Source organism: Bradyrhizobium sp. USDA 4341, assembly GCF_054063755.1.
In genome coordinates this window covers 2,806,487-3,031,963 of record NZ_JBSSGO010000002.1, presented here as the reverse complement: position 1 = coordinate 3,031,963, position 225,477 = coordinate 2,806,487, and the positions used below count along the sequence as shown (strand labels likewise).

The following is a 225,477-nucleotide window of genomic DNA, read 5'->3' as shown; positions in this document are numbered from 1 at the left end:
ACCATCCGCGTCCGCGCCGTGTTCAAGAACGAAGACGGCCGGCTGATCCCGGGGCAGTTCGCCCGCGTGCGCATGGGCCAGCCCCAGCAGCAGACGCTGGTGATGATCGACGAACGCGCCGTCGGCACCGACCAGGACAAGAAGTTCGTCATGTTGGTCGGCGACGACAGCCGCGCGGTCTATCGCTCCGTCACGCTCGGCGGCGCGGTCGATGGCCTGCGGATCGTCACCGCCGGCCTGAAATCCGGCGACCGCATCGTCGTCAACGGCCTGCAGCGCGTGCGTCCCGGCGCACTTCTGAAGATGGAAGTCGCCGAGATGGGCGCGCGCGGCATGCAACAGGCATCCTCTGAAACCAACCAGCACGTCGTGCAGCGCTAGGCGCTGCGCGCGGGGGCGGAGCCATGAATCTCTCAAAATTCTTCATCGACCGGCCGATCTTCGCCGGCGTGCTATCGATCCTGATCTTCCTGGCCGGCCTGATCTCGCTGCTGGCAATGCCGATCTCGGAATATCCCGACGTGGTGCCGCCGTCGGTCGTGGTGCGTGCGACCTATCCCGGCGCCAATCCGAAGGTGATCGCCGAGACGGTCGCGACCCCGATCGAGGAGCAGATCAACGGCGTCGAAGGCATGCTCTATATGTCGAGCCAGGCGACCACCGACGGCGCGATGACGCTGACGGTGACGTTCCGGCTCGGCACCGACCCCGACAAGGCGACCCAATTGGTGCAGAACCGCGTGCAACAGGCCGAGCCCCGCCTGCCGGCCGTGGTGCGCCAGCTCGGCATCATCACCAAGAAGAGCTCGCCCGACCTCACCATGGTCGTGCATCTGCTGTCGCCGAACAACCGCTACGACATGACGTATCTGCGCAACTATGCAGTGCTCAACGTCAAGGACCGGCTGGCGCGGATCGACGGCGTCGGCGACGTCCAGCTCTACGGCGCCGGCGATTATTCGATGCGAGTCTGGGTTGATCCGCAGAAGGCCGCCGAGCATGGCCTGACCGCAAGCGACGTCGTGCGCGCAATCCAGGCCCAGAACGTCGAGGCCGCCGCCGGCGTGGTCGGCTCCTCGCCCAGCGTCAAGGGCCTCGACCTCCAGCTCTCCGTCAATGCCGAGGGGCGGCTGTCGACCGAGGAACAGTTCGGCGACATCGTGGTGAAGACCGGTTCGGCCGGCGAGGTGGTGCGGCTGCGCGACGTCGCGCGGATCGAGCTCGGCGCCTCCGAATACGGCCTGCGCTCGCTGCTCGACAACAAGCAGGCGGTCGCGATCCCGATCTTCCAGGCGCCGGGTTCGAACGCGCTGGAGATCTCCGACCATGTCCGCGCGACGATGGCCGAGATCAAGAAGAACATGCCGGAAGGCGTGTCGTACCAGATCGTCTACGATCCGACGCAGTTCGTGCGGTCCTCGATCGAAGCCGTTATCCACACGCTGCTCGAGGCGATCGCGCTCGTCGTGCTGGTCGTGATCCTGTTCCTGCAGACCTGGCGCGCCTCGATCATTCCCTTGATCGCGGTCCCGGTGTCGATCGTCGGCACCTTCGCGGTGATGCATGTGTTCGGCTTCTCGATCAACGCGCTCAGCCTGTTCGGCCTGGTGCTGGCGATCGGCATCGTGGTCGACGACGCCATCGTCGTGGTCGAGAATGTCGAGCGCAACATCGAATCCGGCCTGTCGCCGCGCGACGCCACCAACCAGGCGATGCGCGAAGTGTCCGGCCCGATCATCGCGATCGCGCTGGTGCTGATCGCGGTGTTCGTGCCGCTCGCCTTCATCTCCGGCCTCACCGGACAGTTCTACAAGCAGTTCGCGCTGACGATTGCGATCTCGACCGTGATCTCGGCGATCAACTCGCTGACGCTGTCGCCGGCGCTGTCGGCGCTGCTCTTGAAGGGGCATGACGAGCCGAAGGATTGGCTGACCCGGGGCATGGAGAAGTCGCTGGGCTGGTTCTTCCGCGGCTTCAACAAGGTCTTCACGAAGTCCTCGGAGAATTACGGCCGTACGGTTACCAAGGTGATCTATGGCAAGGCGGTGGTGATCGGCCTCTATGTGCTGCTGATCGGCTTGACCGGCGTGCTGTTCAAGCAGGTGCCGAGCGGCTTCGTGCCGGGCCAGGACAAGCAGTATCTGGTCGGTTTTGCCCGGCTGCCTGACGGCGCCACGCTCGACCGCACCGAGGAAGTGATCCGCAAGATGAGCGACATCGCGCTGACCCAGCCGGGTGTCGAGAGCTCGGTGGCGTTTCCCGGCCTGTCGATCTCCGGCTTCACCAACTCCTCCAACGCCGGCATCGTGTTCTCGACCTTGAAGCCGTTCGACGAGCGCAAGGATCCGTCGTTGAGCGGCCCGGCGATTGCGGCGGCGCTCAACAAGAAATATGCCGGCATCCAGGATGCCTTCATCGCCATGTTCCCGCCGCCGCCGGTCAACGGCCTCGGCACCATCGGCGGCTTCAAGCTGCAGATCGAGGACCGCGCCGGCCTCGGCTATGAGGCGCTGAACGACGCCACCAAGGCGTTCATGACGGCGATGCAGAAGGCGCCGGAGATCGCCGGCGTGTTCTCGAGCTTCCAGGTCAACGTGCCGCAGCTGTTCGCCGACATCGACCGCACCAAGGCGCTGCAGCTCGGCGTGCCGGTCACGGAGGTCTTCAACACGCTACAGATCTATCTCGGCTCCTACTATGTCAACGACTTCAACAAATTCGGCCGCACCTATTCGGTCTATGTTCAGGCGGACGCGCCGTTCCGCGCGCGTGCCGACGACATCAGGCAGTTGAAGGTGCGCTCGTCGTCCGGTGACATGGTGCCGCTGTCGGCGCTGTTGAAGGTCCGCCAGAGCGCGGGTCCGGAGCGCGCGATCCGCTACAACGGCTTCCTGTCGTCGGACATCAACGCCGCTGCGGCGCCGGGCTTTTCGTCCGGCCAGGCGCAGGAGGCGGCGACACGGATCGCGGCCGAAACGCTGCCGCCGGGCTTTGCCTTCGAATGGACCGACCTGACCTATCAGGAGTTCATCGCCGGCAACTCCGGAATCTGGGTGTTTCCGCTCGCGATCCTCCTGGTGTTCCTGGTGCTCGCTGCGCTCTATGAGAGCCTGGCGCTGCCGCTCTCGATCATCATGATCGTGCCGATGGGCCTGTTGGCCGCGATGTTCGGCGTCTGGCTGTCGAAGGGCGACAACAACGTCTTCACCCAGATCGGCCTGATCGTGCTGGTCGGATTGTCGGCCAAGAACGCCATCCTGATCGTCGAATTCGCGCGCGAGCTCGAATTCGCCGGGCGCTCCCCGATCCGCGCCGCGATCGAGGCCAGCCGGTTGCGGCTGCGGCCGATCCTGATGACGTCGATGGCGTTCATCATGGGCGTGCTGCCGCTGGTGCTGTCGACCGGCGCGGGCTCGGAGATGCGGCGCGCGATGGGCGTCGCGGTGTTCTCCGGCATGATCGGCGTCACCGTGTTCGGCCTGTTCCTGACGCCGGTGTTCTATGTGCTGCTGCGCACCGTCACCGGCATGAAGCCGCTGACGCAGCACGGCGAGGCGACCATCCCCGGAAAAGCACACGCGGCATGATGCCGCGTGTGTGTAAGCCTCGTGTCAGTTTGAAGAGGATCAAGCTGCGATATCGAGCAGCAATTGTGACGAACCGCGGACCAGCACCTTGCGGCCCGCGGGCGTCAGTTCAAACGAATCTCCTCGCACCGCAACATAACCGAGCGTGATCAGGCTCTCGACGGCGAACCGGTTCAGCCGTGAAGGGTTTGCTGCGGGAGCCCGCAACGCTTTCAACGCATCCCACTGATCGGGTCTGAGTTCGAATTCTTCGCTCATTGGTCCAGGCACTCCAGAAGTTCTTGGCGTGCGAGATACAGAGCGCAGATGAATTTCGTGCGACCACAACGAGTCAGGATTTCGATTTATGTGGACACGCCGTCACATCGCCGTGTCATTGGAATACTTCAAGTTTTTCGAATCATTGTGGCGCATTGCCACGTGATGCCGTCACAGTGATTAACCGCACATCGTCACACAGGCTAATCGTCTCGATTAACCAGGTTAATCACCTCGATTAACCGGGCCAATCAGGTGGATTCGCCGAGTTAACCGCGCCGCACGCTGGCGCCGCCATCGACCGGCAACGTCACACCGGTGACGAAATTGGCCTCATCCGAGGCGAGGAACAGCGCGGCGTTGGCGACGTCCCAGCCGGTGCCCATCTTGTGACGCAGCGGCACCTTGCTGTCACGCTCAGCCTCAACCTCGGCGCGGCTCTTCTTGAATTCGCGTGCGCGCGTGTCCACCGCCATCGGCGTGTTCATCAACCCCGGCAGGATCACGTTGGCGCGAATGCCATATTGCGCATTCTGGTAGGCGAGCTGTTCGGTGAAGGCGATCATCGCCGACTTGGTCGCCTTGTAGGCGACGTAAGGATAGGTCGTGATTGCGGCCATCGACGAGATGTTGATGATCGAGCCGCGCTGCTGCTTGCGCATGATCGGGATCACATGCTTGGCGGCGAGGATACAGCTCTTCAGATTGATCGCCACGCAGCGGTCGAACGCTTCCTCGGTGATGTCGAGCAGCTCGGCATCGCCGCCGGAGAGGCTGACGCCGACATTGTTGTGCAGGATATCGACGCTGCCCCAGCGGCCATGCGCATCCGCCACCATCGCCTTGATGTCGGCATTCCTGGTGACGTCGGCCTTGAAGGCGACAGCGGTGCCGCCCTTGGCCGTGATCATATCGACGGTTTCCTGCGCCGATGCCAGATTGTGATCGACGCACAGCACCTTGGCGCCTTCGCGCGCGAAGGTCAGCGCGGTGGCGCGGCCGTTGCCGATGCCCTCGCCGGGGCTCTGGCCGGCGCCGACGACGATGGCGACGCGATCTTGCAGGCGCATGTCACTTCACTCCCGGGATCGGGTACTGCTGCAGTACCTCTTTGTAGGCTGGCTCGTTGTCGATCTGCATGGTGGCGAGCACGCGCACCACGGCGCAGTAGAACGCGATCGTCAGCACCAGATCGGTCATGTGTCCGTCGGACAGCTCTCGCTTGATCTCGGCGAAGGTCGCCTCCGACATCGCGAGCTCGCGCACCATCTCGCGGGCGCCCTTGAGGATCGCCTTTGCCAGCGGCTCGAGTTTGGACGGCTTGCCCTCGGTCTCGGCGATCAGGCCCTGGATGTCCTCGTCGGTGACGCCGAACTCCTTGCCGATCTTCACATGGTGGGTGAACTCGTATTCCGACTTCTCGAGCCAGCCGACCTGCAGGATCGCGAGCTCGCGCAGCCGCGGATCGAGCTTGCTCTTGAAGCGGATATAGCCGCCGATGCCGTTGAAGGCGCGCGCCATGTCCGGCGAGTTGACGAGGAGCTTGTGCAGATTGGTGTTGCGCTTGAGCATGTCGCGATATTCGGGGGCGACCTGATCGGCTTCGAGATAGGGCAGGCGGGCCATTGTTGTTGTCCTTGGTTCGGCGGCTTGCGAGGAGGTGGCTAAAGCGCGATGCGATTGGGTTGAATCGTCATCGCGCTTTAGTTCGTTGTTTGAGCATGGTCTTTTCGGAAAACCGCTTCGCACTTTTCCGGATCATGCTTTAGCGCTTCAGCCGTAGAGGGCTTTGTGCTCGCGCTCGTAGTTGGCGTAGGAGTCCTTCATGCTGGCGCCGTTGAGCAGCATGGTCGCGACCACGGCGCCATCGGCATCGAACACGGTCGAGCGCACCCACATGCTCTCGGTGCGCTTGCTGCCCGAGAGCGCCACGACCTCGCGCTCGACCCAATAGGTCTCGCCCGGGAACAGCGGCCCGCGCACAAGCCGGATCTCCTGATCCGCGAACAGCCCGACAGCGGGACCGCGGACCGGCAAGCGGTCCTCGCGGGCGCGGTACTGGAACAGCACGCTCAGCATCTCCATCGGGATGATGGCGCGGCCCCAGGGATTGTACTCCAGCGAATAATAATCCGACGGCTCGGTGATCACCTTGAGCTTGTCGGCCAGCGAGAACGGATAGAGATCGCCCATGTTCTGGTCGAAATCCATCTTGATCGCCTGCCGGGCCGTCTTCATGCCGACCTTGATGTCGGCGAGGATCACAGGATCGGTCAGCGGCTTCAATTCGCCAAGCCTGTGGCTAAGCGCCGTCTCGGTGCCGTCACCGTCGATCGAGGCGGTGCCGCGCAGGATCTCGGTGCCGTCGCGCTTGATCATCCTGATGGTGCAAACGGTCTGGCCCGGCTTCGGCTTCTCGATCTGGGCTTGCACCTCTTCGCCTTCGAACACCGGATTGCGGTAATGCGCGGACAGGCACCCGGTCATGAACCAGGCCCGCCCCCAGATCCGCTCGCACAGCGGCGCGAACTGGCTGAAATGGGTCGGTCCCTCGATCGTGCCGCCGCGGAAGCCGAGCTTCTGCGCGGTTGCATCGTCGTGAATCGAGGCGTGGGCGTCGTAGGTCTGGGCCTGAAGCATCTGCTTCGGGCTGCGCCAGGGACCCACCAGCAGATTGCCGTTCTCCACGATTTCCGTCGTGAATGCGGATTCGACTTTAATCATCCTTGGTCTCCCTTTGCGCGCCACCGTTTCAAAGATGCCGGGGTTCGGCAAGCCTCGCAGAGCAACAAGGCCTCGCATGCGCAACATGAGATATGTGCTGCGGCCATGGAACGGGGCTGTTCATGCATAACAAAATCAGTGCATGCTGATGCATGATCATGGGCAAGAGAATGAGACCGGCTCGGACCGGCGTGACCTGATCGGCGGGGAGCCTGAAACTGATGGCGTTGATGGAAGTTGGACTGGACGACAAGTACCGGTTGGATACGAAACGAATCTTCCTCTCCGGTACCCAGGCTCTGGTCCGATTGCCGATGTTGCAGCGCGAACGCGACCGCGCGCACGGGCTGAACACCGCGGGTTTCATCTCCGGTTACCGCGGCTCGCCGCTCGGCATGTACGACCACGCGCTGTGGCGGGCGAAATCGTTCCTCAGAGAGCATGACATCGCCTTCGTTCCCGGCCTCAACGAGGACCTGGCGGCAACCGCGGTGTGGGGCAGCCAGCAGGTCGGCATGTTCCCCGGGGCCAAGGTCGATGGCGTGTTCGGCATCTGGTACGGCAAGGGCCCCGGCGTCGACCGCTCGCTCGACGCGCTCAAGCACGCCAATTCCGCCGGCACCTCGCCGAATGGCGGCGTGATCGCGCTGGCCGGCGATGACCATGGCTGCCAGTCCTCGACGCTCGCACACCAGAGCGAACAGGTGTTCGCCTCGGCGCTCATGCCGGTGGTCAATCCGGCGACGCTGCAGGATTATCTCGACCTCGGCATCCTCGGCTTTGCGCTGTCGCGCTATTCCGGCTGCTGGGTCGGCTTCAAGGCGATCTCCGAGACGGTCGAAAGCTCGGCCTCGATCGTCAGCGATCCCGATCGCATCAAGATCATCATGCCCGACGATTTCGAGATGCCGACGGGCGGGCTTTCGATCCGCTGGCCGGATCCGCCGCTGGATGCCGAGCGCAGGCTGCACGGGCCCAAGATGGAGGCGGTCGCGGCCTTCGCCCGCGCCAACCGGTTCGACCGCATCGTGCTGGATTCCAAGCCGGCGCGGCTCGGCATCATGGCGACCGGCAAGGCCTATCTCGATCTGCGCCAGGCCCTCGCCGATCTCGGCATCACCGACGCTGAGGCGCAGGCACTGGGCCTGCGCATCTACAAGGTGGCGCTGACCTGGCCGCTCGAAGCGCGCGGCGCGCGCGACTTTGCCGAAGGCCTGCAGGATGTGCTGGTCGTCGAAGAAAAGCGCGGCTTCATCGAGGACCAGCTGGTCCGCATCCTCTACAACATGGACGCCTCCAGGCGCCCCTCGGTGGTCGGCAAGCGCGACGAGAGCGGCGCGCCGCTGCTGCCGAGCGAAGGCGAGCTGACGCCGACCATGGTTGCCGCCGCCGTGGTGGCGCGGCTGCGCAAGCTCGGCCACCGTAGCCCGCTGCTGGAGCAGCGTCTGGCAAAACTCGAGGCGTTCGATCGCCCGGCCGAGGGCACGGGCACCGCGAAGCTGCAACGCACGCCGTATTTCTGCTCGGGCTGCCCGCACAACTCGTCGACCAAGATTCCGGAAGGCAGCCGCGCCATGGCCGGCATCGGCTGTCACGGCATGGCGCTGTCGGTGCCGAACCGCAACACCCAGACCATCTCGCATATGGGCGCGGAGGGCGTGAGCTGGATCGGGCAGGCACCGTTCACCAGCGAACAGCACGTGTTCCAGAATCTCGGCGACGGCACCTATACGCATTCGGGCTTGCTGGCGCTGCGCGCGGCGGCCGCGGCCGGCGTCAACATCACCTACAAGATCCTCTACAACGACGCGGTCGCAATGACCGGCGGCCAGCCGGCCGAAGGCGGCTTCACGGTGGCGCAGATCGCGCACCAGGTCGCGGCCGAAGGCACCAAGCGGCTCGCGATCGTCTCAGATGATCCCGCCAAATATCCCGCCAATTACTTCCCGTCCGGCGCCACCATCCATCATCGCCGCGAGCTCGACGCCGTGCAGCGCACCTTGCGCGAGATCGAGGGCCTCACCGTCCTGATCTACGACCAGACCTGCGCCGCCGAGAAGCGCCGCCGCCGCAAGCGCGGGCTGTTTCCCGATCCGGCCAAGCGCGTCTTCATCAACGAGCGCGTCTGCGAAGGCTGCGGCGACTGCTCGGTCGCGTCGAACTGTGTCTCGGTGCAGCCGCTGGAGACCGAGCTCGGCCGCAAGCGCCGCATCGACCAGTCGAACTGCAACAAGGATTTTTCCTGCATCGAGGGCTTCTGCCCGAGCTTCGTGATGGTGCAGGATCCCAAGCTGCGCAAGGCCGATCGCACCGCCGCCGATCCCAAGGCGCTGTTCGCCGATCTGCCGGCGCCGCCCGCGGCCGCACTCAGCAACCCCTACAACATCCTGATCACCGGCATCGGTGGCACCGGTGTCATCACCATCGGGGCGCTGCTCGGCATGGCCGCGCATGTCGAGGGGCTCGCCTGCTCGACGCTCGACTTCACCGGCCTGTCGCAGAAGAACGGCGCGGTCATGAGCCACGTCCGGCTCGCGCCCGCGTCCGACATGCTGACCACCGTGCGCATCGCGCCGGGCAATGCCAATTTGATCCTCGGCTGCGACCTCGTCGTCGCGACCAGCGTTCCGGCGCTGAGCCGCGCCGAGCGCGGCGTCACCCGCGCGGTGGTCAACGCCGACCTGTTGCCGACCGCAAGCTTCGTGATCGATCCCGATATCGACTTTGAAGCCAGCTCGATGCGCGACGCGCTGAACGGCGCGGTGAGACCTGATGATCTCGACATCCTCGATGCCACCGGGCTTGCGACCGCGCTGATGGGCGACAGCATCGCGACCAACGCCTTCATGCTCGGCTTCGCGTTCCAGCGTGGCGCGATCCCGCTGTCGCTCGAGGCGATCCTGAAGGCGATCGAGCTCAACGGCGCCGCCATCGAGATGAACAAGACCGCGTTCTCGTGGGGGCGGCTCGCCGCGCATGATCTGCAGCGCGTGGTCAGCGCCGCGCGCTTCAAGAACGCAGGCGCCGCACCGGCCAAGAAGACGCTCGATGAGGCGATTGCGTTCCGCGCCAAGTTCCTCACCGACTATCAGGACGCGGCCTACGGCAAGCGCTATCTCGACGACGTCGCGCGCGTCCGCTCCGCCGAAGCCGCGGCAGCGCCGGGCTCGCAGGACCTGACCGAAGCCTTCGCAAAGGGCCTGTTCAAGCTGATGGCCTACAAGGACGAATACGAAGTGGCGCGGCTCTATTCGGACGGCGAGTTCAGCAAGGCGCTGAGGGAGCAGTTCGAGGGCAATTCCGGTCTGAAGGTCCTGCTGGCGCCGCCGCTACTGGCGCAGCGCGATCCCGTCACCGGGCGCTTGCAGAAGCGCGAGTTCGGGCCGTGGATCTTCAAGGCGTTCGGCCTGCTGGCGGGGCTGAAGGGCCTGCGCGGCACCGCGCTCGACATCTTCGGCTACACCGCCGAGCGCAAGATGGAGCGCGCGCTGCCGGTGGAGTATGCGGCGATGATCCTGCGTCACCTCGACGGCAAGAGGCCGCTCGATTTGCCGCGCCTAGTGGCGCTGGCGAAGGCTGCGGACCTCGTGCGCGGCTACGGCCACATCAAGGAAGGCAACGTCGCCCGCTACCGCACCGAATGCGCGCGGCTGGAGCGTGCGATCGGCCAGCCGCTGGCACAGGCGGCGGAGTAGGCTGGAGCGTATTCGAGCGAAGTGCCTACCGGTTCGCGTGAAGAAAACGCGTCAAAACAAGAACCTAGAAACCCGTTCCGATACCATCGGAACGGCGCTCCAGGTGGCGGGCAGCGGAACTTTCCACGACCGCCTTGGTTGACCGGTAACCCTGCCCGTAAGCCGTGGCTGGATTCGCGCGGCCGGGCTCCTACATGATGGCTGTTCTGTTCGAGTGATTTCAGGAGGCCCTTTGATGGTCCTGAAAAGCGCTTTTGTTGCAACTGTTTGCACCGCGTGCCTGGCGTTGGGTGGCGTGGCGTTGGCTGACGACTATCGCCCAAGCGAGTTCTTCAGCCTCGATCTCTCGCGGGCCGTGCTGTCGCCGAAGCCGCTTGGCCCGCCGGCGCAGTTCGAGCCGGTTCCGGTCGAGGCGAAGACCGACCACGGACCTGATCAGCGCGCCAGTGTCGAACCGAAGGTCGAGCAGCCGAAAGTCGAGTCGCAGAAGGCCGTGCGGACAAGCAGGGTAACGGCACCGCATGAACGCAAGCGCGCAGTGGCGCAGGTTCCCGCCCGCGCCAAGCTCGCGCGGCGCCATTCGAATCCGCTCGACGCGGAAGCCCGCGACACCAGGATCCAGACCTGGCCATGCCGCACCGGCGGCATCTGCAACTGGCAGCGGTGAGAGTGCCCGCCGCGCCTGTGCTCTCTCGAAGTGCGCCAATCCCAAACCCGTCATCCTGAGGAGCGCGCTCTTGCGCGCGTCTCGAAGGATCGACGGCCCGTCTTTGGCCGATTCATCCTTCGAGGCTCGCTCCGCTCGCGCCTCAGGATGACGGGATTAGCATCGAGTGCTCGGCGTTCTGCGCTGTTCCGATCTCCATATCTCCCGAGTCATCCCGCCGTCGCAAAACCGTCGGCGTAGAGTCAAGAAACCGTAAGGGCGGAGTCAAACAGCGCAGGCAAAACCTTCGTTGCGATTCGACGAAGGTTACTCGATGCCGACAGCGATCTCCGCGAGGGGGCGAGGCCTGACAAGGCGCCAGCTTCTGGTGCGCTCGGCATCGACGGCCGCGCTGGCAGGATTGGGCGCGCTGACAAAGCCCTATCTGAGCCGCGCCGCAGATCGGCCCGCGATCGCGGGCATCCAGTCCGGCGACGTCGCCAGCGATTCCGCTGTGATCTGGGCCCGCGCTGATCGCGCCGCGCGGATGCGCATCGAATGCGCCGCGGTCGAAAGCTTCGCCACCATCCTGCGCACAGCGTCGGCCGACGCGCTGCCCGAGCGCGACTTCACCGCAAAACTGCTGCTCGACGGCCTGCCGCCGGGTCAGGACCTGTTCTATCGTATCCATTTCGAGGATCGCGACGGGATACCCGGCGAAAGCCGCATCGGGCATTTCCGCACCGCGCCGGTCGACCGCCGCTCGGTCTGTTTCGTCTGGTCCGGCGACGTCGTGGGGCAGGGCTGGGGCATCGATCCCGCGCGCGGCGGCCTGCGCAGCTACCGCACCATGCTGAACGAGCGCCCGGATTTCTTCATCCACTCCGGCGATCACATCTATGCGGATTGCACGGTGCCGTCGGAGCAGACCTTGCCGAACGGCGAGGTCTGGCGCAACATCGTCACCGAGGAGAAATCGGTGGTCGCGCACAGCCTCGACGAGTTTCGCGGCAACTACAAATACAACTGGCTCGACGAGAATTTCCGCGCCTTCCATGCCGAGGTGCCGATGTTCGCGCAGTGGGACGACCATGAGGTGGCCGACGACTGGTCGCCAGTCGGCACCGCCGATGCGACCGGCTACGATACCGACGGCACCTCGCGCCTGGTGGCGCGGGCGCGGCGCGCCTTCCATGAATTCATGCCGATGCGGCTGATGCCGGATCGCGACGGCCGGGTCTATCGCAAGATCGCCTACGGGCCGCTGCTCGACGTCTTCATCATCGACATGCGCTCCTATCGCGATTCCAGCTGGAACAAGCAGGGCGATCCGGACCAGGCGTTCATCCTCGGCGAGAGCCAGCTCGCCTGGTTGAAGCGGGAACTGGTGGCGTCGGATGCGACCTGGAAGGTGATCGCTGCGGATCTGCCGATCGGCCTCGTCAGCCTGGACGCCGTCGCGCTTGGCGACGGCCCGCCGGAGCGGCGCGAGCACGAGATCGCCGATCTCTTGTCCTTCATGAAGCGCGCCGGCATCCGCAACACGGTGTGGCTCACCGCCGACATGCACTACACCGCCGCGCATCATTATGATCCGAACCGCGCCGTGTTTCAGGAGTTCGAGCCGTTCTGGGAATTCGTCTCCGGCCCGCTGCATGCCGGCACCTGGTCGCCGGGCGAGCTCGACAACACCTTTGGGCCGAAGGCGATGTACCAGAAGGGCTGCTCGGCCGAGCAGGGCGACAATCTCGCGCCGTGTTTCGGCCTGCAATTCTTCGGCCGCGTCGGCATCGACGGCAAGACCGGCGTGATGAGAGTGACGCTTAAGGACGTCGACAACCACGATCTCTGGTCGGTCGACATCGAGCCGCGGCCGGATGCGCGGCCCGGCCAGATCATGGCGCAACATATCTAGGCTCGCGAAAGCCGTCGCGACATCTTGATTGCCAGCGGCTTGCCCGAAGGCCCGGTTTGCGGGCAGACTGGTATCGGCAGTCCTGCCAATTTCATTCCCACCAGACGATTTGCTGGCGTGACGTCGTCGATGACATCGGCGGCCCACGCGTCAGGAGCTATCCATGGACAATCTGCAGACACAGGGCATCAGCCTGCCGCAGCTCGGGCTCGGCACCTTCCGCATGCAGGGCGATGCCTGCCGCGCGGCGGTCGAGAGCGCGCTCGGGCTTGGGTACCGGCATATCGACACCGCCGAGATGTACGGCAATGAGGAGGCGATCGGGGCCGCGATCGCGGATTCGAAGGTCGCGCGCAAGGACCTGCATGTGACCACCAAGGTCTGGCACGAGAATTTGGCGCCGGATGGGATCCGGAAAGCGTTCGACACCAGCCTGAAGAAGCTGCGGCTCGATCACGTCGACCTCTATCTGGTGCACTGGCCGTCGCGGAGCATGAAGCTTCCCGCGGTCTTCGAGACGCTGATGAAGCTGAAGCAGGAAGGCCGCACCCGCGCGATCGGCGTCGCCAATTTCACCACCGCACTGCTCAAGACCGTTGTCGAGGACATCAAGGCGCCGATCGCCTGCAACCAGATCGAATATCACGCGATGCTGGACCAGACGCCGGTGCGGAAATATCTCGCCGCGAAGTCGATCCCGCTGGTGGCCTATTGTCCGCTCGCCCAGGGTCGTTTCGCAACCGACGAGACGCTGGCGAAAATCGGCAGCAAGCATGATGCGACCGCAGCGCAGGTGGCGCTGAAATGGTTGCTCGACCAGGATGGCGTTGCGGCGATTCCGAAAGCCTCGCGTGCCGAAAGCCAAAAGGCCAATCTCGACGCGCTGAAGGTCAAGCTCGACGACGATGACCGCAAGGCGATCGCTGCGCTGCGCAAGGACATGCGCTGCGTCAATCCGGGTTTTGCTCCGGCGTGGGACTGAGTCCCGCGAGCACCTGATAACGATGTAGAACAAGAAAATGGCTCCGCGAGGAGCCATTTTCCGTTGTGTCGGTCTTTCGTCTGTGCCCGCGCTTAATAGCGATCCCGCCTGATCACCACCGCGCGGTCATGGTCGTGATGCCAGCCGCGATGCCAACCACGGTCATGGCGCATCTCGGCACGTGCGCCCCAGCCACGATCCATGTGATGATGGCCGCCGCGCTTGATCACGACAGTTTCGGCGCTCGCGATCGACGGAACGGCCACTGCAAGCGCACCGATCGCCGCAAGAACAAAACCAAATTTTTTCATCTCATCCTCCTCAAATGATGCGAGGAGGAAACCGTGCAGGCGTCGAAACGTTCCTCAGGAACCGCGGGAGTTTTCTGAACGCCTGTTCAGCAACTGTCCCGGGCAACGCTCGCCGTGCGTTCGCTGCATAGCCGATGCGTGAGCGTTGCCGCCTCTTTCGGCGGTCTTGCCTATCCTCGGCGTCCGACGCATCATCGCGCCACAAAATCAATGTTCGGGGGGACGTTGCCGTGAGCGAATTTTCACGCCGGGATTTTCTAAAGGGTACAGGATCGGCCGCTGCTGCTGTCATCGCAGGACCGGCCGCTGCGGCGATGGGGCCGGACGACAAGTTCGATCTCGTGATCAAGGGCGGCGACGTGATCGATCCCAGCCAGTCGCTGCGCGGCAAGCGCGACATCGGCATCCGCTGGGGTCTGATCGAGGCGATCGAAGACGAGATCCCGGCCGCGCGCGCCAGCAAGACCATCGACGCGTCGGGCAAGCTCGTGATGCCCGGCCTCGTCGATCTGCACTGCCACGTCTACCCTTACGGCTCGGCGATAGGCATTCCCGCCGACGAGCTGGTGCAATTCCAGGGCACCACGACGGTCGTCTCGGCCGGCGATGCCGGCGTCAACAATCTCGCGGCGCTGCGGCGCTTCATCGTGGCGCAGTCGCGGACGCGGATCTATGCCTTCGTCCATATCGCCAACAACGGCCTGTCGGCCTTCCCGGTGGCCGAGCTCTACAACATCGACAATGCGCAGGTCGAAGCCTGCGCGATGGCGCTCGCCGAGAACCCTGACTTCCTGATCGGGGTCAAGGTGCGGATGTCGGAGAACGTCATCTTCAAGCACGGCGTCGAGCCGCTGAAGCGCGGCATCCAGGCCTGCGAGATGTGCGGCTGGCCGGCGCGGATGATGGTGCATATCGGCGGCGTCGAGACCAGGGAGTTGATGTCCGACATCCTCGACCTGCTGCGGCCGGGCGATATCCTCACCCACGCCTATTCCGGCGCGCCGAACATGTCCGGCGCCTTCACCAACATCGTGCAGGACGGCAAGCTGCTGCCGGCGGCGCTCGCGGCCAAGCAGCGCGGCGTGCTGTTCGATGTCGGCCATGGCGGCGGCAGCTTCGATTTCACGGTGGCCGAGGTCGCGATCCCCGCGGGCTGCACGCCCGATACGATCTCCTCCGACATCCACGTGTTCTCGGGCAATTCGCCCGGCATTCCGTTCCTGCCGAACGTGATGAGCAAGTTCCTGGCGATGGGCTCCTCGCTGGAGCAGGTGGTGGCGATGGCGACCTCGGTGCCGGCGCGGATCATCAATCGCACCCCGAAGATCGGCACGTTGCAGCGCGGTGCGCCCGGCGATGTCGCGATCATGGACCTCGTCGAGGGCCCGGTCTCCTTCGTCGACACCCGCAACAACAGACGCGACGGCAATCTGCAGCTGAAGCCGGTGCAGACCGTGGTCAACGGCGTGCCGTTCGGCCGGCCCTATCAGGCACCATTTTCGGTGAGGTGAGGATGGTTGGTGCAGAGACGTGGATTGCTTCGTCGCTGCCGCTCCTCGCAATGACGTGGAGAAAGATCACCGCGTCATTGCGAGCGAAGCGAAGCAATCCACCTCGCCGCGAGCGGATCGCTAGCCGCGCTTCTCGACATTGCTGCTGCGCGCCGGCACGCCGAACTCCTTGCGGCACACTTCGGCCAGCACCGCGACGCCCTCGCGGATCTGCTCGTGCGAGGGGCTGGCGAAGCAGAGGCGAAGCCGGCTGCCGGAATGCGCCTTGCTGGTCGACCATTCCGGTCCCGGATTGATCGAGACCCCGGCGGCGAGCGCCGCCTGATAGAGCTTCATGGTGTCGACATGGTCGGGCAGCTTGACCCAGAGGAAGATGCCGCCCTTGGGCGCCTCGAACTCGGCCGCGGTGCCGAACTGCTCGTTCAGCGCCTCCATCAGCGTGTCGAGCTTGGCGCGCAGGCCCTTGGTCAGCCGCGGCACGTGGGTCGCAAAATGCGGCGCGCAATATTCCGAGAGCACCATCTGCTCCAGCGCGCCGGAGCCGGCGTCGGTCTTCAGCGGCAGCATCCGCGACATGATTGCCCAGGGCGCGACGATGAAGCCGACCCGCAGCGCCGGCGCGATCGATTTCGAGAACGAGCCGATATGGATCACACCGCCATGCTTGCTCATGGCATAGATCGCCGGCGGCCGTTCGCCGTTCCAGATCAGATCGGCATAGCAATCGTCCTCGAAGATCGGCACGCCGTATTCCTTGGACAGCTTCAGCATCTCGGCGCGGCGGCTTTCGGGGAGGATCGAGCCGGTCGGGTTCTGCACGGTCGGGATGGTGTAGATGTATTTCGGGGTGATGCCGCGCCGCTTGTGATCGGCGAGCGCTGCGGCCAGCGCATCGATCCGGATGCCGTCGCCATCGAGGGGAATGCCGACCGCGTTGACGCCGAGCCGGGTCAGCCGGTTCAGCGAGCCCTGATAGGTCTCCTGCTCGATCAGCACGGTGTCGTCCTTGGCGAGCAGCGTGTGATTGACCAGGTCGAGCGCCTGCAGCGAGCCGGAGACGATCATGATCTCGTCCGGCGTGCAGGCAATGCCGGCATCCCGCTTCAGCTTCTCGGTGAGGAACTGGCGCAGCGGCAGATAGCCCTGCGGCCCGTGCGCGAGGTTGTAGGTCGCGAGATTCCTGCCCTCGCGCTTCAGCACGGCGTTGACCGCCTCCAGCAGCCCGTCGACCGGGACCTGGTCGGGATCGTTGTTGCCGCCGACGAAGCTGTATTTGGCGAGCCCGGTCCAGCGCGCGGCCGGCGCAGGCAGGCCGGCCGGGAGCAGCGGTGCAAAGTCGAACTGGGCTGAGATGGACATGGACGTTTCGCTCCGTGTTGTTGTCGTTGAGAAGGCCTGTGGGAGGCGGCCTTCCATGAAGTCAATTCTTGCCGGTCAGCCGGATCGGGCGGCCCTGGCTGATGAAGGCATAGTGCCCGGCGCCGACGCTGCCGACCATCAGGGCCTCGACCGCCGGTTCCGCGATCTCGCCGGCGGCCGCCCAATCGACCACGAAATTCGCGCCGGTGCCGCCGCGGACATCGGTCGTGGCGATCGAGACCTCGACGGTCGCAAACGGTTTTAGCGCGACCGGCGATTTGAGGTAGCTCTCCACCATCCTGCCTGATGTGTCGAAATAGGCGATCCGCTTCAGCACCAGGGGCCTCGTCTCGGAGGCGTTGTGCACGCTCAGCGTCACCGAAAAATCGGCCCTCAGCTTGCCCTGGCTCATCGACACGCTTGAATAGACCGGCACGTAGAATGCACCGGAGGCCGTGAGGCTTTCCGATGGCACCGCCGTCAGCGAGTTCGCAAAATTTTGTTCAATACTTGCCGAGGATTGTGCTAGCGCCTCCGTCATGCGCACGGTGAGCAGGCAGAGCAAAACTGCCAGAAAAATGCCGCCTGCGCGGATGTGACACATTGCTCGGTTGATCCTCACGCCCGGCCCTCTAGGTTGCGGCAACAGGAAGTCTTTGACGCATGCATGAACTCATTCGCGATATCACGCTCTGTATCCTGTTTGCCTGGGGAATTGGGCTGCTCGCCCATTTCTCCCGGCAACCGCTGATACTGGCCTACCTTATCGCCGGCTTTTTCATTGGTCCATTCGGCATGGGCCGGGTCAAGTCCCAGGAATCGATCAGCGTCATCTCCGAGCTCGGCCTGATATTCATGCTGTTCATGATCGGGCTGGAAATCGACCTCAAGAAGATCATCCGTGCCGGCAAGGTCATCCTGTTCGCCGGCGCCGGCGAGCTGATCGGCGGCTGCCTGATCGGCGTGGCGTTCTTTGCCGGGATCGGGCTTGCGATCGGCGGCGGCAAGTTCGATGCGGTCTATCTCTGCGTCGCCTGCGCGCTGTCCTCGACCGTGATCATCGTCAAGGTGCTCTACGAGAAGCGCGAGCTGGACACGCTGCCGGGCCGCATCACGCTCGGCGTGCTGGTGCTGCAGGACATCTTCGCGATCCTGTTCCTGGCGGTGCAGCCGAGCCTGGACAATCTGCAAATCAGCGTCGTGCTGCTGTCGATCGCCCGCGTCGCGGTGCTGGTCGCGACCGCGCTGGTGCTGAGCCGCTACGTGCTGCCGCGGCTGTTCCACCAGATCGCACGCCGGCCCGAGCTGGTGCTGCTCGGAGCGCTCGCCTGGTGCTTCCTGATCGGCGAGATCGCCGAGCGGCTGCATCTGTCGCGCGAGATGGGCTCGCTGGTCGCTGGCGTCTCGATCTCGACCTTTCCCTACGCGCTCGACGTTACTGCCAAAGTGACGACACTGCGGGATTTCTTCATCACGCTGTTCTTCGTCGCGCTCGGCATGACGATCCCGATCCCGGGCTTACAGGTGATCTGGCTCGCGCTTGTGATCGCGGCCTTCACGGTGGCGAGCCGCCTGGTCACGACGTTCACGCCGCTCTATCTGATGAAGCAGGGCCTGCGCGCCAGCCTGCTGCCGGCGATCAATCTGGCGCAGATTTCCGAGTTCTCGCTGGTGGTGATCCAGACCGGCGTTGCCGCCAACCATATCGGGACCGAAACCGCGAATGCGGTCTCGTTCGCCTTCGTGGTGCTGGCGGTGCTCTCGACCTTCGCGATGGCCCGCAGCGACCAGATCGTGCGCGGCCTGATCGGCCCGTTGAAGCGGATCGGGTTGCGTGATCTCGACCATCGACGCGAGGGCGGCGGCGCGTCCGGGCAGGAGGGCGGCCAGGAGGAGGGACATGGCGAAATCCGGCGCATCGTCATCCTCGGCTTTTTCCGTGCCGCGAGCGCGCTGATCAGCCAGATCGAGCGGCAGAACCAGTCGCTGCTCGAGCAGATCAGCGTCATCGACTTTAACCCGCTGGTGTTCCGCACGCTGACCGACCGCGGCATGCATGTGATCTATGGCGACATCAGCAATGTCGATACGCTGGTTCATGCCGGGATCGGCAAGGCCGAGATCATCATCCTGAGCGTGCCGGATTTCCTCTTGGTCGGCGCCGACAATGAGAAGCTGGTGCGCCACGTCCGCGCCCTGAATCCGACCGCGAAGGTTGTCGCCACCGCCGATCTCCTGACCGGCGTCGACGATCTCTACACGGCCGGCGCCGACTACGTCACGGTGACCCGGCTCAGCGACGCCGGCGAGCTTTATTCGGTGATCGAGGCCGCCGACGCCGGCCTGCTCGACGACAAGCGCGCCGAGCTGGACGCCCAGCTCAGCGACCGGCGCGAGGTGCTGCCGTAAAGGAGCTCTCTCTTACCTCTCCCCATCGGGGAGAGGTCGCGCTGAAAGCGCGGGTGAGGGGCTAAGGTCCCACGAGAGAGCGCAGCCCCTCACCCGGATTGCATCCGGCGATGCAATCCAACCTCTCCCATGGGAGAGGTGAAGCCTCCTGGTATGCCTGCCGGACGCATGGCGGGTTGCATAATGATACTGGCGCTGACATCGGAACCCGGCTAATCCACTGCCTGCATAAAGCGAGATGTCAGGACAATGGCCGATACGATCCAGGAAGTGCTGCAAGCCTTTGCGAAGGGTGAACTCGTCGTCGTCACCGACGATGACGATCGGGAAGGCGAGGGCGATTTGATCGTCGCGGCGTCGTTCTGCACGGCGGAAAAGATGGCCTTCATCATCCGCCACACCTCCGGCATCGTGTGCGCGCCGATCACCACCGAGGACGCCCGCCGGCTGCGGCTCGACCCGATGGTGGCGCATAACGAGTCCAACCACACCACGGCCTTCACCGTCTCGATCGACTACAAGCCCGATGGCGGCACCGGCATCTCGGCCGACGAACGCGCCTCCTGCTGCCGCGCGCTCGCCAATCCCAATGCCGGCGCCAACGATTTTGCGCGCCCCGGCCACATCTTCCCGCTGATCGCGCGCGATGGCGGCGTGCTGCTCCGCTCCGGTCACACCGAAGCCGCGGTCGATCTGTGCCGGCTCTCCGGCCTGCCGCCGGTCGGCGTCATCAGCGAGCTGATGAACGACGATGGAACCGTGATGAAGGGCGAGCAGGTCGCAAAATTTGCCGCCGCGCACAAGCTCAAGCATGTCACGATCGCGGACATGATCGCCTATCGCCAGGCACGCGAGAAGCTGATCGAGCGGGTCGCGACCTTCACCACCGAAAGCCCGATCGGCCCCCTGCAAGGCTATGCCTATCGCTCGCCCTTCGACGAGATCATGCACGCCGCCTTCGTCTATAACGGCATCGGCGACGGCCGGGACGTGCTGACCCGGCTGCACAAGCCCAATATCGTGACGGACCTCTTCACCGGTCCGGCGCGGATGGAAGCCGTGTTGCGGCATTTCAAGGAAGCCGGCCGCGGCGTGCTGGTCTATCTGCGCGACGGTGCCGCCGGTGTTCCAGTCCAGCCGGTGAGCGAGCAGAAATCGGCGGAGGCCGATCGCAACAAGCAATGGCGCGAGGTCGGCGTCGGCGCACAGATCCTGCGCGATCTCGGCATCACCTCGATCCGCCACCTGACCTCTTCGGTGCACGACTACAAGGGTTTGTCCGGTTTCGGCATCGAGATCGTGTCGAACGAGAGGCTGGAGTGCTGACGCGGGTCATTCCGGGCGCGATGCGTGAGCATCGCCCCGGGCGTGACATACGCCCAATTCAATTGCGCTTCGCAGCATAGCGCTTTAATTTGTCCGCCAATTTCCGAGTGACGATGCGAAAGGATGTTTCATGAGCGTGCGCCCCCAGGCCAAGGACAAGCCGGCTGCCGCCAGCTTCCAGTGGGATGATCCGTTCCTGCTCGACGACCAGCTCACCGAAGACGAGCGCCTGATCCGCGACACGGCGCGGGCCTATGCGCAGGACAAACTGTTGCCGCGGGTCACCAAGGCCTATCTGGAAGAGAAGACCGATCGCGAGATCTTCAACGAGATGGGTGAGCTCGGCCTGATCGGCGTGACGCTGCCCGAGGAATATGGCTGCGCCAATGCGAGCTACGTGGCCTATGGCCTGGTGGCGCGCGAGATCGAGCGCGTCGACTCCGGCTATCGCTCGATGAACTCGGTGCAGTCGTCGCTGGTGATGTATCCGATCTACGCCTATGGCGACGAGAACCAGCGCAAGAAATATCTCCCCAAGCTCGCGACCGGCGAATGGGTCGGCTGCTTCGGCTTGACCGAGCCGGATGCCGGTTCCGATCCCGGCGGCATGAAGACCCGCGCCGAGAAGGTGGCCGACGGCTACAAGCTCAACGGCGCCAAGATGTGGATCTCGAATGCGCCGATCGCCGACGTGTTCGTGGTGTGGGCCAAGTCGGCCGCGCATGACAACCAGATCCGCGGCTTCATCCTCGAGAAGGGCATGAAGGGCCTGTCGGCGCCGAAGATCGGCGGCAAGCTCTCGCTGCGCGCCTCGATCACCGGCGAGATCGTGCTCGACAACGTCCTGGTGCCGGAAAGCGCACTGCTGCCCAACGTCTCCGGCCTCAAGGGCCCGTTCGGCTGCCTCAACCGCGCCCGCTACGGCATCTCCTGGGGCGCGCTGGGCGCCGCCGAGGACTGCATGCACCGCGCGCGCCAGTACACGCTCGACCGCAAGCAGTTTGGCCGCCCGCTCGCCGCCACCCAGCTGGTGCAGAAGAAGCTCGCCGACATGGAGACCGAGATCGCGCTCGGCTTGCAGGCCTCGTTGCGCGTCGGCCGCCTGATGGACGAGGGCAAGATGGCGCCCGAGATGATCTCGATCGTCAAGCGCAACAATTGCGGCAAGTCGCTCGACATCGCCCGCATGGCGCGCGACATGCACGGCGGCAACGGCATCCAGATCGAGTATCACGTGATGCGTCACGCCGCGAACCTCGAGACGGTCAACACCTATGAGGGCACGCACGACGTCCACGCGCTGATCCTCGGCCGCGCGATCACCGGCATCCAGGCGTTCTCGTAAGGGACGTCATCCCGACAGCGTAGGATGGGTAGAGCGAAGCGAAACCCATCTTACTGCCCACCATGCGGCTCGCATGATGGGTTTCGCTGCGCTCTACCCATCCTACAAGATCGCATTCCGGGCACCTCCCATGGCCGACAACGACGACATCCCGTTCAACCGCGATTTTCCGCTGAAGGCCGGCGTGGTCGAGCAGGTCCGGCCCGGCGTGCGCCGCGTCCTCTGCAACAATCCGAGCCCGTTCACCTTCACCGGCACGGTCAGCTACATCGTAGGTCAGGGCAAGGTCGCGATCATCGATCCCGGTCCCGACGATGAGGCGCATGCGAAGGCGCTGCTCGATGCGGTCAAGGGCGAGACCGTGACGCATATCCTGGTCACCCATACCCATCGTGATCATTCGCCGAACACGCCGCGGATCAAGGCCGCGACCGGCGCACCGGTCTATGCCGAGGGGCCGCACCGCGCCTCACGCCCGCGCTTCGAAAGCGAGAAGCACAATCCGGAATCCGGCGCCGACCGCGATTTCCGGCCCGACATCGAGGTCAAGCACGGCGACGTCATCGAGGGCGCGGGCTTCGCACTGGAGGCCGTCGCCACCCCCGGCCACACCGCCAACCATCTGGCGTTCGCGTGGGCCGAACGCAGCATCAATTTCGTCGGCGACCATGTGATGGGCTGGTCGACCTCGATCGTGGCGCCGCCGGACGGTTCGATGATCGACTACATGGCCTCGCTGGAGCGGCTGGAGCAGCGGCCCGAGCAGCTCTATTTCTCCGGCCACGGCCCGGAGATTCCGGAAGGCCCGCGCTATGTCCGTTTCCTGGCGCGGCATCGCCGGGCGCGCGAAGCGTCGATCCTGCATCGCCTCGGCAAGGGCGAGGCCGATATCCCGACCATGGTGCGGGCGATCTATATCGGGCTCGACCCGCGCCTCGCCAATGCCGCCGGCTATTCGGTGCTGGCGCATCTGGAGGATCTGGTCGCGCGCGGCATCGTGGCGACGGAAGGCGATCCGGTGATCGGCGGTACGTACCGGATGGCTTAGTTCGTCATTCGGGGCTCGCCAACGGGTCCGCGCGAAGCGCGGCCCGATGGCGCGCCCCGGAATGACGCTAGCGCGTCATTTCTTCACCGACTTCGCCGGCGGCGCCTTCGGCGCGACCGGGGCCGCCTTCTTCGCCGGCTTGGCGTTTTCGTTGTCGGCGGCGGAGTTGAGGTCCTCGATCAGCTTCTTGACGCGCGCGGCGTTGCTGCCGAGATCGGTGTCGAAATAGCGCGAGGCGGAGCGGATATCGACGCGCGAGTCCTCGTCGTCGGGCGTGACCCGGATCGAGACGTCTTCGCGGAAACCCATGATCGGCGTGCGGGCCACCGCCTCGATGCGGCCGATCCGGCGCGGCGGCTGCGGCGCGCGTGCGTCGATGACGAGCCATTTGCGGCGGTTCACCAGCCGCAAGGTCATCTCATAGGCACGGTCGACCGGGGTTTCCAGCTCGACGGTTTCGATATCGGGATAGGCGGCGCGCTGCTTCTCGGCCGAATAGAGGCCGGCATAGGCGGCCGGGTTGGTGCCTTCGCCGGTGCGCAGCCGCGCCAGCGCCTCGAATTTCGGCGGGTCGATCGCGTCGGTGGTGACGTCGTAGATCCGCGGCAGCTTGCGGTACTGATAGGTGAGATAGGCCGGGTAGCCTAGGATCGCGGCGTCGATCAGGAACGCGAGCAGGATCCGGCCCATGCCGCGGGTGCCGTTCTGCCAGATCGCGGCGAAGGCGGCCAGCCCGAGCAGGATCGACAGGCCGGCCAGGCCCAACGCGCCGAAGAAGGTGGCCAGCGCCGGTTTGACCTCCAGGAACCCGAACCGGACGATGATGATCGAGACCACCACCGCGACGACGGAGAAGATGGCGAGGTTGCGCGACCAGGTGGCGAGACCGGACACGGGCTCCTGCTGGTAGGGAGCGGAAAACCTGCGCGCCATCGTCGAAAAATCTGCCGGTTGAGATGTCCTTGGGCGACCTCAGCCGCCGCCAATGATCGTGTGAGACCACGGACCTGCGGCGAATTCAAGGGATTTGGGGGACGAAGCGTCCTGGACAGGCGGCCATACCCCGGCCACGGCGTCAACCAGGGTCATTCAAGCCGCAGCAGCTTCGTAGCCCGGATGGAGCGAAGCGAAATCCGGGGCAGGTCTTTCCGTCGAACGCCGAACCCGGATTGCGCTTCGCTCCATCCGGGCTACGGTTTCTCGCCCTACGCCGCAGCAGTGGGGAACGTGTAATCCTTGAACTGGTCGCGCAGCGCCGTCTTCAGGATCTTGCCGGTCGCGGTGTGGGGAATGCCGTCGACGAAGGCGACGTCGTCGGGCATCCACCATTTGGCGATCTTGCCGTCCATGAATTTCAGAATGTCCTCGCGCGTGGCGCTCTCGCCCTGCTTGAGCTGCACGATCAGCAGCGGCCGCTCGTCCCATTTGGGGTGATGGACGCCGATCACGGCCGCTTCCGCGACTGCCGGATGGCCGACGGCGAGGTTCTCGAGATCGATCGAGGAGATCCATTCGCCGCCGGACTTGATCACGTCCTTGGAGCGGTCGGTGATCCGCATGTAGCCGTGCTCGTCCATCGTGGAGACGTCGCCGGTGTCGAAGAAGCCGGCATCGTCGAGGATGCTGCCATCGACCCGGAAATAGGCCTTCGCGATCGCGGGGCCGGAGACCTTGAGACGGCCGAAGGTCTTGCCGTCCCACGGCAGCTCCTTGCCGGCATCGTCGGTGATCTTCATCTCGACGCCGAATGGCGGGTAACCCTGGGTCTGCAGGATGTCGAGCCGCTCCTCGCCGGTGCGCGCGTTGAACGGCGGCTTCAGCGTGGCCAGCGTGCCGAGCGGGCTCATCTCGGTCATGCCCCAGGCGTGGCGCACCTGGCTGCCCATGTCGAGGAACGCCTTGATCATCGAGCGCGGCATCGCCGAGCCGCCGCAGATCACCATCTGCAGATCCGGCAGCTTGAAATTGTTGGCGGCCATGTATTGCAGCAGCATCAGCCACACCGTCGGCACGCCCGCGGTATGGGTGACCTTCTCGGTCGACAGCAGCTCGTACACCGAGGCGCCATCGAGCTTCGGGCCCGGCATCACCAGCTTGGTGCCCATCGATGGCGCGGAGAACGCGATGCCCCAGCTGTTGGCATGGAACAAGGGCACCACCGGAAGCATTGTGTCCGACGCGGAGGTGCCGAGCGCGTCCTTCGAGTTGGCCATCAGCGCGTGCAACACGTTGGACCGGTGCGAATAGAGGACACCCTTGGGATCGCCTGTCGTGCCGGAAGTGTAGCACATCGCTGCGGCGGTGTTCTCGTCGAAGGTCTTCCACGCGAACTTGCCGTCGGATGCCGCGATCCAGTCCTCATAGGCGACCGCGTTCTTCAGCGTGGTCTGCGGCATGTGCGCCTTATCGGTCAGCACCACGTAGCGCTCGACGCTCGGCAGCTGGCTGGCGATCTTCTCCAGCACCGGGACGAAGGTGAGGTCGGTGATGACGATGCGGTCCTGGGCGTGGTTGACGATCCAGGCGATCTGTTCCGGAAACAGGCGTGGATTGACCGTATGGCAGATCGCGCCGATCCCCATGATGCCGTACCAGACCTCGAGGTGGCGCCAGGTGTTCCAGGCGATGGTGGCGACGCGGTCGCCGAGCTTGATGCCGTCGCGTTCCAGGCTCTGCGAGACCTTCAGCGCGCGGGCGTGGATTTGGGCGTAGGTGGTGCGATGAATGGGGCCTTCGACCGACCGGGTCACGACTTCCTGCGTGCCGTGATATTTGGCGGCGTGCTCAATAATCTTGTGGCACAGCAGGGGCCAGTCTTGCATCAAGCCAAGCATACGCAAATCCCTCCTCGATCCTCACGCATGATCTGCCGGCATCTTGGACGGCCGGCAGTAAAATCATGGAACTGACATGAACTGTAGCGCGGAGAAAGCAAGCCGAAAATGGCCTGATGGCGCGTTTCGTCGCGGGGGTGCGGCAATGGTTACCGCTGTCGCCGCGCTGCTTTGCCTTGGCATGCAAGCGGGGCCCGCGCAGGCCGCCCGCGGCGCGCCTGGCTTTCCCTGGGACGATCTGTTCGGCACCCGGCCGCACAAGGCGCACAAGGCGGTCCGCCGCTCAGCGGTGCCGCTGCCGAAGCCACGCCCCGCGGAGGCGCCGGCAGCAGCTGACGCGCCTGCGGCCGCTGAGCCCGAGCCGCCGGCGGCCGGGGCACCGCCACCGGCCGCGCAGGCTGCGAGGCCCGGCGAGACGGCCAGGCCAGCCGAAGCAGCCAAGCCCGCCGAGCCGCCGAGGCCGCAGCTTTCGGCCTGCCGGCAGGCGCTGACCGAGGAGATCGCGATCGCGCCGAGCATTCCGGATATCCACGGCGCCGGCGGCTGCGGCGGCGAGGATCTGGTGCGGCTCGAGGCCATCGTGCTGCCGGACAAGCGCAAGGTCGCGGTCAAGCCCGCGGCGATCCTCCGCTGCAAGATGGCAAGTGCAGTCGCCGACTGGGTCCGCACCGATATCGCCCCGCTGGCGCAGAGCCTCGGGGGCGGGATCAGCAATCTCGACAATTTCGACTCGTTCGAATGCCGCGGCCGCAACCGCATCGCCGGCGCGCAGCTCTCCGAACATGGCCGCGCCAATGCGCTCGACGTGCGCGCCTTCGGTCTCGCCAACGGCAAGTCGATCTCGCTGACCGACCGCAGCGTGCCGCGCGATCTGCGCGAGACCGTGCTGCATTCGGTCTGCGCCCGCTTCTCCACCGTGCTCGGCCCGGGCTCGGACTGGTACCACGAGGACCACGTTCATCTCGACCTGATCGAGCGTCGCAACAATTACAAGATCTGCCAGTGGAACGTTGACGATCCGCTGCCGCGTGTCGCGCCGCTGTTGCCGGCCGAGCGCCCCGAAGAGGCGCCGCCGCGCGAGGTCGCCGCAAAATCGGACGCGTCCAAGCCGGACTCATCCAAGCCGAACTCATCCAAGCCGGACCGATCCGAAGCCGACCGCGGCAAGGCCGATGAGCCGGATGCGGCGAAATCGGATGATGCGGCCGCGCCCGACGGCGCTGCTGAGACCAGGCCACAGCCAACAAAAAAGCGCCGGCAAAGCCGGCGCCTTTGATCGCGATCGCGACGTGTCTGAGATCAGTAGGTCGTGCGATCAGTAGGTCGTGCGATCAGTAGGTCGTGCCGCCGGCGCCCTGCAGCGCCATCTGCGGCTTGTAGGGCGAGTCGCCGTGCTTCGGCTCCAGCACCACGACGATGGTGCCGAGCTTGACGCGGTTGTAGAGGTCGATGACGTCCTCGTTGGTCATGCGGATGCAGCCCGAGGAGATCGACGAGCCGATGTATTCCGGCTGGTTGGTGCCGTGGATGCGGAACAGCGTGTCCTTGCCGCCCGAGTAGAGATACATCGCGCGCGAGCCCATCGGATTGTCTGGGCCGGGTGCCACGAAGGTCGGAACGCCGAGGCGCGAGATTTCGCCGGGGGTGGGATGCCAGGCCGGCCATTCGGTCATGCTGCCGACCTTGGCAATGCCGGACCAGGCCATGGCTTCTTCGCCGACGGTGATGCCGTAGCGGATCGCCTTGCCGTCGTTCAGCACGTAGTAGAGGTAATGGTTGTCGGAATCGACCACGATCGAGCCGGCGGCTTCCTTGCGGTGATATTCGACGATGGCGCGGCGGAACGGCTCGGCCACCGGGGTCTTGACGTAGGTGGTCTTGGCCAGCAGTTCCTTGTCATGCGGCTTGAAGGCGGCGGTGTTGGTGGCCTCATAGGTTGTGGCCTGCATGCAACCCGACAACATCAGGCCTGCGGCCAGGATCCCAAAGGTAACTTTGAACGACGACATGATTACTTCCAATCGAAAATCCACGTCTCAAAGCGCCACGATTGCGCCCTAAACGCCACGATTCCATGAAGGGCATTATTGCCGAAACGTGCCATTATTCCCAGAGTTTAGATGCCTTTCCCGCATTGCGGGACGTCGCCTGTGGCTTTTTTGCCGCAAGTCTTCTGGTGTGGGGCCAGTTTTTGTGCAAACAGGCAACGGTTGTTCAATCGAAGCTGCTTCAACGTCACATTCACCGCCGCTTGGCCGCCACAAAGGTGGATGTCCGGTTAATCGCCCGGTCATGAAGCGCCAGCCAGAATCGCGCTAAGTCGACGGGTCTTGCCAGCCCTGTTTCGTGGAGTTCGTGATGCTGTCGGTGTTCGTTCCCTCCGATTTCTCCCTCAAGAAGGCTGCCGCCACCGACCTCGGCGCGCTGCCGGAGGGCGCGGTCTGGGTCGACCTGGTGAACCCGACCGTCGAGGAGGACCGGGCCGTCGAGAAGCTCGCGGGGATCGCGGTTCCGACCCGGGAAGACATGCAGGAGATCGAGATCTCCAGCCGGCTCTATATCGAGAACAGCGCGCGCTACATGACCGCGACGCTGATGTGCCAGTCTGACACCGATATGCCGCGCACCACGGCGGTCACCTTTATCCTGACCGGCCATCGGCTGGTCACGGTGCGCTACGACCTGCCGAAGCCGTTCGCGCTGGTCGAGAACAAGCTGGCTCGGGCCTGTTCCCCCGGCATCACCGGCGAGCAGGTGCTGATGGAACTGCTGGATGCGGTGATCGACCGCTGCGCCGACATTCTGGAGCGCTGCGGGGCCGACATCGACCAGGTCTCCCACGACATCTTCGAGCCTGAGAGCCAGCGCCACGGCCACGCCAAGCAATATTCGCAGATCCTGATCGCGATCGGCCGCAAGGGCGACCTGACCTCAAAGGTCCGCGAAAGCCTGGTCTCGATCGGCCGCCTCGTCACGTTCCTTTCGGCGATCGTGGAGGGCGTGAAATGGTCCAAGGACATGCGCGAGCAGCTCAAGACCATGCAGCGTGACGTGGCCTCACTGACCGACCACGCTTCCTATCTCTCCAACAAGATCACCTTCGTGCTCGACGCCATGCTCGGCGTGGTCAATCTGGAACAGAACAACATCATCAAGCTGTTCTCGGTGATGGCGGTGGTGCTGATGCCGCCGACGCTGATCGCCTCGATCTACGGCATGAATTTCAAGGCAATGCCGGAACTCGAATGGGCGCACGGCTATCCGTATGCGCTGGTGCTGATGCTGATGGCGGCGATCGTGCCGTACTGGATTTTCAAGTGGAAAAAGTGGCTGTAGCGCTGGTTCCACACGTCGCGTTTTGGGACGCGCTTTCTGCCTTATTTCCTCTGCTAAAATTTGAGCGTTGCGCTGAACGTTTGGGCGAAACTTGTCTGCGATAACGCCCGCCTCGAAGCCGGAGGACAGCAATGGTTGAGAAGATCATAACGCCACGGCGTAACGTCATCGACTTTGCGCGCTATCAACACGACCGCGCAGCAGGCAAGGTGCAGGCGATCTCGCCGAGACTTTGCCGTTACTGTGGCGCTGCGTTGCTGGATGGCGAGGACGAAGACGATTGCTCCAGCGCGTTGAGTGACGTCGCGCTGCAGCCGCTTGAGAAGAAATCTCGTCGGTTCTATGCAGACTAGAGGCTGAGGCCTTTTGGAGGCAGAAGCCTCGTCTGCGTCGTTGCGCCTGCAATCGAAGCAATCCCAACGTGACGGCCGCGGCGGCGGCCGGGATCGCCTCGAACCTCTCGCTTCCTTCCCCGAAATAACATCCAAGCCAAAGCTCAGACGTGCTGGCCACCGTTGATGTGGATCTCGGCGCCGTTGACGTAGGAGCTGGTTTCCGTGCACAGCACGTAGATGATCTTGGCGACCTCGTCCGGCGTGCCGAGGCGATGCATCGGGATTTGCTGGTCGACGATCTTCTCGGTGCCCGGCGACAGGATCGAAGTATCGATCTCGCCCGGTGCGATCGAATTGACGCGCACGCCGACGCGGCCGAAGTCGGATGCCATTTCCCGCGTCAGTGATGCGAGCGCGGCTTTCGAGGTCGCATAGGCAACGCCTGCGAACGGATGGACGCGCGAGCCGGCGATCGAGGTGACGTTCACCACCGCGCCCTTGGCGTGCCTGAGCTCGTCGATCAGTCCGCGGGCCAGCATGATGGGCGCGAAGAAGTTGACGCGGAACACGTGCAGCCACGTCTCGATATCGGTGTCCATGGTCCCGAGCCGCGCGCCGCCCGCACCCTTCGGCGAGATCGCGGCATTGTTGACGAGCGCGTGCAACTCGTCGTTCACCAACCGCTTGCGGATCTCGCTGATCGCGCGAACCGTGTCGTCATGATCGCCGAAATCGACCTCGATGTGATCTTCCGGTCCAGCGCCCCAGGGGCAGACTTCCGGAAATGCATGCCGCGAGCAGGTGATGACGCGCCAGCCGGCGGAAGCAAACCGGATCGCGGTGGCGTGACCGATGCCGCGGCTGGCACCGGTCAGGAGCAGGGTACGGCGCGGCGCGTTGGAAGGAGGGGACATGGTGTCTTTCAGGTTGGCGTCTTTTAAGCTGTCGTCATCACGGATAGAGCCGCACCTTCGACCATGCGCTGCCGGCGCCGTCGCGGCGGAATTCGATGCGGTCGTGCAGGCGGAACGGGCGGTCGTGCCAGAACTCGAAGCGCTGCGGCGTGATCCGCCAGCCGCTCCAGCCCGGCGGACGCGGCACCTCGCCGATGACGTATTTCGCGCCGGCCTTGGCGATCGCCTGCTCGAAGGCGAAGCGGCTCTCCAGCGGCTGCGATTGCTTGCTGGCCCAGGCGCCGATCTGCGCCTGCTTCGGCCGCGTGGCGAAATAGGCGTCGGCCTCGGCGTCCGTCACCGGGGTCACCGCCCCGCGGATGCGCACCTGACGGCGCAGCGATTTCCAGTGAAACAGTAAAGCGGCCTTAGGGTTTGCGGCCAATTCGCGGCCCTTGGCGCTGGCAATGTGGCTGTAGAACACGAAGCCGTCGGCATCGAAGCCCTTCATCAGCACCATCCGCACGTCGGGCAGCCCATCGGCATCGACGGTTGCGAGCGCCATCGCGTTCGGATCGTTCGGCTCGGACTTGACCGCTTCCGCAAACCATTCGCCGAACAGGGCGAACGGCTCCTCCGCCGCGGTGAAATCACCCGATGTTAACGGTGTCGGGTGTTTGATGGAGGTCGTGTCGGTCATGTCAGGAGTCCCGATTTGCATTCGCCCGCGTCCGAGAGCGCGTTTCTAGCCCTATATAGGGCATGGGCGCGCGTTGGCCTATCGGCGATCCACCCTGCGGGCGCGGTGGTGACCTTGATCCTGATCGGCGTCGGCGCAAGCGGCTGCAGCCTGTCGCGCACCGATGCTTTCGCCAAGATGGACGACAAGGATGTGACGGGCTCGATCAACCCGACCCAGGTCAACGCGGTGATGCCGACCGACAGCGATCTCGCCTTTGCCCGCAACGCCGCCTCCGACGTGCTGACCAAGGGCGACAAGGATTCCAGCCAGCCCTGGGAAAATCCCCAGACCGGTGCACGCGGCTCGGTGACGCCGCTGGCCCAGGCGTATTCGGGCGAGGACGGCAAGACGTGCCGGGATTTCCTCGCCAGCTATGTCAATGGAGCCACCGAGACCTGGCTGCAGGGCGCCGCTTGCAAGGCTGGACAAGGCCGGTGGCAAATCCATAGCCTGAAGCCCTGGAGTAAATCCTGAAAGTCCCGGCCGATGCCGGCGCCAAGCTAGTTGCAAAAATGCCACTGAGCCCCCACATGAAGGCAAAGTGGGCCCGGATGGGTTCCCGGCCACAACTGATTTTCCCGTGAAGGAGACGTGACGGATGCGCGACCCCTATGAGGTCTTGGGGGTGCAGCGGAGCGCCAGCGCTGCGACGATCAAGAGCGCCTATCGCAAGCTCGCCAAGAAGCATCACCCTGACAACAACAAGAACGATCCGAAGGCGGCTGCCCGCTTTGCGGAGATCAACACGGCCAACGAGATCGTCGGCGACGAGGACAAGCGCAAGCAGTTCGACCGCGGCGAGATCGATGCCGACGGCAAGCCGCGCTTCCAGGGCTTCCCCGGCGGCGGCGCCGGCGGCCGTGCCGGTCCCGGCGGCTTCGAGTACAGCTTCCGCGGCGGCCCCGGCCCCGGCGGCGGCATGGGTGGCGGCAGCTTCGAGGACATCCTCAACAGCATGTTCGGCAACGCCGCGCGTGGCGGCGGTGGCGCGCGCGGGCGGGCGAGCCCGTTTGAATTCGAAGGCGGCGGGGTCGGCGTCGACCTTGATCTTTCGGTCGCCATGACGGTGTCGCTGGAGGAATCGGTCAGGGGCGGCGACAAGCGCGTCCGCCTGCCGACCGGCCGTGAGCTCAACGTCAAGATTCCGCCCGGCGTCACCGCCGGCCAGCAGATCCGCCTGAAGGGGCAGGGCGACACCGCGCAAGGCCACCCGCCCGGTGACCTCCTGATCACGATCTCGATCGCGCCGCATCCGTTCTTCAAGGTCGACGGCAACGATCTCCGGATCGATCTGCCCATTACCCTCTACGAGGCGGTGCTGGGCGGCAAGGTCCGGGTGCCGACGCTCGGCAGCGCGGTCGAACTGTCGATCCCGAAGAACACCTCGAGTGGCCGTACCTTTCGCCTCAAGGGCAAGGGGTTGCCGAAGGCGGGGGCCGTCGGCGACCTCTACGTCACGACCCGCATCATCCTGCCCGACGGGAACGATGCCGAGCTTGAGGCATTGATGCAGACGTGGCGGGAGCGAAATTCCTACAATCCGCGCAGCGATCTCGGCTGACCGCCGAGAGCGCGCCCCAAAAGACGCAAGAGACGCGAAACTGCAACTACCCCGGACTCTATCGGGGTAGACGCGGGCGTTGCGAGGGCGTCAAAGGATGACCGGCCGTCCGAAGTCCAAAATCTGCGGCGTGCAGATCGGATGCGGAAAAAAGAGTGCGGCCTCGAGAGGGGGACCAGCGCGGTACACAAAACCCCAATCGAGGCCGCGTGCGCCGATCGGCGGATCGGGCGCAGATCATCTTCGCGTGAGCATCCGGTACGACAATGAGACGCGTCCATGACGCGAATCGAAATTTTCAATGTCGGAATTGGGACGCCGAGTGAGGCTGGATTCACTTGCTCGAAACGGCACAATGTCGGCGGCTGATCTCCCCGTAAATCTACGGGAGATCAGCCGCCGTTCTTCTCCATCTGATCGTAGACGGCCTGCGCGACCTGGGTCAGGCGCGTGCGGTCGGTGCCGCCGCTGACGACATAGGCGACGCCGCGATCGGCCCAGAACAGCGCGCCGTCGCCCCCTTGGACAGCATAGCGCATCTGGGTCGCCTCGGTTTTCGCCTTGGCGGTGTAGACCGTGAAGCGCTCGCCGGACGTGCTCTCGTACATCAGGAACGACGCCGGCCCGCTCGGCCCCGGCAGCAGGCGGCCGCCGACCAGCTTCAGCCCGGTGAGGTCGGGCGCGCGGACGTCCCAGCCGCAGCGCTTGGTCAGCCATTGCTGCAGATGGTCGCGCTCGCTGCCGGGCACCTCGACGGGATGACGGACCTCGACCACGTAGAGCCGATGCGCATCCAGCGCATCGAGCGTGAAGCTCTGGAAGGCCGACGGCGTCGCCGCGGCGCCGCGCGCGATCCAGCCGACGCCGCCGCCGGCGATGAAGGCCATCAGCGTCGCCGCCACCGCGCCATAGACCCAGCGGCGCGGCTGGCGCACCAGCTGCTCGAGCTCGAGCCGCTTCGGCACCGCCTCGTCCAGCACCGTGTCGTAGCGCGCATGCAATGTCTCGGCCATCGCGCGCCATGACTGCACCCGCGCCGCGTCGTCAGGATGCGCGGCGAGCCACGCCTCGACATCGCCGCGGCGTTCGGCCGGCAGCTCGTTGTCGACGTAAGCGTGCAGCTCGTCTTCGGTGACGGGAATGTTCGGGTCGGTCATATCAATCGTCTCTGCCAAATCTTGTTTCGAAAACGCTCATGCATAACGCCCGTCATCGCGCACATTATCATTTCACCCGTCTCAGCGCCGGGCGCTGGCCCTCGATCGAGGCCCGCACATGGGCGCGCGCGCGGGCGAGGCGGGACATCACCGTGCCGATCGGCACGCCCTGGATGTCGGCGACCTCCCGGTAGCTCATGCCCTCGAGCATCACGAGCAGCAGCACCGAACGCTGCTCCTCGACCAGCGTCGACAGCGCGCGCTCGATGTCGCGTCCCTCGGCCTCGGTGCCGCTGGCGTCAGCATTGTTGTCGAGCAGCGGCATGAAGGCCGGCCGCCGCGCCAGCGAGCGCCTGCGGTTCTTGTTCAGATTGGTCAGGATCGTGTACAGCCAGCTCCTGACGTCGCCGCCGAGAAACAGCCGCTCCGAGCGCAGCGCGCGCACCAGCGTGTCCTGCACCAAATCATCGGCGATATCCGAGTCACGCACCAGCGCGCGCGCATAGCGGCGGAGCGCTGGAATCATGGCTTCGACACTTTGACGAAACGCGGTCATGCATCCCAGTCTTCGATGGTTGCGGCGATAGCCGCCTTGCTCAACATAACACCCTAACGGCGTGGCTATTCCGGTCTGCGCCGAGCTGCGCGCATAGCGCCTCGGCTGCGGCCGATTTGGGCTTGTCGCCAGCCAAAGTGCTGGTGTACCTCCGGGCCAGAAAAATTCGAAGCGAATGCCGGTGCCAACGATCTACTACATCCGCCACGGCGAGACCTCATGGAACGCCGAAGGCCGGCTTCAGGGCGTGCAGGATATTGCTCTCAACGAGCGCGGCCGCGCCCAGGCGGCACGTGCCGGCCGCGTCCTCGCCGATCTCCTGGCGCGCGACGGCCGTGACAAGACGACGCTGCCGTTCGTCGCAAGCCCGCTGCTCCGGGCGCGCGCGACCATGGAGCTGGTGCGCACCGAGCTTGGCCTGCCGCCGGGCGACTACGCCCTCGACGCGCGGCTGCGCGAGATCGCCTACGGGACGTGGGAAGGCTCGACGTTGGCGCAGGCGCAGGCCGCCGACCCTGTCGTCTATGCCCGCCGCCTGGCCGAGAAGTGGACGGTGTCGCCGGAGGGCGGCGAGAGCTATGTCGACGTGCAGGCGCGGATGACCGAGTGGTACGGCTCGGTGACGTCGGACACCGTCGCCGTCGCCCATGGCGGCACGGCGCGGGCGCTGATGGTGGCGCTCGGCTTCGAGACCCCGGCCTCGGCCGCCGACCTCACCATCGAGCAGGGGGCGGTCTACGTGTTCAGCGAGAGCGGGTTGCGGAAGTATAGTTAAGGGCGCCCGGCCAGCCACGTCCCTGGGGTCATGAAACCCGTTTGACGCTGCCGACCCTGCGCGTTACGACACGCCATGTCCTTCAATACTTTCGGCCATATGTTCCGCGTCACGACCTTCGGCGAGAGCCATGGGGTCGCGATCGGCTGCGTGGTGGACGGCTGCCCGCCGATGATCCCTCTGACGGTGGAGGAGATCCAGCACGACCTCGACCGCCGCCGGCCGGGCCAGTCGCGCTTCACCACCCAGCGCCAGGAGCCGGATGCGGTGAAAATCCTGTCCGGCGTGATGGCGTATCCGGAAAGCGGCGTGCAGGTCACGACCGGCACACCGATCGCGCTCCTGATCGAGAACACCGACCAGCGCTCGAAGGATTATTCCGAGATCAAGGACAAGTTCCGCCCCGGCCATGCCGACTTCACCTATGAGGCGAAATACGGCCTGCGCGACTATCGCGGCGGCGGGCGTTCCTCTGCGCGCGAAACCGCGACCCGCGTCGCGGCCGGCGCAATCGCGCGAAAAGTCCTGCCCGAGGTGAAGGTGCGCGGCGCGCTGGTGCAGATGGGCCCGCACAAGATCGACCGCGAGAAATGGGACTGGGACGAGATCGCCAACAACCCGTTCTTCTGTCCCGACAAAGACAAGGCGGCTTTCTTCGAAAGCTATCTCGACGGCATCAGGAAGAGCGGCTCCTCGATCGGCGCCGTCATCGAGGTCGTCGCCGAGGGCGTGCCGGCCGGGCTCGGCGCGCCGATCTACGCGAAACTCGACAGCGATCTGGCTTCCGCGATGATGAGCATCAACGCGGTCAAGGGCGTCGAGATCGGTGCCGGCTTCGGTGCCGCCGAACTCACCGGCGAGGAGAACGCGGACGAGATGCGGACCGGCAACAACGGAACGCGTTTCCTGTCCAACCATGCCGGCGGCGTGCTCGGCGGCATCTCGACCGGCCAGCCGGTGGTGGTGCGATTTGCGGTCAAGCCGACGTCCTCGATCCTGACCACGCGCCGGACCGTCGACCGCAAGGGCGCCGATACCGACATCCTGACCAAGGGCCGCCACGACCCCTGCGTCGGCATCCGCGCGGTGCCGGTGGGGGAGGCCATGATGGCCTGCGTGCTGGCCGATCATTTTCTGCGCGACCGCGGGCAGACCGGGCGCTGATCCCCTATATAGTGGTCGTCACCGGATCGGGTGCTCGCCCTGGGGAATGCCATGAACGCGTCGGAGCTTCGGGACATCATCGCATGGATGATCGGTGGCGCGCGGTCGGCGCCGACCCCGGCGCAGATGATGGCGGAATGCTGCGAACGCCTGGTACGGGCCGGGCTGCCGCTGTGGCGCGTCGGCGTCTTCGTGCGCACGCTGCATCCCGAGATCTACGGCCGCCATTTCTTCTGGAAGCCGGGCGCCGAGGTCGAAACCGGGACGGTCGATCACAACATCCTGGACACCCCGGAATTTGCCGTCAGCCCGCTGTCGATCGTCTTCAAGCAGGGCGTTGAAGTGCGCGCGCGGCTCGACGACCCCGCCAGCAAGCGCTTTCCGATTGTCGTAGATTTGCAGGCCGAGGGCGTCACCGACTACATCGCGGTGCCGCTGGTCTATACCGACGGCTTCGCGAATGCTTCGAGCTGGACCACCAGGCAGCCGGGCGGCTTCACCGAGGAGCAGCTCGACGCGATCCGCTCGATCACTGTCCCGCTGGCGCGCTACATCGAGATCATCACGCTGCGCCGCACCGCCACGCTGCTGCTCGACACTTACGTCGGCAACCGTGCCGGCGAGCGCATCCTGGGCGGCCAGATCAGGCGCGGTAGCGCCGACACCATGGATGCGGCGATCTGGCTGTCCGACCTGCGCGGCTTCACCGCGCTGTCCGACCGCTTGCCGTCCGAGACGGTCGTGGAGATCCTCAACCTCTACTTCGATTGCCAGGTCACCGCGATCCGCGACCATGGCGGCGAGGTGCTCAAATTCATGGGCGATGGCCTGCTCGCGGTATTCCCTGTCGACGAATATCTCGGCGACGAGGCGCAGGTCTGCTCGCGCGTGCTGGAGGCTGCGCGCGCATCGCGCGCCGGGGTCGAGGCGCTGCAATTCCCCAATGGCGACGCGGTCGAGCGCTTCCGCTTCGGCGTCGCGCTGCATCTCGGGCGCGTGCTCTACGGCAATATCGGCGGCGGCAACCGGCTCGATTTCACCTGCATCGGTCCGGCGGTCAATCTCGCCGCGCGGCTCGAGAAGATCGCCGGCCGTCTCGGCCGCACCGTCGTGGCCTCGGAGCGCTTCGCCGGCATTCACGACGGCGGCTGGAGCGATCTCGGCGAGTTTCCGATCGCGGGATTTGCCAAGGCCGAACGGGTCTACGGCCTGTTCGACGAGGCGCCGGTCGCCGCTGCGAGCTAGTGTCGGTGCGACGTGACTGACACGAATGCGCAACATCGCACCGGGATCGCGCTGGTCGTCGCGGCTGCGGCGGCGTGGAGCACTGCGCCGTTCTTCACCCGGCTGCTGCACTTCGATTCCTGGACCATCCTGTTCTGGCGCGGGCTGTTCGGTGGCGGCGCGATCGCGCTGTTCCTGGTCGCCACGCAGGGCTGGCGCGGCGCCCGCGATCTCGTCGTGATGCCCGCGAGCGGATGGCTGGTGGCCGGCCTCTCGACCTTCGGCATGGTGACGTTCATTCCGGCGCTGCAACTGACCAGCGTCGCCAATGTCGCCATTCTCATCGCGATGCAGCCGTTTGCGGCGGCCGCGATCGCCCGGCTTTGGCTCGGTGAGCGGGCGCGGCCCGGCACATTGCTGGCGAGCCTTGTCGCGCTCGCGGGTGTGGCGATCACCGTCAGCGGCGCCGGCGGCATCACGGATTACAGGGGCATCGGCCTTGCCTGCGTGATGGTGCTGGCGATTTCGCTGATGACGGTGGTGATCCGGCGGCACAAGGGTACGCCGATGATCGCCGCCGCGGCGCTCTCGAACTTTCTCGGCAGCGCCGTCAGCCTGCCGTTGGGGCTCGGCATCGGCGCGGTCACCGGTGCCGATCTCGGCGTGCTCGCGATGTTCGGCGCGTGCCAGGTCGGTCTCGGTCTCACCCTGTTTACGGTCGGCTCCAGATTGCTGCCGTCCGCGCAGGCGTCGCTGATCGCCACGCTTGAAACGCCGCTGATGCCGTTCTGGGTGTGGCTGGCGTTTGCCGAGGTGCCGTCGCCGCGCGCCCTGATCGGCGGTGTGCTGGTGATGGGGGCGGTCGTCGCCGACATTGCGCTGAGCCAGCAGGCGCAGCTCGCGCGGCCTGCGGAACGGTGATGGCCGCTATTCCTCGGGCTCGGTGGTGAACAGCAGCGGATAACCCTTGGCGCGGCCGGCATCGGTGGCGCGCGTCGCCTTGGTCTCGGCGATATCCCTGGTAAACACAGCAACCACGCAGACGCCGCGCTGATGCGCGGTCAGCATCACCTTGTAGGCCTGGTCGTCGGTCATGCGGAATTCACCCTTCAGCACGGTGACGACGAATTCGCGCGGCGTGTAGTCGTCGTTGACCAGGATCACCTTGTGCAGGCGCGGCCGCTCGACCTTGGTCTTGGTCCTGGTTTTCGGTTTGACGACGGTCTCGGGCATTGCCCGGCACTCCCAAGCGATTGCCCCGTAAGAATACCGTCTTCCTCCGCGTGTTGGAACCGTTCGATTTGCACGGCGTCATTGCGGCAACGGCACGGCGCGTTGCCTCATGCGTGGCAGTGATGTCCAGCCTGCAAGCGTCGAACTTGCAGGTCTCTAACTTGCAGGTCTCTAACTTGAATGTGAAGGACAGATGATATCTGCGCTTTTCGCCGCCTGATTTGCGTGTCACCATGACAGGACACGACGGGAGGGCCGCAATGCGCTGGTATGTCTCGATCGGAGCGGTGCTTGTCGCGGGCATGTTGGCCAGCGGCGATGTGGCCGGTGTTGCCGCGCCCGGCCCGGGAACACAGACAGGCCGGTTGGCCGAAAAGGAATCCACGCCGAGCGTCGACATCGAGTTGATCATCGCGGTCGACGTCTCCTATTCGATGGACATGGACGAGCTCGCGATCCAGCGCGAGGGCTATGCGCAAGCGATCGTTTCCAAGGAGTTCCTGCAGGCGCTGAAGGCCGGCCCGAACGGCAAGATCTCGATCACCTATTTCGAATGGGCCGCCTCCAACGACCAGAAGGTCATCATTCCCTGGCGGGTGATCGACGGCCCCGAATCCGCCGATGCAGTCTCCGCCGAGATCATGAAGACGCCGGTGCGCCGCGCCTCGCGCACCTCGATCTCAGGCGCGATCTATTTCGCGATCCCGATGTTCGACGAGAATCCGCATCGCGGCCTGCGCCGCGTGATCGATATTTCCGGCGACGGCCCCAACAACAACGGCACGCCGATCACGCCTGCGCGCGATGCGGCGCTCGACAAGGGCATCGTCATCAACGGCCTGCCGATCATGGTGAAAGAGCCGTCCTACTCGACGATGGATATCGAGAATCTCGACTACTACTACGAGGACTGTGTGATCGGCGGGCCCGGCTCCTTCGTGGTGTCGATCAAGGATCGCGAGAAGTTCAAGGAAGCGATCCGCACCAAGCTGCTGCTCGAGGTCGCCGGCCGCACCCCCGAGCGCCCGATCGTGCGGACCGCCGAGAAGGAGCCGCGGGTCAGTTGCACGATCGGCGAGAAGATCTGGCAGGATCGCTGGGGGCGGTAGCGCTCGCGTAGCCTTGTAGCTTCGTAGGGTGGATTAGCCGAAGGCGTAATCCACCGTTTCTTGCGCAAGACATGGCGGGTTACGCTGCGCTAACCCGCCCTACAAATCTTCCGACGTCGTTCTTCAGTTTGTAGGATGGGTAGAGCGAAGCGAAACCCATCGTCGTGCCACGAGATGTGATGGGTTTCGCTCTGCTCTACCCATCCTACGGTTGTTCGCTGACCCCCGAGCAAATATCTCGAACGTCGCTATCGAGTTCGCGGAGCGTCTGCATCGCGGCGGCGTGCTCGGTGGCGCCGATCTGCCGCCACACCTCTGCAACGCGCCCGGCTAGGCCACGAACCGTCACCGGAAAATTTTTCGCCTGCGCCAGCGCGCCCTTTTCGTTGATCAGATACTGCCCGTTCAGTGCAAACAGCACCTGCGCGATACACGCCAGCGCGCGATAGGCGCAGCCGGCGATATGCGTGCTGTCGCCGCGCGGCAGCGCAAGCTCGGCATTCTCGATCGCGAACAGGACTTCCCATTGAAAGCGCCGCACCAGCGCATCGCGCAGGGCGGGCGGGTAGGGTGCGGTCTTTGCCTTCAATGCGGCGACGAGGCCGTCGGGATCATGCAGGGCACGGCACAGCGCCACCTCGCCCATCCAGATCGCCGAGCAGAAGCCGTGCGGATGGCCCGGCTGGTAGTGCATGCTGATCTCGCCGTTCCGGCAGGCATCGATCACCATCGTGACTTGGTCGATGCTGCGGTAGAGCAGGTCGACCTTGTGGCCGCCGATCGCAAGCCAGGCGCCGCCGACGATCCACCGGCCCCATTCGCCGACCGGCGTCACATGGGCAGCGGTGGGATCATCAACCAGGCCGGTCACCGCCGCGCGCAGCCGATCGATATCCGGAGCGGCATTATCCCGATAGTAGAGGCCGAGATCGGTGTCGGAGGCGTCATGCGCCGTGCCGCGCGCCCGCGAGCCGCCGAGCACGATGGCGGCGACGCCCGGCACCTCGGCAAGGACGGGAATGATGCGCGCGAGCAGCGGATCGTGGGGCATGCGACGCGGATTATAGCGAGAGCGCCGCAGGCTGCGATAGTCGCAGCAATGTTTCAGCGTGCGAAGCGCGCCACCAGCTCGACATGCGGGGTGTGGCGGAACTGATCGACCGGGGTGACGCTAGCGATCTTGTAGCCGCCATCGATCAGGATTTTTGCGTCGCGCGCAAACGTCGCGGCATTGCAGGACACCGCGACGACCACCGGCACCTTGCTCGCCGCAAGCTGGGTGACCAGCGCCTGCGCGCCTTGCCGGGGCGGATCGAACACGACGGCGTCGTAGTCGCGCAACTCCTGCGGCATCAGGGGACGGCGGAACAGATCGCGCGCCTCGGCCTTGAGCGGCTTCAGCCCCGGCGTCGATTGCGCAGCCTTCTGCAGCGCCGCGATCGCGCCGGCGTCGCTGTCGAAGGCGGTGACCCGCGCCTTCTCGGCGAGGCGGAGCGCAAACGGGCCGACGCCGCAAAACAGATCGGCGATGTGCTTGGCGCGTCCGCAATGCTCGCGAACCAGCGCCGCAAGCGTCTCCTCGCCCTTGGTGGTCGCCTGCAGGAACGAGCCCGGCGGCAGCACGACCTTCACCTTTCCGATCGCAATCTCGGGCGAGCCGCGCTGCAGCACCAGCTCGCCATGCCGTGTCAGGCGTGTCAGCCGGTGTTTCTCGGCGACCCGCGACAAAGTGGTGATCAGGCTGGTCGGCAGCGCGCCGGAGCCGCGCACATCGATGTCGAGACCATTGAGGGTCGCGGTCACCTGGATGTCGAGCGGCTTGCCGATCGAGATCAGCGGCTCGGCTGTGGCCCAGGCTGCCTCGAGCGCGCCGTCGAGCGCCGGATCGAGGATCGGACAGCGGTCGACCGGGATGATGTCGTGCGAACCGGCCGCAGCGAAGCCGACCTTGAGCACCTCATGGGTCCCCATGCGTCCGTGCAGCGTGATGCGGCGGCGGCCCGCGCCATGGGCGTCGAGCAGCGGCGCGACTTCGGCCGCGACCTTTGCCTGCGCCAGCGTCTCGACCACGATGTTGCGCTTCCAGGTGCGGTAGCCCGTATCATCCCAGTGCTGGATCGCACAGCCGCCGCAGACGCCGAAATGCGGGCAGAACGGCGCGATCCGCTCGGGGCTTTCCTGCGTCACGCGCGCCAGCCGCCGCCGGTCGGGATGATTGCCCGGAACGTCGTCGACCTCGACCGTTTCGCCGGCCAGCGTGTAGGGCACGAAGATCGACTGCGCGCCGTCGATCGCGACGCCGTCGCCGCGATGGCCGACATGGTCGATGGTGATAAGCTCAGCCACGGCGCGCGCCGAGGAAGAATTCGATGTTGCCGTCGCCGCCGGTGATCGATGACGGGAACACCTGAATGTCGGTGCAGCCGAGCGAGGCGGCAAAGGCGGCGATATCGTCGCAGATCTCCTGGTGCACCATCGCGTTGCGGATGACGCCGCGCTTGGCGTGCTTGCGGGCCGCCTCGAACTGCGGCTTGATCAGCGCCAGGAGATGCATCGGCGCCGCCGCCAGCGACAGCGCCACCGGCAGCACCAGCTTCAGCGAGATGAAGCTGACGTCGATCACGACGACGTCGGGCCGCGCCGGCAGCCGCTTGCCCTCGAAATTCCTGATGTCGGTCTCCTCCATCGAGACGATCTTCGGATGCCCCTGCAGCGAGGGATGCAGCTGGCCGTGGCCGACATCGATGGCGAAGACGAGGCTCGCACCATTGGCAAGCAGCACTTCGGTGAAGCCACCGGTCGAGGCGCCGACATCGAGGCAGACATGGCCCTCGACGTCGATCGGACAATGCTCGAGCGCGCCGGCGAGCTTGACGCCGCCGCGCGAGACATAGGGGTGCGCCGGCTCGGCCGTGAGTGCGGCTCCGGACGCCACGAGTTCGGATGCCTTCGCGATTGGCTTGCCGTCGGCGGTGACGAGGCCGGCGTCGATCGCGGCGCGGGCCCGGGCCCGGCTTTCGAACAGGCCGCGCTCGACCAGCAGCACGTCGATGCGCTTGCCGGCGGATGCGTTGTTGTCGTTGTCGCCTGCCTTGGTCACGTGCTTGGTCACTTGGCGGCCTGCCGGAGCTGCGCGGCGGCGAGCCGCACGCAGGTCTCAAAGGAGGTGAGGTCGTGCCAGAGGTCGGCCGCAGGCTCCCTCGGCGTCACCAGCGGACTGCCGTGCAGCTCGAGCGCGTGCATCATCATCAGATTGTCCGGCAAGCCAAACTCTTCCACCGTCAGTCCCTCCGCGTCGATCAGGCGTCCGTCGGATGCCGGCACGACCTGCTGCAGCCGCGCCACGCGATTGGCGTAGGACGTGGGATCGTTCGAATAAGCGAGGCACAGCTTGCCGCGACCCGCCATGTAGCCGAGTTCGTAGACGGTGCCTGCGTCGGCACTGGGGCCGCGGAACGGCGTCAAATTGGCGATGACGGCGTCGGCCGACTCCATCATCGCCTCGTTGCTTTTGAAGATGGTGAGTGAAGCGCCGGCAGCCGTGGGATTGATGCTGTTGTCGAGCGGATAGAGCCCGGTCAGCCCGTGATAGGCACACACCTCTGCCTTGCGGCGGCCGATCTCCACGGCATCCGGCAGGAACACGTCAGGACCTGCCAGATAGATTTTCATGGACTTGCCGGGGCTAGAGCGTTTTCGAGCGAAGTGGACACCGGCTCGCGTGAAGAAAACGCGTCCAAAGAAGAACCTGGAGCTTCGGTTCTGATTCAATCAGAACCGAAGCTGCTCCAGTGGACGCCGCCCGAAGCGACTACGCGAGCTTGACGGTCTCGGTCTTGTAGTCCTTGCCGAGGGTTTCGAAGACCTTGGCAACGATGCTCTTGGCGTCGAGACCCGCGCGGGCGTACATCGCCGCCGGCGAGTCGTGGTCGAGGAACACGTCGGGCAGGATCATCGAGCGGAACTTGAGCATGCCGCTGTCCAGCATGGCGTTGTCGGACAGGAACTGCATGACATGCGAGCCGAAGCCGCCGATCGAGCCTTCCTCAATGGTGATCAGGATCTCGTGGTCGCGGGCGAGCTTCATGATCATCTCCTCGTCGAGCGGCTTCATGAAGCGCGCGTCGGCGATCGTGGCGGAGAGGCCGTGAGCAGCGAGCTCGTCGGCGGCCTTCTCGCACTCGGCGAGGCGGGTACCGAACGACAGCAGCGCGACCTGCTTGCCCTCACGGACGATGCGGCCCTTGCCGATCTCCAGGGGAATGCCGACTTCCGGCATCTCGACGCCGCGGCCCTCGCCGCGCGGATAGCGCAGTGCGCTCGGACGATCGTTGATCGCAACCTGGGTCGCCACCATGTGAACCATTTCCGCCTCGTCGGAGGCCGCCATGATCACGAAGTTCGGCAGGCAGCCGAGATAGGCGTTGTCGAACGAACCGGCATGCGTCGCACCGTCGGCGCCGACCAGGCCGGCGCGATCGATCGCGAAGCGGACCGGAAGGCTCTGGATCGCGACGTCATGGACCACCTGGTCATAGCCGCGCTGCAGGAATGTCGAATAGATCGCGCAGAACGGCTTGTAGCCTTCGGTGGCGAGGCCGGCGGCGAACGTCACCGCGTGCTGCTCAGCGATGCCGACGTCGAAGGTGCGGTCCGGGAAGGCCTTGTTGAAGATGTCGACGCCGGTGCCCGACGGCATCGCCGCGGTGATGGCGACGATCTTGTCGTCCTTCTGCGCTTCCTTGACGAGGCTCTGGCCGAATACGTTCTGGTAGGCCGGCGCGTTCGGCTTGGCCTTGGCCTGGGTGCCGGTCGCGACGTCGAACTTGACCACGGCGTGGTACTTGTCGGCGGAAGCCTCGGCCGGGCCGTAGCCCTTGCCCTTCTGGGTCACGACGTGAACCAGGATCGGCCCGGTCTCCATGTCGCGGACGTTCTTCAGCACCGGCAGCAGATGGTCGAGATTGTGGCCGTCGATCGGGCCGACATAATAGAAGCCGAGCTCCTCGAACAGCGTGCCGCCGTCCATCATGAAGCCGCGGGAATATTCCTCGACGCGGTTGGCGCGGTTGGCGAGGATCTTCGGCAGGCGCTTGTTGATCTGCTTGGCCGCCTCGCGCAGCGAACGGTAGGTCTTGCCGGAGTAGAGGCGCGACAGGTAGGCGCTCATCGCGCCGACCGGCGGGGCGATCGACATGTCGTTGTCGTTGAGGATCACGATCAGGCGTGAGTTCATCGCGCCTGCGTTGTTCATGGCCTCATAGGCCATGCCCGCCGACATCGCGCCGTCACCGATCACGGCGATAACGTTGTTCTTGCCGCCGGAGAGGTCGCGCGCCACGGCCATGCCGAGGCCGGCCGAGATCGAGGTCGAGGAGTGCGCGGCGCCGAACGGATCGTAGTCGCTCTCGGTGCGCTTGGTGAAGCCGGAGAGGCCGCCGCCGGTGCGCAGGGTGCGGATGCGGTCGCGGCGACCGGTCAGGATCTTGTGCGGATAGGCCTGGTGGCCGACGTCCCAGATCAGGCGGTCGCGCGGGGTGTCGAAGATGTAGTGGATGGCGGTGGTCAGTTCGACCACGCCGAGGCCGGCGCCGAAATGGCCGCCGGTCACCGACACGGCGTCGATGGTTTCCTGGCGGAGCTCGTCGGCAACCTGCCGCACCTGCTCGACCTTCAGCTTGCGCAGGTCATCCGGCGTGTGAATAGTGTCAAGAAGCGGCGTTTTACTAAATGTGGTCACAGCGAATTTCCAATTTTTGCCTGTCGGAACGAACGGCCCGACGCGAGATGGGTTGGCGCGCTCACCGCGCAGCGAATTCCAGACACTGGGTGCCGTCCCGGCAGGCCCTGCCTGGTTGTAAGCCTAGATTCACTCCGGATTGGACCACGTGATATGCATCACCTTGGTCGCTCTTCACCCGTCCCGGTTCAGTTTTGTCGAACCATTTGAGATGCATGCCGCCCGAATAGTTCGGGCCGCCCGCCACCCTCAAATGCCCATAGAACTGGAAGCATTACACCAAAGCCGTAGTCAAAGCCAACCCGATAGGGGGTGCAGGGTTCCTATGCGCTGTCCTGAAAAGCCTAGACTTTTCAATGCTTGGCCCGGGGACGGGTTCCATTTTTGCTAATTTAACGGGGGCCGGGAGGGTCCGGATCGGCCTGATTCGCAGCCGCACCCGATCGCGGCGGTTGCCCCGCGGGGTGGTCGACCAACCGGAAATGCACAGCAATAATCGCCCGCCGGTGGCGGACATCATGTCGCGTGATTGCGGCGTATCGGCGCTACTGCACGTCGAGCGGCTCGGTGCCGGTCGGCTGGCCCGAGGCGTCGGTGGTGATCTTGTCGACGCGGGCTTCGGCCTGGCGCAGCAATTCCTCGCACCGCCGCTTCAGCGCCTCGCCGCGCTCATAGATCGCGACCGATTCCTCAAGCGGGACCTTGCCGTCCTCGAGGCGCTTGACGATCGATTCGAGTTCCTCGATCGCGCGTTCAAAGGAGAGCTTCTTGACGTCGGCTTGAGCGTTTTCGGCCATTATGTGTTCCCGGTGCGCCGATCAGACCGTGATCGGATCTTGTCGTCCAACCATGACCTGTCGCAGGCCATGCTTGCCCCGGCGCAGAATCAATCGAATTTTTGCGGGGGTATTGTGGCGGGGATTTACCCGCCCATCAATGCGGTGACGTGAGATGCCACCGACTCTTTCAGGCCCTCGAGGTCGTAGCCGCCCTCCAGCACGGAGACGACGCGGCCGCCGGCGCTCTTGTCGGCGAGGTCCATCAGCTTGCGCGTGACCCAGCCGAAATCCTCGCCGGTCAGGTTGATCGAGGCCAGTGGATCGCGGTGATGCGCGTCGAAGCCTGCCGAGATGACGACGAGCTCGGGGGAAAACTTCTCGAGCTGCGGCAGGATCAGGTTCTCGAAGGCGGAGCGGAATTTGGCGCCGCCGTCGCCGGGCGCCAGCGGCGCGTTGACGACGGTGTCGTGCTCGCCGCGCTCGCCTGACGCGCCGGTGCCGGGGAACAGCGGCATCTGATGCGTCGAGCAGTACATCACGGTCGGATCGGCCCAGAAGATATCCTGCGTGCCGTTGCCGTGATGGACGTCGAAATCGATGATCGCGGCGCGCTTGATGCCGTATTTGCGCTGCGCGTGGCGCGCGGCGATCGCGACATTGTCGAAGAAGCAGAAACCCATCGGCGTCGACTTCTCGGCGTGATGCCCGGGCGGGCGCACCGCGACGAAGGCGTTCTGGTGCGCGCCGGTCATCACCGCATCGGTCGCCGCCACCGCGCCGCCGACGCCGCGCATCACGGCTTCCCAGGTGCCCGGCGACATTGAGGTGTCGCCGTCGATATAGATCATGCCGGAGGTCGGCGCGATGTGGCGCAGCTCGCCGACATAGTGCTCGCCGTGACAGAGCAGCACGCTGTCGAGGTCGCCTTCCGGCGCCAGGTCGCGCACCAGCGCCTTGAAGCGGTCTTCGCCGAGCACCTCGGCAACCGCGCGCAGCCGGTCGGGGCGTTCGGGATGTCCGGGTGGGGTCAGGTGATCGAGGCAGGCGGTGTGCGTCAGAAGCAGTGTCATGCAAATTCCCGGCGCATTGGGGGCGCGTGCGAGGAGCGTCTAATTTAGGCCGTTACCGGCCCGCCGGAAAGGCCTGTCTCCGCCCCACCGATGTTCCATGCCCGCACTTCAATTGATCCGCTCGATCCGCTTGCCGGCCGCCGGGCCGACCGGGCTGTTGGCCTTGAAATAGGCATAGAGCGCATCGACGTCGTAGATGCCGAACTGCTGCGCCGTTCCTTCCTTGAACACCGTGAAGCCGTCGCCGCCCTCGGCGAGATAATGGTTCACGGTGACGCGATAGTTCGCGGCCGGGTCGATCGGCTTGCCGTCGAGCGACATCCGCGCGGCAATGATGCGCGCGCCGTCGGGCTTGCTCGCATCCCACGCATAGGCAAAGCCCTTCGAGACCTGCAGGGCGCGCGGCCGTTTCGGGTCGGCCCATTGCTGCTCCAGCACGTCCTTGAGTTGCTTGCCGGTCAGCGTCATCGTCACCAGCTGGTTACGGAACGGCTGGCTGGCGAAGATGTCGGCATAGGTGACGGCGCCGTCCTCGCGCTTGACGATGTCGGTGCGCACGCCGCCGGGATTGGTGAAGGCGATCACCGCGCCGCCATTCGGCTCCGAGCTGGTGGCAAGCAGCTGCGCGTCGGCGACGATATCGCCGAGCGGGCTTTCGCCGGTCTCGGCCGGCGTGCGCGACAGCGTTTCCGTCACCGAGCCTGCCGCGCGGTTGGCGATCGGCGCGGCCAGCCGGTCGTAGGATTCCAGGAGCGCGCTCTGCTCCGGGTCCTTGGCTGTGCCGCCGATCTTCACGATGGTGTTGTCGGCCTTGGCGCTGATCACGTCATGGCTGTTCGGATCGAGCTGAAGGTCGATCGCGGTGACCAGCGTGCCGTATTTGTCGCCTGATGTGACGAGCCGCCCGTCGATCTCGCAGACATAGGCCTGGTGGGTGTGGCCGGAGATCACGACGTCGACCGCGTGATCGAACTTCTTGACGATGTCGACGATCGGCCCGGAGATGCCGGGGCATTCATTATAGTCGCCGGTCGGAAAGCCGCCTTCGTGGATCAAGACCACGATCGCCTCGGCGCCCTTCGCCTTCAGCTCGGGGACCAGCGCATTGACGGTCTCGGCCTCGTCGCGGAAGTCGAGGCTGGCGACGCCGGCCGGCGACACCAGGTTCGGCGTGTTCTTCAGCGTCAGCCCGATGAAGGCCACCGGTATGCCGTCGAATTCCTTGATCTCGTAGGGCGGAAACACCGGCTTGCCGGAGGCCTTGTCGATCGTGGAGGCGGCGAGATAGCGGAATTTGGCCCCCAGGAAGGGATGCGGCCCCTGGCACTTGTCGACCGGGTGGCAGCCGCCATTCTGCATCCGCAGGAGCTCGTCCTTGCCCTCGTCGAATTCGTGGTTGCCGACCGACGAGATCGCAAGCCCCATCATCGACAGCGACTCGATGGTCGGCTCGTCGTGAAACATCGCCGACAAGAACGGGCTCGCGCCGATCAGGTCGCCGGCCGCGACGAAGATGTTGTTGTTGTGGCCCTCACGCAGCTGTTTGACGACGGTGGATAATCGTTCGGCGCCGCCGGCGGGCACCGTGATCTTCTTGGTCGCATCAGCGGGATCGGCGATGCGGATGCCGACCGGTGGCGGACGCAGATAGCCGTGGAAATCGTTGATCGCGAGAATGCGCAGGTTCACCGGCGCTGCGGTCTGCGCCAGACAGGGACCTGCCGCGGCCAGTCCGAGTGCGCAGAGCGCGGCGAGGGGCGTAAGGCGGGGCTGTCTCATGACCTGTCCATGGCGTGCGCGATCATGGAACACACGATCATGGCGCGACGCCACTACAATTTTGCGACGCTTCGTTTCAATCCTTCGTGCGCGCCATGAAGGCCTTGAAGGCGCTGACCGCCTCGTTGGAGCGCATCCGCTCGCTGAACAGATGGTTCTCCTGCTCGATGCGGCGGGTGACATCCTCCGGCGGCAGCCGGATCAAGCGGCGCGAGATCGCCACCGCCTCGGCCGGCAGCGCGCAGATCTCGCGTGCCACCTTGTGCGCCTCGACCTCGGCATGTCCCGGCGCCACCACGGTGTTGACGAAACCGGCGACGCGGGCGTCGTCGGCCGACATGGTGCGGCCCATCACCAGCATCGCAAAGGCGCGCTGATGGCCCATCGTCCGCGGCATCAGCAGGCTGGAGGCGCCTTCCGGCACCAGGCCGAAATTGGAGAACGGCGTCGAGAACAGCGCGGCCTTGCTCGCCAGCACATAGTCGCAGTGAAACAGCATCGTGGTGCCGATGCCCATCGCGACGCCGTCGACGGCGGCGATGATCGGCTTCACATTGTGGGCCAGCGAATACAGGAACTTGACCAGGTCGGAGGCGGGCGGCGTCTCGCCGGTCGAGGTGCCCTGCGCGAGCAGGTCCTCGATGTCGTTGCCCGCGGTGAACACGCCGGAGCCGCCGGTGATGATCAGGCAGCGGATCTTCGGATTGTTCTGCGCCTTGTCGATCGCATCGCTGATCGCGCGAAACATCTCCTGGGTGATCGCGTTCTTCTTCTCGGGCCTGCGCAGCCGGATCACGCGTGTGGCGGCTTCGTCGGTGACTATGACATGCGCGGTCATCAAGCAGTCCCAGAGTAAGCGGTCCGAGTATCGGCCGGCAGCGTCGCCGGCGGAGGTCGCGACCGCTATCCTACATGATCCCGTGCAAGCCCCAAGGGCTCCAGCGTGTTCTGCTCTGCTTTTCCCCGTGGGCGAGCATGAGAACGGCGCAATGCAGTTAGCCGGATTTCGCGATTTCCGGGGCGCCGGCCGTGCAAGCCGAACGGCGCCGTCGCACGTAACCCTGCATGTGCTCCGCTCAGCCGCGCCCGACGAACGAGCCGATGCCGCGGCCGACCTCCACGCCGTGATGAAGCAGGGCGCCGAGATGATCGCCGGGGACCGACATCGCATCAAGGCCGTTCTCCGCGGCAAAGCGCTGCATCGGCACATGCGGTGCGTCGTCCTGTCCGTTCCAGAGCAGTACCGGCACGCGTGAGGACAGCACGGCGTCCCTGGCGCCATCGATCTGGCCGAGCGCATCGAAGCAGGCGCGCACGCCGCCCTCGAGGTCGGACGTTACCCATCCCGTGAGCTGCGGCGCGGTACGGCGCGCAAACGTCATGAAGGCGCCATACGTCAGCGGGCCGGCGTTGCCGCGCGGCAGTCCGGTGAGGAAGTCCCAGCCGCCGATTGCCAGCGACGCCAGCCGGGTCGGGAAGAACCGGGCGACGCCGACCGCGACCCAGCCGCCCATCGAATGTCCGACCACATGGGCGCGCTCGTGGCCGAGATCGTCGATCACGGCGACGATATCGCCGGCACGTTGTTCCTGATCGTAGAATTCGGGATCGGCGGGCTTGTCGCTCAGGCCATGTCCGAGCGAATCGACGCAGACGACGCGGAAGCGATCGGCGAGCGCGTCGACCACGCCGCACTGCTTCCAGCTGGCGGCGTTGAGCAGCAGACCGTGCTGCAGCACGATCAGCGGCCCGCACCCTTCAACGGTGTAATGGATGCGCTGGCCCCGATGATTGGCGAATGGCATGTCTGGAGTTCCCCACGTTTCACCTGAGGTGAGCGCGGAGGTGCCGGGATTCAAGACCTTGTTCCGGATCGGGAACCGATCCGCACCCCCGCCCGATCGCGTGCGGAACCCGGCATTCAGCCGCCCCAGACGGTAGCTTCGCTCCAGCCAAGGTCCTTGAACTCGGCCGCCCGGAGCGGCGCCTCGCCGGCGGCGAAGAATTCGTCGAGCTGCGGCGGCTTGACGGTGGTTTCGGAGAGCATGGCGTGGGCCTGGCCGCGATGATGGATCTGGTGCTGAAACAGATGCATCAGAAGGCGGTCGCGCCGCTCGGTCTGCACCGAGCTGTCGCGATTGATCTTGACCACATCATCGAGCCGTTCAGGCGTCAGCGCATCGCAGTGAGCGATCAGGCGCTGGTCGATCGCGCCTTGCGCAGCTTGCAGCGCCGCGACCGCCGGGTAGGGCACCTCGTTCGCCCACGCCTTCGGCCCGAGCCAGCCACCTTCGAGCGCGTCGACGTAGAACAGATCGATGACATGGATGTGGTTCAGCGTCGCCTGCAGGCTCGGGAAGAAGCCGGTCCGCGCGGCGGCGAACTCCGTCTGGCCGAGGCCGCCGCATGCCGTGAGCAGGCGATGATTGGCCCAGGCGTTGTTGTAGGCAAAGGCGCGAAAGGTCTGAACGAGGCTTGCCGGCATATCGGTCCTCACTGGACTGAAGGGATCAGGCCGGCGCAGCGGCCAGCCGGCCGACCCGCGACAGCAGCAGTTTCAGGATCGGCGATTTGTTGGCCTTGTGATAGGCGATCACAAGATCCAGCGTCGGCGTCTCGCCCTGCACCGGCCGGGTGGTGATGCTGTCGGGCAGATAGCGGGCCGTGTAGGCCGGCAGCAGCATCACGCCATGCGTCGAGGTGATCATCGATATCGCATGCACGACATTGTGCACCTCGTGCTCCGGCCTCGGATCGATGCCGGCGCGGTTGAAATAGTCCAGCACGACGCGGCGCACCGCCGGCGCGGATTTGGACGGCAGATAGAAGGTCTCGCCCGCGATGTCTTCCGGCGCGACGGCTGACTGCGCCGCCAGCCGATGGTTGCTCGGAAACACGAACACCAGCGGATCGGTGCGCACGCGCTTGTACGCCAGATCCTCCATGCTCTCGTCGGCGCGCATGAAAGCCGCATCGAGCTTGCGCCGCATCAGGGCCTTGGCGAGCAAGGGCGAGTAGTCGCTCGACAGGCGGATGTCGATGCCGGGAAATTCCTCGCGCAACACGCGGGTCACCTCGGGCAACAGATCGATTTCGGCGCCCGACAGGAAGCCGAGCGAGAAGACAGGCTTCGGCGGCTGGGCTGCGCGCAGCGCCGCTTCCTTGGCGGCCTCGGCCTGCAACAGCGCCAGTCGGGCATGGTCGAGGAATGCCTTGCCGGCCGCGGTCAGCTCGATGCCCTGCGCGCCGCGATTCAACAGTTGCACGCCGACCTCCTCCTCCAGATCGCGGATCTGCCGGCTGAGCGAGGGCTGCGAGGTGTGGAGCTTCTGCTCGGCGGCAACCGTCAGGCTGCCGGCATCGGCCACGGCAACGAAGTAGCGGAGATGCCGGAGCTCCATCGCAATCTCCCAATCACGGCCTGCCAAGTCTCGTTGCCATCTCTCACAGGCATCTCTCGCAGGCATGGGGCCAGCTTACAAAGTCTTTTTCAAGCCGGCCAGCGCCCTCTATAGCGAAGCGTATTCCGATTGCGGGCTCTGCCTCGCAGGCAGAGGGCCCGCGCGAAAACCAGGCCGGAGCTTGCGCATGCGGATGAGCCTCGGAGCATTGCTGTTGCCGCTGCTGCTGCTGACCGGGTTCGGCAGCGCTGCCGCGCAATCTTCCGGCAATCAAACGAGGGCAAGCGCCATGGATACGGACGTCGCAACGATCAAGCAGGCACTTGCCGGAAACTGGGAGAGCATCGCGCCCGAGATCCGGCCGAGCAAGAATCCGGACGGCTCGATCAAGCCGTTCTATCTCAAGCGTGCCTTCACCTATCAGTCCTCCGACCGGTTCGAGCTCGTGGTGGTCAACTCGGCCGATCCGTATGGCAAGGTGCCGCTGGCGCGGATCAGGATCGTCGGGCACATGCAGTGGCAGGGCACGCATCCGATCGCACCGGGCGCGCAGAAGGTCGATTTCGTCGCCGACGAGGCCTACGAGATCACGCCGTTGGCGCAGGGCTTTGCCGATGTGCTCAACAAAATCGCCTCTGCCGGCTACGCGCCGTGGGCGGTCGACGCCCCGCAGAGCATCTTCGGCAAATCCTTCGCGCCGTTTGCGCTAAAGGAAGGCACCAACTTCATGGAATACGACCTGGTCTATCTCAGGGGCGACCTGCTGTTCTGGGGCGCCCGCAATGTCGACGGCCGCGGCTTCGACACCGAGCAGAATCGTCCGACCAATCTGCAGATCCCACTGGTCCGCAAGCAACCCTGATACCAGGAACGAAGCCATGAACGCGTCGAACCAAGATCGCCGCGTCCAGTTCGTGCTGGACGCGTTCGATACCCTGTTCAACAGGCGCGACTATGCCGCCGCCGAGCGGCTCTGGTCGCCGCGCTACATCCAGCACAGTGCGCACATTGCGCCGGGCCGGGACGGGCTGTTCGACCTCGTCAAGGGCTTGCCCGCGGCGCTGCGCTATGAGAACCATGTCGGCGCGGCGAGCGGCGATTTCGTCATTCTGCACGGCCGGTTCAGCGGTCATGGTCTGCCGGCGGCATGGGTCGTCGCCGACATCGTGCGCATGGAGGGTGACGTGCTCGCCGAGCACTGGGACGTCATCCAGGATGAGGCGACGCGCGAACAGTCGCGCAGCGGACTGCCGATGTTCGGCGATCGCTTTCCCGGCTGAGCCGGCCCAGCGAGCGCGCACGGCGGCTGGGGAGAGCGGACATGCAACTCGCAAAGACCGTGATCGACATCGGCCTTTCCACCAACAATCTGGAGCCGATGCTGCGGTTCTGGCAGCAGGATGCCGGGCTTCGCTTCGATCATGTGCAACCGATCCGGCGTGGGCAGAAGCAATACCGGCACGACGCGCATGGTTCGGTCATCAAGCTCAACCATCATGCCGAGCCGCTGCCGGATGCGGCACCGAGCGGCTATCGCGAACTGATCGTTGCGCGAGACGGCGTTGGAGCGTCGCAGCGCATGGCCGATCCCGACGGCAACAGCGTTTGCCTGGTGGCGCCCGGACATGACGGCATCACCCAGATTGCCGTTTCCATGGCCGTGCGCGACCTCGCCGCGCATCGCAAATTCTACGGCGATATTCTCGGCTTCGCCGAGCAATCCTGGTCGGGTGGTCCGGCGTTTCGCCTTGGCGAGAGCCTGATCCTGCTTAGGGAAGATCGGGCCGCGACCGTCGATCCGGTTCGGGGTGCGCGCGGCTGGCGCTACATCACGCTGCAAGTCGCCGATATCGACGCCGTGCACGACGGACTGCGCGCCAAGGGCGTGCGCGAGGGCCTCGCGCCGGTGACGCTTGGCGAGGTCGCGCGGATTTCCATGATCCTCGATCCGGACGGCAACTGGATCGAACTGTCCCGCCGCGCATCGATCGTCGGCAGCCTGTCCGATCACTAGCGCGTTTTCGAGCGGAGTGGCCGCCGGTTCGCGTGAAGAAAACGCGTCAAAACAATCTAGAGCTTCGGTTCTGATCCGATCAGAACCGAAAATGCTCTCGACGTGATCGAACCGGCGCGCCTTCGCCGGCCAAGTTATTGACGTTCGGTTGCGCGCGGACGCACCTAACGCCGCGTTATGCCCCGGTTGAGGCTGACCTGAAACAGCGGCCCTTGGTCCGTGCGGACCTCGAACGCCAACGAATTGTGTTTGTCCAACGGCGGGTTGTCTTTCGCCATGCTGAGCAATGACTGCATCGCTTCGTGGGCAGCAGTCTCCTCGTCGCGCAGCTCGATACCCTGCCTGTCGGCATAGAGTTCCTCGCCGTTGCGGATGTCGAAATAATAGCGGGTTGCCAATTGCGGCTCCCTCTTTGCGATGGGAGCTGCCCAGGCTCTCGAGTGCCGGCGCGCTGAATTCACCCGGCAGCGCCGCACTCTGCGTCAGCAGGTCCGAATTTGCTACTCAACAATGATATCGATTCAAGGAACCGCTCACGCGCTCGCTCGGGCCCGCAATCGTCTTCCGGCTACGATCTCGAACGCTTGAAGCGCGAGAGATAAATCCCGGAACTGGCAATTGCACCTTGCATAGCTGAGATAAGTGTATACTTGTATTGTATCGACTGGCCTTGAGCCTTGTAGATCGGTCCCAGGGGACCCTTTTTCAAAGACATCGTCGGATGAAAGGGAAGGCGCAGTGTTATCAGCACTGCGGCTGAAGCTTTCGTCACCTTGTTGATCGGCTGCCGTTTCACGGATGTACTGGAATGGCAGTGCGGCCCGCTCTGTCACCGATAGAGCGGGCATTCGTATTTGTGCGCTTGACGTGTCTTCTACCGCGAGAGGTGATCCGTTGCAGGTTCTTGTCAGGGACAACAATATCGACCAGGCACTGCGCGTTCTAAAGAAGAAGATGCAGCGCGAAGGCGTCTTCAGAGAGATGAAGCGCCGCCGCTCGTTCGAAAAGCCTTCGGAAAGAAAGATTCGGGAGAAAGCCGAGGCCGCGCGGCGAGCCCGCAAGCTTGCCCGCAAGCAGGCGATACGGGACGGATTGATTGCGGCTCCGCCGAAGAAGCCCAGATTGCTGGCGCCGAAATTCCCGGCACTAAGTCAATTGGCACCGCGAACCAGCGGCCCCCGAGAGAGTTAGTCCTCCATACCGCAATCCTGTTGGAGGGAGCGTGCAAGATGAAGCAGCGACCTTATCGAGGCGATGGATGTCTCCAGGAACGCATCTCTGACGAACTCTGTCGTCGGCGAGCTGAAGACCGGGATATTCGATCGAAGGACGAGATGCGACGGCAGCGTGCGCAGAACCTCGCCGGCACGGCCATCAACGCCATGACAGATCATTCAGCCAGCCGGATCGATCAGTCTGCCCGCAAGCATGATCTGCTGGACGGTCCCAGGGAGTTTCGCTCGTCTCGCCGGGATCGTTGATCGGAACCCGGCTTCCCTGTGCCCTCTGTTCAAGAGAGGGCGGAACGAGAATGCAAAAAGCTCGGACTAATCAGGTCGCGGAAACGCGAAGGTAGGGTCCACCGGCAGCGCCACGTACTCGCCGTCGTCCTGGCGAAAGCCAGGACCCATTGCCCCAAATGCGCATCGTTGCGCGACGCTGGGGCCACGATCTCGTTCACAATCAAATGCGCTGGTGATGGGTCCTGGCTTTCGCCAGGACGACAACGATGAGGCCCGCTTGCAACCTCCGCCGCGGAGTTGATGGTGTGGACGGCCCCCTACGGCATCAGTGTGCCAGAATGAGGTTGTCTAGATCTCATACATGGGAGCCGTCCGTGAACCAGATTATCCGCATTGGGATGGATACGTCGAAGCATATTTTTGTACTGCATGGGGTTGATGCGTCCGAGCAGCCGGTCTTACGCAAGAAGCTTTCGCGCAAACTCGTGCTGGAGTTCTTCGCCAAATTGCCGCCGACGGTGATCGGGATGGAGGCATGCGGAGCTTCGCAATATTGGGCGCGAGAGCTTTCCAGGCTGGGCCATGAGGTGAAGCTGATGGCACCGCAATTGGTGAAGCCCTACGTGATGCGGAACAAGAATGACGGGCGAGACGCAGAAGGCCTGTGTGAGGCGATGAGCCGGCCGAGCATGCGCTTTGTGCCGGTGAAGAGCGCCGAGCAACAGGCTGCGCTGATGCTGACGGGTATCCGCGACGGACTGATCGCCCGGCGCACCCAATTGACCAACACGATCCGCGGCCATGCGGCGGAGTATGGCCTGATCGCGCCCAAGGGGCTGGAGGCGATCGAACCGCTGCTGGCGCGGATCGCGCAGGACGAGACGCTTCCCGCTCTGGCGCGCGAGCTGTTTGTCGTGCTGGGCCGGGAGTGCGCCAGGCTCGAGGGCGAGTTGGAGGTGGTTGAGGCCAAGCTGATGGCCTGGCACCGCGGCGATGCCACGGGCCGGCGCCTGGCGCAGATTCCGTCGATCGGTCCGATCATTGCAACGATGCTGGTGATGAAGACACCTGAACCGGGCGCGTTCCGCTCCGGTCGTCACTTTGCGGCTTGGCTCGGCCTCACGCCCAAGGACCATTCCACCGCCGGCAAGACCAGGCTCGGCAAGATTACCCGGGCGGGGCGACCAGGACCTGCGCCGTCTGCTGGTCGTCGGGGCCACGGCGGTGATCCAGCAGGCCAAGCGGGGGCGCGGTCATCACTCGCGCTGGCTGCTGGCGCTGATCAAGCGTAAGCCGCCGAAGCTTGCGGCCGTGGCGCTCGCCAACAAGGTGGCGCGCATCGTCTGGAAGCTGATGGTGACGGGGGAGAGTTATGACGCCGCACGGCTGAATGCCGCGACGACGGGTACCGCTTAACAGATTGGCCGGCTGGCGGGCTCGCTCGTCAGCCGACCCGGAGCTGCAAGAGCGGATGGAGCGATCGATCGAGCAACGATGCGAGACAATCCGTGGGACCCATCGGCCGTCAACAGGTCGCGGAGTTGTTTGGAACTCGCATCGCGCAAACCATCTTGGCCAGCGATCTACTCGATCGCACCCAACAGGCCGGACATATGGATGCAAGCGATCCGATCTTGCCAAAAGGCTCTTGTGCCACGGGGGCCGTCCACATATGGGTCCCTGCTTTCGCAGGGACGACAGTTGCGATGAGGCATGACGTGCACGTCAAAGGAGCGGGATGGGCCTATGGCGAGTACAGCGCTTTGGGCCTTCTCCCGCAATCGCAGCGGAAAGCGTCCTACCCCGCCAGCACCGCATCCGCGCCGGTCACCGCCTCGGCGCTCTCCGTCACCATCTTCTCCAGCGATGGCGCCTGCACCGAGATGTTCTCGGCGAAGAAGCGCGCCAGTGCGACGTAGCGCTGCGGCTCGGCTTCCCCGTTCGCCTTGGCGGCCAGTGCCTCGCCGGCAAGCATGCAGCCGCCGAGCGTGGCGCCGAACAGCCGCAAATAGGGCGTCGCGCCGGCCAGCGCCTCGTTCGGCGCCGAGGCCAGCCGCTCGAGCAGCCATTTGCTGGTGCGTTCGAGCGCGGCATGGGCGTCGCGGAGCTTGGTGCCGGTGGTGCCGAACGCCGGATCGTTGGAGGTCTCGACCTGCTTGATGGTGGCGGCGAGCTCGTCGAGCAGCGCCCACACCGAAGCGCCGCCATTGGCGCCGAGCTTGCGGGTGACGAGGTCGATCGACTGGATGCCGTTGGTGCCTTCATAGATCGAGGTGATGCGGGCATCACGGTAATGCTGCGCGGCGCCGGTCTCCTCGATGAAGCCCATGCCGCCGTGGACCTGCACGCCGAGATAGGCGACCTCGTTGCCGATGTCGGTGGAGAACGCCTTGGCGATCGGGGTCAGCAATGCGCCGCGTGCTGCGGCGTCGGCACGGACCTTGGCGTCCTTGGCGCGCACCGAGACGTCGAGCGCGACCGCGGTGGCGTAGCAGATCGTGCGCGCCGCCGCCGTCATGCTGCGCATCTGCATCAGCATGCGCTTGACGTCGGGATGCACGATGATCGGATCCATCCCGTCGCCCTTGTGGCCGATCGCTTTGCCTTGGCGGCGCTCCTGCGCATAGGCCAGCGCCTGCTGATAGGCGCGGTCGGCAATGCCGACGCCCTCGAGGCCGACGCCGAGCCGCGCCTGGTTCATCATCGTGAACATGCAGCGCATGCCCGCGTTTTCCTCGCCGATCAGAAAGCCGATCGCGCCACCCTTGTCGCCCATGGTCATGGTGCAGGTCGGCGAGGCGTGCATGCCGAGCTTGTGCTCGACGCCGGAGGCATGGATGTCGTTGCGCTCGCCGAGCGAGCCGTCGGCATTGACCATGAATTTCGGAACCAGGAACAGCGAGATCCCCTTGGTGCCGGCGGGCGCATCGGGCAATCGTGCGAGCACGAAATGCACGATGTTGTCGGTCATGTCGTGCTCGCCATAGGTGATGAAGATCTTGGTGCCCTTGATGCGGTAGGTGCCGTCACCCGCGCGCTCGGCGCGGGTGCGCAGCGCGCCGACGTCGGAGCCGGCGTTGGGCTCGGTGAGCTGCATGGTGCCGGTCCATTCGCCGGTAACGAGCTTCTCGAGATAGACCTTCTTCAGCTCAGTGCTGCCATGGGCGTCGAGCGCCTCGATCGCCGACAGCGTCAGCAGCGGGCAGAGGCCGAAGGCGACGTTCGATGCGCTCCAGATCTCGGTGCAGGCGGCGTTGATCGCGAGCGGCAGGCCCTGGCCACCGAATGCTTCCGGCCCGGACACCGCGTTCCATCCCGCGGCGGTCCAGCGCTGATAGGCGTCGGGCCAGCCGGGCGCGGTCGTCACCTTGCCGTTGTCGAGCTTGATGCCGTGCTCGTCGCCGACCTTGTTCAGCGGCGCCAGCACATCGGAGGCGAACTTGCCGGCTTCTTCCAGCACCGCAGCGGTGATGTCGCCGTCGAAATCGCCATAGTGGCCGGCCGCCACGGCGGCAGCGAGCCCCGCGCCGTGATTGAGGGACAGCAGGATATCGTTGATCGGCGCACGGTAGGTCATGGCGTTACTCCCGACGAGGCGTTTGGAAATTGTCTTCCCATGAAACCAGCGGCCTCTCAACTGTCCGAGCGGACATCGCCCGGTCTGTTTCGGCCACCGCGGCGTCGCCCGATAATAAGGGTACCGGCATCAACCTGCGGCTTTCGTGCCTTTTCGCGCGCCGCCCTGTTGAAATGGCGGGACTCACCCTATAGACCGGCGTGGCCTTCGATCGGCGCGTTGGGGCGTAGCCAAGCGGTAAGGCAGCGGATTTTGATTCCGCCATTCGGAGGTTCGATCCCTCCCGCCCCAGCCATGTATAACGATTTGAATGTGCAGGATAATTAGCTATTCTCGATCGGAGATTTTCAACGCGTTTGGAAAATCAATCCACCCCGCATTTGGAAATTCTGTGCTGGTTTCGTTTTCCGGGGGATTCCGAGGAAAGCCGTCTTGATTCTTGAGCGGCGCTCAATTTGGTGCCGCAGGTGGGAGCGATGAGAACGCCGTTGGAGCGTTGAACGAAACGCGAAGCCTACTTTTGTGATCCGACTGCAGCCTTAGTCAGTGAAGGGGGCTGACGCAGCGCGTCGCCATCGTCCGTCACATCGCCAGCACCTGCCGTGCTGGCATTTCGGTGTTCGAGCGGCCCCTGCGCCAAAAGATGGGCGTGCCGCTTGCGGGTCGCCGCCAACGCCCGTTGCATCGTCTCTTTCGCGTAGCCGCGATAAGCCTGCGCGGTCTTGTGACCGGAGAGTGCACGGCCCTGGCCGTCAGTCAGTTCGGCTTCTTCTAACTCGGTCATGCCGCCGTGCCGGCAGGCATCAAGCGTGAACAGCTCCGACACGCCGTCAATGTTCTTGCGCATCTGCTGCACGACCTTTTCCATGCCAGGATAAGACCAGACCTTAACTTCGCCCTTGCGCTCTCCTCTCTTGATCTGGCGCATAATCATAGGAACACCGAGCTTGGGGAGATGGCTCAGGATCTCCTCGGCTTCGGCGTAGAACTTGACGATCTCGCCATCGACGACTTCCTCGAGTGGATGCCAAACCAATGTCTTGTTCTTGTGGTGCTCGATCCGCACTGCATGGGGCCAATTTTTGCTTCGATAATCGGGCCAAGCCAAAAAGCCCGCCACCACATTCTCTGGCCTCTGCAGCCATTCGAAGCAAATCACCGCAACAGCCGCCGGTTCCGGGCGACCTTCCTTAATACAGCCCCATGCAAACTTGTAGACCTCCTCGCGGGTGATAGCGTGCTTCTTGGTCTTGGTGCGGCTCTTGAGGGTGAAGTCATCCCATGGGTTCGGATGCTTCTTATCGAACAGCTCCGGGTGCAGCCGACGCATGATCCTCCACACCTTTCGGCAGAGGCTGACGACTTTTTCCCCCTGCCGCAGCCTGAGCCCTTTGGGGCCGTTGATGATCTTATCGTAGATTTTGTCAGCGGCTCGCGGCGTGACTTCAATGATCTGCCGATCGCCGATCCGCCGCCCGCTCTTGCCAACGGTATCGGAAATCATCTGCATGATCCGCTCGTAATCAGGGCGTGACCGTGCAGAAACCTTTTCAGTGTAGGCGTTCTCCGTCTTGTATTGCCGGAATAGCCAATCGACCGTGCCGTAGCGCGCAATCCTACCTTGTGCGGCAGGCCAGCCTCTGCGCTGGTCGTTCCATTCATCGAACAGGCCATTGAGTGTGGCGGCTCGGCCGCCTTTGCCGTCAGTACCGCAAGCCGCTTCATAGTTTGTGCCCAGCGGCTCATTGGCCATCTCGCAGCCGAGCTCGCGGTAATGGGTGGGGATCCGGAAGTAGAATGCTGCCAAACCGCGGGCGAGCCGACGCACCTCCACAAAGCGTGGAAGCGGGCGCTCCAACGTCACAAATCCTCGGCGAGGTCGCCCCGCGCCACGTCCGGGGCGATAGCTCGGTCCAGATCGTCTCTCAACCACAGCTGCCGCCTCCCTTCCTTTACACGCGGTCGAGGATACTCCGTCCCGACTCGTTTGAGAAAGGCTTCGACAGTCAGCTCTCCGCAATAACCGGCCGCAACAGCGGCTGGCATACGACGCGGCCAAGAACCAACAGGAATTACGGCAAGACGCGGCATGTTCACCCGTCGAAACATGAGCTCGGCTTCCAGTCGTGCGATGCCGACGCATTTTGCCGACTGCCGCCGACGTCTGAAATCGTGAAAGCAGAGAGATCGCGTAGGAAGGTAGTAGATCGTGCAAAAGGGATGGGTTGACGCGCTTGGCATTGGCGGACCGTGGCCGGCGGATCGCCGCTCGCGCTTTAGGAGCGCAACGATCCACCGGTATCCATAGTTCGGGCGGCTATTCACAAGGCGCGGATATCGGAAGTGAGCTCCGCCTCCCCGGCACGGGTCTGGCGACCGCGCTTTGGACGCATGCCGCCCGCGCTCAACCAAGTTGGAACGGGCAACCCCGAGGGTCTCTGCGATCCGTTTCACGGGTTAACCTTCGGCGCCGATTCGCGAAGAATCTATGCCGACCGGTATGAGAAACCTATCCAGTCCCGCCACGGAACATCCTGAAATGGCAAAAGCCGCAACCGTCGATCTGGACGGAAGGCAAAGTAATTTTTGCAAGCGGCCGCAATATTTAATGTATGCCCCGGCTGTGCCCCAGTTATCCTGGGCACATTCCGAAGGAATCGGGTCTGTAAGTCATTGATATTGAAGGTTTAATGGTGGACGCACAAGGGATCGAACCTTGGACCTCTCCCGTGTGAAGGGAACGCTCTCCCGCTGAGCTATGCGTCCGGGATGTGACGTGCCAATGGCCGCTGGTCGGCGGCCGGTCGATGGTGGCGCTTCGTCAGAGCGTGCGATTTACGAAGTGCCGGGTAGGGGTGTCAAGCCAAACCCTGCGGGAATCAGGCGCCTTGCTGGCGGGCGCGGGAGGCGTGTGACTGCAGTGCCCGGATGCGCTCGGCGAGCGTGCCGCCGCCTTCGGGCATCCCGCTGCCCGGCGAGACGCCATTTGCGGCACCGTTGGCGGGTTTGGCCGCCGCCTTGGCCGGCACGGTCGGCTCCGCCGCCAGCATGGCCTCGATCGCCGAATTGGGGCCCTCGAGCTGGATCGCGAGCTTGGCCACCTCGGCGGCGATGTCGTTGATGCGCTCGCGCAGCAGCGCGTTCTCCATCCGCTCGGTCGCCCAAGAGCTCTCGGCCTGCTGCTGGATCGCGTTGATGTCGCGCTGCAGCTTGCCGCGCTCGTCGCGGGCGATGCGCAGCTGCTCCTCGACCGCGGCCTTCTCCTGGCGCAGCTTCTCGAGCACGGACGATTTGCCGCCGCTTGTCGCAGCGATCTCCTCGCGCAGCTCCTGCACGGTCCGCTCGGCGGCGGCATTGGCCTGCTTGAGCTGGCCGTTCTCGAATTCGCGCTCGGCAAGCAGCTTGCCCTGAGTCGCAAGCCGGGTCTCGAGGTCGGTGACGCGGTTGCCGAGCATCTCGGCTTCCTTGACCTGGACGATCAGCTGGCGGTCGAGATCGGTGACCCGCTGGCTCAGATTCTCGACCCGGCCGCGCGCGTCGGTGAGCTCGCGCGTGACGGTTTCCGACTGGTTGCGCTCCTGGGCGAGGCGGGCTTCGGTTGCCGCGAACTCCCTGGCGGCATCGCCGACACGGTTCTTCAACTCCTCGACCTGGGTCCGCACCGCGACCAGTTCGATCTGGCGGCTGTCCGCCGTCATCGAGCGGTCGCTGAGCTCGGCGTTGATCTTGCCGAGCAAGCCCTGCTTGTCGGTCAGCGCCTGCTCGGCGTTGCGCAACAGCTCGGTCTTGGCGGAAAACTCTTCCTCGGTGGCGCGAAGCTGCTCCTTCATCGCCTTCTCGCGCGCCTCCAGCGCGAAGATCGCGGCGTTCTTCTCGCCCAGCTCGATCTTCATGCGGTTGATCGCATCGGTCTTCTTGCCGAGCTCGGCGAGCTGGCTCGTGGTCTTGCTCTTGAGCTGGTCGACGCTCATCTCGAGCCGGCGGGCCGACATGGCGAATTCGGCGCGGAGCTGGTCCTTGTCGGCCTGGATCTCGGCCATCGACAGCGGGGTGGCCGCCTCCATGCGGCGCGTGGTCAGCCGCACCGCCCGGTTATGCACCAGCGGCACGATCATCAGGCCACACAGCATCGAGATCAGGAAACCGATCGCCGCGTACATGATCGGCTCGATCATGAAGGGTCACTCCAAGGAAAGAAGGAATTTGTTAATCACAATGCCACGGCGGGCCAGCCGAAGGCCAGCCCGTTTGCCGCATTAACCTGAATCGCTAGCCGTCCCGGAGCGCCCGGCACAATCACCCGATCGGCGCAGCGACTAGAACGGGTTCCAGGTCGCGCGCGGGGTGAATTTGAGATAGCCGACGCTGGCACCGAGCCGCAAGCCGATGCCCGAGCGGATCGGGACCAGCACGATGTTGTTGGCGGTCAGGGCCGTCATGCCGAAGCCGCCGACGATATAGGCCGAGCCGTCGATGCCGACGAAGCGCTGATAGATCGCCTGCGTCGAGGGCAGGTTGTAGACCAGCGTCATGGTGCGAGCGCCGTCGCCGCCCCAGTCGAAGCCGACCGAAGGACCCTGCCAATAGACCCGGAGGTCGCCGGCGTTCTTGGTGTAGAGCGTGCCCTCGCCATAGCGCAGCCCGGCTACGAACGCGCCGGAGCCTTCCTCGCCGAGCACATAACCGTTGGGCAGGCCCCATTGGCTGACCGCGCGCTCGATCACCGAGGCGAGGCCGCGCGAGACGTTGCCGAAGAACTTGTGTCCGGCGCCGACCAGTTCGTCGGGCCCGTAAGTATACGGTGTCTGTTCACGTTGCGGCGGTGGATATTGCGGTGGTGGGGGCTGCTGCGCGGACGCCCCTGCGCTCCAGCACATCAGCGCGGCAAACGCGACCGCGGCAAGGCGTGATGCGAAAGTCATTAAGAACCCCTGCTATCGAAATCCGGGCGTTGCCCTTTAACCTGATGCCAACAGGCACGGCTCTAGGTTGCGCCCAGTGTCCCCTCGACTCGGATGTTATCGGTATCAACTATGACGGCACAACGGCAGGAAAGATATGGATCGTGCCGGGGCATGGCGTTTTTCGGCCTGTTGGCGGGCATTTTGACGGCCATCGGGCCCTCTTTGCCTGTTCAGGCCACGACGACCGAGCGCGTGGTGACGAACCGCTACTCTGGCCTCGCGATCGAGGGATTCGATCCCGTCGCCTATTTCACCGATGCCGCCGCCACCCAGGGACGGCCGGAATATGAGGCTGCTGAAAGCGGCGTGGTCTGGCGTTTCCGCAACGAAGGCAACCGCGCCTCGTTCGTGGCGCATCCTGAAATCTATGGCCCGCAGTTCGGCGGCTATGATCCGACCGATCTGGTGCGGGGAGTCACCTGCGCGGGCAATCCGCGGTTCTGGGCCGTCGTCGGGAACAGGCTTTATCTGTTCAACCGGGAACACAGCCGCGACGCCTTCGCCGCCGATCCCGCGCGCTTCCTGAAGGAAGCCGCGGCGCGCTGGCCGGAGCTGGAAGAAAGTCTCGCGCAATAATCACAATGCTGCAGCCGGGTCGCCCCACGCGATGAATTCCGGCACCAGAAAGTCTTCGCGGCCGAGCCCGAAATGCAATTGGCGCCCCTTCGAATCGGTGACCTTGCCGCCGGCCGCAACCACGACCGCGTGACCGGCCGCCACATCCCATTCGGATGTGGGCGACAGACGCGGATAGATATCGACCTCGCCCTCGGCGACACGGCCGAACTTGACCGCCGAGCCCAGCACGGCGCGGACCGCGCCGCCGCGTTCGTCGATGAAGGCCTCGGTGCGTGCATCGCCGTGTGAGCGGCTGACCGCAACGGTCCAGGGCGCGCCGCGTGGCGGGCAGGGACGGGTCTTGATCGGCACCGCCTGCGAAACCGCGCCGTTCTGCAGCGTCAACCGCTCAGCACCCTTGCCGACGATGCCGCGCCAGATCAGCCCCAGCGCGGGCGCACCGACGATGCCGAGCAGCGGCACGCCCTGCGTGACCAGCGCCACATTGACGGTGAACTCGTTACGGCCGGCGACGAACTCCTTGGTGCCATCGAGCGGATCGATCAGGAAGAAACTGTCCTTGTAGGGCGGCGTCGCCAGATGGACGCGCTCCTCCGACAGCAGCGACACATGCGGCGTCAGCCGCGTCAGCCCTTCGACGATGATGTGGTCGGCGGCGAGATCGGCCTCGGTGACCGGCGATCCGTCACTCTTGCCTGTGACGTTCATGGCGGATCGGTTGACCGCAAGAATCGCCCCGCCGGCCTGGATCACCAGTTCGGTCAACGATTCGAGCAGCGTGGCGGCGGCTTCGCAGCCGATCAGGGACGGCTGTGCCTTATTCATGGGCGGGTCTCATATCCTGTTTGTATTCCCTGAGATCATGATGCGATGACAAAGCATCGCATCATGAGCTCATCTCCTTGTTTGAGCGTGATCTTTTCGGAAAACCGGTTTCCGCGCTTCCGGATCATGCTTTATCAGTCCCGCCGCAAGCTGGCAGCATCCGTCTGCGCGGTGTATCAAGCCGACAGGCATGCGTGATTCGCACTCCTCCCGCGGCGTGCGGCTTTCCAGGAAACAATTGATGTCTGGCACTTCGTCTCCCGGTCCCGCTCCCGATGCACTCGAACTCGCAGCGCTGTTGTGCTCGCGGGTCTGTCACGATCTCATCAGTCCGGTCGGCGCGATCGTCAATGGGCTTGAGGTCCTTGACGACAATCCCAAGCCCGAAGACCGCGACTTCGCGCTCGATCTGATCCGCAAGAGCGCCAAGACCGCTTCGGCGCGGCTGCAGTTCTGCCGGCTGGCGTTCGGTGCCGCGGGTTCCTCCGGCGCGCAGATCGACCTCGGCGATGCCCAGAACATGGCGAAGGGGCATATCGAGGACGGCAAGGTGACGCTGACCTGGAATTTGCCGCGGCTGCTGCTGCCCAAGAACCGGGTCAAGCTGCTGTTGAACATGCTGGTCATCGCGCAGCAGACCATCCCGCGCGGCGGAACGCTCACCATCGATCCGGTCGGCGAGGGCGAGACAATGAGCTTCCGCATCCTGGCCGCGGGCCTCCATGCGCGGGTGCCGCAGAACATCGTCGACCTGCTCAATGCAAGCTCGTCGAACACGGTCGATGCGCATGCCGTGCAGCCGCATTACACGCGCCTACTGGCCGAAGCCTGCGGGTTGAAAGTGACGCTCGTGCTCGACGGCGACAAGGTCATTATCGCAGCGTCCTGAACGCGGCTGCGGGAACATCATTAAGCAAAGGTTACGACCGGCCGCGCGATTCGATCGTGCGGTCTTATCTCTTTGTTGATCCCGTTCTTTTCCAATTACTCAACCAAACTTAAACGCTTTGCGGAGAAGCTGACCTAAGTTCCGGCCGGCGCGTCGATGTCGCGCGCCGCAGCGTTTTCGGCGTTTTTCGAAGGTTGGTTTCATGGACGATCTGTTGCGCGAGTTCCTGACGGAGAGCAGCGAGAGCCTGGACACGGTCGACAACCAGCTGGTGCAGTTCGAGCAGGATCCGAACAACGCGAAGATCCTGGATAACATTTTCCGGCTTGTGCACACGATCAAGGGGACCTGCGGCTTCCTCGGGCTGCCGCGGCTGGAAGCGCTGGCGCATGCCGGCGAGACCCTGATGGGCAAATTCCGCGACGGCATGCCGGTGAAGGCGGAAGCCGTGACGCTGATCCTGTCCTCGATCGACCGCATCAAGGAGATCCTCGGCGGGCTCGAGGCGACCGAGGCCGAGCCGGAGGGCAACGACCGCGACCTGATTGATCAGCTGGAGGCGATGGTCGAGCACGGCATGGCCGCGATGGCTGCTGCTGAAGAAGATGTGCCTGTCGTTGAATCTCCATCCGTGCAAGCGGCGATGACTGAAGGCACGCTGGTGGTGCAGACGCTGGAGCGCCCGCTGCGCCCGGGCGAGGTCTCGCTCGACGAGCTCGAGCGCGCCTTCCGCGAGACCGAGATCGAAGTCGCAGCACCGGCGCCCGCGCCGGTCGCAAAGCCCGCCGCCGCTGCGCCCGCCGCCGAGCCGGCTGAAGCCGCGAAGAAGCCGGCCCGCAAGGCCGCCGCCGAGGATGTCCAGGAAGGCGACAAGATCGCCAACCAGTCGATCCGGGTCAACGTCGATACCCTCGAACACCTCATGACCATGGTCTCCGAGCTGGTCCTGACCCGCAACCAGCTTTTGGAGATCTCGCGGCGCAACGAGGACACCGAGTTCAAGGTGCCGCTGCAGCGGCTCTCCAACGTCACCGCCGAGCTGCAGGAAGGCGTCATGAAGACGCGCATGCAGCCGATCGGCAATGCCTGGCAGAAGCTGCCGCGCATCGTCCGCGATCTCTCCGGCGAACTCGGCAAGCAAATTGAATTGGAAATGCACGGCGCCGACACCGAGCTCGACCGCCAGGTGCTCGACCTGATCAAGGATCCGTTGACGCACATGGTGCGCAACTCCGCCGATCATGGCCTCGAGACCACCGCCGAGCGGGTCGCGGCCGGCAAGCCCGAACAGGGCACCATTCGCCTAAGCGCCTATCACGAGGGCGGCCACATCATCATCTGCATCGCCGACAATGGCCGCGGGCTCAACACCGAGCGGATCAAGGCCAAGGCGCTCCAGAACGGTCTCGTCACCGAGGCTGAACTGGAGAAGATGACTGAGGCCCAGATCCACAAGTTCATCTTCGCGCCAGGCTTCTCGACCGCGGCGCAAGTGACCTCGGTGTCCGGCCGCGGCGTCGGCATGGACGTGGTGCGCACCAATATCGACCAGATCGGCGGCACCATCGACATCAAGAGCGTGGCCGGCGAGGGCGCCTCGGTCACCATCAAGATTCCGCTGACCCTGGCCATCGTCTCCGCCCTGATCGTGGAAGCCGGCGGCGACCGTTTTGCGATCCCCCAATTGTCTGTGGTCGAGCTGGTGCGGGCCCGCGCCAACTCCGAGCACCGCATCGAGCGGATCAAGGACACCGCAGTCTTGCGGCTGCGCAACAAGCTGCTGCCGCTGATCCACCTCAAGAAGCTGCTCAAGATCGACGACGGTGCCACCTCGGATGCCGAGAACGGCTTCATCGTGGTCACGCAAGTCGGTAGCCAGACCTTCGGCATCGTGGTCGACGGTGTGTTCCACACCGAGGAGATCGTGGTCAAGCCGATGTCGACCAAACTGCGGCACATCGACATGTTCTCCGGCAACACCATTTTGGGCGATGGCGCTGTGATCATGATCATCGACCCCAACGGGATCGCCAAGGCGCTCGGCGCGTCCGGCTCCTCGGCCCATGACATGGCCGACGACAATGCCGCGGCGCATGCCTCGAGCGGCGAGCAGCTGACCTCGCTTTTGGTGTTCCGCGCCGGCTCGAGCCAGCCCAAGGCGGTGCCGCTCGGCCTCGTCACCCGGCTGGAGGAGATCGCAACCGACAAGATCGAGCTCTCCAACGGCCGCTACATGGTGCAGTACCGCGAACAGCTGATGCCGCTGGTGCAGATGATAGGCGTCGAGGTGCAGACCCAGGGCGCGCAGCCGATCCTGGTGTTCGCCGACGACGGCCGCTCGATGGGGCTCGTGGTCGACGAGATCATCGACATCGTCGAGGAGCGGCTCAACATCGAGGTCGCGGGCTCGCAGGACGGCATTCTGGGTTCGGCCGTGATCAAGGGCCAGGCCACCGAGGTGATCGACGTCGGCCACTTCCTGCCGATGGCGTTTGCCGACTGGTTCTCGCGCAAGGAGATGCGCCCGTCGGCCTCGGCGCAGTCGGTGCTGCTGGTCGACGACTCAGCGTTCTTCCGCAACATGCTGGCACCGGTGCTGAAGGCCGCCGGCTACAAGGTGCGGACCGCGCCGAACGCGCAGGAAGGGCTCGCCGCGCTGCGCTCGGGGCAGGCCTTCGACGTCGTGCTGACCGACATCGAGATGCCCGAGATGAACGGCTTTGAGTTCGCCGAGAACATCCGATCTGACCACAACCTCACCGGGCTGCCGATCATCGCGCTGTCGGCGATGGTGTCGCCGGCGGCGATCGAGCGCGGCCGGCAGGCCGGCTTCCACGACTATGTCGCCAAGTTCGATCGTCCCGGGCTGATCGCGGCGCTGAAAGAGCAGACCGCCGAACTGCGCCGGGCGGCTTAGAGCATGATCCGGAAAAGTGGGAACCGGTTTTCCGATCGGATCATGCTCAAAACAAAGGACTTGAAGGAACAGGATCGATGAGCAGCAAGACCGAGACCAGTGAAGGCGCGATGGCCGAATACGTCACCGCCGTGATCGGCGGGCAGCTGTTCGGGCTGCCGATCTCGCGGGTGCAGGACGTGTTCATGCCGGAGCGGCTGACGCGGGTGCCGCTGGCCTCCAGCGAGATCGCCGGCGTGCTCAATCTGCGCGGCCGCATCGTCACCGTGGTCGACATGCGGGCCCGGCTCGGCCTGCCGAAGGCCGACGACGGCAAGCCGCCGATGGCGGTCGGGGTCGACCAGCGCGGCGAATCCTATGGCCTGCTGATCGACCAGATCGGTGAAGTCTTGCGGCTGCCCGACGACAGCCGTCAGGACAATCCGGTCAACCTCGATCCCCGCATGGCCAGGCTCGCCGGCGGCGTCCACCGCCTCGACGGCCAGCTCATGGTCGTCCTCGATGTCGATCGCGTGCTCGAACTGGTGCCTGATGCCAAAGCGGCCTGAGACGGGCCGACTGAATCGAAGAACTGAAACATCCCGCCGGGGATGAGGAAGTAGAGGTCGCAGATGAGAACGTGTCTTGTTGTCGATGACTCAAGCGTCATTCGCAAGGTTGCCCGCCGTATCCTGGAAGGGCTCGATTTCCAGATCGTCGAGGCCGAGGACGGCGCCAAGGCGCTCGAGGCCTGCAAGCGCGCGATGCCCGAGGCTGTGCTGCTCGACTGGAACATGCCGGTGATGGACGGCTACGAGTTCCTTGGCAATCTCCGCCGCATGCCCGGCGGCGATCAGCCGAAGGTCGTATTCTGCACCACCGAGAATGACGTCGCGCATATCGCACGCGCGCTGCATGCCGGTGCCAACGAATACATCATGAAGCCGTTCGACCGGGACATCGTCACCGCGAAGTTCCAGGAAGTCGGCTTGATTTAAGTCTACGTTCGATCCGGCGGCAGAGGCCTTCGGCTCAACGGTTGTTGTGCGTCGTGTTGCGTCGCTGGTGAAGTCATGAGTGTTGCGTTGACAAGTACTGCGGTCCCGACCTCGACCCGTTCCGACAAGGTGCGGGTGATGGTCGTCGACGATTCCGTGGTCATCCGAGGGATGATCTCGCGCTGGATCGGCGCCGAACCCGACATGGAGGTCGTGGCCTCGCTGCGCACCGGCCTCGATGCGGTGAACCAGCTCGAGCGCTTCAACCCAGACGTTGCGGTGCTCGATATCGAGATGCCGGACCTCGACGGCATCTCGGCGCTGCCGCAGCTGCTGGCGAAGAAGCGCGACCTCGTCATCATCATGGCTTCCACGCTGACCCGCCGCAATGCGGAGATCAGCCTGAAGGCGCTGTCGCTCGGCGCGTCCGACTACATTCCGAAGCCGGAGAGCACGCGCGAGGCGACCGCCGCGGAAACCTTCCGCCACGACCTGATCCAGAAGATCCGTCATCTCGGCGCCAAGGCGCGGCGCAGCACGGTGCATACGGCGGTGAGCCCGCCGCTTGCGCCCGGGCACGACAAGCAGCGCCCGGGGCTGCCTCCCGCCGCGGCGCCCGTCCAGGTCGCGCGCCGTTCGTTCGGCCTGCTGCAGCCGAAGGTGCTGCTGATCGGCTCCTCCACCGGTGGCCCGCAGGCGCTGATGACGCTGGTCGCAGAGATCGGCCCCGTGATCGATCGCGTCCCGGTGCTGATCACCCAGCACATGCCGCCGACCTTCACCACCATTCTCGCCGAGCATCTGGCGCGCACCAGCAAGCGGCCGGCGCATGAGGGGATCGACGGCGAGAGCATCAAGCCGGGTCGGATCTATCTGGCGCCGGGCGGACGCCACATGCGCATCGCCCGTCACGGCATCGATGCCACGATCGCGCTCGACGACGGGCCGCCGGTCAATTTCTGCAAGCCCGCGGTGGATCCGATGTTCACCTCCGCGATCGATGTCTGGCAGGGCAGCATCATGTCGGTGATCCTGACCGGCATGGGCTCCGACGGCATGCGCGGCGGCAAGGACATCGTCGCTGCCGGCGGCAGCGTGATCGCCCAGGACGAAGCGAGCAGCGTGGTGTGGGGCATGCCTGGTGCCGCGGTCAATGCCGGCATCTGCGCCGCCGTGCTGCCGCTCAATCAGATCGCATCGAAGCTTGTTCGCGTGTTTGCCGGAGACCGTTCGTGACGCCGTTGGACTACGAGTATCTGCGCAAGCTGCTGAAGGAACGTTCCGGCCTCGATCTGTCGGCCGACAAGCAATATCTCGTCGAGAGCCGCCTGCTGCCCCTGGCGCGCCGGTCGAACCTCGCCGGCATTCCCGAGCTCGTCCAGAAGATGAAGGGCGGCGCCGAGATGCTGACGTCGGAGGTGGTCGAGGCGATGACCACCAACGAGACCTTCTTCTTTCGCGACAAGATACCGTTCGACCATCTGAAGGAGGCGGTGCTGCCGGCGCTGGCGCAGGCCCGTGCCGCGCGCCGCAGCCTGCGCGTCTGGTGCGCGGCGTCGTCGACCGGGCAGGAGCCCTATTCGATCGCGATGCTGCTGAAGGAAATGACCGCGCTGTTCGCCGGCTGGCGCATCGAGATCGTCGCCACCGACCTGTCGCAGGCGGTGCTGGAAAAGTCGAAGGCCGGCCTGTTCAGCCAGTTCGAGGTGCAGCGCGGCCTGCCGATCCAGCTGCTGGTCAAGCACTTCGTGCAGAAGGGCGAGCTCTGGCAGCTCAACGCCGATATCCGCGGCATGGTGCAGCACCGCCAGCTCAATCTGCTGCAGGACATTTCGCATCTCGGCACCTTCGACGTGATCTTCTGCCGCAACGTGCTGATCTATTTCGATCAGCAGACCAAGGCCTCGATCTTCAGCAAGATCTCCCGGATGCTCGAGCCCGATGGCGTGCTGGCGCTTGGCGCGGCGGAATCCGTGGTCGGCATCACCAATCTGTTCAGGCCTTATCCGGACCGCCGCGGGCTCTATCAGCCCAGCACCGCGCCAGTCGCGCGCGCCGGCGCCGCGCATGTACTGAAGGCGGTTGCGTCCGCGGCGCGCTGAGGCCGGCTCTTTCCAGCGCGTAGCTGCGTGATCCGTCATCCTGAGGAGCGCGTAGCGCGTCTCGAAGGATGCACGGCCACCAGATGGGCCGTCGATCCTTCGAGACGCCGCTTCGCGGCTCCTCAGGACGACGGTGCAAGGGCTATGATCGTCTCATCGACTCTGAGCTACAAAATCGCGTGCGGCAGGAAGCGCGATGTGTTGCCGGTGATCGGGTTCTCGTCCTCGCGGATCGATAGCCCGCAGGGCGTGTGGTCGACCAGCCAGCTGCCGAGAACGGGGTACTGCCCGGAGAAATTCGGCAGCGGCGCGAGGGCCTGCCGGATGAAGCCCTCGGCGCCGTAGGGGCCTTCCTCCGCGACCAGCGTGATGCCGGCGCTGACCAGTTCGACATTGGCGCCCTCGCGCGAGTAGATCGGCTTGCGCACGAACGAGGTGCCGAGCTGCGCGGCCTGCGGGTCGTCCTCGAAATAGGCCGGCAGCAGATTGGGGTGGTTCGGGAACATCTCCCACAATAGCGGCAGGATGCCCTTGTTGGACAGGATCGCCTTCCAGGGCGGCTCGATCCATTGCGTCGGCGCCGAGCTGAGGTTCTTGCCGAACGCGTCGTGGAACATCCACTCCCATGGATAGAGCTTGAAGGCGAGCGCGATCGGGCTTTCGTCGAGGTCGACGAACTGGCCGTCATTGCGCAGCCCGATCTGTTCGATGTCGAGCAGCGTGGTCTTCAGCCCGGCCTGCGCCGCGGTGTCCTCGAGATAGGCGAGCGTGCCGGCATCCTCGGCATTGCCGGTCAGTCCGGTGAGATGGAGCGGGTGGGTCGCGCCGATCGTCTTCCAGGCCTCGATCAGCGCCTCGTGGATCGAGTTGAACTGGTCGGCGCGCTTCGGGATGATGTTGCGTTCGATCGCCTGTTCGAGCCAGGTCCATTGAAACACCGCCGCCTCGAAGATCGAGGTCGGCGTGTCGGCATTGTATTCGAGCAGCTTGGCCGGGCCGCTGCCGCTGAATTTGAGGTCGAGCCGGCCGTAAAGGCTCGGCTCCTTGCGGCGCCAGCTCGCCGCGATCAGGTCCCAGAACGCTTCCGGTATCTTCAGCCGGCGCAGATATTGTTCATCCTTGACCGCGCGTCCGGCGAGCTCGAGGCACATCGCGTCGATCGCGCCGGTCGGCGCCTCGATATCGCGCTCGATCTCGTCGAGCGTGAAGGCGTAGTAGGCGCGCTCGTCCCAATAGCGTTCACCGTCGATGGTGTGGAAAGTGAATCCGGCGCTTTCGGCGGTTGCCTGCCAATCGTCGCGCTCGGAACATACGATGCGTTGCATGAAGGGGTCCGTGATCTTCAGACGATGCGTGTCAGCTCGATGTCAGCCGCCGCCATGCGAGGGACCGTTGTCGTAGTGGGCGATGGTGCGTGGCGCGCCGCCGAAGCCGCCGGAGGGTGATATCTGCTCGGGCTTCCGCTTGGCTTTGTGCCCCGCATGGTGCTGACTGCGGGCATGGCCTGGCGTCAGGCCCATCGAAGCTGCGCCGATCGCGACGCTTCCCATCAATTTCAGCCAGACCCGTCGCGAGCGTTTCATGGACGCGATCCTTGCCGTCTACGGAGGCGCGCCGAGTGTCCATCAGCTCCGATCGCCGAGCAAGCGAAAGCGCATGACGACACGGCAAAGTGCGTGTCAGCCACCGCCGAAGCCGAACGCATGCGCGAACGAACCGAAGCCGCCGCGGCTGACCGACGAGCTTGACGACGAGCCCGACGAGGATGAAGAGCCGCCGGACGAGGAGCTGCCGCTGTAGAAGCTGCTGCGCGACGAGCCGCCGCCACCACCGCTGCCGCCCGACCCGGACGACGAACTGCGCGGCGCGCAATCGGCGCCGGGTTGCAGGGGGGCCGGCGCGGTGACGCCCGGTGGCGCCTGGATGGGTTGGCAATTCTGCCGCGGCATCAGCGCGTAGGCGCCGCCGCCGACTGCGAGCGTGCCCATCATCAGCAGCGCGACATGATTGGAGCGCTTGGAAGGCGGCTCCGGCCGCGTCGCCACCGCCGGCACGCTTGGCCGCCGTTTGCCGAATTCCTGGTTTGGTTTGCGCGCCATGGTTCGGCTCAATGGCTCAGTAGATCATGCAGGCCGCGTTCAGCGCGCCTGCGGCCAGCGAGGACAACCCGAGCCAGATCGCCGCCGCCATCTCGCCGGAGGCGATCCGCGCCGACAGGTTCGGCACCGGGATCTTCACGATGTAATAGACGATGATCTGCACGATCAGCGCGATGATGCTCCAGATCAGGCAATCCACCACATTGGCGGAATGGGCGATGGCGCTGACCACCGGCAGCACGAAGCCGAGCAGGCTGAGGCCCAGCGCAATCGCCGCCGCCGGATCGTTGTCGCGGATCAGCTGGAATTCGTCATGCGGGGTGACGCGGGTGTAGACGAAGAGATAGGCGACCACGGCGATCAGCGCCGTGCAGAAATAGACCAGGAACGCCGGCAGGCCGGCGAGGGATTGCAGGATCATGTGATGCGCCCGAACAGCCCTAGATGGTCATCCTATAGCTGATTGGTCGCGGTTCGCGAAGCTTCGGTTCGATCCAGCCTGTGGGCTCCGGGTGGCCGCGGACGGCCGCCGGAAAATTGCGGCGCGGGGATGTGAGCCGCTTCACAGCGGCTCCCGCGATAGTCGCCTATACGATATGCAACCAGAAGTGCATGTCGCGAATGGGTTAGGTGCCCCGATGACGACCAGCTTTGGCAACGACATCCTGCCGATGTTTCGACCGGGCGACATCGCCTGCATGACCCCAAAGGGCGTTCGGCTCGGCGACGCCGACTGGATCTGCGACCCGGCCGCTAATGATGACTTTGCCGATCACGCCAATGCACGCCGCGTCTTCGCCGCGCTGTCGTCCGGCTTCATGCCGCCCGGTCACCGATGGTCGCAGGACGCGCTCGATGTCTATGCGAGCTGGATGGGGGACGGATTCCAACCTTGAACCCGACGTGGAGAGCAAGATGAGAAGGTCGATCGATACGCTGCTCGTCTGTGGTCTGCTTGTGCTTCCCGCGCTGCCGGCCGCGGCGCAATCGCAGCCGAATCCGGCGATGACCGCGCCGGATCAGGTCGCCTGGCAGCTCTTCATCCAGGCCAACACCCGCGCCGGCGGCAGCAATTCGACGTTCGAGACCTGGGCGAGCGATACCGATCTGTTCCAGCCCAATCCGCAGTTTCCGGCGGCCGCGACGCCGCCGGCGCTGCGCCCGCCGATCCTGCCACAGGTGGCGCTAGAGGGCGTGCAGGAGAGCGGCGGTTTGCTGCCGGCGCTGCCGCCCGGAGCCGCGCGGGGCGAGATGGAGGAAGCGCGTCACAACAAGGCGACGTTCGACTTCATCGTGCAGAACAATCTCTACAAGCGCTCGGGCCTGAAGGCCGCGTTCGGCAAGGCGCTGACGTTTCCAGTCGATTCGATCGAGGTGAAGGGCAATTGGATGCCAGTCAGCGAGATTCCGAACTTCACCAACAACAAGGTGACGGTGGCGCAGGTGCCGCAGCTCTATCACGTCAACAGCGCGGCCGGCGTGCAGTACGCCCTGGTCTCGATGCATGTGATCAGCAAGCAGGTGCCGAACTGGACCTGGGCGACGTTCGAGCACCGGTTCAACCCGAGTCGCTGCGACATCATCGGCTGTCGTGACAATTTCGGCGCGCAGACCGCATTCGTGCCGTCGAACCGGACTGCCGGCCAGGGTTATCCGGATTGCGTGAAGACGGCTGCATTGACGGCGATGTTGTCGAGCGCGGATATCGATCCGGTCTACAGCAACTATTGCCTGAAGGGATCACAGGCCGATTTCGTCGACAGTGTCGGGCTCGACATCAGGGTCGGCAATTCCGTCACCGAGAACGGCTTCGTCGCAACATCGTCCTGCATCACCTGTCACGGCCGCGCGGTCTTCAAGGCCGACGGGACGCCCACGTCGCAGGCGGGATTCCTCTCGTTCGGCCCGAATGGCCCGGTCGCTCCGCTTGGGCCGCTATTGCCCGAATGGTACTGGAAGGTCTCGGGCCAGCCGCCGATCTTCGAAGGCAAGCCCGGTCTCACCCGCATCGCGACCTCGGCCGATTTCGTGTGGTCGATCCCGTTCTGCGCCTACGACGATACGCAAACTCCGGTGCAGCCGACGCCATGTGGCGGCAAGTGAGATCGCAGCGATGGCGGGCACCTCCGAGCGCAGGGTTCCGCTTGCGGGCAGCAACCGCGCCGCGCCTGATGGTGCGACGCTGGTCGGCGATGTCGATCCCGACGAGCGGATCCCCATCGTGGTCTATGTCAAGAGGCGCACCCCCGACAAGTTTCAGCCGGGCAGCGCCGGTGATCTCGCCCGGCTCGCCAGGCCGATCACGCGGCAACAGCTCGCGACCCAGCGCCATCGCAGCCATGCCCGTGCCGTCGCCCGTGTGGTGCGGCTGGCAGCCGAGCGGGGCTTGACCGTCGGCCGCAGCGATCCGGTCGCGCGCACGGTCGAGCTGGAAGGCACGGCGCGGCAGATGGCCGAGATCTTCGGCGCGACGCTTCGCACTTACCGCGATGGCGAGCGCGCGTTTCGCGCCCGCGTCGGCGGCCTGACGGTGCCGGGCGAGATCGCGCCGTGGACCCGCGCCATTCTCGGCTTCGATCAGCGGCCGCTGCGGACCAGGACGCCGCTTGTGCAGGCCCAGGCCGACATGGGCAGCGGCAGCGGGCTGTGGCCGACCGACATCGCGGCCCTCTACGGCATTCCGCTGGATCGCGACGTGTCGTCGATCTGCGTCGGCATCATCGCACTCGGCGGCGGCTATCTCGCGAGCGATCTCGCCATGGCGGTGGCCGGCATGAACCGGCCGCCGCCGGTGGTCGTCAATGTGCCGCCGACCGGCAATGGCGGCTTCGGCACTAACGATGTCGCCGATCAGGAGATCGCGCTCGATCTCCAGGTGCTCGCCGGCTTGCTGCCGAAGAGCAAGATCGTGGTCTACTTCGCCGAGAACTCCGCCGCTGGTCTGACGGACGCGATCCATCAGGCGGTGTTCGATGAAGAGCATGCGCCGCAGGTGGTCTCCGTCAGCTGGGGCAGTGCCGAGAAATACTGGACCGGACCGGGGCGCGACGCGATGCAGGCCGTGCTGGCCGATGCCGCGCGGCTGCGCGTCAGCGTGCTGTTCGCCTCCGGTGATCAGCTCGCGACGAGCGGCCTGACCGACGGCAAGCTTCATGTCTGGTTTCCCGCCTCGAGCCCCTATGCGACGAGCTGCGGCGGCACCCAGCCCATGCTTGCCGCGGGCAATGGGTCGACTGCAGCGGAGGCGGTCTGGAACGCCGGCACGGTCGGCACCGGCGGCGGCATCAGCGACGCGTTTCCCGTCCCCGACTATCAGTCGCATTTGACGCTGCCGAAATCGCAGAACGACGGCGCTATCAGGCGCGGTGTCCCTGATGTCGCCTGCGCGGCCGCGGCAAGCCCGGGCTACCGCATCATCGTCAACGGACAGGCGATGGCGATGAGCGGCACCAGCGCTGCGACACCGCTATGGGCCGCCCTGGTCGGGATTGCGATCGCCGCCCGCGGCGAGCAGATCGGCTTTCTCAACGCTGCGCTCTATTCCAACCCCGGCGCATTCCGTGTGGTCGAGCAGGGCAACAACCGCGTCGGCGGCAAGGGCTACGATGCCGGCCCCGGCTGGAGCGCCTGCACAGGGCTCGGCGTTCCGAAGGGCGCGGATCTGCTCGCCGCTTTGACCGCGATCCCGGTGGCGTAAGCCCTAAAAACAAAAACCCCGCCATTTGCGGCGGGGCTCAAGTCGAAAGCGAAGTCGGAACGCTGCGGGCCAGAAGGTCAGGCGGGAATGCGCTCGTCGGCCTCGTGCGGCTCGCGCAGCACATAGCCGCGGCCCCACACGGTCTCGATGAAATTGCGGCCCTCGGAGGCATTGGCGAGCTTCTTGCGGAGCTTGCAGATGAAGACGTCGATGATCTTCAGCTCCGGCTCATCCATGCCGCCGTAGAGATGGTTGAGGAACATTTCCTTGGTGAGCGTGGTGCCCTTGCGGAGCGAGAGCAGCTCCAGCATCTGGTATTCCTTGCCGGTGAGGTGCACGCGCTGACCGCCGACCTCGACCGTCTTGGTGTCCAGATTGACCACGAGATCGCCGGTCTGGATGACCGACTGGGCGTGACCCTTGGAGCGGCGCACGATCGCGTGGATGCGGGCGACCAGCTCGTCCTTGTGGAAGGGTTTGGTCATGTAGTCGTCGGCGCCGACGCCGAGACCCTTGACCTTGTCCTCGATGCCGGCGAGGCCGGAGAGGATCAGAATGGGAGTCTTGATCTTCGAAACCCGGAGCTGCTTGAGCACGTCGTAGCCGGACATGTCGGGCAGGTTGAGGTCGAGCAGGATGATGTCGTAGTCGTAAAGCTTGCCGAGATCGACGCCTTCTTCACCGAGATCCGTCGTGTAGACGTTGAAACTCTCGGATTTGAGCATCAATTCGATCGACTGCGCGACGGCGCTATCATCTTCAATCAGCAAAACGCGCATGCCAGTCCCCTATAGTCGCCGCTCCGGGCGTCAGGTCGGCCGCACTTGCGGCACTCACAAAACGCCTTTGAACAACTGATTCGGATCCTGACGAGATATGGTTAACAAAAACTGATTCCTCGACGCAAGCTCTAACCGTGCAATTTTTGTCGAATCGCCCTAAGATATTGCGTAGAAGAAGCTTTTCCTAACCGCGCTCGTTCAGTTTCCACATTAAGAGCCGGGCCTAACCGACTCTCGCGACTCGCCCTTCTTCTGATGGGCGAGCGACCTCAGTCACCAAAGACAGTGACGCAATGATTAATGATGCGGGTAAACACGAAGTTAAGCGGCCGGCGCAAAATTGCGGAAACTTAAGGTTTTCGCAATGAAGGCGCTCGCGGAGCAGATCGGGGACATCGACGGCGTCAATATTTATGGCCGTGTGGTCGGCGTCCGCGGGCTCATGGTCGAGATCGCCGGCCCCATTCACGCGATGTCGGTCGGCGCCCGGATCGTGATCGACGTCGGCGCCGGCCGCTTCATCCCGGCCGAGGTGATCGGCTTCTCCGGCGAGAACGCGGTGGTGATGCCGTTCGGCGGGCTCGAGGGCGTCAGGCGTGGTTGCCGCGCCGTGATCGCCAATGCGGCGAGCCAGGTGCGGCCGTCGCCGGCCTGGCTCGGCCGCGTCGTCAACGCGATGGGCGAACCGATCGACGGCAAGGGGCCGCTGCAACAGGGCGCCTCGCCGATGTCCTACCGCAACTCGCCGCCGCCGGCACATTCGCGCAGGCGGGTCGGTCCGCCGCTCGACCTCGGCGTCCGCGGACTTAATACTTTCCTGACCTGCTGCCGCGGCCAGCGGCTCGGCATCTTCGCCGGCTCCGGCGTCGGCAAGTCGGTGCTGCTGTCGATGCTGGCGCGCAATGTCGACGCCGCGATCTCGGTGATCGGGCTGATCGGTGAACGCGGCCGCGAGGTGCAGGAATTCCTCCAGGAGGATCTCGGCGAGGAGGGGCTGGCGCGCTCGGTCGTGGTGGTCGCCACCTCGGACGAGCCGGCGCTGATGCGGCGCCAGGCGGCGTATCTGACACTCGCCATCGCGGAGTATTTCCGCGACGAGGACCAGGACGTGCTGTGCTTGATGGACTCGGTGACGCGCTTTGCGATGGCGCAGCGCGAGATCGGCCTCTCGGCAGGCGAGCCGCCGACCGCCAAGGGCTACACGCCGACCGTGTTCACCGAATTGCCGAAGCTGCTGGAGCGGGCAGGGCCGGGCACCGGCGTCGGCACCATCACCGCGATCTTCACCGTGCTGGTCGACGGCGACGATCACAATGAGCCGATCGCGGACGCGGTGCGCGGCATCCTCGACGGCCATATTGTGATGCAGCGCACGATCGCCGAGCGCGGCCGCTATCCCGCGGTCAACATCCTCAAGTCGGTCTCGCGCACCATGCCGCGGTCCGCCGACCCCGACTTCCTGCCCTTCATCAACAAGGCGCGGCAGGTGATGGCGACCTATGCCGACATGGAGGAACTGATCCGGCTCGGCGCCTACCGGCCGGGTTCCAGCCCCGAGGTCGACGAGGCGATCCGGCTGCATGAGCCGCTGGAAAGCTTCCTGCGCCAGGCCAAGGACGAGGCGACCAGCCTGGGCGACGGTTACCGGCAACTCGCTCAAATCCTGTCGGGTTTGGAAACGGAACGCTAACTTTGTCAGGCCATCATCCCCGGCACACCATAGCTATGCCGGCGGGGCCCAGGGGGGAGCCGGTTCTGTCCCGCGTTCAGAATTGGGACTTCTGGGGAGTATGAGTCGATGAAGTCACGTGAAACGCTGATCCGCCTGAAGAAGTTTCAGGTCGATGAAAAGCGCCGTCGGGTTACCCAGATCGAAGGCATGATCGCCGACTTCCAGCGCATGTCCGTCGAGCTCGAGCGCGAGATTCAGACCGAGCAGGAGCGCGCCGGGATCAATGATCCCTCGCACTTCGCCTATCCCACCTACGCCAAGGCCGCGATCCAGCGCCGTGAGAACCTGACCCGTTCGGCCGACGAGCTGCGTGCCCAGCTCGACGACGCCAAGGCGCTGCTGTCGGAAGCATTCGAGGAGCTGAAGAAGGTCGAACTGCTTGACGAGCGCGACCAGGCGCGCGAGCGCGCGGAGGAGAGCGCTCGCGAGCAAGCCGACATGGATTCGATCGGCCTGATGCGGGCCCGGCTCGGCGTCATCGCCTGATACCTCGCTCCCTCCGCTGACCATCTTGAGAGCCCGGGCCGATCGCCCGGGCTTTTTGTTGGGCGCTGTCCACAAGCCGGCCTCTCGTCGGCCACTTGGCGGATCATGCTGTCCCAAAATATGCTACCACCGGTCCAGACCAGATGATGATCGGCGGCGCGGTGGCAATGGGGCGATGGGGGATGCAGGCTTGGAGGGCGCTGAATGCTGACGCCGGCTGAGCTCGTCTGGCTGATCGCCGCCGTCGCGAAGGGGGATCAGGCCGCCTTCGAGCGGCTGTACGCCGCGACCCGCTCGAAACTCTTTGGCGTCGTGCTCCGTATCTTGCGGCGTCAGGACCTCGCCGAGGAGGTCATTCAGGAGGCTTACGTCAAGATCTGGAACAACGCCGGGCAGTTCAACCCGGCCCTGTCGTCCCCGATCACGTGGATGGCGTCGATCGCGCGCAACCGCGCCATCGATGTCGTGCGCAAGCGGGGCGAGTCCTCGCTGGAAGATGAGCCTGCGGCGATGGAAGTCGCCGCCGACTCTCCCGATCCGCTGGCGCGACGGGAAATGACGGAAGAGTTGAAGCGGCTGCTGGAGTGCGTCGGTCGTCTGGAGCCCGATCGTCAGAAGCTCGTGCTGCTCGCCTATTACAACGGCTGGAGCCGAGAGCAGCTCGCCGCAAAGTTCGAGACACCGGTGAACACGGTGAAGACCTGGCTGCGCCGCAGCCTGATGGATATCCGGGAGTGTCTTGGACTCTGATTGATGGCCTATAGCGAAGACCATATCGCGCTCGCCGCGGAATATGCGCTCGGTACGCTCGATGCCGACGAGCGCACGCAGGTCGAGACCATGATGGCCGTCGACACCGAGTTCGCCGCGCTCGTGCAAGCCTGGGAGTCCAGGCTCGGGCCGTTGAACCAGATGGTCGGCCTGGTCGAGCCGCGCCCTGTGGTCTGGGAAAATATCAAGGCGGCGATCGGCCATGCCGGCGCGCCGCAGGCGCCGCTGGTATTGCCCGAGACGCCGGCCGCGACGGTGACACCGCCGCCTTCGCCGACAACCGACGATCCCGAATTCGGCTCGGCGTTCGATCCGGAGCCGTCGCAGCCATCAGAGCTCCGTCGGCCGGCCGAGATCCGGCAGCTACCGGTCCAGCCCCCGATTGGCGCGGGCGACAGCAACGTCGTCGCGCTTGCGAGCCGCGTGAAACGCTGGCGCGGCATCGCCTCAGTCGCGAGCGCGATCGCGGCCGCGCTGCTGGTCACGCTCGGCCTGCAGATCTACCGGCCCGATGCGTTGCCGAATGCGATCCGTCCGAAGCCGCGCATCCAGACGGTGGAAGTGAAGACGCCGGCGCCGGCGCTCGCGCCGTCGGCGCAATATGTCGCGCTGTTGCAGGGACAGAATGGCGGGCCGGCCTTCATCATGACCATCGACGGCGCGACCAAGAATTTCACCGTGCGCAAGGTCGGCGCCCCGTCCGAGCCCGGCAAGAGCTTTGAGCTCTGGCTGATCTCCGACAAGCTGCCGCAGCCGCGCTCGCTCGGCGTGATCGGCGCCGATGATTTCACCGCGCGCCCGGTGCTGTCGGGCTACGATCCCGACGTGATCAACGGCGCTACCTACGCGGTGACGGTCGAGCAGGCCGGCGGTTCGCCGAATGGCCAGCCGACTTCGGCGCCCATCTTCACCGGCAAGCTGATCGAGACCGTGCCGCCTGCGCCGGGTTCGACGCCGCGATAAACCCGCGCGGACCCGCTATAAGAGGTCGCGAACGGTTCCGTCATTGCGAGGAGCGATAGCGACGAAGCAATCCATCGCTCCGCGTGCTCGGTGACAATGGATTGCTTCGCGGAGCCTGTCATCCGGCGGCGCTTCGCGCCGACCGGGTGGCTCGCAATGACGTGGTTGCAGCCTTGCATCTCGGGGAAGTGAGTTCGACCCACCATCCGCACAAAAAAGAAAACGCCCGTGGGGAGCGGGCGTTTTCGATAGTCAACTTGGGGGTAGTTGGGGGTCTTAAATATCCACGCAGCGACTTTGGGGGGCTGTAAAGAACACTACGTGAATTCGTGAAACTCTCCTGTTAGCGGACCAGCGAGTTGCTCGTGCTCGTGATCGCGACCGGCTTGCCGGCCTTCATGACACGTGCCGTCTGGGTGTAACCCTCGTCCGACGAATTGTGCGCGGTGATGCCGAAACCAGCGACCAGAATACCGGCGACCAGAGCCACGACCACAATCTTCAGGTGCGTCGTACGATCAGCGCTGTAGATCGAGTGGTTCATGGAAGTCTCCTGCCGCCTTCCTGCTCTCAGTAAATCTGTCGGTTTGGTCTCTTGCTCGGTTCAACGTCTCGTGCCCCACCAACGTAGGATTTGCCGATTCCGTTCCCTAGGGGGCATCACAAGGGCGTGATGAGACGTGATCTGGCGCGATCAAAAACCGTCCCCGCTTCCAAAATCCACATTAACTGGATGTAATATCAGTGGCTTGCCCGGAAGCCGGATCATGTTACCTGAGATAGGGCCGTTCCGGACTGTTCCACACAAATCAGTTGCCTGTGGCGAGAAAGCACAGGCGAAAACGCAAATGATTTGCGACGGCTAGAGCGTTTTCGAGCGAAGTGGACGCCGGTTCGCGTGAAGAAAACGCGTCCAAACAAGAAGCTCTACACGCTGCCGACGGTCTTCAGCCGGGCCCGCGGATGGATCTCGGCCTGCGACAAAACGGTGGTCTGCGAGCGGAACCGCTCCACCAGTGAGCGAACGAACGGCCGGATCGCGGCCGACGTCACCAGCACCGGCGCCTCGCCCTCGCGCGCCGCCTGCTCGAAGGCGTTGCGCACGGCGGTCATGAATTCCGACAGCTTCGAAGGCTGCATCGCCAGGCTGCGGTCGTCGCCTTGGCCTACGATCGACTCGGCAAACGCCTGTTCCCAGCGCGCCGACAGCGCGATCAGCGGCAGATAGCCGTTCGGCGAGGTGTTCTGGGCGCAGATCTGGCGCGCCAGCCGGGCGCGGACATGCTCGACCATGGTGGCCGGATTGCGCGAGAACGCCAGCGCGTCGGCGATGCCTTCGAGGATGGTGGAAAGGTCGCGGATGGAAATCCGCTCGGCGAGCAGCAATTGCAGCACGCGCTGGATGCCCGACACCGTGACCTGGCTCGGCACGATGTCCTTGATCAACTCGCCCTGCTCCTTCGGCAGATCCTTCAGCAGCTTCTGCACCTCGCCGTAGGACAGCAAGTCCGACATGTTGGTCTTGAGCAGCTCGGTCAGGTGCGTCGACAGCACGGTCGCGGCGTCGACAACGGTGTAGCCCTTCAGCGCGGCCTCTTCCTTCAGGCCGGCATCGACCCAGGTCGCCGGCAGGCCGAAGGTCGGTTCGATGGTGTGGATGCCCGGCAGCTGCACCTGGTTGCCGGCGGGATCCATGACCATGAACTGGCTCGGCCAGATCTTGCCGGTGCCGGCGTCGACTTCCTTGATCTTGATGACGTAGCTGTTGGCCTCGAGCTGCACATTGTCGAGGATGCGCACCGCCGGCATCACGAAGCCCATCTCGATCGCGAGCGAGCGGCGCAGCGCCTTGATCTGCTCGGTGAGGCGGTCGGTGCCGTCGGGGCCGTTGACCAGCGGCAGCAGCGCGTAGCCGAGCTCGATCTTGAGGTCGTCGATCTTCAGCGCGGCGGCGATCGGCTCTTCCGCGGCGGCAGCGGCGGCGGCCGCGGCTGCAGCGGGGGCGGCAGCGGCGGCGGCCTCGGCGGCGTTGGCGACCCGCTTCTTCTTGCGCGCGTTCCAGGCCAGCGCCGCGGCGCCGGAGCCGAGCGCCAGGAACGGCAGCGTCGGAATGCCCGGCAGCACCGCCAGCACCAGCATGACGCCGGCCGACATGCCGAGCGCCTGCGGATAGCCGGAGAGCTGGCGCATCAGCGCCTTGTCGGCGGCGCCGGTGATGCCGGCCTTGGAGACCAGCAGGCCGGCTGCGGTCGAGACGATCAGCGCCGGCACCTGGGTGACGAGGCCGTCGCCGACGGTCAGCACGGTGTAGGTGCGGGCGGCTTCACCGAAGGAGAGGCCCTGCTGGGCGACGCCGATGATGATGCCGCCGACGATGTTGATGCCGACGATCAGGAGGCCGGCGATGGCGTCGCCGCGGACGAATTTCGAGGCGCCGTCCATCGCACCGAAGAAGCCACTCTCGTCTTCCAGCGCCTTGCGGCGCTCCTTGGCGGCCTTCTCGTCGATCAGGCCGGCGGACAGATCGGCGTCGATCGCCATCTGCTTGCCGGGCATCGAGTCCAATTGGAAGCGCGCCGCGACTTCGGCGATGCGGCCCGAACCCTTGGTGATGACCACGAAGTTCACGATCACCAGGATCGCGAACACGATGATGCCGATCACGAAGTTGCCGCCCATCACGAAGTTGCCGAACGCCTCGATGACGTGGCCGGCGGCCGCCGTGCCCTCGTGGCCGTGGCTCAGGATCAGCCGGGTCGACGCCATGTTCAGCGACAGCCGCATCATGGTCGAGATCAGCAGGATGGTCGGAAACGACGAGAATTCCAGCGGCGCCTGGATGAACAGCGAGGTCATCAGGATCAGGATCGAGATCGTGATCGAGACCGCCAAAAACAGGTCGAGCACGATCGAGGGCAGCGGCAGGATCAGCACCACCAGGATGGTGAGGACGCCGAGCGCCAGCGCGAGATCGCCACGCTTGAAAATGTCGCCGATCTCGCCGAGGCTCGGCAATCCGCCCTTGCCTGCCGTGCCCTGACCCGCCGTGACGTCGACCATGGTAGCCGCTCTCCCCCGCGACTGGCGGCTGCGGCCGCCAAGCGTCTGCGCGACGGCCGCAGGGCCGCCGTTCCGAAAGTGAGGCACCGCGCTGGCGTCCACGGGGATCTCCACCCGCTATACGCGTTCGACGACACTCGACTTCACTCGGCAATTCTTGCCGGGTGTATGGTTAGCAAAGGGTTAATAAGTGCGTTTTGCGGGGTGGGCGGGTCGTCACAGGCGCCGGGCATGGGGAATCCCGGCCGGGGTAGGCGGGTCGGAGCGCCCGGCTGCGCTTCGGGGCGGGTTCGCTGCCTCTAACGGAGCGCACCGAGCACGACGCCCGATGCGGCGATGAGGCCGAGCGTGATGACGCTGGCGCGCCACAGCAATTGCTGCCGGGCGGCGCGCTGGTCATGAAAGGCCAGCCAGTCGCGAACGAAGCCCGCGGGAATGTCGAACACCACGGCAAGCTCGTCGCGATGGTGCGTCTCATGCTCGCAGTACATCGTCCGGACCGTCGGCACGCCCAGCCGCTCGAGCTCGCAATGCCACTCCCAGGCATGCTTGCCGTTGGTCCAGCGATTTTCGAAAGGGATCACGTGTGATTCCATGACGAGCCTCCTGGCCCACCGTTGAACCTCACGTGACAATATTAGCTCAATATCCGGACCGGCGCGAGATCGGCGTCGGCTGCCCGAGACCGATCATGCCGGCGTCAATTGGCTGAGAGCATCCATTTGCGCCAATGCGTCGGCTGGATGTCGAGATGCCTGCTGCCGGCAGGGTCGACCCATTCGGCGCCGTCCCGGTGGCACGGGAACATCAGCGCATGGACCATGCCGTCATAGTCGAGGACACAGACCTCGAGCTCCCGGTCCGACGGCGCCGACGCAACGGGCAACCACTCTGCTGAAGACAAATGCATGACGACCCTCCGACAGTGTGCGCTTCGATCCGCATACCTTGCGAGCTGCGCGCCATCCGGGCGGGATGATAGGTCCGGACGGCGAGCCGCCAATGTGAACCGGCTCGCATTGTAGCAGTTTTCTCATCAGCATGGATCACGGTTCGACGAACGATATTCCCGGTCGATCGGTCCGTTGCGATCGCTGCGGTGCACGATGCGGATTGAACTTTCGCGGCCCGGCCTCCGACCAAACGCCAGCAACGCCACTCAGCCGCAAGAGGCATCCATGTCGAACCGGGCAGGTCGAACCATGACAGCAGCCTTTGCCGCTGCGATCGCGCTGCTGTCGGCGCCGGCGTCCGCCGTGACGCTGCCGGACGACCGGGCCTGGATGATCCGCATGATCGCCTGCAAGGGCAACGGTGTCCTGATGGAGGTCTACCTGCCGCAATCCGTCGTCTTCGCGCCGCATGGCGGCATGGCCGCGGGCAAGACTGCGGACGGCTACTACACGCTCGATCTGACCGAGCTCAACAAGGGCAAGGACCTCGAGCCGGTGCATGTGACGATGAGCGCGGACAAGAAGTCCGTGACCGTCGACCAGTACACGCGCGGCTTGCCGCCGACCCGCATACCGGTCGGCGGCGGCACCGTGGATTTCGATCAGCGCTTCGGTATCGGTGCGAAGTGCGGTCCGTTCCAGGCGCAGGATCCCAACTACGGCAATTGAGGCGCCTCACGCGCCGGTGAAGGTAATGCGTCCCCTTGCTGGCGCATGCCTAATCTCTCGGCAATGCGGCTTGACCCGGAGGCAAATGCCGACGAAGTTCCGCGTGCCGTGGTAATTTCTTCTGAATTTTCCCCTGAAGCCGCAGTGTTTATTCCCGACTCGCGCCGGGCTTGGCTGCGTCTTGCCGTCGCCGTGGTGATCGGTTCGCTCGGCAGCGTCGGCATGTGGTCGGTCGTGGTGGCGTTGCCGGCGGTGCAGACCGACTTCGGCGTCACCCGCGGAACGGCCTCGCTCGCCTTCACCATGGTGATGCTCGGCTTCGGCATCGGCCAGGTCGTGACCGGCAAGATCAGCGACCGCTATGGCATCGTCGCCGCGATCGGCGCAGGGATCGGCATTCTGGGCCTCGGCTATATCGGCGCCGGCTACGCGCCGTCGATCTGGGCCGTCATCCTGCTGCATTTCGCGATCGGCCTGTCGTCAGCCGCGACCTTCGGTCCTCTGATGGCGGAGGCCTCGCACTGGTTCGAGCGTTACCGCGGCCTCGCGGTCGCGATCGCCGCCAGCGGCAATTATGTCGGCGGCACGGTGTGGCCGCCGCTGGTCAATTTCGGCATGCAGAGCGTCGGCTGGCGCACCACCCATATTGCGATCGGCATCTTCACCGCGATCGCGATGGCGCTTGCGCTCGTGGTGCTGCGTTTGCTGATGGGCGCGGCGACCCGGCGCAGCCATGTCAACGCGGCGCCGCCGCGGGTCGACATGCGGCTCTCCACCAACGCGCTGACCGCGATCCTGTCGCTCGCGTCGATCTCCTGCTGCGTGGCGATGTCGATGCCGCAGGTTCACATCGTCGCCTATTGCGGCGATCTGGGCTACGGCGTGGCGCGCGGCGCCGAGATGCTGTCGCTGATGCTCGGCTTCGGCATCATCAGCCGGATCGGCTCCGGCTTCCTCGCTGACAGGATCGGCGGCATCCGCACCCTCCTGATCGGATCGATCGCGCAGGGCGCGGCGCTGCTGTTCTATCTGTTCTTCGACGGCCTGACCTCGCTCTACATCATCTCGGCGATGTTCGGCCTGTTTCAGGGCGGCATCGTGCCGAGCTACGCCATCATCGTCCGCGAGGCGATGCCGGCCTCCGAGGCTGCGACCCGGATCGGGATCGTGATCTTCGCCTCGGTGTTCGGCATGTCCTTTGGCGGCTGGATCTCGGGCGTGATCTTCGACGCCACCGGCTCCTATGCCGCGGCCTTCGCCAATGGCCTTGCCTGGAATCTGCTCAATGTCAGCATCATCCTGCTGCTCCTGATGCGGTCGCGGCAGCGGCTGGCGATGGCCTAACCCTCGCTCACACCGCCTGACCGGCCTTCAGCAATGAGCAGCCGGTGATCTTCAAACTGCCGTCGGCCTGCCGCTCCAGCGTGTAGAGCGCCTCCCACGCCTCGCCATTGGCGTCGACGATGTGAACGCGTTGCGCGATCCGGTCGCCCGCGCTCTGTGCCTCGCCGAACTCGAAGCTCCTGTGGCGATAGACCGGCGCGTATTGGTTCTGCACCATCGACATGAAGATATCGGCCTGCGGAAAGATCTGCCGGATCGCGGGGGCGGCATAGGAATAGGCCGCCGCGGCGTCGTCGCGGCCGAAGGCCTGCTCCTGGGCGCGGATGACGTCCTGCGCGGCACCAACGTCGTCGGCTCCGGCGGGCGAGGCGAGGGCGACCAGAATGGCGGCAATGAGGGCGATCGCGCGCACCGGAAGGCTCCCTGGTCGATCCTTGAGCTTACGCGGCAAATCCGGCGTGGTTTCACGCGCGATCGATTTCCGTCGAAAAATTGATCTGCCGCAAGGCTTCCTCCGGCCGGCGCACTAACCTTGTTTTGGCAATCTTGGAGGACCGTCATGACCCTGGATACCATTCTCGTCGTCATCGCCGTGACCATGATGTTCGCGACGGTCGCGTTCGTGATCGCCTATGGCGACCACCAGACCCGTAATCTGTGATGGCGCAGCCGTCTGGCCGCGCAGCTACCTGATCGAGCCCTTGAAACTGTCGATGTCGGCCGAGGGACGGGCAGGAAACAGCCGCGCGGTCGAGGAGTTGTCGAGCCGGCGCTTGCATTTCGCCTCGTCCGCGCTGTCTTTGGTGCCATCCTTCCCGGTACGCTTTTTGGCGAAGACATCGTCCTGCCGGTTGACGATCAGCATCGCATGGTCGCGCTCGAGCGTATCCGGATTCTTGCGCTGCTCGTCGGAGCGGAACGCGCCGCCGGTGATCTTGCCCGTCATCTCATAGTCGCAGCCGGCCTTCCAGTCGCCCTGGTCCCACTTCCATCCGGCCGCTTTCAGCGCGCCGTCTTTCTCAACGGTGACCTTGATGATGGCGTTATAGGCCAGCCAGACGCCGGCAAGCCCGCTGCGCTTGTCGTCAAAGCCTTCGAGCAGCGCCAGGCGTTCGCGCTGCAATCCGTTGACGTGATCGCGCGCATCGACGGTGAAGTGGACCTGCGAGCTCTGCTTGTTCCAGGCCGGATGCAGGAATTCCGGGAATTGTTCGGTCTGGCTTTTCACCCAGTTGCGCTGGTCGTCAATCAGCGCGCGCCGCGTCGCCTCGTCGAGCCGCGGCTGCAACGCCTTCCAGGCGCGGTTCAGCCGTTGGTCATTGTCGGCGAGATCAGGATCGGCGCAGATTTCCTCGTCGGTCGCGGTCTCGGGCCTGGTGCAGTCGAAGGTCGGCGCGATGAACGCGGTGTCGGTCTTGTCGGATGCAGCATCCTTGCCGGCGGCAAAGTAGCTGCCGGTGACCTGCCACATCGACGAGCAGTCGTTGAGCCCGTCAAACTCCTCGTCATCGATGGCGCCGACGATCCGCAGCGTCTCGCCCTGGCGGCGGAGTTTTATTGACGGCGGCTTGCTTGAGGCGGGCGTGGCATCGGTCGCCATGTTGGTCTTGGGCTTGTCGGGCGCCGTCTCGGCCTCGATCAGCACGGGGCCGGAGAGCCAGGCAGTCCCCGAGGGCTTCAGATCGGCCGTCAGCTTGCAGGTTCGCCTGCGATCGCCGCCATAGTCGCCGCGCAGATCGGCGGCGAGGCGATAGGCGCCGCCTTCGCTCGGCGTCAGCGTGAGGTGGCCGAAGGCATTGACCCAGTTGCCTGACAGGCCCGGACGGCCGGATGCGATGCCCTCAAGCGCGGCCGCGCGGCGGCGCAAGGCCGCGGCAAAACTGGCTTTCAGCTCGTCCTCGTCGGTATCGGCAAGCACTTCCGCGGCGTCGATGATCATCTCGTTGAACCAGGCCTGGTCGCGCTTCAGCAGCGGCCTGACATTCGCCGGCAGCTTGGGAAGCGCCGCGTCGAACGCCTTGTCGATCTGCGCCACCAGCTTGTCGTAGCCGGCCTTCTTGCAGTCAGCGGTCTTGATCCGGTCGTCGCCGCTATCGCCGCACAGCCTGATCGCGGTCGGCGCGCTGCTCGATGCGCGCAGGAAATCGTCCATCGCAGCCGACGCGCCGGGCGCAAGGACCGAGATGGCCGCGACGGCGGCCGCAAGCCGTGGGGAGCAAGGCATCGACGTCACCCGCAAGACCGCGACATGCGGCCCTTGCGGCTTGGGTCGCGCAGCGCCTGCGCCGGGTTCAAAATGTCGGCGGCGTACAGGCCGAAATCACCTCGCACGGCTTGGCGCCGATGCAGCGGAAGCGGTGCGGGCGGCGGCTTTCGAAGTAATAGGCGTCGCCGGCGTTGAGCACCCGCCGCTCGTCGTCGACCGTGACCTCGAGCCGGCCCGAGACCACGATGCCGCCTTCCTCGCCTTCATGCACCAGCGGCACCCGGCCGGTGTCGCTGCCGGGCTCGTAGCGCTCTTTCAGGATCTGCAACGCCCGTCCGAACAGGCTGTCACCGATCTGGAGGTAGGAGATCGGCTTCTTGCCGATCTCGGTCAGCTCATCGGCGCGGTAGAACGCCTTGCGCGGCCGCTCCGGCTCGATCGCGAAGAATTCCGCAAGCCCCATCGGGATGCCGTCGAGGATCCGCTTCAGCGCGCCGACCGACGGGTTCATCTGGTTGGATTCGATCAGCGAAATCGTCGAATTGGTCACGCCGGAGCGCTTGGCGAGCTCGCGCTGCGACAGCTTGTGCCGCGCGCGGATGAATCGAAGCCGACCGCCGATGTCGACGCTCATGACAGATCCCTGTTGCAGGTGTTGCGGATCGAACAAATAGTCGCAGACCGCCTCAACAAGATCAATGGCTTGCCGTGCGACAGAAAAGGACTTGTTGAGTGCCGGGAAGAGTGGTCCGACTAGGCAAACCCAGCCCATGGAGTGCACCGTGACCGTTCATCAGATTCCGAACACCATCAAGACCGATTCGTTCTGGATGCCCTTCACGGCCAACCGGCAGTTCAAGAAAGCGCCACGGCTGTTCTCCTCCGCCAAGGGCATGTACTACACCTCGGTCGACGGCCGGCAGGTGATCGACGGCTCCGCCGGTCTTTGGTGCGTCAACGCCGGCCATGGCCGACCGCAGATCGCGGCCGCCGTCGAGCGCCAGCTGTCCACGCTGGACTTCGCGCCCTCCTTCAACATGGGCCACCCGCTGGCATTCGATTTCGCCGAGCGCCTCGCCGAGATCGCCCCGAAGGGGCTGGATCGGATCTTCTTCACCAATTCGGGTTCTGAATCGGTCGATACCGCGCTGAAGATCGCGCTGGCCTATCACCGTGCCGCCGGCCAGCCGACCCGCACCCGTCTGATCGGCCGCGAGCGCGGCTATCACGGCGTCGGCTTCGGCGGCATGTCGGTCGGCGGCATGGTCGCCAACCGTCGCCAGTTCGCGACCCATCTGCCGGGTGTCGACCACATCCGTCATACCCATGATCTCGCCCGCAACGCCTTCGCCAAGGACCAGCCGGACCATGGCGCCGAGCTCGCCGACGACGTCGAGCGGATGGTCGCGCTGCATGGCGCGGACACCATCGCGGCCGTGATCGTCGAGCCGGTGCCCGGTTCGACCGCGGTGCTGCCGGCGCCGAAGGGCTACCTGCAGCGCCTGCGCGAGCTCTGCACCAAGCACGGCATCCTGTTGATCTTCGACGAGGTCATCACCGGCTTCGGCCGCCTCGGCACGCCGTTCGCCGCCAACTTCTACGGCGTCACGCCGGACATGATGACGACCGCCAAGGGCATCACCAACGGCACCGTGCCGTGCGGCGCGGTGTTCGCCAGCCGCCAGGTCCATGACGGGCTGATGGTCGGTCCGGATAACGCCATGGAGCTGTTCCACGGCTACACCTATTCGGCGCATCCGGTGGCTTGCGCCGCAGGTCTTGCCACGCTCGATATCTACAAGGACGAGGGTCTCTTGACCCGCGGCGCCTCGCTCTCCGATTACTGGCGCGATGGCCTGCACTCGCTCAAGGGTCTGCCGAACGTCGTCGACATCCGCAATCAGGGCCTGATGGGCGCGGTCGAGCTCGCGCCGCGTGACGGGGTCGTCGGTGCGCGCGGCTACGACGTCATGGTCGATTGCTTCAATCGCGGCCTCTACTTCCGCATGAGCGGCGACTCGCTGGCGCTGTCGCCGCCCTTGATCGTCGAGAAGTCGCATATCGACGACATCGTCTCGATCCTGGGCGAGGCCATCAAGCGCGTGGCCTGATAATTGCTAGCTAAACTTTAGCTAGCTCTACAAATTGCTGTCGCCGTTGCGAAGCAGAGTGGTTTCGCAGCGGCGATTGCGTTTTCGCTGCAGGATGTGAGGAAAAGTGAAGGTCCTTGTTCTCGGCAGTGGCGTGATCGGCGTCACCTCCGCCTATTACCTTGCGCGTGCCGGCCATGAGGTGACGGTGATCGACCGTCAGCCGAAGCCTGCGCTCGAAACCTCCTTCGCCAATGCCGGCGAAGTCTCGCCGGGCTATTCGTCGCCCTGGGCTGGACCCGGTGTGCCGGTGAAAGCGGTGAAGTGGCTGCTGATGAAGCACGGCCCGCTGGTGATCCGCCCGAAGCTCGATCCCGTGATGTGGCTCTGGCTGCTGAAGATGCTGCGCAACTGCACCACGTCGCGCTACGCGGTGAATAAGAGCCGGATGATTCCGATCGCGGAATACAGCCGCGACTGCCTGCAGGCGCTGCGCAATGACATCGGCATCCGCTACGACGAACGTGCGCAGGGCACACTGCAGCTGTTTCGCGAGCAGGCCCAGCTCGATCACACCGGCGATGACATCGCCGTGCTGAAGCAATACGGCGTCCCGTTCGAGGTGCTCGACCGTGACGGCTGCATCAAAGCCGAGCCGGCGCTGGCCGCCGTGAAGCAGAAATTCGCCGGCGGGCTGCGGTTGCCGCATGACGAGACCGGCGACTGCCACATGTTCACGCAGGCGCTCGCACTGGAAGCCGAGAAGATCGGCGTGCGCTTCAATTTCAATGTCGGCATCGACGGCCTGAACGCGGATGCCACCCGCATCACCGGCGTTGCGACCAGTGCCGGCCTGATGACCGCCGATGCCTACGTGCTGGCGCTGGGCAGCTACTCGCCGCATCTGGTGCGGCCGCTCGGCATCTCGCTGCCAGTCTATCCGGTGAAGGGCTATTCGATCACGGTGCCGATCAAGGATGCCGCCGGCGCGCCGGAATCGACCGTGATGGACGAGAGCTACAAGGTCGCGATCACCCGGCTCGGCGATCGCATCCGGGTCGGCGGCACCGCCGAGATCTCGGGCTATTCGACCAAGCTCTACGACGCGCGGCGCGCGACGCTGGACCACTCGCTGACCGATCTGTTTCCGCGCGGCGGCGACCTGCCCAAGGCCACCTTCTGGTGCGGCCTGCGCCCGATGACGCCGGACGGCCCGCCGGTGATCGGCGCGACGCGGTTTGCCAATCTGCACCTCAACACCGGGCACGGCACGCTCGGCTGGACCATGGCCTGCGGCTCGGGCCGGGTGCTGGCCGACATGCTCTCCGGCAAGAAGCCCGAGATCGACACCAAGAAGCTGTCGATCAAGCGCTACGATGTCAGGTTCGGGTGACGGTTCAAGCAAGCGGGTCGTCGTAGCCCGCGCGCCTGATCAGCGGCGGCAGTGCGAACAGGCCGAACGCGACCATGCCGACGGCGACGGCTATGAAATTCCAGGTGACATCCGCTTTCAACGCGATCACCGCGTAGCCTCCGGCGACGGCGATCGCGGCTCTGAGCAAGGCGGCGAGCACCGACGCCTCCATTCGCCGGGTCGCCTGGCCGGCACAGTAGAGCACGTAGCCGAGCCCGAAGAATCCGAAGAACGGTCCGACGCGGTGCAGATACTCAGCGCCGATCTGCAGCACGGCCGGGTCCTGGCTGAACAGCCCGATCCAGGCTTCGGGGAAGGCCGCCGCAGCCAGCCCGATCAGCTCAGTGAGCGTGCAGGCCATCGCAACCCCGATCCATGACGTCTTCACCGCGCGGTCGATCCGGCCGGCGCCGAGATTGGCGCTGATGATGATGCCGACCGGTCCGCCGATGCCGTAGGCGAGCGGGACCAGCAGAAATTCGAGCCGCGAGCCCGCGCCGTAGCCAGCCAGCGCCTCGACGCCGCCGATCGCGACATAGGCGGTGACGATCGCAAGCGTCAGATTGGTGGTGGCCGACACGACGGCCGACATGCCGCCGACGCGAAGGATCGCAAGCATTGGCGCAAGCGAGAGCGTCGGCATGCGAAACGATGGCTTCAGCGCGCCAAAGTGGCCCCAGAGATAGACCGCATAGACCAGCGTTCCGAACGCGTAGTATACGAGCATCGCGACGGCGCCGCCGGAGGGGCCGAGGCCTTGATAACCGAACGCGCCGAAGATCAGCGCCGGCGACAGCGGCAGCAGGATCAACGCGCCGCTGCACACCACGATCACCGGGACCAGCAGATTGCCGGTGCCGCGCACCACCGCCATCAGCAGGTTGAACAGCCAGATCGGGATCGCGCCGGCAAAGATGATGCCGGAATAGGACAGCGCGATCGCAAGCGCGTTGCCCGAGATGCCCATCGTGCCGTAGAGCTGCGCGCCCAATGTCAGCATCACGACTGATGTCGCGAGGCCGAGCAGGACGCCGAGCACCACGGCATACCACGCGTAGTCGCTGGCGTTGCCGATCCGGCCGGTGCCGAGCGCACGCGCGACCGTCGTGACGAAGCCGCCGCCGATCGCACCCTGCGCGATCGCCACCACGAGCGACACCAGCGGAAACACCGGCGCCACGCCGGCAAGCGCATCGACGCCGGTGCGCGAGACGAAATAGACCTCCAGCAAGCCGATCAGGATCTGCACCATCATCACTGTGGCGTTGGGCAGCGCAAGCCGCAGGATCAGCGGCGCGATCGGCTGCTCCAGCAGCATGCGGGTGCGCGGATCGAGATCGGTGGCTGCGGCGCGCGACGGCGGGCTTGCGTGACGCTGCGGGCAACGCGCGTCGGCCGGTGCTTCGGTTCGGCGCAATAGAACGGCGGAAGAGGACATCGCAGGTGCTCCAGGGTGCACGATCTCGGCACCTGCTCAACTAGTCCCGGCGCGGCAACGGCGCGAACGATATGATTTGACAGCGCTTGTTAGCGTTCCTAACAATCGCCTGATGGCCCCGTTGCCGCCGTTGGAGACCCTGCGCGTGTTCGAGGTGGCTTGCCGTCACGGCAGCTACTCGGAAGCTGCGCGCGAGCTGCACGTGACGCACAGCGCGGTGAGCCAGCGCATCCGCCAACTGGAAGAGGAACTCGGCCTGACGCTGTTCGAGCGGCAGGGCAACCGGATGGTGCCGACGCCGGCCGGACTGCGGCTGCAGGCCGGCGTCAAGGGCGCGTTTTCGGAATTGAACGCGGCGCTCGGCAGCCTTCATACACGTCGTGCCGACGCCGAGCTGACCGTGAGCTTGTTGCCGGTGATGGCGGCGCGCTGGCTGGTTCCGCGGCTGTCGCGCTTCACGGCCCGCTATCCGTACATCAACCTGCACATCAAGTCCGGTCAGGCGCTGGCCAATTTCAAATCCGATGGCGTCGACATCGCGATCCGGTTCGGGACCGGCGACTGGAAGGGGCTTCGCGCCATCAAGCTGTTCGGTGAAGAGTTTTTCCCGGTGTGCAGCCCGAGCCTCAACGGCGGCCGGTTGCCGAAGGACCCGGTTGCGATGCTGTCGGAGCCGCTCCTGATCGACCGCAACCTGTCATGGCGCGCCTGGTTCAAGTCGGCGGGTCTGAAGCTCGACCGCGACATCGTCGGCACGTCCTTCACCGATACCAACGCGCTGATGGAGGCTGCCGTGACCGGGCAGGGCATTGCGCTTGGGCGCCTCTCGATCACACGATCGGACATGCTGGCGGGGAAATTGGTCCGCCTGTCCGACCACAGTCTGCGCGTGGCCTATTGCCACTATGCGGTCTATCCGACGTCCTCGGAGTCCAATCCCGCGCTGGTCGCCTTTCGGGACTGGCTGGTGGAGGAGGCGCAACGCGGCTGAGCTGCGCTATTCGGCGGCATCCCGGTTCACGGACGGTTCGGCATCGTCGTCTCGTTTCGTCGCCGTCCAATTCGAAAGCGCGTTCGAGAATCTGTCGAGATAGAGATACACGACCGGCGTCGTGAACAGCGTCAACGCCTGGCTCACGATCAGGCCGCCAACCATCGCGTAGCCGAGCGGCTGACGAATTTCCGCGCCTGTTCCGGTGCCGAGCATCAGCGGTACGCCGCCGAGCAGGGCTGCCATCGTCGTCATCATGATCGGGCGGAAACGTAAGAGCGCCGCCTTCCGGATCGATTCACGCGGCGACAGATGCTCTTCGCGTTCGGCGGCGATCGCGAAGTCGACCATCATGATGCCGTTCTTCTTCACAATCCCGATCAGGAGGATGATGCCGATCAGCGCGATCAGGCTGAAATCGAACCCGAACGCCATCAGGATCGCCAGCGCACCGACGCCGGCCGACGGCAGCGTGGAAAGGATCGTGAGCGGATGGATGTAGCTTTCATAGAGCATGCCGAGGATCAGATAGACCACGACCAGCGCAGCCAGGATCAGCAGCGGCACCGAGCTCAGTGACTCCTGAAAGGCCTGCGCAGTGCCCTGAAAGCTCGAGCTGAGCGTCGCCGGAGCCCCGAGATTGGCGACGGCGTTCTGGATGGCATCGGTGGCCTGGCCGAGCGCGACCCCTTGCGCGAGGTTGAAGCTGATCGTGGTCGCAGGAAACTGCCCCTGGTGGGCGATCGCCAGCGGGCGCACCGGAACCGTCGTCCACTTGCAGAACACCGAGAGCGGGACTTCGTCGCCCGTCGCCGGCGACTTGATGTAGAGCTTGTTGAGCGTGTCGAGCTTGCCCTGCAACTCGGGGAGGATCTCCAGGATGACGTGATAGCTGTTGAGCTGGGTGAAGTATTGGGCCACCTGGCGCTGGCCGAACGCGTCGTACAGCGTGTCGTCGATCAATTGCGGCTGGATGCCGTAGCGCGACGCGGTGTCGCGATCGATGGTCATCGTCAGCGTCGTTCCCTCGGTCTGCTGGTCGGTCGCGACGTCGCGCAATTCGGGCAGGGTCTTCATGCTGGCCAGGATCTTCGGCGCCCACTGGTTCAGCTCGGCGAGGTTGGCGTCCTGCAGCGTGTATTCGAACTGCGTCCGGGTGGCGCGGCCGCCGAGCCGGACGTCCTGCGAGGCTTGCATGTAGAGGCGTGCACCTTCGACCGCCTCGAGCTTCGGCCGCAACCGCGCGATGATCTGCTGCGCATCCGCGTCGCGCTCCTCGTGCGGCTTCAGCGTGATGTACATGCGGCCCGAATTCAGCGCGGTGCCGCCGCCGCCGATGAACTCGGCCATGCTGTCGACCGCGGGATCGGCCCGGACGATCCGGCTGAGTTCTTCCTGATGCTGCTTCATGTCGGCAAACGAGATGTCCTGGGCCATCTCCGACACGGCGTTCAGGAAGCCGTTGTCCTGTTGCGGGAAAAATCCCTTCGGTATGATCACGAACAAATAGACCGACAGCGCCAGCGTCGCGAAGAAGATGCAGAGCGTGGTCCGGCTCCAGCTCAGCGCCAGATCGAGGCCGCGCTCATAGCCATGCAGCATCCTGTCGAATGCCGCCTCGCTCCATTGGTAGAGCCGGCCGTGCCTGGTTTCGCCATGCGCGCGCAGGAAGCGCGATGCCATCATCGGCGTCAGCGTCAGCGACACCACCAGCGAGACGAAGATCGCCATCGCCAGGGTCACCGCAAACTCGCGGAACAGCCGGCCGATGACGCCCCCCATCAGCAGCAACGGGATCAGCACCGCGACCAGTGAAATGCTGATCGACAGGATCGTGAATCCGATCTCTCCGGCGCCCCGCAGCGCCGCGGCAAGCGGCCGCTCGCCCTGCTCGACGTATCGCGTGATGTTCTCCAGCATGACGATGGCGTCGTCGACCACGAAGCCGACCGCAATCGTCAGCGCCATCAGCGACAGGTTGTCGAGCGTATAGCCGAACGCCCACATCAGCGCGCAGGCGCCGAGCAGCGCGAGCGGCACGGTGACGGCAGGAATCACCGTGGCCCAGAAGCTGCGCAGGAAGACGAAGATCACCATGACGACCAGAACGATGGTGATCAGCAACGTGATCTGCACGTCCTCGACGGCGGCGCGGATGGTCAAGGTCCGGTCGCTGATGATCTTGATCTTGATGGCGGGCGGAATCGCGGCAATCAGTCTTGGAAGTTGCGCCTTGATCCTGTCGACCGTCCCGATGACATTGGCGCCGGGTTGCTTGAAGATGACGAGGAAGACGCCGCGCTTGCCGTCCGCCCAGGCGGCCTGCTTCATGTCTTCCGGCCCGGCGACGGCCTGGCCGATGTCGCGAATCCGCAACGGGCCGCCGTTGCGGTAGGCGACGATGACGTCATTCCAGTCCTTGGCATCCGGGAGCTGATCGTTGGCGTAGATCGTGTAGGCGCGGCTGGCGCCGTCGATGTTGCCCTTCGGGCTGTCGACCGTCGTGATGGCGATCTGGCTGCGGATATCTTCCAGCGAGAGCCCCTTGGCGACCAGCTTGGCGGGATCGATCTGCACGCGGATCGCGGGTTTCTGCTGTCCGCCGATGAACACCTGGGCGACGCCGGAAATCTGGCTGATCTGCTGCCCGAGTTGGGCGTCGACCGCATCGCTCACCCTGATCAGTGGCAGGGTGTCGGAGGTCGCCGACAACAGCAGGATCGGCGAGTCCGCCGGGTTAACCTTGCGATAGGTGGGCGGCGACGGCAGGTTCTTGGGCAGCTGGCCGCTGGCGGCATTGATCGCCGCCTGGATGTCGTTGGCGGCGCCGTCGATGTTGCGGTTCAGATCGAACTGAATGGTGACCGCGGTCGACCCGAGTGAGCTCGTCGAGGTCATCTGCGCGATGCCGGGAATCTGCGCGAATTGCCGCTCCAGCGGCTGCGCAACCGAGGAGGCCATGGTTTCGGGGCTGGCGCCCGGCAGGCTTGCCGAGATCTGGATGGTCGGAAAGTCGACCTGCGGCAGCGGCGCGACCGGCAGCAGTGGATAGGCGACGATGCCGACGAACAGAATGCCGGCCATCAGCAGCGAGGTGCCGATAGGGTAGCGGATAAACGGAGATGAGATGCTCTCGTTCATTTCGGCAATCCAAATGAACGGCAGGCGCATCTTTTCCCGAACGGCGGGAGTCGTCCTCGAAAGCTCGAGCGCGAACGCGCGTTTTCCTCGCCATGGCCAATCGGCAGATCGCGGAGTTGGCTCTCGCGTCTACCTGTTTTATGCCAGCATAGTCATTCCCGGGGACGACGCGCGAACGGAAACACCGGATCGCCCATTCGACCTTCGTTCAATGGCTGGAATCCGCGCGCCCAACACCTGGCCTTCGCGCGGAGTATTTCTGATTACGACACACTTGTAGCAGCTACGGTGAGCGCGGCCGGCCGGCCTTCTTCCTTGCTGGCTTTGCCGCGGATGCCGCTGCACCCGCCGGCTGCAGCCGCAGCCCGTCCACGAACACATCCAGGAGCCTGAGTGCAGCAAGTGTAGCCTGGATGAGCGCAGCGATATCGGGGGGCTACTCGTCCCCGAAATGTCGCTCCGCTCATGCGGGCTACGGCGAGCGCGGCCCACCGGCCTTCTTCTTCGCGGGTTTTGCCGTGGATGCCGCTGCACCCGCCGGCTGCAGCCGCAGCCCGTCCACGAACACATCCAACAGCCTGAGCGCCGTGGTCTGCCAGCCCGGCTGGTCGTGCATGTAGCACATGCCGATCAGCGCGCGCAGCACGTCCTCGGCGCTGATGTCGTCGCGAATGGCGCCGGCCGCGACGGCGCGCGCGAGCAGCGTGCCGATCGCCTTGGTGAGGCGATCGAACGAATAGGCGTGCAACTCGGTCGAGCCGTGCGCGACCAGCGCGAGAGCGGCGACCATGCCCTTCTTGGTCGCGACGAACTCCACATTGGCGCGCAGCCAGCGCCGCAGCGCCTCGACAGGCTCGGGGGCGCATTGCAATTGCTCGGCAAGATCGCCGAGCTGCTCGACCTCGCGGCGATAGACCGCCTCATACAGCGCCTCGCGGGTCGGGAAGTGGCGATACAGCGTGCCGATGCCGACGCCGGCATGGCGCGCGACGGCCTCGAGGCTCGCCTCGCTGCCGCCGGCCGAAAACACGGCCTTGGCCGCTTCCAGCACGCGCTCGCGATTGCGCACGGCGTCGGCGCGCGGCTTGCGGACAATTTCTGGTGATGAACCGGCCATTCCTTTTTCTTTTTACCCTCCCTTGTAAACGGAGGATGCCTCCGTATATGGCGACCAGCACCGGGCCTGACAAGGCGCGCCGATCATGCATCGGCGGCCACGGGTTCGCGTTGCCTCGATTCAACCCGACCATACACGGATCGGAGCCCTGCATGAATCTCCCCATCAGTCTCACCATCAACGGCGTCCGCCGGGATATTGCCCTCGACGACCCCCGCGTCACCCTGCTCGACCTGTTGCGCGAGCGGCTCGACCTCACCGGAACCAAGAAGGGATGCGACCGCGGCCAGTGCGGCGCCTGCACCATCCTGGTCGACGGCCGCCGCATCAATTCCTGCCTCGCGCTCGCCGTCAGCCATGACGGCGCCGAGATCACGACCATCGAAGGCGTCGGGCGCGGCGGCGAGCTGCATCCGGTGCAGGCCGCCTTCATCGCCCATGACGGTTTCCAGTGCGGCTTCTGCACCCCGGGCCAGATCATGAGCGGCATCGGCCTGATCCAGGAAGGGCAGGCCGGCGACGATCCGGAGCGCGTGCGCGAATGCATGAGCGGCAATCTCTGCCGCTGCGGCGCCTATGAGGGGATCACCGAAGCCGTGCTCGAGGCGCAATCCAACATGACCGCCAGCAAGCAGAGGCGCTCCGCATGATGAATTTCGATTATGTCAGGCCGGCCAGCGTCGCGGACGCGATCGCGGCGGCTTCCGAAAAGGGCGCGAGCTATCTCGCCTCCGGTACCAACCTGCTCGACCTGATGAAGGGCGGTGTCAGCCGGCCGAGCCGCCTCGTCGACGTCACGCGTCTGCCCGGGCTCGATCGTATCGAGCATCTCTCCGATGGTAGCTTGCGCATCGGCCCGCTGGTGCGCAATGCCGATCTCGCGCATGACGCCGCGTTTGCGCGCAACTATCCCGCGGTCGCCGAGGCGCTGCTGTCGGGTGCATCGGCGCAGCTGCGCAATGCCGCGACCGTTGGTGGCAATCTGATGCAGCGGACGCGCTGCGCCTATTTCTACGACGCCGGCAGCGCCTGCAACCGGCGCTGGCCGGGCGCCGGCTGCGATGCGTTGAAGGGCGAGAACCGCCTGCACGCGGTGCTCGGCTGGAGCGAGGGCTGCATCGCCACCCATCCGTCGGACTTCTGCGTGCCGCTGGTCGCGCTCGATGCAATCGTCGAGATCGAGGGCAAGGGCGGCCGGCGCGAGCTGCCGCTCGAGGCGCTGCATCGGCTGCCCGGTGAGACGCCTGAGCGCGAGACCGCGCTGGAGCGCGGCGACCTGATCGTCGCGCTGCGGCTGCCGACCGAGGCGCAAGGCTTCGCTCGGCATGCCCGCTACATCAAGGTGCGCGAGCGCACGTCCTACGCTTTCGCCGTGGTCTCGGCCGCGGCGGCCTTACGCATCGAGGATGGCAAGATCCGTGAAGCGCGGCTCGCGCTCGGCGGCGTCGCGGCAAAGCCGTGGCGCGCGCGCGAGGCCGAGCAGGTGCTCGCGGGCGCCGCGCCCGATGCGGCGGTCTATCGCGAGGTGGCGCGCGCCGCGCTCGCCGGCGCCAAGCCGTCCGGCGACAACGCCTTCAAGATCGAGCTCGCGCAGCGCATCGTCGTGCGCGCGCTCACCCTTGCCGCCGCAGGCACGCCGGATCGCATTCCCGCGTTGCCCGGCTCTCCTTTCTCATCCGTTGCAGGAGCGTAACGCATGACGGTTGAACTCAGTCTGACCCGCGACCCCGCCCATATCAGGCATGGCTCGAACATCGGCCAGCCGATGACCCGCACCGACGGCGTGCTGAAGGTCACCGGCAAGGCCCGCTATGCCGCCGACAATCATCCGCCCGGCATGGTCTATGCCGTGATCGCAACCAGCTGCATCGCGCGCGGCCGTGTCACCGCGCTCGACGTCGCCGCCGCCAAGCGCCATCCCGGCGTCATCGACGTGATGACGCCGGCGCACAAGCCCGAGCTCGCGGAAGATCCCGACGCCAAGGGCAACCCGTTCGCGTTCCGCATGGAGCTGTTGCAGAGCGACGAGGTGCGCTACGCCAACCAGGCGATCGCGGTCGTGATCGCCGAGACGCTGGAAGCCGCGACCGAAGGCGCAGCGCTGCTGTCGCCGCGCTACCAGGTCGAGATCGCGCGCGTCGGCCTCGACGCCGGCGAGGCCTATGCGCCACCCGTGGTCGGCATCGGCAATCCCGCCGAAGTCCGCCACGGCGATATCGATGCCGGCATTGCCGCAGCCGCGAAGCTGACCGATTCGACCTACGAGACGCCGGCGCAGTATCACAACGCGATGGAGCCGCATGCGATCGTCGCGGTGTGGGACGGCGATCGCCTGTTCATCGACACGCCGAGCCAGGGCATGGGGTTCGCACAGATGCGCATCGCCGGGCTGTTCGGCATTCCGCCGGCGAACATCCACATCAACAGCCCGTTCCTCGGCGGCGGCTTCGGCTCCAAGGGGCTGATCTCCGGGCCGCAGGTGCTCGGCATCATGGCCGCCAAGCTGATCGGCCGTCCGGTCAAGCTCGTGCTGCGCCGCAGCCAGATGTATGGGCCGGTCGGCCATCGTCCGCCGACCCGCCAGCGCATCCGGATCGGCACCGACGAGACAGGCCTCTTGACCGCGATCAACCACGAGGCGCGGATCACGACGTCGAGCTTCGACGATTTCTACGAGCCCGCGGCCGACGCCTCGCACACGCTCTATGCCAGCCCTGCGATCCGCACCGCGCACGAGGCGGTGCGCGTCGACACCGGTACGCCGCTGTTCATGCGCGCGCCGGGCGAGGCCACCGGATCGATCGTGCTGGAAAGCGCGATCGACGAGGCGGCGTTCGCCTGCGGCATCGATCCGCTGGAGTTTCGGCTGAAGAATTATGCCGAGGTCGAGCCGACCACCGGCAAGCCGTTTTCATCCAAGGCGCTGCGCCAGTGCTATGCAAGAGCCGCCGAACGGTTCGGCTGGGCGGGTCGTCCGCTGCAGCCGAAGCAGATGCGTGACGAGAACGGCTTTCTGGTCGGCTGGGGCATGGGGACCGCGACCTTCCCGGCCATCATGTTCCAGGGCAATGCGCGCGCGGTGATCCGCGCCGATGGCAAGGGCGTGATGGAGACCGGCGCGCATGATATGGGGCAGGGCGCCTGGACCGCGCTGGCGCAGATCTCGGCCGACGCGCTCGGGCTCGATTTCGATCAGCTGACGTTCCGCTCCGGCAGCTCCGATCTGCCCGATGCCGGCATTGCCGGCGGTTCGGGGCATACCGCAACCGTCGGCGCGGCGATCCACAATGCCGGTGCGGCCGTGATCGCAAAGCTCGCCGAGCTTGCGACCTCGGATGAGCGCTCGCCGCTGTTCGGCGCCGGCAACGCCGGCGTGGTGGCGCGGGCCGGTCGGCTGCATCGCCGCGACGATGACGCGCGCAGCGAAAGCTACGCCGAGATCCTGGCGCGCGCCGGCCTCGCCGAGGTCGACGCCACCGGCACCGGCGCAGCCGATGCGGCGGCGCAGTCGCAATATGCGATGCATGCGCATGGCGCCGTGTTTGCCGAGGTCAAGGTCGATCCGGAGCTCGGCCAGATCCGCGCCACACGGCTGGTCGGCGCGTTCGCGGCCGGCCGCATCGTCAATCCGCTGATGGTGCAGAGCCAGCTATACGGCGGCATGATCTGGGGCCTCTCTTTCGCGCTGCACGAGGAAGCGGTGATGGACCATCGTTCGGGGCGCATCCTGAATGCGAACCTCGCCGAGTATCATGTGCCTGTGAATGCCGACGTGCCGCCGATGGAGGTCATCACCGTCGACGAGCATGATCCGCACGTCAACCCGCTCGGCATCAAAGGCGTCGGCGAGATCGGCATCACCGGCAGCGCCGGCGCCGTCGCCAACGCCGTCTTCCACGCCACCGGCATCCGGGTGCGGAATTTCCCGATCAAGATCGAGGAAATTGTGATGGGGTTGAAGTGATGCGGCTCGACGTGAGGGCTCCGTAATAACAGGTGTCGTCCCGGCGAAAGCCGGGACCCATAACCACGAATGTGAGTTATGGTGTGATGCTGGGGCCGCAGCCTTGTTCAACAACATGACCCTGTGGTTATGGGTCCCGGCTTTCGCCGGGACGACATTGGATGGGACTACCCCGCCGCCGTCACACAATTCACCCACAGCACCACGGCTTTGGCGTCGCCGGCCGGGTTGGAGAACCGATGCGGGCGGCGGCTGGCGAAGCGGAAGCTGTCGCCCTGCTTCAGCGTCCAGGTCTCGGTGTCGACCGTCAGAATCATCTCGCCTGATAGCACGAGGCCGGCCTCTTCGCCGTCATGGGTGTAGAACTCGTCGCCGGTGTTGCCGCCGGGTTCGAGATGCACCAGGAACAGGTTGAGCCGGCTCTCGCTGCCGGCGGGACTCAGCAGCTGCTTTGAAATGCCGGTGCGCCACAGTTTCAGCTCGGCGCGCTGCACCTCGCGGGTCACGATGCCACCGGCGCCGTCATCCCTGGGCGTCGCGCCGAACAGCGCGGCGATGCCGACGCCGAGCACGTCGGCCAGCGTCGCCAGCACGCGCAGCGACGGCGACGACAGGCCGCGCTCGATCTGGCTGATGAAGCCGATCGACAGGTCGGTACGCGCGGCAACCACCTCCAGCGACATCTGCTTGGTGCGGCGCAGGTCGCGGATGCGGCGTCCGACCGCGAGATCCATCGCCGGTTCGGCCGGCTTCTTGACCGGCTTTTTGGCGGCGCGGCGTGGCGTCACGGGCCGCGCTGCCGCGCCTTTGCGCATTCTCTTGCCGCCGCTCACGTCAATCCGCTTCCTTCATGTGCATGAAAACTGCTTGCATTGGCCGTGGTTTCGTGACCACAATTTCATATTGGTGAAAATAGGCCGGAACGGCGTCGCCCGCAACCTCTAGCTCGAAAAGCAGTGCGATGCGGCGCCGAGGCCAGCTTCGGGAGGTGTGCGATGTCCTTTCAGCGTCTCGTCCGTGCCGCGGTCGCGGCGCTTGCCCTTGCCTTGAGCGCGCCGTCAGGGGCGCAGCAGGTGCTGAAGGTCGGCTCGACGCCGACCGGCATCCCCTTCACCTTCCTCGACACCAAGACCAATTCGATCCAGGGCATCATGGTCGATCTCGCCACCGAAATCGGCAAGGACGCCGGCTTCTCCGTGCAGATCGAGCCGATGCAGTTCTCGGCGCTGATCCCCTCGCTGACGGCGAACAAGATCGACATCATTGCTGCCGCGATGTTCGCCACTGCCGCGCGCAAGGAGGTGATCGACTTCTCCGAGCCGGTCTACACCTATGGCGAGGGCCTGGTGGTGCCGAAGGCCGACACCAAGGCTTACACCTCGCAAGAGGACCTGAAGGGCACCGTGGTCGGCGCCCAGGTCGGCACGGCGTTCGTCGATGCGCTGAAGAAGACCGGGCTGTTCAGCGAGGTCAAGGTCTACGACACCATTCCCGACATCCTGCGCGACGTGAATGCCGGCCGCCTCAAGGCCGGCTTCGCCGACTATCCGATCCTCGCCTACAATCTGCAGCAGGGCAATTTCGCCGACGTCCGGCTGGTCGACGGCTACAAGCCGGTCACCGTCGGCACGGTCGCGATCGGCATCCGCAAGAGCGACACCGAGCTGTTGGCCAAGATCAACGCCTCGCTGGCGAAACTGAAGGCCAACGGCACGATCGCAAAGATCCTGGAGAAATGGGGCCAGAAGGCTAGCGCGTCGTGAGAGTGTTGCTTCACTCCGTCCGGACTAGGTGAGATCAGTTGACCCGTCACCCTGAGGAGCGCGTAGCGCGTCTCGAAGGGTCGACGGCCACAAGCCGGGCCGATTCATCCTTCGAGACGCGGCGAAGACGCCGCTCCTCAGGATGACGGGGACGTATTCGAGGGACTGGATACATTCTACCGATGCAAAAATTCTTCCATGACGCCGTCGAGTTCGTGCCGATCCTGTTGCAGGGTGTCTGGCTGACCATCGTCGTCACCGTCGGCTCGCTCTTGCTCTCGACCGCGCTCGGGCTGGTGTGGGCCTTGATGCGGGTGTCCGGCATCGGCGTTCTCACAGGCCTCAGCGCCGCACTGATCAATGTGATCCGCGGTATCCCGATCATCGTGCTGCTGTTTTACATCTATTTCGTGATGCCCGATTTCGGCATTGCGCTGTCGGCGCTGCAGGCCGCGATCATCGGGCTCGGCATTGCCTATTCGGCCTATCAGGCGGAGAATTTCCGCGCCGGCATCGAGGCGATCGACAAGGGGCAGATCGAGGCGGCGCAGACCATCGGGATGGGCTGGTGGCTCACCATGCGCCGCGTGGTGCTGCCGCAGGCGGTCAGGATCATCCTGCCGCCCTACGGCAACATCATGATCATGATGCTGAAGGATTCCTCGCAAGCCTCCACCATCACGGTCGCCGAGCTCGCGCTGCAGGGCAAGCTGATCGCCTCCTCGACCTTCAAGAACACCAGCGTGTTCACGCTGGTGGCGCTGATGTACCTCACCATGAGCATTCCGCTCATCCTGCTGGTTCGGCACTTCGAGAACAAGGCGAACCGCAAATGATCGAGCTGCGCGACGTCCACAAGAGCTTTGGCAAGGTCGAGGTGCTGAAGGGCATCACGGCCTCGGTCGCCAAGAGCGAGGTGGTCTGCATCATCGGCCCGTCCGGCTCCGGCAAGTCGACCATCCTGCGCTGCATCAACGGGCTCGAAAGCTACGATCGCGGCGAGATCAGCGTCGAAGGCGCGCGCGTCGATCAGGGCGACCGCTCGATTGTGGCGATCCGCACCCAGGTCTCGATGGTGTTCCAGCGCTTCAACCTGTTTCCGCATCGCACCGCGCTCGAGAACGTCATCGAGGGGCCGCTGTATGTGAAGAAGGAGCCGCGCGAGGCAGCGATGGCCCGCGGCCGCGCGCTGCTCGCGCAGGTCGGGCTCGCCGACAAGGCCGAGGTGCATCCGCCGAAGCTCTCCGGCGGCCAGCAGCAGCGCGTCGCGATCGCGCGTGCGCTGGCGATGCAGCCGAAAGCGATCCTGTTCGACGAGCCGACCTCGGCGCTCGATCCCGAACTGGTCGGCGACGTGCTCTCGGTGATGCGCAAGCTCGCCGACGACGGCATGACCATGGTCGTCGTCACCCATGAGATGGGCTTTGCCCGCGACGTCGCCGACCGCGTGCTGTTCATCGACGGTGGCGTCATCGTCGAGCAGGGCGCCGCCAAATCCGTCCTCAACCAACCGCAGCACCCGCGCACCCAGGATTTCCTGCGCCGCGTGCTGCACCCGTTGTGATCATGGCGTTGTTCGGTCGAGCTGTGGCCGCATCGGCACTCGACCCCCTCTCCCGCTTGCGGGGGAGGGCCGGGGTGGGGGTCTCTCCGCGAGTCGCATTGTGGAAAGAGCCCCCACCCGGATTGCGTCTCCGATGCAATCCGACCTCCCCCGCAAGCGGGAGAGGTGCAGCGTATCCGCGGATACACCGACGCAACCACATCTCATTCTGACCGGTACGATCCTATGAGTTCATCCACTCGCCTTCCTCTTCCACCGAGCCTCTACGCCGACACCGCGGTGGAAGCGACACCGACACCGCCGCTGACGTCGGACAAGAGCGCGCCGGTCGCGATCATCGGCGGCGGCTTTACCGGCCTGTCGACCGCGCTGCATCTTGCCGAGCAGGGCGTGCTCGCGACCGTGCTGGAGGCGCAGGAGCCGGGCTGGGGCGCCTCCGGCAACAATGGCGGCCAGACCAATCCGGGGCTGAAGCACGACCCGGATCAGATCGAACAGGATTTCGGCGCCGACCTCGGCCGCCGCATGATCGAATTCTCCTACGGTACCACCAACTTCACGCATGACCTGATCCGTCGCTACCAGATTCCCTGCGAGGCGCGGCAGAACGGCACGCTGCGCGCCGCCTACAATGCGGCCAGCGCCACGGCGATCGAGACCACGGCGAAGCAGTGCATCCGGCGCGGCATGCCGGTTAAGCTGCTCAATGCCGTCGAGATGCGCGAGATGACCGGCAGCGACCGTTACCTCTGCGCCATGCTGGATGCGCGCGGTGGCGATCTGCATCCGTTGAGTTACGCGCGCGGCCTGGCGCGCGCCGCGATCGGCGCCGGCGTTGCCGTCCATGGCGAGACGCCGGCGCTGTCGTTGCGTCGTGACAGCGGCCGCTGGCGGATCGAGACACCGCGCGCAATCGTGCATGCCGACAAGGTGCTGCTCGCGACCAATGGCTTTACCGATGATCTCTGGCCCGCGCTCCGCCGCACCATCGTGCCGGTGTTCTCCTCGATCGCGGCGACGGCGCCGCTGTCCGACGAGGTCGCGCGTTCGATCATGCCAACGCGTCCGGTGTTGTACGAGAGCGGCCATATCACGGTCTATTATCGGATCGACCAGCACAATCGGCTGCTGATGGGCGGCCGTGGCCCGATGCGCTGGATCAGCAAGCCGACCGACGTCGCTTATCTGATCCGCTACGCCGAGCGGCTGTGGCCGCAGCTCAAAGGCGTCAACTGGACCCATGGCTGGAACAGCCGTCTCGCCATCACCACCGATCATTATCCGCATGTTCATGAGCCCGCGGAGAATTTGCTGATCTCGCTCGGCTGCAACGGCCGCGGCGTCGCGCTCTCGACCGCGATGGGCGCGCAACTCGCTCGCCGCCTGATCAAAGGTTCCAAGGCGGAGATCGACATGCCCGTGACCGGCATCAAGCCGATCCCGATGCACGCCTTCTGGCGCGTCGGTGTCACCACGGCGGTGCTGACCGGGCGGGTACGGGACAAGCTCGGGGTGTAGAATGCGGATGGGCGGTTGCGTAGGGTGGGTTAGCGAAGCGTAACCCACCGCTGGTCTCCCTTCAGTCGACAGGCCGATTTGGGACGACAATGGTGGGTTACGCCTCCGGCTAACCCACCCTACGAAGCTATCGCGTCCCGGTCTCGCCCAAATGCGTTCTGAAGAACGCGATGGCCGCGGCGTGGAAGCGCTGATGAAAGGCGACGCGGTCGAAGCCCGGCGCGTCGGTACAGATGCCAGCCATCTTCGCCGTCTCCTCCGGCGTGCAGGTCGCGAGGAAAGAGAAGTGCTTCGCATCCTTCACCAGGTGAAAGTCCGGTTTGGACGGAAGCTTGTCGTTGATCGCGGCCGCACAGCACCCGGAGAGACCGTCGCCGTTCTGCGCGGGGTCCGAGCTCCACAATTGAATCGGGATCGTCACGGCTTTCAGATTCCCGGCGGCAAAGAACAGCACAGGATAGGGATCGACGATGATCGCGGCCTTGATCCGCGGATCGTGGACGACCGGTCCGCTCGGCTTTTCTCCGCCTTCGAGCTCCTTGCAGGCCCGCAAGCTCGATGTCTGGCAGTTCGGCAGGCCCTTGCGGAGATCGGGCTCACCGCCAACAGCCGCGAGGCCTGTATAACCGCCCCAGGAGAAACCATAGAGACCGATGCGTCCGGCATCGATGTGGGCTGCATCGGGCCAGCCTCCGAGTGCGTAGTCGATCGCGCGCTTGATGTCGGCTGGCCGCTCGACCGTGACGGCAAGGCTGTCGGTGCCGCTGGTGTCGCGTTCGGTATCGGTCGGATGATTGATCGTCACGACGATGAAGCCGGCATCCGCAAGCGCTGCGGCGGTGTCGTGATGGCCGCCGAGCCAGCCGCGCCTGCCATGCGAGATCACGATCAGCGGCAGCTTGTCTCCCACGATCGGGCAGTCGTTGACGCCGAAGAACGTTCTGCCGCCGCGGGCATCGATCTCGTGCGGGGGCTCGGCGCAGGGATGCCAAGCCACCCCCCTGATCGCAGGTCCGTCGGGGCCCGCGGGAACGTCGAAGTGCCGGAGCCCAGCCGCGTGCGCCGCAGAGACCGCAAGCAACAACAGGGCTGACAGCACGCAGGAAGCACGACGCATGGCTATCGCTTGTCCAGAATCCGCAATTCGGCCGTGGCGCTGGCAACCGTCACGCTGTCGGCGTCGATCAGATCGGCCTCGACGATCATGTCGCGGTCGGTCTGCGATACGACCTTGGCCTTGGCCGTGATCGGACCGACGCGCGCCGGCTTGAGAAACCGCGTGGTGAGAGTTCTGGTCACCACGGTCTTGGTTGACGGAAGTACAGCGAGGGCGCCGAGGCCCGTCGCCGAATCCAGCATCGCCGCAAGGAAGCCGCCCTGAATCGTTCCATGCCGGCTGGTGAACAGCGGCTGCGCCACAAAGCGGATCGAGGCGATTTCGCCGTCGAAGCCCAGCCACTCGCGTCCGAGGAGCTGAGCGCCGGGCGGCACGTCTGCGCTTGCATCGCTCAAGCCGGTCACCATTGTTCGTTGTCGGGCCGAAATGTATCAGCCCATTTGCGTCCTGCAATGTCCCGCGGCGCGTCATCGCGAAAGCGCCGATCACTGATTTGTCCGACGAGCCCCTGCGGCGTCGGTGCGATCCGAACTTGGGAAATCCGGGAACCATCTTTAGATGTGGACAGCGGTCGAAGTTTCGGGCCATGCTGAGATCATTGACGATCCCCATTGTGCGTGACCCATGATCGGCCTTTCTTGTTCCCGGTGCTTGCGTGAGGTAGATCCGAATTCCCGAGTTGATTGCCACGGACTTGCAAGGCTCGTCAGCCGCCCCGACGACAGAGCTCCCCGCTGACCTGAAGGCTGACATCCTGGCGATCGGCCGGATAGATGCAGTTCCGACCATCCTCGACGTCGTGTGCCGCAGCACAGGCATGGGCTTTGCCGCGGTGGCGAGGGTCACGGAAAGCCGCTGGATTGCCTGCGCGGTCCGGGACAGCATCTCGTTCGGACTGAAGCCCGGCGATGAGCTGAAGGTCGAGACCACGATCTGCGACGAAATCCGGGCGAGCGGACACGGCGTTGCCATCGACCATGTTGCCGAGGATCCGGCCTTTCGCGACCACCGCACGCCGGCGATGTACGGATTTCAAAGCTACATTTCGATTCCGATCGTCCTCGCCGACGGCACGTTTTTCGGGACGCTCTGCGCGATCGATCCGCACCCGGCGAAAGTGAACACGCCGGAAGTCGTCAACATGTTCGGATTGTTCGCTTCGCTGATCGGGTTTCACCTGCAGGCGCAGGAGAGGGTCGCAACCAGCGAGGCCGCGCTGCTGAACCACCAGCAGGCGGACGAGATTCGCGAACAATTTATCGCGGTGCTCGCGCACGATTTGCGCAACCCGCTCGCCTCGATCGATGCGGGCATGAGGCTGTTGCTGAAGGAGCCGCTCAACGAAAAGTCGATGACCTATGTCGGGTTGCTTCAGAACAGCGTGAAGCGCATGGCGACCCTGATCGACGATGTCCTGGACTTCGCGCGCGCCCGTCTTGGCGGCGGCTTCAAATTGAAGCGCAGCGCCGACGCGCAATTGCTGCCGGCGCTTGAGCAAGTCGTGAATGAATTGCGTGCGGCATGGCCTGATCGCGTGATCCAGACCGATTTCGCCATCAATCGCGGCATCAATTCCGATCCGGCCCGGATCGCGCAATTGCTGTCCAACCTGGTCGGCAATGCCCTGAAGCATGGCGATGGCAATTCGTCAGTCAGGGTGTCTGCGGCAACCGACAGCGAGGGCTTTGAGTTGTCGGTCGCGAATGGCGGGGCGCCGATCGCTCCGGCGGTTATCGAGAGGTTGTTTCAGCCGTTCTTTCGCGTTGCGCACCAGTCCACCTACGAAGGCCTGGGTTTGGGCCTCTACATCGCCGCGGAAATTGCGCGCGCCCACAACGGCAAGCTTGAGGTGACGTCCTCCGCTGCCGAAACGCGGTTCACCTTTCGGATACCGCGCTGCTGACCGGACCGTGCTCATGTGTCGCGAGAATACCTACATATGACTCACCGGCCGTGCCACATCCTCGGTGTCGTCCCGGCGAAGGCCGGGACCCATAACCACGAATGCGAATTGCCTTGCAGAGCTGTGGCCACAGCTCATTCAACAAAACAGCCCTGTGGTTATGGGTCCCGGCCTTCGCCGGGACGACGGTGGTGCGTGAAGTGCGACCGTGAGGTGCAGCGGCCGTCTCGAAGCACGACGATCACCGCGCCGCGATCCCCGATCATTCCGAGGGCGGCCACCACGGATATTGGCTCGGCATGTCCTGCGAGACCTTGCCCGGAAACGCCGGCTTCCGCTTCTCGATGAAGGACTGCACGCCCTCGCGCACGTCGGCGTGGCCGCCGCGCTCGACCGACATCGGTTTGTCGATCGCGAGCAATTCGAACGGATCAGGCGCGCCGGCGAAGCGCCACAGCATCTGGCGAGTCAGTGCGACCGACACGGCCGATGTCTCCGCCGTCATCTCATGGGCGATCTGCCGCGCCCGGTCGAGCAGGGCGTCCGGCTCGACCACCTCGCTGACGAGGCCGCCGGCCAGCGCCTCGTCCGCATCGAAGGTGCGGCCGGAGAGGCACCAGCGCAGCGATTGCGGAAGGCCGACGAGCTTCGGCAAGAACCACGCACAGCCGGCCTCCGGCACCAGCCCGCGGCGCGCGAAGATGAAGCCGATCTTGGCGCCGCGAGCGGCGATGCGGATATCCATCGGTAGCGTCATGGTGATGCCGACGCCGACCGCAGCGCCGTTGATCGCGGCGATCGAGGGCTTTCGGCAGTTGAAGATCGCCTCGACGAAGCGGCCGCTGCGCTGGCCGGAGCTTGCGAACACGCCTGCGCCGTGGCTGCCGGACGTGTCGAAGCTCTTGGCGCCGCCAGAGACGTCGGCGCCGGCGCAGAAGGCACGGCCCGCGCCGGTGACGACGATCGCGCGGACGCTGTCGTCCGCATCGGCGCGCAGAAACGCGTCCGCAATCTCCGCGCCCATGGTGCCGGTGTAGGCATTGAGCTTGTCGGGCCGATTGAGCGTGACGATCATCAGGGAGCCGTCGATGTCGCACGTGATGTGTTCGTAGCTCATGACGGCCTCCCCGGGATGCTTGTTGTTATGCGTGTCGTGATCGGTTCACGCCTCGGCGATTGCATCGCTCCACGGATGAAACGGCTCGGTGGCGCCGCTGTTCGTGGTGCCGTCGCGCAGCACGATGCTGGGGCAAGCGAACTTCTTGGGCTGGGTCTGGATGCGCGCCTCCGCATAGTCGAAGCTGCCGCGCAGCACCTCACGCACAGCTTGCGGCAGGCGGACATCGCCGATTACGACATTGCCTTCGCTGGCGTCGATGCGTGGCTGATGGATCGCGGCGTCGAGATCCATGCCGAAATCCATCACGAAGGAGAGCAGCTGCGATACCGCGGGCAGGATGCGGCGGCCGCCGGATGCCCCGGCGGCAAGACGGCGACCGTCGGCCGCCTCCGCCACCACGGGCGTGTAGTTGGTCAGGCAGCGCTTGCCGGGCGCGAGCGAGTTCGGTGCGCCTTGGGTCGGATCGAACCACATGATGCCGTTGTTCATGGTGAGGCCCGTGTTCGGCGTCACGAATTTGGAGCCGAAGGTCGACAGCAGCGTCTGCGTCACCGCGGCCATGTTGCCGTCGCGGTCGACCGCCGAGAAATGCGTGGTGCAGCTTGGGGCGATTGCCTCCGCGCCGAGCGCGCGGCGGCCGTCGACGTCGCCCATGTCCTTCAGCCGTTCGCGATAGGCGGCCTGCAGCGCCTCGGCATAAGCGGTATAGGCGGCCGCATCCGGACCGCCCTGTGCAGGTTCGAACGCCTTCTGCAGCAGGCCGAGCGTGCGCGCCATGGTCGGACCCGCGGTCAGTTCCGGCGTCGCGTAGACCGTGCCGCCGCGATAGGGAATCCTGAGCGGCTCGCGCAGGTGGGCGCGGAAGGCGGCGAGATCGCGCACCGACAGCGCGCCGCCTGCGGCCTGGATATCGTCAGCGATGCTGCGCGCCAGATCGCCCTCGTAGAAATCGCGCGGGCCGGCTGCTGCAAGCTGCGCCATGGTCGCCTTAAGCCTGTCCTGCGGCATGCGGACCACCGATCTGATGCCCCATTGCGCATTCGGCGGCAGGCCGTCCAGCAGATACGCAGCGGCGCTGGCCGGATAGCGCCGCAGATCGGCGGCCGAGCTTGCGATCATGTCGGTGGTCCACCAATCCACCAGCAGGCCTTCGCCGGCAAGCTTGACGCTCGGCGCCAGCAGGTCCTTCCACGGCATTTTGGCGTGGCGGCGATGCGCCTCCTCCATGCCGGCGACGACGCCGGGCACCGCGATCGAGCCCGGGCCGTGCAGGTTGCGGTCGTCCTTGACCCGCGCCCAGGGGAACAGGTCGGAGGCGGCGCCGCCGGTCAGCGGATAATCCTCCAGGCGCAGGCCGTCGGGCGCGCGCATGCCGTAGTCGATCGCCTCGACGCGGTTCTCCTTGGCGCGGTACAGCACCATCGCGCCGCCGCCGCCGGCGCCGCTCATCCACGGCTCCAGCACGCCCAGCGCAAAGGTGGTTGCAATCACGGCGTCGACGCAATCGCCGCCCGCTGCCAATACCTCCGCGCCGACTTCAGCCGCCTTGCGGGACTGCGCGGCGACGATGCCGCCCTTGGCGCTGACGGCCGGCTTGCGGATCACTTGCGAGTTGGAGAACTGGTCGGACATGGCGTTGCTTTCGCTGTTCTTGTTGCGGGCGGGTCGCGTTGGCGTAGCATGCCAAGCATGGCACTGTCAGTGCAACAAGAACCAATTTTGGGGAGCGGAAAATGAGCAGTGTGAAGCGTGAGCGGGACGGCAAGCTCGGCATTCTGACGCTGAACGATCCCGCCAGCCTGAATGCCATGACGCCGGAACTGCTCGGCGATCTCGCACGCGCCATCGGCGAGATGGGCGTCGAGCCCGGCATCCGCGCGCTGGTCCTGACCGGGGAGGGGCGCGGCTTCTGCTCCGGGCAGAATCTCAAGGCGTTCAACTCGCTCGGCGACAATATCTATACCGGCGTGATGAAGCATTACTGGCCGGCGATGCAGGCCTTGCGCGAGTGCCGGATGCCGGTGGTGGTCGCGGTCAACGGCGTCGCGGCCGGCGGCGGCTTCAGCCTTGCGATGTCCGGCGACATCATCCTGGCCGCGCGCTCGGCGAGCTTCATCCAGGTGTTCAGCCGGATCGGCCTGGTGCCCGACCTCGGCTCGACCTGGCTGTTGCCGCGCCTGATCGGGCGCCAGCGCGCGCTCGACCTGATGCTGCTGAACGAGCCGTTGTCGGCCGAGCGGGCGAAGGAGTGGGGACTGGTGCGCGACGTGGTCGACGACGCAAGGCTGCTCGACGAGGCGAAAGCGCTTGCAGCCCGCCTCGCCGATGGCCCGACGCGCGCGCTGGTCGCGACGCGGCAGCTGCTCGAGGAGAGCGAGCACGCAAGCTACGCCGATCAGTTCCGCCGCGAAATCGAGCTGCAGATGGTGATCCGCGAAAGTGCCGACGCGCAGGAAGGCCGCAAGGCCTTCGTCGAGAAGCGCAAGGCCCAGTTCACGGGGCGCTAGGCCTTGCTGGTGGGCAAATCAGCCGATCGTAATCGCGATCTTGCCGAAATGCGCGCCGCTCGCCATGTGGGCGAACGCGTCCTTGACCTGGTCGAACGCGAATACCTTGTCGATCACAGGCTTGACGCCGTGCATGCTGATGCCGTCGCACAGCGCCTGCAGATCCTCGATCGAGCCGACGGTGACGCCCTGCAACCGCTGCTGCTGCATCACCATCAGCGGCAGCCTGGTGTCGGACGAGGCGGGACCGGCGAGCACGCCGATGAAGGCGATGGTGCCGCCGATCTTCGTCGCGCGGATCGACTCGTTCAGCGTGCCGACGCCGCCGACCTCGACAACGAGATCGACGCCGCGCCCGGTCAGCTCGCGCGCCTTCTTGCCCCAGTCGGGCGTGGTCTTGTAGTTGAGCGTGACGTCGGCGCCGAGCTGCTTCAGCCGCACGATCTTGGCGTCGCTGGAAGAGGTCGCGATGACGCGGGCGCCGCACATCTTGGCGAATTGCAGCGCGAACAGCGAGACGCCGCCGGTGCCCTGGGTCAGCACGGTTTGTCCCGGCTTGATGTCGCCGAGCTTGACCACCGCGCTCCACGCCGTGAGGCCGGCGCAGGGCAGCGCTGCGGCTTCGATGTCGCTGAGATGGTCCGGCGTGCGCACCAGCGCGTGCGCCGGGAACACGCGGTATTCGGTCAGCACGCCGTCGACGCTGCCGCCAAGCGCCGCGCGCATCCGCGCCTCGCTCGGCTCGCCGCCGAGCCAGCTTTCGAAGAAGCTGCCGATCACGCGATCGCCGGGTGCGAAATTCCTGACGCCGGCGCCGACCGCCTCGACGACACCGGCGCCGTCGGACACCGGCACCAGCGGAAATTTCTGGCGCGAGCCATAGCCGCCCTTGACCGTGAGCAGGTCGCGATAGTTCAGCGTTGCCGCCTTCAGCCGTACCAGGACCTCGCCGGGGCCGGCCTGTGGAACCGGCTTGTCGACCAGCGCAAGCGCGTCGACGCCGCCGGGGCCTTGCAACTCATAGCATTTCACGGGACGTCTCCTGCTGGCTGTTCTCGTCGATCTTCTTGTCTTGGGCGGCGCACCCGACGCCGCCGCGCATGCGCCGAGCATATGTCAGGCCTGCCGCACGTGGCCATAGCGCGCCGTGCAGCTGTTGGAATGGCGCCCATGTCCGAACATGTTGGCGCTGCCGAAAAATACCACCAATGTGCCGTTGATGACGTGACCGAGCGGAGGTGACCATGGCTGCCTTGCTTGAGACGAAACGTAATCCGATCGCCGCGTTCGCACGTGGTGTGGTCGGAGCGCTGCTTGCCGTTGCATTGATCTGGTGCAGTGGTGCGATGGCGGAGGATGACAACCTCTACCGCGCGCAGACCGTCGTCACCGGCCAGGGCGAGCCGAACCGCATCATCGGCTTCGGTGCATGTCTGGAGGACGTCCTGATCAAGGTGTCCGGCCAGCCTATGCTGGCAAGCGACCGCAGGCTTGCCGCATACAAATCGAGGGCCAGAGAATTCGTCAGCAGTTTCGACTATCACGATCAGTATGCCGGCAAGCCGCATCATGACGAGCAGGGCACCCGCGACCGGCCTTACGACCTGACGGTGGCTTTCGACCAGAACAAGATCGACGGCATTCTCGTCAAGGTCGGCCTCAAGCCGTGGCAATCGCAGCGGCCGACGCTCGGCGTCTTCGTCGAGATGCTGCACGGCCCGAAGGATTTTATCGTCACCTCTGACGGGACGCAGTCCGATTTGCAGCGCGATGCACTCGCGGCCGCGGCCGGCAAGCGCGGCATGCGTTTCGTGCTGCCGGATACGGCCGCTCTGACGAGCGCCAATGTCACGGCGGCCGGGCTCCTGAAGACGCCGCCCGCGCAGTTGAGTGCGATCGTGGCGCCGCGGGGCGGCGAGGCCACCCTGGTCGGACAGCTGGTCTGGGATGACAAGGATCTCGGCTGGGCCACGCAATGGCGGATGGCGTGGCGCGGCAAGGACTACAAATGGCAGTTTCGCGGCGTCACCTTCGATGAAGCCTTCCGGCGCGGCATCGGCGGCGCCGCGCAGGTGCTGTCCGGCAATGGCCATCCGGGACGATCGAAATGATCTTGCGCTTGAATGTGCGTGAGCGCCGCCGGATCGTTCTAACCGGCATAGCCGAGCGTCTGCGACGGGTATTCCCCGAACATCGCGCGGTAGTATTGCGAGAAGCGCCCGAGCTCGATGAAGCCCTGTTCGATCGCAACCTTGGAAACGGTGGTCTGCTCCGGCGTGCTTTCGCGCAGGATCGAACGGATCATGCAGAGCCGCTTGTAGCGCAGGAACGTCACCGGGCCGACGCCGAACACCTCGTGGAAGGCGCGGTGCAGGCTGCGTCGCGACAGCCGAAGCTCGGTGCAGATTTCCGAGACATGGACCGGGCGGGCGCCCGCGGCGTGCAGATAGTCCTCGACGTGGCGTACCAGCTTCATCGCCGACGGCAGGTAGCTGGTTCCGTCTGGCGGCAGCGATGCGATGGCCGTCGGCCTGACGCAATCGATGATCGCGCGCTTCCAGAACTCGGACGAGGCGTCCGACAGCGCGTCCGGATACCGGGCGAGATGCGAGACGATCTGCGGCAGCCTGATCGCCCCGACCATGCCGAGCGTGGGGTCGGCGCGAAAGTGGTTCTTTGCTTGCCATGTTTCGGCATCGGCCAGCCGCGGCTCGTCGCCGAAGATGTCGGGCAGATCGGCCATGTCGAAGCGAATGGCGGCATAGGACGAGGCCTTGTGAAAGACGCCGTCATGCTCGACCGACGGAGGGATCACCAGCACGTCGGCCGGCTGCATGTCGAATGCCCAATGCGTGACGCGATCCGTGGCATTCAGCAGCATTCCGATGATCAGCTTGTCATCGGCCGAAGTGCGCTGGGTGCGGACCCCGACATTGAATGCGCCGATGCTGAGCGAGAAATCGCCGATCCCGACATGGGACAACGTCCCGCGCAGCTTGCCGCGCTCAAGCTGCATGACCTCGACATGCGAGCCTTTGACGGCGTCGTGGAGTCCCTCGAAGCCGTCAAGCTCGCCGGTGCTGACCGTCAGGTGCTGGCCCATATCCACGCGTCCCACGGCGGAATCGTGGACGGGATTTTTGCCGGTTTTGCTCGGGAAGGCAACGCGGACGACGGCACGGGATCGATGGGTCGGGACGCCGTTTTGTCAGGACCGCGCGCCTTGGGGACGAGACTGGCACAAACTGCATATCGCCCCCGCCGCATGGCGGGCAATCGTTTGATCTCAAAGCAAAATGCGCGGTCGTCAGCGGCTCTGCGCCGGTGGCTAGGCCGCCATCAGGTGCTCAAGCGCAACAGCCTGCTCGCGGGTCTGGAAGGCGATGGCGGTGTGCGTGAAGCCCGACGAGGCCTGGGTCTGCGCGATGTGATTGAGGACCTCGGTGCCCTTGACCACGTGAAGGTCCATTCCGGGGCCGGCGGGGAAGATGCCGAGGACGACATCGTAGGCGTCGACGATGGCCTTCAACGCGCCACCCTTGTCTTCCGAAGCATCGATAAAGATACGAACATCCGCGGCGATACTACGAAGTTCGTCAAAGTCGATCACTGGAAGTCTCCTATACGCAACTCACTGATCGACTTTAGCTACAACTTGCTTACTGAAACCTAAATTACGCCCGGTTCCTTCGTGCACTCACCGCACCGTGACTCGTATTTCGATCCGTGCGATCGCCGGCTTCCCGGCCTGCCGCCCTCAGGCGCCGGTTGGCGATCTCCGCTTCGCAATGCGCTTGACCGGCGCATGGGCCGGCGCGGCATGTTCGGACGGATCGGCCATGTGAGGAATGCGCTGCTCGATGTGATCAACGACACGGAAGAAGGTGTCCAGCGTCCTGGCGTCGAGGCCGGCCGTGAGGTTGCTGTGCCGGCGCAGGATTTCGTCGAGGCTGCGGTCAAGCAGCGCCACGCCCTGAGCTGTCAACCGGATCTCGCTCCGGTTCCGGGCGCTGCCTCTTACCGGGGTCAGCTCGATCAGCCCCTTCTTCTTCAGCGACGTCGTCTCGCGGCTGACGACGGCCTTGTCCAGCTGCGCGTTGGTCCAGATGTCGTAGGCGCTTGCGGGCTCATGCTCCCTGAGAAAGGACAGCACCCGCCATTCCGCCAGCGAGACGCCGTAGGCTTGCGGGAAGAACGCATTGGCGTTCGCGCGCAACTTGGCGACGAGGCTCGACAGCACCGTCGGCACATAGCGTTCGAAATCGATCACCAGTTCCGAGCGCGCGTCCTCCCGCGGGGCGCGGCGCGCGTCAGCGACTTTGGTGCGACTTGTGGCAGTCCGATTTTTCATTCTTTCACGAGTTGTGTGCGCGCGATCAACACCAGGACCGCCGCGACGAGGAGAACGCCTGTGACCACGAGGAATCCGGTGGTGAAGCTGCACCGAAGCGTCCTTGGCGCGTCCGATCACGATCGGGATCGTCGCGCCTCCGATGCTGCCGATCATGCCGACCAGGCCGATCGCTCCCGGCGCGCTCTGCCGCGACATGTAGGACTGCGGAATGGTCCAGAACACGGCCTGCGTACCATAGACCCCGACATTGGCAACCATGAATCCGATGATGATCCAGACCGGCGATGTGGAAAAGGCCGCGATCGCGAATCCCGCGGCGGCGATCACGAAGGTCGTCGCGGCATAGTAGAAGCGCTCACCGACATGATCGGAGTGCCGCGACAGTGCAATCATGCCGATCAGGCCGGCGATCGGCGGGATCGCTGTCACGAAGCCGACCTGCGAATTCGGCAGGCCGAACGACTTGATGATCTGCGGCAGCCAGGGGAACAGCGAAGCCAGCCCGCAGAACAGGCCGAAATTGCACAGGCCGAACAGCAGCACCATCGGCTTGGTGATGGTCCTGAGCACGCCCTCGGCATGCACCACCCCGGTTGCCTTGGCGTCGCGCTCCAGTGCACCGGTCAGCCAGTTGCGCTGCGCGGTCGACAGCCAGTTCGCCTGCTGCGGGCGGTCGGTCAGGTAGAAGATGCCGACGATCCCCAGGATGATGGGCGGCACGCCTTCGAGGATGAACAGCCATTTCCAGCCCGAGATCCCGAACGTTCCGTTCAGCTCGAGGATGGCGCCGGAGATCAACGAGGCGAAGATGTAGGAGATCGGCACCGCATAGTTGAACATGGCATTGTAGCGGGCGCGGTAGCTGAACGGAAACCAGAGGCTCAGCAGCAGCATGACGCCGGGAAACAGGCCGGACTCGGCAAAGCCGAGGAAGCCGCGGAATGCATAGAGGCTGAGCGGGCCCTGCGTGAACGCCATCAAGACCGTGGCAATGCCCCACAGGATCGCGATCCGCGTCAGCGTGACGCGTGCGCCGTATTTGCTGAGGATGAGATTGCTCGGGATTTCGAAGATGGAATAGGTGAAATACATGATGCCGACCGCGATGCCGAACATCTCGGCGTTGAGGCCGAGCTCCTTGTTCATCTGCAGCGCGGCAAAAGAGATGTTTCCGCGGTCGAGAATGGCGAGGAAGTACATCGCCATCACGAACCACATCAGGCGCAGCGCGACCTTGCGGATGGTGGTGCGTTCGATCTCCGGATCGGCGATCGCACTCGCCGCCTTGTCCATCACGACTTCGGTCATCCCAGCTTCCCCCGATTCTTGATTTTTGATGGTCGCCTTATGCGGGCAGGCAGACTTCCAGCCGATCGCCTGCCACGCGCACCGGATAGGTCTGGATGTCGATCTCGACCGGACTGGTCAGCGCCTCGCCGGTCCTTATGTCGAAGCGGCCCATATGCAGCGGGCATTCGATCTCGCAGCCGTCCAGGATGCCGTCGGACAGCAGCGCCTCCGCATGGGTGCAGATGTTGCTGGTGGCGTAGTACTCATTGCCGACGCGATAGAGCGCGATGTGGTGGCCGCGCGATCTCGATGCCGTGGGGCTCGCCTTCGTTCAACGCGCCAAGTGCGGCAGCTTCGTGCCAGGTTCCTTGATCCGTCATGTGCTCTCTCAAATGCTGTAGAAATCGAGCACAGTCGGGACGCGGTCATTGACCAGCGTGATGACCTTGCGTGCGATCTTCCAGGTCTCGCCTTGACGCCTCAGCGTGTGCTGATAGCGCCCGTGGCGCAGATGCTCCTTGGCCACCCGCGGGTCGTAGACATGGACCGAGAACACCGACTGGCAGGTGATCTCGTCAGGCCCGGTTTCAGACACTTCCAGGTTCGAGATCTGGTGCACGGTGCGCGGCAGCGGCAATGCCGTGATCGATTTGCGTGACTCGATGCGTGCGATCCGCTCTTCCAGCCCGCGCCGCGCATCGTGGTAGAGCAGCGAGACCTGCGTATCGGGATCATTGGTGGTGGTGTATTCTTCGAGCCATCCCGGCACCCAATAGACAGCATCCTTGCTGTACATCGCGACCCAGTCGGTCCATTCGCCGGTGTCGAGCAGGCGGGCTTCGCGGAAGATGGTCGCGGCGGCGACCGCGTGCACATCCGTTTGCTGGATTGCGCTGCCAGCCATCACGCATTCTCCCCTGCGGCGTGCTGCAACAGCCTGCGCCACTCGCGATAGCCGGGGTGGAAATTCGTCTCGCCGCCGAAGCTGGTGGGGCCGAACGACCATTCGGACGGGGTTATGCCGAGCTCGCGCGTATGCGCGCTCTCGCCGTGGCCGACCTCCGCAACGCCGCGCAGATAGCCTTGCGTGGGCGCGGCCGTGGTCGCGTCGTAGCCGGTCTGGCAGAATTCATACATGACGTTGTCGTCCGAGCTCGCGAGCCCCGAGGCGTTGAAGAAGTCTTCGTAGTTGCGGATACGCAGCGCGCGCGCCGCGGCGCTTTCGCCGACCGGAGCAAGACAATGCGACACCATCTCGGTCTTGTCGGGCGCCAGCGGCCGCCAGGTTCGCACCTGCGCCGACAGGATGTCGATGACCTGCAGGTTCGGAAAAATCGTGAGGTTGCGTTGCCGAAGCATCCACTTGGCGCGGGTGCTGCCGACGCGTTGCCGCACGGCATCGAGACGCGCCGGGTCCATGCCGAGCGGACGACCATAGAGCTGCGTCCGTTTGATCGACCAGTTGACGGCATGGCCATAATCGAAGCTGAAGCTGCCTTGCCCTTCCTGTTCGCCTTCCGGCTCAACCGTGAAACCGGCGTCCGGTCCGGCGGTGGCGTTGCGCTTCTTCAGGATGTCGACGTAGGAGCTGTGGGTGGTCGCGAAATGATAGTAGTCGAGGCCGTTTTCGAACTGCAGCTTCCAGTTTGCATCGAACGTGTAGGTGCTGGCGCCGGGCACGAACTCGACCTCACCGCTGTCGCTCTGATCGATGATGAGGTCGAGAAAGGCGCGGGTGTCGCCGAGAAACTCCTCCAGTTGCGGAACGTCGGCCGAGAGGCTTGCGAACAGGAATCCGCGATACGAGCCAAGCCGGGCGACCGGGAGAAGGTCGTGATTCCGGTTCGAGAAGGACGGCGGATACTGCCCGCTCGCTTCCTCCGTCACCGAGATGTTGCGGCCACTCGAGTCGTAGGCCCAGCCATGATAGCGGCAGACATGGAATTTCTGCCGGCCCTGCTTGAAGGGGCAGACGATCGTTCCGCGATGCCGGCAGGTGTTGAGGAATGCGCCGACCTTGCCGTCGGCGCTCCGCATCACGAGAATTGGATGCCGACCGATATGGGTGGTGACGAAGTCGTTGGGCCGGGCGACCTGGGATTCCAGGCCGATGAAATTCCACGTGGCCTCGAAGATATGCCTGAGCTCGGCGTCGAACACGTCGGGATCGCTGAAGATCCGGCGATCGACCTCGAAGATGCGTTCGGTAGGGCGGTCGTCAATCAGCCGGGAAATCTCCCGCAGTCGTGCCGCGTGGTTCTGCGAAGCAGCGTTCATCACGTCCTCCCTTCGACTTGCCGCCGGCTGTGCAAGGCGAACCAAAGGTCGCCCGCGGAGCCATTGCCGTTTCACGGCTCTCGTCCGTCCACGGCGGGAACAGCCAGCTTGATCGCCAATCTTGGAATGACTCTATAGTTGTCATGACAACTATCGTCAAGACGATTGGTTGACCGGACGGCCGGAGTGAGACGCGGTGGGACAGGTCGGCCGTCTGGAACGGGCGGCGGGATGCAGCGAATGGGGGCCGTGCAGGGCACCAGCGCGGAACGAGCAGATCGTTTGGAGGGGAATGACGCGCTCAGGTCTTGCTCGCCGGCGCGGTCAGGATAATTCCCTCATCGATGAGGGCGCGGCAGATCTTCTTCAAGGTTGCAATCGCTTCACGCGTTGCCCGGCTGACCGGCCGTCCACGCGGCAATGCCAGGACGCGGTCGGCGCGCATCCACGGCAACAGCGCTGCCGATAGCGCACCGGCAGCCACTTCCTGGTGAATGCCGGAAAAGGGCAGCAATGCATAGCCGAGGCCCGCGGCCACCATGCGCTTCATCGGCGTGCTGTTGTCGACCCGTACCGCGCAGAGCATTGTCGATGGGAACGGGTTGCGGCTGAGCGGGCCCACGGCGGATGGCAGGGCGTCGAACTCCTTGCGGGTCAGTTTGCCACGCTTCAGCAGCGGATCGCGCGACGGCCCGATCAGAAACACCTGTTCGACCATCAGCAGTTCATAGTCGAGGTGATCATTGGGGGGCGGCGTCGTCACGATCGCCAGATCGAGCTCACCGCGCAGCAGGCGTTCGGATGCGTTTTCCGTCAAGACTTCACTTAGCTCGAGCCGCACGCGTGGAAATTGCTTCACGAATGTCTGGGCAAGCGGCGGGTAGAGGATATCGCCGAGGCTTGGCGGCGCGCCCATCCGGACCGTACCGCTGGGCTCCCGATTTTCCGTGCGCACCTCGGCCTTGATGTCGTCGATCGTGCCAAGCAGCCAGCGCCCGCGCGCGAGCAGCACCTTGCCGGATTCCGTGACCGAAACACCGCGCGCGCCGCGTTCGAGCAAGGCGCCGCCCAATTCGTCTTCAAGTTCCTTGACGTGGCGGCTGAGCGCCGACTGGGCGACGTTCAGCGTGCTCGCGGCGGCGGCAAAGCCACCACGCTCGGCGACGGCAACGAAATAGCGAATCTGCCGCAGGTCCATGATGGGCACTCCATCTCAATTCGAGATGGATACCATATCAAACATATTCTTGTGAGATACCAAGAAAGGAGCAGTCTCCTTCCCAAGGATCAAACGGAGGAGAGACGAGGATGGGCATCGCCACCGATGAGGCACGCCAGACGTCCGTATTCATCGCCGGCGGCGGGCCGGTCGGCCTTGCGATGTCGCTGCTGCTCGATCGCTTCGGTATCGACTGCGTGGTGGTCGAGAAGAACCCGACGACGACAGATCATCCCAAGTCGCGCGGCTGCTGGGTCCGCACCATGGAGATCTTCCGCCAGTGGGGGATCGAGCAGGCGATCCGGGACCGCGGCCTGCAGGACAACTCCGACATGTTCGTGTTCCTCGACAGCATCGCGGGTCATGAGTTCGGCCGCACCCGTCCCGAGCCGAATGTCGGACATACCCCCGCCTGGAAGAGCCTGGTCGCCCAGGACGCCGTCGAGGAGGAAATTCTGCGCGTGGTCGAGAAGTCAAAACACGCCACGGTCCTGTTCAACACGGCCTGTGAATCGTTCGAGGAGACCAATCGCGGCGTCAGCGTCACGACACGTTGCGAAAAGACCGGCGAAGTGACGCGGTGGACGGCGACTTACCTGATCGCTGCCGATGGGGCCGGCAGCCAGACGCGGCGCAGCGCCGGGATCGACATGGTCGGCCCCTCCACGCTGGCGGTGATGTCGAACGAGTATTGGCGTGCCGATCTGTCGCGATTGCCGATCGCACGCGAGGCCGCCGGCTTCATCATCGTTCCGGACAGACCCGATCTGCCGCGCGCCGGCATCCTGAACACCAATGGCCGGGATCGCTGGCTCACGGTGACGCAAATCGGCCTGACCAAGGACGATCGCGAGCGGCCGTGGACCGACCAGGAGTTCATCGAGATCACGCGCGGCCATGTCGGCATTCCGGACCTCGATGTCACGCTTCTGAATCGCTCGATCTGGCGCGTCAGCATGCAGGTGGCCGAGACCTTTCGAAAGGGCCGGGTGTTTCTGGTCGGCGACTGCGCGCACCGCTTTCCGCCCACCGGCGGCTTCGGTCTGAACTCCGGCGTTCAGGACGCGCACAATCTCGCCTGGAAGCTGGCCTTCGTGTTGAAGGGCCTCGCAGACGAAAAGCTGCTCGACAGCTATTCCAGCGAACGCCGCCCGATCGCGCAATCCAATGCCAATTTCAGCTACGGCAACAGATTGCGATTTGGGCTGACAGACGACGCCGTGCGATCGCGCAATCCGGACCGGATCAGGTTCTGGATCAACGATATGGACAATCATTTGCACAGCATCGGGCAGAACCTCGGACACAATTACGAGGAGGGCGCGGTGATTCCCGACGGCACCGTCGCGAAGGCGCTGAACTCCCGCTACTACACGCCGACGGACCGTCCCGGCGCGCGCTTTCCGCATATGTGGCTGGAGCCTTCGCGCAGGAAATCGACGCTCGACTGGTTCGACAAGGAATTCACCGTCGTCACCGGGCCGCTCGGCAGCGAGTGGCTGGAGGCAGGCAAGCAGGTGTCGGAGAAGACCGGCCTGCCGCTCTCGCTGAAGCAGCTACCGTCAGCCGACCCGGCGGACGGATTCCAGTTGGGCATGCGCGGCGCCGTGCTGGTGCGCCCCGATGGACACGTGGCGTGGCGGATGCCGTGGGTGCCGTCGGATCCGGCGAAGGAATTGGCCGGCGCGCTCTCGACGTTGCTGCATTAGCGGAGGCTCCCATGCAATCGTTCGAATCCAACGGCGTCGTCACGGCGTTTGAGAAAACCGGACGCGGCGAGCCGATCGTGCTGCTGCATGGCGGCGAGGCCGATCATTCGATGTTTGATGGCCTTGCGCCGGCGCTGGCGGCGGATTTCACCGTGATCGCTTATGACCAGCGCGACTCCGGCGCCACCAGAAATCCTCCGTCGTCCTATTCGCTGGCCGACCTGGCTGATGATGCCGCCGCCCTGATCAGGGGGCTCGGCTACGATCGCGCCCATGTCTTCGGGACCTCGCTGGGCGGCCTGATCGCGCAAGTGCTGGCGGCCCGCAATCCCGGCCGCATCGATCGCCTGATCCTGAGTAGCACCTGGAAGGTCAACAGAAGCCCGCTCGACGTCAATGCGGATGTCTTCCGCAAGCTCGCGTCCTATCGCGCGGACACCGCCGGCAACGCGCCGAAGATCGCAGAATACTTCTTCCCGCCGGATTACCTGCGCGCGCGGCCCGAACTGATCGACATCTTCCGTGGCTCCAGCCGCGACGACGGCCAGAAGGCGCGGCGTGGCGCCTTACTCGCGCAGCCCGTCGCCGCCGATCTGATGGGCTTTGATCGCCCGACCTTGCTGCTCGTGGGCGCCGACGACCGGCTGATCCCGAACGCAGAAACATTTGCGCTCGCTCGTGATCTTGCGCGCGTCGAGACAAACACCATCGCGGACGTCGGCCATGTCGCGTCGATCCAGGCCCCCGGGCGGGTGGCGGAGGCGGTGACGGCATTTCTGAGTTCAAAGAAGGCGGCTTGACAACAACAGGGGGAGACCATGGCTGAGCAAGCGAGCGCTGTGCCGTTCGACGAAGCGCCGGTGACGACGCGCTATTGGCTATCGATCATCATCTTCGCCATCTCCGGCGTGGTGGATTTCTTCGATTTCTTTGTGGTCGGGTTCCTGGTGTCGGTGCTGGCGCCGAAATGGCACCTGACGTTTGGGCAAACCTCGATCATGCTGATGAGCGCCGGCATCGGGGCGATGCTGGGGGCGTTCGCCGCGGGCGTCCTCGCCGATCGCTTCGGGCGCAAGCCGCTGGCGGTTGCCGGCGTTCTGCTCTGCGGCCTGACCTCGGGCGCGATCGCGTTCATTCCGGAAGACGGCTGGGTGGCGTTTGCGATCCTGCGCTTCTTCGTCGGCTTCGGCCTTGCCGCTGGCGCGGCGGCGGCAGTTCCTGCCATCGTCGAATTCGCACCGACCCGCCATCGCACGCTGGTCACGAGCCTCGTGGTCGTCCCGGTCGCCTTCGGCGTGCTGTCGGCGTCGGTGACGGCGAGCTTCCTGCTGCCGCTGGTGGGCTGGCGTGGCCTCGCGGCAGTCGGATTCCTGCCGATCGTCCTCGGAATTCTGACCATGATCATCATGCCGGAATCGCCGCGCTGGCTGATCAGCAAGGGCCGTGTGCGCGAGGCGCAGTCGAATATCCGAAAGCTCTATCAGGTCGGCGGCGAGTCATTTGTCCTGCCCACGCTGCCGCCGGCAAACCCGGCGACGTTTGCCGATCTCTTTGCCGAGCAGCGGCGCTTCTGGCTGACAGTCCTGATCTGGTTCGGCGCCAGCACGGCGAATTACGGCGTTTTCCTGTGGGGGCCGACCATCGTGGCGTTGCTGCTTGGCGTCGCGCCCCAGGACGCGGCGAAGATGTTCATCTATGTCAGCCTCGCCGGCGTTGTCGGCCGGACCGGCTTTGCCTTTCTCGCCCATCGGATCGGCCGCAAGCCGTGTGGTCAGTTGATGGGCTATGGCACGGCGGTTTCGTTGGCGCTGGCCGCCTATTTTCACAACGACTTTGCCGGCGCGGTCCCGCTGTTCCTGGTCTTCCTGATCGTCGGCGCCGTGTTCTTCGACGGTGGATTTTCCAACATCGGGCCCTATCCCGCGGAGATCTTTCCGGTCCAGCTTTCGGGGCGCGCGGTCGGCCTTGCTCAACTCTCAAACGGGGTCGGCAAGATCGTCGGACCGCTGTGTCTCGCACTGATCGCCGGCGCGGACAATGTCGTGCATCCCAGCGCGACCGCGTCGGCGGTGATGCCGGCGTTCTGCTTTCTTGCCGGCGCGGGCCTTCTGATCGGGCTCGCCTTTACGTTCCTCGGCGTCGAGCCGCACGGACGCCCGGTGGTTCTGTTTGGTGAAAACGCGGGCGCGAGCGCCGCACCGAAGTCGCTGGCCGCAAAAGCGGCAGCGGGACAGTGAAAGACGGAAGGTCATATCATGGACAATGCGCTCGACATGGTCGCGGCGGCGGCGCCGTTCGATACCGCAAAACTCGATCGGCTGATGGATGAGGCGGGGCTCGACATCCTGATCGTCACCTCGCGTCACAACGTGCAGTACCTGCTCGGCGGATATCGCTTCTTCTTCTTCGACGTTATGGAGGCGATCGGCACCAGCCGCTATCTGCCTGTCTTCGTCTATCAGAAAGGGCACCCTGAAAATTCCAGCTACATCGGCAACCGCATGGAGAAGTTCGAGCATGAGCTGGGACGGATATCGGTGCCGATTGTTAAAGCGAGCGCATGGGGAACGGTCGATGCGATCGGCCTCGCCATTGATCATGTGAGAAAGCTCGGGGGATCCGCCAGGCGCGTCGGCATCGAGGCCGGCTTCCTGCCGGCCGACGCCAGGGATCATCTACTTGCAGGTCTTGGCAACGTCGAGGTCCGCGAGGCTCATTTCACGCTGGAACGGCTTCGTGCCGTCAAGTCACCGGCCGAACTGGACCTCATCAGGGAAGCTTCCGAACGGGTCGTCGATGCGATGATGGCGACGTTCAAGGGCTGTGCACCGGGCATGACCAAGAACGACGTCGTCGCTCGTCTGCGCCGTGAGGAGCAGCAACGTGATCTCGTGTTCGAATATTGCCTGATTGCCGCGGGCAAGAGCCATAACCGCGCGCCGTCGAACCAGCGTCTTGCGGAGGGCGACGTGATCTCGATCGATTCCGGCGGAAACTACCGGGGCTATATCGGCGATCTCAGCCGCATGGGTATTCTGGGCGAGCCCGACAGCGAGCTGTGCGAGTTGCTGCAACAGGTCGAGGACATCCAGCAAGTGGCGCGGCGCACGATCCGGCCGGGCGCCTTGGGGGGCGACATCATTGCGGCGGGCGAGGCTGCCGTCAAAGTCTCCCCGCATCGCGCCGTGCTCGACTTCACCGCACACGGCATCGGGCTTGTCAGTCACGAAGCGCCGCGCCTCACCGCGACCGGCCCGGTACCTTACGCGCCCTATGACGCCGACCGGCCGCTCGAATGCGGGATGGTGATCTCGATCGAAACCGCGCTGCTGCATCCAACGCGCGGTTACATCAAGCTCGAGGACACGCTGCTCGTCTCCGAGGTGGGCTGGGAAGCGCCCGGTGACCATGGCAGGGGGTGGAATTCGTCGCATCTCATGGCGTGAAGTGGTCAACGCCAGGGCGGTATTTTTGGCTGGGTCTCCGATTCAGCTGCGGTGCTGAAGGCGCTTGTCGGTCAATTTCTGAATACTAGAAGTGTATCCCTGAGTTGCCCGACGTGTCAAGTTGCCCGGTCGACGCCGGCCGCCGCCGGCTACTTTGCATGGGGTTGTTTTCGATATTTTGGCCGCGCCCCCTGCGACGGCCCAGATGACTTCATATGCGCTCGACCAGGCGATTGATCCGGCGGTCTTTGCTTCACTCGAGCCTCCGGTCATGCGATGCTTCGAGCTGGATGCAGCGGCCGGCTCCGTGCCGTCTGCTCGCCAGGTCGGCGCCGACGATGGGCAGGTGCAACCGATATGGATTGCCTCCCCATCGACAGAAGCGACCTGATGACCACTGCCGCCAACGCGCTCCGCGACTACGCCCAACGCATCCTGACCGCCCGTGTCTACGACGTGGCGGTCGAGACGCCGCTCGACCCGATGCCGCGGCTCTCGGAGCGCTTGTCGCGCGCCGTCTTGCTGAAGCGGGAGGACTTCCAGCCGATCTTCTCGTTCAAGCTTCGCGGCGCCTACAACAAGATCGTCAGGCTGCCGGACGCGCAGCGAAGACAGGGCGTGATCTGCGCGTCGGCGGGCAATCACGCGCAGGGTGTGGCGCTGGCGGCGCGCAAGCTCGGCATTCCCGCGACGATCGTGATGCCGAGGACGACGCCCGCCATCAAGGTCGAAGCCGTCCGGCGTTTGGGTGGCGACGTTGTGCTGCATGGCGACACGTTCGACGATGCGCAAACCAAGGCCAGGGAGATCGAGGTCGCGCGCGGCCTGACCTTCGTGCATCCGTTCGACGATCCTGACGTGATTGCCGGCCAGGGGACCGTCGGGATGGAAATCCTGCGCCAGCATCCCGATCCGATCGAGGCGATCTTCGTGCCGATCGGCGGGGGTGGGCTGGCGGCCGGCGTCGCCGCCTTCGTGAAATTCCTCAACCCCTCGATCAAGGTCGTCGGGGTGGAGCCGGCAGACGCTGCGTCGATGGCGGCGGCGCTCGCCAAGGGCAACGTCGTCGCGCTGGATCAGGTCGGACTGTTCGCCGACGGCGTCGCGGTCCGCAAGGTCGGAAGTGAGACGTTCCGGCTCTGCCGCGACCTGCTGGACGAGGTCGTCACCGTGGACACCGACGCCATGTGCGCGGCCATCAAGGACATCTTCGATGACGTGCGATCGGTGGCCGAGCCCTCCGGCGCATTGGCGCTCGCCGGCCTCAAGGCCTACGCCGAGCGCGGCGCGCTCAGCGACGGAAGCCTGATTGCCGTCAACAGCGGGGCCAATCTGAATTTCGACCGGCTGCGCACCATTGCCGATCGCGCCGAGGTCGGCGAACACCGGGAGGCGCTGCTTGCGGTTACCGTGCCGGAGAAGCCGGGCAGCTATCGGCACTTCATCCGCATCCTCGGCTCGCGGGCCATCACGGAATTCAACTATCGCTTTGCCGAGACCACCGCGCCGGCGCAGCTCTTTGTCGGTATCGCGCTGAGCCGCGGCGAGGCCGAGAAGCGGGAAGTCATGGAGCTGCTTCGGCGCGAGGGCTATCCGATCCTGGATCTGAGCGAGAACGAGATGGCCAAGGACCATGTGCGCTACATGGTGGGTGGCCGCGCGCCGCTTCTCAAGGACGAGGTGATCTACCGCTTCGAGTTTCCCGAGCGTCCTGGCGCGTTGCTGAAATTCCTCGAGAGCCTGGCGCCCGACTGGAACATTTCGCTGTTCCATTACCGAAATCATGGCGCCGACTACGGACGCATCCTGGCAGGCATCGAGGTCAAGCCTTCCGAGCGCGCCCGGTTCGTTCAGGCGCTCGATGCGCTCGGCTATCCCTATTGGAACGAGAGCGAAAATCCGGCCTATCGGCTGTTTCTCTCCGCCGAGAAGGGATGAAGCGGCGAGGTCCTACGCTGGTCCAGAGTAAAGAGGACGGTTGGCGGTGCAAGACATCGGCGAGCCGCCACGCAATCCGTGCTGAAGAGGCAATTCGTGCTGAAGAGAAAGGCAGTCCGTATGACCCGTGAGGAACGACAATTGCGCGAGGCGATCATTGCCAAGTGCCGATGGATGAATGCGTCGGGTCTCAACCAGGGGACATCAGGCAACATCTCCGCCCGCTACAAGGACAGGATGCTGATCACGCCGTCGGCGACCCCGTATGATTCGATGAAGCCGGAGATGATCGCGTCGATGCCGCTCGAGGGCGACGATGGCGCGTGGGAGGGGCCGTTGCAGCCCTCCACCGAATGGCGCTTCCATCTCGATATCACGCGCGCCCGGCCCGATGTCGGCGCCATCGTCCATACCCACTCGACCTATGCGACCGTGCTCGCGATCGCGCGCAAGCCGATCCCGGCCTGCCACTACATGATGGCGGCATTCGGCGGCACCGACATCCGCTGCGCCGGCTACGCGCGCTACGGCACCAAGGAATTGTCCGATCATGCGATCGCTGCGCTGGAGGGCCGCAATGGCTGCCTGCTCGCCAATCACGGCATGATTGCGCTCGGCGCCAATCTCGACAGGGCGATGTGGCTCGCAGTCGAGCTCGAGACCCTCGCGCGGCAATACTACCTCTCGCTTGCGCTCGACTCGCGGATCATCCTGAGCGACGAGGAGATCGCCGACACCGCGAAGGGGTTCTCGACCTACGGGTTGCAGGCGCCAAAGCCGAGCAAGGCCCGCGCGACGGCAAAGGCGGCACCGCGCCGCGCCGAGAAGCGGCGTAGCAGCAAGCGATGACGGGCACTCGCCGGTCTAGGACGGCATGTTTGACGGCCCCGTCAGCATGGGCAAGACTGATCGAAGTCAAACTGTGCTTGCGGGATATATCCGGTGCTCAATTCGGATTCTGATTTGCCTTGGTCGACCAGTTGGGCCGGTCTGCGCTCTGCCATGGCGGCGCTTCTCATCGCGTCGACGGTCTTCTTCGGCGCACCTGCGTCCGCTCAAGTGGCGTGGCAGATGGCGACGGAATATCCTCGAAGCAATATCTCTGGAGTTGGCTTGGCAAAATTCGCGGAGCTCGTGTCCGCGCAGACGAACGGGTATGTTACGGTCCGCAATGCGTTCGATAACGAGTTGAAGATCAGCTCCGGCGAAATGTTGCGTGCGGCCCAAGAGGGACGGATTGCCGGTGGCGACGCATTCGCGGGGCCGCTCGAAGCGTCCGATCCAGTATTTGGTCTGCCGTCGCTGCCGTTTGTCGTCCAGTCCATCGACGCGGCGCGGTCCATCAACGCGCGAGCGCGGCCACTCTACGAGAAGGCGTTGGCCGCGCAGGGCCTCAAGCTCCTGTACATCACCATTTGGCCGTCCACCGGCCTCTGGAGTGTCCAGCCAATCTCGACGCCGGCGGACCTGCGATCCATTTCCGCGCGGACGTATGACTACAATTCGGCCGAGGTGATGCGCGCGGTCGGTGCAACGGCGGAGTATCTTCCGTTCAACGAGGCAATCGCCAAGGTAAGAAGCCATGAGCTGAATGCCATTCTGACGTCGGGCGACGGCGGGGCCGGCCGAAAGCTCTGGCAGGATCTGACCCATTTCACGGCGATCAACTACGCGATTCCGATCTCGATTGCCTTTGTAAGGACCGATGCCTTTGAAGCGCTCCCGGAATCGGTTCAACGCCAGGTGATTCAGGTGGCTGCCGAGACGGAACAAAGCCAGTTCCAGCTTCTGGCCAATCGCACGGCCGAGAATTATGCGCGCATGCGCGCCAACGGGGTTGAGATCGCAGAACCGGCGCCGGCTCCTGTTCTCGCCGCGCTCAAGCAAGGTGCCTCGGCACCCATCGCAACGTGGAAGGCCAAGGCTCCTCCGGAAGCCGTGGCTATCGTCGAGCGGGCGTTGCAGCAGCAATAGACGGTGGTGTCATCGAGCCGGCGGCGATCAGCCGCCATGGACGATGAGCCGGGGCGCTGTGCGCGTCGTGCAACACTAGTTCGTACGTTGGCTGCGGCCTTGCGGTGCATGCGCATTGACCATCGATGAGCTGTCCGACGCGGATGCGGTCTCGACCCGAGGGGTCGCAAGATGCAGATTGCGGCGAATGTGAAATTCGAACGTGCCGGCGAGCGCCGTTTCGATGGCGGAGAGGTGCGCAGCTCCATCGTCGAGCAACGCATGACCATGACCCGCCGAGAACAGTGCGCCCGTGACGAAAACTGGAAAATAGGCGGTGCATCCGGCGCCGAGATCCCTGTTGTCGATGCGCCCGCTGAAACCGTTCGCTTCGTTCGGCTTGCGGGGGTCCCAGTTCGCCGGCGGCGCGACACCAAAGTTGCCAAAGCACGGCGATAACCTCAGCTCCCGTCCCCAAGGCAGGCGCGCGATATTGCGCGTGCGATCGAGCGGGACATGCCGGCAGCAAAAGTCCAATGAGGTTTCCCGCGCAGCGCTCGTCGGGGCCCTCATGTTCCAACCCCAGTCCGATCGCAGGCGGACATCGAGGACACGAACCTCGAGCACGTCACCTGGTTCGGCGCCCTCGATGTGGATTGGTCCGGTCAATAGCCGCGGTGCGGCTCCGTGGGACGCGGGGATGTCGCTGCAGCCAAGCGGTTCGACCAGGTCGCTCACGAGATCGAACGCTTCATCCGGCTCGGCCGATAGCGTTTCGATCGTCACCCGATCACCGGACGCTATTCTGATGACGGGACTGAGCCGACCATCCCACAGTCCCCAATGAAGATGATCTGGTGTCGAGGTAAGATAATGCTCCACGGTCCATCCTCTCTTGTTGGTTCTTGTTGACGCCTGTGCGCCCGCTGCGTCACCAGGCGGGCCACTTCAACCGGGTGATCGCTGTGGAAGCTGGGCGCTGCACGGCGACGCTTTCGAAAGTGGCGTCGGCTCATAAGCACGATCTGTGCCAAGAGCTGTGAACTGGGCAGGACATCCTATCTATCGGCTTATGGTCCTAATACCCTCCGCTTCGAGCCGACATTTTGAGCTGGTCCGGTCAACCATGCGGCAGGTTCCGTCCGCTCGCGCAGCTGATAGCCGGAACCGTGATAAGGCGGGACCGTCAAGTTGGAAAAGTGCGCGCTGCTCGTCTCACGTGCAGCCGACCGGTCCTCTTCCATCGCGGATCATCTGAGACATGAGCGAGCTCGCGCGTTCGACTCGTGATCTGCGATCACCAAGCGGCACTATGATGCCGTAGCGCTTTTGCAAGCGCTTCGGCCTGTTCGCGTCAAGGAATTGTTCAGCCTTGCCGAGCTGCCTGGTGATTCGGACGTTCTCAACCATCCGGCTGAAGGGCGGCGATGACGCGCCGAGCAATTGTCACCGGACGCAACAGCTCATCTCTCGCGGCAAGGACTCCTGCGGTCCTTCGATGGCCACTTGCTTCGCGATGGCATGTCGCGGCTGCTGTATCCGCCACGATTGGCTGTAGCGAAGATTCTGCTAGACGTATGGGACTAACATTAGTACGATAGGTCCAATTGGCAGGAAGGGCCTGCGGTTCGCTCCTCAGCCGCTGCCGGTTGCCGACAAGGAGGATGTTTTGCCGGATACCCTGGTGGAGCCGTACACGCGGCTCAGAGAGAAGATGGCGCAGCGCGACCGCAGCCTGCGCGAAAAGGTGGTGTCGCTCGAGGAAGCGGCAGGCTTCGTCCAAGATGGCATGAAAGTGGGTATTGGCGGGTCGACCATGTCCCGCACGCCGATGGCGCTGCTTTGGGAGCTGATCCGCCAGCATCGCAAGGATCTTTCGATTTCGCGCTGCATCGTCTCGACGGACGGCGACCTCGTGTTCGGATCCGGCATCGCGAACCACGTCGTCACCAGCTGGTTCGCCCAGGGTATTCTCTGGGGCCTGTCCAAGGTGATGCGGCATCACGTGGAAAACGGCGGCAAGCGCTATGAGGAATGGAGCCACATGGCTGTCGGCATGCGCTTTCGCGCCGGCGGCATGGGCGTTCCGTTCCTGCCGACCCGCGCCATGTTGGGGTCGGATATCGTTGGTCAGCGTCCCGAAGCCAGGCAGATCGATTGTCCGTTCACCGGCGAGAAGCTGCTGCTGGTCCCCGCGCTCAATCCTGACGTCGCGCTGATCCACGTCCAGCGCTGCGACCCCTACGGCAACGCCCAGATCGACGGCCTGCAATTCATGGACATCGATCTCGCGCTCGCCGCCAACAGCGTGATCCTCACGACCGAGCGGATCGTCTCGAACGACCAGATCCGGCGCGCGCCGGACCAGACCAAGATCCCGTTCTTCTGCGTCGATGCCGTGGTCGAGGTTCCCTACGGATCGGCGCCGCACGAGTGCTACGGCCTCTATGAGCCGATGATGCGGCACATGGAAGCCTATGTCGCGCAGGTCAACGGGGATCCCATGAAGGGCATGCAGGAATATCTCGATCGCTATTTTTACAGCCCGAAGTCCTGGAACGAATATCTCTCGCTGATCGGCATGGATGAGGTGTTGGAGGCGACGCAGAAGGGCAGGAGCATCTATAATGACTGAGGCGCAGCGCTACACCGCAAGCGAAATTCTCGCGATCTTGAGCGCGCGCCAGCTGCAGGACGGGCAGGTGGTCTTCGCCGGCATCGGCGTGCCGCTGCTCGCCGCAACCCTGGCCCAGCGCACCCGCTGTCCGGCCCTGACCATTCTGTTCGAAGGCGGCGTTGTCGGCGCCTTCGTCGAGCCGGGCAAATTGCCGCCGTCGACCAATGACCAGCGCTGCACCAAGCGCGCCAACATGGTCCTCGGCAGCGCCGATGTCTTGCTGCTGCTCCAGCGCGGTTACGTCGATGTCGGCTTCATGGGCGGCGCCCAGATCGATCAGTTCGGCAATCTGAACTCGTCGTTCATCGGCGATCCGGCGAAGCCGAAGACGCGCCTGCCGGGTACCGGCGGCGGCAATGATATCTCCAGCCTGACCAACATGATCGTCGCGATGAAGCACGAGAAGCGGCGCTTCGTCGAAAAGGTCGACTTCATCACCAGCCCCGGGTTCATCCGCGGCGGCACCAGCCGGCGCGACTCCGGCTTGCCGAGCGGCGGCATGTGGCGCGTGATTACCGAGCTCGCCGTGTTCGGCTTCGACGACAGGACCCGGCGCATCAAGGTGCTCGCGCTCAATCCCGGCGTCAGCCGCGAAGAAGTGCAGGACAATACCGGCTTCAGGCTCGACTTCGACGAGAAGCTCCACGTCACGTCGCCGCCGACCGACCACGAACTCGAGACGCTGCGGATGCTCGATCCCGACCGTCTCTTCACCGCTTAAAGCTACACCAAGTCCGGAGATCTATCGATGACCACGCTCGCCAACACGTTTGGTATTGCCGCGCGCAACTTCACCGCTTATCCCGAAATGCCCAACGCCCGGGCGCTCGTCGAGTACGGCGTTCGGGTCGAGGAGCTCGGCTACGATTCGGTCTGGGTCTGGGATCACATGCTTCTCGGCGTCGATCCGAACTTCCCGATCATCGACTCCCTGACGACACTGACGGGCATTGCCGCGCGCACGAAGCGGATCAAGATGGGCACCGGCATCCTGGTTCTGCCGCTCCGCAACGCGGTGGCGCTCGCCAAGCAGCTCTCGAGCATGGATCAGCTGTCCGAAGGCCGCCTGATCATGGGCATGGCGTCCGGATGGTACAAGCGCGAGTTCGACGCGCTCGGCATTCCCTTCGAAAAGCGCGGCAAGATCATGGATGAAAATCTTGAGATCATGCGCCGGCTGTGGACCGAAGAGTCGGTTTCGGGCGAGTACATGCGCCACAACATTTCGAAGGCGGTGATGTATCCCAAGCCGGCGCAGCCGCAAATTCCGCTGCTGATCGGCGGATACGCCGATCCCGTGCTGAAGCGCGCCGCTCTGAACGGAGACGGCTGGCTCACCTACTTCTATCGTCCTGCCGACTTCAAGAAGTCCTGGGACAAGATCATCAACTTCGCCAAGGAGGGCGGCAAGGATCCGTCGACTTTGAAGAACGCCTCGCAGCTGCCGATCATGATCGGCAAATCGCGGCAGGCGGTCGAAGCCGACATGATGGACTGGCTCAACAAGGAGTGGGATTTCCCGGCTCACAGCGACTGCAGCCGCGAGAGCGCTATCATGGGCTCGGTCGATGAGTGCGTCGCCCAGCTTCGCGAGCACATCGCGCTGGGCGTCCAGAAGATCATCTTCGTTCCGTACAAGTATCAGGCGGACCAGGTCGAGACCATCGCGCGTGAGATCATCCCGCGCCTGCGCGCCAAGTAACGAAACCGGAAAAACGCTCAACACAGGCGACAAGCAGATGACTGACCCCGTACGCAAGAAGATCCTCGACAAGGTCGACGCTTCGAAAGATCACGCGATCAAGTTTCTCCAGGATATGGTCGCGATCCCGAGCGTGACCGGCGACGAAGCCGCGATCCAGAAGCACATGCACGGCTACCTGACCGAGGTCGGTCTCGAGGTCGACATGTGGGAGACCAATTGGGACGAGCTGAAGAAGCATCCCGGTTATCGCCCGGTCGACCGCGGTTATGAGAATCGCCCCAACATCGTTGCGACCCTGAAGGGCACCGGCGGCGGCCGCTCGCTGCTTCTCAACGGTCACACCGACGTGATCCCCGTCGGCAACGGCGAGGGATGGAGCGACAATCCGTGGTCCGCTTCGATCAAGAACGGGCGCATCTATGGCCGCGGTTCGTGCGACATGAAGAGCGGCGTTGCCAGCCACGTGCTCGCGGTCCAGTACTTGAAGGAGCTTGGGCTCACTCCGAAGGGCGATGTCATGATCAACATCGTCATCGACGAGGAAGTCAGCGGACACGGCACGCTCGACACCGTCATCCGCGGCTACAAGGCGGACGCCGGCATTTCCGGCGAGACCAGCGACCTCTTCGTGCAGCCGGCTTGCATCGGGCGTATCTGGTTCCAGATCGACATCGAAGGCAAGCCCGCCGGTATCCAGCAGCGCTACCTTGGCATCAGCGCCATTGAGCTCGGCAACAAGATCGTGAAGGCCGTGCAGGAGCTGGAAGACGAGCGCGTTGCAAACGTCAAGCACGCGCTCTACCCGAGCGCCATCGACTCCTTGCCCTGCATCATCGGCAGCTTCCAGGCCGGCAATTATCCGAGCGCCTTCCCGGCGAGCGCCGTTCTGAAGGGATCGATCGGCACGGTTCCGAGCGAGGACCATGAGGGCGTCAAGCAGAGCCTCGTCAAGAAGATCGCCGAAGTTGCGGCTCAGGATCCCTGGATGAAGGACCATCCTCCCGTGGTGAAGTTCGTCGGCTACGACGCCGAGGCCTCGGAGATTCCGGTCCAGCATCCGATCGTGCAGACCGTCTGCGACGTCTATACGGAAGTGACCGGCAAGAAGCCGACGATCTCGGGGCGGCAGGGCGCGGCGGATACGCGGTTCTTGAACAAGTACGCGAATACACCGACCGTGATCTTTGGACCCGGTTCGACGGCGGTCATGCATGCGAACGACGAGTATGTGTCGATCGATGATTATCTGACGGCCATCAAGGTCATGGCGCTCAGCATCCACGACTGGTGCAACTCCGCCCCAACCAAGTAATCGAGGGCCGGATCGATCGGGAAGGGGCCCATGGTTTGGGCCCCTTTTTTTGGCGGCGTCGGTGGTGCGAACTCGCTATTGTCGCACGCGGGAGGGTTCTCGAGACTCGACGCTCAATCTTGGTGATGCTATCGTTGCGATAATAGAATGAATATGGTGTTCGAGCCGTCGATCGCTCCGGACACGGACGACAAGAGGGGAGACGGAGTGGCAAAGCAAGGCGTTGGAGCTTCCGTTCCCCGAAAGGAAGATGATCGCTTTCTCCGTGGACGAGGCGAATATGTCGGCGATATTCGCTTGCCCGGCATGCGCGACGTTGCGTTCGTCCGTAGTCCGCTTGCACATGCGCGGATCAAGGACATCCGTATCCCGCCGCATCTCCGCGGCAGCGTGTTCATTGCGTCGGATATCGCGGCCGATACGCGTCCCATTCGCGCTGTGTCCGGACTGCCGGGCTTCAAGCCTTCCGATCAGCCGATCCTCGCGTTCGAGAAGGTCCGTCAGGTCGGCGAATTGATCGCAATGTGCGTCGCCGATACCCGCGCGGAAGCCGAGGACATTGCGGCTGCGGTCGAAGTTGATTTCGAGGAATTGCCGGCCGTGCATGACATGCTGCTGGCGCGCCGTCCGGGCTCGGCCCTGGTGCACGAAGAGTGGGGCGACAATGTCTTCCTCGAGACGTTTGTCGACATCAACATGGAAGCGGCCTACGACGCTCCGATCAAGATCACGCGCGAGATATCGACCGCGCGACAGAGCATGGCGCCGATGGAAGGCCGCGGCACGGTTGCCGTCTGGCACAAGCGGATGGACCAGCTCGTCCTCTACACCGGCAATCAGCAACCGCACATCGTGCGCAACGGCCTGTCGGAATGCCTCAATCTCGAGCAGCTGAAGATCCGCATCGTCTCGCCCGATGTCGGCGGCGGCTTCGGCTACAAGGGTATCGTGCTGACGGAGGATGTTTGTCTTGGTTGGCTCGCCATGCGCTGCGGCTATCCCGTGCGTTGGATCGAGGATCGTCGCGAGCATTTGACGGCGGGCGCGAATTGCCGCGAGCATCATTACAACATCACCGTCTATGCCGATCGCGATGGCAAATTGCGCGGTGTCGAGTGCGAGGCCTCGGTCGATTCCGGCGCCTATTCGTCGTATCCGTTCTCGGCATGCCTGGAGGCTGCGCAGATCGCCAGCATCCTGCCCGGGCCGTATGACTTCCCATCCTATCGCTGCCGCACCTGGTCGGTGTCCACTAACAAGTGCCCGATCCTGCCTTACCGCGGCGTTGCCCGCACCGGCGTTTGCTACGCGATCGAACTGATGATGGACGCCATCGCACACGAATGCGGTCTCGAGCCCTACGAGGTGAGGCTCAAGAATTTGGTGCGGCCGGAGCAGATGCCGTTCGACAACATCACCAAGAAGCATTTTGACAGCGGGAATTATCCGGAATCGCTGCGGCAGGCTCTGGCAAAGATCGATTTGGCGGGCCTCCGCGCACGCCAGAAGAAGGGCGAGCCGGACGGCCGGTTGATCGGGGTCGGGCTATCAGTCTATTGCGAGCAGGGCGCGCACGGCACGTCGGTCTACGCAGGCTGGGGCATCCCGATGGTTCCGGGACACGAACAGGCGACCGCGCGGATGACCCCCGACGGTGGCCTCGAGCTGCGCATCGGCGCGCATTCGCATGGTCAGGGCATGGAGACCACGCTTCCGCAGGTCGCGCACGAGATCCTTGGCATCGACATCGCGCGCATCAAGCTGGTTCACGGCGACACCGAGTACACGCCTTACTCGACGGGCAGCTGGGGATCGCGCTGCGCGGTGATGTCCGGCGGCGCCGTTGCGACGGCGTCGCGCGAACTCGCGAAGCTCATCATGGGGATTGGCGCGCATCTGCTGCAGACTGAAGTCGAGAACGTCAGGCTCGAGAACGGCGCGGTCGTTGGTCCGTCCAACAGCGTGAAGATCGATGAAATTGCGCACACCTGGTACCGCAGGCCGCAGGATCTGCCGGCAACTGTCGATCCGAGGGGCCTTGAGGTCACCATCGGCTACAAGCCGGCGCGTGATTCCGGCACGTTCAGCTACGCGACCCATATCGCGGTGGTCGCGGTTGATCCGGAGTTGGGCGATATCGAGCTGATCGACTACGTGGTCGTCGAAGACGGTGGCCAGCTGATCAACCCCATGGTTGTCGACGGGCAAATCTATGGCGGGCTGGCGCAAGGCATCGGCACCGCAATGTATGAAGAAATGAACTTTGATACGTCGGGGCAGCCGCTCGCATCGACCTTTGCCGACTATCTGTTGCCGGGCCCGACCGAGGTGCCGGCGCCCAAGCTTGGCCACATGGAGACGTTGGCGCCATATACGGAATTCGGTGTCAAAGGCATCGGCGAGGGCGGTGCCATTGCGCCTCCCGGCGCAATCGGCAATGCGGTCAATGACGCATTGCGGCCTCTTGGAGCCCAGGTCTTGCACACACCAATGACGCCACGACGTGTCCTCGAGGCCATTCGGGCGGCAGCCGAGAGCCGCAAGGCGAAGGCGCCCGAACTTGCGGAAGGGTTGCCGGCGTGAAACCTGTCAATTTCGACTATGCGCGCCCCGATGCGGTCGATGCGGTGATCAGGCTCATCGCCGACGATAGCAGAACCGTCAAGATGATGGCCGGGAGCCAGTCGCTCGGGCCGATGTTGAACCTCAGGCTCGTGCAGCCCGATCTGATCGTCGACCTCACTGGAATCGAAGAGCTCCGCTGTTTCAGTAACGGCGCGGACGAAATCTCGATCGGGGCTTGCGTCACGCATGCCGATATCGAGGACCTCCGCGTCACCGACGTCACGCGCGGTGCGCTGCCGACGGTGGCCAATGGCATTGCATATCGCGCGGTGCGCAATCGCGGCACCATCGGCGGAAGCTTGACGCATGCCGATCCGTCCGCCGACTGGCACTCGATCCTCGCCGCAGTTGGGGCAAAAGTCGTGCTGCGCGGCCCGGCTGGAGAGCGGACCGTGGCCGTTGAAGACTACATGGTCGGCGCGCTTGAGGCCGACCTGCAGCCTGGCGAAGTTCTCGTTCGCGTCGTGGTGCCGCGACTGAGCAAATCGGCGCGCTGGGGCTATTACAAGAGCTGCCGCAAGACGGGCGAATTTGCCCACGCGATCGGCGCCTTCATGACCGACCCCGATCGCGGCATCAGCCGTGCGGTGATCGGCGCGACGGAGAGCCGTCCGATCGTCATTGCCAAGGCAGGCAATGTGATCGGCGACGGCCGCGCGCCGCGTCTGAGCGACAATTTCGACGGCGGGGCCGTCGACGAGATTCTGGAGAAGGCAGGGATGGTCGATCCCCTGGACAAGCAAACCCATGTCGCTGCGCTGCGCCGCGCGATCGAGCAGGCGCGGCCGCAATGAGCACCTGCAACCTCAACGTCAACGGGAGCGCCGTCAGCGCGGAGATCCAGCCGCGGATGCATCTTGCGGACTTTCTCCGCGAGAAGCTCAATCTGACCGGCACCCATCTGGGCTGCGAGCACGGCGTCTGCGGCGCGTGCACATTGCTTGTCGATGGTGTGCCCACGCGCTCCTGCATCACCTTCGCGCTGGCCTGCCAGCAGGCCGACGTCACGACGATCGAGGGGCTCGACGACGACGAGATCACGCGCGAGCTGCGCGCGGCCTTCACACGGGAACACGGCCTGCAATGCGGCTACTGCACGCCGGGGATGGTTGTGTCGGCGCGCGATGTCGTGCTGCGCATGCAGGACCCCAGCGAGCGCGATATTCGCGTGGCCATGAGCGGAAACCTTTGTCGCTGCACCGGCTATGTCGGCATCGTCCGTGCCATCCAGGGTGTGATCGCAGACCGCAGGGGGCGAGGGATCGCGGCGATTCCAAACGGAAACCGGACGCGTCTTGGGCCTTCGGGCTCCGGCAATGCGACCGCGGTGACCGCGGCCTCCGTTCGGCCCAAGGCAAACGCCGCACCAACGGCGAAGAAGGCGGAAGCTCCGGCAGCGGCGGCGGCCTCGCTCAGGGATACGAGCTGGAAGCCGCAAACGACGTTCACGCAGAGTTTCACAGTCGGGCATCCGGTCGATGACGTCTGGAATTTCTTCTCCGACATCGGCGCGGTTGCCGCCTGCCTGCCGGGCGCATCGCTGGCCGAAGAGCCGGTCGACGGTCACGTCGACGGCCAGATCAAGATCAAGGTCGGCCCGATCTCTGCCGAATTTCAAGGCATCGCCGATGTGACGCGCGATGATGCAAGCCGCACGGGCACGATCGTCGGTGCAGGCAAGGACAAGCGCAGTAACTCGTCAACCCGCGGCCTGATCGGCTATGCCGTCAAGCCGGGTGACGTGGAGAACCAAACCAAGGTCGATCTCAGCATTGGCTTCACTTTGACCGGGGCCCTGGCGCAGTTCAGCCGCTCTGGCTTGATCCAGGACGTAGCCGGACGAATCATCGCTGTATTTGTCCAGAACCTCGAGACGCGGCTCTCCCATCGATCGGGTGGAGGCGAGGGTGAGCCGGCTATGGTCAGGGAATTCGACGCCGGCGCGCTCATGCGATCGATGGCGTTGGATTATGTGAGACGAGCGCTTCGATGGCTCTTGCGACGATCCTAGTTGTTCGGCGATAAAAACTCGCCTTTGGCGATGAAATGGACTATCTTACTATCATGAATAAGGTAGTCCCAAATTACGAGCGCAGCCGGGTCCCCCTCTACGTGCAGGTTGCATCGGTCATGCGCCAACGGGTCGAGTCCGGGCGATGGCAAGAGGGCGACAAGATCTCGACCATCGAGGAGCTCGAAACCGAATTCGGCGTCGCGCGCGTTACGATCCGGCAGGCGATCGAGATGTTGCGGAACGAGGGTCTCCTCGACGCGCAGCAGGGACGCGGGACGTTCGTGTCCGGAAGACCCAAGAATCGTCACTGGCTGAACCTGGCCAATGATTTCGAGTCGATGGTCGATTCCGTCAGGAACAACGTCCTCAAGCGCGTCTATGTCGAGGAAAATGCGGATCCGCCCCGGCTCGCCGCGCATGAAGGTCGGCCCGCCGCCAGCTACGCGTTTCTCAGAAGCGTGCAATACAACGAGGACGAGCCGTTTTCGGTCGTCAACCTCCATCTGGCACGCAACCTCTACCTCAAGGACCGCAAGCGCTTCACCCACACGGCCGCGCTGACGAAGATCATGGAGATGGACGACATAACGCTCGCCCATGCTCATCAGGTTGTGACGATCGGCGTGGCCGATCCCGAAACGGCTGAACTGCTCAAGATCGGCCTCGGCGAACCAACCGCCGATTGTCGCCTGGTGCTGGTCGACAGCAACGACATCGCCGTCTACGTCGCCAACATCCACTATCATCGCAGTTGCTTCGCGCTCCGTTCCGACCTTCTCGAAAAATCGAAGAAGCGAACGAAGGCCTGACGAAGGAGCGGGCGCAAGGCCCGCTCCGGATCCTCGCTAGGCGAGGATGCTGGCCGGCGAAGCACCCACGATTTCCGTGTAGCGCTTCTGGTCGGTCGCACCTTCGGTGTTGATCAGCAGGACGCGCGACGCCTGGTTCAAGCCCAGCGATTCACGCGCGGCGCTGCTCTTGGCGGCGCGCCAAAGGCCGGCCAATCCAGCTGCGCCACTTTCGCCGGCCACAATGGCTGGATCATCGCCCGTCGGATGCGCGAGGCGGCGCATCGCTGCCGCGGCACCTTCTTCGCCGACCATCATGAACGCGTCCGCTTTCCGCGACAGGATGCGCCAGGCAACCAGAGAAGGCTCGTAGCATTCGAGCATGGCCATGATCGTCGGCTCGCCATGGGCGATCTTGATCGGCGCGCCCGCGATGGCGCTTTGATAGAGGCACGCAGCCCGTTCGGGTTCGACGACCACGAATGTCGGCCGGCTCTTGCCAAAGACGACATCAAAGTAACCCGCGACCGCGGCCGCGAGGCCGCCGACGCCGGCCTGGATGAAGACGTGGGTGGGCGCCGCCGGCTGCTGCCGGAGGATCTCGTTCAGCATCGCCGTATAACCCTGCATGACCAGTCCGGGGATGCGCTCGTAGCCGGGCCAGGACGTATCCGAGACGACGATCCAATGATTGTCCTGGCAGACCTTGTCGGCGACCGCGACGGAGTCGTCGTAAGTGCCGGGCACCCGCACGATTTCCGCGCCGAAGCGGGCAATTGCCTGCACGCGCTCATCCGTGACCCCTGAATGCACGAAGATGACCGCCTTGGCTCCGACCATCTGCGCGCCGGCCGCGACCGATCGCCCATGATTTCCGTCGGTGGCGCAGCCGACCGTCAGGCTGCGCGCGATCTCGCGTATCGCTGGCGTCCCGATCTCGCTGATATCCACCGCGCGGCCCAGCTTGTTGCCGGCATGCTCCAGCAGTAGCCTGACGACGGCGTAGGATCCGCCCAGAGCCTTGAAGCTGCCGAGGCCGAGCCGATGCGATTCGTCCTTGATATGGATGGACTTCACCTCGAATTCGCGGGCGAGCGCCGGCAGCGATCGCAGCGGCGTTTCCGCGTGGTTCGGTCGGAAGGCGAGAAAGCGCTCGACTTCGCTCGCCTCTTCACGCGCCAGCGTGGCGGCATCCGCCGGGTCAAGCGGTTGGTCGTGAGATGAACTTGTATTCGACAGGAACATTCGAACCGGCCTTCGCGATGAGTTGTTTGGTGGGAGCTGCCGCCGCTGATTGGACGTGTCGTCATCGGGTAGCGTAGCTTGCCAGGGTTGGGGATACATACTATCATTGGGATGATGGTTCAATACGGATCTCGTGAAGCGGCTGCCCGCTGTCGTCGCTCCAAAGCGATTTTCGGAAAAACGGGAAAAATTGTTTGCAAAAGGGATTGTCTTGCTAATGATAGGACATTATAGCTCAAGCAGACGAGGTGACGGATGACCATATCGATCAACTTGAACGCCGACATGGCCGAAGGGTTCGGCGCCTACGACGTCGGTGACGATGCCGGAATCCTCAAGATCATCGGATCGGCCAATATCGCCTGCGGCTTCCACGCCGGTGACCCGCGGGTGATGCGCAACGTCGTGCGCGAAGCCAAGCGCCTCGGCGTCACGATCGGTGCTCATCCCGGTTTCAACGATCTCTGGGGTTTCGGACGTCGGCGCATCGATATGCGCCCCGATGACCTCGAATACATAGTCGCCTACCAGATTGGCGCGCTGCAGGCGATGGCGGCCTACGAAGGCGAGCGGGTCACCCACCTCAAGCCGCACGGCGCGCTCAACAACATGGCCGCCGAAGATGCCGAATACGCGCTGGCCATCGGCCGCGCCATCAAGGCCGTCGATCCTCGCATCATCTATGTGGCTCTCGCGGGGTCCGAGATGGAGAAGGCCGGCCGCAAGCTCGGGCTGCCCGTCGCAATCGAAGGCTTCTGCGATCGCCAGTACGATGACGACGGCAATCTGACATCGCGCAAGATCGCGGGCTCGGTCATCACGGATGCGGCGGTCGCCACCCGGCAGGTGCTCGACATGGTGTTGAACAACACCATCACCTCTCGCAACGGCAAGAAGATCAAATGCAAGGTCCACTCGCTGTGCGTCCATGGCGACGAGCCCACAGGTGTCGCCACGGCCCGTGCGGTGCGGGAGGGCCTCGAGAAGGCCGGCGTCAAGCTCGTGCCGCTCACCGAAATGTCCCTCGACTAATTCTGGAAAGGCCACCGAGACATGAACACGAAACCGACGATTGCCATCCTTGGAGGAACCGGTGACTTGGGATCCGGCCTCGCGAAATGCTGGCTTGCGGCCGGTTACAAAGTCATTCTCGGTTCACGCTCCGCGGAGAAGGCCAAGAGCGCGGCCCAGACCATGACCGGCGACGTCGCGGGCGACGACAATTCCGCCGCCGCCCGGGCTGCCGACATCGTGGTCGTTGCCGTGCCGTTCGCGAGCCATGACGCGGCGCTGAACGAAGTCAAGGACGTGGTTCAGGGCAAGATCGTCGTGGATGCCGCAGTCCCACTGGTGCCGCCGAAAGTGTCCGTGGTCCAGCTTCCGTCCGCCGGCTCGGCCGCGCAGATCGCGCAGCAGTTGCTGGGACCCGGCGTGCGGGTCGTCTCCGCCTTCCACAATGTGGGCGCGACCAAGCTGCACCAGGGCAGCCGGGCGGATTGCGACGTTCTGGTCTTTGGCGACGACAAGGCGGCGCGCGACGTCGTAATCGGTCTCGCGAATGAAGTCGCATCCGCCGGCATCGACGGCGGCGTGCTGGCGAACTCGGCGGCGGCCGAGGCGCTCACATCCGTGCTGATCGGGATCAATCGGCGCTACAAGGTGCCCGGCGCCGGTATCCGCATCACCGGCCTGCCCGCAAGCCCGGGTACCTGATCCATGCCTGTAGGGACGCGAGTCGAATACATCGCCCTGCAGGACATTCGGCGCGTCGAGCCGGGCGAGAATCTTGCCGCGCTCATCAGGCAAGGCCTGGCCGGGATGTCGCTCGAGCTGCAGCGGGGCGACATCCTCGTCATTGCGCAGAAAATCGTCTCAAAATCGGAAGGGCGCTACGTTCGGCTGAGCGACGTCGAGCCGTCCCCGGAGGCGCTCGAACTTGCGGCGACGGTCGGCAAGGATCCGCGCTTCCTTGAGGTTGTGCTGCGCGAATCCACCGAAGTCGTCAAGACGCGGCCGAACGTCGTCATCGCCGCGCACCGGCTCGGCTTCGTCATGGCCAACGCCGGCATCGATCAATCGAACATCGAGCACCGTGAAGACGAAGAGCGCGTCCTGCTCCTGCCCAAAGATCCCGACGGATCCGCGCAGAAGCTGAAGGTCGCGCTGGACGCAGCCGGCGACCTCAATCTTGGAATCATCATCAACGACAGTTTTGGCCGCCCCTGGCGCAATGGTGTCGTCGGCGTGGCGATCGGCGCTGCCGGCATTCCCTCGCTGTTGAGCCAAATCGGCGTCCCCGACATGTTCGGCCGGGCGATGCGCGTCACTGAAATCGCCATCGCCGATGAGATCGCCGGCGCCGCTTCACTCCTGATGGGGCAGGCGGGCGAGGGGGTGCCGATCATCCTCGTCCGTGGCCTCACGCTTGATGGACCGGTTTCACCCGCGGCTGCGCTCGCGCGGCCCAAGAGCCAGGACATGTTCCGATGAGTGGCGGTGACCTCAACGTTGTTGCGCTTTGCGGCGGAGTCGGGGGCGCCAAGCTTGCCTATGGCCTCAATCGCCTGCTGGGCGCCACGCTCGCCGTCATCGTCAACACAGGCGACGACTTCGAGCATCTCGGTCTCACGATCTCGCCGGACATCGACACGGTCGTCTATACGCTGGGCGAGCTTGCCGACGAAGAGCGTGGCTGGGGGCGAGCCGGCGAAAGCTGGAATTTCATGGAGGCGCTCGGCGGCCTGAACGGCGAGACATGGTTTCGTTTGGGAGACCGCGATCTTGCCATGCACGTCCTGCGCTCGCGCGCGCTGAGCGCCGGCGTGACCTTGACCGATTTCACCGGCAGGATTGCATCGCATCTCGGCATTGAGGCGAGCATCCTGCCGATGACGGACGATCCGTTTGCGACGATCGTCGTGACGACCGATCAGAAGCTCGCGTTTCAACGCTATTTCGTCGAGCTGCAGGCGCGGCCCGAGGTCAAGAAGATCGAATACCAGAGCCCCAGTGATGGAACGGCCACCAGCGCCGCATTGCGGGCCATCGGCGCCGCCGATGCCGTCATTGTCTGTCCGTCGAACCCGTATCTCAGCATCGATCCGATCCTGGCTGTACCCGGTATCCGGGCGGCCCTGGATGCGACCAAGGCTCCCATCGTGGCAATCTCGCCGCTGGTCGGCGGCCGAGCTATCAAGGGGCCGACCGCAAAGATCATGAACGAGCTTGGCGTCGCGACAAATTGCATCTCGATCGTGAGGCACTATGGCTTCCTCGATGGTCTGGTGATGGATCGCGAAGACCAGGCCGACGCCGATGCGGTCGGCATTCCCGTGCATGTGACGAACACGATCATGCGCTCGAAGGATGAGCGTGTTCAGTTGGCACGCGAGTGTCTCCGATTTCTTGGTCGACTAAAAAGCTGAGCGAAGCGATGGACGATTCCGAAACCTGGGCCCTCGTGCCTGTCAAACGGTTCAGTCAAGCAAAGAGCAGGCTGGGCGACATCCTGGTGGCGACCGAGCGCACAAAGCTGGCGCAAGCCATGCTGTGCGATGTTCTCGGAAACTTGCGGGATACGCGCTCGCTGGCCGGCATCGCCGTGGTGAGCGCCGATCCGGAAGCGTTTGCGATCGCCAAGCGCTTTGGCGCGGCCATGATCTTTGATGAGGTCGAGACCGGCGTCAATGCCGCGGTGCAGCGCGGCCTCGATGCGTTCCAACCGTACGGGCGGCGGGTTCTTGTTGTCCACGCCGACATTCCGTTCGCCCGTCCGGAGGACTTCGAACACGTCATCCGGCTGCTGGACCACACGCCGATCGTGCTCGTACCCGCGCTTTACGACGGTGGCACAAATGCCCTGGCGATGCGGTCGCCCGACATGCTGGAGCCTCGATTTGGCGAAGACAGCTTCCGCGCGCACCGCGCCCTGGCGCGGCAGCGGCAACTGAGCTGCAGCGTGTTCAAGTCGCATGGCATCGGCAAGGACATCGACTGCCCGATCGATTTTGGTCCGTATCTGATCTCGTCGCAAAACCTCGGAACGACAGGTTCGTTTCTTGATGAGCTCAAGATTGCCGAGCGCTTTGGCATCGACGACCATCCCGTTCCCGTGAGGCTGTTCTGATGACGTCCGTCTTGAATCTCCCGTTCGACCGTCGCCTGTCCCGAAGCGAGGCCTACGAGCTCATCGATCTTGCTGACATCGACGAACTCCTGACGGCCGCCGCCAGGCGAAGGGATGCCGCGCACGGCGATGTCATCACCTATTCGCCCAAGGTGTTCATCCCGCTCACCCAGCTTTGCCGCGATGTCTGTCACTACTGCACGTTCGCTCACGCGCCGCGTTCGAACGTCAAGCCGTATCTCTCGATCGAGGAGGCGGTCGCCATCGCCAGGGCCGGCAAGGAGGCTGGCTGTCATGAGGCGCTGTTTACGCTCGGCGACAAGCCCGAGCTTCGCTATCGCGTCGCGCGTGAGGAGCTGACAAGGCTGGGCCACGAATCCTCGCTGTCGTATCTGACCGAAGTCGCCAGGGCTGTGTTCGAGAAAACTGGCCTGCTCCCTCACGTCAATCCGGGGATCATGAACGAGCTCGACCTTGCCATGCTGCGCAAGGTATCGGTCTCGCAGGGCATCATGCTGGAGTCCGCGTCCGACCGGCTCTGTGCGAAGGGCGGCCCCCACTTCGGATCGCCGGACAAGGTGCCGGCCGTCAGGCTTCAGACGATCAAGACTGCCGGTGAGCAGGCCATTCCGTTCACATCCGGAATCCTGATCGGCATCGGGGAGACCAGGGCCGAACGGATTGATGCATTGCTCGCGCTACGGGACCTGAACGATGCGCATGGCCATCTGCAGGAGGTCATCGTTCAGAACTTCCGGCCAAAGGTTGGGACGCGCATGGCCAATGCGCCGGCGCCCTCCGTAGACGATCATCTCTGGACCATTGCTGTCGCCCGCCTGATATTCGATCCGGAGATGAACATTCAGGCGCCGCCGAACCTCAGCCCGGCCGCCCTGGGGCGCGTGGTTGCGGCAGGGATCAACGATTGGGGCGGCGTTTCGCCGGTCACGCCGGACCACGTCAATCCCGAAGCACCGTGGCCGCATCTGCGGCTGCTGGAGGCTGCAACGCGGTCAACCGGCAAGCGGCTCGAGAAGCGGCTGCCGATTTATCCGAGTTTCGCGCGCTATCCCTCGCGCTGGCTCGACAACAAGCTGCTGAAGTCGGTCCTCGACCGCATCGACGGAGATGGATTTCCGCGCACCGACGACTGGCATCCCGGCCACATCGGCGGGCTTCCATCGCGCGAGCTCGGATGGTTGAAATCCGCTCCGCGCACCGCACACGGCAGCGACGTCACGTCGGTCGTTGCCAAGGCCCAGCGTGGCGATGAGCTTTCAGAGGGCGAGATCGTCGGGCTGTTCCGCGCTCACGAGCGCGACTTTACCAGCATTTGCCGGGCGGCCGACGAATTGCGGAGCAGTGTCAACGGCGACGTAGTGTCCTACGTCGTATGCCGCAACATCAACTACACCAACATCTGTTCCTTCAAATGCCAGTTCTGCGCCTTCTCGAAGGGGAAGATGAGCGAGAATCTGCGCGGGCGCCCCTACGACCTCGAGATGTCCGAAGTCGCGCAGCGGGTCACCGAGGCCTGGGACCGCGGCGCCTCCGAAGTGTGCATGCAGGGCGGCATCCATCCGTCCTATACGGGGCAGAAATATCTGGATGTCTGTCGGGCTGTGAAGGGCGCCGTCCCGGCCATGCATCTCCATGCGTTCTCGCCGCTCGAGATCCATCAAGGGGCGCACACGCTGGGCATTTCCGTTGCCGAATTCCTGCAGGAGCTGAAGGCGGCCGGCCTGGGCACGCTGCCCGGAACGGCCCGCCGAGATCCTCGACGACGAGGTGCGCGAGACGCTCTGCGCGGACAAGATCAGGACCCAGCAGTGGCTCGACGTCATGCGCACGGCGCATTCGATCGGGCTTCGATCGACGGCCACCATCATGTTCGGCCATATCGAACGTTACGACCATTGGGCGCGGCATCTGCTCCGGCTGCGGCGCTTGCAGGCGGAGACCGGCGGATTTACCGAGCTCGTGCCGTTGCCGTTCGTTCACATGGAAGCGCCGGTCTATCTCAAGGGCCGGGCGCGACCGGGCCCGACGTTCCGTGAGGCGATCTTGATGCATGCGGTGTCGCGCCTCGTCCTGAATCCACACATCACCAATATCCAGGCGTCCTGGGTCAAGATGGGACCGGAGGGGCTGCGGCACTGCCTTTCGGCCGGCGTCAACGACCTCGGCGGCACGCTGATGGATGAGAGCATCTCGCGGTCGGCCGGCGCCTCGCACGGCCAGGAAATGACGCCGCAGGAGCTCGAATCGATCATCATTTCGGCCGGCCGTGTGCCGCGTCAGCGCACGACGACGTATGGCGTCGCGGATGACGTTCGGAGGCAGCGTTCATTTGACGCGGTCCATGAGCGGCAGACCAGCACGGGCATGCGATCCGCGGGGGGCTAGAGGACCCGGGCGAGGCCGCGAGATTCAACAGGGATGATTGGAAATGGCGTTTGTAATCGAGCCGAATGTTGTCGACAGGAAAGGCTGGCGGCAAGCCGCGGCGCAAGCGCGCAAACTTAACCTGAAGCTGCCGACCTTCTCGCAGCTCGCGCACCCGCCGCTTCCGTCGGCCAGGGTATGGGAGGACATTGCGGCGGTAGGGCCGGATGAGCCGAGCGCCGCGAACCTCTGGCGCATGCACTGGTACAATGCGGAAGACCGCAGGGGCAGGGACCTGGTGCCGGGCCATATCGTGCTGCCAAAAGAGATCTCCGGCGTCGATGCCAAGATCATCGTGTTGCTCGGCGATCGCTTTCCGATGATCGGCGCGCACAAGGTCCTGCCGGCCTATGCGGCCTTGATCGAGCAGCTCGTGACCGGGCGCTTCGATCCATCCGAGCAGAAGGCTGTCTGGCCTTCCACCGGCAATTATTGTCGCGGCGGTGTCGCCGTTTCGCGGATCCTCGGCTGTCGCGGCGTTGCCGTCTTACCCGAAGGGATGAGCCGCGAGCGCTTCGAATGGCTCGAGAAGTGGGTGACGGAGCCAGGCGATATCATCCGGACACCCGGCACCGAGAGCAACGTCAAGGAGATCTACGACAAGTGCGCGGAGCTCAGGCGCGACGACAGCAACGTCATTCTCAACCAGTTCTCGTCGTTCTCGAACTACCTCATCCACTATGAGTGCACGGGGCGCGCGGCGGAAGATGCCTTCAAGGCGTTCAACCAGGACGATAACCACGAATTGGCGGCCTTCGTCTCGGCAACCGGATCGTCGGGGACGATCGCCGCGGGTGATTTTCTCAAGAGACGCTGGGGCTCGAAGGTCGTTGCGGTCGAGGCGCTCGAATGTCCGACGATGCTCAACAATGGCTATGGCGAGCACAACATTCAGGGGATCGGCGACAAGCACATCCCGCTCATTCACAATGTCATGAACCTCGACTTCGTCGTCGGGGTCTCGGACCGAGCCACGGACCAGCTCAATCTGCTGTTCGGCTCGAGAGCGGGCCGGGATTATCTCGAGACGCGCCGCGGTCTCGAACCCGCGCTGGTGCGCGCCTTTGACCATATCGGCATCTCCGGGCTCGCCAACATCATCGCCTCGATCAAGCTGGCAAAGCAGATGAATTACGGGCCCGAGAAGGCCATTGTCACCGTGGCGACGGACAGCGCTTCCATGTACGGCAGCGAACGCAGGCAGTTTGAAGAGAGGCACTACGCGCGTGGCCTTGATCAGGTGAACGCCGCCGAAATCTTCGGCGCCTGCCTGCTCGGTGCCGCCTCCGATAATGTCGTCGAGCTGACGGAGCATTCGCGCCCGCGCCGTCTTCAACCTGGGCTACTACACCTGGGTCGAGCAGCAGGGGGGTTCAGTCGCCGATTTTGAGCGGCGCCGTTCGCAGTCCTTCTGGAGCAAAATTCAGGACAGCCTGGGCGAATGGGATCAACTCACCATCGAGTTCAACAAGGAAGCGAATTTGGCGAACGCTTGACCGGCACGCGCGGCATCGTGTCCGTCGAAGGAGTTTCGAAATTGGTCTAGGCGAAAGCAATCGCGCAAATGATGAGCGGCTGCGTCAAATGAGGGCACTGCGAAAACAAAAATAGAGCAGGGCGCCTGCTTGACGACGGATTAGAAGTATCTTTAAGATACTAAGAATAGGATGATAGGATCATCCCGGCGGTGACGAATGGCCAGCACCCATAAGCTGGCGCGCTGCACTGGTGTTTCGTTCCCTAGGCACGGCTCATGCGAGCACAGGAGGAAAGATGAAGCGAGCACACGGATTGATTACGGGCGCGGCCCTCGCCGCGGCGATGTCGACCGCACTGGCGACGGGCGCAGCGGCGCAGACCATCAAGATCGGTGTCAATGAGCCGCTCACCGGTCCGTTCGCCGCTTCCGGTACCTATGTCGTGAACGGCGCAAAGATTGCCGCCGACGAAATCAATGCCAAGGGCGGCTTGCTCGGTCGCAAGATCGAGCTGGTCATCGAAGACAACAAGAGCAATCCGACGGAGGCCGCTGCCGTCGCCGAGAAGCTGATCACCGGCGACAAGGTGCCCGTGATCATGGGTGCCTGGGGCTCGAGCCTGACGCTTGCGGTGATGCCGAAGCTCATGGAATACAAGGTCCCAATGGTGGTGGAGACCTCCTCCTCGAGCAAGATCACGACGTCGGGCAATTCCTACATCTTCCGCATCTCGCCGCCGTCGTCAGTCGAGGCGACCGAATTCAAGTCCATCATGCCGTCACTCGGCATCAAGAAGGCCGACTTCCTCGTCATCAACAATGACTGGGGTCGTGGCTCGGCCGAGGACTTCGGCAAGATCATGAAGGCCCAGAACATCCAGGTCGGCCTCGTGGAGATCATGGATCAGGCCGCCCAGGACATGAGCGCCCAGCTTGCCAAGATCAAGGCAACCGACTCGGACACGATCATGGTCACGACCGCGGTCGAGCAGCTGACCCTGGTGTTGAAGCAGGCCGCAGCGCTCGGCATCACCAAGCGGATCGTGACCACCGGCGGCTCGCAGAATCCGGATCAGCTGATCGAGCAGGCCGGCGCCGCAGCGAACGGCTCCATGCATCTGACGACCTTCGCGCCCTGGTATCCGGACAAGACCCCGGATCCGGCAGCGACGAAGTATTTCCTCGGCGAGTGGAAAAAGCGTGGCTATGCGATCGCCGGCGCGACTGAAAGCTTCCGCGGCTACGACGGAATTCGCACGATCGCCAATGCGATCCAGCGGGCCGGCAAGGCAGAGCCCGCGGCGATCACCGATGCGCTTTGGACGACCGACTTTCCCGGCCTGAATGGTCAGATCAAGTTCCAGAAGCAAGGGCCGACCGGCAAGGAAAGCGGCCAGAGCATGCCCAACCTCTATCTGATCAAGATCGAGAACGAAAAGATCATCCTGTCGGGCTCCTGAGCTCGACGATCGCGGAAGGCGCCACCATAATTGGTGGCGCCTTGGCATTGCCTCGCCCATAAACATGCTCTGAAGAGAGGATCAGCGGTCTTTCGGCCGAAAAAATCAGCATGACCGAGCTTCTGCAACACATCGTCAACACGCTCATTCTGGGCAGCACCTACGCGCTGCTGGGCATCGGGCTCACGCTCATCTTTGGCATCATGCGCGTCGTCAATTTCGCGCATGGTGAGCTTTACTCCTTCGGAGCCTATGCGCTGTATTTCGTCGGCGTGATGCTCGGCCTCAACTTCTTCCTTGCGCTGATCGTGGCGGTGGTCCTGGGCTGCTTTGCCGGTGCGCTGATCGAGGTCGTCTTGCTGCGCCCGATGCGTGGTGCGGACATCGATACGACCATGCTGGTCATGATCGGCGCCATGATCGTGATGCAGAATGGCGAGCAGTTCGTCTGGGGTGGTGTCGCGAAGTCGGTTTCGACGCCGTTCCCGGAACTTCCGCTCGTCATTGGTTCGATTTCGGTGTCCTGGTTGCGCCTGTTCGTCTTCTGCGCTGCCCTTGCCCTGATCGGCGTGTCCTATCTTCTGATCAACCGCACAAAACTCGGCAAGGCGATGCGCGCCACCTTCCAGGATCGTGATGCTGCTTCGCTCATGGGCGTCAACATCCAGTTCATCTACATGGCGACGTTCGCGATCGGCTCGAGCCTCGCGGCAGCGGCGGGTGCATTGCTCGGACCCGTCTACGTCATCTCCCCGCAAATGGGTAATCTCGCTTCGCTGAAGGCTTTCGCCATCGTCATCCTGGGCGGTCTCGGCAGCATCGGCGGGGCCACGATCGGCGGCTTCTTGCTGGCGTTGGCCGAGGAGCTTGGTGCCGGATACGTTTCGTCGGGCTACCGCGATGCCATGGGCTTTCTGATCATCATCGTCGTTCTCCTCTTCAAGCCGACCGGCCTCTTTGCACGCGCGGAGCGGATTGGATGAAGCGATTGATCCCCTATATCGCGCTCGCCGCATTCGCATCGGTGCCGCTTTGGCTGCACGATCCGTATTTGCTGAACGCCTTCATCACGACGGGTATCCTCATTGTCGCGGCGATGAGCCTCAATCTCCTGCTCGGATACACCGGACAGCTGAGCCTTGGTCACGTCGCATTCTTTGGAATTGGAGCCTACACCAGCGCGCTGGTGTCGCTGGGCTTCGATGTCGAGTTGATCGGCGGTATCCGCGTGGTTCACGAACCCTGGCCGGTCTGGACCGGGTTTGTGATCGGCACCCTGGTTGCAGCGCTCTGCGGCTATGCCGTCGGTAAGCTGTCCTTCAAGGTACGGGGCGCCTACTTCGTCATCGTGACCATCAGCTTTGCGGAAGTGGTCCGGCTGGTCGCCCTGAACTGGGTCGAGCTGACCCAAGGGCCGCTGGCCTTGACCTCGATCCCGCCGATGACGCTGGGGCTGCCCGGAGTTGGCTATCTCGATTTCTACAGCAAGCAATCCAACTATTATCTCGTGCTTGCCGTCCTTGTGGCGTCCTACATCGTCATCCAGCGTCTCGTCTACTCCCGCGTCGGGCGCGCAATGATTGCGCTCAAGGAGAACGAGTCGCTGGCAGTCTCGGTCGGGATCGACGTCACCCGCTATTTGGTGCTGGCCGCGGTGTTTTCGGCCGGCATCGCGGGGGCCGCCGGCAGCCTTTACGCCCATTACCTCAAGATCATCGATCCTGACGTGTTTGCGTTTCTTTACACGGTCACGATGGTGATCATGGTCATCTCGGGCGGGAAGGGCACCCTTGCGGGACCCATCGTCGGCGGCCTCATCTTCGGCTTCATTCCCGTCGCCGCCCGGTCTTTCGCTACCCCCGAGATCCAGTGGATCCTCTATGGCCTGCTGATGATCATCATCGTCTTCGTGTTGCCGAAGGGAATTGTCCCCGCCATCGAGAAGTGGTTCGCAGTGCCTAGCACCCGCGCCGATCCGGAGCCTCTCCAAGCCAAGATGCACGACACACCATGAGCACCATGCCCTCCAACGCTCCGCAGCCAGTTCTGTCCGTTGAACATATCGCCGTGCACTTCGGCGGACTGATTGCGATCACCGATATGAGCTTCGTCGTCAACCAGGGTGAGATTGTCAGCCTGATTGGACCAAACGGCGCCGGCAAGACGACGGCCTTCAACGTCATCACCGGCTTTCTGCGGCCGACCAAGGGCGAGGTGCGCTACAAGAATACCTCGCTCAGCAATCTCAAACCGCATGAAGTCACGTCGCTCGGCCTGGCGCGGACCTTCCAGCGCACCAGCGTGTTCCAGAGCGTGACCGTCTTCGAGAACGTGATGATCGGCTTGCACCGGCGGAGCCGGTCGACACTGCTGGATACGCTGCTGGCGCTGCCGCGCGAAGGGCGGGCGGAGGCGGAGTTGAGGAATCTTGCGCACGGGCTGCTCGAGATCGTCGGGATCGCGCGCCGTGCCGACGAACTCGCCGGGTCGCTGTCTTACGGCGACCAGCGTCTGCTCGGCGTCGCCCTTGCACTTGCAACAGACCCGTCGATGCTTTTGCTGGATGAGCCGGTGTCGGGCATGAATGCGACGGAAACCGCCCGGTTCATGGAGCTGCTCAACAAGTTGCACGGCCGCGGCATGTCGATCCTGCTGGTGGAACACGATGTGCCCATGGTCATGGGCGTCTCCGATCGCATCGTCGTGCTCAACTACGGCCGCATCATTGCCGAAGGGCCGCCCGCGGCGATCCGCGGCAATCCCGAGGTCATTCGTGCCTATCTCGGTGAAGGAGCCAGCCGGCATGCTGCACATTAATGGTCTTGTTTGCCGGTATGGCAAGGTCGAAGCCCTCAAGGGCGTCACCTTGTCGATCGGTCAGGGGCAGCTGGTCGCTCTGATCGGAGCGAACGGTGCGGGCAAAAGCACGACGTTGCGGGCGATCTCGGGAATCCTGCCTTCGGCGGCCGGACGGATCACGTTCGATGGGCACGACATTACGAAGTGCTCGGCGCGGGAAATCCTGAGCAAGGGAATCGCACATTGCCCCGAGGGGCGGCGGGTATTCCCTGACATGACCGTCGACGAAAATCTCGATATGGGCGCCTATCTGCGCTCCGACCGTCGGGAGATCGCGGCGGATCGGGAGCGGATCTTCGGGATGTTTCCGCGACTTGCCGAGCGCCGGCATCAGGTGGCGGGAACACTATCCGGTGGCGAGCAGCAGATGCTGGCGATCGGGCGCGCGATCATGTCCAAGCCCAGGCTCATGATGTTTGACGAGCCATCGCTCGGCCTGGCGCCCAACATCGTTGAACAGGTGTTCTCGATCATCGATGGCATCAGGAAATCTGGGACGACGGTCTTGATGGTCGAGCAGAACGCCTACTCGGCCCTTGAGATGTGCGACTACGCCTACCTTCTGGAGACCGGCTCGATCGTTCTGTCCGGCAGCGGCAAGGATCTCATCGACGATGAACATGTGCGATCTGCCTACTTGGGCGGATGACCGTAGGTGAGCAGGAATGACGAGACTGTCATGGGCGGTGCGGCGCGAGCGAGGGACGAGGTGGGTTCCGACGAATGCCTGGTGCTTCTCGCGTCGTTCATGAGGGTGCGGGATCGCAAGGCTCGTGCTGAGATAGTCAAGTTTGCGCAACGATGCGCCGACTTCGAGCCCGGCGGAATTGTCTCCTTTGGGCTCGAGACGCCGCGCGATTGATGCGTCGGCGTTGCCAAGCTGGAAAATCCTGCGACGCCGGCGGCCACCCTGGGATCGAGGACGATCCTCTGGGAAATGCCGTGCTTGCGTCGCTGATCTGGTGAATGACCTCGTTGGTTCTCAAGAGTGGTGCTGTGAGCGTGAAGATCGCCGTTGCCAAGGAAATCGATGCGTCGGAGCCGCGGGTTGCGGTTTCGCCCGATACCATCAAGAAGTTCAAGGCGCTGGGCGCCGAGGTCGCGGTCGAGCCGGGCGCGGGCGTCAAGTCGGGGCTGCCCGATTCGGAGCTTGTCGCGGCCGGCGCCACCGTCAGCGCCGACGCGCTCAAGGACGCCGACATCATCATCAAGGTGAAGCGGCCGGAGGCCTCCGAGCTGGCGAAGTACAAGCGCGGCGCGCTCGTGATCGCGATCATGGACCCCTACGGCAACGAGGCCGCGCTGAAGGCGATGGCCGATGCCGGCGTGTCGGCGTTTGCGATGGAATTGATGCCGCGCATCACCCGCGCCCAGGTGATGGACGTGCTGTCCTCGCAGGCCAACCTCGCCGGCTACCGGGCGGTGATCGAGGGCGCCGAAGCGTTCGGCCGTGCCTTCCCGATGATGATGACCGCCGCCGGCACCATTCCGGCCGCCAAAGTGTTCGTGATGGGCGTCGGCGTCGCCGGCCTGCAGGCGATCGCGACCGCGCGCCGGTTAGGTGCCGTCGTCACCGCGACCGACGTGCGCCCCGCCACCAAGGAGCAGGTGGAGAGCTTGGGCGCCAAATTCCTCGCCGTCGAGGACGAGGAGTTCAAGAACGCGCAGACCGCCGGCGGCTACGCCAAGGAGATGTCCAAGGAATATCAGGCCAAGCAGGCCGCGCTGACCGCCGAGCATATCAAGAAGCAGGACATCGTGATCACCACCGCGCTGATCCCGGGCCGTCCGGCGCCGAAGCTCGTCTCGGGCGAGATGGTCAAGTCGATGAAGCCGGGCTCGGTGCTGGTCGATCTCGCGGTCGAGCGCGGCGGCAATGTCGAGGGCGCGAGGCCCGGCGAGGTGGTCGAGACCGATGGCATCAAGATCGTCGGCTACACCAATGTCGCCGGCCGCGTTGCCGCCTCGGCCTCGAGCCTCTACGCGCGCAACCTGTTCTCGTTCATCGAGACGATGGTCGACAAGGCCAGCAAGGCGCTCGCGGTCAATTGGGACGACGAGCTGGTGAAGGCCACCGCGCTGACCAAAGACGGCGCCGTCATCCATCCCAACTTCCAGCCGAAGTAAGGAGAGAAGCCATGGAGCATCTCGCGCAGGCCGTCGATCCGTTCGTGTTCCGGCTGTCGATCTTCGTTCTTGCCGTGTTCGTCGGCTATTTCGTGGTGTGGTCGGTGACCCCCGCGCTGCATACCCCGCTGATGAGCGTGACCAACGCGATCTCCTCGGTGATCGTGGTCGGCGCGCTGCTCGCAGTCGGCGTCGGCATGGTGTCGAGCGGATCGGGCTGGGCCCGCGGCTTCGGCTTCGTGGCGCTGATCTTCGCCTGCGTGAACATCTTCGGCGGCTTCCTGGTCACCCAGCGCATGCTGGCGATGTACAAGAAGAAAGCCAAGTGAGCGGCGTGCACCTCGGGGTGACGAAGACAAAGGGGGACCTGAGATGAACGCCAATCTGGCTGCTGTTCTGTATCTCGTGGCGGGAGTGCTGTTCATCCTGTCGCTGCGCGGCCTGTCGAGCCCGGCATCGTCGCGCCAGGGCAATTTCTTCGGCATGATCGGCATGGCGATCGCGGTCGCCACCACGCTGGCGAGCCATCCGCCGGCCGACGGCGTCGCCTGGCTCTTGGTCATCGTCGCGATCGCGATCGGCGGCAGCATCGGCGCCGTGATCGCGCGCCGGGTGCCGATGACCTCGATGCCGGAGCTCGTCGCCGCGTTCCACTCGCTGGTCGGCATGGCCGCGGTGCTGGTCGCCGCCGGCGCGTTCTACGCCCCCGAGGCGTTCGATATCGGCACGCCCGGCAACATCCATCCGCAGAGCCTGGTCGAGATGTCGCTCGGCGTTGCGATCGGCGCCTTGACCTTCACCGGCTCGGTGATCGCGTTCCTGAAGCTGTCGGCCCGGATGAGCGGCGCGCCGATCATCCTGCCGTTCCGCCACGTCATCAACATCGTGCTCGCCCTGGCGCTGGTGTTCTTCATCGTCGGCCTGGTGATGAGCGGCAGCGCGCTCGACTTCTGGCTGATCACGATCATCGCGCTGGCGCTCGGCGTCTTGATGATCATCCCGATCGGCGGCGCCGACATGCCGGTCGTGATCTCGATGCTGAACTCGTACTCCGGCTGGGCCGCGGCCGGCATCGGCTTCACGCTCGGCAACTCGGCGCTGATCATCACCGGCGCGCTGGTCGGCTCGTCGGGTGCGATCCTGTCCTACATCATGTGCCACGCGATGAACCGCTCGTTCATCTCGGTGATCCTCGGCGGCTTCGGCGGCGAGACCGCGGCGGCCGGCGGCGGCTCCGGCGAGCAGAAGCCCGCCAAGCTCGGCTCGGCGGATGATGCCGCCTTCATCATGAAGAACGCCTCCAAGGTCATCATCGTGCCCGGCTACGGCATGGCGGTGGCGCAGGCCCAGCACGCGCTGCGCGAGATGGCCGACCTCCTGAAGAAGGAAGGCGTCGAGGTGAAGTACGCCATTCACCCGGTGGCCGGCCGCATGCCCGGCCACATGAACGTGCTGCTGGCCGAAGCCAACGTGCCCTATGACGAGGTGTTCGAGCTCGAGGACATCAACTCGGAGTTCGCCCAGGCCGACATCGCGTTCGTGATCGGCGCCAACGACGTCACCAACCCGGCGGCGGAAGAGGACAAGACCTCGCCGATCTACGGCATGCCGGTGCTGCAGGTCTGGAAGGCCGGCACCGTGATGTTCATCAAGCGCTCGCTGGCGTCGGGCTATGCCGGCATCGACAACCCGCTGTTCTACCGCGACAACACCATGATGCTGCTCGGCGACGCCAAGAAGGTCACCGAGAACATCGTCAAGGCGATGTAGGGCGGGCGGCAAATGGCGCTCGCCTGTGCCAGGGCCTTGCGGTTGGCCAAGCCGGAAGCAGACGGCCTATGAAGCGCCGGATCCGATCGGGCTCCGCGGCGACAGCGTGCGGCCCAGGATGAGTTCGAGGGAAGGCCAGGCCTCACCGGATGACGAGCAAATCCACATCAGCAAGGCCTGAGGCACCGGCATTCGACGCTCGCCGTGTTGCGGCTGACCCGCAGCCGCTGTCTCAAGAAGCTTATTCGGCTGGACCGGGGAGCCGCCGTCATTGAAGTGAATAACCGGCATGCCGACGGAAATCGACGCGGCCACATCAATCCGCAAGGCGTCCTGGGTGCTGTGCATCGTTGTCGTCGTCCTCATCAAGAGCGAGCGAACCGGCGAATAGTCCATCGTCCTATACATCGTACTATGTGATGGACGACCGACAAGTTCAAAGTTTCGACGTCCTGTGCCTAAGATCGCAGCGTCTTCCGGCGGCCGGGTGGCATGTGGAAGCATGTGAAAAAGGCGGCCCGCTTCGGCAATGAAGCGGACCGCCATGGATTTGTGCAAGGGAAGTGCTGGTCGACTAGGGCCGCTCGAGCATCCCGCCGCCGAACAGCGTCGGGACGTAACGTGGTGCCTCGATCGCAGCCATGAAGCGATGTTTTGTCGCGACCGGATCGAGTGAGATCGGCGGCCGCACGACTTCGATGTCGGGCTCCGTCACCAGAACCAGGACTCCGACGCCATCGCGCTTTTCGGCCGAGGCGATGCCGGCGGCGAGTGCGCTCGGCGCATTCAGGTTCTCGGCGTGCTTGATTCCCGAGGCGCGCGCCAGCTGTGCCAGATCGAGCGTCGCGTTGGTCAAGGCTTGGCCGCCGGAAGCTGCGTGAACGCCGTTCTGGATCAGGAGGATGGTGAGATTTGACGGGTTCATGGCGCCAATCGTAACGAGCGCGCCCATGTGCATGAGCAAAGCGCCATCGCCTTCGACAGCGATGACGGGACGGTCCGGTTGAGCGAGCACCAGACCCAGCGCCAGCGGGAGTGTCAGTCCCATGGCGTCTTCGAAGTAGAAGTTCTCCGGCGCGTGATGCAGCGATGCCCACAAATACGAAGCATTGCCGAGCGACGTCACGACGAGCGCGCGAGACGGCAGACTGCCGACAAGCGCCCTGTAGTAATCCGCCCGGGTCGATCGTGCATTGGTCACCACTGGATATCCTCCCGACCCATGAGCAGGGCAAACGGACATGAGGCTTCTTCCGCATAGGTTGCTGCATGTTCGATCTGGGGGCCGATCGGGCGGTATCGATCGGTGCAGGCATGGGCGAGGCCGATGCCGCGGAAGACCGGCTCCGTCGCTCGGCCCTTCGGCACATGATAGAAGACCGGATCATCTGGCGTGCCCCGATAGGACACAAGCATCAGAAGCGGAAATTGATAACGCTGCGCGAGCGACACCATGCCCGCACCCATGCTGAGTACGCCGGCATTCTGCACAAGCAGGGCGGTGCGAACGCCACCGAGCCGGCTTCCACAAGCGATCGCAAGCGCCTCCTCTTCATGGGTTGCGCGCACCAGCGTCATGCCCGGCTCCTGGTCGATGCGAATAAGGATTTCGCCCAGCCAGCTGTCGGGGACCGAGACGACGGTGCCGAAACCAAGACGCCTGAGCGTATTGAGAACGGCAGACGGCCGATGGGCCTCTAAAGCTTCCGTCGATGTCGTCATCGACTGCCTCCGTGATTTCAACCAACGTGGCGTGCAGGCTAATCGCAAAAGGTACTATTGTCGATAAGACAAACCTATTGCGGGCCGACGAGGTGCCTGATAAAAGGTACTATTAAGCAGATGATAAGTTTAATTTCATGACCGAGGATTGCAGCTGGAGCCGGGCGCTGCATTCCCTCGCTGGAGGGAGACTGCACCTATGCTTCGCCTTTGGTCCGTGTTGATCGCTGCTCTGATTGCATTGCCGGCTCACGCACAAGACAAGCTCGTTGTCAGTATCTGGGGCGGCAGTTGGCGCGATCTGGTGGCCGAGACGGTTGCCAGGAAATTCACCGCCGAAACCGGCGTCCCTGTCGAATTCATCACCGGGGGCACCATCGATCGATTGAACAAGGAAAAGCTCGCCAAGGGAAATCCCGAAAGCGACGTGACGTTCACGACGTCGCATGTCGGGTGGCTCTATGCCAATGACGGGTTGTTCGAGACGATCGATACATCGAAGATCCCGAATGCGAAGAACCTCGCGGACGAGGCGCGGATCAGTCCCTACCATCTCGGCGCCTGGGCCTATGTCTACACGATCGGCTACCGCCCCGATCTGATCAAGGATACCAAGTTCGAGAGCTGGAATGATCTCTGGAAACCGGAGTTGAAGGACAAGCTTGCCGCTCCGGATTTCGATCCCGGTCACATCATTGCGGTCGCCGCCATTCTTGCCGGCGCCGACCCGGCCCATTGGGAAAAAGGCGAGGAGAAGCTCAAGGCGCTCAAGCCAAACTTCAAGGCGTTCTACACCAACGACGCCAACAGCCAGCAACTGCTCGCGAGTGGCGAGACGCCGGTGCAGATCGTGCTTTCGATGAACGCCTACTACATGATCGGGCAGGGCATTCCGATCACGCTCGCGATGCCGAAAGAGGGCGCGGTGCTGGGAATCGACACCGTCGCGGTCATGAAGGGGTCAAAGAAGGTTGACCTCGCATACAAGTTCATCAACGCGCTCTACGACCCCGAAATTCAGGCTGAGATCTCGAAGCAGAAGAAGGGGAGCCCGGCAGTCCTCAACGCGAAGATCGATCCTGAAATCGCCAAGCTTCCGGGTGTCTTCACGTCGGCGGAGCAATGGAAGCAGCAGATCAACATAGACGCCAAGCTGCGCGCCAACAAGACGGCGGAATGGCGCAAATGGTTCGCCGAAAACATCATGAACTGATCCGTTGCCAGATCGGTCCTGCATCATGAATCAGCAGCCATTTCTGCGCATCTTCACGGCGCCGGCGACGCTCTGTGCGATCGGGTTCCTCGCGGCGATGGTTGCGGTTCTGCAATACAGCCTCCGGGCCTACGTGCCGGGATCGCTCGACCCCGGCGGGTTCACGCTGGGGAATTTCGCCGACCTTCTCAAACCGCTCTACGCGCGCGTGTTTCTCGATACCGTCGTCGTGTGCGCGATGACCGCGGTCGTGACGTTGATCGTCGGATATCCGCTGGCCTATGCGCTTGCGCGCGTCGAACAGCCGATCCTCCGCTCCATTCTCCTCGTGATCGTCGTGACGCCGCTGTTTCTGGGCGAGGTTGTTCGCACCTATGCGTGGATCATCGTCCTTGGCAACAATGGGTTCATCAATTCCTTGCTGATGTCGCTCGGCGTCATCGGCAAGCCGCTGCAGCTGATGTTCACGCCATTCGGCGTTGTGGTTGCTCTCGTGCATGTCACGCTGCCAGTCATGGTCATCATGCTGGCCGCCGGATTGTCCCATATCGACCGCGACTATTCCCGGGCGGCTGAAAGCCTGGGAGCCGGTCCCATCCGCGTGTTCCTGACCGTGACATTGCCGCTGTCCTTGCCCGGCGTTGTCGCCGGCACCACGACGGCATTCGCCTGGACGTTCTCGGCATTCGCCACGCCGCAGCTGATCGGCGGCGGCCGCGTCAATATGATCTCCAATCTGGTCTACCAGCTTGGATTTTCGAGCTTCAACTTTCCCTTCGCCGCGACGTTGTGCGTGGCCGGGCTGGCCTTGACGGCCCTCGTGCTTGGACTGCTTCAGCTTGCCTCCCGACCGCTTCAGAAGATCGAGGTGCATTGATGATTCCGCGCTCGACCTATCAGAGAGTGCTCGGCTGGGTCGGATTGTTGACGGTGCTCGTCATCATCGCTTTTCTTGTGCTGCCGGCGGCGGTCGTGACGATCGCCGCGTTCAACGACAAGCCGATCCTGTCGTTCCCGCCGCAGACCTGGTCGTGGCGATGGTTCGGTCGGGCCCTCGCCTATGAAGACTTCCGGCAAGGGTTCTTCAACGGCCTGATCGTCACGGCCTGGAGCTCGACGATCGCGCTGTGCGTTGGCGGCATGTTCGCTTTTGTCATCGACCGGTACAAGTTTCCGCTCAAGTCCGCCATCGAGGGAATCCTGATTTCGCCGTTGGTGATTCCGCACTTCACGGTAGGGCTCGGCTTTCTCATCCTCGCGGCGCAAGTCGGCCTGAGCCGCAGTTTTGCGGTCGTCGTGATCTGCCACGTTATCCTGGTGCTGCCGTTCGTGCTGCGCAGCGTGTATGTCTCGCTGAGGAATCTCGATCAGAGTTATGAACACGCTGCTGCGAGCCTCGGCGCCGGACCGCTTCGCGTCCTGACCACCGTCACCCTGCCGCTGCTGCTGCCCGGGCTCGTCAGCGGTTGGCTGTTCGCGGCGATCCTCTCGTTCAACGAGTTCACGGCCTCGCTGTTCGTAACCTCGCAGCGTACCCAAACGCTTCCTGTCGCGATGTACAATTACGTGCGCGAGTTCGCTGATCCCTCGATGGCGGCATTGTCGGTCATGTATATCGTCGGCACCGCCGCCTTGATCGCCTTTGCCAATGCGTTCCTGGGCCTCGGCAAGGTCCTCAATATCGAGCAGTCTCATTAGGGAGCACGGATCTTGAAGCGGTCTGCGAATATTGAAGGGGAACAAACGGCGGTCCATTTCGACGCCGTGACCAAGCGATTTGACGATGTCGTGGCCCTGGACGCCGTTACGCTCGGCGTTGGCCGCAGCGAGTTCGTGACGCTGCTTGGTCCATCAGGATGCGGCAAGACCACGCTGCTCAAGCTGGCCGCGGGCTTTCTGGGGCCGGACGGCGGTTCGATCTCGATCGAAGGCAAGCGCGTGAATGACATTCCAACCTACCAGCGCGGCATCGGCATGATGTTTCAGAACTACGCGCTGTTTCCGCACATGAGTGTGGCGGAAAACGTCGCCTACGGCCTGAAGACGCGGCGCGTCCCCAGGGTTGAGCGGGACAAGCGCGTCGCCGATGCGCTGGCGCTGGTCAAGCTGAAGGGCATGGAGAACCGCAAGCCCCGGCAATTGTCCGGCGGTCAACAGCAGCGCGTCGCGCTCGCGCGCGCACTTGTCATCAACCCGACCGTCCTGCTGCTCGACGAGCCGTTTTCGGCGCTGGACAAGAGTCTGCGGACCTCGATGCAGGTGGAGCTGCGGGAAATTCAGCGCAAGCTGGGTCTGACCACGATCTTTGTGACGCACGATCAAGGGGAGGCCTTGAGCATGTCCGATCGCGTGGCTGTCATGTCCGAGGGCCGTATCAGGCAACTCGGAAGCCCTGTTGACGTCTATCGCAGCCCGGCGGACCCGTTCGTGGCCGGCTTTGTCGGCGACAACAACAGGCTGCGTGGCCAGCTTGTGAGAATGCAGGCCGAGCAAGCGATCGTCGCGCTTGGCGATGCCCTGGTGAACGTGTCGGGCGAGAGCCTGTCCGGGCTCGAGAAGTCCGCGGCGGTTGACCTGTTCGTCCGCCCCGAGCAGTTCAGTGTTGTGGCGCCCGAGGAGCCGTGCGCCATCAAGGGCAGCGTTGTTGCTCAGATCTACCAGGGTGGCCACGTCGATCTTCAGATCGAGTGCGCCGGGGAGCGGCTGCTGGTGCGATCCCCGGGCGAGCAGGCCGTTCTGCGCTGGCCAATGGGGGCGCCTGTCGGCATCGCCATTCAGGCAGATCGGTGCTCGGCATTTCCGGCGGCCTGATCGCATCGTCTTTCGCAGCGGTGCGCGGGTGAAGGAATCGAGCTTGCGGTATATTGTGAGGCTTGGTTTAGCGGTGCCTACCTTGTTGTTTCCTGCGGCGTCGTTGGCACCGCCGTCACCTGGCATCTGTTCGTGCGGCCGTGGAGAGAATTCTTGAGTGAGCCCCAATCGATCACCGCAGCCGAGGCGATCAGCACGTACATCGAGGCCAAGGACCGAAACCTGCCTCAGCTCATGGAGCGTGCGTTCGTGCAGGATTGTGAGCTCCAGATGCAGCTCCTGACCGACGCAATCTCTTTTCCAAGCTCCGCTCATGGATTGGAGAGCGTGACCGACGTTCTCGTACGAAACTTTGGATCGCAGTATGAGAATGTGCGCACCTTCTGCCTCTCGCGCCCCGAGTCCAATCGCCTTCCACGGTTTCAATGCGACTGGCTGGTGGGGATGTCAAACAAGTCCGATGGCGACCTACGCGTCGGTTGCGGTGAGTACACCTGGGATTTTGATGCCGCCGGCAACGGTCGCGTCAAGCGGTTGCTCATCAAGATTGAGTTCATGTGTGTGCTGCCGGCTAGCTATCAGACGTCTGTCCTGCACTGGCTTTCGGCTATCCCCTATCCCTGGTCGTCATACAGTGAGGCCCGCGCAGGTTTGCCTTCGATCGACGCCTTGATGCCGATTGCTCAATTTCTTCGGCGGCAGGCGCGCAGCTGACTTCGGCAGTTGAGCGCTGGACGTCGGTCTACCGAATCGAGCCTTCGATGGCGAAGGCACGCCTGACGTAGCCCAGGAGACGTCGCTCGCCACTTGCATACCGGCCGTTATGGGCGATGGCGGACGATGGTGTTGCCACCATCCGCCTGCGTCATCACTGCGAGACCAGCTCGCAGCCACCCTCGCCGAGCGGGCGGAAGGCTTGCTCGGCGGGAATCGTCGCGACGATGTCGTAGTAGTCCCATCGTCGGCTCGATGCCGCCGGTGTCTTGACGCGCGCCAGGTACATGTCGTGCACGAACTGGCCGTCGCTGCGGACCGTGCCGCGAGCGAACGCATCGGCAACCGGCAGTTCGCGTATCTTGGCTGCGACAGCAAGGCCATCATCGGAATTTGCGGCCTGCACCGCGCGCAAGTAGTGCCGCACGGCTGAATAGACGCCTGCCTGGGTCATGGTAGGCATCCGCCCAACCTTCTCAAAGAACTTGTTGGCCCACGCCCGCGACTCGGCATCGCGGTCCCAGTAGTATGCGGTGACGAACTGCAGGTTCTGCGCGGCGGCAAGGCCCATCGCGTCGACGTCGGTGAGGAATACGGTCGGTGCCACCAATGCCTGCCCGCGTGTGATGCCGAACTCGGCCGCCTGCTTCACCGAGTTGGTCATGTCGGCGCCGGCGTTGGCCAGCGCGATCACCTTGGCGCCGGACGCCTGTGCCTGCAGCAGCACCGAACTGAAGTCGGCGGTGTTGAGCGGGTGGCGCACCTCACCGATCACCTTGCCGCCGCCGTTCTCGACCGCGCGGCGCATGTCGGCGGCGAAGGCGTGGCCGAACGAATAGTCCACCGCAATCAGGAACCAGCTGTCGAGCTTCTGCGCGGTGAGCGCCCGCGCGAGACCGTAGCCGTTGGTATAGCTCGTGTAGACCCACTGGAACGAGGTCCGGGTGCAGGCCTTGCCGGTGAAGTCGGAGGAGGCCGACGCGTTCAGCACGATCTTGTTGCGTTCCTTGGCGAGAGCGGTCACCGCGAAACCCACGCCCGAATTGGAAATGTCGGCAACGGCATCGACTTTCTCCGTGTCAAACCAGCGCCGCACGATGCCAAGTCCGATGTCCGGCTTGTTCTGGTGATCGGCCGAGACGATCTCGACCGGCACACCACCGATCGCGTTGCCGAATTCCTCCGCCGCCATCTTCGCCGCGATGACCGAGCCTTCGCCGCCGAGGTCGGCATAGGCGCCGGAGCGGTCGTTGAGGACCCCGATGCGGATCACATTGTCGGACATCGCGGCGTGCGCGAGCGGGATGTGCAGCAGCGTCGCCGTCATTGCCGCGCATAGCTTTCTGAGAGTGGTTGTCATGGTCGGGTGCTCCTCCGGAGGTCGTGTTGTTTGCTGTTTGGTTTTGTTGCGTGATACGCAATTTGCCGGTGCATCGATGCGGAGAACCACGGGCATCTCCCGCAGTTTCAACATCGGACACAATAAAAATTGCTTATAGAGCAATTTTTATTGACAAGGAAGCAAATTCGGGAGAGGGTCGAAGCAATGAAAACGCAGGACGAGACGCTGGCGAGGCTTGGAGCACGCATTCGCTCGCTGCGGGAGGAGCGTGGCATGAAGCTGAAGGATCTGGCCGACACCACCGGGCTGTCCGACGCCTTCGTGTCGCGCCTCGAGCGCGGGCAGGTGTCGAGCTCCGTTGCCAATCTGATCCAGATCGCGCAGGCGCTCGACATTGGCGTCAGCGAATTGTTCGCCGCGCCGCAGGACCAGTCGCGCAGCCACGTCACGCTGCATCGCCATGGCGACGATGGTGAAGACCAGAGCATCCCGAGTACCGGCTATCGCTGGCGATTGTTCGCGGGCGGCATGCCGAACGATGATCTGGAGGTGTTTCACCTCTCGTTCCCGCGCAAGAACCGGATGGACCTGATGGTGTCGCACCCGGGGCAGGAATACTGCTACGTGATCAGCGGGCGTATCCGCTTCCACGTCGGCGCTGAAGTATTCGATCTCGCGCCCGGCGAAGGCATTTTCCTCAATTCCGAGCTGCCGCACCGCGCCGACAACATCAGCGAGGACGAAGCGCGCATCCTGATGGTGGTCGCGAAGTCGCCGCAGAAGGCCGAGCATTTCGACTGGTGGCGCGTGCCGAGCGCCGCCGCCCCACCTCGATCACCCAAGAGCAAGCCCCAAGGAGACTGATCCATGCAGACCGCAACCGTGACCGGCAGGCACCTGCCGTATGAGGCGAAGCACATCGACGATGTGGAGTGGGAGACGATCCGCTGGCCTGGCGAGACCGGCAAGATGCTGTTCCACCCGCGGCCCGAGCGGCCGACCGAGCCGAACGCGGGCATCCTGCGGCTGGAGCCGGGCGCACATCATCCGATCCACAATCACGAGTTCGCGCAGGTCTGGTACATCCTCAGCGGTGAATTCAGGATCGACGACAATCTCTACACGCCGGGCACGATGATCTTTCATCCGGACCCGCATTTCGAAGGCAAGTTCGTGACCGCGACCGGCGGCGATATCCTGATCGTGCAATATCCCGGTCCAACCACCGGCGGGCGGCCGATCTATGCGGGGCGCTTCAACATGGAGCAGCGGCGCGACATCGCCGAAGAACGCACCGATCTCTGATCGGTCGGCGCAACGGACGACAGGCCATGGCGCTGATCACCTATCTCACCACCATTCGCTTCGGCTTCGGCGAGGCGAACGCGCTCGGCGACGAGATCGCAGCGCTCGGTATCCGAATCCGACCGAGCGTGCGACGCTGCTGGCGCTCGCACGTTATCGCGAGGCCGGATGCGACGGCCTCGTCGCGCTCGGCGGCGGCTCGCCGATCGATCTCGCCAAGGCGGTGGCGCTGCTCGCCACCCATGAAGGCCCGCTGGCGCAATATGCCGCGATCGATGGCGGTGTCGCGCGGATCACCGCCGCCGTCGCGCCGCTGATCGCGATTCCGACCACCGCCGGCACTGGAAGCGAGGTTGGCCGCGCGGCTCTCATCACGCTCGAGGACGGCCGCAAGGTCGGCCTGATCAGTCCGCATCTGATCCCGGCGCGGGCGATCTGCGATCCGCTGCTGACGCTCGGCCTGCCGCCGGCGTTGACGGCCGCGACCGGCATGGACGCACTGTCGCATTGCGTCGAGACCTATCTGTCGCCGCGCTTCAATCCACCGGCGGATGCGATCGCGCTCGATGGCGCGGCGCGCATCGTCGGCCATCTCAAGCAGGCCGTGAGGGCGGGCGATGACCGCGACGCCCGCGCCGAAGTGATGATGGGCGCGCTGCAGGGCGGGCTGTGCTTCCAGAAAGGCCTCGGCGCGGTGCACGGGTTGTCGCACGCGCTTGGCAGCCTGGCGTCGCCGAGCCTGCATCACGGCACGCTCAATGCGGTGCTGATGCCTGCGGTGATGCGCTACCATGGTCCGGCGATCGCGGCCAAGCTGCCGCGGCTGAGGCTGGCGCTCGGTCTGCCCGAAGGTGCCGAGATCGCCGCGTTCTTCGATGCTCTCAATGCCGAGCTCAATCTGCCGCGCGGCCTGTGCGCCATGGGTGTGCCGGCCTCGGTGCTGGACGACATGGCGGAGAAGGCGGCGAGGGATCATTCCACCGCCACCAATCCGCGTCCTGTGGATGCCGACGGCTACCGCGCCATTTTCCAGGCGGCCTGGGAGTGAGCTGACCGCGCGAGATGATGCGGCGAGCGCGATGGACGGCTCGATCGACGCGGCGCGTATGGGTCCCGGAGCCAGGGCTTTGATCTGATGGTGGGCCCGGCAGGACTCGAACCTGCAACCAGACCGCTATGAGCGGCGGGATAACGATCGGCTTGGTTGATTTGGCTGCGCTTTCGTTCGAGTTTGATCGCGTTCGTTGCGTTTCGGTGAGCTCGCTTCTGGTGTGAAACTGGTGCGGCCATCGGCTGTCGAAATTGAAGGAGTTGGACACTTTCTGCGATCGGCATTGTGTCGATTTTGACGTTCGGATTTTCAAACCGCTAATCCGGGAAGATCGGGCTAGAAGGTTACGGTGACGACGATGGTGTCGGCGTAGGCTCCTGGAGGGGGCGAGGTTTGCGGTGGAACGCGCCCATAGACTGAAATGTTCTGATTCAACGCTGTTCCTGTGCCAAGCACGCAGGTATTGGCACCGCGACGTGCAGGTTGTAGCGGATGTCGTACTTGTCCAGGCGCTGGTCCGGGCCGCGTCCGTATAGAGATTGTAATTGATGAAGCTGGAGCTTGCCTGCATGCGCCGTTGGCTGCCGCTTGCATGTAGTCCGTTGTCGAGGCCGATCGAGTACGGGGTCGTATTGGTGCACTTCACTGAAATCGTTCCAACGCCGTCAATATTCGACGTCAACAGCGAAGCGTTACCGAAGTTGAGTGGCGTGGTCGAAACAATGCAATTTCCGGCGATTGTCGCCGTCCAGGGCGAGGAGCCCGCATTTGTCGTCGTTCCCGGGTTCGACGAACAATTTGGGCTTGTAAGAAGATAGGCCGCGTAGGCGACGACCGGAGATGTCGTACTCCAGACGTAGGTCCCGGGTATCGTTGCCTGCTGATTGGCGACAAAGCGCCCATAGACGGTCAGAGTTTGTTGCGCGGGCCCGCCCAAAAGAGGAAGACTGAGATTGATGCTGACGCCACCGGAGCCATATGCGGTGGTACCATATCCCCAGGATCCCCAGACCTGCGTGCGCCCGGAATCCGAGTAGAGCTCGTGTATTGCAGTATTCGCTCCACTTCCCAGCGATCGAACCGAGCTGCTGCTGTTGGGCGCCCCTTGGTTGAATTGCACACACGCATTGACCGTGCAGCCGAGCGCGCAGCCGCTGCATGTTACGGTAAATGTCGAGGTCGTAGCGACGGCGCCACCCGCCAGGATGTCGACAGATCCGTAGTTGCCGGACGCCGAGGTAACGGAGCAGCTTTGGGCGTGGGCCGAAAACGATGCCGCAAAGTGCAGGAGCAAGGCGAAGACCAAAGTTCGCTTTGAGCCGATGACCACGATTTCGATCTCACAATGCGCGTTGGTCGGAACGGATGGTCGGGGAGATTGATGTACGAAGACACTATTTACGTATGAAGGACTGCATCATCGGCACGCGATCCCAGGAATCCGGACCTGTTCGCCGGGCCTCGGAGTGAACGCAAACGTGGCGCGGCAGCGTGCGTCGGCAAATTCGATTTCGGCTTCGTTCATTGACGAGAGCCCCCTGATATAGGCCTGTCCGTCGTAGCCTACGACAAACTCTACTCCACCCGTCATATGGCCGACAGCCCCGGCCGGCAGAACGCGATTGTCAGGCCCGACAAAGGTAACCAGCGCGGCCGTCGTCTCTTTGCGGACGTCAAATCTGACGAGCATCCCGGCGCGATCGGCCGGAGCGACGATGTCATGCGTCGTTGCTGCTTCGTCGTCGACCGGAAGGTTCGTCGGGTCGATCGCAATCTTGTTCTTCTGGTAGGACCGGAGCGTCGGGATCAGCAGCATGCCGCTGGAATTGGTGACACCAGCGCGGCGATTCTCGCTGAGGACCTCGACTTCCGGCACGCCAGTCGCGACCACCGCGAAACTGTCGTCGATCCAGTTCGAAAGGAAAACACCGCCTCCCATGGTGGTGATCGAACCGCGCAATTCCAGCGATCCCACGCTACCGGATCCGGCCTGACTAGCGCCTGCCTGGATGGTGCCGTAGCTCGACCGGTAGGAAGCTGTGGCCTCCCGGTACCTCGATGAGCCTTCGGAATCGTGGACGCGCCAGCCATAGCTGCCAGGCTCCGGCCCAATCGACTTGACGGCATCAACGCTACCGGTTGTACCGCTCCGTCCGCTCGAAACTCCGGTTGTGATCGAAGCTGAGTCGCCAAAAGGGACGCTCAAGCCGGCAAACATGCCGGTATTCCTCTTGGCACGGAAATCGTGGAAGACGGTGGCGAATATCGACGCATTGTAGGGCAACGAACGCGAGTAAGAGGCCGTCACGATATTGGAACGATGGCCTGAGTCATCGCGCAGACCGACAAAGCTTGCACTTAGGCTGGCCCGGGGGTCGAACGGCATCGGAGTGCTGAAAGTGATGCGATCGAGTGCGACCGGCGCACGGGCGCTGCCATAGATGCCGCTCACATAGGCAAACGAGTTCGACAATGAAGCGATACTGCCGGGCAGATAATTGAACAGACCGTTCAGATTTTGCAGGCCGCCGTTCAACGCCACGATGTTTTGCAATCTTGCGGTCGCCGAGGCAAGGTCGTCATAGGTGCCAAAGGTGTGTTGCGAACTCGCCGAAATGCTCACGCCGAAGAGCCTCGTCTCATAGGAGGCGTAGCTCTGCAGACCGCGGTTCGTGCCGCTTCCGCTGCCAGCCAAGGCCACGGCGGCGACACCGATCGTCCCGGTCCTGAAGATACCACCGATGCCACCGTTGATGACGCCGGCTCCGCCTTCGACGTGCGCCTCTGCCGTCAAGCCGTCGTAGATACCTCGTCGCAGGGTTGCAGACCCGACCGGCGAGCCGACATAGACGTCACTGCTCGAGCCGTAGGACAGCCGCGGCAATCCGCCCTCCACCGACCAGCTGCTCAGCCCTGGCGCAAGCAGGCTCGAGGTCGCATAAAACGGCGCCGACGTCTGGATTTCGTGACCTGCCGAATCCCGCACCACGAGTTGCGTCGTGCCGGCGCCGGAAATCAGCGGTACGTTGTTCACGCTGAAAGGGCCGGACGCGACGTCCTGAGAAAATGTCTTGATGTTGTTGACATAGACATCGACGGTTGACGGCACTGCCGCGCTACCGCCGATGGTCGCGAGCGGCGCGGTAATGAGATCGGGCCGCAGGGCAAAATCGCGCTGAGCCTGAAGGCCACCGATCCTGATCGGCCGCGACCAGGCCAGTCCACCGTTGATCGTATCCCCAGCAACGTAGCCGATCATCCGGTCCTGGTCGGAATACTGGAAAGACGAATTCAGCCGTGTCGCCTGCGCAGGCTGCTGCGGACCAGTGCGGACGATCGCCGACTGTTCGGCGGTGCCGTAAGGCGAAAACGCCCGGGCATCCAGCAAAAGCGATGTGTAACCGAGCCCGATCAATCTCGGGGTAGCTGCGTTGCTGGTTGAACTCAACAGGTCATAATTCAGCACCGCGCCGGGATCGGCCCGCGCCTTCGGCCGGTTCCCGCCGGCGCCGCCTGCGTCAAAGAGCTGCGGCTTGCGTCCGGCTTCGTCGACGGCAATGAATATCCGCTGTGTTCTCTCCTCATATCGATACTTTAGGGTCGGGATATCATCCAGTGCGATGATCTCGCCCGGTCGATGCGGCGGGCCCGGTTGCAGGCCGAGGCTTTCCAGTTCCTCCACCGTTCCGCCGATACGACCGTCATCGAACCGCACGAATGATCCGATCGTTCGGGCGGGCATGGAGTTGATCACGACATCGAGTTGCAGATTTGTCTGGGCCTCCCCCGCGCGCGAACGCCCGGCACAGAGGACCATGCCAAGGAGTGCTAAGATGGACACAAGCGTGGAGCCTCTTCTACCGCCGAGTCGGCGACTCAATAACCGCATGAGTCTGGCCCTTGTCCGTTTCCGCCGTGACAGAGATGGATCCGCCAGATCCAAAGCCGCGAGGATATTTCAGCGTGGCCCAACTCATGGAGGAATGTCCGAGGACATAGCCGAGGAGACCATTGCCAAAGGACAAGGTAGCTCCCGAGGAATCCTTAAGCCGCAAGTTTGCTATACGTAGCCGCTCGTCGCCGGCATTGTGGGTCACGACCGTCAGTTGGCCAGCTTCAGTGCGGAGCGACCAGGAAACCTGCGGCCGGCTGATCTCGCGTCCGCGAAAGAACGCGGGGATCGACTGTCGTACCAAAAGATTGACGCTGCGACTCTGGCTGCCGCCTGCTCGCGGCAATTGGTCGACGATGACACGATAGCTCTCTTCGCCGTTGACCGGCTGTTTCGACACTCGCACAACTCGTACGACGTAGTCTGAATGAGGCGCCATCCTGACAGCCGGAGGTGATGCCACCACATCGGTTGTCGGTTCAAGACTCTCCTTGCCGTCGGACTGCGACCAGCGAAGCACGCGGGTCTGGACCTCGACGTCGGCATCTTCGTCATTGCGCAGCGTCAGAGAAGCCGCCGCCGCCGGCGCGTTCAGTTCCAGGAGAACGGGTTCAACGCGAAGCGCGGTGGCATGGGCAACCTCCATGCATGCTAGGCTTGCGGCAAACGCGGCCAGCAGAGTCGGATTTTGATGCATCGCGATGCCCAATCGATTTTGAGATCGTGCGCTAAGAAGGCATTTCGTCGATACGCAGATGCAACGGAACAGTGGGCCGCTGGCGCGGCCCCTTCTTCAATAGGTGATGGTCATGACCACCGTGTCCGTGTAGGTGCCGGTGTTCGGTGCGGTGCCGGTAGCGGGAACGGTACCGTAAATGTTGATCGTCTGCGCCGATCCGTTACCAGTGCCGAGAAAGCAGCCGTTCGTGGTCGTGCAGGTGGTGCTGCTGGTAGCCGTGGTCCAGGGGTTGGTATGGGCTGAATCGGTATAGAGATCGTAGTTGATAAAATTCCCGGCATTGGTCATCCGCCGCTGGCTGCCGGACACATTTGCTCCGTTGTCCATGGCGATGGAGTACGGGCTGCCATTGGTGCAGGTGACGGAGACGGTTGTGCTGCCCGACTGCAAGGTGGTCGCGAGCGTTGTTCCTGCCACGCTCCCAAAATTGAGCGTCGCAGCGTTGATTGTGCAAGACGCCGTGATGGTGATCTGAACGGTCAAATTTGCGGTCGATGTGCCGGCCTGGGCGGACGTTTGATAACCGGATGCCACGGCAACGAAGAGTGCGACCGCTCCCACTCGCGCAGCCTGCCGCATTCGTCGCTTCAGCAAAGGTCCACGGTCGTCGCGGATGCGAATTTTTCGACAAGGATCGAAAACCCTGCAGGCCGCTCTCCTGGTCGGCCGGCAAACTTCTTCGATATCTTCCAGTGAATTCGTTTTCATCGCCAATTGTGCCGAACATGCAGGCCATCGTCGTGAACAAAAGAATCAAAATTGGGTAAACTTTGAATGAGCAAAAGCTTAACGAGGCTTGATCGAACTATCGACAACTATGGCCCCATCAAAAACCATAATGGTCAGCAAAGTCGGCCGGCGGCTTCAGGGCCACACCGGCTCTGGCTGCGCTTGGGCTTAGTCTGGCGCCCTCTGAACTCATTGGTGGGCCCGGCAGGACTCGAACCTGCAACCAGACCGTTATGAGCGGCAGGATAAGGGAGGCGGTCGTTGATTTTGCTGTATTTTCGTCGATGTTCGACCGCGTTCATCGCTCCTTGGTGAGGTGGTTTCTGGTGCGAAACTGGTGCGGTTGGTCTGGAGCCGAAACTTTGATGGGCGCTTCTGGCAATGTGGGGCTAGTCGCTCAATATGCAGACCTTCATTGATTGTGATCGGTCTATTCCCGGGACGTTTGTGACTTAGAGGTAAGTCTACAGCCGCTGCACTTCGAGAAAGAGACAAGCATCCAGTGAGTAGGCGACTGATGTGATTTGGTCGCAAACCTTATCAGTCGGCTAAAGTCAACAACGTTCGCTGTCGGGCGGAGAGACTTCAATTTGCCTGAAGGCGATTCTCACTCATCATCCAGAAAAGTGGTACCTACACGTCAAGAAGAGCGCGCCGCATCGAGACGATAAGGACTGGGAGAAGGGGCCGACAAATACGCGATAGCGGCAATTTCGCCGATCGACCGGCTTACGCAGTTGAAATGCCGGCAACGTGAAGGACCTAGCGGCGGCGCCATATGGCTGGGGTTTCCGGATATTTTTCGAACTCTTTGTATTGATCCTCCACCTGAATTTCGTGCGCTGAGCGTTCACGTCGGTGCATGGAAAGTGCATTTGACGCCGATCGAGCCGTCTTGATCCCGCCACCGCTCCGCGCGTGAGACATAGACGGTCCGGTAAGGATCTGCGAAAGCCTCGCGCATTTTGATCATGCGCCCGTTGTCCGCGAGCGTCATCAAACGCCCCGGCCTGGCTGGGCCGTCGCCCGCTAGTGCCAAGCAATACCTGAAATTCACGGAGCCATAGGCGGCGAGCGGATAGAGTTTGCCGGTGCCGGGTTCTGTCGGCCGCTCAACAACCCATTCTGCCGACGATCCAAGCGGTTCGATATCGCCGGCCGGTTGTGGTTTGAGAAAGGGTATATACACGCCTGTGCTCTGGTTTTTGATAAAGAAGCCAACGTCTCCACTAATCATAGGCCAGAGACCAGCCAGTATCTCCTGACCAGGATGGAATTCGAAGTTACTAATCCTCGAGACCGTCTGCGGCTTCGACGAATGATGCCACCAACTCCACCACGCCCAGTGTTGATTCTCGCGCGGGCCGTCGGGTGTGTGGTAAGTGCCAATTTGTGGAAGCGAAATTTTCGGCAGCCTGCCATTGTGGCCATCGAGACCCACCCATACCAACGTTTTTGGTGCGTCCTCCTGCGTGAAAAGTGCTGGCGTGGAGGGATGGCACACCTCCGGCGCAATCCACCCGGCGACTGCGAGCGTGATCCGCTTGGGCCAGGGTGGGGAAACAACCGCGCCCGACCAGTTCAAGCTCGATTCAAGATTATTGGGCGGTTGTGTCTGGAAAGGGATATCGACGATGTTGAAGACCGGGTCCCTCCTTTGGAAAGGTGGCGAAACAAGCTTTATCCAGAAGTCGTGGAGCTGCTGCCCCGCCGAGCTATCCGGTCTTGGCGGAATGCCATAGAGATCGAGCTCCCTCTGTGGCGCATTGAGCCGCCATGCGTCCCGACCTTCTCGAAGCGCAGGCCTGCGTCGAATGGCCAATGAGCCAACTAGGCGGCCTGAGCAAGCGGCTTGAAGAGTGGCTAGCACGTGGTGTCACCATCGAGATCAAAGAGCTGCCGCCGCCGGCTGAATCGAACCTCATAACCGCTATAGAGAACGAATTGCTGCCGCTGCACTTTCAGGCAGAAGTCGGCGCGTATATCAATTCGATCGGCAGCAGCCTCGATGTCGGCGAAAAGAACAAGATCCGCGGCATCTATAACCGTGCGGCCTATTGGTCCGAACGCGTGCGTTTAACACAGCATTGGTCTGACCGCGTCGACAGCCTGCGCAATGGTGTGCCCGCCGTCTCGCCGCGCAGATCGACGGCCTAGCTTGCTCTCGTTTCGATCTTCTGCAGCGAAGCGTGATAATCATCCACGCTGTCGAGGGCCGAGCCTCGCCGATTTTGATCTGCTGGGCGAGAAACTCCCGGAAGACGCGGATCCGGATCGGCAAGAGCCCACCCTGCCCAAGATAGAAAGACAGCATGCAGTTGGTCGATGTCGCCCGGGTTGAACTCCTCAAGAACAGGGACAAGCCGATTGGCGGCGATATCATCCCTGACTATGAAAGAGGCCAATCGAACAGGTCCGACACCCTTGATGGCGAGCGTCCACAACGCGTCGCCATCGCTAACCTGGACATTACCGGAGGGCGGCATCGTTCTCTGCGCGCCTTCGTCAATCAACGACCAGCCCTCCGCAATTCGGGCGTAGCTGAAGCCAAAAATTTGAGAACCGCCGCGAGAATACCGCGCTGTGTTGCCGTCGGCTGAGACAGTAAAGGTGATAGCCCGGAAAGGTTCGCGCCATTTGGCGAGAACGCGGACCAATCCGCCGTCGTTTATATAGGGTCTGTCGATCCCAGGTGTATATCGCGACCAAGTGGTCATCGCCACCAAGCTCGGCTTCCTTTGCGGGAACATCGGGATCTGGCTTTCTAAGGTAAAGTCCACAAAGGGCTCTTCCAGGCCCTCAATGCTTCAAGGAATACATGTAGCCTTGAAGGCAAGAAATTCCTTGTGGGGTAGACGGCGTGCACTTCGAGTTGCCTCGAAGCCCAGTCGGGCAGCAACCTTACGAGTTCACCATTTTCGATCTTGTCGTTGCAATAGGTCGAGGGCAAAAGACCGATGCCGTGCCCTCGATAAACAAACGTGCTGACGGATTGGAAGTCCCGGCTCGAAATAGGGCCTGCGACCCGGATTTCCGCCCGCTTGCGTCCATTCAGTAATTCCCACTCCGCTTCGTTATTCTTGCCATTGAGCAAGACACACTGATGTAGCTTGAGGTCTGTGGGCTTGGTCGGAGGTTTGCGATCCTTCAAGTATTCGGGGGAGGCGACGACGTAGCGAACCTGGCTGCCAAGCTTCTTGGCAATCAAGGTCGAGTCCTTCAGTTCACCAAAGCGAATGCCGACATCGACATTTTCAGCGATCAGATCCAGGAACAGGTTGGTGATGAAGAGGTCGATCTTGATTCTTGGATAGAGCTTCAGGAAATCAGAGATAAATTCGAGAAATGGATCTTGCCCCAAAACCACGGGCACGGAGATCTTGAGTGCACCCTCCGGCTTCCTCTGGGTCTGGGTCAAGACCCGCTCAGCGTCGAACAGGAGGTTCAGCGGTTCACTGCATGAATGGAAATAATCCTGTCCTTGTGAAGTGAGCGCGAGCTTGCGCGTCGTCCTTTGCAACAGCGTGACACCCAGTTCCGATTCGAGTGCGGAAACCTTCCGGCTCACGGTGGAAACCGGCATGCCAAGCGCGTGTGAAGCACGGCTAAAGCTTCCGAGCTGCGCGACCTTCACGAATACAGCAATGTCATTCAGATCAGCCATTTTGCCGATTTTCCCATAGATGGAAATGTAATTCCAGATATTTCCGGCTAATCAATCAAGCCGGCAGCTCCCATTCTCCCCCCACAAGCAAATAAGACCCCCATGAAGAGGAGAAAGCGATGCCAACCAATGTCTTATACAGAACCAATGCCACAGCGACGGGAGGCCGTGCCGGCCAAGCCGCAACGCCCGACGGAAACCTGAAGGTCAGCCTGACCCGGCCCAAGGAGCTCGGTGGCGACGGTGCCCCGGGCACCAATCCGGAGCAGCTGTTTGCCGCTGGCTATGCCGCCTGCTTTCTCAGCTCGATGCAGTTCGTCGCCACGCAAGGTGGCCCGAAGGTGCCGGCCGATACCAGCGTCAAAGCAACCGTGGGAATTGGTCCGCGCGCCGAGGGCGGTTTCGGCCTTGAGGTCGGCCTCGCGGTTTACCTGCCCGGGCTGGCAAAGGCTGATGCTGAGACGCTGGTGCAGAAAGCTCATCAGATCTGCCCCTACTCGAACGCGACGCGGAACAGCCTCGACGTGCGCGTAGACATCGTCGCAGCGCAGTGAAGGTTCGAGCGGAAGGTTCAGGTGACTGACCTTCCGACGATCAACCCAAAATAATGGAGAATATCATGAGCAAGACAGTTATCGTAACAGGTGCTTCCCAGGGCATTGGTGCCGGCGCCGTGAAGGCGTTCCTCGACAAGGGCTATAACGTCGTCGCGACATCGCGCACCGTGACTAAATCGAAGGAATTGCCATCATCCCCCAAACTCGCGCTAGTCGATGGCGACATCGGCGATGCGTCTGTGGCCGCGAAGGTGGCCGAGACCGCGATTGGCAAGTTCGGATCTATCAACGCGCTGGTCAACAATGCCGGCATCTTCTTTCCCAAGGCATTCACTGACTACACGGGCGAAGACCTGAAGAGGCTGTCGTCAACCAACCTGGAAGGCTATCTTTACATCACGCAGCATGCTGTGAAGCAGATGCTGGCCCAGAAGTCGGGCGGCAGTGTTGTCGGCGTTACGTCGTCGCTGGTCGAGAATCCGATCGCGGGCCTGACCGTTTCGGTGCCGATGATCACCAAAGGCGGCCTGGAGGCCATGACCCGCAACCTGGCGGTCGAATATGCGAAGCAGGGCATCCGTTTCAACACGGTCGCGCCCGGCATGGTGGACACTCCCCTGCACAAGGACGATCCGCATGAGTTCCTGAGGACTCTGGCGCCGTTGGGCACGGTTTCCAGCGTCAAGGACATTGTCGATGCGATCGTCTATCTGACCGAAGCCCAGAATGTCACCGGGGAATCGCTGCACGTTGACGGCGGCGCGCATTCCGGAAGATGGTAAGCGCGGAAGCCAGCCTGCGGGAGTTAGGTATCCAACTCCCGCAGGCGCCTAAGCCCTTCGGCGCGTATGTCGAGGCCGTGCAGACCGGCAATCTGCTGTTCCTCACCGGCATGCTACCTGTCGAAAACCAAAAGCCAAAGTTTGTTGGACGTGTCGGCAAGGAACTGGGCGGCGCGGCAGGCCGGGAGGCGGCGGGGCTGGCGGCTCTCAATGCCTTGGCCGTTGCCAGAGAGCGCCTGGGATCGCTCGACAAGGTGAGCCGCGTTGTCAGGCTCGGTGTCTATATCGCAACTTCAGGAGATCCTGTTGATCAGCCAAGGGTAGCGGACGGCGCCTCTGAACTGTTCAACCAGGTATTTGGCCCAAAGAAGATGTCGGCCCGGCTTGTGATGGGCGTTGCGAGGTTGCCGATGGACATGCCGATCGAGTTAGAGGTTATCCTGGAAACGAAGCCGTAACCTGTGGACCCGCTGGTATGTCATTCAATCAGCGCCAACGAGTATAAGCCATCGATTTATCGCGATCGGAACGCCATCGAGTGAGAGCGATGGCAAAATCTCAGCTTAGATCGCTGCCACAGAAAGAAAAGGCGCCGGGACCTCCAAGGAGATCCCGGCGAGTCTGGGAGAAGGCACCGGGAGGGTGGTGACTTCCTTTGCCAGTCGAAAGCGACCGGCTCCGCCGACGGGAGGCGGATAGGTGTGACAAGCTTGCGTAGCTGCACGACGGCTGACGGGTATGCCGTTGCTCCCGGAACTCCGTTCACTGAGGATGCTTTGTGCTTGCCATGCTCGGCCGCGAAGCAAATTGCTCGTGCCAGGCACTCAATTGCGGTCGGTGTGATCGCCACGGGCGGTCGCCGAAGCGAAAATCAAGATATTCAAGCGCGCAACCGACGGTTATGGTGCCGAGGTCGGAATCGAGCGCTAGCGTATAGGCGTCAAGGACGTCGAGGATCTTGCCGATCCGATCAAACTGAGCGTCCACCCATCCGCTCCAGCGGTAGCTTTCAGGCCGTAGGGTTTCTTGGCGGCAGACCACAGCGCGGTCCATGATGTCCAGGCCAAGCAACTCGAGCTTGAGCACTTGTCGGCGGGCTGGCCCAAGCACCGGCAGTAATCCACCATCTGAGAACTCGTCCAGATACTCACAGATTAAGCTGCTATCGAAAAGAATCTCACCAGTATTCAACTGAAGCGTTGGTATGCGGGTCAACGGATTGAGCGCCGAGAGCTCCGGGTTCTCTTTGGTCGGCATTGCAGATGTCTCAATGAGCTTGACACGATCGTCGACCCCCAGCTCCTTGGTAACCACCACGACTTTTCGCGCATAGGGGGAGTTCGGCGACCAGTAGAGCTTCATGAGAATCTCCAGAGAAGGACCTGTGAGTTGATGCCGTCGATGCCTATAGTTGCGTCGGACTCGCGGGTTAGTAGCTGCCGCCGTGCCAAGTACGAGGTATCCTTTCGGTGGACACGTCGATCATCATTCGGATCGTTCGTGAGCGTATCCATTCCTTGCCGTCGCCAGATGTCTTCCAGCTCGGGTCGCAAAGTTAGCCTATGAATTTGGTGTGTGCGAGCGAAGCGATTTGAACTGAACGCGGTATCTGTCGCGCCGATAAGACGGGGGCCAGAGCCTGCGACCGGTCGATCGGTGGCCCTGAATCGCGCTGGCCGAGCCGTGCAAGGCAATCGATAGGCTCTGCGAATGCAAGATGGGCCGCCCGCCAATCTCAAGAGAAGATATGGCTATCTCGAAAAAGCGTTTGATGGTGGCGCCAGCGGTTGCCTAGCGTTGAGCCAACACGATCGCAAATATGCGGCGCACACTCAATCCAATGCAGGGAGGGAAATTTGCGCAGAACCGATGAAGTGCATCCGTTGCGCGTCACCGCAAACAGGCCAGACACGCTCCGTGTCCGGTTGATGATCGCGATGATCCTTTCATACCTGGCGATGATGGCCTTCGTCATCTACAGCGCACGGCACCCGGCGCCCGCCGCTATTACCTCAATAACCTTTAGTCCAGCAATGATCGCGTTGGCCAGCTGCATGGCTTTCAGCGTCATCTTGACCGGCTTGTTCGTGCTCGTGCGGCATGGAGATTGAATGATGCGTATGTCACGGAACGGCATGAGCCTTCTGCTCGCGATTGCATATACCGTCGGCGTTGGTGGATCCGCGTACTCCGCGGAGTCGGAGTCTCAGGTGCGCCAGGCTGATGTTTCGACCATCTTGTTCTTCGTGGTCTTCGCGGTGCTTACGCTGCTCATCAGCTTTTGGACGGCCCGCCGCGCAACCAGCTCATCGGAATATCTAACGGCCGGAAGCTCGATCTCGTCGGGACAGAATGGTCTTGCCATTGCGGGCGACTACATGTCCGCCGGCGCCTTCCTCGGTCTGTCGGGCGCCATCTATGCTTCGGGCCTGGATGGGATGTTCCTCGCCGCCAGCTATTTGGCCAGTTGGCCTATTGTGCTGTTTCTCGTTGCGGAGCCATTGCGTCGCCTTGGGAAGTATTCCTTCGCAGACGTGCTGACTCACAAATTGAGAGAGCGGCCGGTTCGCATTCTGGCGGGTTCGTCCACCCTCGTAATCGTGAGCTTCTACCTCGTTGCACAAATGGTCGGCGCCGGAGAGCTTATCTCCTTGCTATTCGGAATCGGTTACGCGCCGGCGATCATCATGGTCGGAATGCTCATGATTGTGTTTTCGACCCTTGGCGGCATGCGCGCCGCGACATGGGTCCAGATCATCAAGGCCGTCCTGATGATTGGCGGGAGCACCCTGATTGCGGCGCTGGTCCTGGTCAGGTTCGGGTTCAGTATGCCGGATCTCTTCAAGACGGCGGTGAGCAATCATCCGAACGGCGACAGGATCATGGATATTCGTGGTTTCGCCCAGGACGGAATTGCGACGCTGTCGATTGGCGTCGGGGTCCTGTTCGGCACGGCCGGACTGCCTCATATCCTGATGCGTTTCTTCACGGTTAGCGACGAGCGCGCTGCGCGTCTGTCAGTGTTCTACGCGACCTGCCTGATCTGCCTGTTCTTTGTGATGCTGTTTTTTATCGGATATGGCAGTATCGCGCTCCTCCGTGGCGACGCCACCTATGCCGGTGCCAATGGCGTACTCTTTGGCGGAAACAATCTGGCCCCCATCCACCTGGCGAGGGCCGTTGGCGGAAGCATCTTGGCGGGTTTCATCTCTGCGGTTGCGTTCGCGACGATCTTGGCGGTTGTCTCCGGATTGCTCATAGCGGGTGCTTCGTCGGCGGCCAACGACCTCGTCGTCGGTTTGTCCGGACGGCAACTCACTGAGCGTACGCGGCTCCAAATATCGCGAATCTCCGCAGTTGCATTGGGGGTGCTCGGCATATTGCTCGGGCTGGCATGTGAGGGCCAGAATGTGGCGTACCTCCTCGCGCTCGCCACCGCGATCGCAGCCAGCGCCAACTTCCCGTTGCTGATCCTCGCAGTTTATTGGGACGGTCTGACGACCCGTGGTGCGGTCATCGGTGGCACTTTCGGCCTTGTGTCATCGGTTGTTTTGACAGCTATGGGCCCGACGATCTGGTCGAAGGTGCTGGGTCTTGGTCCCGCGATCTTTCCGTACGACTCGCCGGCGCTCTTCACTTTGCCGCTGACGCTGCTTGTCTGCTGGCTGGTATCGATCGCCAAGGCTGAACCTGAGGGGGATTGGCGTCTAACGGAGCCGTCCGTTGCGCAATACGTGGAATAGATCGATGCCCGAGCCGATCAGCACCAGTCGATCGGCGGTATGAGTCGCGTCCTGTAGTCCAATAGACAACCGCTTGAATTGGGGAACAGCCCGATGCCGATGATTTCTTGCGACATGCGATACGGCCGTTCGGAAGAGCAAAAGCGCGCTCTATCAGCCGGTCTGCTACGCGTTGTCGGCGAAGCGACTGGCGAACTCGCCGAGAATATCTTCTTTGTCATTAGGGAGGGGAGCGGCATCAATTTCGTGGAGCACGGGCAACATCTACCCGAGTTCGTCGAGGGTAACGCGAACGACAAAGAACTGATCGCCCGTTTGAAGTAGGAGCCAGAGATAGCTATGCCCTATATCGAGTGTCATATCGCCGCAGCTCTCACGAAGGCCCGTAAGACGCAGCTCATCCGCGACATTGTGAAAGTCACCCACGAGTCGATCGGGTCCGACCCAAAGATCATCAATGTTCTGCTGTTCGAGCACGCGCCCGAAAACATGAGCATTTCGGGGCGCATTCACGGCGAGAAGCCAACATAAGTCGCGGGCGCAAGGACGAGCCCGGCGATCATTGAGGCTCTGCAGCTGCAGTCTGCCGATGTCCTCGACGGAAACGGCCCAACCGGCATTGCTTGAGCGTTTTGTCACCGGTGTTCGAGGTCGGTTGCCAGCTCGTCGCAACGGTCATTGAGGCAACATGGAGGTAATCGTGGTCAGGCAAGTGAGGCATTTCATCAACGGCCGGCAAGTTACCGGTAGTAACGGGCGGTCGTCGTTCGTCTTCAACCCTGCGACCGGTGAGCAAGCGGCAACAGTGCCGATCGCGAACGCTGCGGATGTGGCGGATGCCGTCGCGGCGGCCGTGAAGGCTGGGCCGGGATGGGCGGCGACGACGCCCCTGCGGCGGGGCAGGATTCTCAACCGGTTCCTCAGGATCCTCGAGGAACGCACCAGCCTGCTGGCAGACGTCATCGTGGCCGAGCATGGCAAGGTCCACTCCGACGCGGTCGGTGAGATCCAGCGCGGCATGGAAGTCGTCGAGTTCGCGACGGCCGCCCCGCAGCTGCTGAAGGGCGAGATCACCGAGAATGTCGGAACGCGCGTCGATAGCTACTCGATACGCCAGCCTCTCGGCGTGGTCGCCGGCATTACCCCGTTCAATTTCCCTGCCATGGTTCCGATGTGGATGTTTCCGGTGGCCCTTGCGTGCGGCAACACCTTTATCCTGAAGCCTTCCGAGCGCGATCCGTCGGCCTCCGTCGTCGTCGCGGAGTGGCTCAAGGAAGCGGGTCTGCCCGACGGCGTATTCGGGGTGGTCCATGGCGACAAGGAGACCGTCGACGCGCTGCTGCATCATCCCGATATCTCGGCGATCAGTTTTGTCGGATCTACGCCGATCGCAAAGTACATCTACGAGACGTCCGCTAACACGGGAAAGCGCTGCCAGGCGCTGGGCGGCGCCAAGAACCACATGATCATTATGCCCGACGCCGACATGGACCAGGCGGTCGACGCCCTGATGGGCGCCGCCTTTGGCTCGGCCGGTGAGCGCTGTATGGCGATCTCCGTCGCGGTCCCGGTCGGCGAGACAACCGCGAACCGGCTGATCTCAGCGCTGGAGCCGAAGATCCGCAGCCTCAAGATCGGACCCGGCACGGATCCGGAAGCGGAAATGGGTCCGCTGGTCACCAAGCAGCATCTGGACAAGGTCCGAGGCTATATTGATGCCGGTGTCGCGGAGGGTGCCAAACTTCTGGTCGACGGCCGCGGCTTCAACATGCAGGGCTACGAAGACGGCTACTTCATCGGCGGATCGATGTTCGATCACGTCACGCCGAACATGAAGATCTACAAGGAGGAGATTTTCGGTCCCGTCCTGTCCGTCGCCCGTGCGCCCGACTACGACACCGCCGCGCGCATGATCAACGAGCACGAGTTCGGCAACGGCACCTCGATCTTCACGCGCGACGGCGACGCGGCGCGGGAGTTCGCGCACAAGATCAAGATCGGCATGGTCGGCATCAACGTACCAATCCCGGTGCCGATGGCATTCCATTCGTTCGGTGGATGGAAAGCGTCGATCTTCGGCGACCACTACATGCACGGCCCGGAGGGCGTTCGCTTCTACACCCGGATGAAGACGATTACGAGCCGTTGGCCAACCGGCATTCGTGCCGGCGCCGAGTTCGTGATGCCCACCATGTCCTGATCGCCACGAACCGGCCCGCTGCAGAACCATGCAGCGGACCGGCCGGAAACCGCAGTAAAAGCGCGTCGGTTTCGCACACAGCTTTGGCGACCAGAAGACCGGGGGCATCTGCATCATCGCCGGCTTGCGGACAGTTCTCAGCACCTTTCCAAGGCGCCGAACGCAGGGTGGTCGGCTACCCGTTTAGTGTACTACTCGGATGATGCCGCTCACATGTACACGTGGCTCTCTCTCCACAGAACCTATGAGGCCGGCTACTTCGCTGGCCTTCGGGGGGAAGATAGGTTTCCCTATCTTGCCTTTACCCCTCATTGGTGGTGTTGGCACGCTGGCAATTTCGTCGGTCATCACACCATGTGCTCTCAACTTGAGGCCATCTTATTCGTCTATGGTCAAGACTGACAAGGTGCCAGCGTCATTGGCCGTCATTCGGCGTATGTTCCGGGCGAGCTGCTTTGGAGACTGTGGGCCCATCAATCGGTCGCACTGGTTTTTAGGCCTTTTTCGAGCCGATAGCCGACCCCCGACTCGGTGGTCAGCAGGCGTGGCTGATTTGGGTCCGGCTCGATCTTCTGTCGAACCTTGCGCACCAACATACGAAGATACTGGACGTTATCCCGCTGACTACCGGTCCAGATTTCCTTGAGCAGCTGATCGTGGGTGACTACGAGCCCGACATGCGTCGCCAGGATGTGCAACAAGCGATGCTCTTTGCGTGTCAGCTTGGCCCTGGTATTGGCGAGCGACATCACAACGGGCGAGACGCGCGGCCATGCCAAATGGCTTCACCCCATAGTCGTTGGCGCCCGACCGCAGCAAACAGACCATCTCATCTTCGTTTGATTTGGCAGACAAGACGATGACCAGAGCGTCAGACCATGAGCGCAGCCGCTCGAGTGTCTCAATGCCATGCAGGTCCGGCAGTCTCAGATCGAGGATCACGAGGTCGGGCGGATTGAACGCGGCGATCTTCGAGCCGTCGGCGGCATTCTCCGCTTCGACAACCGAAAAGCCACGGAACTCGAAGCCCGAAGGCAAGAAGGCTCCGCGTCTTGGGCTCGCCTTCGATCAGCAGGACGAGGCTGCTCGGCTTACTCAGCATCGCAGGCAGTCGGTTCGGAAGGGCTGTTGCGGATGGCAGGCGGTTGGATTGAGCCGTGTTGCGAAACCCAGCCACAACCTCCGAGGTGGCTTGGTCAGTACGTAAGCGATACGATGGTTATCTTCGTATCCAGAGCAGTCGCCTCACATCGCCTTGACGATGTTCTCGGTGACCTTCTTGGCGTCGCCGAGCAGCATCATGGTGTTGTCGCGGTAGAACAGCGGGTTGTCGATGCCGGCATAGCCTGAGGCCAGCGAGCGCTTGATGAACATCACGGTGCCGGCCTTCCAGACCTGCAGCACCGGCATGCCGTAGATCGGCGAGGTCTTGTCCTCTTCCGCCGCCGGGTTGGTGACGTCGTTGGCGCCGATCACGAACGCGATGTCGGCCTGGGCGAACTCCGAGTTGATGTCCTCGAGCTCGAACACCTCGTCATAGGGCACGTTGGCTTCGGCCAGCAGCACGTTCATGTGGCCGGGCATGCGGCCGGCCACCGGGTGAATGGCGTATTTCACCTCGACGCCTTCCTTCTTCAAAAGGTCGGCCATCTCGCGCAGCGCGTGCTGGGCCTGCGCCACCGCCATGCCGTAGCCGGGCACGATGATGACCTTGGAGGCGTTCTTCATGATGAAGGCGGCATCATCCGCCGAGCCGAGCTTGGCGGGCTTCTGCTCGCCGGAGCCGCCGCCGGCCGCCGCGGTCTCGCCGCCGAAGCCGCCGAGGATCACCGAGATGAACGAGCGGTTCATCGCGTGGCACATGATGTAGGACAGGATCGCGCCCGACGAGCCGACCAGCGCGCCGGTGATGATCAGCGCCGAGTTGCCGAGCGTGAAGCCGATGCCGGCCGCGGCCCAGCCCGAGTACGAGTTCAGCATCGAGATCACGACCGGCATGTCGGCGCCGCCGATCGGGATGATCATCAAGACGCCGAGCGCCAGCGCGATGATCGTGATCAGCCAGAAGTCGAGCGCGCTGCCCGACATCACCAGGCCGACGATGAAGAACACCAGCGCCAGGGCGAGCACGATGTTGATGACGTGGCGGAACGGCAGGATGATCGGCGCGCCGCTCATCCGGGCCGACAGCTTCAGGAACGCGATCACCGAGCCGGTGAAGGTCAAGGCGCCGATCGCAACGCCGAGCGACATCTCGACCAGGCTCTGCGGATGGATGTTGCCGGGCGTGCCGATGTCGAACGCCTCGGGGGCGTAGAACGCGCCGGCGGCGACCAGCACCGCGGCCATGCCGACCAGCGAGTGGAACGCGGCGACGAGCTCCGGCATCGAGGTCATCGGCACCCGGCGCGCGATCACGGCACCGATGCTGCCGCCGATCGCGATCGCGACGATGACCAAGAGCCAGGCGATGCCGTCGGCCGGCGGATGGCTCGCCAGCGTGGTGGCGACCGCGATCGCCATGCCGATCATGCCGAAGAAATTGCCCTGGCGCGACGATGCCGGGCTCGACAGGCCGCGCAGCGACAGGATGAACAGCACCCCCGCCACGAGATACAGAACAGCAGCCAGATTGGCGTTCATCTCAGGTCCCCCTTTGTCTTCGTCACCCCGAGGTGCACGCCGCTCACTTGGCTTTCTTCTTGTACATCGCCAGCATGCGCTGGGTGACCAGGAAGCCGCCGAAGATGTTCACGCAGGCGAAGATCAGCGCCACGAAGCCGAAGCCGCGGGCCCAGCCCGAGCCGCTCGACACCATGCCGACGCCGACCGCGAGCAGCGCGCCGACCACGATCACCGAGGAGATCGCGTTGGTCACGCTCATCAGCGGGGTATGCAGCGCGGGGGTCACCGACCACACCACGAAATAGCCGACGAACACGGCAAGAACGAAGATCGACAGCCGGAACACGAACGGATCGACGGCCTGCGCGAGATGCTCCATGGCTTCTCTCCTTACTTCGGCTGGAAGTTGGGATGGATGACGGCGCCGTCCTTGGTCAGCGCGGTGGCCTTCACCAGCTCGTCGTCCCAATTGACCGCGAGCGCCTTGCTGGCCTTGTCGACCATCGTCTCGATGAACGAGAACAGGTTGCGCGCGTAGAGGCTCGAGGCCGAGGCGGCGACGCGGCCGGCGACGTTGGTGTAGCCGACGATCTTGATGCCGTCGGTCTCGACCACCTCGCCGGGCCTCGCGCCCTCGACATTGCCGCCGCGCTCGACCGCGAGATCGACCAGCACCGAGCCCGGCTTCATCGACTTCACCATCTCGCCGCTGACCAGCTTCGGCGCCGGACGGCCCGGGATCAGCGCGGTCGTGATCACGATGTCCTGCTTCTTGATATGCTCGGCGGTCAGCGCGGCCTGCTTGGCCTGATATTCCTTGGACATCTCCTTGGCGTAGCCGCCGGCGGTCTGCGCGTTCTTGAACTCCTCGTCCTCGACGGCGAGGAATTTGGCGCCCAAGCTCTCCACCTGCTCCTTGGTGGCGGGGCGCACGTCGGTCGCGGTGACGACGGCCCCGAGCCGCCGCGCGGTCGCGATCGCCTGCAGGCCGGCGACGCCGACGCCCATCACGAACACTTTGGCGGCCGGAATGGTGCCGGCGGCGGTCATCATCATCGGGAAGGCGCGGCCGAAGGCCTCGGCGCCCTCGATCACCGCCCGGTAGCCGGCGAGATTGGCCTGCGAGGACAGCACGTCCATCACCTGGGCGCGGGTGATGCGCGGCATCAGCTCCATCGCAAACGCCGACACGCCGGCATCGGCCATCGCCTTCAGCGCGGCCTCGTTGCCATAGGGGTCCATGATCGCGATGACGAGCGCACCGCGCTTGTACTTCGACAGCTCGGAGGCCTCCGGCCGCTTCACCTTGATGATGATGTCGGCGTCCTTGAGCGCGTCGGCGCTGACGGTGGCGCCGGCCGCGACAAGCTCCGAATCGGGCAGCCCCGACTTGACGCCCGCGCCCGGCTCGACCGCGACCTCGGCGCCCAGCGCCTTGAACTTCTTGATGGTATCGGGCGAAACCGCAACCCGCGGCTCGGACGCATCGATTTCCTTGGCAACGGCGATCTTCATATTCAATCCGTCAATTCAAATGGCGTACCGGCGCGCAAGCATTTGCATTCGAAACGTGCGCGTCGCATGCGAACTGCCGCACGATCAAATCAGATACTGACCGCCATTGATGGTCAGCGTCGAGCCGGTAATGAAGCCCGCCTCGTCAGCCGCGAGGAAGACCACGGCGCGCGCGATCTCCTCGGGTTCGCCGAGCCGGTTGACCGGAATCTGCGGGATCACGTTCTTCTCGAGCACGTCCTTCGGCACCGCCTGCACCATCTCGGTGTTGATGTAGCCCGGGCAGATCACGTTGACGGTGATGCCGCCCTTGGCGTTCTCCAGCGCGAGCGCCTTGGTGAAGCCGATATCGCCGGCCTTCGCCGCGGAGTAGTTGACCTGGCCGAACTGGCCCTTCTGGCCGTTGATCGAGGAGATCGAGATGACGCGGCCGAACTTGCGGGCGCGCATGCCCTCGATCACCTGGCGCGTCATGTTGAACAGCGAGCCGAGGTTGGTGTTGATCACGGCATTCCACTGCTCCAGCGTCATCTTGTGGAATGCGGTGTCCTTGGTGATACCGGCATTGTTGACGAGCACGTCGACCGGGCCGAGATCGGCCTCGACCTGCTTCACGCCGGCCGCGCAGGCGTCGAACGATGCGACGTCCCACTTGTAGACCGGGATGCCGCTCTCCGCCTTGAACTTCTCCGCCGCGGCGTCATTGCCGGCGTAGCTTGCCGCCACCTCGTAGCCCGCCGCTTTCATCGCCTTGCTGATTGCAGCTCCAATGCCCCGCGTTCCGCCCGTCACCAATGCAACACGCATCATCTCGAATCCTCCCGCTCTGCAGGTTCAGTCGCGTGCAACGCACATAGCGATGCCCATGCCGCCGCCGATGCAGAGCGTCGCGAGGCCCTTCTTGGCATCGCGCTTCTGCATTTCGTGCAGCAGCGTCACAAGGACGCGGGCGCCCGACGCGCCGACCGGATGGCCGATCGCAATCGCGCCGCCATTGACGTTGACCTTGGCCGGATCCCAGCCGAGGTCCTTGTTGACGGCGCAGGCCTGCGCGGCGAACGCCTCGTTGGCCTCGATCAGGTCGAGGTCGGCGATGTTCCAGCCGGCCCTCTTCAACGCGGTGCGCGAGGCCGGGATCGGCCCGGTGCCCATGATCTTGGGGTCGACGCCGGCCTGGCCCCACGAGACGATGCGGGCGAGCACCTTCTTGCCCTGCTTGGCAGCTTCCTTGGCGGTCATCAGGACGACAGCGGCGGCGCCGTCATTGATGCCCGAGGCGTTGCCGGCGGTCACGGTGCCGTCCTTCTCGAAGGCGGCACGGAGCTTGGCCATCGCGTCGATCGTGGCGCCATGGCGCGGATACTCGTCGGTGTCGACGACGATATCGCCCTTGCGGGATTTGATGGTGACCGGGACGATCTCGTCCTTGAACCTGCCGGCCTTCTGCGCCGCCTCGGCCTTGTTCTGCGAACCGACCGCGAACTCGTCCTGCTGCGAGCGGGTGATCTGGTACTGCTTGGCGACGTTCTCGGCCGTGTTGCCCATGTGGTAGCCGTTGAAGGCATCCCACAGGCCGTCCTTGATCATGGTGTCGATCAGCTCGAGGCCGCCCATCTTGACGCCGCCGCGCAGATATTGCGCGTGCGGGGCCATGCTCATGGATTCCTGGCCGCCCGCGACCACGATCGAGGAATCGCCGTTGAGCAGCGCCTGGTAGCCGAGCGCCACCGTGCGCAGGCCCGAGCCGCAGAGCTGGTTGACGCCCCAGGCCGGGCTTTCCACCGGAATGCCGGCCGCGATCGAGGCCTGACGGGCCGGGTTCTGGCCCTGCGCCGCCGTGAGGATCTGGCCCATGATGACTTCGGAGACCTGACCACCCTCGACGCCGGCACGCTCCAGCGCCGCCTTGATGGCGATCGCGCCGAGGTCGTGGGCCGGCGTTGTGGCGAACGCGCCGTTGAAGCTACCGACCGGGGTGCGGGCGGCGCTGACGATGACGATTTCATTGGACATCAAGATTTCCTCCGTTGAATGCGATTTTTTAGGGCGGCTCGCTTACATAGCCGTCTAGTTCGATTTCTCTTTTACGTAACGACCGGGCGCGGACTCTATCGGATTGAATCGTGCGCTCCCCTGAACTTCCGGCGCCGAAATAGTTCCGCCTGAATGACGTCCCAACCACGCATTCCAATCGGGCCACCAGCTTCCGGGTCTCTCTTCGGCGCCGTCGAGCCAGCCTTCCGGATCAGACTCAGAGTCGTCGCTAAGCCAGTGGCTGCGTTTGTTGCGCGCAGGAGGATTGATCACACCCGCGACGTGGCCACTCGCCGCCAATACGAAGCGTGCCTCGCCGCCGATGAGATCCTTGGAACGAAACGCCGTCTTCCAAGGCACGATGTGATCCTCACGGGATGCGAGGAGATAAAACGGCGCAGTAATCCTGGAGAAGTCTACTGGAACGCCGCACTGTGTAGTCTTGCCCGGATCCTTGAGATTGTTCTCAAGGTAGGTGTTCCGCGTGTACCAGCAGTACATTGGACCAGGCAGGCTCACGCTGTCGGAATCCCAATACAGCAGATCGAAAACGTCTGGGGTTGCCCCCTTCAGATAATTATCGACGACGTATCGCCAGATCAAATCGTTGGCGCGCAGCGTACCGAAGGTAAAGGCCAGTTCCCGGCCAGGCATGATGCCTCCCTTTCCGATCGTCGCTTCTCGCAATGCGACCGAGCCCGCATCGATCAGCAAACCGATTTCGCCGGTATCGGAAAAGTCCAGCATGGTGGTCAGCAACGTGACCGTCGCCAATCTATCTTGCCCTCGGGCCGCCATTACAGCTGCGGCGCAGCTCAAAAGTGTTCCACCGACGCAGAAGCCGAGCGCATGTGTTCGCTCCGCGCCGGTGACCTCGAGAACAACCTCGACCGCTTTGAGCGGACCCATCTCGAGGTAATCGTCCCAGGTCAAATGCTGAGTCTCAGGCACCGCGCTGCGCCAGGAAATCAGGAATACCTGATGACCTTGCGCGACGGCATACTCGACCAGCGAATTTCCCGTTCCAAGGTCAAGCAGGTAGTACTTGTTGATACATGGTGGAACGAAAAGAAGCGGGGTCTTTTCGACCTGGCTCGTCTGCGGTGCGTACTGGATCAGTTGGACCAGCTCGTTTTCAAAGATCACGGTTCCTGGAGTTGTGGCTAGGTTGCGACCCACTTCAAAGGCCGACTCGTCGACCCGCGTGATCCTTCCCTTTTGGAAGTCATCAATGAGATTCTTGAGGCCGTTCGTTAAGCTTGCGGAGCGGGTCTCGATCGCCTTGCGAATGACCTCGGGATTGGTCGCGGGGAAATTCGACGGACTTATTGCATCAACAAGCTGACGCGCATAGAAGCGAAGTTGAAGTCTGGTCCTATCGTCGACTTGCGCATTGTCTACAAATTCCAGAAGATGCCTCGAGCAGAGCAGGTATGTCTGCTTGAGAAGATCGTAATAGGGTTGCTCCCGCCAAGACGAGTCCTTGAACCGTTTGTCACCCTTGGCGAGCGCAATATCCGAATGGACACCTCCAGCGTATATCTGAAGAAACATTCCGTTCCAAACGCGCCATAGCTGCCTAAGGCATTCGTGCTGAAGATCGGCGATCAATCCGAATGGATAGAATATTCCCTGTGACGAACCCGGCCAATCATTGCCCACTCCTGTCGTCGCCGCGAGAACGTCGTCGAACTGCCTCACCGCATCCTGTCCGGTCCGTATCAAGCCTTCGAGAGTCCCCGTAACGTCGACAGATTGCGGGATGCTGTTCATAACGCACGCTCCGGCTCAAACTGATCTCCAGAACCATAGATCAGCAATTCTTTTTCAAAGATGTGGCGCTCTCATTTTCGGTTACGCTTCGCAGGCGAGAGGCTGCTTCAGCATCGAACACCTCTGACCGGTGCCTCGTACTCCTCCGTGACCGCCACGGCAGACTCCCTAACCACCACGCAACGTCCGAATGCTTCCTCGAAACGATGCCAAGGCTGATCGACATCCAAGGACAGCCTGCAAAGCCTATGAACTTGGTGTGTCCGCGCGAAGCGATTTGAACTGAACGCGGTATCTGTCCTCCTGATAGGGCTGGCGGCGAAGATGGGGGGCCGGTCGATCGACGGCGATGGATAGCTTTGACGAGCCGTACGAAGTAATCAGCAGAGCCGAGGAAGCCTGAGTGCGCCGCCTCGCAATCTCCGGCAACGATAGGGCTATCTCGAAAAAGCGTTTGATGGTGGCGCCAGCGGTTGCCTAGCCTCAATCAAGATGGTTGCAGAATATGCCGCGCATCATCGAGTGCAGGAAAGAGTTCGCGAACTGCCCGGGACTTGTCGAGCTGGCATCTTCGTTCTTACGCTGAAGCGTTGAGTGACATCAAGTGTCAAGTGGTGAGTAAGTGGACCGTATCGACGCTATGAAGGTCTTTGTTGCCACTCTCGATGAGGGAGGCTTGAGGAAGGCGGGACGCAAGCTGGGACGATCGCCGGCTGCAATAAGCCGGGCGCTCGCGTCTCTTGAGGCGCACGTAGGTGTTACGCTCCTTCACCGCACGACGCGGTCATTCAAGCTCAGCGAAGCGGGGGAACGTTATGCGATTGTCTGTCGCCGCGTCATTACAGATCTTGAGGAGGCTGATCTCGTCGCGGCAGGTGAACGGTCAACCCCGCGTGGCACGTTGACCATAACAGCGCCGGTCGCTGCGGGAGAAGACGTCCTGCGGCCGGTCTTAGACGAGTTCATGGACGTCTATCCAACCGTCTCTGTCAGGCTTTTTTTGCTGGACAGACCCGTCAAACTTATCGACGAAGGCATGGATATCGCCTTGCGAATTGGCAATTTGACAGATTCCACGCTCGTCGCGATCCGGTTGGGAGAGGTTCGGCGCGTCGTAGCGGCATCGCCCCGCTATTTGACTACGCATCCGAAAATCGAAGAGGTCGCTGATCTCGCAAAGCACAAGATCATTGCAATGACCCACTTCGGAATCGATTCGTGGACTTTTCCACCGGCGAACGGATCGTCGATGCCGCGTTCGGTTCATTTTACGCCGCGCCTGGTGGTGAATAGCGTTCGTGGTGCTATTGCCCCGGCCGTCGAGGGGCGAGGCATCACCCGGCTCTTCTCTTATCACATTGCGGAGCAACTTGCGCAAAACAGGCTACAAGTCCTCCTCAGGCGGGACGACGTTTCCGCGATCCCTCTGCACCTGATTTCCCCACAGGGGCGGCTTGCCGTCCCCAAGGTGCGGGCTTTCGTCGATTTCGCCGTGCCTCGGCTCAGAGCACAATTCTCCCGCCTCTCGACCGATACTATGGTTCAACGAGACTGTATTCGCGCGCCCCGCGAAAGAGTGTCTTCCGACTAGTGAGTATTGGCGGGGCTATGTGTTTCCGAAACAATCAATGAACCGTTGGGATCTCGGGCGATCGGTCAAGCGCCGAACCGCCGATGGCGCTAATCGCTGTTACAGAGGCTTCGGGGGAAATTAAGGTGAACGAGAGGCCGCATTGCGGAGAACGCCGGAGTTTGGTTGGCCTAACAATGGAAAGGGTAGGACGATGATCAGCACGCGGTTGACGAAGTTGTTTAATATTGAACACCCAATAATCCTTGCGCCAATGACGCCCGCCGCGGGCGCAGACCTGTCCACCGCGGTTGCGGCCGCCGGCGGGCTCGGCCTGCTTGGCGGCGGATATGGCGACCGCACGTGGTTTGAGACGGAGTCAGCGAAGATCACGCGCAGCGATGTAGGATGTGGTTTCATCACGTGGTCCGTTGCAAAGCAGCCGGAGTTGCTTGACTTCGCAATTGAGCGTCACCCGCGCGCGATCATGTTGTCCTTTGCTGATCCGGCACCGTTTGCGAAGCGTATCAAGCAAGCCCGGGTGCCACTGATTTGCCAAGTCCACACAGTCGACCAGGCCCGGCGAGCGGCCGATGTCGGAGCCGATGTTGTCGTAGCGCAAGGGACGGAAGCCGGCGGCCACGGCCAAACGGCCCGATCGACGTTACCGTTCGTTCCGACGGTGGTAGACGCTCTAAGTAAACACGCACCTGACGTGGTCGTTGTTGCCGCGGGCGGTATAGCTGACGGTCGGGGTCTTGCGGCGGCTCTGATGCTCGGCGCCGAAGGGGCTCTCATGGGCAGCCGCTTTTGGGCAACAAAGGAGGCGCTCATCCATCCGAATGCTAAAGCCAAGGTGGTGGCAGCTTCGGGCGACGAGACGATACGAACCAGTGTGTACGATATTGTAAGGAAAAGAGCCTGGCCGGAAGGATACACCGGGCGGCTCATGAAGAATGAGTTCATCGAAAAGTGGCACGGCCACGAAGAGAAACTAAGGGCTCTACAGGCCGACGAATTGGAGAAGGTGGAGGCGGCGTCGCGCGTCGGCGACTTTGATGTGGCGAATGTAACGGTCGGGGAGTCAATCGGCATGATTCATGACCTGCCCGAGGCAGGTGACGTCGTGCGCCGTGTCGTTGCCGAGGCCAAGGAAAGGCTCGCCAAGTACGCCCGCGTTTCGCGGATTGACCAAATGGGGTGAACTGACGTTCCCCCTCCAACGGTAGCGAAGCCGTTTGATCCCGTTTGCGATGCATTGGCTTCGTTGCGGGACCAGCAACGTTGTGATCGCTATCGAACAGCTTCCATTATCGTGGGGCCAGGGCTCCTTCGGACAGTGCCTCGACGGCCGTTGGTGGTCACCGCACCGATATCTGTATTTGAGATATCCGTATTCCTTTTAGTGATAGGTTGTCTTAACCGGCTCGTGCTTTCGAAAACAGGCATAAGACGCTCGGATTGGGCCTTGTAAAACGAGCGGCTTGGATCAACATAATCACTCGATCAAGCGCGCTGATGCCGAACCGTTCGCTTCAGAAGATAGGGCTTGTTATGGACGCAACCGATCTAAGGGTCTTTGAAGCAGTTGCCCGGCACGGCAGTATGAACCGAGCGGCAGCTGAGCTGAACACTGTCCAATCCAACGTCACCGCGCGCGTAAGGGCGTTGGAGGTTGAGCTTGGCATTCAGCTATTCCAGCGGCATGCGCGTGGTGTGAAGGTCACACCAGCGGGGCGCCGCATGCTCCCCTTTTCGGCACGCATCACCAAGCTCCTCAGCGACGCCAAAGCGGCCGCAAGGGATGACGGCACTCCGGGTGGCGTCCTCGAACTCGGCACTTTGGAAACGACTGCGGCGGTTCGGCTTCCATCTGTGCTTGCGAGCTTCACCAAGGCTTACCCAAAGGTTCGGCCTGTGGTGACGACCGGGACGACCTGTAGCCTCATCGAGGACGTTGTCGAGTGCAGACTTGAGGGTGCGTTTGTTGCTGGACCGGTCGATCACCCAGATTTGCACCAGGAGTGTCTGTTTCGGGAAGAACTCGTCTTGGTAACGCCTCGCTCAATTCGAGGCATTGAAGACCTTTCCTCGATCAGTGAACTGAAAACGATAGTCTTCCGCGTTGGTTGCTCCTATCGAATAAGACTTGAGAATCTGTTGACTAAGGCGGGAATACTTGTGGCACAGCCTTTGGAATTCGGTTCGATAGACGCCATCCTGGGCTGTGTGGCGGCGGGTGTCGGAGTTACGCTGCTGCCTAAGGGAGTGGTTGTTGCGGCATGGCGGGACGGCCAGGTAGCCGTGCACGAACTAGAGCCCGAGTTTTCTGACGTGCAGACCGTGTTCATTCGGCGCACAGACGCCTATGTCTCCAGTGCACTCTCTGCCTTTCTTCAGATTGTACGGCCGGGCCCCGAGTTGCCTGCAGCGGCCGCCGAGTAGTCTTGTTCGTCACGGGCCGTCGCTTTCTAATAAAGCGGATCTCCGAGGGTTTTCCATTTCTGGTCAGTCCGGACTAGGACGGGGACGAAGTGCCGGCCGGAGGCTGGTGAAGCAATGCCAAATCTTTCAGGCTTCGAAGTTTTCCCAAGGCCCTGAATCCGCAAGCCACGTCTAACCCATAAGCCGACGTTCTTCTTGATAGACGCGAACGATTGGCCGCCCGGTCGTCGTTGATTGTAATGGCATGCCGGTCTGATGCCGTGCTTGAGCGGCAACGATATGAGATTGCCCGATCGTCGAAGTTGATGCCGTCCTCGGCTGGAGGACAGTACCCTACTCAATTCTGTCACGCGATGCCGGATCCGTCGCCCAACGAGTTCTGTGCTTGGTCGAGTAATCTGCGATGCAGATTGCCTTCTCGAATCTATTCGTTTGCTGATCGCGAATGATAAAGGCACGCTCTTTCTCAATTAAACCAGTTCAATCGTATGGGATACGGCCAAGGACGTCGACATGCTGATGAAGAACACGACTTCCGTGCCTACAGTAAATGCGATCGCCGGTTTTGCTGATCGGGCCGTTCCGGCATCTCTGAAGCCTGACGCGCGCAAGCTCTATAAACGAAATATTCTAGATAGCCTGGGATGCGCAATCTCCGCGCTTCCGGGAGCGCCGTTCGAAGCTTTGCGCGAGCAGTTTAGGGAATATAGGTCGGGGGGATTGTGCACGTTGATCGGTGGCGGCCGGACTGCGCCGGATCAGGCCGCTTTGTATAACTCCGGGTTAGTGAGATATGTCGACCTGCTCGACAGCTACATGTCGCCAGGCGGGCTGTGTCATCCCAGCGACAATTTCGGTGCGATCTTGGCTGCTGCCGAGCATGCCAAGGCGTCCGGCGAAGACTTCATGCTCGCGCTTGCAGTGGCTTACGAAATCCAGTGCCGGTTCACCGCCGTCGTGCCTGTCATGGCGAAGGGGTTCAATCATGCGATTCAGCTTGCAATTTCCGCAGCCGCGGGAGCAGGAAAGCTATTCGGGCTGAACGCCGAGCAGATCGCGCATGCGATCTCGATCGCGACAGTCGACAACATTTCCCTCACATGCGTTCACGTCGAGCCGGTATCGCAGTGGAAGGGCTTTTCTCCCGGAATGACCGGAATGCGCGCGGTTTACTCCGCATCACTCGCCAAGCGTGGTTTCACCGGTCCGTCCGGACTTTTCGAGGGACCGAACGGCTTGTTGCGAATGTTCGATCAAAAGATTGACGTGGACTGGTCGGATGACTCGCTCGAGATTATCAAGCTTACGATCATGAAGAAGTTCTGCTCGCTCATTCACGGTCAGCCGGTTCTTGAAGCCGTGCTCAAGTTGAAGCGTGACAATAACTTGGTGGCCAGCGATATCGAAGCCGTCCGTTGCGACATCTTTCAGTCAGGTTTCGATATCGCGGGCGGCGGCGCGTTTGGCTCAAAGGACAGACCGCAAACCAAGGAGCAGGCGGACTACAACCTGAAGTACCTGATTGCGGCGGCACTTTTGGACGATGGGGTCGGGCCGGCGCAACTCGAGCAGGCCCGTGTCCAGGCTGATGACGCGCAGGCCCTGTTGAGTAAGGTTACGATAGTTCCGGACGATGCCTTCACTGCCAGATACCCGCACGAGCTGAACACGCGGATCGCTATCAAGACCAAGGGCGGTCGTACCTTCGATCGCGAACAGCTTGGGTACGAAGGCGGCCTCAGTAACCCATTGTCATGGGAGCGCACGGTCGAGAAGTTCAATTGGCTGAGCGAGCCGTTTGCGGATGAAGCATTACGCAACAGCATCATCAAGGCGGTCGAGAAGATCGACGAGCGGCCTATCTCCGATTTGATGGATCTCCTTGGAAAAGTGAACCCCAAGGCGGTCCATCCGGCGCTCCATTCCGGAATTCAATAGTCATTCGCGTCAACGAAGGAGTATCCCGATGTCAATGATTTCTTGCGACATGCGATACGGTCGCTCGGATGAGCAAAAACGTGCTCTTTCGGCCGGCTTGTTGCGTGTCGTCAGCGAGGCCACCGGTGAACCGGCCCACAACATCTTTTTTGTCATCAGAGAGGGACGAGGCATCAACTTCGTCGAGCACGGGCAACACTTGCCCGAGTTTGTCGAAGGCAATGCCAACGACAAAGAACTCATCGCTCGCCTGAAATAGGAAAGAGAGGCAACCATGCCCTACATTGAGTGTCATATCGCGGCCGGTCTCACCAAGACCCGCAAGACGCAGCTGATCCGTGACATCGTCAAGGTTACCCACGAATCGATCGGTTCCGATCCGAAGATCATTAATGTTCTCCTGTTTGAGCATCCCGCCGACAACATGAGCATTTCCGGAAGGATCCACGGCGAGGAATAGCCTTAGCTTGCAGGAAGCACGTCCCGGAGCTCGCGCGGTTTTGCGCGGCTAGCATGGCCCAACTGAGAAAGCTCAAGCCAGGCACCGCAGCGCGCCTCGGGTAAGAGACGCGCGGGGTCGCGATGCGCTCGTAGGCCCGGTATCCAGAACGGTTTTGAAAGATTGAGATGACGGACGGTGTGAGTGCGGCAGGGCAACGAATTCGCTCGGTGACGACCCGCGGCGTGATGGTCCCCCTGAAATTTACGCTGGGAACGAGTGCGGCCATTGTGAAGGCAGTGCCGCTGCTGCTTGTCGATTTGCTGAACGAAGACGGTGTAACGGGCAAGGCCTACACGTTTTGCTATCGGCCTTCAGGCGCGACCGCGATATCTTCGCATCTGCACGAGGCGGTCGAGCTCCTCAAGGGCAAGAACGCTACGCCCCTCGAGGCATCGCAGACCCTCTCGCGCCAATTTGCGCTGCTTGGCGTGACCGGCGCCGTACGGATGGCTCTTTCGCTACTCGATATGGCCATGTGGGATGCGCAGGCGCAGATGCACCGTGCTCCGCTGTCCTCGCTACTCGGATCCGGCCCGAAATCGCTTCGCGCGTATGACAGCCGTGGGCTTGGGCTGATGGAGCCGGATCGACTCGCGCAGGAGGTGAGCGCACTTCTGGAGAGTGGCTTACGAGCTGTCAAGGTTCGACTCGGATACCCCACGCTTTTTGAGGACCTGGCCGCGTTGCGGGCCGTCCGCAAGAGCGTTTCCGGCGCAGATGTTACGATCATGGTGGACTACAATCAGGCCCTGACGCCCGCGGAAGCGGTTCTTCGCGGAAGGGAGTTGGAAAAAGAAGGGATCTATTGGCTCGAGGAGCCGATAGCACACGATGACTATGTGGCGAGCGCCGCATTGGCGCGCGAACTGAGGGTTCCGATCCAGATCGGCGAAAACCTCAACGGCCCGGATGCCCTGCTACGCGTGGTCACGGCTGGCGCGAGCGACTACGTTATGGTCGACGTCGCGCGGATAGGCGGTGTAACCGGCTGGCTGCAGGCGGCCGGCGTCGCCGCAGCCCAGGGCATCGAAATGTCGTCACATCTGATGCCCGAAGTCAGCACGCATCTTCTTTGCGCCACGCCCACCGGCCATTGGCTTGAGTACGTTGATTGGGCAGATGCGATCATCGAGGAACCGCTGAAAATCCGTGACGGGATGGTTCTGACCCCGGAGAGGATCGGCAGCGGGATTTCATGGGACGAGGCCAAGCTAAAGCGGCTTGCGACAATCTGAGTTCGGCCAAAGGGATCCCTAACGCCGTCGCTCCCGAAACGCATGAATTGCTGCGGAGCTGTATCCAGTCGGACCGATCCAGAGATTCAAAGATATCGTCGACGCGATCCGTTTTCTGGAGAGCGCCCCTTTCATCAAGGGGCGATATTCCTTGCGTCGACCGATGGCCGGCCGGTCGTTGCTAGAATGGAGCGACGGCGTGGCCACGGCTCTTCCAGTCAACGATCAACCACAGGGCCAGAAGGAGACATAATGCCGTTCGTCAACATTCAGATCACTCGGGAGGGGACGCGTCCGGAATACACGCGCGTGACGCGCGAACAGAAGGCACGGCTGATCGAGGGCGTGAGCAAGCTTCTTCTCGACATCCTGAACAAGCCCATGAACTCGACGTTCGTGGTCATCGACGAGGTCGACGTTGAGAATTGGGGATGGGGAGGTCTTCCGGTCGAGGAATACCGAAAGCAAATGGCGGCCTCGGCCCATCTTTCAGGCACCGAGCTCGTGAGCAACGCAAAGAAATGAGTACGCGGCCGATACCGCTATCCGTCGCGGCCGCCGTTCGCGCGCCGGCGCACGGTTGGCATTTCTTGAAAGGTAACCCATGACGCATTGGCCAGATGACCGGATCCAGAGGCTCTTTAACATCAAGCTCCCTATCATTCAGGCGCCGATGGCCGGATCCAGTACGACGGAGATGGCCATCGCGGTTGCTGTTGCGGGCGGACTTGGATCCTTACCATCCGCGCAGATGACTCCGACTCAACTTACGGAAGCGTTGATCAAGTTCAGGACGGCTACCTCCGCTCCTGTCAACGTGAACTTCTTCTGCCACACTCCGGCAGGACGTGACCCACTTGTCGATCGCCGATGGCGCAAGCAACTGGAACCCTACTATCTCCAACTCGGCGTCGATATCGAGGTGCAGGAGGATGCCGCAAATCGAGCCCCATTCGATGACGCATATTGCTCGGTCGTCGAGACCCTGCGGCCGGAGGTGGTGAGCTTCCATTTCGGGCTACCCAGTTATCTGCTGTTGGATCGGGTGCGGAGCACCGGCGCGAAGATCATCTCGTCCGCCACCACCGTGAGCGAGGCTATCTGGCTGGAGGGGCATGGATGCGATGCCGTGATAGCGATGGGAGTTGAAGCGGGGGGGCACCGCGGCAACTTCCTTACGGACGACATGGCGGCCCAGGTCGGAACGATGTCTCTGCTGCCCCAAGTGACCGATGCCGTCGGAGTGCCTGTCATCGCAGCCGGAGGGATCGCGGATGGCCGTGGGATAGTCGCGGCATTCTCCCTTGGAGCAGCTGCCGTCCAAATCGGGACGGCTTACCTTTTCTCGCCGGAAGCGAAGGTCTCGAAGATCCACCGCGAAGCGTTGGAAAACATCTCCGACGACGGAACAGCCGTGACCAACGTTTTCACGGGGCGGCCGGCGCGCGGAGTCCTGAACCGGCTCATTCGCGAGATCGGTCCGCTATCGCCTATTGCGCCCGCCTTTCCGTTCGCGGGAGGAGCTCTTGCACCGTTGCGTGCCAAAGCGGAAGCCGTCGGTTCGGGCGATTTTACGAACCTGTGGTCAGGGCAGTCGGCCCGACTGTCGCCCCGCTTGCCATCGGGCCAACTGACCGAGAGGCTTGCGGCCGACGCCCTCTCTCATTTCGGCCGGCTCGCCGCGAGCACTCGGTGACCGCAAATATGGATTCCATTCTGAGTTAAAGAAGGGCGGAGCGACAATGAATCCCGAAGCCTTGGGCGCAATGCCGAGCGCTCATTCCGGCGGGAGAAGAAGTCCAACGAAGTGCACCGAGGTATCGGGCATGATTACCATCAGAGTTTGTCAGCAGGCTCTAAGCTGCGAGGCTCGAGCGATCATATCGGCCGATACCGGCTCTCTGAATGATTCGTCGGCTACAACAAAAAGTGGCTTGGCTGCCAAGAGATATAAGTGCCAGCTTGCCGCGCGTTCCGCTTGTTCATTCGATGGCGGGTAATGTGATATTCAGATCGGGGAAACGATATGGATCGAAGGAATCTTTTGAAGACGGTTACGTTGGCAGGATCGGCACTTGCCGTTCCGGCCCTTGTCGCGCCGGCCCTGGCGGACGACAAGAACGCAGCCGCACCGTTGATCGAAAAGTTCGCAGCGGCCCTAAGCGCGCACGACCTCACGGCATTCGCGGCGCTGTTCTCGGATAATTACGTCAACCACCAGCTCAGCGCGGCCGCGCCGCCGCCGCAGGGCAAGTCGCCGAAGCAGGGGCAGGTGGCAGGTATTACTGCACGACTGGCGGGGATACCGGACCTCAAGGTGGAGATCGAAGCCACGGTCGCGTCCGGCAATATTGCGGCCGCAAGCTTCGTCTGGAGCGGCACCCATAACGGCCCGCTCTCGGGAGTTGCGCCAACCGGTCGCGCGCTCCGATTCACGTCCTGCGATATCTTCAGGGTTCAAGACGGTCTGATTGTCGAGCATTGGGGCATGGGCGATATCGCCGGAGTCCTGGCGCAGTTGAAGGCCTGACCGGGGGCTGTTCGAGCCTTCGTCTCGGTGTTGCGAGAGTCACATCTCGCCGGGTGACGTCCGGCTAAAGCGGGCTATTTGAACCGGCGAGATTGTCATTCTATTTGCAGCACTGCGGGGGATTTCAGGGACCCAACATTAAACGCCGCCGGGACACTAGATTGCGAGCCCGACGGCGTGAGTGTTCTGACGATCGGCTAGTGGTTCATCATGGCGATTGTGACGCTTTGATGCCGAGCCATTCCAGGATCGGCAAGCTTTCAGGCGGCGCCAACATTTCGATGCTTCTGGGGACGCCCGGGTTGGCGTTGTATGAAGCCGTTTCGTTCGAGGGTGACGGTCATTTGGTGGACCGGTGGCCCGAGCGTAGGAGCAGCCACCACAGTTAGCGCGCTGCGAGGAAGTCCCCCACCGCGGCGATCGTCGCCGCGGGCGCTTCCTCCATGAGCCAGTGGCCGACTTTCGGTATGACGACTTCCTGCACGTTTGTCGCAGCGTTGCGCATAACGACCGCCACGTTGGCGCCGAAGGCCTTCTCGGCCCCGATGGCGAGCACCGGCATCGCCAGCTTCGTTTCCATCGCCTTGAGGTTGTCGGCCGAGTCCTTCTGGTCGATCGCGAGGAACTGAGCGAACGCGGAATGCATCGCTCCGGACCTGGCGTAGATCGCTGCGTAGTGGCGGCGGGTCGCTTCGTCGATTTTTGACGGATCGCCGGCGAACTCGTTCCAGAAGCGGTCGAGGTAGATGCGCTCACGGCCTGCGACTAGGCGCTCGGCGTCCGGGCCGCCGAAGTTGAAGTGCCACAACGCGGGCAGGCGCACGATCTGGTTCCACGGCGGAACGCCGGGAATCGGTGAGTCTATTACGACCAGGCGACTTGTCTTGTCCGGATAGCGCGCCGCATAGGCATAGGCGACCATCACGCCGATGTCGTGACCCACGATATCGGCGCGATCGATGCCGAGCTTGTCGAGGACGGCACGGATGTCACCGGCTTGCGTCCACTTGTCGTAACCGCCGGCGGGGTGCGACGACAGGCCCATGCCGCGCAGGTCTGGCACGATGACGGTGTGGTCCTTCGCCAGCACGGCGGCCATCGGCGACCACATGTCGCCAGTCTCACCGAAGCCATGGATCAGCACGACCGCGGGGCCGTGGCCGCCGACACGTACGTTGATCGTCGCGTCGGCGTTCACCACGTGCGAGTTGCGGAAGTCGGCCGGGAAGGGCGTGGGCGCAGCGTTCGCCGACAAGGCGCCCAGCGCCAGACTGACGGCGAGGCTGGCCGCCACTCGGCGGAAGCGGCGGGAGAACGTGGAAGAAACGGTTGAGGGCATGCTCGGCTCCTTAGGGTTGGTCGGGAACGCTGTGTTTTATAACGATCGTAATAAAACAGGCAATGGATTTTTTTTGACGATCGTGATAAAACAGAGCAGTAAGTTATTCGCTCACCATTGGCGGACGGATCTAGATGGCCAGGCCCAGGGAATTCGATGAAGACACGGTGCTCGAAGCCGCAACGCAGCGCTTCTGGAACAATGGCTATGAAGCGACATCGATGCGCGATCTTGCCGACCACACCGGAATGACTACGCCAAGCCTCTACAATGCGTTCGGTGACAAGAGAGCCATCTACCGTCTCGTCCTCGATCGGTACGTCCATCAGGCGCTCGAAGATTGCTCGGCCATCTTCGGAGGGAACGACCCGCCCTTACGCGCATTGGAGCGGTACTTCGATGCTCTCATAGAGGAGGTGTTGGCCGACGCCCTGCAGAGGGGATGTTTCGTCGTCAACACTGCACTTGAAGTCGCCCCGCATGACGCGGACTTCCGTGATCTGGTTACGAACGTCTTCGACCAAATCGAGAAATATCTGCGCGATTGCATCGCCAGCGGCCAGTCAGACGGGACAATTCGAACCAAGTTGCCAGCTGCCGACCTAGCCCGCCTCTTCCTCGGCGCAATGCTAGGCATCCGCGTGTTGGCGCGGACGAGCTCGGAACGTGAGCTCCTGACGGGTGTCGTCCGCCCACTGTTCGCGTTGCTAAGGACACAGTGAAAAATTGCACGACGCGCGCGCCGCCTCGCTGGGCGATGCGGCCTGCGCGGCCAAGCTCGTCGTCGCATCGGGGCGGCCTCGCCCAACCGCTGTCACGCCCAAAAATCAATCCCGAGTCCTCTAAGTTCAAGCGGTAGGCTTCAACAGACTAGAGCTCTCCGGTGAGGAATTGAGCGCGCCCGAGCCCAAACGACCAATCTTCGTCCGTGTTAGTTACGAAGGTGACGACAACATCGCTTGGTGCAAGGCCGCATACGGCCTCCAATTTCTCCACCAGTGACTTGTAGAACGCCTGCTTCGTCGCGCGGCTGCGAGGGCGGGTCGTGACCTGGAGGACCAGCATGTCAGGCGTGCGCTTGATACCAAGGCCCGTATCCTCGATGATCATTCTGGAAGGCGGATGCTCCCTGACGATCTGATAGCGGTCGCGCTGGGGCACATTGAATGCGCTGACCAACACCTCATGGGTGGCGTCCAATATCATCTTAAGCTGACGTTCCGAGCGTCCCTCAACGAGATCGAAGCACAAAAGTGGCATCATCATTCTCCGTGCCGCTATAGGTTGTCGCCGTGTCTTTGGGATCGCGGCCCAAATCGCGTTTTTGAAACCGGCGGGATTTCACCATCGTTTCCGGGCCGCCCGCTGCCTGGTTCTGCAGCGGGCGGGTCGTAGCGATCAGGACATGTTGGGCATCACGAACTCTGCGCCGGCGCGAATGCCAGTTGGCCAGCGGCTCGTGATCGTCTTCATCCGCGTATAGAAGCGGACGCCTTCCGGACCGTGCATGTGGTGGTCGCCGAAGATCGACGCCTTCCAGCCACCAAAGGAATGGAACGCCATCGGCACCGGGATCGGGACATTGATGCCGACCATGCCGATCTTGATCTTGTGGGCGAACTCCCGGGCCGCATCACCGTCGCGGGTGAAGATCGACGTGCCGTTGCCGAACTCGTGCTCGTTGATCATGCGCGCGGCGGTGTCGTAGTCGGGCGCACGGGCGACGGACAAGACGGGACCGAAGATCTCTTCCTTGTAGATCTTCATGTTCGGCGTGACGTGATCGAACAGCGATCCGCCGATGAAGTAGCCGTCTTCGTAGCCCTGCATGTTGAAGCCACGACCGTCGACCAGCAGCTTGGCACCCTCCGCGACACCGGCATCGATATAGCCGCGGACCTTGTCCAGATGCTGCTTGGTGACCAGCGGGCCCATTTCCGCTTCCGGATCCGTGCCGGGTCCGATCTTGAGGCTGCGGATCTTCGGCTCCAGCGCTGAGATCAGCCGGTTCGCGGTTGTCTCGCCGACCGGGACCGCGACGGAGATCGCCATACAGCGCTCACCGGCCGAGCCAAAAGCGGCGCCCATCAGGGCATCGACCGCCTGGTCCATGTCGGCGTCCGGCATGATGATCATGTGGTTCTTGGCACCGCCCAGCGCTTGACAGCGCTTTCCAGTGTTGGCCGACGTCTCGTAGATGTACTTTGCGATCGGGGTTGATCCGACGAAGCTGATCGCCGCGATATCGGGATGATGCAGCAGCGCGTCGACGGTCTCCTTGTCGCCATGCACCACGCTGAAGACGCCGTCGGGCAGACCCGCTTCCTTGAGCCACTCCGCGACAATGACGGATGCCGACGGGTCGCGCTCGGATGGCTTCAGGATAAAAGTATTGCCGCAGGCGAGGGCAACGGGAAACATCCACATTGGGACCATCGCGGGGAAATTGAACGGGGTAATGCCGGCGACCACGCCGAGAGGCTGGCGTATCGAGTAGCTATCGACGCGCGTTCCGACGTTCTCGGTGATCTCGCCCTTCAGAAGCTGCGGGGCGGCTGTCGCGAACTCGACGACTTCCATGCCGCGCTGAATCTCACCGACCGCGTCGGAATGAACCTTGCCATGCTCGGCCACGATGATGTCTGCGAGCTGGCTGGTGCGTTCCTCGAGGATCCTGAGGAACCGGTTGAGAATCCTGCCCCGCCGCAGGGGCGTCGTCGCCGCCCATCCCGGCGCAGCCTTCACTGCCGCCGCGACGGCATCCGCCACGTCCGCGGCGTTCGCGATCGGCACCGATGCCGCCTGCTCGCCGGTCGCAGGGTTGAAGACGAACGAAGACCGCCCGTTGCTACCGGAGACTTGCCGGCCGCTGATGAAATGCCTGACTTGCCTAACCACGATGACCTCCTTGTTTTCCACAAGCGTCATATGAAACGCTCAAGTCTGCACATCAACGAGAAGTATTGCGCATTCGTTGTGCGGAAATTGAAGTCAGGAATCAGCAGCGATGCATGCGTAGATGGTCACGGCAGGGCATGTCGGATCACGTCGACGAGACCCAGCCATTGTTTCGAATTCAGGAACACTGATTGCCGCTCGACGAGGATTTATGCGGCGGTTCAAAAGGACTAGCCAACGCACTAATTGGCGGTTGCCAAGATAGGCAGGCGGCGTTGTGGATGGTTGCGACTAAGCTTGAGACGTTCCTCGCGCGAGGTCCGCACCGGGCATTGCGGTCGTTCTGTCTTGCCCCGCGTGACGATAGCAGAGCACCGCATGACGCCGTGTGCGACACCTTAGATCACGAAATCGGCAGCACGACCAACTGCGAAAGCCTGCCACGCCTTTGCTCTTGGTCCATCCTTGCGACACGGGCCGACAGCACACAAAAACGTATTTATCCCACGCGGTGCGACGGACTTGGTGTCGCGCTGTTCATCGTCCGCCAGGCGATTGAACTGCTCGGCCATCGTATGGATGTCAGCTCTGTTGCCTTCCGGAGACCGCGCTACCCCATATTCGCGGCGCGTGCGGCTTGAATGAGTGCAGTTTTCGCCTCTCTCGACGAAGATCGATCGGATGGTCACAAGGCCATTGGGTCGCATAGCGCCAAGAGCGACGCAGCCTCAGAGACTGCGGCGGATTTCACGCACGCCGCGCCCAAGCCTGCGGCGCAGCAGCGCGCGCAGCGTCACACCTTCGGCATAGCCGACCTCGGCAGCAATTTGATCGACGCTGGCTCCGCCGGTCGTCAGCAGGTGCACGGCGCGCTCGATCCGCAAATCCTGGAGGTACTCGAGCGGGGACTTGCCCAGCACGCTTTGCATCCGGCGCGCGAGCGTACGCTTGCTGGTGGCGAGCTCCGCTGCAGCCTGATCCAGCGAGAATCCCTCGGCCAAGCGTTGCCGCGCCCATCGTTCGAACTTGCGCACCAGCGGATCGCTGTGAACCACATGCCCAGATATCGCGTAGGCGGCCTGCGAGGTGCGGATGTCGGCCAGCAAATACTTGGCCGTAACATCGGCCAGGGCGGGATCGGCGCGTCGGATCAGGGTCAGCGCCAGGTCCAGATGGCTGAGCGCCGCACCGGCGGTGACGACTGTGTTGGACTGAACGATGATTTGCGACTCGTCGAGCCGCACATGTGGATAGCGTTGCCGGAACAGAGGTGCCAGCCACCAGGTCGTGGTCGCCTCTTCGCCGTCGAGCAAAGCCGCTTCCGCCAGCACGAAGGTGCCGACGCAGGCGGCCGCAGCCAGCGCACCGCGGTCCGACCATTTACGCAACACCACACCCGCCTCGCGCGCTTCGCTACTGGCCAGCATCTGCATCAGCGGCTTCGGCATGATCCGGTTAATGGCCGGCAGCACCACCGCATCCGGCCTCTGCGCGCGCGCGGCCGAGGTCACCGGTACGTTCAAGCCCTGCGATGTCGTGACGGTCTCACGCAAACCCACCACTCTCGTCTTGAAGCGTACCGAGGAAATGCTGTGCATTTCCGCCAGCGCGTTGGCAAAGGCAAAGGCATCGAGCACCGCAGCAAGGCCGGTGTCGAGAACATCATTCAGAGCAAGGACGTGGATGCGCATGGCCGAAACGATATCAGAGCAGTGCATTTTGCCAACAGCAAGATAAGGGATACTACCTTGACTTATAATCTGAGCAGCTCAGAAAAGCTGCGAGTTCCGACAATGTATTGGCCTAATCGGTATCAAAAATGGCAATCCAGCCAATACCAGCAAAGCGGTTCATTCCCTAACTTTGCGGCTACTTCGGAATCTTAGGCAATCATCTAATGGAGGAAAACCATGACGCTCAAATGTGGATTATTCGTCCGGCTCGAAGCCAAGCCAGGCAAGGAACGGGCAGTGAAAGAGTTTCTCGTCAGCGGCCTTGAGCTAACAAATCAGGAAGCGGGCACGCCGGTCTGGTTCGCCCTGCAGCTCTCGCCGACGACGTTCGGCGTGTTCGACGCCTTTGCCAACGAAGAAGATCGCCAAGCACATCTCGCCGGCAACATGGCCAAGGCCTTGATGTCGCGAGTCGAGGAAATGCTGGCAAAGCCGCCGTCAGTCGAGCCCGTCGACATTCTGGCCGTGAAGAATCAGCCGGCCTGATGCTTGCGCCTGCGAAGCTGGGCGAACGCAGCCTCTATCAACTCTGATTAGCCATCACTGGTCACCGCCCGGCACAGCGATGGTCCTGCGAAACGGGCAAGCTGAAACATCCCAGGAGACTCCCATGTCCCTACTACGAAAGACTTCCGCGATCGCCCTCGTGCTTGCCGTGACTGGCGCGGTCGCTCACGCCGAGACGAAGCCGCCGGCCAAGGAGGTGGTCATCGTCCATGGCGCACTGGCGGATGGCTCGGGCTGGCGTGCCGTCTACGACATCCTCACCAAGGATGGCTTCCATGTGACAATCGTGCAGGAGCCGCTCACCGGCCTTGCCGAGGACGTCGATGCCACCAAGCGCGTCATCGATCAGCAGACTGGTCCCGTCGTGCTGGTCGGTCACAGCTATGGCGGCTCGGTGATCACGGAAGCCGGTGCCGACCCCAAGGTCAGCGCTCTCGTCTATGTGGCCGCCTTGCAGCCCGACAAGGGAGAGGCCAGCGGCGCGCTGATGTCGAAGTTCGCCGCGCCGAACGATGCCATGCGGGTCTCCGTCAACAAGGCGACGCCGGACAACAAGTATTTCTTTATCCCGGCGGCAAAGTTCCGGGAAACCTATGCTCAGGACGTCCCGGCGGACCAAGCTCAGTTCATGGCCGACTCGGAGCAGCAGCTGGCCCAGAAGGCCATGGGTGCGCCGCTCTCGGTGGCGGCGTGGCATAACAAGCCCAGCTTCGCCATTCTGACCACGGAAGACCACGTGATCAGCCCTGAGCTTCAGCGCTGGATGTACAAGCGTTCGGGCGCCAAGGTCACGGAAGTGCCCGCAAGCCACGCTGTTTTCGTTTCGCAGCCCGCCGCGGTCGCCCGCGTGATCGAGGACGCCGCGAAGTAGATGAAGAACTGGCGATCATGCCGCTGATCGCCTCATTCCGCTCAGCGCGCGCATACTTTGCGGTCCACCGACACGTGAAGTATGCGCGCCTGGCTGGCAGCGCGTCCGAAGCGCCGGAGCATGATATGGCCACCGTTTCCAGCCCTGATCGGCCTGTCGCCGAGCGCTGGTACCTCCGCCATGCCGCGCTGGTCCGCATTACGCATTGGATCAACGCCGTCTGCTTTGCGCTGCTCCTGATGAGCGGACTGCAGATCTTCAATGCGCACCCCGCGCTCTATGTCGGCGAGCAATCGCACTTTGACCATCCGGCCATATCGATCCGGGCGCGGCTATCCGAGAACGGCCTCGTTGGAGAGACGATATTCGCAGGCCATTCTTTCGATACGTCGGGCGTACTCGGCGTCTCGAGCGAGGACGGCCAAATCTCGCAGCGAGCCTTTCCCAGCTGGATCACGATTCCGAGCAACCAGGATCTGGCGACTGGCCGGCGCTGGCATTTTTTCTTTGCCTGGCTGCTGGTGCTCAATGGTCTCGTCTATTTTGCTTGGGGCTCCGTAAGGCGGCATTTCGATCGGGATCTTCTTCCCAGCCGCCGCGAGCTCAGCCATGTCGGGAGAGAGGTCCTTGAGCATCTGCGCCTGCGCTTCCCGCGCGGTGCAGCGGCGAAGCGGTACAATGTGCTGCAGCAGTTGACCTATCTGCTGGTCGTCTTCGTCCTGTTCCCGCTGATGATCCTCACGGGCCTCACGATGTCGCCCGGGGTCGACAGCGCTGTGCCGCAGCTGCTCACGCTGTTCGGCGGGCGCCAGTCGGCGCGGCTGATCCACTTCCTCGCCGCATCGAGCCTCGCGCTTTTCGTCATTGTGCATCTCGTGATGGTATTGGTTTCGGGTGTCTGGAACAATCTGCGCTCAATGATCACCGGCTGGTACGATCTCGGCAATCCGAGGACGCCCGATGTCCCGTGAGCAGCCACGGCGTCGCGATCTGTTGTGGGCATTTGCCGCGGTCGGCGGCCTCGCTTTATCGGGCTGTGACCGCGTCACGGCCGCACCGGGCTTCCGTTCCGTCCTCAATGCCGCAAGCAGCCTTACCTATAAAGTGCAGCGCCTCCTCATTGGGGCTCATCGGCTCGCGCGCGAATACAGTGAGGCCGACATCTCGCCGGCCTTTCGTCCCAATGGTTCAATCGATCCGCAGGACAAGGACTATCTCAAGCTCTTCGGCAATGATTTCACCGATTGGCGCCTCAAGGTTCACGGCCTCGTTGAGCATGAACTGTCGCTGTCGCTTGCGGAATTGCGTGCCCTGCCCACACGGACCCAGATCACCCGGCATGATTGCGTCGAGGGCTGGAGCTGCATCGCCAAATGGAGCGGCGTGCCGCTCACGGAACTCCTGTTGCGTGCCGGCGTGAGACCAGAGGCACGCTTTGCCGTATTCCATTGCGCCGACACGTTGGATGATGGCGGCGAGTCTGCTGATCCCGAGAGCATCCGCTACTATGAGAGCATCGATCTGATCGATGCAACGCATCCGCAGACGATCCTCGCTTATGATATGAACGGCGCGCCGTTGACCGTGCGCCACGGTGCACCGCTGCGACTGCGCGTCGAGCGGCAGCTTGGCTACAAGATGGCAAAATACATCATGCGTGTCGAAATGGTGCAAAGCCTCGCCGGCCTGCACGGCGGCCAAGGCGGCTATTGGGAAGATCGCGGCTATGAATGGTATGCCGGAATCTGAGCGATTCCTTTTCTATGAACCGCTGGCCTCCATCCGGGTAAGGCCGTCAGGTCGGCACGCGACGTCGCAGCAATCAATACGGCGAGCTCCCGATCGTCATCGTTCGGTTTGAGACCGTAGGCGCAGCCTATGCTTGTTTCCATAGATTCGATATGGAATGTTGAAACCTGCATATCATCGAGAGAATTCGTGGTTTGCCCTGCGGGAATTGAAGTCGATGGATTGGGACCGCATCCGCGTATTCCTGGAGGTCGCCCGCACGGGTCAGATTCTCGGTGCCGCCCGGCGCTTGGGTGTGAACCACGCGACCGTGGCCCGGCAACTCACCGCGCTTGAGCGGGAACTGAAAACTCAGTTAGTCGAACGGCATAGGACGGGCTGTGTCCTGACAAGCGCGGGCGAGGCTCTCGTCGCCGCGGCGGAGCGTGCCGAATCCGAATTCCTTCAGGTCGGCACCCAGCTTGGCGGATCGTCGGATGCCATCTCAGGCACGGTCCGTGTCGGCGCTCCGGATGGATTGGGTAACTACTTTCTAGCCAGCCAGCTCGGCGCACTTGCCGCGCAGCACCCCGACCTGCTCATTCAACTTGTTCCGTTGCCGCGGACATTCTCGTTGTCGAGGCGGGAGGCTGACATTGCGATCACCTTGGATCGTCCGAAGCAAGGGCGACTGATTGTCAAAAAGCTTACGGACTACACGCTCAGTGTTTATGGCGCAGAGAGCTATCTGAAGCGCTTAGGACCAATCCGAAAGCAAGCCGATCTCGCCGGCCATCTGTTCGTGACGCATGTCGAGGATTTTGTCTACAGCCGAGCGCTCGACTACGCCTCTTCGCTCGGAAAGGTCATGACCAGGCACTACGAGTGCGGGAGCGTTGTGGCGCAGATGGAGGCGGTGAGAGGCGGTCACGGCGTGGGCATACTCCACGACTACGCCGCGCGACGGTTTCCGGAACTCAAGCGATTGCTACCGGAGATTAGCTTTGTACGGAGTTATTGGCTGGTTTCGCATCCCGACACTCACCATACGCGCAGAGTGTCGGAGGTCCACGCGCACGTCGTGGCGAGCGTGCGCTCAGCCCGCCGGGAATTCACGAGTTGAGCGGCTTGCCTCTCTCACATTGTGTGATCCCACACTGTTTCGCTCCTCGGAACAGAAGTTTCCGCCCAATGACGGTTCGAACATAAGTGCGCGGCGGTAGATTTGGTGTGCCGGACACCAACTCAATGATATCAGGAGATTATCTGAATGCTGGATGATGCCCCTTTGACGATCGGCATCGATCGTGTGGGACTTGCCGTGAGAGACGTCGCGCTCTCGCGCGACTTCTTTTGCGAGTGCCTCGGCTGGAGAACCGTCGAAGAAAATCAAGGCTATCCAGCGGCCTTTGTATCGGATGGAGGAGGCATTGTGACGCTCTGGCAAGTCGAGGGTCTGGCGAACGGCGTGCCGTTCAACCACCGCAACAATGTCGGTTTGCGTCACCTCGCATTGAAGGTTGCGAACCTCGGTGCGCTTGAAGCGCTGCACACACGTGCGGCAGCATGGCCCGGCACCGTGATTGAACTTGCGCCGCGGAGATCCAGCAAGGGTACCAAGATGCGCTTCATGGTGCGAGAGCCAGGTGGTACACGGATCGAATTCACCTGCATGGCTCCCGCCCAATGAAAGCTTTTGTTACACTGTGCCTCACTGTTTTCAGTGGCCGCCGCAACCATCATGCCGTTCGATGGCACCGCGGATCCAGAATGCAGAGTCCCAACTCCTGTTGGAGAGAATTGCCATGCCGCGTTTCGCTGCCAATCTCCACTATCTCTTCAATGAGTTACCGTTCCTCGACCGGTTTGCCGCCGCTGCCCGTGCCGGGTTCCGAGGTGTGGAGTTCCAGGTACCCTATCAATGGCCTGCTGCTGACCTTGCTTCCCTGCTCTTTGAGCATCGGCTGGAGCTCGCTCTAATCGATACGCCGCAGGGAAATTGGGATGCCGGGGAACGCGGCCTAGCGGCATTGCCGGGCCGTGAAGAGGAATTTCGCGCCGGGGTCGAGCTCGCTGCCGATTATGCGCAGGCGACGCAATGCGGTGCGGTCCATCTTATTGCCGGCGTTGTGCCTCCGGAGACGGATTCCGAAGCTGCGAAAGAGACGTACCTCAGGAATTTGGCGTACGGCGCGCGGGTTCTCGGGAAGCGAGGTATCGCCGCTGTTATCGAGCCCATAAACCCGTTGCAAGGCGATATCGATGGCGGGGAGACGTACACGACCTATGGCATGCGCGGATTTTATTTGACGCGTACCGAACAGGCTCTAAAGGCGATCGAGGCGGTAGGCGATCCCAACCTTCATCTGCATCTTGACGTCTACCACATGCAGCTCACGGAAGGCCGCCTCGCCGATACGATTACCAGGAACATCCGGCGCATCAAGCACCTCCAAATCGCCGGGGTGCCCGGACGTAACGAACCGAGCCGCGGTGAAATCAACTATCCGTACCTGTTCGATCTGATCGACAGGCTCGAATTCAGCGGCTGGGTGGGGTGCGAATATCGTCCATTTGGCGAGACCGTAGCAGGCCTCGGTTGGGCGGCGGCGTACGGTATCGGACGTCGATAGCTTCGCCGCATTCAGGCGCGCTCCGTCTTCGGTGAGGCGGCAGCTTGAGCTCTTTACACACTGGCTGCAAAGAGATCCCATCGGCCGGGAAGGCCTTTGAACTCAAACGCGCCTCGCTCGTCGAACGTCAATCCGGCTCCCGCGACGAGATCCGAGACCACGCGGGATACGAGGACTTCGTCGGGTGCGGAATTGGCCATGACGCGGGCCGCTGCGTGAACAGCGATGCCACCGATGTCGCGGCCTCTGACCTCGATTTCTCCCGTATGCAGGCCCGAACGCAGGGGTAGACCAATCTGCCGAGCTGCGGCCGAAAACGCCAGCGCACAACGTACGGCACGGCCAGGCCCGTCGAAGGTAGCGAGAATGCCGTCGCCGGTGCTCTTGATCAGGTTGCCGCGGTGCCTTTCGATCATCAGGCGCGCGAGCCGATCATGATCGTCAAGTAGCCGATGCCAGTTCTGATCACCCATTTCGACAGCGCGGCGGGTTGAATCGACGATATCCGTGAACATGACGGTCGCCAGGATGCGCTCGAGGTCGACCGATTTGCTCTCGCGATGGCCAATGATGAACTCCTCGATATCGCCGAGCAATGCCTCGACGTCGCCTGACCAGAAGGCATGATCGCTGCCGGGGTATTCTGTATATGAGGAACCGGGAATATGTGCCGCGAAATCGCGGCCTTTCTGGACCGGGACCAGCGCGTCGTTTGCCCGATGCAGCACGAGTGTTGGAGTACGCACGGTTGGCAGGATATCGCCAACGTCGATCTGCAAGTTCAACAGTTGGAGGGCTTTCATTGCGCCGGGACTGGCGGACAGGCGCTCGAACTTGGCAAACTTCGCAACCGCTTCGGGATCGGACGCCCTGCTGGCCATTACCTCTTTCATCAACGCCCCAGTTCCCCAATACTTCATCCGTTCCTGAACGACCAACTGAGGGTCAGCATCGGGAAAAAGCTCGGCATAGCGGACAAACGCTCCGAATAAGACGAGGTGTGAGACGCGCTCCGGATAAGACGCCGCAAAGACTGCGCTCATGGCGCAACCTTCGGAAAATCCCAGCAGGGCGGCACGCTGCGCGCCAACGGAGTCGAGAACGGCGCGGACGTCATCCATGCGCTCCTCGAGCGTGGGAGCGCCCGAAATTTTGTCCGAAAGCCCCTGACCACGCTTGTCAAACGTGATGACGCGAGCGAATTTTGAAAGACGCTGCAAAAACGCCGTGTATCCGGGCATCTCATGCATGAATTCGACATGCGAGACGATTCCAGGGATCGCGATGATGTTAATGGGGCCGTCTCCCATGGTCTGGTACGCGACGCTTGCATCTCCGCTCATCGCGTAACGCGTCATGGGCAATTCCAAATAGCTCATCGGGGTGGGCGTCTCCGCACGCATGTTGTCAACGGCCGTCATCGTAACACCGCCGGAATCGCCGCGCGAGTTCTGCTCGGACCTTTCGCGTGTTTGTGAGCGAAGGTGCAAAGCAACGACGCGCGATGGACCATAACCCAGCGGAGCTGATGGACAAGGAAGGTCTGTCAGTCTCGGATCGCACTCGCGTCGACAGAGTTTGCGCGGTCAAGCAAACGGACCGCCTATTTGGAGAACGCGGTGCCAGTCATCCATATATCTCTAATAGAGATATGGATATCTCAAAAAGGCGCTGATGGCCGCGCCGGTTCGGGGTGGTCGCAAATTTTGCGAGAATGCAAAGGCCGGGGACATGCGTATCGCCGATCGATGCTGGTCAATCCGGCATTAGATCCAAGGCTGCCGTGCACATTGTTCCAATTTCAGGAACAGAGTCTGCCGGACAACGGTCTTTCGAGGCGTCCCCAACTCGAACTAGGTTTGGCGGATCAGACGTTGACCGTCTGGCGGGCGGTGATCACGTCGTCCGCTGAAGGGTGAGGCAGTCATGGGAAAAGAGCAGAAAGTTGTCGTCATCACCGGAGCATCGCAGGGCTTCGGCGCCGGCCTTGTGAACGGGTACCGCGATCGCAATTACCGCGTAATTGCCAATTCACGGTCCATCAAGCCCAGCACGGATACGGACATCTTGACGATCGCGGGCGACGTGGCGGATCCGAAGACGGCTGATCGCATCGTCGAGGAAGGCCTGGCGCGTTTCGGACGTATCGATACCCTCATCAACAACGCGGGGATCTTTATCGCCAAGCCGCTGATCAATTATACCGAGGAGGATTATGCTTCAGTCGTAGCGATCAATCTCGGAGGCTTCTTCCGGGTTACCAAGCGCGTCGCGGCCGTGATGCTGGAGCAAGGCTCCGGACATATCGTGCAGATTACGACCAGCCTTGTCGATCACGCCAACAGCAACGTTCCCTCGGTCCTGGCCTCGCTAACCAAAGGTGGACTCAACGCAGCCACGAAGTCCCTGGCAATCGAGTACGCAAAAAAGGGAGTTCGGGTTAACGCCGTTGCTCCTGGTGTGATGAAGACACCGATGCATGCCCCCGAAAAGCATGAGTTTCTCGCGAAGCAGCATCCCGTCGGGCGGATGGGAGAAATCAAGGACATCGTCGGCGCCGTCCTGTTCCTCGAAAACGCTCCCTTCGTCACCGGCGAGATTTTGCACGTCGACGGCGGCCAGAGTGCCGGTCGTTGACCCGTATGGAGCGGCGGCCGGTGCCAGTGCTCTGGCCCGCTCGCCTCGGTCCACGAGTTGGGCTCCGAGGGGTACTGGCGGACTCAGGCCTTTCAATCGGACCGGTACTTCACCAGGCCGGTATCTGGGTTGGATGGTTGGGGTTAGCCACTTTTGGCTGGGGAAGCCATCCGTTTGGCGAGGGTGACTGTTGATCGCTTCGCGGCCCAGAAGGCCGGAGCTTGAACCCGGTGCGAACGCCAATGGAGCGGAATTGTCGGGCTTGTTCGCGACTGCAGCGCGACGGCCAGGTCTTGGGAGGAGCTAGTATGCAGGGCACAGCTATCCAGGCTCCTAAAAAAGGGCCCCTCGAAGGCATTACGGTCCTCGATTTCTCACGGGTATTGGCTGGACCTTATTGCACCATGGTCCTGGCCGATCTCGGTGCGCGCGTCATCAAGATCGAGAAGTTTGGTACCGGTGACGATACGCGGGCGTTTGGCCCGTTCGTCGATGGCGAGTCGGCCTATTTCATGTGCTTCAACCGGGGCAAGGAGAGCATTGTTCTCGATATCAAGTCGCCGCGCGACAGAGAGTTGCTCGAGCGGCTGCTGGACCGCGCCGATGTGGTGGTCGAGAACTTTCGCCCCGGCGTCATGGATCGGCTCGGCTATGGCGCCGAACGGCTCGCCAAAACGCACCCCCATATCGTCTATGCGTCAATTTCGGGATTTGGCCATACCGGTCCGTTCAGTGACCTGCCCGGTTACGATATGGTCGTGCAAGCCATGGGCGGCGTGATGAGCTTAACAGGTTGGCCTGACGGGCCGCCGTCGCGCGTTGGGACCAGTTTTGGCGATCTCGGTGCCGCTTTGTTCGCGACGGTCGGCATCCTCTCCGCGCTCTTCAAACGCGTGCAAAACGCTCAGGGAACGCGCGTCGATATTGGCATGCTCGACTGCCAGGCCGCGCTGATGGAGACGGCACTCGCACGCTATGACGTGGAAGGTAAGATACCGGGCCGCACCGGCGACAGTCATCCTTCATTGGCTCCGTTCGAAAGCTTCGCCGCAAAGGACGGACGCGTCATCATAGCCGCAGGAAACGACACGCTTTTCATGCTGATGGCAGACGCGCTTGGATCGCCCGCGTTGGCACTGGATCCGCGTTTCATGAGCAATGATCTGCGGTGCAGCAATCGCCCCGCCATGATTGCGGCCATCGAAGGGATCACCATGCGCGAGCCAATTGAGCACTGGGTTGCAAAGCTCAATGAGGCTGGCGTCCCCTGTTCACCGATCAACACGATCGACAAACTGTTCGATCACCCGCAACTCAAGGCCCGGAATATGATCGTGAAGGTCAGAGGTGAGGGCGCCCGTCCCATCCGTACCGCCGGCAACCCGATCCGTCTCACCGGATACCCCGAAAACGACGCCGAAACACCCGTCCGTTCGCCGGCCCTTAATCAACACCGGGAAGCGATTCTGAACGAGCTCATGGCGACACACGGCGCTTACGCGAACGCGGTGGCCGAAGACGTCAACGCCGACGAAATCGATCCGTTCGGCTCGCTGCCGCGAGCGGCCGAATGACACGGGCATCTCCCAAACGTAGGAAACAGGCCATGAGCAATACCGTCGCGCCCATCCGCAAGGACAGTCCATCCCCTACAGAGCAGCCGGCCGCAACGCTCGAGACGAGCTCGCCGCAGACGATTATCGTGGAGCGCCGCGATCGCGTGGGCCTCATCACCTTGAACCGGCCAAAGAGCTTGAACGCCCTGAACGGCCAACTGGCGATCGAGACATTGGCGGCACTGAAGGCGTTCGATGCCGACGATCGGGTCGGCGCGGTCGTCATCACCGGCAGCGCGCGCGCCTTTGCAGCCGGGGCAGATATTGCGGAAATGGCCGAGAAGCCTTTCACCGATTTCTATATGAATGACTTTCTCGGACCCTGGGATGAGGTTAAATCCATTTCCAAGCCGATCATAGCGGCGGTCGGCGGATTTGCGCTTGGTGGCGGTTGTGAGTTGGCGCTGCTCTGCGACCTCATCATTGCTTCGGAAGACGCGCAATTCGGTCAGCCGGAGATCAAGCTCGGTATCTTGCCCGGTATTGGAGGGTCACAGCGGCTGACGCGTGCGGTCGGCAAATCGCTTGCCATGGATCTCGTTCTGACC

General features: G+C 63.4%; 210 protein-coding genes, 2 tRNA genes and 4 pseudogenes (2 of these 216 only partly in view). 126 read left to right on the top strand and 90 right to left on the bottom strand.

All coding sequences use genetic code 11. The annotated features are described in order from the left end of the window. Both ACVIGB_RS20375 and ACVIGB_RS20370 read left to right on the top strand, forming a co-directional pair. Positions 1 to 381: the 3' end of an efflux RND transporter periplasmic adaptor subunit gene (locus ACVIGB_RS20375; protein WP_456721308.1), read on the top strand. Its footprint begins 864 nt before the window's first position; only the last 381 of its 1,245 coding nucleotides appear in the window; its start codon lies off the left edge, out of view; the stop codon is at positions 379 to 381. Positions 382 to 404: 23 nt separating this feature from the next. Beyond that, positions 405 to 3,587, top strand: coding sequence for an efflux RND transporter permease subunit (locus ACVIGB_RS20370; protein ID WP_456721309.1), 3,183 nt, complete (start codon positions 405 to 407; stop codon positions 3,585 to 3,587). A gap of 39 nt (positions 3,588 to 3,626) precedes the next feature. On the opposite strand, the gene ACVIGB_RS20365 is transcribed toward ACVIGB_RS20370, so the two are convergent. From ACVIGB_RS20365 to ACVIGB_RS20350, 4 genes are all read right to left on the bottom strand, one after another. Beyond that, a complete protein-coding gene (locus tag ACVIGB_RS20365) occupies positions 3,627 to 3,845 on the bottom strand; it encodes a hypothetical protein (protein WP_076828992.1) in 219 nt (72 codons plus the stop codon). 269 nt (positions 3,846 to 4,114) lie between these two features. Then, the gene (locus tag ACVIGB_RS20360; RefSeq protein ID WP_456721310.1) at positions 4,115 to 4,915 is read right to left on the bottom strand and encodes an SDR family NAD(P)-dependent oxidoreductase; all 801 of its coding nucleotides are present in this window, start codon (positions 4,913 to 4,915) and stop codon (positions 4,115 to 4,117) included. Between the two features lies 1 nt (position 4,916). After that, positions 4,917 to 5,471, bottom strand: a complete 555-nt coding sequence (locus ACVIGB_RS20355) for a carboxymuconolactone decarboxylase family protein (protein WP_456721311.1) — start codon at positions 5,469 to 5,471, stop codon at positions 4,917 to 4,919. Positions 5,472 to 5,618: 147 nt separating this feature from the next. Continuing rightward, positions 5,619 to 6,569 carry a hypothetical protein gene (locus tag ACVIGB_RS20350; RefSeq protein ID WP_456721312.1) on the bottom strand — a complete coding sequence of 317 codons (951 nt, stop codon included), beginning with the start codon at positions 6,567 to 6,569 and terminating at the stop codon, positions 5,619 to 5,621. A 221-nt stretch (positions 6,570 to 6,790) separates the two neighbouring features. Here ACVIGB_RS20350 and ACVIGB_RS20345 point away from each other — a divergent pair, with 221 nt between their 5' ends. From ACVIGB_RS20345 to ACVIGB_RS20330, 4 genes are all read left to right on the top strand, one after another. Then, positions 6,791 to 10,264, top strand: a complete 3,474-nt coding sequence (locus ACVIGB_RS20345; protein WP_456721313.1) for an indolepyruvate ferredoxin oxidoreductase family protein — start codon at positions 6,791 to 6,793, stop codon at positions 10,262 to 10,264. A gap of 235 nt (positions 10,265 to 10,499) precedes the next feature. Next, positions 10,500 to 10,931, top strand: a complete 432-nt coding sequence (locus tag ACVIGB_RS20340; RefSeq protein WP_171948085.1) for a hypothetical protein — start codon at positions 10,500 to 10,502, stop codon at positions 10,929 to 10,931. A 313-nt stretch (positions 10,932 to 11,244) separates the two neighbouring features. Next, positions 11,245 to 12,825 carry an alkaline phosphatase D family protein gene (locus ACVIGB_RS20335; protein ID WP_456721314.1) on the top strand — a complete coding sequence of 527 codons (1,581 nt, stop codon included), beginning with the start codon at positions 11,245 to 11,247 and terminating at the stop codon, positions 12,823 to 12,825. A 163-nt stretch (positions 12,826 to 12,988) separates the two neighbouring features. After that, positions 12,989 to 13,807: an aldo/keto reductase gene (locus ACVIGB_RS20330; protein ID WP_456721315.1), complete on the top strand. Its 819-nt coding sequence runs from the start codon at positions 12,989 to 12,991 to the stop codon at positions 13,805 to 13,807. A gap of 92 nt (positions 13,808 to 13,899) precedes the next feature. On the opposite strand, the gene ACVIGB_RS20325 is transcribed toward ACVIGB_RS20330, so the two are convergent. Continuing rightward, positions 13,900 to 14,118: a hypothetical protein gene (locus ACVIGB_RS20325; protein ID WP_092124709.1), complete on the bottom strand. Its 219-nt coding sequence runs from the start codon at positions 14,116 to 14,118 to the stop codon at positions 13,900 to 13,902. Between the two features lie 230 nt (positions 14,119 to 14,348). Here ACVIGB_RS20325 and ACVIGB_RS20320 point away from each other — a divergent pair, with 230 nt between their 5' ends. After that, the gene (locus ACVIGB_RS20320) at positions 14,349 to 15,629 is read left to right on the top strand and encodes an amidohydrolase family protein (protein ID WP_456721316.1); all 1,281 of its coding nucleotides are present in this window, start codon (positions 14,349 to 14,351) and stop codon (positions 15,627 to 15,629) included. A gap of 120 nt (positions 15,630 to 15,749) precedes the next feature. On the opposite strand, the gene ACVIGB_RS20315 is transcribed toward ACVIGB_RS20320, so the two are convergent. Together ACVIGB_RS20315 and ACVIGB_RS20310 are read right to left on the bottom strand one after the other, a co-directional pair. After that, positions 15,750 to 16,982 carry an aminotransferase-like domain-containing protein gene (locus tag ACVIGB_RS20315; RefSeq protein ID WP_456725122.1) on the bottom strand — a complete coding sequence of 411 codons (1,233 nt, stop codon included), beginning with the start codon at positions 16,980 to 16,982 and terminating at the stop codon, positions 15,750 to 15,752. 67 nt (positions 16,983 to 17,049) lie between these two features. After that, entirely contained in the window at positions 17,050 to 17,592 is a 543-nt protein-coding gene (locus tag ACVIGB_RS20310; RefSeq protein ID WP_456721317.1) for a DUF3124 domain-containing protein, read from the bottom strand. A 59-nt stretch (positions 17,593 to 17,651) separates the two neighbouring features. Between ACVIGB_RS20310 and ACVIGB_RS20305 the strand changes: the two genes are divergently transcribed. From ACVIGB_RS20305 to ACVIGB_RS20290, 4 genes are all read left to right on the top strand, one after another. After that, complete coding sequence (locus ACVIGB_RS20305; protein WP_456721318.1) at positions 17,652 to 19,397, top strand: cation:proton antiporter domain-containing protein; 1,746 nt, start codon at positions 17,652 to 17,654, stop codon at positions 19,395 to 19,397. A 249-nt stretch (positions 19,398 to 19,646) separates the two neighbouring features. Continuing rightward, the gene (gene ribB, locus ACVIGB_RS20300) at positions 19,647 to 20,723 is read left to right on the top strand and encodes a 3,4-dihydroxy-2-butanone-4-phosphate synthase (protein WP_092124713.1); all 1,077 of its coding nucleotides are present in this window, start codon (positions 19,647 to 19,649) and stop codon (positions 20,721 to 20,723) included. A gap of 130 nt (positions 20,724 to 20,853) precedes the next feature. Next, the gene (locus tag ACVIGB_RS20295) at positions 20,854 to 22,068 is read left to right on the top strand and encodes an acyl-CoA dehydrogenase (protein WP_456721319.1); all 1,215 of its coding nucleotides are present in this window, start codon (positions 20,854 to 20,856) and stop codon (positions 22,066 to 22,068) included. Positions 22,069 to 22,198: 130 nt separating this feature from the next. Further along, entirely contained in the window at positions 22,199 to 23,116 is a 918-nt protein-coding gene (locus tag ACVIGB_RS20290) for an MBL fold metallo-hydrolase (RefSeq protein WP_456725123.1), read from the top strand. Between the two features lie 75 nt (positions 23,117 to 23,191). Here ACVIGB_RS20290 and ACVIGB_RS20285 read toward each other — a convergent pair whose 3' ends face one another. Together ACVIGB_RS20285 and ACVIGB_RS20280 are read right to left on the bottom strand one after the other, a co-directional pair. Beyond that, positions 23,192 to 24,049 (bottom strand): DUF1499 domain-containing protein, encoded by an 858-nt coding sequence (locus ACVIGB_RS20285; protein ID WP_456721320.1) that lies wholly within the window; start codon positions 24,047 to 24,049, stop codon positions 23,192 to 23,194. 272 nt (positions 24,050 to 24,321) lie between these two features. Continuing rightward, positions 24,322 to 25,950, bottom strand: coding sequence for a fatty-acid--CoA ligase (locus ACVIGB_RS20280; protein ID WP_456721321.1), 1,629 nt, complete (start codon positions 25,948 to 25,950; stop codon positions 24,322 to 24,324). Positions 25,951 to 26,026: 76 nt separating this feature from the next. Between ACVIGB_RS20280 and ACVIGB_RS20275 the strand changes: the two genes are divergently transcribed. Next, positions 26,027 to 27,226, top strand: coding sequence for an extensin family protein (locus ACVIGB_RS20275; protein ID WP_456721322.1), 1,200 nt, complete (start codon positions 26,027 to 26,029; stop codon positions 27,224 to 27,226). A 55-nt stretch (positions 27,227 to 27,281) separates the two neighbouring features. Here the strand turns inward: ACVIGB_RS20275 and ACVIGB_RS20270 are convergent, their stop codons facing one another. Next, positions 27,282 to 27,959, bottom strand: coding sequence for a L,D-transpeptidase (locus ACVIGB_RS20270; protein ID WP_092124718.1), 678 nt, complete (start codon positions 27,957 to 27,959; stop codon positions 27,282 to 27,284). Between the two features lie 349 nt (positions 27,960 to 28,308). Here ACVIGB_RS20270 and ACVIGB_RS20265 point away from each other — a divergent pair, with 349 nt between their 5' ends. Beyond that, positions 28,309 to 29,286, top strand: coding sequence for a magnesium transporter CorA family protein (locus ACVIGB_RS20265; RefSeq protein ID WP_456721323.1), 978 nt, complete (start codon positions 28,309 to 28,311; stop codon positions 29,284 to 29,286). A 131-nt stretch (positions 29,287 to 29,417) separates the two neighbouring features. Then, entirely contained in the window at positions 29,418 to 29,639 is a 222-nt protein-coding gene (locus ACVIGB_RS20260) for a hypothetical protein (protein WP_092124719.1), read from the top strand. 143 nt (positions 29,640 to 29,782) lie between these two features. Here the strand turns inward: ACVIGB_RS20260 and ACVIGB_RS20255 are convergent, their stop codons facing one another. Further along, positions 29,783 to 30,535 (bottom strand): SDR family NAD(P)-dependent oxidoreductase, encoded by a 753-nt coding sequence (locus ACVIGB_RS20255; protein WP_092124720.1) that lies wholly within the window; start codon positions 30,533 to 30,535, stop codon positions 29,783 to 29,785. A gap of 37 nt (positions 30,536 to 30,572) precedes the next feature. Beyond that, on the bottom strand, positions 30,573 to 31,214 hold the full coding sequence (gene pdxH / locus ACVIGB_RS20250) for a pyridoxamine 5'-phosphate oxidase (RefSeq protein ID WP_092124721.1): 642 nt from the start codon (positions 31,212 to 31,214) through the stop codon (positions 30,573 to 30,575). Positions 31,215 to 31,322: 108 nt separating this feature from the next. On the opposite strand from pdxH, the gene ACVIGB_RS20245 reads away from it, so the two are divergent. After that, on the top strand, positions 31,323 to 31,730 hold the full coding sequence (locus ACVIGB_RS20245) for an RT0821/Lpp0805 family surface protein (protein WP_092126933.1): 408 nt from the start codon (positions 31,323 to 31,325) through the stop codon (positions 31,728 to 31,730). A 124-nt stretch (positions 31,731 to 31,854) separates the two neighbouring features. Beyond that, positions 31,855 to 32,817 carry a DnaJ C-terminal domain-containing protein gene (locus tag ACVIGB_RS20240; protein WP_456721324.1) on the top strand — a complete coding sequence of 321 codons (963 nt, stop codon included), beginning with the start codon at positions 31,855 to 31,857 and terminating at the stop codon, positions 32,815 to 32,817. Between the two features lie 392 nt (positions 32,818 to 33,209). Here ACVIGB_RS20240 and ACVIGB_RS20235 read toward each other — a convergent pair whose 3' ends face one another. Both ACVIGB_RS20235 and ACVIGB_RS20230 read right to left on the bottom strand, forming a co-directional pair. Next, a complete protein-coding gene (locus ACVIGB_RS20235; protein WP_456721325.1) occupies positions 33,210 to 33,974 on the bottom strand; it encodes an anti-sigma factor family protein in 765 nt (254 codons plus the stop codon). A gap of 67 nt (positions 33,975 to 34,041) precedes the next feature. Then, positions 34,042 to 34,530: a sigma-70 family RNA polymerase sigma factor gene (locus ACVIGB_RS20230; protein ID WP_092124724.1), complete on the bottom strand. Its 489-nt coding sequence runs from the start codon at positions 34,528 to 34,530 to the stop codon at positions 34,042 to 34,044. Between the two features lie 175 nt (positions 34,531 to 34,705). Here ACVIGB_RS20230 and ACVIGB_RS20225 point away from each other — a divergent pair, with 175 nt between their 5' ends. The 4 genes from ACVIGB_RS20225 (at position 34,706) to ACVIGB_RS20210 (ending at position 38,614) form a co-directional block, all read left to right on the top strand. After that, complete coding sequence (locus ACVIGB_RS20225; RefSeq protein ID WP_456721326.1) at positions 34,706 to 35,305, top strand: histidine phosphatase family protein; 600 nt, start codon at positions 34,706 to 34,708, stop codon at positions 35,303 to 35,305. A gap of 75 nt (positions 35,306 to 35,380) precedes the next feature. Further along, complete coding sequence (aroC, locus tag ACVIGB_RS20220) at positions 35,381 to 36,469, top strand: chorismate synthase (protein WP_456721327.1); 1,089 nt, start codon at positions 35,381 to 35,383, stop codon at positions 36,467 to 36,469. Between the two features lie 51 nt (positions 36,470 to 36,520). After that, a complete protein-coding gene (locus ACVIGB_RS20215; RefSeq protein WP_456721328.1) occupies positions 36,521 to 37,714 on the top strand; it encodes an adenylate/guanylate cyclase domain-containing protein in 1,194 nt (397 codons plus the stop codon). A gap of 12 nt (positions 37,715 to 37,726) precedes the next feature. After that, positions 37,727 to 38,614: a DMT family transporter gene (locus tag ACVIGB_RS20210; protein ID WP_456721329.1), complete on the top strand. Its 888-nt coding sequence runs from the start codon at positions 37,727 to 37,729 to the stop codon at positions 38,612 to 38,614. A gap of 6 nt (positions 38,615 to 38,620) precedes the next feature. Here the strand turns inward: ACVIGB_RS20210 and clpS are convergent, their stop codons facing one another. Then, positions 38,621 to 38,926 (bottom strand): ATP-dependent Clp protease adapter ClpS, encoded by a 306-nt coding sequence (clpS, locus tag ACVIGB_RS20205; RefSeq protein ID WP_092124728.1) that lies wholly within the window; start codon positions 38,924 to 38,926, stop codon positions 38,621 to 38,623. 260 nt (positions 38,927 to 39,186) lie between these two features. On the opposite strand from clpS, the gene ACVIGB_RS20200 reads away from it, so the two are divergent. Continuing rightward, on the top strand, positions 39,187 to 40,035 hold the full coding sequence (locus ACVIGB_RS20200) for a DUF1194 domain-containing protein (protein WP_173641407.1): 849 nt from the start codon (positions 39,187 to 39,189) through the stop codon (positions 40,033 to 40,035). A 205-nt stretch (positions 40,036 to 40,240) separates the two neighbouring features. Here ACVIGB_RS20200 and ACVIGB_RS20195 read toward each other — a convergent pair whose 3' ends face one another. The 12 genes from ACVIGB_RS20195 to ACVIGB_RS20140 all read right to left on the bottom strand — a co-directional run bounded on the left by ACVIGB_RS20195 (position 40,241) and on the right by ACVIGB_RS20140 (position 52,804). Beyond that, positions 40,241 to 41,086, bottom strand: a complete 846-nt coding sequence (locus ACVIGB_RS20195; protein WP_456721330.1) for a nucleotidyltransferase domain-containing protein — start codon at positions 41,084 to 41,086, stop codon at positions 40,241 to 40,243. A 53-nt stretch (positions 41,087 to 41,139) separates the two neighbouring features. Continuing rightward, the gene (locus tag ACVIGB_RS20190) at positions 41,140 to 42,381 is read right to left on the bottom strand and encodes a class I SAM-dependent RNA methyltransferase (RefSeq protein WP_456721331.1); all 1,242 of its coding nucleotides are present in this window, start codon (positions 42,379 to 42,381) and stop codon (positions 41,140 to 41,142) included. Beyond that, positions 42,374 to 43,147, bottom strand: a complete 774-nt coding sequence (locus tag ACVIGB_RS20185) for a TlyA family RNA methyltransferase (RefSeq protein ID WP_456721332.1) — start codon at positions 43,145 to 43,147, stop codon at positions 42,374 to 42,376. The genes ACVIGB_RS20190 and ACVIGB_RS20185 overlap by 8 nt, the downstream gene beginning before the upstream one ends. Next, entirely contained in the window at positions 43,144 to 43,707 is a 564-nt protein-coding gene (locus ACVIGB_RS20180) for a nucleoside 2-deoxyribosyltransferase (protein WP_092124733.1), read from the bottom strand. The genes ACVIGB_RS20185 and ACVIGB_RS20180 overlap by 4 nt, the downstream gene beginning before the upstream one ends. Before the next feature lie 139 nt (positions 43,708 to 43,846). Next, complete coding sequence (dxs, locus tag ACVIGB_RS20175; protein ID WP_092124734.1) at positions 43,847 to 45,775, bottom strand: 1-deoxy-D-xylulose-5-phosphate synthase; 1,929 nt, start codon at positions 45,773 to 45,775, stop codon at positions 43,847 to 43,849. A gap of 545 nt (positions 45,776 to 46,320) precedes the next feature. After that, positions 46,321 to 46,572, bottom strand: coding sequence for an exodeoxyribonuclease VII small subunit (locus ACVIGB_RS20170; RefSeq protein ID WP_092124735.1), 252 nt, complete (start codon positions 46,570 to 46,572; stop codon positions 46,321 to 46,323). 125 nt (positions 46,573 to 46,697) lie between these two features. Then, positions 46,698 to 47,624 carry a histone deacetylase family protein gene (locus ACVIGB_RS20165; RefSeq protein WP_456721333.1) on the bottom strand — a complete coding sequence of 309 codons (927 nt, stop codon included), beginning with the start codon at positions 47,622 to 47,624 and terminating at the stop codon, positions 46,698 to 46,700. A 108-nt stretch (positions 47,625 to 47,732) separates the two neighbouring features. Beyond that, positions 47,733 to 49,403 (bottom strand): bifunctional metallophosphatase/5'-nucleotidase, encoded by a 1,671-nt coding sequence (locus tag ACVIGB_RS20160; RefSeq protein WP_456721334.1) that lies wholly within the window; start codon positions 49,401 to 49,403, stop codon positions 47,733 to 47,735. A 76-nt stretch (positions 49,404 to 49,479) separates the two neighbouring features. Next, the gene (locus tag ACVIGB_RS20155; RefSeq protein ID WP_342727309.1) at positions 49,480 to 50,241 is read right to left on the bottom strand and encodes a crotonase/enoyl-CoA hydratase family protein; all 762 of its coding nucleotides are present in this window, start codon (positions 50,239 to 50,241) and stop codon (positions 49,480 to 49,482) included. Positions 50,242 to 50,479: 238 nt separating this feature from the next. Continuing rightward, positions 50,480 to 51,208, bottom strand: coding sequence for an alpha/beta fold hydrolase (locus ACVIGB_RS20150; RefSeq protein WP_456721335.1), 729 nt, complete (start codon positions 51,206 to 51,208; stop codon positions 50,480 to 50,482). Positions 51,209 to 51,324: 116 nt separating this feature from the next. After that, on the bottom strand, positions 51,325 to 51,888 hold the full coding sequence (locus ACVIGB_RS20145) for a DinB family protein (RefSeq protein ID WP_456721336.1): 564 nt from the start codon (positions 51,886 to 51,888) through the stop codon (positions 51,325 to 51,327). A 25-nt stretch (positions 51,889 to 51,913) separates the two neighbouring features. Then, a complete protein-coding gene (locus ACVIGB_RS20140) occupies positions 51,914 to 52,804 on the bottom strand; it encodes a LysR substrate-binding domain-containing protein (protein ID WP_456721337.1) in 891 nt (296 codons plus the stop codon). Positions 52,805 to 52,991: 187 nt separating this feature from the next. Here ACVIGB_RS20140 and ACVIGB_RS20135 point away from each other — a divergent pair, with 187 nt between their 5' ends. The 3 genes from ACVIGB_RS20135 to ACVIGB_RS20125 are packed head-to-tail and all read left to right on the top strand — an operon-like array spanning position 52,992 to position 54,818. Beyond that, entirely contained in the window at positions 52,992 to 53,666 is a 675-nt protein-coding gene (locus ACVIGB_RS20135; protein ID WP_456721338.1) for a hypothetical protein, read from the top strand. A gap of 16 nt (positions 53,667 to 53,682) precedes the next feature. Then, positions 53,683 to 54,084, top strand: a complete 402-nt coding sequence (locus tag ACVIGB_RS20130) for a nuclear transport factor 2 family protein (RefSeq protein WP_092124741.1) — start codon at positions 53,683 to 53,685, stop codon at positions 54,082 to 54,084. 41 nt (positions 54,085 to 54,125) lie between these two features. Beyond that, positions 54,126 to 54,818 carry a VOC family protein gene (locus tag ACVIGB_RS20125; RefSeq protein WP_456721339.1) on the top strand — a complete coding sequence of 231 codons (693 nt, stop codon included), beginning with the start codon at positions 54,126 to 54,128 and terminating at the stop codon, positions 54,816 to 54,818. A 164-nt stretch (positions 54,819 to 54,982) separates the two neighbouring features. On the opposite strand, the gene ACVIGB_RS20120 is transcribed toward ACVIGB_RS20125, so the two are convergent. Further along, entirely contained in the window at positions 54,983 to 55,216 is a 234-nt protein-coding gene (locus ACVIGB_RS20120; RefSeq protein WP_456721340.1) for a DUF6894 family protein, read from the bottom strand. 496 nt (positions 55,217 to 55,712) lie between these two features. On the opposite strand from ACVIGB_RS20120, the gene rpsU reads away from it, so the two are divergent. The 3 genes and pseudogenes from rpsU to ACVIGB_RS20105 all read left to right on the top strand — a co-directional run bounded on the left by rpsU (position 55,713) and on the right by ACVIGB_RS20105 (position 57,697). Continuing rightward, the gene (rpsU, locus tag ACVIGB_RS20115; RefSeq protein ID WP_092124744.1) at positions 55,713 to 56,009 is read left to right on the top strand and encodes a 30S ribosomal protein S21; all 297 of its coding nucleotides are present in this window, start codon (positions 55,713 to 55,715) and stop codon (positions 56,007 to 56,009) included. Between the two features lie 38 nt (positions 56,010 to 56,047). Continuing rightward, positions 56,048 to 56,299 carry a hypothetical protein gene (locus ACVIGB_RS20110; protein ID WP_456721341.1) on the top strand — a complete coding sequence of 84 codons (252 nt, stop codon included), beginning with the start codon at positions 56,048 to 56,050 and terminating at the stop codon, positions 56,297 to 56,299. Positions 56,300 to 56,655: 356 nt separating this feature from the next. Next, positions 56,656 to 57,697, top strand: a pseudogene (locus tag ACVIGB_RS20105) (IS110 family RNA-guided transposase). A 382-nt stretch (positions 57,698 to 58,079) separates the two neighbouring features. Here ACVIGB_RS20105 and ACVIGB_RS20100 read toward each other — a convergent pair. Then, a complete protein-coding gene (locus ACVIGB_RS20100) occupies positions 58,080 to 59,858 on the bottom strand; it encodes an acyl-CoA dehydrogenase (RefSeq protein WP_456721342.1) in 1,779 nt (592 codons plus the stop codon). Between the two features lie 220 nt (positions 59,859 to 60,078). Here ACVIGB_RS20100 and ACVIGB_RS20095 point away from each other — a divergent pair. Further along, positions 60,079 to 60,153, top strand: a tRNA-Gln gene (locus ACVIGB_RS20095). 219 nt (positions 60,154 to 60,372) lie between these two features. Here the strand turns inward: ACVIGB_RS20095 and ACVIGB_RS20090 are convergent. The 4 genes from ACVIGB_RS20090 to ACVIGB_RS20075 all read right to left on the bottom strand — a co-directional run bounded on the left by ACVIGB_RS20090 (position 60,373) and on the right by ACVIGB_RS20075 (position 64,780). After that, the gene (locus tag ACVIGB_RS20090; RefSeq protein ID WP_456721343.1) at positions 60,373 to 61,716 is read right to left on the bottom strand and encodes a hypothetical protein; all 1,344 of its coding nucleotides are present in this window, start codon (positions 61,714 to 61,716) and stop codon (positions 60,373 to 60,375) included. A gap of 833 nt (positions 61,717 to 62,549) precedes the next feature. Further along, positions 62,550 to 62,624 (bottom strand) — tRNA-Val (locus ACVIGB_RS20085). A gap of 113 nt (positions 62,625 to 62,737) precedes the next feature. Continuing rightward, complete coding sequence (locus tag ACVIGB_RS20080; RefSeq protein WP_092116441.1) at positions 62,738 to 64,033, bottom strand: coiled-coil domain-containing protein; 1,296 nt, start codon at positions 64,031 to 64,033, stop codon at positions 62,738 to 62,740. A gap of 141 nt (positions 64,034 to 64,174) precedes the next feature. After that, positions 64,175 to 64,780 (bottom strand): DUF1134 domain-containing protein, encoded by a 606-nt coding sequence (locus tag ACVIGB_RS20075; RefSeq protein WP_298366658.1) that lies wholly within the window; start codon positions 64,778 to 64,780, stop codon positions 64,175 to 64,177. A 153-nt stretch (positions 64,781 to 64,933) separates the two neighbouring features. On the opposite strand from ACVIGB_RS20075, the gene ACVIGB_RS20070 reads away from it, so the two are divergent. Next, positions 64,934 to 65,398: a YHS domain-containing (seleno)protein gene (locus tag ACVIGB_RS20070; protein WP_092116437.1), complete on the top strand. Its 465-nt coding sequence runs from the start codon at positions 64,934 to 64,936 to the stop codon at positions 65,396 to 65,398. Here the strand turns inward: ACVIGB_RS20070 and cysQ are convergent, their stop codons facing one another. Continuing rightward, entirely contained in the window at positions 65,399 to 66,226 is an 828-nt protein-coding gene (gene cysQ / locus ACVIGB_RS20065; protein ID WP_456721344.1) for a 3'(2'),5'-bisphosphate nucleotidase CysQ, read from the bottom strand. 241 nt (positions 66,227 to 66,467) lie between these two features. Between cysQ and chpT the strand changes: the two genes are divergently transcribed. From chpT to ACVIGB_RS20035, 6 genes are all read left to right on the top strand, one after another. Further along, the gene (chpT, locus tag ACVIGB_RS20060) at positions 66,468 to 67,115 is read left to right on the top strand and encodes a histidine phosphotransferase ChpT (protein WP_092116433.1); all 648 of its coding nucleotides are present in this window, start codon (positions 66,468 to 66,470) and stop codon (positions 67,113 to 67,115) included. Between the two features lie 202 nt (positions 67,116 to 67,317). Then, complete coding sequence (locus tag ACVIGB_RS20055) at positions 67,318 to 70,032, top strand: hybrid sensor histidine kinase/response regulator (protein ID WP_456721345.1); 2,715 nt, start codon at positions 67,318 to 67,320, stop codon at positions 70,030 to 70,032. Positions 70,033 to 70,109: 77 nt separating this feature from the next. Then, the gene (locus ACVIGB_RS20050) at positions 70,110 to 70,580 is read left to right on the top strand and encodes a chemotaxis protein CheW (protein WP_092116429.1); all 471 of its coding nucleotides are present in this window, start codon (positions 70,110 to 70,112) and stop codon (positions 70,578 to 70,580) included. A 63-nt stretch (positions 70,581 to 70,643) separates the two neighbouring features. Then, the gene (locus ACVIGB_RS20045) at positions 70,644 to 71,009 is read left to right on the top strand and encodes a response regulator (RefSeq protein WP_018273268.1); all 366 of its coding nucleotides are present in this window, start codon (positions 70,644 to 70,646) and stop codon (positions 71,007 to 71,009) included. A gap of 75 nt (positions 71,010 to 71,084) precedes the next feature. Next, positions 71,085 to 72,245: a protein-glutamate methylesterase/protein-glutamine glutaminase gene (locus ACVIGB_RS20040; RefSeq protein WP_456721346.1), complete on the top strand. Its 1,161-nt coding sequence runs from the start codon at positions 71,085 to 71,087 to the stop codon at positions 72,243 to 72,245. Further along, the gene (locus ACVIGB_RS20035) at positions 72,242 to 73,111 is read left to right on the top strand and encodes a CheR family methyltransferase (RefSeq protein ID WP_456721347.1); all 870 of its coding nucleotides are present in this window, start codon (positions 72,242 to 72,244) and stop codon (positions 73,109 to 73,111) included. The genes ACVIGB_RS20040 and ACVIGB_RS20035 overlap by 4 nt, the downstream gene beginning before the upstream one ends. A gap of 167 nt (positions 73,112 to 73,278) precedes the next feature. Here the strand turns inward: ACVIGB_RS20035 and ACVIGB_RS20030 are convergent, their stop codons facing one another. From ACVIGB_RS20030 to ACVIGB_RS20015, 4 genes are all read right to left on the bottom strand, one after another. Beyond that, a complete protein-coding gene (locus ACVIGB_RS20030) occupies positions 73,279 to 74,436 on the bottom strand; it encodes a glutathionylspermidine synthase family protein (protein WP_456721348.1) in 1,158 nt (385 codons plus the stop codon). 42 nt (positions 74,437 to 74,478) lie between these two features. Beyond that, positions 74,479 to 74,694, bottom strand: a complete 216-nt coding sequence (locus ACVIGB_RS20025) for a hypothetical protein (protein ID WP_456721349.1) — start codon at positions 74,692 to 74,694, stop codon at positions 74,479 to 74,481. Between the two features lie 96 nt (positions 74,695 to 74,790). Further along, positions 74,791 to 75,210 carry a hypothetical protein gene (locus tag ACVIGB_RS20020; protein ID WP_456721350.1) on the bottom strand — a complete coding sequence of 140 codons (420 nt, stop codon included), beginning with the start codon at positions 75,208 to 75,210 and terminating at the stop codon, positions 74,791 to 74,793. A gap of 16 nt (positions 75,211 to 75,226) precedes the next feature. Further along, on the bottom strand, positions 75,227 to 75,631 hold the full coding sequence (locus tag ACVIGB_RS20015) for a DUF350 domain-containing protein (RefSeq protein WP_024583958.1): 405 nt from the start codon (positions 75,629 to 75,631) through the stop codon (positions 75,227 to 75,229). A 217-nt stretch (positions 75,632 to 75,848) separates the two neighbouring features. Between ACVIGB_RS20015 and ACVIGB_RS20010 the strand changes: the two genes are divergently transcribed. The 3 genes from ACVIGB_RS20010 to ACVIGB_RS20000 are packed head-to-tail and all read left to right on the top strand — an operon-like array spanning position 75,849 to position 78,907. Next, positions 75,849 to 76,106 carry a hypothetical protein gene (locus tag ACVIGB_RS20010; protein ID WP_092116416.1) on the top strand — a complete coding sequence of 86 codons (258 nt, stop codon included), beginning with the start codon at positions 75,849 to 75,851 and terminating at the stop codon, positions 76,104 to 76,106. A 19-nt stretch (positions 76,107 to 76,125) separates the two neighbouring features. Beyond that, on the top strand, positions 76,126 to 77,313 hold the full coding sequence (locus ACVIGB_RS20005; protein WP_456721351.1) for a hypothetical protein: 1,188 nt from the start codon (positions 76,126 to 76,128) through the stop codon (positions 77,311 to 77,313). A 10-nt stretch (positions 77,314 to 77,323) separates the two neighbouring features. Further along, positions 77,324 to 78,907: a S53 family peptidase gene (locus ACVIGB_RS20000; protein ID WP_456721352.1), complete on the top strand. Its 1,584-nt coding sequence runs from the start codon at positions 77,324 to 77,326 to the stop codon at positions 78,905 to 78,907. Positions 78,908 to 78,984: 77 nt separating this feature from the next. Here ACVIGB_RS20000 and ctrA read toward each other — a convergent pair whose 3' ends face one another. Beyond that, positions 78,985 to 79,686, bottom strand: coding sequence for a response regulator transcription factor CtrA (gene ctrA, locus ACVIGB_RS19995; protein ID WP_016848562.1), 702 nt, complete (start codon positions 79,684 to 79,686; stop codon positions 78,985 to 78,987). Between the two features lie 367 nt (positions 79,687 to 80,053). Between ctrA and fliI the strand changes: the two genes are divergently transcribed. The 4 genes from fliI to ACVIGB_RS19975 all read left to right on the top strand — a co-directional run bounded on the left by fliI (position 80,054) and on the right by ACVIGB_RS19975 (position 83,641). Beyond that, positions 80,054 to 81,379 (top strand): flagellar protein export ATPase FliI, encoded by a 1,326-nt coding sequence (gene fliI / locus ACVIGB_RS19990; RefSeq protein ID WP_212316405.1) that lies wholly within the window; start codon positions 80,054 to 80,056, stop codon positions 81,377 to 81,379. A 108-nt stretch (positions 81,380 to 81,487) separates the two neighbouring features. Next, on the top strand, positions 81,488 to 81,907 hold the full coding sequence (gene fliJ, locus ACVIGB_RS19985; protein ID WP_021081901.1) for a flagellar export protein FliJ: 420 nt from the start codon (positions 81,488 to 81,490) through the stop codon (positions 81,905 to 81,907). A 204-nt stretch (positions 81,908 to 82,111) separates the two neighbouring features. Then, entirely contained in the window at positions 82,112 to 82,657 is a 546-nt protein-coding gene (locus tag ACVIGB_RS19980) for a sigma-70 family RNA polymerase sigma factor (protein WP_092116410.1), read from the top strand. A gap of 3 nt (positions 82,658 to 82,660) precedes the next feature. After that, a complete protein-coding gene (locus ACVIGB_RS19975; protein ID WP_456721353.1) occupies positions 82,661 to 83,641 on the top strand; it encodes an anti-sigma factor in 981 nt (326 codons plus the stop codon). A 343-nt stretch (positions 83,642 to 83,984) separates the two neighbouring features. On the opposite strand, the gene ACVIGB_RS19970 is transcribed toward ACVIGB_RS19975, so the two are convergent. The 4 genes from ACVIGB_RS19970 to ACVIGB_RS19955 form a co-directional block, all read right to left on the bottom strand. Beyond that, positions 83,985 to 84,185 (bottom strand): hypothetical protein, encoded by a 201-nt coding sequence (locus ACVIGB_RS19970; protein WP_092116406.1) that lies wholly within the window; start codon positions 84,183 to 84,185, stop codon positions 83,985 to 83,987. A 383-nt stretch (positions 84,186 to 84,568) separates the two neighbouring features. Continuing rightward, positions 84,569 to 86,701: a flagellar biosynthesis protein FlhA gene (gene flhA, locus ACVIGB_RS19965; protein WP_456721354.1), complete on the bottom strand. Its 2,133-nt coding sequence runs from the start codon at positions 86,699 to 86,701 to the stop codon at positions 84,569 to 84,571. A 299-nt stretch (positions 86,702 to 87,000) separates the two neighbouring features. Beyond that, on the bottom strand, positions 87,001 to 87,297 hold the full coding sequence (locus ACVIGB_RS19960) for a hypothetical protein (protein ID WP_176529589.1): 297 nt from the start codon (positions 87,295 to 87,297) through the stop codon (positions 87,001 to 87,003). Positions 87,298 to 87,401: 104 nt separating this feature from the next. Then, positions 87,402 to 87,611, bottom strand: a complete 210-nt coding sequence (locus ACVIGB_RS19955) for a hypothetical protein (RefSeq protein WP_456721355.1) — start codon at positions 87,609 to 87,611, stop codon at positions 87,402 to 87,404. Between the two features lie 292 nt (positions 87,612 to 87,903). Here ACVIGB_RS19955 and ACVIGB_RS19950 point away from each other — a divergent pair, with 292 nt between their 5' ends. Together ACVIGB_RS19950 and ACVIGB_RS19945 are read left to right on the top strand one after the other, a co-directional pair. Continuing rightward, a complete protein-coding gene (locus ACVIGB_RS19950) occupies positions 87,904 to 88,323 on the top strand; it encodes a hypothetical protein (protein ID WP_456721356.1) in 420 nt (139 codons plus the stop codon). 144 nt (positions 88,324 to 88,467) lie between these two features. Next, positions 88,468 to 89,667 carry an MFS transporter gene (locus tag ACVIGB_RS19945; protein ID WP_456721357.1) on the top strand — a complete coding sequence of 400 codons (1,200 nt, stop codon included), beginning with the start codon at positions 88,468 to 88,470 and terminating at the stop codon, positions 89,665 to 89,667. Between the two features lie 7 nt (positions 89,668 to 89,674). Here the strand turns inward: ACVIGB_RS19945 and ACVIGB_RS19940 are convergent, their stop codons facing one another. The 3 genes from ACVIGB_RS19940 to ACVIGB_RS19930 all read right to left on the bottom strand — a co-directional run bounded on the left by ACVIGB_RS19940 (position 89,675) and on the right by ACVIGB_RS19930 (position 92,507). Beyond that, positions 89,675 to 90,079: a DUF4864 domain-containing protein gene (locus tag ACVIGB_RS19940; RefSeq protein WP_456721358.1), complete on the bottom strand. Its 405-nt coding sequence runs from the start codon at positions 90,077 to 90,079 to the stop codon at positions 89,675 to 89,677. A 273-nt stretch (positions 90,080 to 90,352) separates the two neighbouring features. Beyond that, positions 90,353 to 91,891 carry a lysozyme inhibitor LprI family protein gene (locus ACVIGB_RS19935; RefSeq protein WP_456721359.1) on the bottom strand — a complete coding sequence of 513 codons (1,539 nt, stop codon included), beginning with the start codon at positions 91,889 to 91,891 and terminating at the stop codon, positions 90,353 to 90,355. Between the two features lie 67 nt (positions 91,892 to 91,958). Next, entirely contained in the window at positions 91,959 to 92,507 is a 549-nt protein-coding gene (locus tag ACVIGB_RS19930; RefSeq protein WP_018273259.1) for a cupin domain-containing protein, read from the bottom strand. Between the two features lie 148 nt (positions 92,508 to 92,655). Here ACVIGB_RS19930 and ACVIGB_RS19925 point away from each other — a divergent pair, with 148 nt between their 5' ends. Both ACVIGB_RS19925 and ACVIGB_RS19920 read left to right on the top strand, forming a co-directional pair. Further along, a complete protein-coding gene (locus ACVIGB_RS19925; RefSeq protein WP_092116387.1) occupies positions 92,656 to 93,984 on the top strand; it encodes an aspartate aminotransferase family protein in 1,329 nt (442 codons plus the stop codon). A 106-nt stretch (positions 93,985 to 94,090) separates the two neighbouring features. Next, on the top strand, positions 94,091 to 95,356 hold the full coding sequence (locus tag ACVIGB_RS19920) for a D-amino acid dehydrogenase (protein ID WP_456721361.1): 1,266 nt from the start codon (positions 94,091 to 94,093) through the stop codon (positions 95,354 to 95,356). Positions 95,357 to 95,360: 4 nt separating this feature from the next. On the opposite strand, the gene ACVIGB_RS19915 is transcribed toward ACVIGB_RS19920, so the two are convergent. Then, the gene (locus ACVIGB_RS19915) at positions 95,361 to 96,815 is read right to left on the bottom strand and encodes an MATE family efflux transporter (RefSeq protein WP_456721362.1); all 1,455 of its coding nucleotides are present in this window, start codon (positions 96,813 to 96,815) and stop codon (positions 95,361 to 95,363) included. A 112-nt stretch (positions 96,816 to 96,927) separates the two neighbouring features. Between ACVIGB_RS19915 and gcvA the strand changes: the two genes are divergently transcribed. Then, the gene (gene gcvA, locus ACVIGB_RS19910; protein ID WP_456721363.1) at positions 96,928 to 97,806 is read left to right on the top strand and encodes a transcriptional regulator GcvA; all 879 of its coding nucleotides are present in this window, start codon (positions 96,928 to 96,930) and stop codon (positions 97,804 to 97,806) included. Between the two features lie 6 nt (positions 97,807 to 97,812). Here gcvA and ACVIGB_RS19905 read toward each other — a convergent pair whose 3' ends face one another. Together ACVIGB_RS19905 and ACVIGB_RS19900 are read right to left on the bottom strand one after the other, a co-directional pair. After that, positions 97,813 to 100,947 carry a multidrug efflux RND transporter permease subunit gene (locus ACVIGB_RS19905; protein ID WP_456721364.1) on the bottom strand — a complete coding sequence of 1,045 codons (3,135 nt, stop codon included), beginning with the start codon at positions 100,945 to 100,947 and terminating at the stop codon, positions 97,813 to 97,815. A gap of 472 nt (positions 100,948 to 101,419) precedes the next feature. Beyond that, positions 101,420 to 102,064 carry a TetR/AcrR family transcriptional regulator gene (locus ACVIGB_RS19900; protein WP_456721365.1) on the bottom strand — a complete coding sequence of 215 codons (645 nt, stop codon included), beginning with the start codon at positions 102,062 to 102,064 and terminating at the stop codon, positions 101,420 to 101,422. A 152-nt stretch (positions 102,065 to 102,216) separates the two neighbouring features. Here ACVIGB_RS19900 and ACVIGB_RS19895 point away from each other — a divergent pair, with 152 nt between their 5' ends. From ACVIGB_RS19895 to ACVIGB_RS19885, 3 genes are read left to right on the top strand one after another with little or no spacing between them, the layout of a single operon-like run. Beyond that, positions 102,217 to 102,714 carry a (2Fe-2S)-binding protein gene (locus ACVIGB_RS19895; protein WP_456721366.1) on the top strand — a complete coding sequence of 166 codons (498 nt, stop codon included), beginning with the start codon at positions 102,217 to 102,219 and terminating at the stop codon, positions 102,712 to 102,714. Further along, entirely contained in the window at positions 102,711 to 103,757 is a 1,047-nt protein-coding gene (locus ACVIGB_RS19890; protein ID WP_456721367.1) for an FAD binding domain-containing protein, read from the top strand. The genes ACVIGB_RS19895 and ACVIGB_RS19890 overlap by 4 nt, the downstream gene beginning before the upstream one ends. A gap of 3 nt (positions 103,758 to 103,760) precedes the next feature. After that, positions 103,761 to 106,028 carry a xanthine dehydrogenase family protein molybdopterin-binding subunit gene (locus ACVIGB_RS19885; protein WP_456721368.1) on the top strand — a complete coding sequence of 756 codons (2,268 nt, stop codon included), beginning with the start codon at positions 103,761 to 103,763 and terminating at the stop codon, positions 106,026 to 106,028. Positions 106,029 to 106,195: 167 nt separating this feature from the next. Here ACVIGB_RS19885 and ACVIGB_RS19880 read toward each other — a convergent pair whose 3' ends face one another. Then, a complete protein-coding gene (locus ACVIGB_RS19880) occupies positions 106,196 to 106,843 on the bottom strand; it encodes a cupin domain-containing protein (protein ID WP_456721369.1) in 648 nt (215 codons plus the stop codon). A 180-nt stretch (positions 106,844 to 107,023) separates the two neighbouring features. Here ACVIGB_RS19880 and ACVIGB_RS19875 point away from each other — a divergent pair, with 180 nt between their 5' ends. The 4 genes from ACVIGB_RS19875 to ACVIGB_RS19860 all read left to right on the top strand — a co-directional run bounded on the left by ACVIGB_RS19875 (position 107,024) and on the right by ACVIGB_RS19860 (position 110,873). Further along, positions 107,024 to 107,791 (top strand): ABC transporter substrate-binding protein, encoded by a 768-nt coding sequence (locus ACVIGB_RS19875; RefSeq protein ID WP_456721370.1) that lies wholly within the window; start codon positions 107,024 to 107,026, stop codon positions 107,789 to 107,791. Between the two features lie 182 nt (positions 107,792 to 107,973). Beyond that, on the top strand, positions 107,974 to 108,627 hold the full coding sequence (locus tag ACVIGB_RS19870; RefSeq protein WP_456721371.1) for an amino acid ABC transporter permease: 654 nt from the start codon (positions 107,974 to 107,976) through the stop codon (positions 108,625 to 108,627). Beyond that, complete coding sequence (locus ACVIGB_RS19865) at positions 108,624 to 109,355, top strand: amino acid ABC transporter ATP-binding protein (protein WP_456721372.1); 732 nt, start codon at positions 108,624 to 108,626, stop codon at positions 109,353 to 109,355. Before ACVIGB_RS19870 ends, ACVIGB_RS19865 begins: the two co-directional genes overlap by 4 nt. A 225-nt stretch (positions 109,356 to 109,580) precedes the next feature. Next, positions 109,581 to 110,873: an NAD(P)/FAD-dependent oxidoreductase gene (locus ACVIGB_RS19860; protein WP_456721373.1), complete on the top strand. Its 1,293-nt coding sequence runs from the start codon at positions 109,581 to 109,583 to the stop codon at positions 110,871 to 110,873. 127 nt (positions 110,874 to 111,000) lie between these two features. Here the strand turns inward: ACVIGB_RS19860 and ACVIGB_RS19855 are convergent, their stop codons facing one another. Next, positions 111,001 to 111,990, bottom strand: coding sequence for an alpha/beta hydrolase family protein (locus ACVIGB_RS19855; protein WP_456721374.1), 990 nt, complete (start codon positions 111,988 to 111,990; stop codon positions 111,001 to 111,003). A 2-nt stretch (positions 111,991 to 111,992) separates the two neighbouring features. Beyond that, positions 111,993 to 112,394, bottom strand: a complete 402-nt coding sequence (locus tag ACVIGB_RS19850) for a PaaI family thioesterase (RefSeq protein ID WP_456749379.1) — start codon at positions 112,392 to 112,394, stop codon at positions 111,993 to 111,995. 275 nt (positions 112,395 to 112,669) lie between these two features. Between ACVIGB_RS19850 and ACVIGB_RS19845 the strand changes: the two genes are divergently transcribed. Next, positions 112,670 to 113,893, top strand: a complete 1,224-nt coding sequence (locus ACVIGB_RS19845) for a GAF domain-containing sensor histidine kinase (RefSeq protein ID WP_456721376.1) — start codon at positions 112,670 to 112,672, stop codon at positions 113,891 to 113,893. A gap of 262 nt (positions 113,894 to 114,155) precedes the next feature. Here ACVIGB_RS19845 and ACVIGB_RS19840 read toward each other — a convergent pair whose 3' ends face one another. Together ACVIGB_RS19840 and ACVIGB_RS19835 are read right to left on the bottom strand one after the other, a co-directional pair. Continuing rightward, entirely contained in the window at positions 114,156 to 115,010 is an 855-nt protein-coding gene (locus tag ACVIGB_RS19840; protein ID WP_456721377.1) for an enoyl-CoA hydratase-related protein, read from the bottom strand. A 45-nt stretch (positions 115,011 to 115,055) separates the two neighbouring features. Beyond that, complete coding sequence (locus ACVIGB_RS19835; RefSeq protein ID WP_456721378.1) at positions 115,056 to 116,645, bottom strand: gamma-glutamyltransferase; 1,590 nt, start codon at positions 116,643 to 116,645, stop codon at positions 115,056 to 115,058. A 101-nt stretch (positions 116,646 to 116,746) separates the two neighbouring features. Here ACVIGB_RS19835 and ACVIGB_RS19830 point away from each other — a divergent pair, with 101 nt between their 5' ends. Further along, on the top strand, positions 116,747 to 117,520 hold the full coding sequence (locus ACVIGB_RS19830) for an enoyl-CoA hydratase-related protein (protein WP_456721379.1): 774 nt from the start codon (positions 116,747 to 116,749) through the stop codon (positions 117,518 to 117,520). Between the two features lie 18 nt (positions 117,521 to 117,538). On the opposite strand, the gene ACVIGB_RS19825 is transcribed toward ACVIGB_RS19830, so the two are convergent. Next, positions 117,539 to 118,552 carry a zinc-dependent alcohol dehydrogenase family protein gene (locus tag ACVIGB_RS19825; protein ID WP_456721380.1) on the bottom strand — a complete coding sequence of 338 codons (1,014 nt, stop codon included), beginning with the start codon at positions 118,550 to 118,552 and terminating at the stop codon, positions 117,539 to 117,541. Between the two features lie 212 nt (positions 118,553 to 118,764). Here ACVIGB_RS19825 and ACVIGB_RS19820 point away from each other — a divergent pair, with 212 nt between their 5' ends. Beyond that, positions 118,765 to 119,631, top strand: a complete 867-nt coding sequence (locus ACVIGB_RS19820; RefSeq protein ID WP_456721381.1) for a DUF2066 domain-containing protein — start codon at positions 118,765 to 118,767, stop codon at positions 119,629 to 119,631. Positions 119,632 to 119,669: 38 nt separating this feature from the next. On the opposite strand, the gene ACVIGB_RS19815 is transcribed toward ACVIGB_RS19820, so the two are convergent. The 7 genes from ACVIGB_RS19815 to ACVIGB_RS19785 all read right to left on the bottom strand — a co-directional run bounded on the left by ACVIGB_RS19815 (position 119,670) and on the right by ACVIGB_RS19785 (position 126,639). Then, positions 119,670 to 120,623: an AraC family transcriptional regulator gene (locus tag ACVIGB_RS19815; RefSeq protein WP_092116340.1), complete on the bottom strand. Its 954-nt coding sequence runs from the start codon at positions 120,621 to 120,623 to the stop codon at positions 119,670 to 119,672. 225 nt (positions 120,624 to 120,848) lie between these two features. Next, positions 120,849 to 121,130: a hypothetical protein gene (locus ACVIGB_RS19810; protein ID WP_050401090.1), complete on the bottom strand. Its 282-nt coding sequence runs from the start codon at positions 121,128 to 121,130 to the stop codon at positions 120,849 to 120,851. 147 nt (positions 121,131 to 121,277) lie between these two features. After that, positions 121,278 to 123,182, bottom strand: a complete 1,905-nt coding sequence (locus ACVIGB_RS19805) for an MFS transporter (RefSeq protein ID WP_456749196.1) — start codon at positions 123,180 to 123,182, stop codon at positions 121,278 to 121,280. Between the two features lie 37 nt (positions 123,183 to 123,219). After that, positions 123,220 to 123,453, bottom strand: coding sequence for a non-heme iron oxygenase ferredoxin subunit (locus ACVIGB_RS19800; RefSeq protein WP_456749378.1), 234 nt, complete (start codon positions 123,451 to 123,453; stop codon positions 123,220 to 123,222). Positions 123,454 to 123,552: 99 nt separating this feature from the next. Continuing rightward, positions 123,553 to 124,068, bottom strand: a complete 516-nt coding sequence (locus ACVIGB_RS19795) for an aromatic-ring-hydroxylating dioxygenase subunit beta (RefSeq protein WP_456721385.1) — start codon at positions 124,066 to 124,068, stop codon at positions 123,553 to 123,555. Then, entirely contained in the window at positions 124,068 to 125,441 is a 1,374-nt protein-coding gene (locus ACVIGB_RS19790; RefSeq protein ID WP_456721386.1) for an aromatic ring-hydroxylating oxygenase subunit alpha, read from the bottom strand. Before ACVIGB_RS19790 ends, ACVIGB_RS19795 begins: the two co-directional genes overlap by 1 nt. A 301-nt stretch (positions 125,442 to 125,742) precedes the next feature. Next, entirely contained in the window at positions 125,743 to 126,639 is an 897-nt protein-coding gene (locus ACVIGB_RS19785; RefSeq protein ID WP_456721387.1) for a LysR family transcriptional regulator, read from the bottom strand. 110 nt (positions 126,640 to 126,749) lie between these two features. On the opposite strand from ACVIGB_RS19785, the gene ACVIGB_RS19780 reads away from it, so the two are divergent. From ACVIGB_RS19780 to ACVIGB_RS19750, 7 genes are all read left to right on the top strand, one after another. Further along, positions 126,750 to 128,369 carry an FAD-dependent monooxygenase gene (locus ACVIGB_RS19780; RefSeq protein WP_456721388.1) on the top strand — a complete coding sequence of 540 codons (1,620 nt, stop codon included), beginning with the start codon at positions 126,750 to 126,752 and terminating at the stop codon, positions 128,367 to 128,369. A gap of 11 nt (positions 128,370 to 128,380) precedes the next feature. Further along, complete coding sequence (locus ACVIGB_RS19775) at positions 128,381 to 129,169, top strand: alpha/beta fold hydrolase (RefSeq protein ID WP_456721389.1); 789 nt, start codon at positions 128,381 to 128,383, stop codon at positions 129,167 to 129,169. A gap of 18 nt (positions 129,170 to 129,187) precedes the next feature. Then, on the top strand, positions 129,188 to 130,606 hold the full coding sequence (locus tag ACVIGB_RS19770) for an MFS transporter (RefSeq protein WP_456721390.1): 1,419 nt from the start codon (positions 129,188 to 129,190) through the stop codon (positions 130,604 to 130,606). Positions 130,607 to 130,624: 18 nt separating this feature from the next. Next, a complete protein-coding gene (locus ACVIGB_RS19765; protein ID WP_456721391.1) occupies positions 130,625 to 131,815 on the top strand; it encodes a M24 family metallopeptidase in 1,191 nt (396 codons plus the stop codon). A gap of 390 nt (positions 131,816 to 132,205) precedes the next feature. After that, positions 132,206 to 133,753: a threonine ammonia-lyase, biosynthetic gene (gene ilvA, locus ACVIGB_RS19760; RefSeq protein ID WP_456721392.1), complete on the top strand. Its 1,548-nt coding sequence runs from the start codon at positions 132,206 to 132,208 to the stop codon at positions 133,751 to 133,753. Positions 133,754 to 133,873: 120 nt separating this feature from the next. Further along, complete coding sequence (locus ACVIGB_RS19755) at positions 133,874 to 134,602, top strand: class II aldolase/adducin family protein (protein ID WP_456721393.1); 729 nt, start codon at positions 133,874 to 133,876, stop codon at positions 134,600 to 134,602. Positions 134,603 to 134,755: 153 nt separating this feature from the next. Then, complete coding sequence (locus tag ACVIGB_RS19750) at positions 134,756 to 135,727, top strand: TRAP transporter substrate-binding protein (RefSeq protein ID WP_456725124.1); 972 nt, start codon at positions 134,756 to 134,758, stop codon at positions 135,725 to 135,727. Between the two features lie 75 nt (positions 135,728 to 135,802). Here the strand turns inward: ACVIGB_RS19750 and ACVIGB_RS19745 are convergent, their stop codons facing one another. Next, positions 135,803 to 136,588, bottom strand: coding sequence for an acetamidase/formamidase family protein (locus ACVIGB_RS19745; protein WP_456721394.1), 786 nt, complete (start codon positions 136,586 to 136,588; stop codon positions 135,803 to 135,805). 832 nt (positions 136,589 to 137,420) lie between these two features. Here ACVIGB_RS19745 and ACVIGB_RS19740 point away from each other — a divergent pair. The 8 genes from ACVIGB_RS19740 (at position 137,421) to ACVIGB_RS19705 (ending at position 146,848) form a co-directional block, all read left to right on the top strand. Further along, positions 137,421 to 138,341, top strand: coding sequence for a CoA transferase subunit A (locus ACVIGB_RS19740; protein WP_456725125.1), 921 nt, complete (start codon positions 137,421 to 137,423; stop codon positions 138,339 to 138,341). After that, positions 138,334 to 139,104 (top strand): CoA-transferase subunit beta, encoded by a 771-nt coding sequence (locus ACVIGB_RS19735; RefSeq protein ID WP_194459395.1) that lies wholly within the window; start codon positions 138,334 to 138,336, stop codon positions 139,102 to 139,104. The genes ACVIGB_RS19740 and ACVIGB_RS19735 overlap by 8 nt, the downstream gene beginning before the upstream one ends. A 27-nt stretch (positions 139,105 to 139,131) precedes the next feature. Then, complete coding sequence (locus ACVIGB_RS19730; protein ID WP_050401073.1) at positions 139,132 to 140,085, top strand: LLM class flavin-dependent oxidoreductase; 954 nt, start codon at positions 139,132 to 139,134, stop codon at positions 140,083 to 140,085. A 37-nt stretch (positions 140,086 to 140,122) separates the two neighbouring features. Next, the gene (locus tag ACVIGB_RS19725; RefSeq protein ID WP_456721395.1) at positions 140,123 to 141,400 is read left to right on the top strand and encodes an ArgE/DapE family deacylase; all 1,278 of its coding nucleotides are present in this window, start codon (positions 140,123 to 140,125) and stop codon (positions 141,398 to 141,400) included. Between the two features lie 153 nt (positions 141,401 to 141,553). Then, positions 141,554 to 143,983 (top strand): xanthine dehydrogenase family protein molybdopterin-binding subunit, encoded by a 2,430-nt coding sequence (locus ACVIGB_RS19720; RefSeq protein WP_456725126.1) that lies wholly within the window; start codon positions 141,554 to 141,556, stop codon positions 143,981 to 143,983. Continuing rightward, a complete protein-coding gene (locus ACVIGB_RS19715) occupies positions 143,980 to 144,819 on the top strand; it encodes an FAD binding domain-containing protein (RefSeq protein WP_456721396.1) in 840 nt (279 codons plus the stop codon). Before ACVIGB_RS19720 ends, ACVIGB_RS19715 begins: the two co-directional genes overlap by 4 nt. Further along, positions 144,816 to 146,036 (top strand): xanthine dehydrogenase family Fe-S subunit, encoded by a 1,221-nt coding sequence (locus tag ACVIGB_RS19710; RefSeq protein WP_456721397.1) that lies wholly within the window; start codon positions 144,816 to 144,818, stop codon positions 146,034 to 146,036. Before ACVIGB_RS19715 ends, ACVIGB_RS19710 begins: the two co-directional genes overlap by 4 nt. 53 nt (positions 146,037 to 146,089) lie before the next feature. Then, entirely contained in the window at positions 146,090 to 146,848 is a 759-nt protein-coding gene (locus tag ACVIGB_RS19705; protein ID WP_212316333.1) for a GntR family transcriptional regulator, read from the top strand. A gap of 36 nt (positions 146,849 to 146,884) precedes the next feature. Here the strand turns inward: ACVIGB_RS19705 and ACVIGB_RS19700 are convergent, their stop codons facing one another. Continuing rightward, positions 146,885 to 148,072: a diaminopropionate ammonia-lyase gene (locus ACVIGB_RS19700; protein ID WP_456721398.1), complete on the bottom strand. Its 1,188-nt coding sequence runs from the start codon at positions 148,070 to 148,072 to the stop codon at positions 146,885 to 146,887. Between the two features lie 255 nt (positions 148,073 to 148,327). Here ACVIGB_RS19700 and ACVIGB_RS19695 point away from each other — a divergent pair, with 255 nt between their 5' ends. The 15 genes and pseudogenes from ACVIGB_RS19695 (at position 148,328) to ACVIGB_RS19625 (ending at position 164,336) form a co-directional block, all read left to right on the top strand. After that, positions 148,328 to 149,104: a LamB/YcsF family protein gene (locus ACVIGB_RS19695; protein WP_456721399.1), complete on the top strand. Its 777-nt coding sequence runs from the start codon at positions 148,328 to 148,330 to the stop codon at positions 149,102 to 149,104. A 21-nt stretch (positions 149,105 to 149,125) separates the two neighbouring features. Further along, complete coding sequence (gene npdG, locus ACVIGB_RS19690) at positions 149,126 to 149,785, top strand: NADPH-dependent F420 reductase (RefSeq protein WP_456721400.1); 660 nt, start codon at positions 149,126 to 149,128, stop codon at positions 149,783 to 149,785. 3 nt (positions 149,786 to 149,788) lie between these two features. Beyond that, positions 149,789 to 150,562: a coenzyme F420-0:L-glutamate ligase gene (gene cofE / locus ACVIGB_RS19685; RefSeq protein ID WP_456721401.1), complete on the top strand. Its 774-nt coding sequence runs from the start codon at positions 149,789 to 149,791 to the stop codon at positions 150,560 to 150,562. Beyond that, positions 150,559 to 151,497: a 2-phospho-L-lactate transferase gene (cofD, locus tag ACVIGB_RS19680; RefSeq protein ID WP_456721402.1), complete on the top strand. Its 939-nt coding sequence runs from the start codon at positions 150,559 to 150,561 to the stop codon at positions 151,495 to 151,497. Before cofE ends, cofD begins: the two co-directional genes overlap by 4 nt. 8 nt (positions 151,498 to 151,505) lie before the next feature. Continuing rightward, complete coding sequence (cofC, locus tag ACVIGB_RS19675) at positions 151,506 to 152,198, top strand: 2-phospho-L-lactate guanylyltransferase (RefSeq protein WP_456721403.1); 693 nt, start codon at positions 151,506 to 151,508, stop codon at positions 152,196 to 152,198. Further along, positions 152,198 to 154,604: pseudogene (cofH, locus tag ACVIGB_RS19670) on the top strand (5-amino-6-(D-ribitylamino)uracil--L-tyrosine 4-hydroxyphenyl transferase CofH). The gene cofC and the pseudogene cofH overlap by 1 nt, the downstream one beginning before the upstream one ends. A gap of 43 nt (positions 154,605 to 154,647) precedes the next feature. Beyond that, complete coding sequence (locus ACVIGB_RS19665) at positions 154,648 to 156,033, top strand: pyridoxal-phosphate dependent enzyme (protein WP_456749195.1); 1,386 nt, start codon at positions 154,648 to 154,650, stop codon at positions 156,031 to 156,033. Between the two features lie 383 nt (positions 156,034 to 156,416). Beyond that, positions 156,417 to 157,580, top strand: a complete 1,164-nt coding sequence (locus ACVIGB_RS19660; RefSeq protein WP_176529640.1) for an ABC transporter substrate-binding protein — start codon at positions 156,417 to 156,419, stop codon at positions 157,578 to 157,580. Positions 157,581 to 157,690: 110 nt separating this feature from the next. Beyond that, positions 157,691 to 158,563, top strand: coding sequence for a branched-chain amino acid ABC transporter permease (locus tag ACVIGB_RS19655; protein ID WP_092116278.1), 873 nt, complete (start codon positions 157,691 to 157,693; stop codon positions 158,561 to 158,563). After that, entirely contained in the window at positions 158,560 to 159,594 is a 1,035-nt protein-coding gene (locus ACVIGB_RS19650) for a branched-chain amino acid ABC transporter permease (RefSeq protein WP_456721406.1), read from the top strand. The genes ACVIGB_RS19655 and ACVIGB_RS19650 overlap by 4 nt, the downstream gene beginning before the upstream one ends. Then, positions 159,591 to 160,397, top strand: coding sequence for an ABC transporter ATP-binding protein (locus tag ACVIGB_RS19645; RefSeq protein ID WP_456721407.1), 807 nt, complete (start codon positions 159,591 to 159,593; stop codon positions 160,395 to 160,397). The genes ACVIGB_RS19650 and ACVIGB_RS19645 overlap by 4 nt, the downstream gene beginning before the upstream one ends. Continuing rightward, a complete protein-coding gene (locus ACVIGB_RS19640; protein WP_092125969.1) occupies positions 160,384 to 161,088 on the top strand; it encodes an ABC transporter ATP-binding protein in 705 nt (234 codons plus the stop codon). Before ACVIGB_RS19645 ends, ACVIGB_RS19640 begins: the two co-directional genes overlap by 14 nt. Positions 161,089 to 161,441: 353 nt before the next feature. After that, positions 161,442 to 162,566: a Re/Si-specific NAD(P)(+) transhydrogenase subunit alpha gene (locus ACVIGB_RS19635; protein WP_342713340.1), complete on the top strand. Its 1,125-nt coding sequence runs from the start codon at positions 161,442 to 161,444 to the stop codon at positions 162,564 to 162,566. 11 nt (positions 162,567 to 162,577) lie between these two features. Continuing rightward, positions 162,578 to 162,895, top strand: coding sequence for a proton-translocating transhydrogenase family protein (locus ACVIGB_RS19630; RefSeq protein ID WP_016841609.1), 318 nt, complete (start codon positions 162,578 to 162,580; stop codon positions 162,893 to 162,895). A gap of 43 nt (positions 162,896 to 162,938) precedes the next feature. Then, positions 162,939 to 164,336 (top strand): NAD(P)(+) transhydrogenase (Re/Si-specific) subunit beta, encoded by a 1,398-nt coding sequence (locus ACVIGB_RS19625; RefSeq protein ID WP_173638198.1) that lies wholly within the window; start codon positions 162,939 to 162,941, stop codon positions 164,334 to 164,336. A 66-nt stretch (positions 164,337 to 164,402) separates the two neighbouring features. Here ACVIGB_RS19625 and ACVIGB_RS19620 read toward each other — a convergent pair whose 3' ends face one another. The 3 genes from ACVIGB_RS19620 to ACVIGB_RS19610 form a co-directional block, all read right to left on the bottom strand. After that, positions 164,403 to 164,732 (bottom strand): hypothetical protein, encoded by a 330-nt coding sequence (locus ACVIGB_RS19620; RefSeq protein WP_456721408.1) that lies wholly within the window; start codon positions 164,730 to 164,732, stop codon positions 164,403 to 164,405. Positions 164,733 to 164,910: 178 nt separating this feature from the next. Beyond that, positions 164,911 to 165,537: a thiamine pyrophosphate-dependent enzyme gene (locus ACVIGB_RS19615; RefSeq protein ID WP_456721409.1), complete on the bottom strand. Its 627-nt coding sequence runs from the start codon at positions 165,535 to 165,537 to the stop codon at positions 164,911 to 164,913. Beyond that, on the bottom strand, positions 165,534 to 166,058 hold the full coding sequence (locus ACVIGB_RS19610; RefSeq protein ID WP_207832095.1) for a thiamine pyrophosphate-binding protein: 525 nt from the start codon (positions 166,056 to 166,058) through the stop codon (positions 165,534 to 165,536). The genes ACVIGB_RS19615 and ACVIGB_RS19610 overlap by 4 nt, the downstream gene beginning before the upstream one ends. 199 nt (positions 166,059 to 166,257) lie before the next feature. On the opposite strand from ACVIGB_RS19610, the gene ACVIGB_RS19605 reads away from it, so the two are divergent. The 5 genes from ACVIGB_RS19605 to ACVIGB_RS19585 all read left to right on the top strand — a co-directional run bounded on the left by ACVIGB_RS19605 (position 166,258) and on the right by ACVIGB_RS19585 (position 170,796). After that, the gene (locus ACVIGB_RS19605) at positions 166,258 to 167,271 is read left to right on the top strand and encodes an ABC transporter substrate-binding protein (RefSeq protein ID WP_456721410.1); all 1,014 of its coding nucleotides are present in this window, start codon (positions 166,258 to 166,260) and stop codon (positions 167,269 to 167,271) included. Between the two features lie 25 nt (positions 167,272 to 167,296). Then, entirely contained in the window at positions 167,297 to 168,148 is an 852-nt protein-coding gene (locus ACVIGB_RS19600) for an ABC transporter permease (protein ID WP_456721411.1), read from the top strand. Then, positions 168,148 to 168,969 (top strand): ABC transporter permease, encoded by an 822-nt coding sequence (locus tag ACVIGB_RS19595; protein WP_456721412.1) that lies wholly within the window; start codon positions 168,148 to 168,150, stop codon positions 168,967 to 168,969. The genes ACVIGB_RS19600 and ACVIGB_RS19595 overlap by 1 nt, the downstream gene beginning before the upstream one ends. 12 nt (positions 168,970 to 168,981) lie before the next feature. Beyond that, positions 168,982 to 170,082, top strand: a complete 1,101-nt coding sequence (locus ACVIGB_RS19590) for an ABC transporter ATP-binding protein (RefSeq protein WP_456721413.1) — start codon at positions 168,982 to 168,984, stop codon at positions 170,080 to 170,082. A 153-nt stretch (positions 170,083 to 170,235) separates the two neighbouring features. Then, positions 170,236 to 170,796, top strand: a complete 561-nt coding sequence (locus tag ACVIGB_RS19585) for a hypothetical protein (protein WP_456721414.1) — start codon at positions 170,236 to 170,238, stop codon at positions 170,794 to 170,796. 154 nt (positions 170,797 to 170,950) lie between these two features. Here ACVIGB_RS19585 and ACVIGB_RS19580 read toward each other — a convergent pair whose 3' ends face one another. After that, a complete protein-coding gene (locus ACVIGB_RS19580) occupies positions 170,951 to 172,156 on the bottom strand; it encodes an ABC transporter substrate-binding protein (protein WP_456721415.1) in 1,206 nt (401 codons plus the stop codon). A 186-nt stretch (positions 172,157 to 172,342) separates the two neighbouring features. Between ACVIGB_RS19580 and ACVIGB_RS19575 the strand changes: the two genes are divergently transcribed. The 3 genes from ACVIGB_RS19575 to ACVIGB_RS19565 are packed head-to-tail and all read left to right on the top strand — an operon-like array spanning position 172,343 to position 174,491. Then, on the top strand, positions 172,343 to 173,002 hold the full coding sequence (locus tag ACVIGB_RS19575; protein ID WP_092116250.1) for a helix-turn-helix domain-containing protein: 660 nt from the start codon (positions 172,343 to 172,345) through the stop codon (positions 173,000 to 173,002). Between the two features lie 3 nt (positions 173,003 to 173,005). Then, the gene (locus tag ACVIGB_RS19570) at positions 173,006 to 173,443 is read left to right on the top strand and encodes a cupin domain-containing protein (protein ID WP_456721416.1); all 438 of its coding nucleotides are present in this window, start codon (positions 173,006 to 173,008) and stop codon (positions 173,441 to 173,443) included. Then, entirely contained in the window at positions 173,382 to 174,491 is a 1,110-nt protein-coding gene (locus ACVIGB_RS19565) for an iron-containing alcohol dehydrogenase (protein ID WP_456721417.1), read from the top strand. Before ACVIGB_RS19570 ends, ACVIGB_RS19565 begins: the two co-directional genes overlap by 62 nt. A gap of 339 nt (positions 174,492 to 174,830) precedes the next feature. On the opposite strand, the gene ACVIGB_RS19560 is transcribed toward ACVIGB_RS19565, so the two are convergent. From ACVIGB_RS19560 to ACVIGB_RS19535, 6 genes and pseudogenes are all read right to left on the bottom strand, one after another. Continuing rightward, the gene (locus ACVIGB_RS19560; RefSeq protein ID WP_456749194.1) at positions 174,831 to 175,088 is read right to left on the bottom strand and encodes a spore coat protein U domain-containing protein; all 258 of its coding nucleotides are present in this window, start codon (positions 175,086 to 175,088) and stop codon (positions 174,831 to 174,833) included. Further along, a pseudogene (locus tag ACVIGB_RS19555) lies at positions 175,042 to 175,824 on the bottom strand (spore coat protein U domain-containing protein); the annotation flags it as partial. The pseudogene ACVIGB_RS19555 and the gene ACVIGB_RS19560, both read right to left, overlap by 47 nt. 87 nt (positions 175,825 to 175,911) lie before the next feature. Next, positions 175,912 to 178,437 carry a fimbria/pilus outer membrane usher protein gene (locus tag ACVIGB_RS19550; protein ID WP_456721419.1) on the bottom strand — a complete coding sequence of 842 codons (2,526 nt, stop codon included), beginning with the start codon at positions 178,435 to 178,437 and terminating at the stop codon, positions 175,912 to 175,914. Then, entirely contained in the window at positions 178,352 to 179,095 is a 744-nt protein-coding gene (locus ACVIGB_RS19545; RefSeq protein ID WP_143046660.1) for a fimbrial biogenesis chaperone, read from the bottom strand. The genes ACVIGB_RS19550 and ACVIGB_RS19545 overlap by 86 nt, the downstream gene beginning before the upstream one ends. 84 nt (positions 179,096 to 179,179) lie before the next feature. Continuing rightward, positions 179,180 to 179,833 (bottom strand): Csu type fimbrial protein, encoded by a 654-nt coding sequence (locus tag ACVIGB_RS19540; RefSeq protein WP_456721420.1) that lies wholly within the window; start codon positions 179,831 to 179,833, stop codon positions 179,180 to 179,182. Between the two features lie 871 nt (positions 179,834 to 180,704). Continuing rightward, positions 180,705 to 181,439, bottom strand: coding sequence for a G1 family glutamic endopeptidase (locus ACVIGB_RS19535; protein WP_456749193.1), 735 nt, complete (start codon positions 181,437 to 181,439; stop codon positions 180,705 to 180,707). 191 nt (positions 181,440 to 181,630) lie between these two features. Between ACVIGB_RS19535 and ACVIGB_RS19530 the strand changes: the two genes are divergently transcribed. Beyond that, the gene (locus ACVIGB_RS19530) at positions 181,631 to 182,011 is read left to right on the top strand and encodes a hypothetical protein (RefSeq protein WP_456749192.1); all 381 of its coding nucleotides are present in this window, start codon (positions 181,631 to 181,633) and stop codon (positions 182,009 to 182,011) included. On the opposite strand, the gene ACVIGB_RS19525 is transcribed toward ACVIGB_RS19530, so the two are convergent. Both ACVIGB_RS19525 and ACVIGB_RS19520 read right to left on the bottom strand, forming a co-directional pair. Further along, positions 182,008 to 182,634 (bottom strand): hypothetical protein, encoded by a 627-nt coding sequence (locus ACVIGB_RS19525; RefSeq protein WP_456721423.1) that lies wholly within the window; start codon positions 182,632 to 182,634, stop codon positions 182,008 to 182,010. The genes ACVIGB_RS19530 and ACVIGB_RS19525 overlap by 4 nt on opposite strands. Next, on the bottom strand, positions 182,619 to 183,518 hold the full coding sequence (locus tag ACVIGB_RS19520; protein ID WP_092117140.1) for a LysR family transcriptional regulator: 900 nt from the start codon (positions 183,516 to 183,518) through the stop codon (positions 182,619 to 182,621). The genes ACVIGB_RS19525 and ACVIGB_RS19520 overlap by 16 nt, the downstream gene beginning before the upstream one ends. A 119-nt stretch (positions 183,519 to 183,637) precedes the next feature. On the opposite strand from ACVIGB_RS19520, the gene ACVIGB_RS19515 reads away from it, so the two are divergent. The 3 genes from ACVIGB_RS19515 (at position 183,638) to ACVIGB_RS19505 (ending at position 185,315) form a co-directional block, all read left to right on the top strand. After that, on the top strand, positions 183,638 to 184,072 hold the full coding sequence (locus tag ACVIGB_RS19515) for an organic hydroperoxide resistance protein (RefSeq protein ID WP_456721424.1): 435 nt from the start codon (positions 183,638 to 183,640) through the stop codon (positions 184,070 to 184,072). Positions 184,073 to 184,137: 65 nt separating this feature from the next. Continuing rightward, positions 184,138 to 184,857, top strand: a complete 720-nt coding sequence (locus ACVIGB_RS19510; protein ID WP_425304820.1) for an SDR family NAD(P)-dependent oxidoreductase — start codon at positions 184,138 to 184,140, stop codon at positions 184,855 to 184,857. Beyond that, positions 184,851 to 185,315 carry a RidA family protein gene (locus ACVIGB_RS19505; RefSeq protein WP_456721425.1) on the top strand — a complete coding sequence of 155 codons (465 nt, stop codon included), beginning with the start codon at positions 184,851 to 184,853 and terminating at the stop codon, positions 185,313 to 185,315. The genes ACVIGB_RS19510 and ACVIGB_RS19505 overlap by 7 nt, the downstream gene beginning before the upstream one ends. A gap of 304 nt (positions 185,316 to 185,619) precedes the next feature. On the opposite strand, the gene ACVIGB_RS19500 is transcribed toward ACVIGB_RS19505, so the two are convergent. Further along, entirely contained in the window at positions 185,620 to 186,219 is a 600-nt protein-coding gene (locus tag ACVIGB_RS19500) for a glutathione S-transferase family protein (RefSeq protein WP_092117132.1), read from the bottom strand. Between the two features lie 494 nt (positions 186,220 to 186,713). Between ACVIGB_RS19500 and ACVIGB_RS19495 the strand changes: the two genes are divergently transcribed. From ACVIGB_RS19495 to ACVIGB_RS19475, 5 genes are all read left to right on the top strand, one after another. Then, on the top strand, positions 186,714 to 186,968 hold the full coding sequence (locus ACVIGB_RS19495; protein WP_143046687.1) for a hypothetical protein: 255 nt from the start codon (positions 186,714 to 186,716) through the stop codon (positions 186,966 to 186,968). Continuing rightward, positions 186,969 to 188,600 (top strand): sodium:solute symporter family transporter, encoded by a 1,632-nt coding sequence (locus ACVIGB_RS19490; protein ID WP_092117128.1) that lies wholly within the window; start codon positions 186,969 to 186,971, stop codon positions 188,598 to 188,600. 93 nt (positions 188,601 to 188,693) lie between these two features. Beyond that, positions 188,694 to 188,924, top strand: coding sequence for a tautomerase family protein (locus ACVIGB_RS19485; RefSeq protein WP_456721426.1), 231 nt, complete (start codon positions 188,694 to 188,696; stop codon positions 188,922 to 188,924). Between the two features lie 15 nt (positions 188,925 to 188,939). Further along, the gene (locus ACVIGB_RS19480; RefSeq protein WP_092117126.1) at positions 188,940 to 189,131 is read left to right on the top strand and encodes a tautomerase family protein; all 192 of its coding nucleotides are present in this window, start codon (positions 188,940 to 188,942) and stop codon (positions 189,129 to 189,131) included. Between the two features lie 169 nt (positions 189,132 to 189,300). Beyond that, positions 189,301 to 190,800, top strand: a complete 1,500-nt coding sequence (locus ACVIGB_RS19475) for a CoA-acylating methylmalonate-semialdehyde dehydrogenase (RefSeq protein ID WP_456721427.1) — start codon at positions 189,301 to 189,303, stop codon at positions 190,798 to 190,800. A gap of 473 nt (positions 190,801 to 191,273) precedes the next feature. Here the strand turns inward: ACVIGB_RS19475 and ACVIGB_RS19470 are convergent, their stop codons facing one another. From ACVIGB_RS19470 to ACVIGB_RS19435, 8 genes and pseudogenes are all read right to left on the bottom strand, one after another. Beyond that, complete coding sequence (locus ACVIGB_RS19470; RefSeq protein WP_456721428.1) at positions 191,274 to 191,579, bottom strand: winged helix-turn-helix domain-containing protein; 306 nt, start codon at positions 191,577 to 191,579, stop codon at positions 191,274 to 191,276. A 49-nt stretch (positions 191,580 to 191,628) separates the two neighbouring features. Next, positions 191,629 to 191,838: pseudogene (locus tag ACVIGB_RS19465) on the bottom strand (response regulator); the annotation flags it as partial. A 207-nt stretch (positions 191,839 to 192,045) separates the two neighbouring features. Further along, positions 192,046 to 193,443, bottom strand: coding sequence for an NAD(P)(+) transhydrogenase (Re/Si-specific) subunit beta (locus tag ACVIGB_RS19460; protein WP_456721429.1), 1,398 nt, complete (start codon positions 193,441 to 193,443; stop codon positions 192,046 to 192,048). A gap of 43 nt (positions 193,444 to 193,486) precedes the next feature. Further along, positions 193,487 to 193,804, bottom strand: coding sequence for a proton-translocating transhydrogenase family protein (locus tag ACVIGB_RS19455; protein ID WP_016841609.1), 318 nt, complete (start codon positions 193,802 to 193,804; stop codon positions 193,487 to 193,489). Between the two features lie 11 nt (positions 193,805 to 193,815). Further along, positions 193,816 to 194,940 carry a Re/Si-specific NAD(P)(+) transhydrogenase subunit alpha gene (locus tag ACVIGB_RS19450; protein WP_456659209.1) on the bottom strand — a complete coding sequence of 375 codons (1,125 nt, stop codon included), beginning with the start codon at positions 194,938 to 194,940 and terminating at the stop codon, positions 193,816 to 193,818. 84 nt (positions 194,941 to 195,024) lie between these two features. Then, entirely contained in the window at positions 195,025 to 195,750 is a 726-nt protein-coding gene (gene phbB, locus ACVIGB_RS19445; RefSeq protein WP_456721430.1) for an acetoacetyl-CoA reductase, read from the bottom strand. Positions 195,751 to 195,774: 24 nt separating this feature from the next. Further along, complete coding sequence (locus ACVIGB_RS19440; RefSeq protein WP_092117116.1) at positions 195,775 to 196,953, bottom strand: acetyl-CoA C-acetyltransferase; 1,179 nt, start codon at positions 196,951 to 196,953, stop codon at positions 195,775 to 195,777. Between the two features lie 54 nt (positions 196,954 to 197,007). Further along, positions 197,008 to 198,747, bottom strand: a complete 1,740-nt coding sequence (locus ACVIGB_RS19435; RefSeq protein WP_456721431.1) for a PHA/PHB synthase family protein — start codon at positions 198,745 to 198,747, stop codon at positions 197,008 to 197,010. 622 nt (positions 198,748 to 199,369) lie between these two features. Between ACVIGB_RS19435 and ACVIGB_RS19430 the strand changes: the two genes are divergently transcribed. The 10 genes from ACVIGB_RS19430 to ACVIGB_RS19385 all read left to right on the top strand — a co-directional run bounded on the left by ACVIGB_RS19430 (position 199,370) and on the right by ACVIGB_RS19385 (position 208,967). Further along, a complete protein-coding gene (locus ACVIGB_RS19430) occupies positions 199,370 to 200,338 on the top strand; it encodes a LysR family transcriptional regulator (protein WP_092117112.1) in 969 nt (322 codons plus the stop codon). 193 nt (positions 200,339 to 200,531) lie between these two features. Beyond that, positions 200,532 to 201,521 (top strand): NAD(P)H-dependent flavin oxidoreductase, encoded by a 990-nt coding sequence (locus tag ACVIGB_RS19425; RefSeq protein WP_092117110.1) that lies wholly within the window; start codon positions 200,532 to 200,534, stop codon positions 201,519 to 201,521. Positions 201,522 to 201,835: 314 nt separating this feature from the next. Further along, a complete protein-coding gene (locus ACVIGB_RS19420; protein WP_244549603.1) occupies positions 201,836 to 202,762 on the top strand; it encodes a LysR family transcriptional regulator in 927 nt (308 codons plus the stop codon). 513 nt (positions 202,763 to 203,275) lie between these two features. Beyond that, positions 203,276 to 204,700 carry an MmgE/PrpD family protein gene (locus ACVIGB_RS19415; protein ID WP_210189178.1) on the top strand — a complete coding sequence of 475 codons (1,425 nt, stop codon included), beginning with the start codon at positions 203,276 to 203,278 and terminating at the stop codon, positions 204,698 to 204,700. Positions 204,701 to 204,728: 28 nt separating this feature from the next. Continuing rightward, positions 204,729 to 204,959, top strand: coding sequence for a tautomerase family protein (locus tag ACVIGB_RS19410; RefSeq protein ID WP_092117108.1), 231 nt, complete (start codon positions 204,729 to 204,731; stop codon positions 204,957 to 204,959). Positions 204,960 to 204,974: 15 nt separating this feature from the next. Beyond that, positions 204,975 to 205,160, top strand: a complete 186-nt coding sequence (locus ACVIGB_RS19405) for a tautomerase family protein (RefSeq protein WP_092117106.1) — start codon at positions 204,975 to 204,977, stop codon at positions 205,158 to 205,160. A gap of 167 nt (positions 205,161 to 205,327) precedes the next feature. Beyond that, entirely contained in the window at positions 205,328 to 206,437 is a 1,110-nt protein-coding gene (locus tag ACVIGB_RS19400; RefSeq protein WP_092117104.1) for an enolase C-terminal domain-like protein, read from the top strand. Between the two features lie 252 nt (positions 206,438 to 206,689). After that, complete coding sequence (locus ACVIGB_RS19395; protein WP_092117102.1) at positions 206,690 to 206,962, top strand: tautomerase family protein; 273 nt, start codon at positions 206,690 to 206,692, stop codon at positions 206,960 to 206,962. Positions 206,963 to 207,041: 79 nt separating this feature from the next. Next, positions 207,042 to 208,133, top strand: a complete 1,092-nt coding sequence (locus ACVIGB_RS19390; protein ID WP_456721432.1) for an NAD(P)H-dependent flavin oxidoreductase — start codon at positions 207,042 to 207,044, stop codon at positions 208,131 to 208,133. A gap of 330 nt (positions 208,134 to 208,463) precedes the next feature. Next, positions 208,464 to 208,967 carry an ester cyclase gene (locus tag ACVIGB_RS19385; protein WP_456721433.1) on the top strand — a complete coding sequence of 168 codons (504 nt, stop codon included), beginning with the start codon at positions 208,464 to 208,466 and terminating at the stop codon, positions 208,965 to 208,967. A 385-nt stretch (positions 208,968 to 209,352) separates the two neighbouring features. Here the strand turns inward: ACVIGB_RS19385 and ACVIGB_RS19380 are convergent, their stop codons facing one another. Then, positions 209,353 to 210,306: an alpha/beta fold hydrolase gene (locus tag ACVIGB_RS19380; protein ID WP_456721434.1), complete on the bottom strand. Its 954-nt coding sequence runs from the start codon at positions 210,304 to 210,306 to the stop codon at positions 209,353 to 209,355. Positions 210,307 to 210,440: 134 nt separating this feature from the next. On the opposite strand from ACVIGB_RS19380, the gene ACVIGB_RS19375 reads away from it, so the two are divergent. After that, positions 210,441 to 211,028, top strand: coding sequence for a TetR/AcrR family transcriptional regulator (locus tag ACVIGB_RS19375; protein WP_456721435.1), 588 nt, complete (start codon positions 210,441 to 210,443; stop codon positions 211,026 to 211,028). Between the two features lie 148 nt (positions 211,029 to 211,176). Here ACVIGB_RS19375 and ACVIGB_RS19370 read toward each other — a convergent pair whose 3' ends face one another. Both ACVIGB_RS19370 and ACVIGB_RS19365 read right to left on the bottom strand, forming a co-directional pair. Further along, the gene (locus tag ACVIGB_RS19370; protein ID WP_456725127.1) at positions 211,177 to 211,566 is read right to left on the bottom strand and encodes a tautomerase family protein; all 390 of its coding nucleotides are present in this window, start codon (positions 211,564 to 211,566) and stop codon (positions 211,177 to 211,179) included. Between the two features lie 138 nt (positions 211,567 to 211,704). Further along, complete coding sequence (locus ACVIGB_RS19365) at positions 211,705 to 213,234, bottom strand: CoA-acylating methylmalonate-semialdehyde dehydrogenase (protein WP_456721436.1); 1,530 nt, start codon at positions 213,232 to 213,234, stop codon at positions 211,705 to 211,707. 161 nt (positions 213,235 to 213,395) lie between these two features. Here ACVIGB_RS19365 and ACVIGB_RS19360 point away from each other — a divergent pair, with 161 nt between their 5' ends. Next, the gene (locus ACVIGB_RS19360; protein ID WP_456721437.1) at positions 213,396 to 213,845 is read left to right on the top strand and encodes a hypothetical protein; all 450 of its coding nucleotides are present in this window, start codon (positions 213,396 to 213,398) and stop codon (positions 213,843 to 213,845) included. Positions 213,846 to 213,932: 87 nt separating this feature from the next. Here ACVIGB_RS19360 and ACVIGB_RS19355 read toward each other — a convergent pair whose 3' ends face one another. After that, positions 213,933 to 214,895, bottom strand: coding sequence for a GlxA family transcriptional regulator (locus ACVIGB_RS19355; RefSeq protein WP_456721438.1), 963 nt, complete (start codon positions 214,893 to 214,895; stop codon positions 213,933 to 213,935). Between the two features lie 219 nt (positions 214,896 to 215,114). Here ACVIGB_RS19355 and ACVIGB_RS19350 point away from each other — a divergent pair, with 219 nt between their 5' ends. From ACVIGB_RS19350 to ACVIGB_RS19320, 7 genes are all read left to right on the top strand, one after another. After that, positions 215,115 to 215,423 carry a putative quinol monooxygenase gene (locus ACVIGB_RS19350; protein WP_092117096.1) on the top strand — a complete coding sequence of 103 codons (309 nt, stop codon included), beginning with the start codon at positions 215,115 to 215,117 and terminating at the stop codon, positions 215,421 to 215,423. Between the two features lie 124 nt (positions 215,424 to 215,547). Further along, positions 215,548 to 216,315, top strand: coding sequence for an alpha/beta fold hydrolase (locus ACVIGB_RS19345; protein ID WP_092117094.1), 768 nt, complete (start codon positions 215,548 to 215,550; stop codon positions 216,313 to 216,315). 125 nt (positions 216,316 to 216,440) lie between these two features. Then, positions 216,441 to 217,286, top strand: coding sequence for a cytochrome b/b6 domain-containing protein (locus ACVIGB_RS19340; RefSeq protein ID WP_456721439.1), 846 nt, complete (start codon positions 216,441 to 216,443; stop codon positions 217,284 to 217,286). Next, entirely contained in the window at positions 217,276 to 218,064 is a 789-nt protein-coding gene (locus ACVIGB_RS19335; RefSeq protein ID WP_092117092.1) for a molybdopterin-binding protein, read from the top strand. The genes ACVIGB_RS19340 and ACVIGB_RS19335 overlap by 11 nt, the downstream gene beginning before the upstream one ends. Positions 218,065 to 218,281: 217 nt before the next feature. Next, on the top strand, positions 218,282 to 219,166 hold the full coding sequence (locus ACVIGB_RS19330; protein ID WP_456725128.1) for a LysR family transcriptional regulator: 885 nt from the start codon (positions 218,282 to 218,284) through the stop codon (positions 219,164 to 219,166). A gap of 147 nt (positions 219,167 to 219,313) precedes the next feature. Next, positions 219,314 to 219,733 (top strand): VOC family protein, encoded by a 420-nt coding sequence (locus ACVIGB_RS19325; protein ID WP_456721440.1) that lies wholly within the window; start codon positions 219,314 to 219,316, stop codon positions 219,731 to 219,733. Between the two features lie 115 nt (positions 219,734 to 219,848). Further along, positions 219,849 to 220,676 carry a hydroxypyruvate isomerase family protein gene (locus ACVIGB_RS19320; RefSeq protein WP_092126052.1) on the top strand — a complete coding sequence of 276 codons (828 nt, stop codon included), beginning with the start codon at positions 219,849 to 219,851 and terminating at the stop codon, positions 220,674 to 220,676. A 53-nt stretch (positions 220,677 to 220,729) separates the two neighbouring features. Here the strand turns inward: ACVIGB_RS19320 and ACVIGB_RS19315 are convergent, their stop codons facing one another. Continuing rightward, a complete protein-coding gene (locus ACVIGB_RS19315; protein WP_456721441.1) occupies positions 220,730 to 222,097 on the bottom strand; it encodes an adenylate/guanylate cyclase domain-containing protein in 1,368 nt (455 codons plus the stop codon). Positions 222,098 to 222,602: 505 nt separating this feature from the next. On the opposite strand from ACVIGB_RS19315, the gene ACVIGB_RS19310 reads away from it, so the two are divergent. The 3 genes from ACVIGB_RS19310 to ACVIGB_RS19300 form a co-directional block, all read left to right on the top strand. Then, positions 222,603 to 223,313, top strand: a complete 711-nt coding sequence (locus tag ACVIGB_RS19310) for an SDR family NAD(P)-dependent oxidoreductase (RefSeq protein WP_092117088.1) — start codon at positions 222,603 to 222,605, stop codon at positions 223,311 to 223,313. A gap of 308 nt (positions 223,314 to 223,621) precedes the next feature. Further along, entirely contained in the window at positions 223,622 to 224,887 is a 1,266-nt protein-coding gene (locus ACVIGB_RS19305; RefSeq protein WP_456721442.1) for a CaiB/BaiF CoA transferase family protein, read from the top strand. A gap of 32 nt (positions 224,888 to 224,919) precedes the next feature. Beyond that, a protein-coding gene (locus ACVIGB_RS19300; protein ID WP_456721443.1) for an enoyl-CoA hydratase crosses the window boundary here: on the top strand, positions 224,920 to 225,477 show its 5' portion. It continues 291 nt past the right edge of the window; 558 of the gene's 849 nt are visible here — the first part of the coding sequence; the start codon lies at positions 224,920 to 224,922; its stop codon lies beyond the right edge, outside the window.

What these genes read in the sequence shown, in the direction of transcription:
- ACVIGB_RS19955 (WP_456721355.1), bottom strand. Translation starts at nt 87,611, where the DNA reads ATGCATTTGTCTTCAGCAGAGTGGTTGCCCGTTGCGTCGGCGCCGTCG.
- ACVIGB_RS20345 (WP_456721313.1), top strand. Translation starts at nt 6,791, where the DNA reads ATGGCGTTGATGGAAGTTGGACTGGACGACAAGTACCGGTTGGATACG.
- ACVIGB_RS20230 (WP_092124724.1), bottom strand. Translation starts at nt 34,530, where the DNA reads ATGACCGCGTTTCGTCAAAGTGTCGAAGCCATGATTCCAGCGCTCCGC.
- ACVIGB_RS19875 (WP_456721370.1), top strand. Translation starts at nt 107,024, where the DNA reads ATGTCCTTTCAGCGTCTCGTCCGTGCCGCGGTCGCGGCGCTTGCCCTT.
- fliI (WP_212316405.1), top strand. Translation starts at nt 80,054, where the DNA reads ATGAAGGCGCTCGCGGAGCAGATCGGGGACATCGACGGCGTCAATATT.
- ACVIGB_RS20140 (WP_456721337.1), bottom strand. Translation starts at nt 52,804, where the DNA reads ATGGAGCTCCGGCATCTCCGCTACTTCGTTGCCGTGGCCGATGCCGGC.
- ACVIGB_RS19665 (WP_456749195.1), top strand. Translation starts at nt 154,648, where the DNA reads ATGGCGTTTGTAATCGAGCCGAATGTTGTCGACAGGAAAGGCTGGCGG.
- ACVIGB_RS20010 (WP_092116416.1), top strand. Translation starts at nt 75,849, where the DNA reads ATGACGACCAGCTTTGGCAACGACATCCTGCCGATGTTTCGACCGGGC.
- ACVIGB_RS19520 (WP_092117140.1), bottom strand. Translation starts at nt 183,518, where the DNA reads ATGGCTGATCTGAATGACATTGCTGTATTCGTGAAGGTCGCGCAGCTC.
- ACVIGB_RS19830 (WP_456721379.1), top strand. Translation starts at nt 116,747, where the DNA reads ATGAGCAGTGTGAAGCGTGAGCGGGACGGCAAGCTCGGCATTCTGACG.
- ACVIGB_RS20360 (WP_456721310.1), bottom strand. Translation starts at nt 4,915, where the DNA reads ATGCGCCTGCAAGATCGCGTCGCCATCGTCGTCGGCGCCGGCCAGAGC.
- ACVIGB_RS19765 (WP_456721391.1), top strand. Translation starts at nt 130,625, where the DNA reads ATGGACAATGCGCTCGACATGGTCGCGGCGGCGGCGCCGTTCGATACC.
- ACVIGB_RS19560 (WP_456749194.1), bottom strand. Translation starts at nt 175,088, where the DNA reads ATGCAAGCGGCAGCCAACGGCGCATGCAGGCAAGCTCCAGCTTCATCA.
- ACVIGB_RS20045 (WP_018273268.1), top strand. Translation starts at nt 70,644, where the DNA reads ATGAGAACGTGTCTTGTTGTCGATGACTCAAGCGTCATTCGCAAGGTT.
- ACVIGB_RS19895 (WP_456721366.1), top strand. Translation starts at nt 102,217, where the DNA reads ATGAATCTCCCCATCAGTCTCACCATCAACGGCGTCCGCCGGGATATT.
- ACVIGB_RS19320 (WP_092126052.1), top strand. Translation starts at nt 219,849, where the DNA reads ATGCCGCGTTTCGCTGCCAATCTCCACTATCTCTTCAATGAGTTACCG.
- ACVIGB_RS20340 (WP_171948085.1), top strand. Translation starts at nt 10,500, where the DNA reads ATGGTCCTGAAAAGCGCTTTTGTTGCAACTGTTTGCACCGCGTGCCTG.
- ACVIGB_RS19575 (WP_092116250.1), top strand. Translation starts at nt 172,343, where the DNA reads ATGAAAACGCAGGACGAGACGCTGGCGAGGCTTGGAGCACGCATTCGC.
- ACVIGB_RS19580 (WP_456721415.1), bottom strand. Translation starts at nt 172,156, where the DNA reads ATGACAACCACTCTCAGAAAGCTATGCGCGGCAATGACGGCGACGCTG.
- aroC (WP_456721327.1), top strand. Translation starts at nt 35,381, where the DNA reads ATGTCCTTCAATACTTTCGGCCATATGTTCCGCGTCACGACCTTCGGC.
- ACVIGB_RS20355 (WP_456721311.1), bottom strand. Translation starts at nt 5,471, where the DNA reads ATGGCCCGCCTGCCCTATCTCGAAGCCGATCAGGTCGCCCCCGAATAT.
- ACVIGB_RS20075 (WP_298366658.1), bottom strand. Translation starts at nt 64,780, where the DNA reads ATGACTTTCGCATCACGCCTTGCCGCGGTCGCGTTTGCCGCGCTGATG.
- ACVIGB_RS19710 (WP_456721397.1), top strand. Translation starts at nt 144,816, where the DNA reads ATGAGCACCTGCAACCTCAACGTCAACGGGAGCGCCGTCAGCGCGGAG.
- ACVIGB_RS19835 (WP_456721378.1), bottom strand. Translation starts at nt 116,645, where the DNA reads ATGTCCGACCAGTTCTCCAACTCGCAAGTGATCCGCAAGCCGGCCGTC.
- ACVIGB_RS19400 (WP_092117104.1), top strand. Translation starts at nt 205,328, where the DNA reads ATGACGGACGGTGTGAGTGCGGCAGGGCAACGAATTCGCTCGGTGACG.
- ACVIGB_RS19385 (WP_456721433.1), top strand. Translation starts at nt 208,464, where the DNA reads ATGGATCGAAGGAATCTTTTGAAGACGGTTACGTTGGCAGGATCGGCA.
- ACVIGB_RS19355 (WP_456721438.1), bottom strand. Translation starts at nt 214,895, where the DNA reads ATGCGCATCCACGTCCTTGCTCTGAATGATGTTCTCGACACCGGCCTT.
- ACVIGB_RS19315 (WP_456721441.1), bottom strand. Translation starts at nt 222,097, where the DNA reads ATGACGGCCGTTGACAACATGCGTGCGGAGACGCCCACCCCGATGAGC.
- ACVIGB_RS19795 (WP_456721385.1), bottom strand. Translation starts at nt 124,068, where the DNA reads ATGGCTGGCAGCGCAATCCAGCAAACGGATGTGCACGCGGTCGCCGCC.
- ACVIGB_RS19860 (WP_456721373.1), top strand. Translation starts at nt 109,581, where the DNA reads ATGAGTTCATCCACTCGCCTTCCTCTTCCACCGAGCCTCTACGCCGAC.
- ACVIGB_RS20160 (WP_456721334.1), bottom strand. Translation starts at nt 49,403, where the DNA reads ATGAGACAGCCCCGCCTTACGCCCCTCGCCGCGCTCTGCGCACTCGGA.
- ACVIGB_RS20145 (WP_456721336.1), bottom strand. Translation starts at nt 51,888, where the DNA reads ATGCCGGCAAGCCTCGTTCAGACCTTTCGCGCCTTTGCCTACAACAAC.
- ACVIGB_RS19700 (WP_456721398.1), bottom strand. Translation starts at nt 148,072, where the DNA reads ATGTTCCTGTCGAATACAAGTTCATCTCACGACCAACCGCTTGACCCG.
- ACVIGB_RS19655 (WP_092116278.1), top strand. Translation starts at nt 157,691, where the DNA reads ATGACCGAGCTTCTGCAACACATCGTCAACACGCTCATTCTGGGCAGC.
- ACVIGB_RS19805 (WP_456749196.1), bottom strand. Translation starts at nt 123,182, where the DNA reads ATGACCGAAGTCGTGATGGACAAGGCGGCGAGTGCGATCGCCGATCCG.
- ACVIGB_RS19330 (WP_456725128.1), top strand. Translation starts at nt 218,282, where the DNA reads ATGGATTGGGACCGCATCCGCGTATTCCTGGAGGTCGCCCGCACGGGT.
- cofC (WP_456721403.1), top strand. Translation starts at nt 151,506, where the DNA reads ATGGACGATTCCGAAACCTGGGCCCTCGTGCCTGTCAAACGGTTCAGT.
- ACVIGB_RS19950 (WP_456721356.1), top strand. Translation starts at nt 87,904, where the DNA reads ATGACAGCAGCCTTTGCCGCTGCGATCGCGCTGCTGTCGGCGCCGGCG.
- ACVIGB_RS20125 (WP_456721339.1), top strand. Translation starts at nt 54,126, where the DNA reads ATGCAACTCGCAAAGACCGTGATCGACATCGGCCTTTCCACCAACAAT.
- ACVIGB_RS19695 (WP_456721399.1), top strand. Translation starts at nt 148,328, where the DNA reads ATGACCATATCGATCAACTTGAACGCCGACATGGCCGAAGGGTTCGGC.
- ACVIGB_RS20165 (WP_456721333.1), bottom strand. Translation starts at nt 47,624, where the DNA reads ATGACACTGCTTCTGACGCACACCGCCTGCCTCGATCACCTGACCCCA.
- phbB (WP_456721430.1), bottom strand. Translation starts at nt 195,750, where the DNA reads ATGATGCGTGTTGCATTGGTGACGGGCGGAACGCGGGGCATTGGAGCT.
- ACVIGB_RS19605 (WP_456721410.1), top strand. Translation starts at nt 166,258, where the DNA reads ATGCTTCGCCTTTGGTCCGTGTTGATCGCTGCTCTGATTGCATTGCCG.
- ACVIGB_RS19730 (WP_050401073.1), top strand. Translation starts at nt 139,132, where the DNA reads ATGACCACGCTCGCCAACACGTTTGGTATTGCCGCGCGCAACTTCACC.
- cofE (WP_456721401.1), top strand. Translation starts at nt 149,789, where the DNA reads ATGCCTGTAGGGACGCGAGTCGAATACATCGCCCTGCAGGACATTCGG.
- gcvA (WP_456721363.1), top strand. Translation starts at nt 96,928, where the DNA reads ATGGCCCCGTTGCCGCCGTTGGAGACCCTGCGCGTGTTCGAGGTGGCT.
- ACVIGB_RS19410 (WP_092117108.1), top strand. Translation starts at nt 204,729, where the DNA reads ATGTCAATGATTTCTTGCGACATGCGATACGGTCGCTCGGATGAGCAA.
- ACVIGB_RS19420 (WP_244549603.1), top strand. Translation starts at nt 201,836, where the DNA reads ATGCCGAACCGTTCGCTTCAGAAGATAGGGCTTGTTATGGACGCAACC.
- ACVIGB_RS19975 (WP_456721353.1), top strand. Translation starts at nt 82,661, where the DNA reads ATGGCCTATAGCGAAGACCATATCGCGCTCGCCGCGGAATATGCGCTC.
- ACVIGB_RS19620 (WP_456721408.1), bottom strand. Translation starts at nt 164,732, where the DNA reads ATGGACTATTCGCCGGTTCGCTCGCTCTTGATGAGGACGACGACAACG.
- ACVIGB_RS20310 (WP_456721317.1), bottom strand. Translation starts at nt 17,592, where the DNA reads ATGTGTCACATCCGCGCAGGCGGCATTTTTCTGGCAGTTTTGCTCTGC.
- ribB (WP_092124713.1), top strand. Translation starts at nt 19,647, where the DNA reads ATGGCCGATACGATCCAGGAAGTGCTGCAAGCCTTTGCGAAGGGTGAA.
- ACVIGB_RS19490 (WP_092117128.1), top strand. Translation starts at nt 186,969, where the DNA reads ATGATGCGTATGTCACGGAACGGCATGAGCCTTCTGCTCGCGATTGCA.
- ACVIGB_RS19405 (WP_092117106.1), top strand. Translation starts at nt 204,975, where the DNA reads ATGCCCTACATTGAGTGTCATATCGCGGCCGGTCTCACCAAGACCCGC.
- ACVIGB_RS20330 (WP_456721315.1), top strand. Translation starts at nt 12,989, where the DNA reads ATGGACAATCTGCAGACACAGGGCATCAGCCTGCCGCAGCTCGGGCTC.
- ACVIGB_RS19395 (WP_092117102.1), top strand. Translation starts at nt 206,690, where the DNA reads ATGCCGTTCGTCAACATTCAGATCACTCGGGAGGGGACGCGTCCGGAA.
- ACVIGB_RS19970 (WP_092116406.1), bottom strand. Translation starts at nt 84,185, where the DNA reads ATGAACCACTCGATCTACAGCGCTGATCGTACGACGCACCTGAAGATT.
- npdG (WP_456721400.1), top strand. Translation starts at nt 149,126, where the DNA reads ATGAACACGAAACCGACGATTGCCATCCTTGGAGGAACCGGTGACTTG.
- ACVIGB_RS19485 (WP_456721426.1), top strand. Translation starts at nt 188,694, where the DNA reads ATGCCGATGATTTCTTGCGACATGCGATACGGCCGTTCGGAAGAGCAA.
- ACVIGB_RS19350 (WP_092117096.1), top strand. Translation starts at nt 215,115, where the DNA reads ATGACGCTCAAATGTGGATTATTCGTCCGGCTCGAAGCCAAGCCAGGC.
- ACVIGB_RS20040 (WP_456721346.1), top strand. Translation starts at nt 71,085, where the DNA reads ATGAGTGTTGCGTTGACAAGTACTGCGGTCCCGACCTCGACCCGTTCC.
- ACVIGB_RS19440 (WP_092117116.1), bottom strand. Translation starts at nt 196,953, where the DNA reads ATGTCCAATGAAATCGTCATCGTCAGCGCCGCCCGCACCCCGGTCGGT.
- ACVIGB_RS20215 (WP_456721328.1), top strand. Translation starts at nt 36,521, where the DNA reads ATGAACGCGTCGGAGCTTCGGGACATCATCGCATGGATGATCGGTGGC.
- cofD (WP_456721402.1), top strand. Translation starts at nt 150,559, where the DNA reads ATGAGTGGCGGTGACCTCAACGTTGTTGCGCTTTGCGGCGGAGTCGGG.
- ACVIGB_RS19540 (WP_456721420.1), bottom strand. Translation starts at nt 179,833, where the DNA reads ATGAAAACGAATTCACTGGAAGATATCGAAGAAGTTTGCCGGCCGACC.
- ACVIGB_RS19885 (WP_456721368.1), top strand. Translation starts at nt 103,761, where the DNA reads ATGACGGTTGAACTCAGTCTGACCCGCGACCCCGCCCATATCAGGCAT.
- ACVIGB_RS20225 (WP_456721326.1), top strand. Translation starts at nt 34,706, where the DNA reads ATGCCGGTGCCAACGATCTACTACATCCGCCACGGCGAGACCTCATGG.
- ACVIGB_RS20325 (WP_092124709.1), bottom strand. Translation starts at nt 14,118, where the DNA reads ATGAAAAAATTTGGTTTTGTTCTTGCGGCGATCGGTGCGCTTGCAGTG.
- ACVIGB_RS20255 (WP_092124720.1), bottom strand. Translation starts at nt 30,535, where the DNA reads ATGTCCCCTCCTTCCAACGCGCCGCGCCGTACCCTGCTCCTGACCGGT.
- ACVIGB_RS19435 (WP_456721431.1), bottom strand. Translation starts at nt 198,747, where the DNA reads ATGAACAGCATCCCGCAATCTGTCGACGTTACGGGGACTCTCGAAGGC.
- ACVIGB_RS19390 (WP_456721432.1), top strand. Translation starts at nt 207,042, where the DNA reads ATGACGCATTGGCCAGATGACCGGATCCAGAGGCTCTTTAACATCAAG.
- ACVIGB_RS19905 (WP_456721364.1), bottom strand. Translation starts at nt 100,947, where the DNA reads ATGAACGAGAGCATCTCATCTCCGTTTATCCGCTACCCTATCGGCACC.
- ACVIGB_RS19595 (WP_456721412.1), top strand. Translation starts at nt 168,148, where the DNA reads ATGATTCCGCGCTCGACCTATCAGAGAGTGCTCGGCTGGGTCGGATTG.
- ACVIGB_RS20100 (WP_456721342.1), bottom strand. Translation starts at nt 59,858, where the DNA reads ATGACCTACCGTGCGCCGATCAACGATATCCTGCTGTCCCTCAATCAC.
- ACVIGB_RS20005 (WP_456721351.1), top strand. Translation starts at nt 76,126, where the DNA reads ATGAGAAGGTCGATCGATACGCTGCTCGTCTGTGGTCTGCTTGTGCTT.
- ACVIGB_RS19500 (WP_092117132.1), bottom strand. Translation starts at nt 186,219, where the DNA reads ATGAAGCTCTACTGGTCGCCGAACTCCCCCTATGCGCGAAAAGTCGTG.
- ACVIGB_RS19510 (WP_425304820.1), top strand. Translation starts at nt 184,138, where the DNA reads ATGAGCAAGACAGTTATCGTAACAGGTGCTTCCCAGGGCATTGGTGCC.
- ACVIGB_RS19570 (WP_456721416.1), top strand. Translation starts at nt 173,006, where the DNA reads ATGCAGACCGCAACCGTGACCGGCAGGCACCTGCCGTATGAGGCGAAG.
- ACVIGB_RS19890 (WP_456721367.1), top strand. Translation starts at nt 102,711, where the DNA reads ATGATGAATTTCGATTATGTCAGGCCGGCCAGCGTCGCGGACGCGATC.
- ACVIGB_RS20285 (WP_456721320.1), bottom strand. Translation starts at nt 24,049, where the DNA reads ATGGCGCGCAGGTTTTCCGCTCCCTACCAGCAGGAGCCCGTGTCCGGT.
- ACVIGB_RS19340 (WP_456721439.1), top strand. Translation starts at nt 216,441, where the DNA reads ATGGCCACCGTTTCCAGCCCTGATCGGCCTGTCGCCGAGCGCTGGTAC.
- ACVIGB_RS20200 (WP_173641407.1), top strand. Translation starts at nt 39,187, where the DNA reads ATGCGCTGGTATGTCTCGATCGGAGCGGTGCTTGTCGCGGGCATGTTG.
- ACVIGB_RS19600 (WP_456721411.1), top strand. Translation starts at nt 167,297, where the DNA reads ATGAATCAGCAGCCATTTCTGCGCATCTTCACGGCGCCGGCGACGCTC.
- ACVIGB_RS19630 (WP_016841609.1), top strand. Translation starts at nt 162,578, where the DNA reads ATGGAGCATCTCGCGCAGGCCGTCGATCCGTTCGTGTTCCGGCTGTCG.
- ACVIGB_RS20290 (WP_456725123.1), top strand. Translation starts at nt 22,199, where the DNA reads ATGGCCGACAACGACGACATCCCGTTCAACCGCGATTTTCCGCTGAAG.
- ACVIGB_RS19930 (WP_018273259.1), bottom strand. Translation starts at nt 92,507, where the DNA reads ATGAGCGTCGACATCGGCGGTCGGCTTCGATTCATCCGCGCGCGGCAC.
- ACVIGB_RS19380 (WP_456721434.1), bottom strand. Translation starts at nt 210,306, where the DNA reads ATGCCCTCAACCGTTTCTTCCACGTTCTCCCGCCGCTTCCGCCGAGTG.
- ilvA (WP_456721392.1), top strand. Translation starts at nt 132,206, where the DNA reads ATGACCACTGCCGCCAACGCGCTCCGCGACTACGCCCAACGCATCCTG.
- ACVIGB_RS19450 (WP_456659209.1), bottom strand. Translation starts at nt 194,940, where the DNA reads ATGAAGATCGCCGTTGCCAAGGAAATCGATGCGTCCGAGCCGCGGGTT.
- ACVIGB_RS19460 (WP_456721429.1), bottom strand. Translation starts at nt 193,443, where the DNA reads ATGAACGCCAATCTGGCTGCTGTTCTGTATCTCGTGGCGGGGGTGCTG.
- ACVIGB_RS19305 (WP_456721442.1), top strand. Translation starts at nt 223,622, where the DNA reads ATGCAGGGCACAGCTATCCAGGCTCCTAAAAAAGGGCCCCTCGAAGGC.
- ACVIGB_RS20130 (WP_092124741.1), top strand. Translation starts at nt 53,683, where the DNA reads ATGAACGCGTCGAACCAAGATCGCCGCGTCCAGTTCGTGCTGGACGCG.
- ACVIGB_RS20150 (WP_456721335.1), bottom strand. Translation starts at nt 51,208, where the DNA reads ATGCCATTCGCCAATCATCGGGGCCAGCGCATCCATTACACCGTTGAA.
- ACVIGB_RS20270 (WP_092124718.1), bottom strand. Translation starts at nt 27,959, where the DNA reads ATGTCGTCGTTCAAAGTTACCTTTGGGATCCTGGCCGCAGGCCTGATG.
- ACVIGB_RS20240 (WP_456721324.1), top strand. Translation starts at nt 31,855, where the DNA reads ATGCGCGACCCCTATGAGGTCTTGGGGGTGCAGCGGAGCGCCAGCGCT.
- ACVIGB_RS20170 (WP_092124735.1), bottom strand. Translation starts at nt 46,572, where the DNA reads ATGGCCGAAAACGCTCAAGCCGACGTCAAGAAGCTCTCCTTTGAACGC.
- ACVIGB_RS20235 (WP_456721325.1), bottom strand. Translation starts at nt 33,974, where the DNA reads ATGACCGACCCGAACATTCCCGTCACCGAAGACGAGCTGCACGCTTAC.
- chpT (WP_092116433.1), top strand. Translation starts at nt 66,468, where the DNA reads ATGTCTGGCACTTCGTCTCCCGGTCCCGCTCCCGATGCACTCGAACTC.
- ACVIGB_RS19865 (WP_456721372.1), top strand. Translation starts at nt 108,624, where the DNA reads ATGATCGAGCTGCGCGACGTCCACAAGAGCTTTGGCAAGGTCGAGGTG.
- ACVIGB_RS20295 (WP_456721319.1), top strand. Translation starts at nt 20,854, where the DNA reads ATGAGCGTGCGCCCCCAGGCCAAGGACAAGCCGGCTGCCGCCAGCTTC.
- ACVIGB_RS19755 (WP_456721393.1), top strand. Translation starts at nt 133,874, where the DNA reads ATGACCCGTGAGGAACGACAATTGCGCGAGGCGATCATTGCCAAGTGC.
- ACVIGB_RS20275 (WP_456721322.1), top strand. Translation starts at nt 26,027, where the DNA reads ATGAACTGTAGCGCGGAGAAAGCAAGCCGAAAATGGCCTGATGGCGCG.
- ACVIGB_RS19900 (WP_456721365.1), bottom strand. Translation starts at nt 102,064, where the DNA reads ATGGCCGGTTCATCACCAGAAATTGTCCGCAAGCCGCGCGCCGACGCC.
- ACVIGB_RS19645 (WP_456721407.1), top strand. Translation starts at nt 159,591, where the DNA reads ATGAGCACCATGCCCTCCAACGCTCCGCAGCCAGTTCTGTCCGTTGAA.
- ACVIGB_RS19370 (WP_456725127.1), bottom strand. Translation starts at nt 211,566, where the DNA reads ATGCCACTTTTGTGCTTCGATCTCGTTGAGGGACGCTCGGAACGTCAG.
- ACVIGB_RS19625 (WP_173638198.1), top strand. Translation starts at nt 162,939, where the DNA reads ATGAACGCCAATCTGGCTGCTGTTCTGTATCTCGTGGCGGGAGTGCTG.
- pdxH (WP_092124721.1), bottom strand. Translation starts at nt 31,214, where the DNA reads ATGACCGACACGACCTCCATCAAACACCCGACACCGTTAACATCGGGT.
- ACVIGB_RS19780 (WP_456721388.1), top strand. Translation starts at nt 126,750, where the DNA reads ATGGGCATCGCCACCGATGAGGCACGCCAGACGTCCGTATTCATCGCC.
- ACVIGB_RS20335 (WP_456721314.1), top strand. Translation starts at nt 11,245, where the DNA reads ATGCCGACAGCGATCTCCGCGAGGGGGCGAGGCCTGACAAGGCGCCAG.
- ACVIGB_RS19565 (WP_456721417.1), top strand. Translation starts at nt 173,382, where the DNA reads ATGCGGGGCGCTTCAACATGGAGCAGCGGCGCGACATCGCCGAAGAAC.
- ACVIGB_RS20280 (WP_456721321.1), bottom strand. Translation starts at nt 25,950, where the DNA reads ATGCTTGGCTTGATGCAAGACTGGCCCCTGCTGTGCCACAAGATTATT.
- ACVIGB_RS19855 (WP_456721374.1), bottom strand. Translation starts at nt 111,990, where the DNA reads ATGCGTCGTGCTTCCTGCGTGCTGTCAGCCCTGTTGTTGCTTGCGGTC.
- ACVIGB_RS20365 (WP_076828992.1), bottom strand. Translation starts at nt 3,845, where the DNA reads ATGAGCGAAGAATTCGAACTCAGACCCGATCAGTGGGATGCGTTGAAA.
- ACVIGB_RS20265 (WP_456721323.1), top strand. Translation starts at nt 28,309, where the DNA reads ATGCTGTCGGTGTTCGTTCCCTCCGATTTCTCCCTCAAGAAGGCTGCC.
- ACVIGB_RS20055 (WP_456721345.1), top strand. Translation starts at nt 67,318, where the DNA reads ATGGACGATCTGTTGCGCGAGTTCCTGACGGAGAGCAGCGAGAGCCTG.
- ACVIGB_RS20350 (WP_456721312.1), bottom strand. Translation starts at nt 6,569, where the DNA reads ATGATTAAAGTCGAATCCGCATTCACGACGGAAATCGTGGAGAACGGC.
- ACVIGB_RS19345 (WP_092117094.1), top strand. Translation starts at nt 215,548, where the DNA reads ATGTCCCTACTACGAAAGACTTCCGCGATCGCCCTCGTGCTTGCCGTG.
- ACVIGB_RS19335 (WP_092117092.1), top strand. Translation starts at nt 217,276, where the DNA reads ATGTCCCGTGAGCAGCCACGGCGTCGCGATCTGTTGTGGGCATTTGCC.
- ACVIGB_RS19790 (WP_456721386.1), bottom strand. Translation starts at nt 125,441, where the DNA reads ATGAACGCTGCTTCGCAGAACCACGCGGCACGACTGCGGGAGATTTCC.
- ACVIGB_RS19725 (WP_456721395.1), top strand. Translation starts at nt 140,123, where the DNA reads ATGACTGACCCCGTACGCAAGAAGATCCTCGACAAGGTCGACGCTTCG.
- ACVIGB_RS19660 (WP_176529640.1), top strand. Translation starts at nt 156,417, where the DNA reads ATGAAGCGAGCACACGGATTGATTACGGGCGCGGCCCTCGCCGCGGCG.
- ACVIGB_RS19480 (WP_092117126.1), top strand. Translation starts at nt 188,940, where the DNA reads ATGCCCTATATCGAGTGTCATATCGCCGCAGCTCTCACGAAGGCCCGT.
- ACVIGB_RS19870 (WP_456721371.1), top strand. Translation starts at nt 107,974, where the DNA reads ATGCAAAAATTCTTCCATGACGCCGTCGAGTTCGTGCCGATCCTGTTG.
- ACVIGB_RS20195 (WP_456721330.1), bottom strand. Translation starts at nt 41,086, where the DNA reads ATGCCCCACGATCCGCTGCTCGCGCGCATCATTCCCGTCCTTGCCGAG.
- ACVIGB_RS20155 (WP_342727309.1), bottom strand. Translation starts at nt 50,241, where the DNA reads ATGACCGCGCATGTCATAGTCACCGACGAAGCCGCCACACGCGTGATC.
- ACVIGB_RS19375 (WP_456721435.1), top strand. Translation starts at nt 210,441, where the DNA reads ATGGCCAGGCCCAGGGAATTCGATGAAGACACGGTGCTCGAAGCCGCA.
- ACVIGB_RS19785 (WP_456721387.1), bottom strand. Translation starts at nt 126,639, where the DNA reads ATGGACCTGCGGCAGATTCGCTATTTCGTTGCCGTCGCCGAGCGTGGT.
- ACVIGB_RS19325 (WP_456721440.1), top strand. Translation starts at nt 219,314, where the DNA reads ATGCTGGATGATGCCCCTTTGACGATCGGCATCGATCGTGTGGGACTT.
- cysQ (WP_456721344.1), bottom strand. Translation starts at nt 66,226, where the DNA reads ATGAATAAGGCACAGCCGTCCCTGATCGGCTGCGAAGCCGCCGCCACG.
- fliJ (WP_021081901.1), top strand. Translation starts at nt 81,488, where the DNA reads ATGAAGTCACGTGAAACGCTGATCCGCCTGAAGAAGTTTCAGGTCGAT.
- ACVIGB_RS19650 (WP_456721406.1), top strand. Translation starts at nt 158,560, where the DNA reads ATGAAGCGATTGATCCCCTATATCGCGCTCGCCGCATTCGCATCGGTG.
- ACVIGB_RS20000 (WP_456721352.1), top strand. Translation starts at nt 77,324, where the DNA reads ATGGCGGGCACCTCCGAGCGCAGGGTTCCGCTTGCGGGCAGCAACCGC.
- clpS (WP_092124728.1), bottom strand. Translation starts at nt 38,926, where the DNA reads ATGCCCGAGACCGTCGTCAAACCGAAAACCAGGACCAAGACCAAGGTC.
- ACVIGB_RS19415 (WP_210189178.1), top strand. Translation starts at nt 203,276, where the DNA reads ATGCTGATGAAGAACACGACTTCCGTGCCTACAGTAAATGCGATCGCC.
- ACVIGB_RS20260 (WP_092124719.1), top strand. Translation starts at nt 29,418, where the DNA reads ATGGTTGAGAAGATCATAACGCCACGGCGTAACGTCATCGACTTTGCG.
- ACVIGB_RS19505 (WP_456721425.1), top strand. Translation starts at nt 184,851, where the DNA reads ATGGTAAGCGCGGAAGCCAGCCTGCGGGAGTTAGGTATCCAACTCCCG.
- ACVIGB_RS20135 (WP_456721338.1), top strand. Translation starts at nt 52,992, where the DNA reads ATGCGGATGAGCCTCGGAGCATTGCTGTTGCCGCTGCTGCTGCTGACC.
- ACVIGB_RS20015 (WP_024583958.1), bottom strand. Translation starts at nt 75,631, where the DNA reads ATGATCCTGCAATCCCTCGCCGGCCTGCCGGCGTTCCTGGTCTATTTC.
- ACVIGB_RS19425 (WP_092117110.1), top strand. Translation starts at nt 200,532, where the DNA reads ATGATCAGCACGCGGTTGACGAAGTTGTTTAATATTGAACACCCAATA.
- ACVIGB_RS20020 (WP_456721350.1), bottom strand. Translation starts at nt 75,210, where the DNA reads ATGGCGCGCAAACCAAACCAGGAATTCGGCAAACGGCGGCCAAGCGTG.
- ACVIGB_RS19365 (WP_456721436.1), bottom strand. Translation starts at nt 213,234, where the DNA reads ATGACGCTTGTGGAAAACAAGGAGGTCATCGTGGTTAGGCAAGTCAGG.
- ACVIGB_RS19310 (WP_092117088.1), top strand. Translation starts at nt 222,603, where the DNA reads ATGGGAAAAGAGCAGAAAGTTGTCGTCATCACCGGAGCATCGCAGGGC.
- ACVIGB_RS19770 (WP_456721390.1), top strand. Translation starts at nt 129,188, where the DNA reads ATGGCTGAGCAAGCGAGCGCTGTGCCGTTCGACGAAGCGCCGGTGACG.
- ACVIGB_RS19705 (WP_212316333.1), top strand. Translation starts at nt 146,090, where the DNA reads ATGAATAAGGTAGTCCCAAATTACGAGCGCAGCCGGGTCCCCCTCTAC.
- ACVIGB_RS19530 (WP_456749192.1), top strand. Translation starts at nt 181,631, where the DNA reads ATGCGTCCCGACCTTCTCGAAGCGCAGGCCTGCGTCGAATGGCCAATG.
- ACVIGB_RS19750 (WP_456725124.1), top strand. Translation starts at nt 134,756, where the DNA reads ATGGCGGCGCTTCTCATCGCGTCGACGGTCTTCTTCGGCGCACCTGCG.
- ACVIGB_RS19610 (WP_207832095.1), bottom strand. Translation starts at nt 166,058, where the DNA reads ATGACGACATCGACGGAAGCTTTAGAGGCCCATCGGCCGTCTGCCGTT.
- ACVIGB_RS20080 (WP_092116441.1), bottom strand. Translation starts at nt 64,033, where the DNA reads ATGATCGAGCCGATCATGTACGCGGCGATCGGTTTCCTGATCTCGATG.
- ACVIGB_RS20025 (WP_456721349.1), bottom strand. Translation starts at nt 74,694, where the DNA reads ATGAAACGCTCGCGACGGGTCTGGCTGAAATTGATGGGAAGCGTCGCG.
- ACVIGB_RS19455 (WP_016841609.1), bottom strand. Translation starts at nt 193,804, where the DNA reads ATGGAGCATCTCGCGCAGGCCGTCGATCCGTTCGTGTTCCGGCTGTCG.
- ACVIGB_RS20050 (WP_092116429.1), top strand. Translation starts at nt 70,110, where the DNA reads ATGAGCAGCAAGACCGAGACCAGTGAAGGCGCGATGGCCGAATACGTC.
- ACVIGB_RS20110 (WP_456721341.1), top strand. Translation starts at nt 56,048, where the DNA reads ATGAAGCAGCGACCTTATCGAGGCGATGGATGTCTCCAGGAACGCATC.
- ACVIGB_RS19775 (WP_456721389.1), top strand. Translation starts at nt 128,381, where the DNA reads ATGCAATCGTTCGAATCCAACGGCGTCGTCACGGCGTTTGAGAAAACC.
- ACVIGB_RS19840 (WP_456721377.1), bottom strand. Translation starts at nt 115,010, where the DNA reads ATGAGCTACGAACACATCACGTGCGACATCGACGGCTCCCTGATGATC.
- ACVIGB_RS19815 (WP_092116340.1), bottom strand. Translation starts at nt 120,623, where the DNA reads ATGGGCCAGCACCTGACGGTCAGCACCGGCGAGCTTGACGGCTTCGAG.
- ACVIGB_RS20305 (WP_456721318.1), top strand. Translation starts at nt 17,652, where the DNA reads ATGCATGAACTCATTCGCGATATCACGCTCTGTATCCTGTTTGCCTGG.
- ACVIGB_RS19820 (WP_456721381.1), top strand. Translation starts at nt 118,765, where the DNA reads ATGGCTGCCTTGCTTGAGACGAAACGTAATCCGATCGCCGCGTTCGCA.
- ACVIGB_RS19720 (WP_456725126.1), top strand. Translation starts at nt 141,554, where the DNA reads ATGGTGTTCGAGCCGTCGATCGCTCCGGACACGGACGACAAGAGGGGA.
- ACVIGB_RS19880 (WP_456721369.1), bottom strand. Translation starts at nt 106,843, where the DNA reads ATGCGCAAAGGCGCGGCAGCGCGGCCCGTGACGCCACGCCGCGCCGCC.
- ctrA (WP_016848562.1), bottom strand. Translation starts at nt 79,686, where the DNA reads ATGCGCGTTTTGCTGATTGAAGATGATAGCGCCGTCGCGCAGTCGATC.
- ACVIGB_RS19960 (WP_176529589.1), bottom strand. Translation starts at nt 87,297, where the DNA reads ATGGAATCACACGTGATCCCTTTCGAAAATCGCTGGACCAACGGCAAG.
- ACVIGB_RS20180 (WP_092124733.1), bottom strand. Translation starts at nt 43,707, where the DNA reads ATGAAAATCTATCTGGCAGGTCCTGACGTGTTCCTGCCGGATGCCGTG.
- flhA (WP_456721354.1), bottom strand. Translation starts at nt 86,701, where the DNA reads ATGGTCGACGTCACGGCGGGTCAGGGCACGGCAGGCAAGGGCGGATTG.
- ACVIGB_RS19515 (WP_456721424.1), top strand. Translation starts at nt 183,638, where the DNA reads ATGCCAACCAATGTCTTATACAGAACCAATGCCACAGCGACGGGAGGC.
- ACVIGB_RS19740 (WP_456725125.1), top strand. Translation starts at nt 137,421, where the DNA reads ATGGCGCAGCGCGACCGCAGCCTGCGCGAAAAGGTGGTGTCGCTCGAG.
- ACVIGB_RS19980 (WP_092116410.1), top strand. Translation starts at nt 82,112, where the DNA reads ATGCTGACGCCGGCTGAGCTCGTCTGGCTGATCGCCGCCGTCGCGAAG.
- ACVIGB_RS19935 (WP_456721359.1), bottom strand. Translation starts at nt 91,891, where the DNA reads ATGCCTTGCTCCCCACGGCTTGCGGCCGCCGTCGCGGCCATCTCGGTC.
- ACVIGB_RS20070 (WP_092116437.1), top strand. Translation starts at nt 64,934, where the DNA reads ATGGCGTTTTTCGGCCTGTTGGCGGGCATTTTGACGGCCATCGGGCCC.
- ACVIGB_RS19915 (WP_456721362.1), bottom strand. Translation starts at nt 96,815, where the DNA reads ATGTCCTCTTCCGCCGTTCTATTGCGCCGAACCGAAGCACCGGCCGAC.
- ACVIGB_RS20030 (WP_456721348.1), bottom strand. Translation starts at nt 74,436, where the DNA reads ATGCAACGCATCGTATGTTCCGAGCGCGACGATTGGCAGGCAACCGCC.
- ACVIGB_RS19640 (WP_092125969.1), top strand. Translation starts at nt 160,384, where the DNA reads ATGCTGCACATTAATGGTCTTGTTTGCCGGTATGGCAAGGTCGAAGCC.
- ACVIGB_RS19735 (WP_194459395.1), top strand. Translation starts at nt 138,334, where the DNA reads ATGACTGAGGCGCAGCGCTACACCGCAAGCGAAATTCTCGCGATCTTG.
- ACVIGB_RS20370 (WP_456721309.1), top strand. Translation starts at nt 405, where the DNA reads ATGAATCTCTCAAAATTCTTCATCGACCGGCCGATCTTCGCCGGCGTG.